The sequence below is a fragment of the Lysinibacillus sp. GJ-1 genome (assembly GCF_021166035.1).
GTDB lineage: Bacteria > Bacillota > Bacilli > Bacillales_A > Planococcaceae > Lysinibacillus > Lysinibacillus sphaericus.
The window spans coordinates 1,672,471-1,903,156 of sequence record NZ_CP088912.1 but is presented as its reverse complement, the minus strand read 5'-3'; the positions used below and the strand labels follow the sequence as shown (position 1 = coordinate 1,903,156).

Here is a 230,686-nt window from a genome sequence, read left to right as displayed (position 1 = left end):
GCTGTTGCAACCCATTGTGCACGACTCAAACTCTCTTTAAAGAAGACCACACCAAAAATAACCGACAATAGTGGATTAATATAATAGCCAAGGCTTGTCTCTATTAAATGTTCATGTGTTACTGCCCAAATATATAAGTACCAATTCATTGAAATAACAAAGGAAGCACAAGCTAGTTGCCAAAAACTCTTCTGGTGCGTCCATAAATATTTTAAATCAGCTATTAAATCTTTACGCATACCGACAATAATCACTACTAATACTGTAAAGACGAAAGACCATATGACACGCCCTAATAATATTTCCATACTCGGCACATGCTCAAGCAGTTTCCAATAAAGTGGGAATGCTCCCCAAATAGCATAGGCTAAAAACGCTGCCCATACTCCTTTTTTCTCGTTTGACATTGTCTTAAATTCTCCTACTCTTCTTAAATCACTTACGATTTCTCGTATTTCCACATGATGACATTCATAATGTAAAGAATAGACTAATTATAGGACTTTGATTGGCAACTGTAAATGCACAAAATTACTATGGACGTGTTGTTTATCGCTTAAACACGTTTTGTTACGCTTTATTCTCACTTTCTAGCTCAGAAATATATTTTCGCACCATACTATAACTTATATCAGGATTAATTTGACGTTTTATACGAATATGAATTTCTTTAATGCCTACACCTTGCTCTCGCATATCTCGAATCATTGATTTTAATGGGCCTGATAGCGATTCCTTTGAAAGAGCTGTATATTTACTAAGCTCAATTAGCAAGTCGGTATTCTGTCGACGGAGTTCCTTCAGCTCATCGATTACACAATTATATTCGGTAAGCTTTTTTTGTAGCACCGCATTTTGCTGCGTTAGTTTTTGTATGTCTGCTTCAAGCGTTGTGTTTTGTTTTTTTAAACTTTTCTGTTCTTGCTCCAAAACAAGTTGCTTCTCATCTACATCAAGATGCATGTCATTTAATAATTTTTCAAAATGAAGTAATTCCTTATAGCGACTTTGCGTTAACACCATGAGCGTATCCGTCGTTAGAACAGCTAGTGTACCATCTTGCATTTTTTCCCATGTTAATGCTGATTGATCCATTTTGCTCATCACTTATATCTCACTCCATTACTAAATTGTTCGTGTAATGGGATTACCTTGTTCAACATCTTTCAGCTTCCTTCGTTATGATAATCATTCTCATTTACCTTATCATAATGACAAAAGTCTTTTTTGTCAAAATAAAAAATACAGGCTTCTTAAATTTAAGGAACACAGCAATCAGCCCAGCCAGTTAGTTTACTAGAGACATCCATCTTAGTGTTGCTTTACAGTCCATAATAAAAAGAGAAATTGCGCAGTGCAATTTCTCTTTTTGTTTGAACTGATTGTAATTATAAGTCACCCTCGGTAACTTCATTATTATTGTTATTACCTTTGCCATTACCGTTACCTGGCTTTACAACCAACACATCAAATGTTAGTGTATGCTCACCATACGTTACTGTAATCGTCGTATTCCCTTGACCTTTTCCTTTTACGGCACCTGCTTTTACAGTAGCTATTTTATCATTTGCTACTTCGTATGTTGCCAGATTTGTCACATCTTTTTCTGTCGTTTTACCTTCAAAAGTAGTAACTTCCGTAATTTTAATCGCAACCTCTTTACCAATTCTTGTTTCTAACTGCGCTTGGTCAATTTCTAATGTGACAATTGGAGTTTCTACATTAGGTGCTTTCACTGTCACATTCATCGTCACTTCATTCGCACCGTATGTCATAGTAATTGTCGTTGTGCCTTCCCCTACTGCCATTACTACGCCATTGACTACAGTGGCAACATTTTCATCTCCAACAACATACGTAGCTTTAGACGTTACATCTTGCACTGTTGCTTCACCTTCTGCAGGTGTTGACGTTTCTGTTAGCGTTAGTTGTGCTGTTTCTCCAGTTGTTAGGTTGAGCTCAGTTGGATTTACAGAAAGTGTCACTACTGGCTCTACCACTTCTTTTTCATAGATCACTGCTTCCCCAACATTCCCCGCAGCGTCATTAATTTTTACTGTAACCGCATTCGTTTCTGCTGTTACTGGGAATGTAAAGCTACCGTCTTGATTTAGTTCAAATGCAACTGGCGCTTGTACTTCCCCATTTACCGTCGCAATATAGGAAGCTTTTAATTTATCATTTAAATTGTAATTTAAACCGTATGCACTTAACGCTACATTGTAATCAATATACTTATCTGTTACCTGCCCAGTAGCAACGCCTTGCGCTACTGAACCAGTAATTTCTGGTTTAGTCGATTTGACAAAAATTGGTCCAACATAGTCTGACACTACGCCTGATGCTGCAAGACCAGTAAAGTCAATTGTATACACACCATCTGGAATCGTTGTGGCAGGTGCCGATCCCCATGGTTTGTATTGCCCACCTACTTTTAGCGTATAAGAACCTTTTCCTAGTGCAGTCCCTGCATGTATATAGCCAATGTAGCCATCTCCATATTCTCCGCCTTCTGGATTCATAATATCCCAAAGCTCAATATAGTTCGTTGTTACATCTCCAGTTAATGTGAATGATAGTACAGCCGAGTCTTTCACTCCATCTCCGTTAAAGGAAAGATCCGTTTCTGTAATAGTCAAGTCTTTCACTTCAGTTGTTGCCTCTGCGCCAAAATCGGCTGCAAATGGCAATGAAATTTCTGTAGCTCCATTACCGATGTAAATATAACCTAGTAATTCAGAGCCGTTTGGAGCGGAAGCTTGCGAAGCTGTTAACGTAATATTTAAAACTTGCTCACCTACTAGATTAAATGTTGGCTGGTCTACTGTAACAGTTGCATCACCAAATGTTTTTGTTACATCAACTGAAACATTATAGTTACCGCCGTTCCCTTTGATATCTTTTACTAATACTTGTTTCGTGACAGAAATATCTCTATCTTTAAGTGATTGTGGACCGAAAGTAACGGTACCTTTCAAGTTTTCTGCCACTGCACCCGTTCCATCTAAAATTGCGCTATCAAGTGCATAAGCAAGAATTTCCGGATGAGCTGCAGCATATGCATTGACACGCCCTGCCCCTTGAGAAAATACATCGTATTTTGTCTTATCTAAAACTTTTGCTGTATTAGAAAGCGCTACTTTTACATCGAACGCATTCCAATCAGGATTTGCTTGTTTAACTAACGCCGCAATACCTGCGATATGTGGTGTTGCCATAGAAGTACCTGTTTTACGAGCATATGCTTCAGCATAATTGGCATTAGGGAAATCTTTTTTATACATTGGAATCGTAGACATAATATTTGTTCCAGGTGCACTTACATCTGGTTTAATATCAAAGTTTGGTGTAGATGGACCACGTGAACTAGAAGAGTTTACCTCATCGCCCGTAGTATTTGTTGAAGCAAATTTACTAAAGCTTACTTTTCCTGCGCCACTTGCTAAAGCAGCGCGAATGGCAGCACCATCTGTTTGGGACATATCAAATGTTGGTAAAAACTCAAATGAATCACCAAGGAATGTGCCTGAAATGTTTGGTGCATTCGTTCCACCAGCAAAGTTATGAATAATTGTTGCAACTGCTCCATTTGCCTTTGCATTGGCGATTTTATCAACGAATGCGATACCGCCTCGAGAAATCAAGGCTACTTTCCCCGCCACATCGATTCCTTCATAGTCTTTTACTTCACCGTTTCCAGGGACAGCTACTAAATCAAATTCCCCTTGCAGCTGTGTTGCTACATTTTTCCCAAAAGTCGTACCCATTAACGGAAGTTGTTTTGTTAAGTTGTAATTGCCAACGGTAACTTTGACTTCCCCGTTATACATTGTTTCAGGATTCGTTGTGTTCCCTACAGCAATTCCTAAACGAGCCGTTGCAGGCGTACCCATTGTTCCGCGATTTGGACCAGAGTTTCCTGTTGCAATGACTCCGATTGTGCCAGCTATCATTGCGTTATTAATCGCAAATGAACCAGCGTCTGTTTCAGAGTTTGCTCCCCCGCCAAGCGAAAGATTGATAATGTCCATTTTTTCTAATACAGCCGTTTCAATTGCTTTTACAATACCGGATGTAGCACCACTTCCGTAAGCCCCAAGAACACGGTAAGCATAAAGGTCTACTTTTGGTGCAATTCCTTTAATACCGTATTGATTAGCTCCGATTGCTGCAATTGTTCCCGCAACATGTGTACCGTGAGAAGTATAGAATGCGCTTCCTTTTTCATTAAACTCCGGTGTTCCAACTGGACGCTCCGAAGGTAATGTTTCTGATGCATCGTTATCTGCACGAGGCTTCGAGTAAGTTGATGAATATGGAATAAAGTTTTTTCCACCTTTATAAATTCCAGCAAATTCAGGGTGATCGGCGTCAATACCCGTATCTAATACGGCTACCTTAATGCCTTGTCCTTCCAATCCTTCGTTCCAAAGCTGTTCAATGCCAAGGAAAGAATTACTTGTATTCATTTGCGCTTCTACCTGATCTTCCTTAACCAGTTCCGATGATTTCATCGTATCATCTTCTGATGCGTAAACAATGGCATCTGGTTCGATTAATGTAATGCCTTCGATTGTAAGCAATTTTGGAAGATCATTTGCTTTTACAGTTGCTGCGAAGCCATTTAACACTGTATCGAATGTGTAGCCTTGCGTCATCTGAACATTTTTAACAGCTAACTCTTTTTGTACTTGTGCTTGTTGTGCTTTTACATTAGAGCGAGCTTCATTTGCCTGAGCTTTAGAAAATCTTTGGCCTTTAAGTTGGCTTATTCCTTGCTCTAGTGCCACAGGCATTTCAGATAAATGAACAATAACTGCCACCTCTTGATTGCCTGATACATTTTGTAAGCTTTCATGGAGCGTTGGACCATCTTTAGACAAGCTTAGCTGTTCAGCGATAGCAGCCTTTAATTGAATAATACTTTCGCTTTGACCATCCTGCTTGAATGGTTTCGATTCTTCAGCACTAGCACTCGATAATGGAGCCAAGAGAGAAAGCACCATAATGAAAGCTAAAATACTACTTAAAAATGTCGTTAACTTAAACTTTTTCAAATCTCATTTCCCCTTCCTCCTTTAATTGTCACACTTTTCAGTTTAGTGTGATATTTCCAATTTATCACAAATAAACTAATTCGAATATCGTAATATTTGAATATTTTGAAATATTGATAGAAAGTAGCATTTTCAATTAGTTGTGTTATATCTATATACCTAGTAATTTATTAAAAATTAGAACTTAAAAAGGATAAATGAATTATAAAATTCATATTCAATTAATCCTATAAAGATAGGAATTTTATATCAGATAGTTTAGTTGTTTACAGAACATCAGGAGAGTAGGGAGGGGGAAATCGGGTGAACATTAAAATAGCTGGCGATTATTAAAAACCGCCAGCTAATAGCATCGTAATAGAAGATAATGGAATGTCCTTATTTTGTTTCATTTGTTGCAGCAGCTTGAATTTCATAGAAAGCCCAGTGATTGTTTGGAATATCCTTAAAGATTGGTACTGTGCTATCTGTCAATACTGGACGATCGAAAAGTCGATTTAGGACTTTTACCGCCTGTGCACGTGTTAGTTTCTCTTCAGGTCTAAATTGACCATTACCTGAGCCAACCATAATACCCATCGAGCTTATGCGTTGGATTTCCTGTGCAGCCCAATGCGTAGATGCCACATCACTGTATGTTTCGCCGTTTGCTGTTATTGCACAATACGGCGTATCTGTAGTTCCTTCTGCACATTGCTTATCAATCCACCTTACAGCAATGACCGCCATTTGGGCTCTCGTTATCATATCGTTCGGACCAAATGAACCATTTTGACGACCTTGCATAATTCCTTCGGTACGAACATACTCTATATCATTTTTTGCCCACGAAGCAGCTGTATCTGCATAAAAAACATTAGATGCTTCTGGTACATTATGATTACTTAGGTTTCTTGCTAGCATTGCTGCCATTTGCGCACGTGTGACATAGGCATTCGGACGGAATGTACCATCTGCGTAGCCTTGAATATAAGAAGCAAATGACTTGCTATCTTCTGTAGGTTCCTTTTCGGGTTCTTCTTGTTGTGCTTGTTCTGCATATAGTAAAGTAAAAGTAGAAAAATGCTGCACATCAAAAGCAATCGCTGTTTGCCCTTTCGCAAATTCTACAATACGTCCACGGATGATTTCGGCTGAACCATTACTATGCTCTACGTAAACCATCAATTGTTCCCGTTGAGCTGAAGTTAAATTCGCAGGTAATGGTAGTAGCACTGTTACTGGACGATTTTGTAGATTTGTGTCAATCGATATTGATTGACCAACAAACTTTACATTAGCGCCATGACTCTGTTGTAGCACTATTTCCGCTTGTTTCGCTCGGTCTTCGATTGCTTTTTGCCTTAGGGCATCCTTAATCGGAACGATTCGGAAGTAAATATCTTCATTGAAGTCTGTCATAGAAGTAAAGGGAACATCTATTTTGACCATCGTCATATCAATACCAAAATAGGATTTACTCTCTAGTAATCGTTTAGCAGCCTCTTTAGCAAGTATCACCTTTGTCTCACTTGCTGGTTGCGCCATCTCGGGAATGACAAGTCGAGATTTTTTATCTTCTTGATTTGCTAATTTTCGAAGAAACTCGTTTGCATTTGCCACCGTAAAATGCACGCTATCTTGGAAACTACCGTTACGAAATACACGTGTTAACACGGTTTGTAAGAGTACCTCGTTTGGCTTACGCGGATCTACTATATTCACCATAACTTGATTACTTGGTACAACGGGGTCAGGACTCGCTGTTGATGATCCCCCATCTCCTGGTACATAGTTTGCTGACCATAGCGCATACAATACGAGGTTCCCTTTCCCCATTTGAAGCGTTTGCCCTGCTTTATAAGTAACGCCTTTTCCATCAGCTTTCGTATTCCAACCTACGAATGAAAAGCCAACTTTATTTAAATTCCCATGATTTAACACCGTTATTGTTTCCTGCGTTTTATAGCGCTTCGAATCGATAGGCACGTTCCCCCCATCCGCTCCGTTGCTGTCATAGATAACGGTGTACGTTGGCAATGCGCTCGTTGTAAAATGCCAAGTCGTAGTATTCGTAATGCCGTCATACACATTACCAGCCAAATCAATAAATGCTCCTGCATCAATTTGAATGCTATAAGCCGTGTTATTATTTAAATCCTTTGTAGGATTTATTGTCACGCTGTGATTCGCGATTGAAACATTGGCATGCGTAACGTCAATCGTTTCAACAATTTGATTTGTAGAAGCATTGCGAATTACAATATTTTTATTCGTAACTGGTAAGATCTTTTCATTAAACGTTAGCACAAGATTATCTGTAGGCTGTACATTCGTTGCCTGATGCGCTGGGAAATAGGTTGTTATTTCAGGAGCCTTTTTATCAAACACGACAACTGTTCCTAATGAAACGTCTGTCACTTGTAAGCCATCATTCCCCGCTAAATCTTGATAATCCATTGTAAAAGGAATCGGTCCCTCTGCATCTACTGACTGAAGCGTATAGCTTGCTTGCCATGTTTTAGCATCCCCATCACCTTTATCGCTTACATTTGCTGTTTGTCCTAGAATCGTAACATTTGGCGATTGAATTGCCTCACTTGTCTCAAAGTCGATTGTAATACTATCATTAACCTTAGCAACTGTTGGATTAGCATTGTTTGACACCATAGTACCCTTCTTTACAGTTGGCTTTATGCCATCAACTGTAACAAAGCTGCCATCCGTTACGTCCGTTATCTCTATGGCTGCATTACCTAGCACATCTTTGAAATTGATGGTAAAAGGTGCTATGCCTTCTAAATCACCATGCGCTATCACATAAGTCGCCTGCCAGTTCGTTGAAGCGCCACTTACAGTAGCTGGTTTTCCGGCAATGGTAACAGATGGTGTTTGGATCGTCTTATCTGTTTTCATTGCTAAAGTGATGGTATCGCCTATTTTCGCCTTTGTCGGATTTAGATTAGTCGATTTAATGGTCACTTCTACTGCTTGTGGCACAACTTTATCAATCGCAAAAGTAACGGTAGTCGAGTTTCCTGCGCTATCTGTTACAACCAAAGTATAATTTCCAGTTGACTTTACAATAGTGCCACTTGTAAAGGGAGCTCCATTCAAGGTAGCAGTTCCTTCATTAAAACTTATCGTTACGTCGGTGTTGTAAACTCCACTATTTGCAACACCTGTTATAACTGGAGGCGTTGTATCGAGCACAATCGTATCTGAAAATACATTCGATAGATTACCAGCCGTATCCTTTAGTTGCATATAAACCGTTTTAGTACCATCCCCGCTTGATAATGTCCAACTTTTTGTTGATATGTTTGGCTCCCAACCGGACCACGTAATCCCATCATTCGAAAAGCGCATTTCTATCGCTTCTCCTTCTGTATCCGTTGCCGTCATTGTTAAGGTAACGTTAGGAGTACTTGTAAATGCTAGTCCATTATGAATAGTCATTGTGCCTGTAGGTGCATGATTTTTAGTAACTTGGATTATAAACTCCTTATCAAACGTATTGCCAGCCTCATCTGTTACGCTTATCGTAATCTTATAACTATTTTTCGTATCGTAGGCAAATAACGCATTTGTCTTCAATACATTTCCATCAATCGTAAAGAAGCTTGTATCCCCTGACTGTAATGCATATGTGAATGTTGGTGAACTTCCTGAATCTGTTGCTGTCAATGTTCCAATAGTTGTACCAATGGGTTTCTTTTCTTGTATAGTCGTATTACTAAGCGCAATTTCGGTAGGTGGTGTAGCATCATAAATTATTTGCAATTCATTTGAAGCTTTATTGAATGCACCACTACTATTCGCAACAACTTTTTCAGGAATTTTAATTTTCACAGCTCCATCTGCAATCGGTGATATTTGTGCCGTATATGTGGTACCGCTTCCTGATAGAGATATAGCATTTCCATTTGTAACAGCTATATCATCCACCGTAAAGCCTGTTACTGACTCACTGAATACCGTCGTTATAAGAATGGGATTGCTATTAGTTGGGCTAGTCTTATTTGATGAAATGGTCACGTTAGGGCGTGCTTTGACAATAAGGTTCATCGTATAGACACCGCTATCATTCATACCGTCGCTTACCTTAAATGCAAACGTTGAAGCAGTACCATTGTCGGTAATGTATTTTAACTTACCTGCATCTAAGTCAACTTTACTAACTGTCATACCATTTGGAATGGCTTCGGCAGCATCGAACTGCCCATTCAGATTGCTATCAAGGAAAAGTTGGCCACTAGTTGGGATTGCAGAGATTTGAATCTGTTTTAACGTGTCGCCAGCATCTTCATCAGAAAAAGCAAAAGAAGTAGAATTAAATGTATACACTTGACCTTCATTGACATTTACCGTTCCATTACTGGATGTAGGTGGTTTATTTAATGTAAGTGTTGTGACCTGCTGCATCGCATAGGCACTCTTGGAGCCATCAGCATCTTTGACAATAACATTGAAATAATAGCTTGTATTAGCAGTAAGTCCTGTAACATTATAGGACGTAATATCTTTAGCATAACCGCTTCCTAAAGCTGTTCCATTGGATTCAATGGCACTAACCGTATCAATATTATTACTACTAGATTGATAGACGCGGTATTCTAAATCACCTTGAGCTGTTAAATCGTCAGATGCTTTCGCCCAGTCCAACTGTACTCCTGATGCAGTGATAGTTGAAGGCGTAATTGCGCTATTGGTAACGGTTGGCGGATTATTAGGAATATCGATTGTAAAGTGTGTAAATGTTACATCCCATATCCCCGCCTGTACAGTACCTATAAACTGTACACTCACAGTAATGACAAATGAGTGAATGCCCTCTAAATTTACTGGAATATCATAAATTGGTTCATGAAAGGCAACGGTCTTAAAGGTTACGGGACTTCCTTTTGGGTTTCCGTCTTGATCATACCCTTGAATCGTTAAACTTAGCGCATCGTTTGCGTTATGTTTATTAATCGTATTAATCTTGAATGATTTTAAATTAAAGACACCGCCCGCAAAGTTTTCGCCAGCGGAAATTCGAATTGATTTTGGTGGCGAATATTCATTTGCATCAATATAATACCCAGCAGGAAATTGTGTCCCATCACTATACTTTAATAAATCAAAACCATCATCACCAGTACGACTTACTACAAAGCCATTATTCGTATCAGCTAGCCATGTAGGTAGTGTTAAATCTTGTGTACACTTAGGAAAATTCGGTGTATCACAACTAGCCGCCTCTACTTGAACAGGTGACAAAAAACTAATCCCAGTCAATTGGCTAAAAGTAATCAACAGCAAACATAGCATCATTATAAAAATCTTTTTTCCCATTTTGGTTCTCCTTTTTAGTTGATTCACACCCTTCGCCAAAATCATTCCTAGTTTCTAGAAGGAAACTCTCCAAATAAACAAATAATGAAATTCAACCCTAAATACGGTTGCATATTATTATGTGGTTGACTTCCACCTGCTTGATCGATCGTCATCGCATTCATGGTTGTATTTCCTGAAACTGAATAAGCAGGGAGTGAGCCCCTACCTTGCTGTTCGGTCCAAATTGCTCCCGTTGGCTCATTACTTGTTGTTGGTACATTGTTACAAGCGGCCAGATGATGATGACTTGGCATTTCTGTTGTTAGTAATGTAACAGTAGCAGAACCTCCAGTTGTTCCGATATTTCTTGGCGTTAACCCTGCACCTGTTCCTTGATGAATCGCTGCCCTCCCACTTAAATTGGGTAAAGCAAAGGTTGTCTTTCCATCTCCTCCATAAGTATTACCTATGATGGCAAATAACGTACTATTCGAAGCTATGCTTAGTAACTGACCATTACAAAATGCCCAATTTTGTGGCGCAAAATTACCACCAAATATTCTAATTTCTCCCGTGTAGGCTTCTGACATGATTTCTTCACTTCCTTTTTCTTTAATTTCTTGGTGGATAAATGCCAACTAAAGCTATGCAATAATTCGCCACACTGTATGGCTGCATATTTTGATGCGGCTGTGAATTGCCAGATAATGATAAAGCTTGTGCATTCATATTCGTATTTGGTTGATTAACTGAATAGACATTATCAGTGGATGTGCCCCATACATTACCAGTAGGCGTTTTCAATGAAGTATTTTCCGAACTAGCCGTGACAGCATGGTTATGCGTCGGCATTTCATTCAAGGTTAACATATGTGTTTCTTGTCCAGCTTTTTGTCCTCTTGTCACACCATTACCTACATGAACTGGAACCCTGCCTCTTAAATCAGGTAAGGCAAATGTCCGAATGCCATCACCTCCATAAGTTGTGCCCAATAAGGAGTATAAGGCTTGGTTTGAATTAATTTGTAATAATTGCCCATTACAGTATGCCCATCCATTTGGTACGCCTGCAAAGCTAAATAATTTGATTTCACCTACAAATGCTTCAATCATCTTTTCTTCCTCCTAATTAAATGATGGGTACATACCGTAAAGAGCGATGATATAACTAATGGTTAAAAAGGGCATTACATTGTCATGAGGCGCATTTCCGCCAACACTTGAAATGCTTGTTGCCTTCATTGTGCTATTTGGTAGTTGTGTCGAATATTGTATGTTTTTCGCCCAAACAGCATTTTCTGGACTAGGTGTTGTACCAGCAAGAGAAGAAGCTTTCACTAGGTGCGTATGAGCTGGAAGTTGGGATGTACTTAAAGTAACAGTCTCCGTTCCCCCCATTTGTCCCATTATATAATTAGTCCCAGTTATTGGGTTATGTCCTTGGTGAACAACGACTCTACTTTGATAATTTGGCAAAGCAAAATTCGTTTGTCCATCCCCTCCATAAGTCGTACCAATTAAAGAAAAGAGCATTTCATTTTCTGCAATAGGTAAGAGCTGGCAATTGCACAAGCTCCATCCTTGTGGAGCATAGTTACCTGCAAACATTCGAATTTCTCCGACATATGGTTCCATCTAAAACACCATCCTTTAAAATTTTTTAACTTCAAACATTACATTACTGTAAAATAGATTAATTTGGTTAAAATTTTAGAATATTTACATAAAATAATATAATATACCTATAATTAACATTTTTATTTCAACCATATCGATTAGCCTATTATGTAGTGGTGATTAATCACTCCTTCATGGCAAAAATTAAAAATGTACGTATATAAACGACAATGCAAGCCTGCTAAGGTTGACAGCATGCCATTGCAAGATACTAATTTTCTCTCATATAAATACATTCAAATTAAAAATACTAAAAAAAGAAACTACCTAATACTGACAAATGTTAATAGTTAGAAAATTAACATTAAAAAATAGATGATCTATGACCTATACATAATGAAAATGCTATGAGAACAACTTCAGGTTGTATAACTTGTAATTTTTGTAAAACCTATTATCTTTGTATAACATTTGAAATGCCATACATACTACAGTGAGATTCATTTATCCTCATCCCACTTCTAAAGGAGGTTTTACAAGACGATGTACGATGCAGATAATATTGATGTCAAGCTAAAGCAGGGATTTCAATCATTATTCCCTGAATATGCTACCTTGTTAAATCAAGCTACTTCTCAAGAACAAATAATTAGTTTGCATAATTCTTTTATTGAAGAAAGAAAAAAAGCATTAGCAACAGCTATAAAGGCAACCAATATATCAGACAGTAGGAATCCTAAGTCCCCCATTGCGTTAACACAAGAAGAATATGAAAACCTAATTAATGCAACAGGTGATGATATTAAATACCGAATTCAAGCTTTGCTTGATGGTCTTCAACGATTAAAGGGCATGGAGAATGATCAAATAGAACATGTAGCCGCACAAATGATTGTCACTGGTATATTAGGCATTGGCGTAGAATCCACTACAGCAGCACTAGCGATTGCAGGCGGAGGAGAAATCATTGAAGCTTACATTGCTCTTGCAGCCCTTACATCTACTACCGTAGCAGTAGTTATTGCTGTCGTTTGTCTTGTGATTATTGCCATTATTATTCCACTTATTTATTTTATGGAGAAGCCCGCAAATGCACTTATACTATTAATTAATGAATTGGACAAACCACTTGTATTTGCTAACGATTTTAATGTGCATGGAAAACCCACATATCTCACAGAAACAATTAACAATGCGGTAATATTCCCAGATCGTAAGTTTGTTACAGCAGGATTTATTGGCAGTCAAAAACTAGACAGCGCTTTATATGGCACACAATATGGCTTTACAATGAAGTATGGACATACAGACACTCAATTTACTTTTGGAGTAGAATGTCCTTTAAGCTCCTTGTATACTGACAATAACTGTTTTTGTGCCTTTGATAAAAATGCACAAGAAGCTGCTGAATTAACGGCTAAAAATAATAAACAGTTTTGGGAAACCGAAAAAGATGGTATTAAATTAAGCATTCGTTGTAATTCAAAAAGTGGCTCATTGGCATACTACGTCGCTCGTGCCTATCACGTTTAACGATTTCCATCATGCGATCGGATCATAACGCACAGTTGTAAACACTTAAATGCCAATGTAACGAAATAAGCCGATGCGCTGCTATCTGATGTCCATCTGTCTAAAAAACTGATAGCAGCGCAATTATTGTACTGTATTTAAATAAAAATACGCTACTCGTTATAAGTAGCGCAGAATATTAGAGCACATGCTCTTCGTCAAATGTAATTATTTAGTCGTATTAATCAATTCTTTCATTAATGCCTCATTCATTGGCACTTCAATGATATTTACCATGTTTCCTTTTGTATCAATTATATAAGTCGTTGGCAGCGTAATAACTTGATATTTACTTCCTACAAACCCTTCTTCATCTAATATAATGTCAAAAGTTAAACCATGTTCCTTCACAAATTGAGCAACCACTTCTTTTCCCTTATCTTTATTTGTTACGTTCACTGCTAAAATTTCTACCCCTTGATTTTGATATTCTTCGTAAATCTTTTGCATATGTGGCACTTCCTCTTGACACGGTGGACACCACGTTGCCCAAAAATTTAAAAATACCTTTTTACCTACATAATCGGATAAGTGGACTGTTTCACCTTTTAACGTTTGCAACTCAAAATCGGGTGCTCTATACTCTACTTGATTTTGTGTTTCCTCTGTTGCATGCGGAGCACTGGTTTCAGTTTGCGCTGTTTCTTCTGTTTTCATTGTTTCTTTTTCATTGATCGGCTTTTTCACATTAATAGCAACAATGATTATTAAAGTGATAATAATTATGATGGAAATCATATTTTTAACCACAAAAGTAATACCTCCAATGTAAATAAGGATAATAGATGGCTACATATAATCACACAAAGCGAAAACTCCTATCGTGATTTGTCTCAACAACAAATACGATACTGGAGTTTTCGCTTTCTATTTAGTCTCAATGACAAACGTATATTACGGCGCTATTTTATCAACCTCATATTGATAATTCATGCCCTTATTATTCGTTTTCGTATATTCCATAATATTTTCTAATTTTTCAGCCACTACATGTTCTTTGCTCATACCTAAGTAGTTTGCTGCACTTGATAAATCAGAGAAGTGGAATAGTTTCCATCCCATAATGCCTTTAGCTGTTTCGCTACTATTAAATTTTACCGTTATCGCCTTTTCAACATCAATCCAGTTATTTGTGCGTGGTGCTGTTGCGCCATAATCTCGAACATATTTATTCGTAAATGCTAAACCATTTGAATGTTCTTGATGGTACATACATCCAATTCGACAAAAATAATGCGTATATCCTTCTTGGTCAATTGCTTTGGCAGCGTACACTTTATTTGGGTCAGTATTATGTAGATCCATACGGCAAACTTCACAATGAACCCCCGTTTGTGTTACTTCTGTAAATTCAGAAATGCCATCGATCGTAATTGTTTTTACTGCTTTATTGCCTAATTTATCTTCTGCGTATACTGTATAAACGCCATTTTTCAGCGCAATAATTTTATCTTTTTGTTTTTCATTTTGCAAAGTGGCAATTTTTGAACCTTTATCTATAAAGTATTCGACGTCTTTATCTCCATAAGCCCATTTCTGATTTTGGATTTCATTATCATCCGTGGTAAGAACTTGTATTTTTTTACTAACCGCCGTTACATCGCTTTCAGGGATTGACAATGTAATGGTTGGTGCCGCTTTATCAATATTTGTGATTGTTATGGATTTCGTTCTTTTGTTCCCATTATTGTCTATAGCAAAAACCGTATACGTTCCATTTTCACTTACTGTAAATGCGTTCTCTGTGAATGTTGTGTCGGTTTCTGAAAATTGATTTGCTGGCTTTGCACCCTTTGCCCACTGTTTCAAGATTACTTTCTCATTATCTGTAACATCTACATTCACTGTCACATCTGTCGTCGTCGGTGTTGTTTTACTTACATTCAATGCAAGGCTAGGTGCTTCTTTATTATATTTTTCCTCAGCACTCGCTTGAATTGTACTGAATTTAACTTTTTTCAAAGTACTATTATTTTTCTCTTTATAAGCCTTAATATAATTATCTGCCGCTACTTCTTTTGCAAAATAAATATTTTTTAATGCATTTAATTTAACGATTGTAACCGAATCTAACGGAACCCATCTTTTTGTACTATAATCCTTTACATTTTTCGTGCGTGTTACCCCTTCATTTAATTCATCATATAATGCTGAAAATACATCTTTATAATAAACGACTTCTCCATCTTTAATCACTTGCACATCAGTCATCGCTGCAAGGGCAGTTGAATGTTGATTACCAGTTAAAAACGCTATTACCATAACACATATAAGCAATCCGAGGCGTAAAATTTTTTTCATTTTTAATATGTTCCTTTCACAATTAAGCTCTTTTCTATATACCTATTGATATTTTTCAATGCTCTCTTTTTGTACGGTTTTAAACGAAACAATTTCTGTATCTGAATGTTTGGCAACATAGGCCTATGCATCAGATGCTTTTGCAAAACAGATAAACCCATCGTCCATTGGGGATGCTAGCGTAGTTCTAACATACGTCGCCTTTTCAGCTTGCACCCACTTTAGTGTATTGAAATCACGAACATACTTTTTATAAGTTGCTTTATTTTTTACTTCATCATATAAAAGGCACCCAATGTCGTCGTAATAAACTACCTTCCCTTTCTTCTTTATAGCCTGTCCTGAAAAAACACCCATTTTGTCTTTTTTTTGGTACACAACCATATTACAAAATGCACAATTTGTATTATTAGGTACATCCTTTTCTAAACTAGACTTAGCTGCCTCCGCATTCAGGTCGTGCTTATTGTCTATAAAATTGATAGCGAGAATACTTAACAAAATCATTCCTAAAACGACTAGTTTTTTCATTGTTTCCAATCTCCTTTCAATTCACCATGATACGGTAAAAATATGAAATAAGTTGAAAATAACTGTGAAATAAATGAAAAATTTCATCGGAATGGGAGTTTTTAAGGGGATTTCCGTGCATTCAGTTTGCTTTGAAACTTGTTTTGAAGCTAAAAAATAGCCGTTTAGCTGAAAAAAATCAGTTAAACGACTATTCCTTGGGCATAGCTTATTTATTACAGTTTAGATAGTATATTACTATTCTTTTCGGTCAATCTTCCTTCTTCTATTTCAAAAAAAACAATTTTACATTCTTTTAATAACTTGTTAAAGCAGTATATAATTCATGCATTGTTTTAATAATAAACTTCGGCTTATAAGAGATGCCTTTTAGTTGTTCTAATGTCGAAGCCCCCGTTAAGACAAAGCAAGTATCAAATCCTGCTAGGTTACCGAGTGAAATGTCTGTTTCAATTCGATCACCAATAATTAATAACTTCTCCCTTTTGACGTCTATCATGCGAACGATATGCTCTGCAAAATACGAAGACGGCTTGCCAACAATAAATTCAATTGTACTGTCAGATGCAACTTCAACTGCTTTGGCAATTGCCATTGTATCTACTTGGAATCCACTCGGACCTGGACAAGCTTGATCTGGATTTGTAACGATAATTTGCGCGCCATTACGAACAGCAATCATGGCATTATTTAGCTTGTCAAACGTAATTTGGCGATCTAAGCCGATAATAACATGCGTAGCGTGAAGTGGTTCAGTTGTTGTTTGAAGCTGCTTATCTTGAAACTCCTTATTAATAGCAGCTTCACCGACAATATAAGAAATGCTTGTTGACAAATGTTCCAATACATATTGAGCTGTTAAATAAGCTGATGTAATCACTTGTTCGGCCGTTATATGAATGTTGAATTTCCGTAGTTTTTCAACTACATCTTGACGTGTTTGTGTTGGTGAGTTGGAAATAAAGCAGATATGCTTACGTAGTTGCTGTAATTGTGTAATAGTATTAATTACACCAGGAAGAATTTTATCGCCCACATAGATGGTGCCATCTAAATCGAAACAATACGCTTCATACGTTTGGATAGTCTTCAATGTATTAGCCTACTTTCGCACGATTTGCTAATTCGTTTAAAATTAAAGCTTTGCCATCTGCTAATAATTGTAAGTCTATAGCAGGTGCATATTCTAAAATTAATTGACAATCAATATTTTCTTGTGCAATCACGTTGAAAATAGAGGACCAGTCAATCGTTCCTTCACCAATCGGTAAATGATCATCACTGGTTGCTGTGTTGTCATGTAAGTGTAGCGCAAGTAAACGGTCCTTTACATTAAGGATTGTTGAAGTAATGTCCCAACCATTTAAATTGGCATGTCCAACATCAATTAAATATCCAGCTATTTCATCAACATCGTCTAAAAAGTGCTCAAACTCGTCTTTTGTAAATAAGGATGTGCCGTTATAACCTACATTTTCAATTGCTAGTGAGACATTTAATGGTTTTGCAATAGCGCATAGCTCATGAATATATTGCTTCGCGCGTTTTTTTCCTAATTCTTTATTAAATTGTGCGCAAAAGCAAAAACCTGGGTGAATTACAACGTGCTGCGCATTAATCATGCTAGCAAATTCGATTGCTTTACGATATTCGTGGAATGATGCTTCACGAATAGCTTTATTTTCACTCGTAATATTAATATCCCAAGCAGGTGGATGAATCGAGTAGCGCACCGGCAATGCCTTTAATTCTTTTGCCAATGTAGGGAATAATCCTTCCATGTCTCCCCATTTGTCGCCATCCATCATCAATTCAACAACTTCTGCACCAGCAGCGATTAATTTTTCTACATTCCCAATAATATCGTGTGTGAGTAGTGGTAAGTCTGAAAAACAAATTTGCTCTAACATTGTATATCCCCCTTAGTTTAAAGTGATTGATTTGTTTTTATATGCAATTGGGTAGCCAATAGAGTTCGTTGTAGCTTTATCAAATAAATGAATATGTTCCATTTTAAAGCGAACATATACTTGCTGATTAAGAGGACAGTTTTTATGTGAGCTTAATGCTATCATTTCTTCATTATTAAATGTCAAATAGACAGCGTATTCTGCACCTAAATTTTCAATGGATTTCACTGTTGCATGTAGTACTTGTGGTTCTGTCGATAAATCAATATGTTCAGGCCTAATACCGAAAACTAATTGTGTTGATGCTGCTTCATACACTTTTTTTACCCACTCAGGGGATAGTGAGAAACTTTGCGTACCAAAGTGAATATTCCCATCTTGATACTTCATCGTTAAAATATTAGTCGGAGGTGCACCGATAAACTTAGCTGTAAAAATATTCGATGGATGATGATACACATTTTCAGGTGTATCAAGCATTTGTAAAACACCTTCATTTAAAAGCGCAATACGATGCCCAACAGTCATTGCTTCTATTTGGTCGTGCGTCACATAAACAATAGTTTGTTTATATTTCTCATGAATGTTTACTAGCTCTTTTCTAGCAGATACACGTAGCTGAGCATCTAAATTAGATAAAGGCTCATCTAATAAAAAGTAGTCAGCTCGCTTTACAATAGCACGTGCTAATGCAACACGCTGGCGTTGACCACCTGATAAATCTTTCGGCAAACGTTCTTCTAAGCCATTAAGTTGAAGCATCTTTAACGCATCCTCTAAGCGTAATTCAATTTCTTTTTTCGGAATCTTCTTCATGCGAAGAGCATAAGTAATATTTTGTTTAACAGTCATATGTGGGTAAAGCGCATAATTTTGGAAAACCATTGCAACGTTACGCTTACCGCTAGGAATATTATTGACGACTTTGCCATCCATAATAAGTTTACCGGAGGAAATATCCTCAAGCCCTGCAATCAAACGTAATGTAGTAGATTTCCCACAACCCGAAGGACCTAATAGAATAAGACGTTCTCCTTTTTCAATTGTCAAGTTGAGCCCTTTTACAACTTCAGTTTGTCCATAGTTTTTTTTGACATCTTCAAATTGAATTTCTTTCATATTATCCACTCCTATTTAATGCCCGATGATATAAATGTCCCTATTATATATTTTTGGAATATTAAATATAATGCTAATGGAAGGATCATTGTTATTACAGAAACTGCCATTGCAACAGTAAAGTTCGTACCCCCTTCCGAGCTAATGTACATTTGAAGTGCTAATGGCAGTGTAAAATTCTCTGTACTTTTTAAAATTAATACTGGCCATACATATTCATTCCATGATGTTATAAAAAACCAAATGCCTGTTGATGTTACAGCAGGCTTTACAAGTGGCAGCACAATATCTTTCATAATGTGCCAATGACTCATATTATCTAGACGTGCAACTTCAATGAGAGAAATTGAAATTGAGCGTAATGCTTGAGTTAATAAGAAAATACCCATCGCATCTGCCAGTTGGGGTAAAATAACACCCCAAATCGAGTTTCCTAAGCCCATTTTTGAAATAACTAAATAGTTCGGAATCATTGTTACAGTAAATGGTAAAAAAATCGTACTAATTAAAATAAAATACAAGACATTTTTTCCTTTGAAAATAAAATAAACAAAGGCATACGCTGCAAGAAATGATGTAATAACTTTAAAAATTGTTACAACCGATGCAATGATAAATGTATTTAATGTAACTTTGAATGCTGGTAAACTTTCGAAGAATACTTTATAGTTCACCAATGTTGGACTTGTCGGAAAAATAGATAGTGGATTATTATACGCATCTTGTAATGTTTTAAATGAAGTTCCAACCGCAAAGATAATTGGAAAAATCAATAAAAATATAATGAAAATTAAAATAATATGCCAAGGTATAGTTACTTTTTTACTTATTTTCATAGTAAATACCTCTTTCTACATATTTAAATTCAACAATTAATAACACTACGAAAATAGCCATTGTTAATATTGATAGTGCAGCGGAGTGCCCAGTACGATATAAGACGAATGCTTCATGATATGCGTGATAAATCGCATTTGAACTAGCATAGTTTGGGCCACCTTGTGCAATGATTTTTATCGGTGTGAACGAAAACTGTAAACCTTGGACAATTGTAATGATGAAAACATAAATACCTGTAGCACTACTCATAGGTCCAACAATATGAAAGAATATTTTCCATAAGGGTACATTGTCTAGTCGAGCCGCCTCAATAATTTCTCGTGAAATACCATTAATTGAAGCATATAGTAAAATAAAGTTATAACCGAAAATTTTCCAAGAAGTAATTAAAGTTATAACAACAATGATCCACCCTTCAGATTTACTCCAAATTGGCATACTAAATCCAATCCACCCCATAACAATCGCAACGGGACCTGAAACAGGATTTAACAACCATGTGAATAAAATAGAACCAACAACTAATGAAATAAATGATGGTAAGAAAAAGGCACTTTTATAAAAACCCTTCATTTTGCCAACAACAAAATTTAATACATAAGCAAAAATGTATGAAATTGTAAAATTAAAGACTAATAAGATGAAGATATATAAAGCTGTGTTTAATAAAACTTTATAGGTGATTGGATCTTTTAAAACATCAATATAGTTTTGCAACCCAACGAAATCTTTTGTTAAACTAATCATATTCCAATCAAAAAAACTTAAATAAATCGTATAAAGAAACGGCCAAAACATAAACATTGCTATTATCGCTACAGATGGGAGTAATAAGCTATAAGCAAGTAAGCTTTGCTTATGCACAAAGCGCTTTTTTGAACTTGACGTCACTACTTGCATGTTGTCACCACTTTCACAATAAGGTCGGTAGGTAAAGGAATTTCAATCCACTGTCTTTTTTCTTTATTTCAACAATTCATTAATAGCATTTTCAGTCGATGTAAGTCCTTCTTCAACGCTTACTGAACCACTAAGAATTTGATCTCGCACGTCTAATAATAATTGCTCTGCTTGTAAACCTGCATCTCCAGGAAAGGAGGTCCAAGGTACAACTCCTGACATTTGATCGATTGCTGCTTTCATCATTTCATTTTCAGCTAAGAATGGCTTTAACCCATTTTCTGCATCCGCTACTCCCTCACGTGCTGGTACATAACCAGTACCTTTTGTCCACTTTGCTACTGATTCAACACTGTACAAGAATCTCATAAATTCCCAAGCTGCTTTTTGTTGTTGTTCCTCTTGTGCAGTAATCGTTAACATGGCACCACCAGCAGGTAACTTTACTTCTTTCCCTTCCCAAGTAGGCGATTTAATAGCTGCTACATCAAATTGGGCATTGTTTTGAATGTTAGAACGCTGTGCAATAGTTGTATAAAGCATCGCTACGTTACCATCAATAAAGCTTTGTATACCTTGGTCCCACCCGATATGTAAAGCTGTCTTATCCTCTACTACCATGTCTCTTAATAATGAATAAGCCTTAATTCCTTTTTCAGAAGCAAAACTTGCTTTTCCATCAGTCATAATTTTCGCGCCATTGCTTTCTAATAAAGCTTGCGTTGCCCAGTTATCAGCAGGTTCTTGCATATAGAAACCGTATTTACCTGTTTTATCTAAAATGACTTTTGCATATTCTTCCAATTGTTCCCACGTTGTAGGACCTGTTGTTGGTAAGCCTGCTTCGTTTAATAAGTCGCGATTAATATAAAGAACTGGTGTACTTAATGAGTATGGAATCCCTACTTGAGAACCTTCGCTATTTTTTGCTAAGTCCATAATATTTGATAAAAAATTATCTTCTAAAAATGTTTTATCTTCTTCAAAATGTGCATTAATAACCTCTTGGGGTGTTACGTAAGAAAAGTTGTTTGAGAAATAATCTAAGAATGCCCAACCAATTTGTACAATTGCTGGTGTAGAACCAGCAGCCACTTCAGCTTGTAAATTTTGCATTAACCCTTTATATAAATCGGGGTTATACTTTGCTACGACTTCCACTGTGTCGCTTTGAGCATTGAATTCTTCCACTAACTCTGCTACTGTTTGTCCGCCTTGTGTTTCAGCATTTACATGCCAATACTCAATTTTTGTTTTACCATCTTTTTTTGAACTGCTGGATTCTTCACTATTTCCACATGCTACCAGTATCAATATAGCAGAAAATAGTAATCCGATTTTTGACCATAACTTCATTTTCTCTCCTCCTCGAATGACAGGGTATAAAAAAGAGACCGCAAAAAGTCAATAAAAAATGACAATTTGCGGCCTCTCTGATATACGCCTATTACTATTTACTTTATGATTCTTACTATAATGGAAAATAATTAAGTTAATATGTCGAGAATATTAATTAATTATTTATCTTTTGTTAATCGGTTTTCTCCACAATTTCACATTCGATGTTGTGACAGCATTTGCGCCATGTGCTAATGCGGCTTCAGCATATTCAACCTTATCTAATAGACCTCCAGTAATAATAGGTTTATCTGTCACCTGAATTAACTTATGTATAAAATCTGGAGCTCGGCATGGCATAATTTCTATCATATCTGCTGCTGTATGATGAATTGATTGTTCAAGCTGATAGTACACCTCTGTATCTATTAGAAAAATACGTTGAATAACAAAAATTTTCTGTTGCTTCGCTCGCTTAATGACATTTGCTTTTGTTGTAACAATCGCAAATGGCTTAACGACTTTACTCACAAAATCAATGCCATATTGATCTAGCTGTAAACCCCCAATTTTTTCAACGTGTAAAATTACTGGTAATCCTGCATCATGAAAAAGTTGTACGTAATGTTTGACATTTAATATATCGCCCATCATTAAAATAACAGCACTAATATTGTCTTTATACTTTAATGCAGCTTCAATCGCTTTTGGCTCTTTAATAGCAGCAACAAGCTGTTTATCAGCAAGTCGATCTTGAAATATTTTATACATCAACTATCCCTCCTCTTAGTAAGCATTATAAAGGTAACAAGATGTCTATAAGCATTTCAATACGTTTCTTTACAAAATATTAAGAAAAATCATACCTCTATTATTCTCAAATTAAAGGATTAGAATTTTATAACCAAGCTAATTAATTCAGTTAAAAGGTTTTTTTATATCGTATAATTATTAAAATCCCGGACTATGTTATCTTTCAAATTGCTAATAAAAAAACTGTAGGCAAACTTGAATTTTGTACAAGTTTGTCTACAGTCTTCTGTTTTATTATTACATTTTTTTAAGTTTTTCGTATTCAAGTTGTAGTTTTTCAATACGTTTACGGCCTACTTCGCGATTTCTTGCTGTTTCTGCTTGAATTTGTTTTGTCTCTTGAATGCCTGCCATAATTGTTTGCCATGTTGTTTCAATCGTTTCAATTTTAATGCTTGGGCTACCTGCGGCACGGGCAATATTGACGCTGTTTTTACTAATGTTTTCAGCATTGCGAACAAGCATTTCATTTGTACGACGATCCAGCTCACTCATAGAATCTGAAATTAGCTTTTGACGCTTTAATGTTACAGCGTGAATTAGACCTTGTTTAAAAATTGGAATTGTTGTAACAAAGGCTGAGTTGATTTTACCGATTAAATGGTTATTACCTTGTTGCATTAAGCGAATTTGCGGTGCCGATTGGAATGATACTTGCTGCGCCATTTCTAAGTCATAACGTCGTTGTTCCAATAATTCTACAGCACGTTGCATCGTTTCAAATTCCATAGCTGCTAGTTGGTCACCTGTTTGCGCTTTTTGCTCTAACATAGGTAAGGCTGAACGTACTTCTTCTGCCTTGACTTCAATAGCTGCAATAAATTTACTTAATGTTTGGAAATAGTTTAAATTTTGGTCATATAAATTTTCTAGGTCGATTGTATTTCGTTTCATTTCAACTTCATATTTTTGAATTTCACGGTAAATGACATCGACTTCTTTATTCATGCTGTCATATTTCGATAAAAATCTTTCTAATTGTTCTTTACCTTTACTAAACAGCTTTGTCAGGAAGCCGCCTTTTTTCTCTTCCGCAAAATCTTGCGGGTCAAATTTATCCATTACTTTATTTAAATTATTTAATAAGACACTGGATTCTTCAAGTTTGCTAGCTCTCATTGTTGCCAACATTTTATCTGAAAATGTAGAAATACCATTCGCTGTTTCTTTGCCTAGCTCTAACATGGCGATTTGGTCTTTCACATCAATTTTTTGCGCAAGTGCATGCACTTCAGGATCTTTCTTTAAAGCCAGTTGATTTTGTGCAATTTGTGATAACTCTTGTTCAGAAATAAGTGTCGGTGTTTGTACTGATTCAGCCTGCAACAACGGGTTAGGTTGTAGCAGTGGATTTTCGGTTGCGAATGGATCTTTTGATTTTAACAAGTCGTTGTTCATTTCAGACATAAGTAATACCCCCTGCGATTTATCTCTTTTATTACATACGATTACGAGATGAAAAAGTTTCATCTATCTCAAGCGTTTACGTGAAAGTTAAGTTAGATTGCGACACTTATCGCATCTTCAACAAAATGACTACTCTCCAAATTATAGCTTGTTTGAACTAAAAATTCGACTGATTCTTCATTTCACCTTACATCTTTTCTAAAAATTAGTATATTGATGTCGAAAATAGTCACATCCTAGTAACTATCAGACTGCTGACTACAATAAATATGGTGTATTTTTATGAATGTTCCCTCGTTTACTCTATGTGTAGAAGGAAATTATTGCAGTGAAAAGCATGACACTCCAGCAGGTACAGCACGAGTGGAAAATCCATTTTTGTGGCGTCCGCCGCAAAAAATAGTTGGAGCCGTGCTTGCAAAAAGGGAGCGCATGGAACGGAAATCAACGTTTTTTATATTATTTAAAAAAGCAGCTACATGTAAATAGCTGCTTTCCATCATTATGTTGTTACTTTTAAAACAGTTTTAAACTTTTGAATTACGCCGCCTGTGCTATACGTTAAGACACTGCGTTTATAGAATGATAAGCTAAATAAATAAGCCACAATAATCGTCACCAATAAAATACCAAGGGACAGTAATGGTTCGATCATGCCAATATCCGTTGCACCAATACGCATTGGCATCACCATTCCAGAAGTGAACGGAATATAAGAGAATACTTTAATAATAATTGTATCTGGATTGCCAATACCTGAAAGCATCACATAGAAACCGATTAATGTAATCATCATTGCAGGCATCAATACTTGACCTGCTTCCTCTACTTTCGATACTAATGAGCCGAATAATGCACCGACTATTAAATATAAAATAATTGTTAATACTAAAAATAGCATCGCATATAACACATAGCCAACTGATAGCTCCTTCACAATGCTTGTCGCCATTTCCCAAATCACACCGTTTTTCGCGAATTTTGCATAGATAAGGAAAACTACTGCAATGATGCCCATTTGCGTCAAAGCTAGTAGCAAAACACCTGCAATTTTCGCTTTAAAATGTGTTGCTGGTTTCACACTTACTAATAGCATTTCCATCGCACGTGAGCCTTTTTCAGAAGCAATTTCAGTTGTAATCATTGATAGGAAAGTAGAAATAAAGAAGTAAATTAAAATACCGACAGCATAGGATACCCAAAGCCCTGATTGCTTTTCTTCCTCGCTTTTTCCGCCAGTAGATTCTGCATTTAAATTTTTATTTGAAATAACCGTTTTTGCTGCCATAATTTGTGCCGCTTGTTCTGAAGTTAGAGATAGCTTTTGCACAGCATAATGCTGACCTGCATATTGCAATAAAGATGATATCGTCGATTGATCATTTAGTTTTAACGGTTGAAATGTTGAAATTTCCGCATGCAATTGACCGTTCTGATCACTTACTTCAATAAGTGCGGCGAGCTTCCCGTCCTTGACTTGTTGTTCCAACTTTTTAATATTTGATTCCTCCTGAATAAATGTCATATCGCTATTGGACACAAAAATGCCGCTTAAATCTGCGCTCGTATCATTAACAATTGCAATTTGCTGCGCCTCATCATCGCCTGTAAAAAGCTCCTTAATATCCGACCAAAAAATAGCAACGGACATCGCAATTACATATAGAAGGGTCATTGATATAAATGATTTGGATTTTAATTTTGATTTGTATAATTGCTTCATTAACAAACTAAACTTCGACAACAGTACCACCTACCTTATCTTTAAAGATTTCGTCCAATGTTAAATAATCTAAACTAAATTTTTCAATATATTTGCCCGCTGACAACTGTTGGAAAATACTTTCTGCAAAACGTTCATCTTCAAGCAATAACACTGTTTGCTCTTTTTCTACACGCACATCTTTCACACCTTCGAGCTGAAGTAATTCCGTAGTAGACCAATTGCTACGCACAGACAGCTTTGTTTTCCCATATTGTTTCTTTAAATCTAATAAACTGCCAGAAAATAAAGAGACGCCCCGCTTTAGTAAACATAAATGATCGCAAAGTTCTTCCACATTATCCATTTGGTGACTTGAAAATAAAATAGTTGTACCTTGTTCTTTTAGTAGTAAAATAGCATCTTTTAGTAAATCTTTATTGACTGGGTCAAGACCACTAAAAGGCTCATCTAAAATTAAAAATTGGGGTTTATGAATAAAGCTTGCAATCAACTGTACTTTTTGCTGGTTGCCTTTTGATAGTGTTTCTGCTTTATCTTTACGCTTCTCTTCTAACTCAAAACGACTAATCCAAAAATCAATATCTTTTTTAAGCGCTGCTTTTTTCATGCCTCGCAGTTCTCCAAAGAAGTATAATTGGTCCTCTACTTTCATCGTAGGAAAAATCCCACGCTCCTCTGGTAAATAACCAAGTACATCTCGGTTAATCGAATTGACAGGCTTTCCATTCCATGATATCGTACCAGCAGTTGTTTCCTGTAAATCTAAAATCATACGAAAAGTCGTTGTTTTGCCCGCCCCATTTTGACCAATGAGCCCGAAAATTTCACCTTTCTCAATAGTGAAATTTAAATTATCAACCGCTGTAAAATCTTTATATTTTTTTGTGACATGCTGTAATTGTAATGTCATCTTTCATCCTCCCTACCCCTCAAATATATGTAAATCATGTTCCAAATGCTTTTTACGTCTTTGAATTTTTCGAATCGGTACATACATTAGCAGCGCCATCACCATATTCAAGATGCCAAGATTAATAGACATGAACGCTACTGGAGACGCTGTAAATCCCGTAATGATATTAAAAATGCCAATGATAATATTGAGCAACGCAATTGGGATAAACAATCTAGTGATTGATTTTAAATATTGTATTTTAGAAGGTGCGTCTGAGAATAATTCAAAGTCCCCATCGATCGCTTCTTTTCGATAATATGCCCAAACGCCGAATTTAGAAACGCATTCAATATTCATCGATTCCAAAAATTCATAATAATCTTTCTTTTTACCTTCAACTAATTCATTGCGGTAAATATACTTTCCTGGCTCGCCTTGTTCAAATACAAAGAAACTAATTATGTTCTTTTGTAAATGCCATCCTTGTGCAGCCAAATCATTTACCCATGCCTCTTCTTTTTCATAATCTAAAAAAAAGCGAAATTTAATTTTTTTCATGTCAACACCTCCTACATGCAAATGCGCTTTTAAGCTTTTCCATTCGTTATACGGATACCATTGTCAAAAAGTTCCCTTAATCTCAAAATTTCGTAATCAACCACTTTCTTTCCATTTTCTGTAATTATATATTCCTTCTTGCGTCCATCATCCTCTAGTGCCTCAATCCATTGTCGCTCCAACAATGTTTTGATAGCTCCGTATATAGTACCTGCGCCAAGACGAACACTACTTTTACTCATTTCTTCAACTAATTGCATAATGCCATAGCCATGACGCGCCTCAAATAATGCCAACAAAATATAATAAACACCCTCAGTTAATGGAGGATATTCCTGTGTCATACTAAAACCTCCCTCAATATATCGTCTAACAATATATCGACTGACGATATAATTAAAATATATCAACGTCCGATATAGTTGTCAACAACGATAATAGAATAGTATGGCATAATAATTTAAATACCAACCTCTTTTACAATTTAGCGATTTATTTTTATTGCCAATCTAAATCGTGCATGGTAGCATGTAAGTAACTACTTGCATAGGAGGACTTAGTTTATTGGCAACAAAAGAAACAGCACAACGCATAATAGATGCAGCCTTACAATTAATTAGCGAAAAAGGTTATACCGCAGCCACAACAAAGGCAATCGCCGACTTAGCACAGGTCAATGAAGTCACTATTTTTCGCCATTTTGGCAATAAGGAGGGGCTCTTAAAAACGATTGTAGACAAATTTTCTTACAACCCAATTTTGCAAAAAACAATGCGTGAAGAGGTTACATGGGATTTAGAAACGGATTTAACCCGCTTTTCAATGCAATATTTCGAGTATATGATGTCTATCAAGGACTTTGTGATGATTGGCTTTAAGGAATCGATGCAATTTCCTGAAATAAATGCTGAAATAGCAAATGTTCCTTTACTCTTTAAAAATGAACTAATACATTACTTTAAGGAAATGCATCATAAAGGAAAAATTCGTGAGGTCAACTTTGAAGCGGCTGCACTCTCTCTTATAGCCCTTAATTTTGGTCACTTTATTTCACGCGCTCGATTAGGTACAATCGTTTCTACCCTTCCAACAGAAGAATTAATAAAGACAAGTGTTGCAATTTTTTCTAGGGGCTTAACTTCCTAGAAAAAATTTTTCCTACTATGCAAGCAAGTACTTACTTATTAGGAGGCAATAAGAGGATATGACAAAAGGATTACAAGCATTATTTAAGATTCGTGAAACCTATATTGGCATTGTCGCTACAATTGCATTTCAATTAATATTCTTTTCTATTTGGATGACTGCATATGATGGCATAAATGATCGAACAGATAACTTAACAATCGGCTATATTAGCGAAGATGCTGCCTTTGGGCAAGAAGTGATAGATGGGCTTAAAAAGTCATTGCCCTTTGCGTCAAAAGATTTTACCTCCATCGAGAGGGCGGAAAAGGATTTGGAAAACCGTTATATTCATATGATTATTCATATACCAGCAGAATTCACTGCTCAGCTCAAAGCAGGTAAAGAAGCAAACATTATTTATTTTATTAATCAAGCGAACGCAAGCCTTGCCAAAACAATGATGGAGGGTGTAGCAAAACAGACTACAAATGAAGTTAATCATCAGTTATATCCTGTACAGCAAGGCGAAATTGTCAAGGCGTTTTCCCAACAATTTTCTCAACTTCCAATGGAACAAAATAGCGCCTTGCTTGTTCAGGACACTGTCACGACAACCATTATGGGTGTAAAAGATCGTATCGTTGAATCGACTATTATTAAAACAAATGATGCGAAAGGGTTTGCTGCGAATTTCGTCCCGTTAATGGTGATTATTTCTTCATTTGTTGGTGCGATGGTGATGATTATGCAACACCAACAAGCAGCCCAAATGGTTCAAGATAGCGTTTCGAAATGGTCTTTATTCTTTGCACGGCAACTGCTCAATTTTGCTGTTGCATTTATTTTGCCCTTACTAACAATTGGTTTAATGCAGCTATTTGCGATTTCAAGTGATGAAAGTTTATTCACTATTTATTTTTTCCAAGCGTTTATGTTTTGGGCTTTCCTATGTTTAGCACAAGTTTTTGTTATTCTATTTGGTAATCTTGGCATGATCTTTAATATTTGTGCACTGTCATTACAACTTGTTACATCTGGTGTCCTCGTACCGAATGCGATGCTTTCAGATTTTTACCATCGCGTCGCTTCTCTTTTGCCAGCGACATACGGTGCTGACGGTTATTATACAATTATTTTTGGCGGTAACACTGAAAGCTTGATAAGTAATAGCAGTGCATTAGGTATGATTATCGTTGTTACACTAGCAATCGCAATCATAGCAGTTGCACTTAAAAAACCTAAAGTCCTACAGCTCAATAATTGAACAAAAGAGAAAAATGTTAGATTGATGGCTTTCAATCTAACATTTTTTTGCTAGTTTATGATTATTTCAAGTATAGTGGCGTTTCCCAAAGTTTAATGGCTATTTCCACTATTTTCTTCAAAACGTAAAATGGCAGCGAGTTGCTTGTTTAGTTCACTGGCACTTTCCACAAAATCATGCCGATACCACTCAATTATTATGCCAATTATGGCATTTGCTTGATAAGCACTATAAAAATCCGTCTTTATTTCCCCAATTTTATTTTGCGCTAAATCTCTTTTTAGTAACGATTGTATTTCATCAAACAACATATAATAGTAGGTTAGCGGAACATTTTTAGAAAAAACAATGCGATAAAATAGTTTAAAACGCTCTATATGATGAAAAATCTGGATCGTATTTGGATCTAGCTCGTTTTTAATAATAGTCGATGCTGCACGATAAGGTTCCTCATAAGCATGATATAAATCCTCAACAATTTCCTGAAAATATTCTTCAAACAACTTCTCCTTTTGTTCGTAATGTAAATAAAATGTCCCCCTATTCACTTTTGCCACACGACATATTTCAGCAATCGATATATTTTCTAGCGGTTTGTCACTTAGCAACGTGAGCAATGCATTATGTAACGCCTGCTTTGTTTTGACTACTCGTAAATCGTTCACGGTCAATTTTTTCTACCCCTTACTAAACAATTTTTTTAAATGTGTTGCTTACTGAACAGTTCTACGAATTCTGCGTATTGAAATCGCTTACACGGATATTATAATATTTTAATGAACACATGTTCAATAATTAATCGTTAGAATAGGAGGTCTTTTGACATGAGATTAGAAAATAAAGTAGCAATTGTTACAGGTGCAGCATCAGGTATGGGGAAAGCAATCGCAGAAGGTTATGCTAAAGAAGGTGCGAAAGTCGTTGTTTCAGATTTAAATTTAGATGGTACGCAAGCTGTTGTGGATGGTATTCAGGCGGCTGGTGGCACAGCTATCGCTATACAAACAAACGTTGCTCTAGCAGAAGACTTGCAACGCTTATTTGATGAGACCAAAAACAATTTTGGTAAACTAGATATTTTAGTTAACAACGCGGGTATTATGGATGGTATGGAGCCTGTCGGTGAAATTTCCGATGAGCGTTGGGATAAAGTATTTGCTGTCAATACAACAGCTGTTATGCGCTCTATGCGTATGGCAACAGAAATTTTCCTTGAGCAAGGGCATGGGGTCTTCGTAAATAATATTTCTGCTGGCGGACTTTATGGTGCTCGCGCAGGCGCTGCCTACACTGCCTCTAAACATGCCGTCGTAGGCTTAACAAAAAATACAGCTTTTATGTATGCCAATCAAAATATTCGTTGCAATGGGATTGCACCAGGTGCTGTTATGACTAACATTGGCTCAACAATGACCAATATGAGTGAAGTCGGGGCGGCTCGTCAGGCACTTGGCTTAGCCATTAACCCTCGGGCTGGTCAACCAGAAGAAATTGCCCAACTTGCTATATTCTTAGGTTCAGATGAAGCGAGCTTTGTAAATGGTCAGGTTATTGCCGTAGATGGTGGTTGGACTGCCTACTAAGGGTAATAAAAAGCACGCAATGGCAATTGACCATTGCGTGCTTTTTTTCAATTTTCCTATACTTTTTCAGTGGCAATGCGAACACCAATGCCTACTAACATTACACCTGTTATTTTATTAAACATTGCTTGTACAGTCTGCTTCATAAACCATTTGCGAATTACATTCATCACAAGAATGACAATGCCTAGCCAAACAATGGATAAGGCAATTAAAATGCCTGCTAACACTATTAATTGCGCGTTAATATTAAAATTTGGTTGAATAAATTGAGGCATTAATGTTACATATAATAACAATGTTTTTGGGTTTAATAAGTCCGTTGTAATGCCTTGTGTCATGCAACTAAGCGGCACATTTTTTTCTCCATTTTCTTTGATAGTAACCTCTTCTTGCAACATCATATTTTGTGCCCTTGCACGCCATGATTGAATGCCTAAATAAATTAAATAAGCTGCACCCGCATACTTGATGACTAAAAATACGACCATTGATTTTGATATAATCGTTGCAAGGCCAAGTACTGCTAAAGTTGTCCAAACTAGTAGTGCTAGAACAATCCCTAGCATTGTAAAAAAGCCTGCTTTTTTGCCATGTACGATTGTATTTTTTAAAACTAGTAGTGAATCTACTCCAGGCACCATAACAATCATTAGCGCCACTACTGTAAACATCCAAAGTTCGTGCATTTGCTCACCTTCTCCTTATCACAATCATAAGTAACATTATAAATTAAATTGAATAAATTTTCTGCATATATTATTTTCGTATATAAAAATAAGAAAAAGTGTTAGATTGACATTCAATCTAACACTTTTTTATTAAGTAAATCACTAAAATGACAAAACTAGTGAATGATTTTCGTTTGTTTAGAAGGCAAAATCAAGCCAATCACAACACCGATCATAGCCGGTAATATCCAACCTAAACCGATATCATATAGTGGTAAAACATCGGAAAATAGTTGCTCTACTGTGTCTAACAAGCTTAATTGTGCTCCAGGAATACTAATAACAAGCGCTTTGTAGCCATCGATTAGACTAACGAAAAACGTCAAAAACATAGCCGATGCGTATACAGCCTGCTTATTGTTAAATAACGAAGAGCTTAAAGCAAGTAAAATCAGAACAATTGCAAGTGGATATAAGAACATAAGCACTGGAATAGCAAATTGTATAATATTATTTAAACCAAAGTTCGCAATAGAGAAGGACACGACACACAATAATAGAACAAACATTTTATAGCTAACCTTTGGAAACACTTCATGGAAAAATTCACTACAAGAAGTAATTAAGCCAATACTCGTTTTTAAACAAGCTAGCACAATAATGACCGCTAATAAAATTGCACCAAATGAGCCAAAATAATGATCCGCAACCGCTGCGAAAATTAAACCACCGTTGTCAAATGTTCCAATAGATTCAATACTAGATGCACCCATATACGTAATAAGTCCGTAAATTAACGTCATTAGTGCCATCGCAAAGATGCCTGATTTCCATGTTGCCTTAGCAATTTCTTTACGATCTGTAATCCCTGCATTTTTAATGGCATTGATAACTACAATACCAAATGCTAGCGATGCTAGTGCATCCATTGTATTATAACCTTCTTTAAAGCCAGTCATAAAGGAAGATTGAATATAGTCACCGATTGGCTGTTGGAAGTGCCCCATCGGCTTTACAATACTAATAATAATTAAAATAAATAAGACAACTAAAAAGGCTGGTGTTAACACCTTACCGATATAATCCATAATCTTCGCTGGATTTAACGAGAAATAATAGACAATGGCAAAAAATATAAAGCTAAACAACGCAAGTAACATGGTTGTATGTTCCGCATTAATATACGGTTCAAAACCAACGACAAATGGCACTGTTGCCGTTCTTGGAATCGCAAAGAAAGGACCAATTGTTAAGTATAGCGCTAATGAAAAAATAACGCCGAATAAAGGATGAATACGACTCGCTAAATCACGCAGTCCATTACTGCCCGATAAACCAATCGCTAAAATACCTAAAAACGGTAACCCGATTGCCGTTACTAAAAAACCGACAAGGGCAAACCAAAAGTTAGTCCCTGCTAGTTGTCCAAGTTGAATTGGAAAAATTAGATTTCCTGCTCCAAAATACAGTCCAAATAGCATCGTTCCAATGACTGCATATGTAGAAAAAGGTATTTTCTTTTGCATAATTGATGTACTCCTTAGATGTGTTTGACTATAGCAAATAATCAATTACGTTTTAGCGTAATTGCGTCCTGATTTTTTTCGAGCTTGCTCGAAATGCTCCATATAGAATGGAAGATATTCAATGAAGCTTCTCTTACTACAGCTAGAGTTCGACCCCCTACGCAATTCAGTGATTTTATCACATTCGTTCATCACTAATAAAAATAAAGCGTTTTGCTGAAATAAGTTAAATCGAATGAATTTTCACTACAATTTCATTATGGTAACAGGCATTTATTATAAAAACAATAGTTTTTTCTAAGATACATGCTAATAGTACAGTTCCTAGCTTATTAAGTAAAAATTAACAAATAAAAAGAGCTGTCAGACGACAGCTCTTAGTTTGCAACAGACCACTCTATATGGTTTAAAAAATTATACACGTCTTCATACACTTTATCACGTTCTTTATCTAACGTAATAATATGACCAGAATTTTCATACCAAATAATTTCTTTATCATCTGTTTTAACTGTATCTAAAATAAACGGAGCGCTTTGTTGATATAGCTCATCGTCTAGTAATCCTTGCAATACTAAAGTTGGTGCTTTAATTGCAGGTAAATCTTCACGTGTTTCTTCTGTTAAGCGTGTTACGCCATCTAAAGAATCTTTTGGTGAAATACGTAATTCGTGTAGTTCAGAAATAATTTGATCTTTGGACTTGTTTTCAAAGTGTTTGTAAAGTCTTGCATAATTGTATAAACGTGTAAATAATCCTTTTGAGCTATCACGTGTTATCGGCGCACACATGGCAACAACTCCTTTAACAGGAAATTGCTCTGCTACTTTTAATGAAAAAACTCCGCCAAGTGAAATACCAACTACTGCAATTTCTTCATATCCTTTATCTTTTAGGAAGTTGTAGCCTTCTACTACATCGTTCCACCAGTCTTCAGGTTTTGTTTCTAGTAGGGCTTCCGGTTCTACCCCGTGCCCACTATAGATAGGTGCATGAACGGTATAACCACGTTTGGATAAAAATTCCCCTAGCTTTTTCACATCTTTTGTGCTACCTGTAAATCCATGCAGTAATAGTACGGCTTTTTTGCCTCCCTCAATTGTTAGAGGTTGCGGCTTTGATAACTTCATTTTATAATATCCCCTTCACGGAAATTTGTATTTGTGTATTTTATGTGTCTATCTTAACACCCTTTATTCATAATGTACAATTTATAGTTTTTATCGTTTCGATACGTTTTATGCATGAATGGTGTAAGGTTGATGCCTTCTGTAATCACCCTTTAGAGGTACTTCTAAATGTAAAAAATTCATTTGTTTAATTTCCGATGAGCTACCATTTAAAATTTTCCCAAGTTGCCTATACTTCCTATCCTTTTACCGTTATAATGCAGGTAACTAATATCCATACTATTATTAGAGGTGAGTGAAATTGGAATGGCAACAATTGGAATATTTTGCAACAGTAGCGAAGCTTGAACATATGACACGTGCAGCAGATGTTTTAGCGATTTCACAGCCTGCACTTAGTCGTTCGATTGCAAAGCTTGAGGAGGAATTAGGTGTTCCTTTATTTGACCGCCAAGGACGTTCAATCATGCTAAATCGCTACGGAGAATTGTTTTTATACCGTGTGCAACGTATGCGTAAAGAATATGAAAAAGCTGTTTTAGAATTACAGGAACTCAATAATCCTGAGCTTGGAGATGTGTCACTAGGCTTCTTACATACACTTGGCACAAGTATTGTTCCTGATTTGATCCGCGCCTTTCGTCAGCAACATCCGCATATCCGCTTTCATTTCACACAAAACTATTCGCACTCACAGCTTAAACAATTGCTGGCAGGTGAGCTAGATCTTTGTTTGCTTGCAGCGATTGATACAGAACCACCTGTTTGTTGGAAAGAACTATGGAGAGATGAGCTTTATATCATGGTACCCATCGATCATCATCTAGCCAATCGTAAAAGTATAACGATGAAGGAACTAGAACATGAAAACTTTGTCCTTATGAAAAAAGGCTATGCATTACGCCGTACTGCTGATCGACTGTTAAGTGCTGCGGGCATTAAGCCTAAAATTACGTATGAAGGTGATGAGGTCTCTACCGTTGCAGGCTTTGTTGGAGCCGGTCTAGGGGTATCCCTCCTACCTGATGATGAAGATCTTAATCCAAATAAGGTTGTAAAAATACATGTTGAAGATATGGTATGTGAACGCATAATTGGAATGGCTTGGATTGAAAATCGTTACCTCCCACCGTCCGCACGTCAATTCCAGCAATTTGTTCTTGATTATTATGAGAAGATGGGCTCTTCGAGAGAACCCGACTAAAGAGGCTGGCACTCAAAATGAAGGAACAAAAAGATGGGTGACCTCTGCTCAAAAAGTAAGATGCGAACAACAACATAACAAAAAAGTGTTAGATTGACTTCAAATCAATCTAACACTTTTTCTCTTTTACGATTACCTTATTGCCCGATATAGTTTATTTTATATGCATTTATATCCGTTGTGTCACCGCTTATTTCAAACAATCCTTGTTGAGCCAAGTAGAGTAATCGATTTTCAATAAATGTTTCATTTATATAGTCGTCCGTTATATTTACCATTTGCCCGATAACATTCACTGGTGAAAGCCATTGCTCCTTGTTGCTAGCTTGTAAATATTTTGCACTGTTAATAATATTTATATCAAACTCACTCTCTTCTACATGAACAATACCATTTTGCCAAACTCGCAATATACTTTGATTTCGCTTGAGCTCGTCCCATTCTTTAGCTAGACGCTGACACTCCTCAATTGTAAAACGCTTCGCTTCTGGACGTAACTTCATTAACATATCCGATGATAACTCACCGGTATAACGAATGGTCATGTCTTGTTGTATGCGCTGTAAACCAGCCGTCGCATCTATACCAAATACCATGCTGCATTTATTGACAAACTCACTCATCACATAACGTAAAGCAATTTCTTCATGCGTATTTTGACTATACCAAATCCAAACATCCAGATCACATGGGATGCCAGCTATCGCTTTTGTCCACTTGTTGTGGATGTCTTCATATAATTCTTGTTCTTCTATATCCTTAAAAATATGTGTATCCAACCAATTTTTTCGCTCTTCCATACTTGTAAGTGGGACAATAGAGAAATTATCATGAATACAAATCACTGACTCTTCCCGCTGTAAATGGTTTTGTCGAATCGCGTGTTTAATGGACCCTTGTGTAGACAAGCTAAAGGTAATATGTAAAATAGCCATACAATCTCCTCCTTTTATTGTTTACTAAGTGCGATTTTTATACCGATAAATGTAAATAGTACACCCTGTACGATATTCAGGCGTTTTGCAATAGTAGGTTTACCTATAATTATTTCCCTTACTTTCCCAGCAAAAACACTAACTAATGAAAATAGAATCAGTGCCTGCACTAAAAATACCATACCCAAAATAAGCATTTGTAACGCCACATGTCCAAGTAACGGATTTACAAACTGTGGCAATAGTGCTAAGAAAAATAAAGAAACTTTTGGATTTAAGATATTCATTAAAATTCCTTTTCGATATAGCAAAGCGAACGTATGAATATTTTGGTGCTCCAATGTAAATGCATCATTCTTCGCTCGAAATGATTGCCATGCTAAGTATAATAAATAGGCAGCCCCTGCAAATTTGACAATCGAAAACATAACGGTCGATTGATAGACAATGGCTGAGATACCTAAAACTGCAGCTCCGATATGTACCAGTAAGCCCGTACATAAACCTAGTGAAGTCGCAATTCCAGCCTTTTTATCTTGTGTAATGCTTTGTGCAAGGACAAATAAATTGTCTGGTCCTGGCATTATAGTTAAAATAATGGCTGCTCCTAAAAAAGCTAGTAACGACGAAAGTTCCAATTTTCCCCTTCTCCCCCGCTATTTGTTAGAAAAAACCATAATTACAATGGTTGTATTTACATTATACTACACGCCACTTGTAACTTTATGACTATATATAAAAAATTTTATAAAAAATTATTATCCTTATTAATGCTCGTTTGCGCAACATTTCCCTTTGTTTATGCATTATAATAGAATTCAACACTATGAATTCAATCCCTATTGTATTAAGAAAGAGGTGATTCGTCGATGGCAGTAAGTGATATTGTACAAGAATTTGAGGACGAGCAAGGAAATGTCTTTTATAAAATGAAAACACACGATATCGAGGTTCAAGCAATGCATTCTGCTGGCTTAGCACCCGTTATTACCTACTGGATTGGCGAAAAAGATATTACGGAAGATATTCGAAATCTACGTTTTAGCCCAAGGCCCCCATCTAGTTATATTCAAGATTATGAAGAATTTCAATCAATGCTCTATGCAAAAGAGCAACGTGCTATTAACGAACTCTATGAAAAAATGAGTATTAAACCTAAAAACATGACAACAGGGAAACAAATTTTGTGGAGTTTCTTTGTGATGATATTGGCGATGCTCCCTTTACTCGTTGCCATTTGGTGGTTAAAATAATGGTCACTTCCCAGTATTCAACTAATTATTGGCGGTTGCAAACCTCTGCAATTTATCCTTATTTATACACAATTTTTCTATTCAGCTTGACAGACACAAAGAAGTAGTGCATTCTTTATTCAATTAGTAGTACGAAAGAGAACTTGTGGTTATACTCTATGCCATAATCTCTCCAAAATACATGATACACATAAAACGAACGAAGATTAGTATGTAGAAACTAATTGGTAAGAGAGCGATGTCCATCGGCTGTAAGACATTGTACAAAAAAGACTACAGAACCTACTTCGTGAAACGTCCTAGCCAAACTAGGCGCAGTCTCAAGCGTTATGAGGAAAGTGGAATATCTCAAGATATTCAATGTAGGTGGTACCACGGAAAGCAACCTTTTCGTCCTAGTTTTTAGGACGAAAAGGTTTTTTTTATCTTTATTCAGCAATTTGTGGCTTAGGCGGTAGGAATGCTCTCAAATGGTGAACTGGAGGAATTAGGATGGAAAGAAAAAGAATTGTTGTAAAAATCGGCAGTAGCTCTTTAACAAATGCAAAAGGCGAAATTGATAAAGTACGCTTAATGGATCACGTGCAAGCTATTGCAGAATTAAAAAAATGTGGACATGAAGTATTACTAGTTTCGTCTGGTGCTGTAGCAGCAGGCTTTAAACAACTCGGCTACCCTTCTCGCCCTGTGACAGTAAAAGGGAAACAAGCAGCAGCAGCAGTCGGCCAAAGTTTGCTTATCCAAACCTATCATGCACTATTTAGTATTTATGATATAATGCCTGCTCAGATTTTACTTACACGAACTGATTTTTCGAAAAAAGAACGCTATAAAAATGCCTATGCAACATTTGAGGAATTGCTTGAGCGCTCGATGCTCCCAATTATTAATGAAAACGATACGGTATCGGTCAGTGAATTAACATTTGGCGATAATGATATGCTATCCGCACTTGTCAGTGGGCTTGTCCACGCAGACCAGCTTATTATTCTAACAGACATTAATGGTTTATACGATGCCAATCCCAATAAAAATCCGCAAGCAAAACGAATTGATCGGTTAACTGAAGTCACAGATGAAATGCTAGGCTTCGCTGACGGTGCTGGCTCTAAAGTTGGCACAGGTGGTATGGAGTCCAAACTATTAGCAGCACGTGCAGCTTTAAATGCAGGCGTTAAAGTATTTATCGGGACGGGCTACGGGGCTCAAAAGCTAATCGATATTTTAGATGGGCAAGGCGATGGGACATATGTAGAGCATGAAGCACTCGCTGTCTTAACAAATAACAAACAGTGGATTGCACTAACGGAAATTTCTGGTAAAATTTTTATAGATAACGGTGCGGAACATGCATTATTAGAAAATGGCAAAAGCTTACTGCCTGCAGGTGTCTATCGTGTTGAAGGAGACTTCGAACAAGGTGATGTTGTCGAGGTTTACAGCCATAATAAACTGATTGGGCGCGGCGAAGTATTATATTCATCACTTGAGCTAGCACACGCCATGGGAAAACGAACTGATGAATTAACCAATTACCCGATAGAGGTTATTCATCGGGATAAATGGTTAAAAATACAAACGAAATAGGAGGAATTCAAATGACAAGTGAAGTATACCAAAAAGGAAAACGAGCAAAAGCGGCAAGCTATGTTTTAAATATTAAAACAACATGCGAAAAAAATGATGCCTTAACAAAAATTGCGGAACAATTACTAATCGATCAAGATATACTAATTTCAGAAAATTTGAAGGATTTAGCAAATGGGAAAGAAAAAGGCATGGCTACTTCGACACTTGATCGTATTATGCTAAACAAGGAACGTATTACAGCAATGGCTGATGCCATTCATTTACTGGTGAAATTAAATGATCCAGTTGGAACTACTCTTGAGCATATTGAAAAGGATAACGGCTTACTTATTGAGAAGCGTATGGTGCCAATTGGGGTTATCGGCATGATCTATGAGGCTAGACCAAATGTTACGGTGGATGCAGCCACATTATCATTGAAAACGGGTAATGCAGTACTATTACGTGGTAGTTCCTCAGCCAAATTTTCAAATATTGCCCTTGTTTCAAGTATCCACCGAGCACTTGAAAAAACGTCGATCCCAGTCGATGCAGTGCAATTAATCGAAGATACAAGTCGTGACACAGCAAAGGAATTATTCCATTTAAAAGAATACCTTGATGTACTGATTCCACGCGGTGGTAAAGCTCTCATTGATTTAGTTGTTCGAGAAGCTTCCGTGCCTGTGCTTGAAACAGGCGCAGGCAATTGCCATATTTATGTGGACCAAACTGCCGATTACATAAAAGCAGAAAACATTTGCCGAAATGCAAAAACACAACGTCCTTCTGTTTGTAATGCAGCAGAAAGCTTACTGATTCATCCGGAGTGGTTTAGTGAACACGGTATACAGTTGCTAAATGCACTACATGAAGCAGGCGTGACAATTGTAGGTGATGCGACAGTTTGCCAAGCGGTAGATTTTGCGCAGCCCGCTACAGAGGAAGACTTTGCAACGGAGTACTTAGATTTGAAGATTAGCGTCAAAATTGTTGAAAACGTTTATGAGGCTATCGAACACATTAATCAATACGGTACGAACCACTCAGAGGCCATTGTTACTGAAGATCAGCTTGTGGCAGATACATTTTTAAATAATGTAGACGCAGCGGCGGTTTATCATAACGCTTCTACTCGCTTTACAGATGGCTTTGAATTCGGCTATGGCGCTGAAATCGGGATTAGTACACAAAAATTACATGCCCGTGGACCAATGGGCTTACCCGCATTAACATCTACAAAGTATTTCATCCATGGAAATGGGCAAATCCGTGAGTAATCGTTTTCTAATGATACAAGAGCCGACAGTAGACAACGCTGTCGGTTTCTCCATTATTGTAATAGCTAAAAAATAGTAGCCATTTCATACTACTAGAAAGCAGGTTTGTTATGAATGTCTCAGCAATCATAAAACTTACAGTGTCTATGGCCATTTTTGGCTCCATCGGCTTTTTCACAATCCATACTGGCTTACCCGCTACAGAGCTAGTCTTTATCCGCTGTGTTTGTGCAACGCTCTTTCTTGGCGCTTTATGGCTAATAACGGGCGGGCATAAAACGGAGGTGTGGAACAAAAAGGAACTATTGCGCACCCTTCTTTGTGGTGTCTTTATCGTCTTAAACTGGGTATTTTTATTTAAAGCTTTTGAGGAGATGTCGATTTCGATTGCCATTTCAATTTATAATTTAGCACCTATTTTTGTGCTTATTTTAGGGGCGTTATTGCTTAAAGAAAAAATGACTGTACAAGCCCTTGTCGCAACGATAACTTGTTTTATCGGCAGTATTTTTATTATTGGTTTACAAAACTTTATTTCATTATCTGAATTTATGCAGTCAGGCTTTGTGTGGGCATTGCTCTCAGCTTTATTTTATGCATTTACGATGTTAACAAGCCGAACGATAAAAAATTTAAGCGCCTATGCCTTAACATTTATACAAACGGCGGTAGGTATTGTGATGCTAGTACCGTTTGTAGATTTTTCATTATTTGAAGGATTGACAACAACGAATTGGCTTTATATTTTAGGGACAGGCTTTATTCATACCGGATTCGTTTATTATTTATTTTTTGATAGTATTCGTAGCCTATCTACTATACTAGTGTCTGTTTTAGTATTTGTAGATCCCGTTGTCGCTATCTTATTAGATATGCTACTGCTTGATTTCATGCCTAGCCCTATTCAAACGCTTGGTATCTTACTCATTTTTGGTGGGATTTTTTATACTATTTATATTCCAAAGCAAAAAGCTCATTTGCAGGAATGAAGCATTGATTGGACAAGGAGGTATTGTATGCGAAAACTGTATGCAATTGGTGAGCTCTTAATTGATTTTACGCCCGCTGGACAAAGTGGTTCGCTTTTATCGGTCGAACAGTTTTCGAAAAATGCGGGTGGTGCACCGGCGAATGTAGCAGCAGTCTGTGCAAAATTAGGCCAACCCGCTGCCCTACTAACACAGGTTGGACAAGATGCATTTGGGGACTTTTTGATTGCTACCGTGAAACAAGTTGGTGTAGATACGCAATATATTGCACAAACAACTGAAGGTGAAACAAGCCTTGCCTTTGTGTCCTTGACTGCGGATGGTGAACGTGACTTTTTATTTTATCGAAAAAATGCGGCTGATTTATTGTACAGCCCAGCACAATTGCCGACAAATTTACTAACAGCTCATGCTATCCTCCACTTTTGCTCGGTGAACTTGGTGGATAGTCCAATGAAGCAAACACATCAGGCGATTATTGAGCAAGCGCATGCTACGGGGAGTCTTGTCTCTTTTGACCCGAACGTACGACTCCCCCTTTGGCATGACGCTGAAGCATGCCGGCAAACGATTTTAAACTTTATTCCGCGTGCGCATATCGTGAAGCTTTCCGATGATGAACTATCGTTTTTAACGCATATAGACGATGAGCAGCAAGCCGTGCAGTCATTATTTCAAGACAAGGTTCAAGTCATTTTCGTCACGCATGGTGCACAAGGAGCTAGTCTTTACACGAAGCAACAGCATGTAAAAGTTGCTGCTGAAGTTGTACAAGCGCTTGATACAACAGGTGCAGGTGATGCCTTTATCGGTGCCATTTTAAGTACGTTGTTGCAGAAAAACATTACAGTAGAGTCGCTCGAAGCCTTTTGCGAAACATTTGCTACGCCCCTTCTTACCTTTGCCAATCGTTATGCCGCTACATCCACAACAAAACATGGTGCCATCACATCTTACCCAACATTACAGGAAGTCCCTATTTCTTTTTAAATTAAAGACTCCATTTTGACATACGCAAAATGGAGTTTGTTTTATATAGTTAAAGGTCTTCCATATTTAATCTCGATGCGCGGGTATTTCTATATTTTTCGCGGATAAAGCCACTCGATTCGCGGGTAAATGCTCCACTTCCGCGGGTAAAAGCACTCATTCCGCGGGTATTTAACCTACTACACGTTAAGCCTTGTTAAATTGCTTTTTCATTAAAACATGTGGAATGCCTGCGTCCAAATATTCCTCTCCTGTGCGACGATAGCCAAACTTTTCATAAAAGCCCTCTGCATATACTTGTGCACTAAGTTTTGATTGCGTTAAACCTTTCTCCTGTGCCAACCCTTCAAGCTTGTCAATGATCACTTTTCCGAGCCCGCATTTACGAAATGGCTGTAAAATACAAATTCGTTCCAGTTTGCCATAGCCGTCTACTACACGTAATCGAGCTGTACCAACGGGTTGTTCATTGATATACACAAGAATATGTTCACAAGACGCAGCGAGTGTATCAAATTCATCGTATTCTTCGGATGCTGGAATTTGTTGCTCTTCTATAAATACAGCTTTGCGAATAGCTAAAGCCGTTTGCAAATCACTGTCTGTTGTAATAATGGTTGCGTTCATTAATAATAGTCCTCCTCAGTTATGAGCATATAATTACTATAGTATAGAACGTTTTATATTACATTGCCAATCACTAAAACTATTTGGAGCGGGGGTCCATATAATCCCTTACAGCATTACTCAACATATACAACCCTAGCACTAATAGAGTAATAGCTCCACCTGGTGCAAATGTATACCACGAAGCTTTTACTAAATACGCTTGCGAATCTTTTAACATACGCCCCCAACTAGGATTTGGTGGTTGAACGCCAAGCCCTAGATAACTTAGTGCTGCTTCAGCAAGCATGGCCGTCGCAAAAGTAACCGTTGCTGCCACAATAATTTGGGATGATATATTAGGTAAAATATGACGAAACATAATGTTATAAGGTTTGACACCAATTAATTTAGCGGCTAGTACGTATTCGGCATCCCGATGTTGGACAAAGCCACTGCGTGCAATTCGAGCAATAGCAGGTATGGCAATCACACCAAGGGCAATTGCGGTATTGACAACGCCAGTACTGAAAACAGCTACTAGCATTAACGCTAAAATTATGCCTGGAAACGCCATTAGCGCATCCATTAAGCGCATAAATAGTTCATCGACCCAGCCACCTAGAAAACCTGCTAGTCCACCGATTAAAATACCAAATGATGTACCGATAATAACCGTTAATAAACCTACCGCAAAGGCTGTTTGTGTCCCCTTCATCATCCGACTAAAAATATCACGTCCAAATTCATCTGTACCAAATAGATACTTACTACTTGGGCTGTGTAATTTTTCGGGAATATTCATCATATTCACATCATATGGCGTATAAAAGAAGCTAGTAATCATAACAAGTAAAAACCCGACGATGACGAGTAGACCAATGAGTAAATTTATATTTTTCATATATCGTTTCACAATGTCCATTGCATCCACCTCTCATCGTAATCGGATTCTTGGATCTAACACAGAATATAAAATATCGACGATAAAATTAATAACAACAACGGCTACCGTAATATACATCACGATGCCTTGCACTAGTGGGAAATCGCGATTACTAATCGCTGTAATCAATAGCTGTCCAACACCTGGCAAGGAAAATACCTGCTCTACAATAATCGTTCCTGCCACAACTTCTGCCATTATCAAACCAAAAACGGTCAAAATCGGAATCATAGCATTTTTTAACACATGCTTATACATCACATTTTGTTCCGACATCCCCTTACTGCGAATTGTCCGTACATAATCAAGTTGCATTTGTTCTAAAATGGCCGTACGCACGTAACGGAAGTTGACAGCAATTTGAGGTATAGCGATAGTTAACGCCGGCAGAATAAGCGTACTTAACGCCCCGGCAACACTTTGTGACCACGGAATATAGCCACTAATTTTAAAAAAACTAAACTGCATACCCACATATAAAATCAGCATCATCCCGAGCCAAAATGAAGGCACCGCCATCCCAATTTGTGTCAATGTCGATAAGGATACATCACTCAGCTTATTTTGGCGTCTCGCAGCAAACATGCCAAGTGGCAAGGAAACCATTAATACAATGGTTAATGTCAGGACAGCTAGTGACATCGTGACAGGCAGTCTATCCAACAATAAATCTTTTACAGGCATGGAGAAACGAATTGAATGACCTAATTCTCCTGTCAATAGTCCCTTTATCCAATCAGTGTATTGTTCATAAAGGGGACGGTTCAAACCAAGCTCAGACCGCAAGTTTTCAATTTGTGTTGCATCCGCTTCTGTTCCTAACATTGTTCGAACAGGATCCCCAGGTAAAATTTGAAAAACGCCAAACGTAATCATCGACACTAGAAGAATCGTTGTCATTAACAGGATGAATCGACGTATCATATACATCATTTGCAATCATCTCTTTCTAGTTTGAGAATTTTACCTCGGACATATCATGGAACCAGAATGGATAACTCTTCAGCCCTGTCACTTGCTTGTCAGAACCCCAGACGATTTGGTAATCCGCTACATAAACCGACACTGCCTGCTCCGCTAAAATTTCTTGTGCACGTTGGTAATAAGCAATTTGCTTTGCCGTGTCTGTTTCCTTTAAAACGTCAGCCATGATGTTGTCGTATTCCTCATTCTTAAATAAGAAGAAGTTTTCACTCTCATTGGTAGAAATATAGTCATTTAGAATTTCATAGGCAGAGGCACGACCTGTTAAATCAATCGTCGTCATAGTATAGTCGCGACCAAAGTACACACGATCAAGCCAAATCCCCCATTCCACCACTTCAATCTCTACATCTACACCAATTTCTTTGAGGTTAGCGGCAACAATTTGCGCTATATTGGAATAAATATCGTTATGAGAAGATACAGTAATTTTGGTTTTAAAGCCGTCTGGGTACCCTGCTTCAGCTAATAATGCCTTTACTTTTGCCACATCAAGCTTGTACTTATCTTCTAACCCTTTCTTTTGATAGTCTCCCATTGCTGGACTCATGTTCGAGCCAAGTGGTACAGCATAACCAGCAAAGACAGAATCAATAATATCCGCTTTACTGATGGCATAGTTCATAGCCTGACGCACTTTGATATTATCAAACGGTGCTTTCGTTTCATTAAACGTGACAATTAAAGAAGAGTTATTGTTTTGATGCGATAAATGATGACTATTTTCCACCTCATTTACCCGTTGCCAAGGGACACTTGTTAAATCAACTTCATTTGCCATTAAGCTCATAATGGCTGCTTGATCATCGGATTGGAACGCAAAAGTTACTTTATTTAAGTAAGGCAAGCCTTCTTTCCAATAGCTTTCATTCTTTTTCAACACTAAATTTGAGCCTGGAGCATATTTCACATAAGCAAAAGGACCAGTCCCGATTGGGTTTTCATTATGCTTGCCGTCATTACTTTTCGGTATAATGGCGGCTTGGCGAGCAGTCAAGGAATAGAGGAAATTGGAATTCGGTTCTTTTAACTTAATGACAAAAGTCGTTGTATCTGGGGCTTCGGTAGATGCTACATTATCAAAGTTATTCGACATTTTTTCGCCACCATTTTTGCCCATTAAGCGATCAAACGAATATTGAATATCTTCTATTGTTAAATCCTCGCCATTATGAAATTTCACACCTGAACGAATTTTAAACGTATAAGTTAAACCATCCTGTGAAATTTCATAGCTTTCCGCAAGCCCTTCTTTTAAGGAGCCATCTGTTTCGGGTGCCATCAATCCTTCAAAAATATTAAGAATCATCTGATAGGAAATCGAGGCTGTTGCTTTATGAGGATCTAAAAAATCCGGGTCGTCATTAATGCGGACTACAATTTCTTGCGGTGTATCTGTTGTTACTGGCGCATTTGTCGGTACTTTATTTGTATCTTTTTTGTCATTATCATTTGAACATGCGCTAATCATTACCCCTAAAAGCAATAACAACATTAGGAAAACCCAATTTCTACTCTGCTTCAAAGTATTTCTCCCCCTTTATGCTGTTGTTGAATACTTATATAACTTTCTACGTCCTCTAATTGAGTAGCACCTTTAACACCAGCAATAATCGCTTCCTCCACGACCTTTGTCGCTAAGTGTCCAATATAGTCCACTGGATACGTTTGCTGTCCTGTACCTAAAACAAAAATCGTATCACCGTCTAGCATAGTATGGACAGGATAAATCGTACGTGCTAAGGCATTTTGTGCTAGTTGTGCGATTTTTTTCGCCTCTGCCTTTGTTAACTTTGCATTCATCGCAACAACGCCAATGGTCGTATTGGTACCAGCGAGTGCCTGAGATTGACCATGCTCTTCTAAATGGGAACAACTATCCAGCCATTGCCCTGTTGCTCGGTTACGCGCCCCAGCAATCGTTGTTCGAGTAGTAGGATCCTTTACATCGCCTACTGCATTGACCGCTACCATAGCCCCTACGATAAGCCCATCCTTCCCTACAAGCGAGCTACTGCCTAAACCACCTTTCATACAAAATTGTGGACCTGCTAATTTCCCAACTGTTGCACCATAGCCTGCGCCAATATTGCCATTTACAAAAGCACCAATCTTGGCATTTTTCGCTGCTTCATAACCCATCTGAGCTGATGGTCTTATATGTGCGTCACCAATAAATAAATCAAATAATACTGCACTAGGTACAATTGGTATTTTGGTAACACCCGCATCTACCCCTACACCTTGTTCCTCTAAGTAATGCATAACACCTGTTGCGGCATCCAAACCAAATGCACTGCCACCCGCTAGACAAATGCCATGCACTTGTTGAATTTCATTAATAGGATCCAATGCATCTGTTTCACGTGTGCCTGGTGCAGAGCCTCGCACGTCGACACCACAAACAGCACCATCTTCCACTAAAATAACGGAGCATCCCGTTATGCCTTCTCTATCTTCCGCATGCCCTACTTTCACGCCTGGTACATCGGTAATATTGCCAAACATTAACCCACCCCCTTTTTAAAAATTGAATATTCTGATTATTTTTCATATAAAAAGCACGCTACTTGCTGATGCTCATTTTTTTGTTGCAATGGAGGGCGCGCTAGCCGACATTGCTCCATGACAAACGGACAGCGCGTATGGAACACGCAACCAATCGGTGGATTCATCGGGCTTGGTAGCTCCCCCTGTAATGGGACTAATTGCTTCGGTTCATCAAAATTCACAACAGGAATCGCTGAAAGTAATGCTTGTGTATATGGATGAAGTGGATGTGCATACAATTCTTTTTTTGTGCCTACTTCCACAATCCTTCCTAAATACAGCACTGCAACACGATCGCTAATATGTTTGACAACACTTAAATCATGGGAAATAAATAAATATGTTAATTGAAATTCATCCTGTAAATCCATCATCAAGTTTAATACTTGTGATTGTATGGAAACATCTAAAGCAGAAACTGGCTCATCTGCTATGATAAACTCCGGATTGATGGCAAGTGCTCGGGCAATGCCTATTCGTTGTCTTTGCCCACCTGAAAATTCATGGGGAAATTTGTGCATAGCATCTTCCGGTAAACCAACCTTTTGTAATAGTTCTCTGACCCGTTTTTTACGCTGCTCTTTCGTTAATGACAATTGTAAAGCCATTGGTTCCTCAATAATGGCGCCTATACGCATGCGTGGATTTAATGATGCAAAGGGATCTTGAAAAATCATTTGCATTTGGTTGCGATATTTTTGCAATTCGCGCCCCTTCAAATGATGAATGGCTTGGCCTTTATACAAAATTTCTCCAGCTGTCGGTTCAACAAGCTTTAAAATCGCGCGCCCAAATGTTGACTTTCCAGACCCTGATTCCCCAACAATACCAAGTGTCTCCCCACGGAAGATGTCAATTGAAATATCATCAACAGCCTTAACGACTTTTTTTGCTTCTTTCATAGACTTACGTTTCACAGGAAAATAAGCTTTTAAATGATGAATTTCAAGTAATACTTCTTTGTCCGTCATTTACCAACGCCCCTTCTTCCGTGTATAAATGACACCTTACATGATGTTGATGCTGCAACAACGTAACTTCTGGTAAAACATGACGGCAATGCTCCATCACAAATGGACAACGTGGTGCAAAACGACAGCCTTCTGGTAATGCATAGGCAGGTGGTACAGTGCCTGGGATAGATGGTAACCTTTTTATATCAGTTTCTAAGGTAGGCATCGTTTTTAATAAGGCAATTGTATAGGGATGTTTCGGTTCGAGAAATAACGCACGAACAGGCGCTTGCTCCACAATTTGCCCAGCATACATCACCATGACGCGATCTGCGGTTTCAGCAACAACACTCATATCATGTGTTATAAACAAAATGGCTGATTGCTGTTCTTTTTTCAGCTTCATCATTAACGTTACAATTTGTGCTTGCACCGTAACATCCAATGCCGTTGTCGGCTCATCTGCAATCAATAGTTGGGGGTTATTGGACATGGCAATAGCAATCATCACACGTTGTCGCATGCCACCAGATAACTGATGCGGGTATTCAGTGAGAACCTTTTCTGCATTGGCGATACCCACTTCTTTTAATAGTTGTAGTGACTTTTCTTTCGCTTGTTTTGTAGATATTTTTTGATGCCTACGAATCGCTTCCATCATTTGATTGCCAATGGTAAAAACGGGGTCAAGTGATGTCATCGGTTCTTGAAAAATCATGCTCACTTCATTGCCTCGAATCTTACTCATTTCTTTATTATTCATATCGAGTAGATTTTTATCGTTTAATGTAATGGTACCAGCGGATATTTCTCCAGGAGGCATCGGAAGCAAGCGCATGATTGACAGCGATGTTATACTCTTGCCACTGCCTGATTCCCCTACAAGTGCTACCGTCTCACCTTTATAAATAACAAAGCTAACATCATCGACTACTTTTGCCTTTTTCCCATTTTTTAAATGAAATTGGACGTGTAATTGCTTTACTTCCAACAACACTTGCTTGTCTTGTGCTTGTTCCACAAGCTCCCCCCTGTTCACGTACGCTCAGGTGTTGCATAGCGTATCGCAATATTTTTCATTTGGGTATAATTTCTTAGTGCCACAAAGCCTTTTTCACGACCGATTCCGCTCTTTTTATAACCACCAAACGGCATTTGAATCCCACCTGCTGCGCCGTAATTATTGACAAATACTTGTCCTGCCTTCACTCGACTAGCCACATAATGAGCCGTGTCTAAATCTTTAGACCAAACACCAGCTACTAATCCATAATCCGTACCATTGGCTAAGGCAATTGCTTCCTCCACTGTTGAAAACGTCAATATAGTTAACACCGGTCCGAAAATTTCCTCCTGCGCCAGTTCAGCGTCGGCATCTACGCCATCGAGAATCGTTGGTTGGATATAGTAACCTTTTTCATAGCCTTTTATTGTTAGCGTGTCGCCACCCGTGATCACATAACCATCCTCTTTTGCTTGTTGCAACAGTGCGGAAATCTTTACATATTGCCGTTCATTTAATAAAGTACCATATCAACATCAGCTTCTCCTACCAATCTTCAAAGTTTGAAACCTGTCAACTAACCGCTTGATAAACAACGCTTTTGCATCTTCTTCAATTAGTAAGCGCGCACCAGCAGAGCATGTTTGCCCCGCATTTTGAATAATGGCACGGACTACGCCTTCTAATGCCTGTTCCATTGGCGCATCCGCAAACACAATATTCGGGGACTTTCCACCGAGTTCTAATGTGACAGGTACGATGTTTTGGGCTGCTGCTTTCATCACTTCTATACCCGTAGCAACAGAACCAGTAAATGTAATATGATTAATGTCAGGATGCCTCGTTAACAACGGGCCTACCTCACGACCTAATCCCGTAATATGTTGAAAAATCCCTTTTGGGAATTTTCGGGCAAACCATTGTGTCATCGCATGGGTTGTCAACGGGGTATCTTCTGCACTTTTGACTATGACTGCATTTCCTGTTGCAATTGCTGCGGCAACGCTTCTTGCCGTAATTTGTAAAGGATAATTCCACGGTACAATATGGACGGTAATCCCTACAGGTTCTAGCACGACAGCATTTAATATACCGTCTTCGATAGGAATCGTGTCTCCCATAAGCTTATCGGCAGCCCCACCGTAAAACTCAAAGTAACGTGCTGCTGCTTCAACATCGGCACGTGCTTGTGTTAAGGGCTTTCCAACATCCCGACATTCTAGCAAACTCCATTCTTCAGCATGCATGCGAATATACTGTGCCAGTTCGAGTAATAGCTGACCACGCTCAAAAGCTTTCACTTGGCGCCACTCTTCACTTTCAACCGCAATACGTGCAGCTTGTACCGCCTCATCTACCTGTGCCTTACTAGCATTTTTTAGTTGCGCGAGTACTTCACCAGTAGAAGGATTGACAACATCTATAAACGCCTGACCTTCTCCTTGTACCCACTTTCCATTTATTAGCATCGGTATAATGTGCATCGTACTCCTCCTATAAGCCACGGCCTCCGTCTACATGTAACGTTGTCCCTGTTACCATGCCTGCTGCATCTGATAGTAGGTAACTTACGGCACTTGCAATATCAGATGGGTCGACTAAACGGCCAAGTGGCACTGATTGTATAAAAACATTGTACTTTGCATGTTCAGCATCTGCATTATGTGCAGTAAACTGCGCTAGCATTTGCGTGTCTGCTGGTCCTGGATGAATGGTATTGACCCGAATTTGATGGGAGGCAAGCTCAATTGCCAGCCCACGTGTAAAGCTTTCCGCCGCTCCTTTAGAAGCAATATACACCTGCAAACCGGGACGAGGACGCACCGCAGAAATCGATGCAATGGTCACAATCGAACCTTTTTTCCGCTTCTTCATATACGGCACAATGGCCTTTGTTGTAATAAACAGACTTTTCACATTTACGTCCATTAGTCGATTCCAATCATCCATTGTTACTTGCTCAATCGGCGTCGCAGCCTGTGCAATGCCTAATGCATTGACCAACCCATCAATTCGTCCATACTTGGCGTAAACTTCATGGACAATGGCTTGTATGCTATCTTCTTGCAAAACATTGACTTCATATGTTTGCAAAGATTGTTGCGCTAGATGTGCCAGTGAAGTAACCGATAAGTCAAGACCTATCACAATATGCCCTTTGCCCAGTTGGTCTTCTATAATCGCCTTCCCCATTCCTCCACCAGCACCTGTCACAATGATTACTTGCTGTGTAACTGCCATCTTACACACCCCTTGCTGTTTGTTTAATATTTTCAAGCGCCAGACAAATGGCATCCCCCATTTGTGTAGTTGTTGCCTGTCCGCCAATATCCGCTGTTTGCACGGCTCCCTCGATTAACACTGCTTCAATTGCCGCAACGATTCGCTTTTCTAAATCAGGTCTTCCAATATGCCCAAGCAATAACGCAAGTGACCAAATTTGCGCAATCGGATTAGCAATCCCTTTCCCTGCAATATTGGGTGCAGAACCGTGCACTGGTTCAAACATTGATGGAAATGCTTTTTCAGGATTTAAATTTGCCGAAGGAGATAACCCTAGCCCTCCAACAAGTGCCGACCCTAAATCCGATAAAATATCGCCGAATAAATTCGATGCCACCACTACTTCAAAATCTTGCGGCCGCTCTACAAAATAAGCGACTAATGCATCGATATAGAGAGATTCCAACGTTAAAGTTGGCGAAGCTTGTGCCACAACATCTTTCGTCATCTCATCCCAAAATTTCATAGCATAGATAATGGCGTTTGATTTCGTTGCACTGGTAATTTTCGACTTGCCATTTTGATGAGCATAATCACACGCGGCTTGTACAATTTTTTCAACACCGAGCCGTGTCATTATCGTATTTTGAATCGCCATTTCCTGTGGCTGGTTATGATAAATATGTCCACCACTATTCGAATATTCCCCTTCTGTATTTTCACGGAAAATAACCATATCGATATCTTTGCTATTCGCCAATGGTGAAGCAATGCCCTGTAGTGATTTGACTGGTCTAAAATTGACATATTGCTGGAATTGTTTACGAATCGGCATAATAAATTCCCATATCGTAACATCATCTGGTACACGCGCATCACCAATCGCACCGAACAATATCGCATCATAGTTTCTTAATGTAGTGAGCGCATCTTTTGGCATCATACAACCATGCTGTACATAATAATCCGAGCTCCACGGAAAAATGGTCGTTTCAATGTCTAAAGATGGTTCATCTTGGCGCAGTTGTGCAAGCACTTTTAATGCTTCTGCCATCACTTCCTTACCAATACCGTCTCCAGGAATAACTGCGATTTTGACCATTATGCATCACCTGCTAAAAACTTTAATGCTGCTAAACGATAAATAGCCGTCGTTTCTGCAAGCTCTTCAATATCGACATATTCATCAATTTGATGCGGTAGTTCACGGTCACCCGCCCCAACAGTGACGATTGGTATACCATGTACATGGAGGAAGGTTCCATCAGTAGCACCTGGCACTCCGTTATAAATTGGCTCTTTTTGCGTCACCTCTGCTACCGCTTCGTAAATAGCTTGGACAACTGGCTGTTCTTTTGCAGTAGCGGTTGCTGGGCGATTATCCAGCACCGTAAGCTCCACTTGAAAGTCCGGATCATCTGCTTGGAGTCGTTGAATAATGGCATCGATTTTGCCTAATAATTCATCATGATCCTGGGCTGGAACGGTGCGAATATCTAGCGTCGTCATACAATGATCAGGGATTACATTAATTTGCGCATCCCCTTTTACTGGTGCACGTAAAATCGTTGGTGTAATGGATGGCCAGTTAAGCATTGGATCACGACCTAAACGCGCTTGCTCTTCTTTTTCTAACTTTTCAAGCTCCACAATCAAGCGTGCCATCCGCCAATTCGGATTAATGCCACTCCAAGAAATCGCGCCATGTGCCATTTTGCCGAAAATATCGACCTGTAAGCGAATAGCACCGCGTTGTGCAATGCAAACATTATTTTCTTGTGGCTCACAAATAATGGCACCATCTACGCCATCCGCCCAGCCATTGCGAATAAAATGTTTTATGCCTAACATAAGCCCTTCTTCATCACATGGGATACATAAAATAATTTTGCCCGTAAATTCCTCGCCATCTAGTAGCAATGACTGACAAGCTGTTATCATACAGGCGAGATTACCTTTTGTATCATTCGTCCCGCGTCCATACATACGTCCATCAATAATTTCCGCACCGAAAGGATCATATGTCCATGCTTCACGATTGCCTTCGGTTACAACATCTGTATGTCCTTCAAAAAGTAGCGTTTTCCCTGGCTTTCCCGAATCAATAATGCCAATAACATTCGGTCTACCAGGTACAACTTCTTCGACAAACGTTTCAATACCGCTAGCCCGCAAGCATTGCGCCACGTAATTGGCTACTTCCTGTTCATTGCCATGCGGGTCATTTTCGCGATAGACACTTTCAATCCGCACGAGCTTTTGTGTTAAGGCAATAACCGTTTCCCGATCTCGTTGATACGTTGCCGTTGTCTTGATCGTTGGTTCAAGCATATATAAAGCCCCCTTTATATTAGAAAATATTTACAATTTATATTTTCATATTGTATATTTACTAATATATTGGACAAAATGATAATCATTCATAGAATCACACGAACTTTTTTTACCGCTTTTTCCCAATAGAAAACACTCGCCCAAAACGCAATAAAAGTTACGTTTTGAGCGAGTGCTTTTGTATTTTAATTTCTAGCTTTTACGCATACTTAATAAAATCTATCGTGTGCTTTTGATACTAGTGCGCAATATCTTCGGTAATTAAGGTGGATGCTATTAGCTCCAATAGTCGATTTCTTTCCTTTCAGATAGGTTTTTAATAAAGGTAGACATTCACTATCATGTTCTATAAAAACACCTTATCAATTTCCGCCCTGTCATAGTCTAAAATCCAGTCATTCTGCTTCTTGTAAATATCTTTTATTGTAGCGGGAGAAGTTGCCAACAAATCACAACCTCTGTCATCGTAGACGTGAAAAATGGTTTTCCTATTAATATTTATGAAGTAAACATCATAGTAAATCTGCGGTTTCAATCCCAAGTCTTGATTGCAAATGGCTTTTAACAGTGGAATATAGTTAAAATCGAACGTTTTACATTGTAAAGTAAAACGATGCGTTATTAATTTCCCATCTTCATTATCTTCAGGGAATATATACGGTAACGCTTCATGCTTTAATTTCAACAATAAAGATTGGTTCACATAACGTGGAAAATTTTTTAATTTACGTTTTAAGTTTCTATTATTTTTAACATCATGAATATCCATCACTACAAAAATCTCTTCATTTGGACTATGCAGTGCTTCAAATAAAGTAATCGCTCTTTTATAACACCCTAACACATAAGGGTTATTTGGATAATCATATTCTCTTTTCCAATTAACCCCAAGTTCAAAACGGATCCCTATATGCCAATTATAAAATAAAGGTGGTCCAAGTAGTAAATTGGGGTAATTTTCGTGCATAAAGTCATGTAACTGCATTTTATCACCTCTCATTATTATCTCTTCAATATTTCGAATATCTGGGATACACAAACTACTATGTTTCAAATAACTATAAATGTTAGTATATTAGCTCCTTCCCAAATAAACAGTGGTTTGTAATAACTTACACGCGCCCAAAACGCTTTAAAAGCAACGTTTCAGGCAAGTGTTTGTGTTCATATATTATATTAATAACAGCTTCGAACATCTCTATTTACTTAACTTCCAGCTAATAAATAGTATTCATACTTATTAAAGTCCATTTTATGCTTAATTTTCTTTTGGAAAAACTTCGCATTGTCCTCTGTAATTTTGTAAGAGCCTGTAACCGGATGAATAGAAGAGAGTTGAAAAATAGTTTGCAACTCCTCTAACGTAATATCGGTCAATAATTCACTATCTTCGATTATTGCCTCTCCTGGAAAACTCCATGACACTTCTCGTATAACATTCTTTTCAGAAAGATAATAGGGAGACATCATTTGCTCTACAAAAAGACATTGCTCGCTCGCAAATTGAAGTGCTTCCTGTTGTATGCTGTTCGCTCCAATATACATATAGTAGTCATAACCGAACTGGACAAATAAATCCTCGGTAATCAATTGGCAATGAATAAACTCTCGCAACACCATTTTACAGACGATAGGAATTTGAGCAATGGTTACTAGCATATCTTCTGCCAACGAAATTGTATCAAACGCAGCATCATATAAAGGAGAACTTTTATCCACGTCAGACAGACCATATGTCTCAAGATGGATTAGTCGGACATTCTCAATTTGATAAACCTCAAGACATTTCATTACCGTATCTACATACGCATTCTCGACTTGTAAATAGTCGCCTAACGTTAATATTTCTCCATGAAAAGATTTCCCGATTTCTGAAGCACTTGTCCACTCATCTCGCAAATAATGTCGTTCTGCATTTCGATAAGCAGGATTGTACTTAGTAATACGCCATTGATAGTCGATTTCTCTATGCACAGATAGATGCACCTCCATTATTAAAATAAGTACAGAGTCTACGAGTCTTATTCCCTACCACCTATTGACTTCTATTCTCCAAAATATCTTGAATTGTATAGTCTGCCAGTACCGATTGAAACGTTTTTTCGGCTTTTGCAATAACCATAGAGATAAAACGTTCTGAACCGGTAGATGGCACCGACCAATAGGGTGTTTCATTGTCATTTCCTAACACTTTATAAATATCTTGCATCGTAATTTGCGCTGGTGTTTTATTGAGACAATAGCCCCCATAACGACCACTATGCGCCTGTACATAATCCTGTTCTGCAAGTTTGGCGAGCATTTTTCTAATGAATGTAGCATCTTCCCCTAGTGTCTCGGCAATGACATTACTTTTTAGTAGTTCGTTCGATTCCGCCATGAGGACAATTGCTCGCAATGCGACATGGAACCATTTTGGCCCAAGATCACCCGATTGGATAAGTAACTGCATTGTCATTCCCCCAATTTTCTAAATACTCTTTTTTTCGTTTGACTTCTCTTAATCATTGTACTATATTTTAATTGTGATATTTTAATCACAATTAAAATATCGTTTCAATATAAGGAGGGCATGCAAGTGGAAAATCGAGTACACCCTGAATTAAAAACGTTCTTATCAGCTATGGAAGATTTGCATTTAACAAGAGAGAATATTGCACAGTCGCGTGGTGCGATGAATGAAATGCTTAGCGGTGACGAAGTAAAAATGGAGAATGTTATGATATCAGAGCGCTTTATTGCTAGTCCTAACGGGGCCCTAGACGTTCGTATTCGAATTTATGAACCAGTTGAAAAATATGGCGCTGTACCTGCTATTTTATATATTCATGGTGGGGGTTTTATCATTGGCTCAATCGAGATGTTTGATGCAAGTTGTCAAATGCTTGTTGCTCAATTAGATTGTGTTGTCGTTTCAGTTGGCTATCGCTTAGCACCTGAACATCCTTACCCTGCTGGTGTAGAAGATTGCTATACAGCCCTTGAATGGCTAGCGGCAAATGCTTCTGAACTAGGGATTGATTTAACACGGCTTGCTGTCCATGGTGCAAGTGCTGGAGGTGGATTAACTGCCGCGGTTTCCTTGTTGGCAAGGGATCGAAAAGGGCCGAAAATTGCTTTTCAAATGCCACTTTATCCAATGATTGATAATCGTTGTATTTTACCGTCAAATAATGAAATTACTGATGCTAGAGTATGGAATGGTCCGCAAAATCAGCGTGCATGGGAAATGTATTTAGGGCCTCATTACGCTAGTGAAGCGCCTATTTATGCAGCTCCTCTGCATGCAGACGATTATGCTAATCTTCCTCCTACGTATACATTTATCGGCGATTTAGATCCATTCCGTGATGAAACTATTGAATATGTTGCGAGGCTTACAAAAGCGGGTGTACCGACCGAATTTCATCTATATCCTGGATGCTTTCATGGCTTTGAACACATGGTCCCACAAGTAGAAATTAGTCAACGAGCAATTAAAAATTATATGTATGCCTTTAAGAAAGCATTTGAAAAAGCGGCTTCACCTACTACTTAAATTACTTTTCCACGCCTGATTAGCGATACTGGAGAATTTATTGGCGATTTCTGTAGTTTTAATGGTGATTTCGGATGCTTTAGTGGCGATTTCGGATATCTTAGTGGCGATTCTCTTGATTCTAGCAGCGAAAAATACAACAAGAGCATCGAAATTAGATGCTCTTGTAATGACTTTTATGCAATTATTGTTGACGTGATTCGGTCATTTGCTTCCACACTGAGCCTTTTGCTTCTTCTCCTTGCTCAATACGGGCAATCGCCATTTTCACTTGAAGTTTTACTTCAAATTCTTTGTCATCTTCGACTGCCTTTAACGCTTGTAAAGATTGCTCTGTTCCTACTTCATATAGGTACATTGCTGCGCGCCAGCGGACAAGTTTATTTTTATCTTGTAATGCTTGTTGCATTGCCTCTTCAAACTCCACAAAGCCTAGGTCACTCATACAGTCTCCTGCCGTACGGCGCACCGCAGCACTTTTATCACGCAATGCTTTTTCCAAGTATGGTACTACTGCTACATCTTCAATCATGCCTAAGTAGACCGTTGCCAAACGACGGATGGACATTTGCTCATCTTGCAACGCTAAATCTAAAAGTGGTAAATCATCAAGCTCGGGATCTGCCATTTGATCAAGTAATTGGAAACGTTTTTCCCATTCAGGCTGTTGGAACTGTTCCACCGTTATTTTTAACTTAGCTGGTTTTTGATTGGTCTTTTCTGTATCATTCGCCGTTGCAACAATATCAGCTAAACGTTGTACAGAATAGGTCACATCGATTTCCTGTTTGACCGCTTCCGCAATTTCCTCAAGCTCACCATAACGAACGCCATAGTCAATCCATTTACGTTGGAAGATGTAGTTTTCATCGACATCTGTAGCAATAATATTATTAAATGCATCGACAAAACGATCACCACAGCTCACACGGTATTCTCGCTGATTGTCAAATACTTTTACTTGTAACGGCACTTGCTTGTAGAACTGGACATGGACATAAACTTCACCGAAAAATTCATTGGCAATTTGGATGTCGCTAGCCTCCGCTACATCTTCCCCCAATACTTGTCGAATGCTCGATAAAATACTTTCCCAGCCGTACTTTGCATTACGTTCGACTGCAAAGAAGTCCGCTACATGATAGACGCCTTTAACCCCTTCTATGGCTAAAATAGCTGCCGCTTCTCCTGTCGCTTCGTCTTTGTTGTCCTTTGTAAAGTTAAAGCTTTTGCCAAACGGTAACTCCGTATCGACGATAATCTTCATTGAATTAGGACTTGGTGTCGGTTCAATTGTAAGTATTTTCATGTAATACACTCCTTATCCGTTTACGATTTCATCTAAGTACGACCATCTTTCAATGAGATGCTCATAATGTGCATTTAGTTCATCTAATTTCGCCGTTAACTCCTGCAATTTAGTAAAATCAGCGCCAGCGTTTGCAATCCCTGCCTCGGTTTCCATAATCGTTGTCTCTGTTTTTTCGATCTCATCTGCAATGGTTTCCCATTCTTTTTGTTCTTTAAACGACAGTTTTTTCTTGTCAGATTTTGGCTTATCAATCTTTTGTTTCTCCACTTTTGGTGCTTCTACCTTGACAGATGTTTCCTGCTCACGCTTTTGTAAATAATCGCTATAAATATCAAGCGACTCATCGACATGTCCTTGCCCGTCTAATATCCATAGCTTTTTAGCTATACGATCAAGGAAGAAGCGATCGTGGGAAATGGTGATGACAACGCCTGGGAAATGTTCGATAAAGTCTTCTAATACTCCTAGCGTTTCAATATCTAAATCATTTGTCGGCTCATCCAATAACAGGACATTTGGTTGTTCCATTAAAAGTCTTAATAAATGCAGGCGCTTCCGTTCTCCACCGGATAATTTACCGATTGGTGTACCGTGTGCATGCAGTGGGAATAAAAAGCGCTCCAACATTTGGGCAGCGGAATAGCGTACACCTTCTGCATCGGTAATGTCATTTGACGCTTCACGAATATATTCAATCATGCGCTCATTTTCATTCATTTTCGGTAACGTCTGTTTAAAATGGGCAAGTTTGACGGTAGAGCCAACATGAATCTCTCCCTTATCCGGTGAAAGTTCGCCAGCTAGCATATTAAGTAAAGTGGATTTACCAACGCCATTGGCACCGATAATACCAATACGATCGCCTTGTTGCAGTAAAAACGTAAAATGCTCAACGATTTTTTGTGCACCAAAAGCCTTTGATATATTTTCAGCCTCTAATACTTTGCGTCCAAGGCGTGTTGTCGCTAAGCCCAATTCCAGTGACACATCATCTGACTTGCGTTCTAAGTTGTCTTCCAATTGTTCGAAACGCTGAATACGGGCTTTTTGCTTTGTGGAGCGCGCCTTTGCACCGCGACGAATCCATTTTAACTCCGAACGATAACGATTGCGATCTTTTTGGGCTGAAGCCGCGGCCATTTCCTCACGAATCGCACGAGCCTCTAAAAAGTCTCCATAGTTGCCTGTATGTCGATATAGCGTTTGGTCGGCAATTTCATATATATGAGTTGATAATTCATCTAAGAAATAACGATCATGGGTAATGAAAATAACAGCACCTTTTAAGCGCAATACCATTTCCTGCAACCATTCTGTGGACTGTACATCTAAATGGTTGGTCGGCTCGTCCAATAAATAAAGGTCTGCTGGCTCAATTAACACTTTTGCTAAAGCGACACGTTTTTGTTGACCACCTGAAAGGGTTAACACTTCTTTATCAAACATTTCAATACCAAGCTTTGTCAGCGCGGTTTTCGCAAGGGCATTGACATCCCAAGCTTGCTCCTCATCCATACGTTGCTGTAAGCTAAACAATGTTTTTTGTAAGCTTTCTGACGTTGGGTTCATCGCTAGCGCAGCCACAGTTTCTTCATATTGTCGGTTCAGTTGTAAAACGGGCGAATTGCCTGCAAACACGGCTTGTAGTACCGTTTCACCACTATTAAATGTTGGTTCTTGGGGTAAATACGCTATACGATATTTATTCGGACGATCAATGGCAATTGCATCCGCTTCGATTTGACCAGCTAAAATGGACAGCAACGTAGATTTCCCTGTACCATTAATGCCGATGAGACCCGCACGCTCCCCTTCATAAATTGTAAATTCGATATTTTGAAAGAGCGTTTTATCGCCCACTGTCTTCGTTAAATTTTGTACGATTAAATGACTCATTATGCTTTTCCATCTCTTTCGTTCTGTAATTGCTGTAAAAAGCTGACCATAAATTGATGGCGTTCATTTGCCATTTGCTTGCCTTTATCAGTCGTCATTAAATCTTTCAATAATAAAAGCTTCTCATAAAAATGGGTTACAGAAGATGTATTTTTACTTCGATAATCTTCCTCGGTCATTGTTGTACGTGCTTCTTCTGTATCATCGTAGAGTTTACGACCTTTGGCACCACCATAAGCAAATGTCCGTGCAATGCCGATTGCGCCAATGGCATCCAAACGATCAGCATCACGCACAATTTTCGCTTCAAGTGAAGTGGCTTTCAGTTCATTGCCCCCATTAAACGACACTTGTGCGATGCAATCACGAATATGTTGTTTTTTTGCATCACTAATCGGCAATTCATTAATAAGCTGTTCTTCTTGTTCTTTGCTATCTGTATACTTTTTATCACTCACATCATGCAAAAGCACCGCCATTTTCACAACCTCTGCATCTGCATCTGGTTCTGTATGTAAAATCGCTACCGCATTTTCATAAACGCGCTCAATATGTTGAAAATCATGACTCGCATCAAATTGCTCATAGATACCACGTACCTTGTTTTTTAAATCATTCATATCCATTCTCAGTCCTTCCTCTTTGCCTATTATACTGTATTGCTATCGGAAGTTGGTAACGATGTAGCCTTTTCTAGAGAAAAACAAATAAAAAATACATATCAATTGATTAATTATTCAGACTATTGTAAAATAAACATACAGAACAACCTCTATTGTTCTGTATACTCACAATTTGCGTAGCGTACAAAAAACTATGTGTTTTACTAGCTTAAATAACTTCAGCGGGCTTACAATTGAATACTGTTTGACAGAATGATGAAATGCGTATAGTGTAACCGATCATCTTCAATAAAAGTGAACATTTTCCCTTATTTTCAAGTTTGTCAACCCGCATAGTACATGTACAATACAAAAATTTGTGAACAACCAGTTAGTTTTGTTTGCACGACCACGAAGGCTTTTACCAAATGTAGCAAGGTATGATGGATTCTTCATTAAACGATGTTACCTTCTACTATTCGATACCTGAGTAGATTGGAACGTAACGCCTACCTTTAATGATTCATGTATCATCCACTATGTGATCATTTTGCGAAATGCCGCATCATTGGAGTCGTGCTAACAAGGATCGATAATTCATTTAGGAACATTTTTCCGAAGTTCATTTTAGGTAAAAAGGAAGTAATACGTTACGAAGGAAGTAGGAAAGAAATTGACTGCATGTAATACCCTCCCGCTGAAGGAACAATAAAAGCTGCCCATCTTATTGAGATGTTGGCAGCTTTTATATTGTGAATGCTTTTACCCGCGAATTGAGGTATTTTATCCGCGTTTTTTTAAACTTTACCCGCGAAACAACTACTTTTACCCGCGGTTTTTAATTAAAACAACCCGACCGCATGTCCTTCACGATCGACATCCATACGTAGGGCAGCTGGCTGTTTAGGTAAACCAGGCATCGTCATTATATCGCCTGTTAAGCAAACTAAAAATCCTGCACCAAGCTTTGGAATGACTTCACGAATCGTTACGGTAAAGCCTTCAGGACGTCCTAGTAAACTTGGTTGGTCAGATAACGAATATTGTGTTTTGGCCATACATATCGGCAACGTATCCCAACCAAATTTTTCGATTTGCGCCATTTGTTTTTTCGCTTGGTCTGTAAATTGGACATCTTTCCCGCCGTAAACTTTCTGCACAATAGTACGTACTTTTTCTTCAATTGATTCGGTTACATCATATAAAGGAGAGAAATTATTTTCTTCATCTAACACAGATATTACTTGTTCTGCTAAGGCTAATCCACCTTTGCCGCCCTCTTCCCAGACATTTGTACGGGCAATGCGCACATGATTTTCTTGACACCAGTTTAGCACGGCTTCTAGTTCTGCTTCTGTGTCTGTAATAAAACGGTTTAACGCGATAATTGGTTCAACACCAAATGTACGAATCGTCTCCACATGTTTCGCTAAATTTTCGATGCCTTGTAACAGGGCAGGCACGTTTTCTCCAACAAGTGCTGTTTTCGCTACTCCGCCATGCATTTTCAATGCACGAATGGTTGCTACAATTACTACCGCACTTGGTTTAAAACCTGCTTTACGTGCTTTAATGTTCATAAACTTCTCGGCGCCTAAATCGGAACCGAAGCCCGCTTCTGTTACGACGATATCAGCTAGCTTACGTGCTGTTTGTGTTGCCATAATGGAGTTACAGCCATGTGCGATATTCGCAAATGGACCGCCATGAATAATTGCAGGTGTCCCTTCAAGTGTTTGTACTAAGTTTGGTTTGAAGGCATCTTTTAATAGCAGCGTTAGTGCACCTTGTACTTGTAAATCGCGCACAAATACTGGCTCACGATCAAATGTATAACCAATCACGATGCTTGCTAAACGCTCACGCAAATCATCTATGCTAGTTGCCAAACAAAATACCGCCATAATTTCAGAGGCAACTGTAATATCAAAGCCATCCTCACGTGGCATCCCTTGTACTGGTCCACCAAGACCGATCACCACTTTTCGAAGCGCACGGTCATTCATGTCCATCACACGTTTCCAAATGATACGACGAGGATCTATGTTTAAAGCATTCCCTTGATGGATATGATTATCAATAAATGCTGACAGCGCATTGTTCGCTGTTGTGATGGCGTGTAAGTCACCAGTAAAATGTAGGTTAATATCCTCCATCGGTACAACTTGTGCATAGCCACCACCCGTTGCGCCTCCTTTGACACCCATTACTGAACTTAGGGAAGGCTCACGCAATGCAACAACAACATTTTTCTTTAATTGATGAAGGGCATCTGCTAACCCAACCGTAACTGTTGATTTTCCTTCACCAGCTGGCGTTGGACTAATGGCGGTCACTAATACCACCTTTGCATCCTCACCATGAGCTGTTATTTTTAAAGGATCGATTTTAGCTTTGTAGCGACCGTATTGTTCTAATGCATCCTCTGGAATGCCGGCCGTTTTGGCGATGTCTATAATTGGCTTCATTACCGCTTGGCTAGCAATTTCTAAATCTGATAAAGGTTGATTTTTCGTTGTCATATGGAACCCTACTTTCTCTATATATGATTCAACTCCATTATAGACTTTATTGTGAAAGAATACACAGTTAGTTATGCAATATTTCGACAATCAATTGACATCTCTAATGAATTCATGTATGTTCTAAGAGAAAATGCAATTTTTCATATTTTTTCAATTATGTCACGATTTAATTGATAGTATTTTACATTCAAGCGCATTGGAGGCGAATGCTTATGCAACAAGGAATCGTAAAGTGGTTCAATAACGAAAAAGGTTATGGCTTTATTGAATGTGATGATGGAGAAGATGTATTTGTACATTTTACGGGCATACAAGAGGAAGGCTTCCGTACACTTGAAGAAGGGCAAAAGGTTTCATTTGATGTAGTGGAAGGCAATCGCGGTCCGCAAGCATCCAATGTTGTGAAATTATAAGGTACAAGGAGCTGTTCAACAACTGAACAGCTCCTTATTTATAAACGGTCCTACTTTAAACATCTCTAAGGGTTAAGCCAATAAAATGCCGAAGGAAACATTAATGTTTCCTTTGTTCGATCAGTATCCTTCAATGTCACTCCGAAAGGCCCTTCACTTTTATGTCCAAGCATCATTTTTGTAGCAGCAGCTTCTTCATAGAAATCTAAACGAATATTTGGCAAATGTAAGGCAATAAACTCGGAATGTACAACTGGCTCTGGTAATTGTAATACTTCATGCCATAACTTTGCTGTTGCCTGTGCATCTTGCACATAAAATTGCACAGATTCCATTGAAATCGTTTGTGATGTTGTTACCGCCCCACTGGCTATTAACTGCGCATAGCGCTCCTCATCTCCATCAGCCCACTCAATAAAAAATGGAAAATCAATTGCTTGCCCTACTTTCCCAAAATGCAATAGTTTCCAATGCACAACTGATCCATCTGGTCTCGTTCGACTACAAGCATCTGGTCCATAAACATCGAAACCAAGAGCACTTAATCGTTGTGCCTCTTGCTCTATATTTGTTGTACGTAAAGCAATTCTTGAAAAACCATAGCGCTCATTGTTCTGTTTGAACGTATAATGCAGAGAATACGGTAATTTAGCCGCTTCCTCAAATAGTGCATGATCGTATACTGCTATTTGTTCAATATAGCTTAATCCAAAATAGCTTAACGTATTATATGTCCCCCACATTGTGTGTTGCCCACCATTCACGGTATGGATATGACGTTTATTTAAAAAGACTTTCATATTTTCTGGTGACTGAACTTGATGAACTAAATGATCAAAATACAAAGTCATACTTCTACCTCCTTTTGTCTTTTCATTATATACTTTACCAGTTAGTTTTGTTGGTTTAAATTAAAATTAAAAATATTTAAATAGCTATAGTACTTTCTCTATACTATGAAACTATTTTAAATGATGTCATTCAAGGCCTATAATGGATTTTGTTTTAAGATTTTGCGAAGTTTGTAGCTGCTTAAGAGGATTGTAATTGAAAAAATAGACTATAAAAAAATGACCAATGCCAGTGTTCTTTCTTAACATACAACACTGCTATTGGTCATTTTTTATGGGATGTATAAGGCGAGTAGTTAATATTTGTTTAACGTAAGGATTACGTTTTGTACATCATTTTATATACGAAAGTTGTCAGCATATTTTAACACGAGCTGCGTTCGGGAAGTGACTTGAAATTTCCGATATAAATTTTGCAGATGCTTCTTCACCGTATTTTCACTGACATATAAAATACTAGCAATTTCTGCATTTTTAAACCCTTTACATAAATAGCGTAACAGTTCCTTTTCACGTTGGGTAATTTGCAATGATTGTGCTGGCTGAACGTATTGATGTAATAAATAACTATTTTCAATCAAGCGCTTCACAACTAATAGCTTTTGTCGATCCTGTTCGGTAAAGGGCTTTTCCCCCTTTTTGCGCAAAAGGCCAATTGCCGCGGATGGCTTATGTTGTATAGTCAAATACATCACCATTTCATCTATAAAATCATGGTATTGTAAAAAGCTTTCTATATAATAACGCTTATTCTTTCTTGATATCACTTCGTTTTGTTGCATTAATTGAATATCAGGCTGGTTTTGCATATTCATCGGATGTAAAGGATCATAAAATTTATATACATTTAAATAATTTTCCACTGTATACGCTTCTACATTAAAACACACTGGTTGATTAGTTAACTCGTCATCTATCACTTCCCAGAATATAGCATGCTCGTAGTGACAACATTCACTTAATACTTGCAAAACATTCAATTTAAAATCTTCACTTGTTTGTTGCAAATTAATATTTGAAATTCTAAACATTGCTTCTAGTAAATAGTTCACCTCTTTTATTTCAAAAAATATTATAATCACCTCTATTCTCTCTTTTAAACACATATATTCTCTTTAAAGCAATTTTATACTTTTGGGTAATGTTACTTTTTCATTTATCATTTTAAAATAAACTTGTAAGTCAAACTAATAATGAGGTGATCAGATGAATTTACAAGAATATGCTTCCTATGATGGGCTTGGATTAGCAGAGTTAGTAAAAACAAAGCAGGTGACACCGCAAGAACTTACAACATTAGCGCTACAAGGAATTGACAAAGTGAACGCTTCGATTAATGCCGTTGTTAGCGTATTAGAGGAACAGGCTGAAAAAGCAATGTCAACTTTACATGAACAACAACCATTTGCAGGTGTCCCCTTTTTAATTAAAGAACTTGTCATTCATGCGGAGGATGTGCCACATAGTATGGGCAGTCGTGTGGCAGAAAAGGCGGTGATGTCCGTTGACAGTGAATTAATGAAACGTTTTAAAAACGCAGGTTTTGTATTAAGTGGTACAACGACAACACCGGAATTCGGTTATAATGCTGCAACAGAAGCTGTCGTTTACTACCTACTCGTAACCCATGGAATCTAGACCATAGCCCAGGAGGTTCAAGTGGTGGAGCATCTGCTGCTGTTGCTAGCGGCATTGTCCCTATCGCACATGGTAATGATGGTGGTGGATCACTTCGTATTCCCGCATCATGCAGTGGTGTCATCGGTTTAAAGCCCTCACGTGTGCGTACCGATGTACTTACAATAGCGAAGCATTAAATGGACTAGCCATTGAATTTGCCCTTACTAAAACCATTCGTGATACCGCTACTTTACTGGATCAAGTAGTACCAGACTTAGGTTGCTACTCGGTTATACAAAGCCCAGAAATGCCCTATAGTAAAGCGATACTACAAAAGGGAAGACCACTAAAAATTGCCTGGACTACAGCAACTAATTCTGGTGTATCCGTCGATATGGAATGTATTGAGGCCGTTCATAAGACGGTAAAATTATTAGAACAGTTAGGGCATGAAGTAGTTGAAGCACGACCAGTTTATGACCAAGCAACCTTTTCCAGTGCAACGGTCAATATTTGGACAGCGAATATTTATAAAATGATTGAAGGTGCTGCCGCATTAACTGGGAAAACACCTTCACGCGATCATATTGAAGCAGCCATTTGGCAGTGTTATGAATATGGCAAAGAGTTAAAGGCTAGTGCACTATTAGAAGCCATCCATACCAATGCACTTGTGTCACGCCAAGTTGGAACATTCTTTGCGGATTATGATGTGCTATTAAGTCCAACAATCGCCACTTTACCAGCCAAAATCGGTGAGCTAAATGCCAATAACCCAACTATTTCAGCAATTGAATGGACAGAACAAATTTTCACATACGCACCGTTCACAAACTTGTTTAATGCAACAGGTCAACCATCGATATCATTGCCACTTGCGATGAGTGCGTCAGGCTTACCAATCGGACTCCAATTTACAGGGCGCTTCGCAGATGAGCTAACACTGCTTCAGCTTGGGAAACAATTAGAGGAAGCGGTTCCATGGAAAGACCGTCTTCCACCCGTACATGTAGGTACTGAAGTTGCAGAAATTGCTAGAAAGTAAGAAAAAGGAGGTGCAAGCATGAATCTTGCACCTCCTTTTTCTTGTTTATTGACATTGGACATTCTATTAAGTCAAACGTTTGAAATAGGAGACAACGGGTATTGTTTGGATAAAGGCGCTTCGTGAATGAATACATAGCTAAAGGATAAGCGTTTAGGTGCTGTTTCAATTGCTAGTTAGTCTAAGAAAGGATAAGAAACATGAAAAAAACTTTATATGCAAGCATCATCGCTCTAAATTTATGTTTTTTTACCATCATGCAGGATGGTAAAGCAAAGGAAAATGATGAAACGGAACGAAAGATTGTCCTTATCTCATTTGATGGCATGAAAAATGACTATACTAAAAAATATATACAAGAAAATAAATTACCTCATATCAAACAAATGTTAGCAAACGGGGTTACTGCAAAAAATCCTTCTACCATTACCCCTTCTCTTACTGCCCCTTCACACGCAGCCATTGCCACAGGGGCGACACCGAAACAGACGGGCATCGTAAGCAATCATTTTCACGAACCAAATACAGCTATCGATAATGAAGAAAGTGGTTTCCAAGCAGAAAGCGAAGTACCGCCCGTGTGGGTAGAAGCTAGGAAACAAGGCAAAACAACCGCTACTATCGCTTTTCCTGGAGCAAATCCTAAAGAAGAAAAACAAGGTGATTTTGCTATTTATTTTGGTGAAACATGGTCTCCAAGCACTTTGGAGTCATTAACCTTTCAACTAGCTTCCGCATGGATTGATGCCCCTACAAGCTACAGCCCTATTAAGGAAACCGAATTGTCTATTGACATGAAAAATGAAAAAAATCGCCTTCTCCATATTTTAGCGATTGACTCGTCTAACGATCAAATACAAAACTATGACACCTTTATAGTATCTGCAGATAAAAAGGTCGATGCGGAAGACGTGATGGTAACAGCAAAGGAATGGGGAGCTCTTTCCTTCCAGTTAAAAGACTCTCTGTCCGCAGGTTTTTACTTTAAAGTAAAAGCCGAGATGCAAGACCTTAGCCATCCTGTAAAGTTTTATAGAACGGCCGTAACTTCTAGCTTAATTAGTGGTCCTAAAGGATTTTCCGATGAGATTGAGCAACAATTTGGTTTTTATCCTGTCCAAGATGACGACAGTGCCCTAGAAAAAGGATGGATTACGAGAAAGGAATATGAAGAAATCAGCGCCCGATCTGTTATGTGGGTTACAAAAGTTGCTCTTTATATAAAACAGCAATACAACCCTGATTTACTTATGTTTTATACGCCCCATATAGATCATGAACAGCATAAGTATTTATTAATCGATCCACGGCAACCAGACTTTTCAGTTAAAAAGTCCGAAAAATATATGGGCTATATCGAATGGTCATATCGTTTAGCGGATCAAGTAGTTGGTGAAACATTAAATTCCTTGAAAAAGAATGATGCATTATTTGTCGTCTCGGATCATGGAATGGAACCAGCCCATACTACTCTTTTCCCTAATAAAGTATTAAAAGATGCTGGGTTATTAACTGTAGATGAAAAAAACAACATAAACTATGCGCAATCAAAAGCTTACGCCATTCCTAGTGGCTCCGCGGCACATGTCTATATTAATTTGAGAAACCGTGAAAAGAAGGGAGTTGTACCACGTGAACAATATAAACATGTCCGTAGCCAAATCATGCAAGCTTTTAAAGAGGTAAAAGTCTCGGATAATAAGGAAGCACTTATTCAATATGATGTGCAAAAAATGAAAACTGCCATTAAAGTAGAGAGCTTTTCATTCCCTACTGTCCAACATCATATCAAAGATCTTTGGCACCATCTTTTGAAACCAAAAATTCATCCCTATGAAAAGGTCATAAAAAATACAGACGACAATAGTACCCTTTTAGAACATCAAAACGCAGGTGATGTTCTATTAATTGGCGCTCCTGGCTATGTGATGGGCAGCGACATGGAAAAAAATAGTGCACCACCGATTGAATTAGGGACACATGGAGGAGATGCTGCTAGAAAGATGTTACAACCTATTTTTATCGCTACTGGGACAGCTATTGTAAAAGGGAAAGAAATAAACACCACATCTAATTTAGATATTGCACCAACGATTTATCATGTACTTGGCTTAGATATCCCCTCATTTGTTGAAGGCGAAATTATTGAAGACATTGTTACTACCAAAAAAAGGGAATGATTCACACAATCATTCCCTCAAAGTATGAGCAACACGCAACCGTTTGTTCTTAATCGAACAATAGTGTACCCGCATAAATTGCGTTTGTTCTTACCCCCGGTTTAATTTCTCCATTTATAGAATAAATGTTGCTATCCATTAACACTAAGCCCTCACCACAAGGTGCATCAAATGGGACTTTTCCTACAGAACGCCAAGTATCTTCTTGCGCATTATAGATGAGTACATCTTTATTCCACTTAAATTCATAAGGATCTGCAGTAAAGTATTTTGTTCTAAATGCCAAAAGTTCATCATCTTTTAATGTCCCTAAATTTTTTACTGCATCATCATAAACTTCTTTATTGAAACCGCCAATGACCATCATTTCATTGTTATTTAATTTGACTGAATTAGCGCCAAGTAAAGATAGCTCTTTGTCATCCAGTTTTACAGAGGAGGCTTTGGACCATTGATTTTTTTCAATATTATATTGGTAACCATCTGTATAGGCAACAGATCCGCCACCACTAAATACATAAAGGTTTCCATTTAATATTTGGGCCACACTTTGGTTTCGAACACTTTCCCCTGGTATCGAAGCTAGCTCTTTTATTTTCAATGTTTTTAAATCATATTCATATAATTTATTACTTTCTTTTGCATTTTGCTTACCAAGTCCAATATACAATTTACCATTCTTTTCAGCCGCTATCCCATCACTAAATGTAAATGGCAAATCCCCTATTTTCTCTACTTTCAATTTTTGATTTTGGTCAACCGTCAATAATGTGATATCATCTGCATATTCTTTGTCAGGACTGCCACCAATATAATAGATTCCCTTTTCTGTCGTGATAGACGCTCCATAACCAATCTCATGATTAAGGTTCGTATGCTCTACCAGCGTTAACTTGTTGTTATCTTTTTTATAGACATAGACATCGGAGTAATGTTTCTTTGCCCCTCCATTTAAAACTGTATCATAAGGGAAATTAGCACCTCCTCCTACGATTAAATAATCTTTATAAGAGCCAGCTAAGACGCCAGCTGTTCCAATATTCTTGTCAAATCCTTTTTGTGCCTTAAGTTCTCCTGCATATTCCCATGTTATTCTGTCCACTGATTCTCCGTCCCTAGAAGCTTCTACTTTTTTATTTGCCATACCAACACCTAAAACCAACATTGATGCCATAGCTACTACCAAAAATTTTTTCATACGTTCGCCTCCTCTTTATTTGGAAATATAAATTTCTTATTATGGATATAAAAAATAGTGCGCAAATCACCTCCTTTGGGGGATTGCTTTTATTTCTAAATAGCCCTATAAAAATTCTAAATATTCCGAATATTTAAGTGTGAAAAAGATTATTCTTTTGAAGGAAAACGATAAGAAAAGAGGTGAAAATAGCGTTTATATTAAACGACGGACATCGTAACAAAATCTATGTTGAAACGATACTTACTAGTATTTAAGAAAACAATCAGCTTCTTCGACAACAAAACTCCTTAAATAAACCAATGCTAGTCATCCATTGATAGTTCTTTTTGATAAGATAGGACACCTCTACAAAAAGTCATTAGTACCTCGTAATGATCGTCTAAAACTACTATATCTGCATCCTTCCCTACTGCAATACTTCCTTTTCGATGACTAATATTTAACTGCTTTGCAGGATTTCTTGACGTCATGTTAATAACATCTTCCAGTGTACAGTCATCACAGTAATGCAGCATGTTTTTCATTGCATCATCAAGTTTTAACACACTGCCCGCTAATGTGCCATTTTGTAATTCAGCCGTACCATCTTTCACGATGACCAACTGACCGCCTAAATCATAATTGCCATTTTGTAAACATTTTGCACGCATGGAATCTGTAATTAAAATGAGCTTCTCACTTTTTTTACTTTGATATGCTAACTGAATCATTTCAGGACATACATGAATGCCATCTACAATTAACTCAGCATATAATTCTTCCAGCAACAAAGCAGCCCCCGCGACGCCCGGCTCTCGGTGATGCAATCCTTTCATTTGATTAAATAAATGCGTTACTTGCGTAGCCCCCGCAGCCATTGCCTTTTGGACTTGCGCAAATGTCGCATTCGAATGGCCGATTGAGATGACAACACCATGTTGTTTCAAATACTGGATTAGTTCCAAGCCCCCTTTTTGCTCAGGAGCCAACGTAACTAGTTTAATGGTTCCTTCAGCTAGCTTTTGCCATTTTTCAAATAGCGAGATTTCTGGCAGCACGATAAAATCCACTGGTTGAGCCCCTGCCATGCTAGGGTTCACAAATGGCCCTTCTAAATGAACCCCTAGCACCTCTGCCTGACCTGGTTGTTGATGATTTTTTATAAAATTTGCTGCGTTTTTTAACGCCTGTGAAATATGGTCGTCCGATTGTGTCATTGTCGTCGCTAAAAAACTCGTTGTCCCTTCCTGGGGCAATGCTCCGACAATTGTTTCCAGCGATGCAATTTCTCCATCCATTACATCAGCACCAGACGTACCGTGAATATGAATATCAATGAGGCCAGGTATTACGTTATGTCCCTGTAAATCAATGATAACCGCTTGCTCATCCGTTCTATAATTGTGCATCCATCCTATAGCTTGAATGTTCATACCCGTCATCTTTATAAATCCATCATCAATAATGCCATTTTCTGCATATATTTTGGCATTCGTTAAAACAATTGATTGTTCCATCAACCTCACTCTCCCCACCAATCAATTTACTTGTCCGAATATTTTGTCTGCCTTTATAACATCTTCTCTATAACCGCTTGTGCAGTCAGTTCTTTGTTATGAACGGAGTCCTTATTTGTTTTCTTAAAGTATTCTAAATAGAGTAAATCTAAAAGATAGAGCTGTGATATTTTTGCAGATAAACTGCCCCCTTGAAGTGGCACTTCATTCGCGCCGCAAAGCAATGTAATATCAGAAAAACTTGTTAAAGGAGACTTGGCAAATCTCGTGATTGAAATAATTTTTGCCCCTCGTTCTTTTGCTACTTTTGCTACTTCAATTGTATCCTTCGTTGAACCCGAATAAGATATAAGCACAGCTACGTCTTGCTTTGTCATTAAAGCAGCAGACATAATTTGCAGATGTGAATCGAGCGAACACTCGGTTTTATTCGTAATTCTCATAAACTTGTTTTTGGCCTCCATTGCTGTCATTAAGGACGAGCCGACGCCAAAGAAGTGAATTCTTTGGGCATTAATCATGCACTCAACAGCTAGTGCAATATCCTGTTCCGATAGTAAATTAAAGGTTTCCGTTAGCGCTTGAACGTTTGAAGATAAAACCTTCGACGATAGTTCCGCAATTGTATCTTGCATCGTAATGGCACTAGATAGTTGCGGGGTTTCATTATCGAGAGAAATGCTATGAGCTAACATAATTTTAAACTCCTGATAGCCTTTTAAATCCATCGTTTTACAAAATCGAAATACACTTGATTCTCCTACATGACACGCATCAGCCAAATCGGTAATCGACATGTAAATAACATCTTTAATATTTTCGAGAATATAATCAGCTACCTTTTTTTCCGTGTTAGTAAAAGAATTGTATCTCGAATGAATAAGTGAAAATATATCTTGTTTTGCCATTTTAATACTCCTTCTATTAATCGCCTCGTAAATGAAGTGACACAGCACCTAAAACGCCGGCTTTATTTCCAAGTGAGGCTTGCATAATTTTAACATCTGTGAAACTCTCCATCGTTAACGCTTTCACTTGATGTGCTATAATCTCAACAAGATGATCTTGCTCCATAACACCACCACCTATTATAATCGCTTGAGGATTAAAAATGTGAATGAAGGAAGTTAACCCTAATGCTACTTCTACTATCCAATCTTGAAAAACCTTTTCTAAACTTTTGTCTCCCTGATGCATTCTTTCGAAAATGACTCTACCATTTATAAAGTCAGCGTTTATTTGCTGTGCTTTTTTTATTAAAGCCGTTGTCGAAGCGTACGTTTCATAACATCCTTGCTTACCACAGTTACACTTATTACCGAAAGGATGCGTAATCACGTGCCCGAATTCTGCTGCTAAGCCATTATGCCCTTTATAAATTTTAGAGTCTATGATAATGGCACCACCAATACCTGTACCATAAGTTAAACAAATAAAATCATGATAGTTCTGTGCTGCACCAAAATGCTTTTCCCCTAGGGCAGCTGCATTGACATCATTTTCAACTTTAACAGGCACTTTAAAATGCCTCTCGAGAATTTCCTTTAATTTAGTTCCCGTATAGTTTGGAATATTATCATTAGCATAAATAATAGAACCATCTGCACTATTAACCTGACCTGCCGTACTAATGCCTATTGCTTGAAAGCCTTGAAACTCATGGATTATCTTAATTAGTTTTTCAACTAAATACTTTCCGCCTTTGTTACTTTCCGTATCATATTCTTTAAATACTTCTAAGCGTCCATTATAATCTGCGATCCCTACTTTTATCGATGTTCCACCAATATCAGCGGCTAATATTTTCACTTGCATCATCCTTTAAAACACTATTCTTCCTCGTCTAGCAATCTTCACTATTGTATAGCCTGAACGAATCTTTTCGTAATTTCCATCGGTCTAGTGATTGCTGTACCGATCACTGCTGTATGAACACCTAAATCAAAAACGCGTTTCAATTCGTCTGGAGTCCAAATACCACCTTCCGCAATAACAGGAATCGGAAAACTTTGGACTAATCTTTTAATTAACTCTGTATCAGGCAATTTTTTATCATTTGTATATTCCGTATAACCACTTAATGTTGTACCTAAGCAATCAAACCCAAGTTCATAGGCCACTTTTGCTTCTTCATACGTGGAGCAATCAGCCATAAAAATTTGGTCTTTAAATGTTTCCCTAATTTTAGGGAAACATTCGCTGATAGTGGTGCCATCAGGTCGTATCCTTTTCGTGGCATCTAGCGCAATGATATCTACCCCCTCCTGATAAAGCAATTCAATCTCATGAGCAGTAGGTGTTATCACTACGTCGGACCCTTCACACGTCTTTTTTATAATACCAATAATCGGCAGTTCAACCATACGCTTAATTTCTCTAATATCTTCAATACTATTTGCCCGAATGCCCTTAGCTCCCCCAAGCATCGCCGCATAAGCCATTTTCCCCATAATAAAAGGGCTGTGAAGAGGTTCTTCTGGAAGTGCCTGACATGAAACAATCAGTTGTCTTTTAATACCGTCAAATACTTTTTGTTTTTTATTCATTTGCATACATCTCCATGGATAAACATTTACTTATCTGCTCCAATCGTTATTCCTTTTGTAAAGTACTTCTGGAAGAAAATAAATATCAGTAACATCGGAATTGCTGCTACAGTAGCACCAGCCATCTTATAAGCAAAGTTAGGATTTAAATCTTGCATTAAGGTTGCGATTCCTACCATTAATGTTTTGGAATGAACGTCTTGCCCAACAACAAGTTGCCATAAATAGTCGTTCCAAACTTGCACAAAGTTAAGAATAAATAAAGCACCTATACCCGGTTTAACTAATGGCAACATAATCTTAAAAAATATACGGAATTCGCTTGCGCCATCGATTTTGGCCGTTTCTCTTAATGAATCTGGGATAGTATCAAAAAATCCTTTTAGTAAAAATACCCCGAAGGCTGTTGCGACATTAGGCCAAATCATACCACTTAATGTATTGACCATATTCATATCTTGAATAATTCTAAATAGCGGAACAATCATAACCTCTTTAGGTATCATTAAACTTGAAATAAAAATAATGAAAATGATGTTTTTCCCTTTAAATTTCAATTGGGAAAAGGCATATACTGCAAGTGAACTAACAACAATTAAAGCAAATGTGGACATTAAAGCTACAAACAAACTATTATAAGTCCATATAAAAGCTGGCTGATTGTTAAATACATCTACATAGTTACTAAAGTTTAAGCTTTTTGGAAACCAATCTGGTGGCATTTTTACTACATCCGCACTGTTCTTAAAGGAACTTGTCACAAGCCAATAGAGCGGGAAAAGACTTAAACCGGCAAAAAATAGTACAATGCAATTTGTTATGATTTCTATTTTTTCTCTTTTCCTCTTGTTGTTCTTTCTTCGCATACTCGTTCACCTCTAATTCTTCTTGAGCATTGTTCTTAGCTGTGGCGTAGATAACACTAATGTAATGAGGAACATAATTACACCTACTGCAGAAGCAATACCAAGCTGATTATACTTAAATGCATTATTGTATAAGTAATACATGAGTGTCGTAGAGGCGTTGTTTACCTCCACCTGTTAATAACTGAATAACAACAAATATTTTAAGTACTGCGATAATATTCATAATAATAATGTAAATCGTCGTCGGTTTAACCATTGGAATAATGATTTTGAATATGATTTTCATGCGACTTGCACCATCGACTTCAGCCGCTTCAAAAAGTTCCTTTTGCACCCCAATCATAGAGGCAATATAAAGGATAATGGCCTGCCCCACATTTGTCGCAAATGTAACGAAAATAATGACTGGTAATACCCAATTCGTATCCCCTAAAAAGTTGACGGAGGCTAGTTCCATTTTTCTTGCTATAAAAGGAATAAGTCCATTTGCAGGGTTTAGCAAAAAGCTCCATATCATACTCATAACAACCGCCGAGACCATTACCGGAATATAATATGCACCTTGTATAAAAGACACATATTTCGCATTTTTATCAAATACAGTAGAGGCAACAAACAGGGCAAAAAACACCGTCAGCGCGACAATACATACTACAAAAATAATGGTGTTGATTGTAGACTGAACGAATACAGGATCACTAAATAATTTTTTATAGTTAGCAAAACCAACAAACACTTCATCTTGATAATTTATTTTAAATAAACTTAAACGGATTCCTTCTATAATAGGGTAAACTAAAAATATAAGAAAAAGTAAAATTTGAGGTGCGATAAACAAGTAACCTGTCATATTTTCTTTAAACGATTTTTTATTGATTTTCATCGCTATCATTTACCTTTCTACAATTTAAGCCCCAGCATCTAGGGGCTTAAATTGTTGTAAAGTTATATACACGCCATGCTATTTTTTATAAATTACAGAATCTGCTTTTGATTCTTCAATTACCTCATTGCCTTTTGTTTCATAATCTTTCACAGCCTGCTCCGCCGTTTTTCCACCCGTGTATAGTGCTTGTAGTTCTGGATATAAAACTTGTCTTAATTGGCTGTAGCCCGGTACGTTACCTGTGAAGTTAAACATGTAAGGGTCGTTAGCAGAATACGCCTCGAAATAATGCTTTTCAGATTTGAACTCGTTGGCAACTGATGTTCTAACAGGTACACCATTTTTAGAAGCCTTGACAAGTTCAGCATCTGTGGAAATAAATTTCACAAAATCTTTACTAACTTTTATTCTCGTTTCATCTTTTGTGTCAAATACAGTTGCACCCGTTACATACGTGAACGATAATGGATCGCCACTTTCAGAAGGAATGTTTGCTAGTCTTATATCAAATTTAGGCGCTTTTCCACTTTCCATATCAGCCTTTGCGTTATTGAATAATATTGCGTTAGTAAAACTAATTGCAAGCTGTTGATTTTGGAACATCGCATTCACGTCATTTGAAGAAACAGATTCTACCCCTGGATTTGTTAAACCATCATCGTAAATTTTCTTTAACCAATTGGCTGCTTTCACACCGTTAGCATCATCAATGATTAAATTGCCGTTGTTATCAAAAAATGGATTGCCAAACATTCTTAAATAAGCAAGATTCCAAGTATCACCTTGATTATTTAACGCATATAATCCCATAGGGTACGCATTGGAATATTGATCTTTCGGTATATCGGACTTTAACTTGTTTAATATGTTTTCATAGTCAGCTAGTGTCCAAGTTTTAATTTCATACTCTCCACCAATGTACTCGTCAAGTCCTGCAGCTTTAAACATGTCCGCATTGTAAGCTAAAGTACCTGGGTTATGCGAGAACGGGAAGAAGTACACATCTTCACCAAATGTCACACTGTCCCAATAACCTTGAGCAATATCTTTTTTTGATTGCTCATCCACAATATCATTTAATGGTACTAATGCTCCTCTATGCGCGTAGTCTCCCATGGCAAATACACTTTCAAAGAACACATCTGGAGGTGTTCCACCATTCAGATTGACATTTAATAGCTCATCTCGTTGCTCCCCTGCAATTACCTCTACATTCACCTTAACGTTATGCTCCTTATACTCAGCAGCGAAACGCTCCCCTGCATGTTTGAAGAAGCTATCATAATCTGCTCCATTTTCAGAAGCATCTAAAACCCCTTTCCATTGCGGAGTTAACCATACTTTTAGCTCGACCACATCAGATGAACTAGAGCTAGATTTTGAACTATCAGTAGAATTACTTGTACATCCTGCTAGCACTGAAAGTACAAACAAGATTGCTATTGCAGTTGCGAAATAACGCCTTTGAAACATAAACGACTCCCCCTTATGAATGTCATTAAAATAAAATTGCCTATATGAAAGACAAGCTTTTTATTAGCTTGTGTCCTCCCCTATGTGAAATTACACTTGTAATTATCGACAACCTTTATTACTAACGGTTGACCTTTTCAAGTGGACTACCCTTTATACTTTTGGATGGCGTTGTCGATTAACGCTTTAATACTAGCGATTTTATTTAAATCGTCACCCGATACCGGCTCTAATGGAGCTCTGACACTGCCTATATGAACCCCGTTTTGTTTTAAAATTTCTTTAATCGTGGAATATAGAGAACCATTTAACGAACATAAAGCAACGATAATATCATTAATATCATGTTGAATTTTTCTAGCATTCGCGAAATCCCCTGCTGACACAAATTTTTCTGCCATTAAAAATAGCTCAGGCATTACGGCATATGTTCCACCAATTCCGCTATCAGCACCGATTATTCTGCCTGAAACGTATTGCTCATCAGGCCCATTAAAGACGATAAAATTGTCACCGGCAGTAGCCTTAAATCTTTCAATATCCATAACAGGCATAGAAGAATTTTTTACCCCTATCACTTTTTCATTTTCTATTAGTTTTTTAAAGAGATTTAGTGAAAGGTCAAAACCTGTCGTTTGTGGGATATTGTAAATAATAAATGGCATTGTCGTTGCATCCATAATTTCCGTCCAATACTTATAAACCGAACTTTCTGAAAATTTAAAGTAAATAGGTGGAATGGCCGAGACAGCATCATAGCCTAATTCTTCTGCATATTTTGCTAAAATTACACTATCCCTTGTTGATGGTGCCCCCACATGTGCGATTAATGTAAGCTTCCCTTTTAGTTGGTGTGCCACATATTTTAGGGTCGCTTTTCTTTCTTCTAAGCTGTGATAAATACATTCTCCTGAACTTCCACCAACGTAAAGCCCTTTAACACCTTTTTTGTATAAATAGTTACACAATTCTTTCGTTCTACTTTCAGATATTTCTCCTTGCTCATCATAACAAGCATAAAAAGCAGGAATGATTCCTTTATACTTTTCTAAATTCACCTTTGAACACCACCTAAAAAGTTTTTATATCATTGTCCGTTGACAAAACACCACGAAAATAGCATGTTTTAATGCCCCTATTTTCGAAATGATAAAGCATGGCATTAACCTCTTGCGTTTTTTAAATGTCATTACTGTTAACGCTTACAAGTAATATTATAACAAGTCAAAAAAGTTGTAAATAATTTTCTTTATTTTTTTAATTTACGGAGAAAAATTCCACCTTCGTAAACAATAATAAAAAACTACTCCTTATAGACATGACCGAAATCTATTTAAAAGGACCGATATAAAAGGCTTCAGACTAGCCCACTTGATGTCTAGAAGTATTTAAATTGTTTTACAGATGGAGATACAATTGTTTACAATCAGTCTAAAAAGGAGAAACCAATGCTTAAGAAATTAGAAAATTATTTTCAGACTGCCTTTACAACTACATATAATGCACAAGACAACAGTAAATATTGGTTTATGACAGAAGATAATTGTAAATTTGGCATCGTCAAAACAGCCCTTTCAGATGCCGAACGTAATCTTTTACTGACTTTATTTCTTCCCATAGATAATACGATAAATGGACAAAATAACTCTAGCGTTCAACAAAAATGGTATGATTTTTTAAACAACGATGGAAAAGAGCTACCCTTTTTACAAGGTGTAAAAACTTTGCGTTTTTGCTATTTCTATCTCAAACAACCTATTGATGATTTACATAATTTTAAAGAGGCCATTACAGGAGGATTTCAGCAACCGGTAATACTTATGATGGACGATACACATGGCATTATCGTAGATGAAAAGCCCCAAGTCGTTTTTGATAAAGAGGCATTTAGCCAACTAAGTGATACATTAACAAGTGATTTTTTTGTTAAAATTTATAGTTATATCGGTCAACTGCATCAAGCTGATTTATTCGTAAAAGAAAAGTTTAGCTATGAATACCAATGTTTCAAAGCGATCCATCGATTCGCTGATCGTGAAAAATCACTCACATTTCACGAAGCATTGCCTTTACTACTCATTCATGCTCCATCACTCGTTAACAAAAACATACTTTCCAATTTGTTTGTTGAAAGTATGCAAGGGGAGGAGATGCTTGATACAATTCAAGTCTTTTTACAATGTAATTTAAACGCGTCTTCGACTGCAAAAAAACTTTATATTCATCGCAATAGCCTACAGTATCGATTGGATAAGTTTATAGAAAATACAGGAATCGATATTCGATCCTTTGCCAATGCCGCATTTGTTTCACTCGCTATGTTGTTGCTAAAATCAGAAAATTATTAATAGTTGTTCAATGTGCCCAATGATATTTTGTGTAATGTATACATATACATTTTGCATAATTTTCTCTTATACTCTAAAAAACCATTACAAGGGAGATGAACCAAATGGCAGAACTAAAATTACAACATATTTATAAAATCTATGATAAAAATGTCACGGCAGTAAAAGATTTTAATTTGGACATTGAAGATAAGGAATTCATTGTTTTCGTAGGTCCTTCAGGTTGTGGTAAATCTACCACATTACGTATGGTCGCGGGTCTCGAAGAAATTTCTCAGGGAGATTTAATCATTGATGGAAAACGCATGAATGATGTTGCACCAAAAGATCGTGATATCGCCATGGTATTCCAAAACTACGCCCTTTACCCACATATGAGCGTATATGAAAATATGGCATTTGGATTAAAACTGCGCAAATTACCGAAAGATGAAATTAACCGTCGTGTCAACGAAGCCGCACGCATTCTAGGTCTTGAGGAATATTTAAATCGTAAACCGAAAGCACTTTCGGGCGGTCAACGGCAACGTGTGGCATTGGGACGTGCCATTGTTCGGGATGCGAAAGTATTTTTAATGGATGAGCCTTTATCGAACTTAGATGCCAAGCTACGCGTTCAAATGCGTGCAGAAATTACTAAACTTCATCAACGCCTACAAACAACAACGATCTATGTTACCCATGACCAAACGGAAGCTATGACGATGGCAACGCGCCTCGTTGTTATGAAAGATGGTATTATTCAGCAAGTAGGAGCACCAAAAGAAGTTTATGAGCAACCTAAAAATGTTTTTGTTGGCGGTTTTATCGGCTCCCCTGCCATGAACTTCTTTACGGGTACGCTTACCGATGGCAAACTCAACATTGGCAGTACTTCTATTGCCATTCCACAAGAAAAAATGAAATACTTACTAGCGCAAGGCTACAACCATAAAGAAATTATAATGGGCATACGTCCAGAAGATTTCCACGATGAACAGGCGTTTATTGAATCATCGCCAGGGTCTAGAATCGAGGTAACGATTGAAGTGGCGGAATTAATGGGGGCTGAAATCATGCTCTATTCACAGGTCGAAGGGCAGCAATTTATTGCACGTGTGGATTCACATGCCAATGTTAAACCTGGTCAAGTTATCCCACTAGCACTCGATATGAACAAAGTCCACTTCTTCGATAAAGACACTGAAAACCGAATTATTCCAGGTGATAACAAACATAACGAAGACAATGAGGGCAATGAAACACCACTTGTTGTAAACTAAAAGAAGGCGACTATTCTATCAGTATTGAATGAATAGTCGCCTTTCATTATGATATGATTTACTTTATCTACCATTGCAAAATGATATCCATTGCCCAAATTTTTATTTATTTTTGAGCAAAAATATACCAATGCCATCTATCTTTAAAAAGTTTTCCCCCAACCTCCTCTTCATCTTCCGATAAACATAACACTTTAAAGTTTGTTAATAATCTATCCACTTCATCTTTATCTGAATAATGATGTGGGTGTTCTCCGTCTAACTTTTTTTGATTAATAAAGGTATTTCTCTCTATTTCTATACCTTTTCCATAATGAATATTATTTGTTGAATTTAAAGTTAGTAGTAATTTTCCACCAGTCACTAAAATTCTATAAAACTCCTTCAAAGCATCCTCTAGTTCGGATAATGTATTATGATATATTACATTCCAACTTACAACTAAATCAAATGAATTATCTTCTACTGACTTTAGCCATGTTAAATCTCCTTGAAATATCTGTACAGGAAAATTTTCATCAATACTTTTTTGTTGCAAGTAGTTAATTGCAGTAAGGCTTGGATCTACAGCAGTTACGATGAATCCCTTTTTAGCTAAATACTCACTATGTCTCCCAATTCCACATCCCATATCTAACGCTTTTAACTGATTACAATTATTTTCCACTTCCATTATATAATCTATAAAATGATAATCAGGGATTGACCACCTTCTTATTTTATCTGAATTTTCCCATAATTCATCCCACTTTTGTGGCATAGATTTAATCCTTTCTATAATATAAATAATTATCCTTTTCTCTAAAAACAAAAATTTTTCTAGAATACTCCACTAGTCTTTTTTTTAGATTTTCCATATTAATTTTATAAAGATCTCTATTAATATTTATAGCACCTGACCACTCACGTCTACAAATATCATCGTAATTAATAATATTATTATGAATAATATTATTTGAATTCACTTTGTTGTCCGGAGAGGAAAGCAGCGGAAATACAATCTCATTTAATGTCCCTTCTTGGACTGCTTCACAACCAAAAACTTTACAAACTTCTTTATAATGGGATTTAATTTTGTCTCTAGGTTGGCAATTTTCATCATATAATTTTCCAACTTCTATTTCACATTCAGGCAAAACAGATAGAATTTCAGGAAAATTCCTAAAAGAAATTGGACGAATATAGATACTTTCAGGAGTACCTAAAACGAGTAAGTTTTCTTTTATTGGCTTTAGATATACCCTGCCATTAGAAACTAGATTATATTTTTGTTTGAGATAATCAAATAATATTGTCGTTTTTCCACTATTTGAATTTCCACATATTATATTTACTTTGCCTTGAGAATTTGCGACAGCACTAGCATGGACTTCAACAAAGCCTTCATTTATTAATCCTATATTTAAAATATCCCTTATTAAAACCCTTATATCTTCTAATTGACTTATTAAACTAGTACCTGTAATTAAAAAGCTATTTGATTCCTTGTCAAAAACAATAATATTCTTTGATTTTTTCATGATAAATATATTAAATCTTTTCAATTCTAACTTCCTGCACTGAATACTTTTTCTATTATCTTTTTCATTTTTCACTATATCTACGTCTTCAAAAGTGAACTTACAATCCAAGTCCAATGGTGCACAATTCAAATAAATGCTAAATGCTTTTACATTGAAGCTATCTGCAGTTAAGGAACCATCTTTTACTATTGTGTAAGGGATAAATTTATAGCTAAAGAAATCTAACACCTCTACATCTGAATACAAAATAAATTCTATTGTTCTTCTTTGAACTACACAACTACAAATGTAAGCTTTATTATAGTAATTTTTCGCGTACTCTAGCAGTTTATCTTCAAAACCCTTTACAATCATTTTATGACATGTCCCCCTCCATAATGTATTGCACATCAACCCCTGTTTTGCTCAGTATTTCAAAAAATTCAGGACATGTTTTAGATACGCAACTAGGGTTCTCTATCACAATGTTTGGAATAACACTACCTAACAATGCAAATGCCATTGCAACTCTATGATCATTATACGGATTAATTATTCCAACTGTAGGAGTCCCAGGATAAACTGTAAATCCGTCCTCATTCTCTTCCACTTTAATACCAATATTCTTTAAATTAGTGGACAAAGCCATAATTCGATCTGATTCATGCCTTCGTATATGTGCGACTCCTGTTATTGTTATTGGCGAGGTTGAGAAAACAGATAATATTCCTATTGTTAATGCTTGATCTGATATTTCTTTAAAGTTAAAGGTGAAGCCACCTTTTAATTGTTTTGGTCCTCTAACTTCAACTTGCTGCTGAGCATGTAAAATGTCGACTCCACAGCCCATTTCCTTTAAAAAATCTAAAAACTTTAAATCCGGTTGTAAAGTATTACAATTAATATTATTTACAACAACTTTCCCTTCAGTAAGAGCTGCTAGTGCAAAAAAATAACAAGCTGTTGAAATGTCAGATTCTAATACAATATTTTGTGATATATAAGGTTTATTGTTTACAATGATTTTTGTCAGATGTTCATCATATTGTAAAGAAGCTCCAAACTGTTCCATCATGTTCAACGTAATTTTTATATAAGATATTTGTACAACTTCATCAACAATCTTTATGATTGTTTTCTCTTTAGCATAAGGAGATGCAATTAATAACCCGCTAATAAATTGACTAGAAATCTTTCCAGAAGCAATAATCTCGCCTCCTTGAAGACCTCTTCCCTTTACTTTCAGTGGGAAATGACCATCCATATTTAAAAAACTGACCTCTCCACCCAAATCATTCAAATAATTGACAATATCTTTAATAGGTCTTTTGCTCAACTGTTCATCTGCATATACTTCCCATTCACCAATAGCCGCTTGTGCTAAAGCGCCTGGTAAAAATCTACCGACAGTCCCAGCGGCTCCAATAAATAATTGTGAATTCTTTTTCGCCCATTTGCCATTCATACCTTCTACGTAGACCTTGTCATCAACCAAATCTATTTTTACTCCTAATTCTCTTAATGCCTCGATGCACCAATAAGAATCATCACTTTTTAAAATTCCAGCTATTTCTGATTTTCCATCCGCCAATGCAGCAATAATTAATGCCCGATTTGTCATACTTTTACTTCCTGGTACAAATAGATTACTATCAACATTATATTTTGAAGGCTTTATTTTAACATGACTATATTCAATATTATTTGACCAACCACTATATTGATGACTTTTTGACATTCTTAATAATCTCCATTCCATTATAAATTTGCATAATCAATTTCATGGCAATTAATGCTGAATTAACATCGTTATCAATGTCATTTTCATCAGGTGATTCGATAAGACTGATATAGCAATTTAGCATATTCATATAAGGTTTTAAGCGTTCCATATTATTAAAGACATATTTTTCACTGTTTTCTTCTTTATTATAGTAAAGTAATGAATGCTTGTTTTTTGAATTTTCACTAAAGCCAAATAAAGTATCTAATTTCACGAAGCCTTTGTCACCATAAAACTCCAACACAGTCTCATCATTCATTTGATTTCCAGCCCAACTAATTTCTAGATACCACGAAGTAAAATTATCGAGCTCAATTAACGCTGTAATGTTGTCTTCTACATTAATTAATTCAGTACATCTGTCAAACTCTCCTTTATGCCAAGTTGCATATTTGTCTTTTTTTCCTGTGAAAATATTATGTCTCTTTGAGCCTAAAACTTTAAATTTCTTTGATTTCACCAACCACAAGACTAAATCTACAATATGTGGTCCTAAATCAATTAAAGTACCTCCTCCAGATTTTTGACTATCCAAAAACCATGAACTGCTAGGAATTCCATTACGTCTTATCCATTTGCTTTTTATTTTATATATATTCCCTATCTCGGAAATTTTACTACTCAGATTTTGAACATCTTCTCTAAATCTATTTTGTAATCCAATAAACAGCTTTTTTGAATATTTTTCAATGATATATTGTAATTTTTCACATTCGTCAATTGTTATACATAATGGCTTCTCACAAAGTACATACTTTCCTGCTGATAAGCATTTTATAGTTTGCTCATAATGGAGGTAATTAGGAGTTGCAATTATTATCAAGTCAATTTCTTCACATTTCAATAGAGCCTCGATAGAATCAAAAATCCAACGAACGGGCTTTTCTTTACAGAATTCTGCAATTTTTTCTTTATCTGAATCATAAATCCCGATATTTAAATGCTTATTCATAGATTTAAAAATTGGATAATAAACTTGTGTTGTAATCCATCCTACACCCAAAAAAGCTATATTATTGAGCATCTACTTTTCATCCTTTTGTAACTCATTTCATTTTATATTTTCTTACTTCTCGAATTTGTTAGTTTTATTATGGATTTTAAAGGATTTTGCTGATACTTCGGTAAATGATTATATCCTGAAGCAATTAGTATACCTCCTACTAAAGAAGGATTTCTTAAAACATTTAATTGTATATTTAACTTTCTATTGAGAAACTTAGATTCATTTTCGTATAAGACATTAAGAATACTATTAGTATAATAAGGATTATTTATTACACTTCCTCCAAAATGTAAATTCGTTATATCCATTATATTTATTAAATTTGACATTGTTATTCCCAATAATTTACCTCCCTCTTTCAATACTACTAAAAGGTGTTGATCATACTTTGGAATTTCACTTAATGTTTTATATCGCCTGTAGTATTTATCTATTTCCAACAATCTATCCAACATTCCCTTACCAGATGAAAACAGTTGTAAACAATTAATCTTCCCGCAGCTACAATTTATCGTTTTTGAACTTTGTACTTGAGTATGACCTAGCTCTCCTGCATAGTTATTATTTCCTAAGTAAAGTTGTTGATTTAATAATAGTCCTAATCCAATTCCTGTTCCTACATTTATATATATCGAATTTTCTGAATTCGGAAAAATATAAAAATTAGAAATAGCTCCCATGTTAGAATCTTCAAATATTTCTACCGGATTACTTATATAATCATGTATCGATGATTTTAAATCATATCCTTCCCAATATGGTTTATTTGGCCATTTTTTTATTATGCCTTCTTCTATTAAACCTGGAAAAGAAATTGTGATTTTTGTAACATTACTCCTAATTTTAGGAATTATAAATTTAATCAATATTTCTAAATCTGAATGAAAATTTTTCGAATTAGGTGTTTTCATAATATCTGTTTTATATGTTAAATTATCAAAAATGTAAATGGACTCAATTTTGGTCCCACCAATATCTATTACAAAAATATCTTGCATCTTATTCACCTTAACATTTAAATAGCTCTAATGGGGTACTACAAATGTATTTGGGCTTTAATTGTTGAACTTGTCCCATACTTTTTTTCCATGTTACTAAAACACTATCAATCTTTGCAGCGTTTGAAGAGTAGACATCATAAGCACTATCTCCAATAAATAATGCCTTTGATGGTGAAATATCAAATTTCTTAATAATCTGAAATATACCTTGAGGATGAGGCTTTGGATACTCTACTTTGTCCGATGTAAGTATATAATCAAAATAATGATCAATTTCTAAATAGCTTAGTATCTTTTTAGCTCTATGCCAATCCTTTCCTGTGTATATCGTAATGATTTTGTTTTCATTAGCTAAAAATTCAATAACTTTTAATGTATCCTGAAAAACTTTTATTTCGTTAATATTTTCATCAGAAATTTTCTTATATAATGTTATTAGTTCTAGTGGCAAATCTAATTTATTAAAAATATTTATTATAGAATCACCCATCATTGAAAAAAATAAATCAAAATCTGGATCTTTATCTACTATTCTATAACAATGTCCTATACACTTTTTCATTAAATCATGACTGTCTATAATAGTTCCGTCTAAATCAAAAATATACAAATCATATTTTTTTCCTAGCAAATAAGACCCCCTACTAATACGGCTAACATATCAATACATATTTGATTCTATTTTCCTAATCTATTCAAGTTCGGTCCAGGTCCATTAACAATTAAAATTATTCATTTCTTTCTTTATACTTCTCACTTAAAATTTTATTTATTTCATCTAATTCATCTTCATAAATACCAAAGATTGTTCCAAGAAAAACTCCTAACGGTGTGCCAATTAAAAGGTAATTATTTTCTTCCCATACTTCAAACTCTACTTTTAATAAACTATTTAAGTAGACCGTATTAATGATTCCTCCTGATTCAAATTTAATCCTAGGCTTAAATACTCTTTGCGATTTCAAAAAAAAGTCTATTATTTTATCATTCTCCAAAAGAGAATCCGCTATGCTTTCAAGTAAAATAAAAAAAATTAATTTTAATCTTCTTGGATGCTTAATAACATGTATCAGATCGTGGTAAAAAAACCTGTAAATATTCCTTTTTCTTTCCCAAGATGACAAGTTACGAATTTTACTTTTATTATTAAATGACTCTAATTTTAAATATAAAGTTTTCAAATCTTTATAATCTTTTTTTAGATGTAATCTTTTTATATGATACCTAAACAAATTCCAATCTATATTTGTATTTAACAAATACCTATAATCTATGAAATCCCTTACTCTTAATTTATAGTTTCCCCCAGCTTCAGCTACTAAAATTAACAAATTCATAGTATCAGAGGGCATGTAAAAATTTAAACCTTCAAATGAATAGTGTTGTTTTTGTTCCCAAAGATGCTTAAAATTTAACCAACTATAATAGCTTACAGGAAATCCACCACAGTTCAGTTCTATAAAATTTTTTATGTTATCATTTAATTCTTTATATACTTCAACTACTCCAAATATTTCATTCCCCCTTTGACATATAGCAGGAGTAAACTTATATTTATAACCCAACTCAAGTAATATTTTTAAAATATCACAAAATTCATCGAACTCTTTAACTACAATATCAAGATCATGAAATTGCCTTTTTATATTATTTGGGTAATATTTTTGTATTGAAATACCTTTTATTATTATAAATTTTCGTTCTTGTTTATTTAAAACTCTTATTACATTTTTTATTTCTTTTAAACGCAGCTCCCTCTTTTTTATTAAATATTTCCTATTTTCATTATCAAGATCCTTTATGTTATAGCTCGAATAAATTAATTGATCAATAAGTTTATTTTCTGAAATGCAATTAAAAGAAAACTTTTTGTTTAAGCCTGTTGTTTCATTAATGCACGCTTTATATAAATCTATTTTTTCCTTTAACATTACTCTCACCTATATTTAAAATTTAAAGTAAAAAGGAGAAAAAACGTTTCTCCTTTTTACTAAAACCCTTGCTCTCGAAACTACCAATCATTTTTTCGTTGGACGAATTCGAGTCAATTTACGAGTCGTTTTGATTAATGACATCCGCCTCACCTCCTTTAAAATTTTCAACCGATTAATATTAGGAAATATATAATTATACCTTGATATAAAAAATCGATGTGTTATGCAAATTAGTAAATTCTAACACTTATTTTTATATAAAGATTTACTAAAATTAAAAACAAACCAACGAGTAGAAAAATATACTTTACTTCAATATTGCTAGCAAGAAAACCTGATATTAAATATGCAATAGGTACCATAACTTTCATTAACATAGAAGAAGTTCCTGTTACTCTACCTAATAAATGTTCTGGTGTACTAGACTGTCTAAGCGTTAAATAGTTAATGCTAAAAATTGCTACGGCAAATTCAAATATAATGATACCTATACACAGAAAATACCAAGAATTAAAAATAAAAAGTATGAAAGGTGCTATTGTCGCCAATATAATTGAATATTTAAATATTTCATTTTGTGTAAATAATTTTGCAATATATCCCGAAAATACAGATGCTATGACTCCTCCCAATGCTAAAATTGCTAGTATTAAACCTATGCTACCTTTGTAAATTGATAAATCATTTAATAAATAGAAGATTAAAATTCCTCCAATTAATGAGGAAGCAAAATTAAAAGCCATAACTATCAACGTAATAGTCCATAGTCTATTATTTTGAACTAAGGCTAGCCACCCTTCTTTTATATCCAATTTGAAAGATTTAGATTTTTTGATTGATTTAGCTTTAGGAATCTTCAAAGCTAAAACATTAATAAATAAAAATAAATAACCTAAGATAGGGATTAATAAGCTATTTTTAATCCCCAAATATATTATTAACATACCTGCTATCGAAGGACCTACGATATCAACTATAATACTCATAAAACTAATAGCAGCATTTGCTGATCGAAGGTGATCATTTGAAACAATAAACTTTAATGTCACATGATAAGAGTTTCTAAAAATATAGATACATAGATAAAATATAAAACCTAAAATATATACAATCATTACCGAATTGTTAATAAAATACATTATATTCATCAAAACCAATAGTTGAGTTAATATGGAGAAAATCATAATATTTTTTTTACTATACCTATCTATTATCACACCGATTAACATACCAAATAAAATAGTTGGGAGTATTTCAATTGCCTTCATCAGACTCATATAAACTGAAGATTTAGTTTTTTCATAAATATAGATTGGTAATACTAAGGAATATGTTCTTAAAGTAAGATTTGCAATTGTATTACCCAACCATAAATGCAAAAATTGTTTATTATTCCAAATAGAATCGCTTTTAACTACCATTATTCGGTATAATATCTCCCTTTATATTATATGAAATTCAAATTTAATGGCTTGAACTAACTTTTGAATCAGTATAAGTCTGGTAAATTAGGTCGATAAATTTATCAATGGTTTTTTGATCTGATAGTAAAAATGTATGTGGCAACCATAAAACCTTCGATGATATCAAATCAGAAGATTCATAATGAAATTTTGAATAATCAATTTTATTTTGAATGAATTGGAATTGTTTGTTGTTTTTATATAAATTCTCAAACATTTTCGTCTTATAAAAAACTGGATAAGTAGTGCGTACCGGAAACCCAGCAGTATTCATTTTTTCTATAAATAATTGTTTAGAATACCCATTAAAAGTATCTTCACAGAACTTGAACATATACATTGAATACCCTTGAATACTCGCATATTCTTTTCTACCTTGTGGGGATATACCAGGTAAGCCTTTTAACTTTTTATTCAAGTATTTTACAATATTAGATCTGATAGTTATGTCATTTTCTAATCTATTTATTTGCCCGATAAGTAAGGCTGCTTGTATCTCAGACATCCTATAATTTGAAGCAATACTTTTATGTTCATATGGATTTCCAAAAACATTTCTACCACAATTAAAATAACTGTACGCTTTTTCATACAATTTTTTACTACTAGTTACTATCATGCCCCCTTCTCCCGCTGTCATTGTCTTTATTGCTTGAAAACTAAAAGTTCCTATATCCCCTATAGAACCTAATGCTTTATCTTTATAAAAACTTCCATGTGCATGAGCACAATCTTCAATAACAGCAATGCTATTTTCTTTTGCAATTTTCATTATTTCATCCATCTCGCAGGCATGACCGGCTATATGTACCACAATAAGTGCTTTTGTATGATTAGTAATTTTCTCATTAATAGATTTAGGATTAATACAATATGTTTCTCTATCAACTTCTATGGGAACTGGTAATGCATTCCTCATCAATACCGCACTTGCAGTAGCAATAAAAGTATATGCGGGTATTAATACTTCATCTCCAAAACTAATATCTAAGGCGGCTAATGCAATTTCAAGTGCATGGGTTCCATTCGTTACAGCTAGAGAATATTTACTTTGATGCAAATTACTAAAAGCTTCTTCCAATTCAAAAAGATATTTCCCGTTACCTCTCCATAAATTTCCTGATTCTAGACACTCTAAAACTCTTTGTTTATCTTCATCTGTAATCATTGTTTTTATATTGTTCATGCATTTAATCCCTACTTTATTCAAAATTAATAATGCTTTCTTTCCCACATACATTTATTATCTCATCCCAAATTTTCGGATAAGAAGTACGAGCTACAGGTAGAATATTTTCAACTTTTGTAACTCCTTCCGCCACCAAACCAGCCATTATTAGACTATTGCCAGTTCTATGATCCCCATGGCTTGTACAAACATTTCCATTTAAATATTTAACTCCTTCAAAAATCATTCCATCTTCTGTTTCGTACACTATTGCTCCTAATTTAGAGAATTCTTCAACAATACTTTTGATTCGATTAGTCTTTTTATTCTTTAAATCTGTTGCTCCTTTGATAATTGTTACTCCTTCTGCTAATGAAGCAGCAAGCGCGAATCCTGGAAATTCATCAACCATACGCGGAAACAAACTCTCTTCAATGATAACTCCTTTTAACTTAGATGAAGAAACCTTAATGTCACCCACAGGTTCATTAGACTCTTCTCTGTAGTTAAGAATTTTAATATTTGCCCCCATCTTTTCTAAAATATCAATTAATCCCGTTCGGGTTGGGTTAACTCCTACATTTTTAATTAATAAATCGCTATCTGGATGTACTAAACCTAAAACTATCCAATAAACTGCTACACTTATTTCATTTGGAATTTTAAAATCACAGGGTCTTAACGGAGAACTTAAAGGATTTATTTTAATACATTTCCCCTCGTTACTAACTTCTAGATTTTTTCCCATTATTGTTAGCATCCGTTCTGTATGATCTCTCCACTAGGAAAATCATTACTATAGTCAATACCCTGCAAATCCTTACCACTTATAGCTAATGGGGCTAGTGTATTATTTTGTTTTCCAAATATTTGAGCACCCATCATAGTCAAGGGCGATATAATTCTGTCCATAGGTCTATATATAGTTCTATTAGTTCCAGTAATTATAGTTAAAAAAGATTCTGGTGCTACTAAACCACTTAAAAATCTCATAGTAGTAGCTGAAGTACCTACATTTAAAATATCATTACTTTCTTTCAGTGATTTCCCCCCTAATCCTTCAATGATTATTTTTTCTTTGTCTTTATGTACTTTGACACCTAATTGTTTCAAACATTCTAAAGTATTAATAGTATCTTTTCCGTCTAAATAATTGTAAATATAAGAGTCTCCATCAGCTAGTGTTGCTAGAAATGCTGCTCTATGCGATATTGACTTATCAGGAGCAATGTTCACACTCCCCCTTATTTTTCGAGGAGAACGTAGAGTGACACTATTCGCTTTATACAATTTCTCTAAAGTATTTTGATTGTCAATCATCAAATGATTATCTCCTTTCATCAAATGATTTATATACAGAATTTTCAGTTTTTAATTGATGTTATTTAGCTATAAATGAAATGTTTATAAATTGAGTAGTCTTCAGAAAATCGTTTATAGCAATAGTAAAATTACGGGGCATTAAGATAATTAAAGTCAGTAAAGAAATAAATAATGGTTCTATAATAGATTGAATACTTTTGAAATCAATAGTTCAGTAACTCAGACACTTTTGATAAGTAAACAAAATTCATTATTCCGAAAATTTAAAAAATATTAATTGTTGCGCAAATTTTATCACATCACATTAAAACAGTCAACATTTTTTGATCACAATATTTTATATGCTATACTTATATTCTCTTAAGAGCCACTAGTAAAATAGTAAACTACATTTCGGAACTGAACCCATCTATCGTTGGAAACAGGCATCTACAGCTGCAAATTCGCGTCAAACAACAGAGAGACGTATTGAAGGACTTTATTGTGCCTATAAATTTCGCTATGGCTACCGAAAAATTACAGCTCTCTTACGTCAAGAAATGCGGGTCAATCATAAAGTCGTCCATATCATGCCAAAATATGGTTGGCAATGTCACGTGAAAATGAAAAAACGGAAATGAACAGGACAACCTTACGCTACCGCAGCGAATTTATTCAATCGTAATTTTGAAGCAACCGCATAGCAAAAGGCATTACCATGAGCATGTCCCGCAAAGGAACGCCGCTGATAATGCCACCAGTTCAATACCGACAACTGCGTTGGTTGATCTTTTTGTTCACTGTCTTATATACAGGGGTCAGTCCCCGTAATCAATCTAACACTTTTTACATGGTCATTGCTGTTTACTACGGCGGTGCTTTCCACGGGGCAAGAGGTGCGATAGCAACGGTTCAAAGGCAGAAGACATCTATTTTTATTTTAAATGAAAAAAAGACTGTAGAACCGATTTTTATCGGTTCTACTTTATAAATTATATTAATATCAATACTTTATTTATAATCTTAACTACTTTAATCTCTTGTAAGAATCCAATGCTATTAAATTGATTTATATACGGATTTTTAATTTTTGAATTTTTTCAATTTGGTAGCTGTATCCAGTCAAATCAAGTTCTTTTACAAGAACATAAAAAAAGACTTCAGCACGATTCAAAAAGATTCCTAATAACATTTTTTGTTCAAATTCTAACACATGATCGTCGTTATCAAATAAAAATTGTATTTTTTTATTTTTTAATTGCTTTAATTGAATTCTAACTGGTTGATTGGGAAAATAACATTTCCCAATTCCTTCTTCTAAGTATTCTTCAATAACATTTAAAATATATGCCCATAGCTCCTGAAGATAATCCCAATATCGAACACCTAAAATCTCTTTATTATATTTTTTAATAGATAACCCCCATCAAGTGTAAGAATAGTCTCTATATATTTACTCCGATTATTATTGATAAAAGAAACAAATTCATCCCAGTTATCATTTATGCTTATCGTGTACTTATCAGGATTATTTACCGCATCTTCCAAATCGTTTATAGTTCTTTTTACAATAAATTCGTTAATTGTTACGATTTCCATTAAATATTTACCTCAAATTCATTCATTTAATCTATTCCTTTAATATCTCCATCTAGCAATAACTGCTACGGAAACAAATGACTAAAATAGAATAACGTAGAAGCCCGGATACCCCATCAGCATTAAAAAATCCTTTCAATTGGTTTTTTAAATTAATTGAATTAACGACCTTTACAGTTGCTAGATTATTTTGTAGGCTTATCCATAATAGAACGAAGAAAATGCTACAAGAACAATCAAACGGATTTCTCCATAACATAACAAGAGGTGATGTGTATGACGGACAAAGTAACTGCATTTAAACAGGCATTAGGGAATTATCCAACAGGTGTCACAGTTGTTACAGCTTGCAATAATCTAAATGAACCGATTGGCTTAACGGTCAATTCCTTTGCATCGGTTTCCATAGATCCGCTTCTCATTCTATGGTCATTGGACAAAAAATCACAACTACATCCATTTTTTAGTACTACAGAAAAATTTGCGGTCAATATTTTAGCGCATGAGCAAACACATTTATGTACGGTATTTTCAAGTAAAATCGCTGACAGATTTGCGCAAGTTCATTGGTCTACTTCTGCACATGGTTTACCTATTTTGCATGATACGTTAGCTACGCTACAATGCGAAACATATAATAAAATTGATGCAGGTGACCATACGATTTTTATTGGGCAAGTTTTACAAATTGATAATAGACAGAAGGAACCTTTGCTCTATCACCGTAGACATCTTGGACAAATTCCAACGAGCTTTTACGAATAATCTGGTTTAAGTAGGTATTTCAAATTTCCCCTTTGAGATACCTTTTTTAACGTTTTAAAATCGCTGCTCATCGCATTATTATGAATGTAAAAGGAGTGAAACGATTATCATGCCCGATTATAGAAATATACTTGTCCCTTTATTATTCGTTTTCATTATTGCAGGTTGTACAAGCTTAGAAAAACAAAAAATTGAAGTTCAAAAAATGGCAGAAGACGGAGCTTATGAGGATTTCAAGGAAATTACCCATTCCAAAGAGGTAAAAGCGGTTAAACAAATACTACATCATGCTGACTGGGAGAAACGAAAAGTCGATATGGCAAGATTGCCAGACTATGAGTTTATATTTCAATTTGTTAATTCCAATACCAACGCAAAAGCCATCACTTATGCCGTTTGGATTGCTCCAAACAAAAACACACTAGAGGTTGTGCAAGGTGAACAGCAATATGTTCATTTGAACGAAAAGGATTCTAGCACTTTGTTCGAAGCATTAACAGACAGTAAACTAGCAGATGTCAAATAAAGAAACATTTAGTACGTTTTTTCGTTTAGCGGTTTTTAGTGTAAGACTACCTATGTGGCGTCAAAGGGCGCTTTTAAGGTAGTCTTTTGTTGATTCTTCCGCATTCTATTAAAACTTTACTTTTTCTGTGGAAATCTTTGCTTTTCAAGTCGATTAATTTGTACAATCACACCATCTTGAATGGTAATTTGCACTTCACCAAATTCTAAATTTTGAATGGCATTCGCAATCACTTCTAATTTCTTATCATCAATCTTAGACAGTTGAGACATACGATACACCCCTTCTTTTTTCACTTTTTGTATAAAAGACATTCAAGCATCAAAATGATTGGTTCTCTTATCTCTATAGATAGCACTGAATTTGCATTTTACTCTCCTAGCATCAATACTACGTTTCTTGGAAATAATTCTATAATTCAGAAAACCTATTGTCAATACAAACATTATAAAACCTAGCTGAATACTTTGTAATTAAGGAAAAAGTTTCATTTTTCCCTTACAATTCCATATTTTTAATAACTTATTTCATCGATAGTGGTAGTGGCAAGTGGTAAATCACCTTTACTTTATTCATATTTTGGAACGGAATGATGTATGACAACAAAAAAACTGTGCAGAATTTCATCTTCTACACAGTTTGTTGTTATACATTTTGTAAGTAATTTATCAATACTTTTGCCGTTTCTTGTTTGCCAATTACTTTGATGGGATCACCTTGTGCAGGTACAATCCAATGAGGCTCTTGACCACCGTACAGCGATTGCGAGCTATTGGCAACCATGCATTGTGCGTTCGCGGTTTCCATACGAAGACGTGCACGCGATAGTAAGAACTGTTCGTCCTCTGTTGCCTCTAGCTTAAAGCCTACTAACGTGACATCCGGTTGCCAGCCCTTTATTTGTCCTAACACTTTTGGTGCTTTTTTAAAGTGAATAATAGGAGGCTCGTCCGATGGCATTTTACCCGCACCTTCCATGAGATTGCCCGATTGATCGTAAACTTTATCAATTACCCAATCAGAGCCGGCCGCTGCCATGATCACGATATCTACTTGTCCTTCCTGTACCGCATGGCGAACCTTGTCACCTAAATCTTCAATCCCCTCAAAGCGTACAGTACGCATTTTATCTTGGTTAACTGGAAGTTGTGCAAAATAGCCATGCATATAGATAACATCTGCCCCAGCTTCTAATGCTGCTTCAGCCAAATAGCAGCCCATCGTCCCCTTCGATAAATTCGTATGCCCGCGCACACGATCCCATTTTTCAAGTGTTCCCCCACTTGTAATGAGTACGGTTTTTCCTTGTAATGTCCCCACTCACACTCACCTTTTCTTTTCAAACTATCATGAAATACTAAGCTTTCTTCATGTTCTATTTTAACGTAAAAAGTTAAAATAACCTATTTCTTATTTTGTTCTTTCAGCCATGCACTTAAAATTTCCGCAAATTTTTTTGTCACTGGTGAGGCTTGGTGTTTCATTGCCAGCCCAATTGTTCGATAACCACCTTGTTTTAACGGGATGGCCTTTAATGAAGACGGCAATCGATTAATAACTAAGCGAGGTAAAATACTAATTCCTAAATGATGCGAAATCATTGAAATAATTCCTACTTCCTCTGACAGCTCAAAGCGGATGTTTGGTTTCACATGATACTGCTCTAAAAGAACTTTTACATCATTGGTGCCTCGATACGATGTCATTATAAAAGGCATATCCTCTAATTCAGCAATATCAATTTCTGCTCGGTTATAGAGAGAACTTTGATTGGAAACGATACATAAAAGAGGGTCTTGTACTAACTGGATAAATTGGAATTGTTCCGATTTTTGACCATTTAAAAACCCAGCATCCACTACACCGCTTTGTAACCACTGTTCGATTTCATAATAATCGCCTTCGCGCAATTCTACTTGTATGCCTGGAAACTGATTGTCCATAATACGAATAATTTCGGGCATCCAATTGGATGAAATACTAGAAATAACACCTATTCGCAATTTACCACGGGTCACACCAAGAATATGGGCCGTTTCTTGCTGTAATAATTCATTTGCATCGAGAACTTGACGCATCGCACGCAGCATCGTTTGTCCTTCGCTCGTTAATGTTACACCTGTTCGACTTCGATGGATTAGTGCAAATCCACATTCTTTCTCTAAGCTTGAAACAGCATGACTAACTGCCGATTGGGTTAATCCAAGCGCATCAGCTGCTTTTGTAAAACTCGATACTTCAGCAACTTTATTCAAAATCTCGTATTTGACTAAACTCATTCACTTTCCCTCTTATACATGAATTTTTTTAATATTAATCATTATAAACATTCGTTTTACTAATCACAATACAAGATATATAGTAAATTTTAGTATAAAACTGTTTTAGTACACAGATTGAAGGTGGCATAATGAGTAATCAAGGAAAAGCAAATTTACTAATGGTAATTGTAACAATGTTTTGGGGATTGTCTTATACGTTTATGGTTATGGGGCTTGAAACATTGGCTGTTTATAATGTGGTAGCGTTACGTTGTATTATCGCATTTTTTGCAGCAGGCATACTCTTTTATAAACGCATGATCAAAGTCGATTTCAAAACATTAAAATACGCAGCTATTCAAGGTTTGCTTTTATTCATTGTGTTTGCACTTAGCTTATTCGGACTGGAGACTACTTCCGTTTCCAACGCAGGATTTATTTTAAGTCTGACAGTTGTGCTAGTGCCTATATTCAGTAGCTTTATCGACAAAAAATTGCCTTCAAAAGCTGTTAGTTTTGCGATTGTTAGCACAATGATTGGTATTACTGTATTAACTGTACAACATTCATTTACTTTCCAAACAGGCGATATTTTAGTCGCTATTGCTGCGTTAAGCTATTCAATTTATCTGCTGTTAAACGGTCGATTTACTCGTAGCGTAGAGTCGATTTCATACGGCATCTATCAACTCGGCTTCGCTGGATTGTATGCACTTGTTTTAACGCTACTTTTTGAAACACCAACACTTCCAAATTCTACTACTTCATGGATTGCCATTTTAGGGCTTGGTATTATTTGTAGCGCATTTTGCTTTGTTGGCCAAACTGTTGCACAACAGTATACATCTGCTACACATACAGGGCTTATCTTTTCATTGGAGCCTATTTTTGCCGCGATGTTTGCCATGATGTTTATCGGTGAGGGGCTTACGGTTAAATTACTGATTGGTGGTAGCTTTATTTTAATCGGCAATCTTGTTGCCCAACTGGAACATCTTCACCTTTTACGCTTTATAAGAAAACATGAACAGGAAAAAGTGATGCATTAATCAATACGAAAAGAGTGAGATTGACCATAATCAATCCCACTCTTTTCTATTATCTGCTGCTCTGCCCACTCGGTGAGCGCTTTCCGCGACAATAATCATTTATCGTTAACTACAAATATCTTCTTATTTGTTCCGCATCATTCATACGCTCTTCAGCCTTTAAGCGTTCCTCACGTTGAGCTGGTGTCTCATCCACAATCGATTCAGGTGGCGTGACACGTGTATCCAGCGCATCCAGTTGTGCACGTTGTGATTCGACGCCAAGTGTAGCCGATGTTGGATCGATGTTGTCATCATGTTCTGCATATAATACAATGGCCCCTTCTTCCACAAGTTGTGCGTAATATGCTGTCTGACCCTCTGTCAAATCAAAACGTTTTAATCCTTCTGTGACCGCTGTTTCTCCTGTAAACCATGATTTAATTTGGTCAAACCAATTACCAGCTTCGTGGGTTTTCACATCAGCGTTCCATTTGACATCTTCCAAATCGCTAGCTTCTCTTGCAATAATATGGATTTCATCCGTGTGGTAACCTTCCATGCGCATACATTTTAAAATGTGAAACATCTCTTCTCTCGTATGTGCAACTTCAATTTTTGGGTTTTGTTCATTCATCATGTTCAATTCCTCCTAATTTGTAAGGCTTACTATGTATGTACCCCGACACTTTAAGAAAAAACCCTTTTTATGCATCCTTTATACAACTGTAATAATTGTCATCTCAATTATTATTCTGTTGCCTGTTTGTCATATTGCCTGTCCTCCCAAAATTAAAAAAACACTTGGAGCTTTAACTAAACTCCAAGTGCTCTGTATTTTAAGCGCCTTTTTTATCAAGAAAGGCTTTTAACATCCAAGTATGTTTTTCAAGGGATTGATACATCGCATTCAGCAAATCTTCTGTACGGTCATCGCCTTCTTCTGCAGCAAGCTGCATCGTATTATTGATAGCTTGCATTTGCTTTTCAAAGTCAGAAATAGTAGTTGCGACCATTTCCTCTGCTGTCTCTTTTCCCGTTGCTTCTTCTACATAGGATAACTCAAGGTATTCTTTTAAAGTAGCGACAGGCTCGCCACCTTTGGATAGAATACGTTCAGCCGTATCATCAAAATTTAATGTAACCTCATTGTATAATTCTTCAAATTTTGCATGGAGTGTAAAAAAGGCATTCCCGGTTACATACCAATGATAGTTATGTAGTTTTGTATACAGTACCGACCATGTTGCTACGAGTTTATTCAATTCCTTGTTTAAATCTTGTGGCATAATTACCCCTCCAAATTATTGTTATTTATATAATTTCAGTATGCAATATACTGTCGAACCCTGTCAAGTAGACACCTTAAATAAAATAAAAAATAACAAAAAGGGTAAAAATCTTAATACACTATGTACGATTGGCATCCAAATAAAAAGAACTCTACATTGAGTACTTTGAACAAGCATACTTGATAGCGTAAAGTTTGTTAAAGCATTATGTCCTTAAATTACGTATAATGGAATAAAAACGTTGGATACATCTTGCCAAAAAGGAGACTCTATGAATATTACATTAAGCCAATTGACATACGTTGATATGGAAAGTTTATATACATTCGAGCTTACTAATCGGGCTTATTTCGAAAAAATGGTACCTAGTCGTGGTGATGATTATTATGAATTTAATAATTTTCAAAAGCAAAACCTTATGCTAATACATGAACAAGAGCAAGAACGATCTTATTTCTATTTAATCAAAAATGAACTTGGACAAATCGTTGGGCGCATCAATTTAACCGATATAGATAAAAAACAACTGTTAGGTCATATCGGTTATCGAGTTGGCGATGAACATAGCAGCAAGGGCATTGCTAATAAAGCGTTAAAGTTATTATTAACAATCGCGAGCAATAAAGGCATTCGACAAATTGCTGCGAAAACAACAACAAACAATATAGCTTCACAAAAAGTATTAGAAAAAAATGGATTTATATACACTGGCACAAGTTCTGAAGAGTTTGCAATGAATGGACAAAAATTAAAGTTTGTTTATTTTAATTGGAACGATTCGGAGGCAAGCCGTTTGTAACAATAAGGTTTATTTAATCCTAGTATCACTTAAAATAGTAACTACTTCAACAAAGGGTTATAGCCAAAATATAGTAGTAGACGAAATAAACCGAATGCAAATTATATGTACTACAAGCGTCCTTCATTTTAGCATTCGGTTTATTAATTTAGTTTATATATTTTTAGCAGTATTCCGCAATTTCTAAACTACAATCAATACTATTCCTCATTGAATAGATTTCCAACAGGATTTTTTAGAGTTGGGGTAGGCTGTGGTGCGTCCATTTGCATACTTTGTGATGGCGGAGCAGCTAGTTTCATCAATCGATAAATCCGTTTATGATTAAATTGTTTATTGTATTTATGGTTTAGATGTAGCTTCATTTTGCGATAGCCAAATTTTGCTTGTCCCTTTTCATGTAGCGCGTTTATTTCTTTTAAAATCTCGTTATTTTCAAGTTGCCTTTTTGTTGGTACGCGCTGTGTCCATTTATAATAAGCTGAGCGTGCAATTCCTGCGCATTCGCATAGTAGCGAGATAGAGTAGTGGTCGTTGTGATGCAATGCTTGAATGGCTGTATATTTATTTACATAACTCTCCTCCCTTCGATTTCCTCTAGCTTTTTTAGCAATGCATTTTCTGTACGTAGACGTTCATTTTCGCGTTCAAGATATTTTATTTCTTCTTTAAATTGTTCTTCTATTGTACGCTCCTGTTCTTTTTTAGTTCGCCCGCGTTTATCTTGTAGCGATGCTTCGTCACCCGCTTCATATTTTTTAACCCATTGGTAAACTTGTTGGTACGACACTTGAAACCTATCTGCAGTAAGTTGGTAGTTTTTATCATGCTTTAAACAAAAGAAAACGATTTGAACTCGTTCCTCTACTGTCGTTTTTCTTCCCTTTGGCATCAGTTCGGCTATCCTTTCAGCAATTCCTTTTTTATACTATTATAATAGTTAGAACAATAAACGAGAACAGAATAGTAAAGCAATATATTGTAAAAACCCCCTTCTTTAACAGAAGAGGGTTTTACTTACGTATTATCTTTATTCAATTGTTCCGCTTCTTCCAAACTTTCTTCTGCTCTTAACCGATGCTCTCGTTGCTCAGGCGTCTCGACATGATCAATCGTATCAATAAATGGTTCAGGCGCAGTAACGCGAGGTTCAAGTGGATTATGCCAATAGCGATTTTCCTCTTGATCAATCGCTATTGTTACTGGGGCATCTGTGTTACTTCTCGCCAAACACAACAATAGCACCATGCTCTACAAGTTGTGCATAATATACTGTTTGCCCCTCACTTAAATGAAAACGTTTGACGCCTTCTTTTACAGCAGATTCACCTGTAAACCATGATTTAAACTGATCGAGCCAATTGCCTGCCTCATGCGTGTGTATATCTGTTTCCCATTTAATGTCCGCAAATGGCGTAGCGTCCTTCGCAATAATATGAATATCATTCGTGTGAAAACCTCGGTTATGCATTTGTTTTAATATTTCTAGCATTTCCTCTTTCGAGTGTGCCACTTCAATATATGGATTTTGTTCATTCATGCAATATATGTCCTCCTATTTTTAATGGCCACTCCATACTTATTCGTATCAGAGGAACTGCCTTTACTGTTTTTTTGTCTTCCTTTTAAAGTTATTCGTTCAGGAATGCTTTAAACATCCATGCATGTTTTTCAAGTGACTGATACATAGCGTTTAATAAGTCTTCCGTTCGATCGTCGCCCTCTTCTGCCGCAAGCTCCATCGTTGCGTTTAAAGCTTTCATCAACTTTTGGAAATCAGAAATTGTTGTAGCAACCATTTCTTCCGTTGTTTCTTTACCTGTTGCTTCTTCTATATAAGAAAGCTCCAGATGCTCTTTTAAAGTAGCTACTGGTTTGCCATCTTTGGATAGAATACGCTCTGCGATTTCATCTAAATTTAATGTTGTTTCATTATATAATTCTTCAAATTTTTCATGCAGTGTAAAAAAGGCACTGCCTGTTACATACCAATGGTAGTTATGCAATTTTGTATACAGTACAGAGTATGTTGCTACTAGCTTATTTAGTTGCTTGTTTAAATTTTGTGACATAATATCTCCTCCAATAATTCATACTAGCCTTTAGTATGCGTTGCTTTGTACTCTGGCTATACTTCATTTTTCCCTACTGACACAATTTCAAACACGTTCTGCTTCTTTTTTTAAAAAAATCATGATTTCGCTAGGCTACTAAAATCTTATTCTTCCCCCTGTAATTATTTCACTTTTCGAAATAGTTTCGTTATAATGGAATCACTTACGTTAAAAGGGGTGTTCTGACATGGAAGTATTACCATTAAGGAAAGATGTTGCAGTGGAAGAAACGTGGAATTTACAGGATTTACTTGAAAATGACGCTGATTTTGAACCTGCATTAGCTCAGTTTGTAGAAGATGCAGTAAAATTTGAAAGCACCTATAAGGGGAGCATTACGGATGCGCAAAAGGTAATTGAGGTACTGACAGCCTTTGAAGCATTACAAGTAGGCATTATCCCTCTTGGAACCTATGCGAGCTTAAATATACAGGCTGATCGTACGGATGACGTTGCACAAATGCGCGCAGCAAAATTTAGCACGGCGATTGGAAAAATTAGCAGTTCCATCGCATTTGTGAATAGCGAATTGCTTGCATTAGACGAAACCGTTTTAGAGCAAGCTGCAGCGTCAAGTCCCCTATATAATCGCTATATCACACAACTGTTAAAGCAAAAGCCTCATCAACTACATCCTGAAGTAGAAAAAACGCTTGCTGCTTTGCGTTCTACATTCGACGCACCTTATGAAATTTATAACACGACAAAGCTCGTGGATATGCATTTCGGGGAGTTTGAGGCAAATGGCAAAAATCATCCGCTTAGCTATGTGTTATTCGAAAATGATTGGGAACTTGAAAGCGATCCAACGATACGTCGAGCAGCATTCAATGCCTTTTCTAACAAGCTTCGTGAGTATCAACATACTACGGCAAAAGTATATAACACGCATATCCAGCAAGAGAAAACAATCGCCGATTTACGGGGCTTCGACTCTGTCATTGACTTTTTATTATTTGACCAAGATGTCGATCGTTCGCTTTATAATCGTCAAATTGACCTTATTACAAAAGAGCTTGCCCCACATATGCGTCGTTATGCCAAGCTTGTACAAAAAGCGCATGGCTTAGATAAAATGACGTTTGCTGATTTAAAAATATCACTCGATCCAAGCTATGATCCAAAATTAACAATGGCAGAAGCAAAAGATTATGTTGAAAAATCATTAGCTGTAATGGGTAAAGATTATGAGGAAATGATTGAAAGGGCGTTCAACGAGCGCTGGATTGATTACGCACCAAATAAAGGAAAATCTACAGGCGCATTTTGCTCAAGTCCCTACGGAAGCCATCCGTACATTTTAATGTCATGGAATGAGCGTATGAACGAGGTATTCACACTAATCCATGAGCTTGGTCACGCCGGTCATTTTGTTAATGCACATGCACATCAATCGTATTTGAATAATCGCCCTTCCCTCTACTTTATCGAGGCACCATCTACAATGAATGAAATGCTATTAGCAAACTATTTATTGACACATAATGATGATAAACGCTTTAAACGTTGGGTTATATCAAACATTGTATCGAAAACATATTATCATAACTTCGTCACACATTTACTAGAGGCAGCATACCAACGTAAAGTATATGAACTAGTGGACGCTGGCGAATCAGTGAATGCTACAGTATTGAATCAATTAAAACGTACTGTTTTAGAAGATTTCTGGGGCGATACTGTCCATATCCTAGAAGGCGCAGAATTAACATGGATGCGTCAGCCTCATTACTATATGGGCTTGTATCCATACACATATAGTGCTGGTTTAACGATTTCTACACAAGTATCGCAACGTATTTTAAAAGAAGGTAGTACGGCTGTAGATGAATGGTTAAAAGTACTGCAAGCAGGTGGCACTAAATCGCCTGTAGAGCTTGCCCAAATGGCAGGTGTTGATGTCACGACAGATCAACCGCTGCGAGATACAATTGCTTACATCGGTCAGTTAATTGACGAGCTTGAAAGACTAACAGCAGAGATTGAAGTCTAATAGTATTACCATCTACGCTCAATTCAAGTGCGTAGATGGTTTTCTTTTTTTAGTTCTAAGCTAGAAAATACATACATATAATAGAATTAGGGCGTCCCTCTAATTTTTTGATATTTCAAAATAGATAATCATTTTTCTTCATACAAAAGTACCGTTATTATTAAGTGTACGCAATTTATTTAGCAAAAATCGACTAACAATTTTCAAAGGAAGTGTTTCTAATTATGGTAAAACGTAATGATCCATGCCCATGCGGTAGCGGCAAAAAATACAAAAAATGTTGTGAAGGTAAACAGCAAGTTACAGTTGAAGCTGTAGCAATCGAAGAACTAGAGCGTGTACTACAAACATTCTATTTAGAATATCCAGAACGCAAAGATGTTCGTGCTTATATCGAGCATGTTGGCACATGGCAGCCTAAATTAGAGAGCGTACTACAACGTGAGCTTATTGAAGCGATTGCGTTAGACGACTTCTTCTTCCATCAAGAGCCATCTATTTGGAAAGGGTATTTAAAGAAAACGAAGAAAAAGACGGTAAGACCTTCAACTTTAAAAGTACTTGAAGGCTGGTCACAACCTACACTCTTTATTGGTACGGTAACTGTTGTAGAGGAAAAATATTTTAAAGCTAGTCATGTTCTTTCAAATGAAGAAATTTATATCCGTCGCGAAAATGATAAGCCAATTCCTGAGGGAATGCATGTCTTTGCGTTTATCTTGCCAGATGGCACGAAGCAGGAAGCGCATTATCTAGCGGTATCAACGCTTATATTCTTCCCACATGACCATGAACAAGTATTTGTGAAGTTAAAAGAAAACTTCGAGGCTTCAAATAAGAAAGTTCAAACATTCTTAAAAGAAGATCATCTAACATTCTGGGAGCTACTTGTGTCTAACGGCTACAAGGGCGAAGAATTCACAAACTTCGAGAACGGTGTTATTACGCAAGTTAAGGAATTCCTTGAACAAAATGAGCGTGAAACAGCACCGATGCTTGAACTATTAGAGGATTACTTAATCGAAGGACAACCCTCTGCACGTAAAGAAGCGGCCATCGCAGCAGGTGCTATTCGCTACGGTCAGGAAAAAGAGCTATTTGAATCACTTTCTATGACAGTCAAAGAAATTGCAGCGACTTTCGATATTTCCCCTTCCTCTTTAACAAAATACTACCAAGATTTAAGTCAATACGCTTCAACAAAATAAAAAACAAAAACAAGTGTTAGATTGAGTTACAATCAATCTAACACTTGTTTTGCTAAAGCGGTATTTGCCTTCTATCCGCGATTTCTTCTGTTTTACCCGCGTTTGATGGACCTCTATCCGCGATTTACACTGTTTTACCCGCGTTTCAAAAAATAAATAGAAAAAAGCTACGTTCGTTATCTGCATAATAACAGATAACAAGGTAGCTTTTTCTATGGTAACCAACCAATTTTATTATTTCCGAACATATAGTTATTTATGCAAGAAAAGCACTACATATGCTTAATTTCATGCATAAAAATTTCTTATTGGATATTTTTATGTGAGTTCTCACAATCGGCGCCTTATTTGCTATACACTTTCATTAGCTCTTCCCCTAAAAACTGCAGTCGCTCTCCTACTGTACACGCCTCAATACAAAAACGATGGGCCCCTTGTTTCCCACGCTCTTTCCGCAGTTGCTTAATGACTAAGCAATCAGCACAGTACATATCATGTAGTTCATCAATATCTTTCATAACCATCACTTTATCCATTAAGAACATTCGCCCCCTTCACGTCCAAATTTCATGTCTTTCTATTATGAAGTCAACATTGTGTTCAAGCAACTATTTTGTTCATCCTAATTTAACAAAAATTGTTTCAATCATTTGGAGGTTGTCAAACAGCACCATTGCTGTACAATAAAATGGAAGTCTAATCGCAAAGTAGGGATTTTCATGTTAGAGGTCTATATCGATGCGGCAAGTGCAGGTAATCCTGGCCCTAGCGGCATTGGCATTTTTATTAAAGGAGAAGGCCATCACGTACAAATTAGTGAGTACATCGGTCATACAAATAATCATATCGCCGAATTCACCGCATTAGTACGGGGCTTAGAAGAAGCACAAAAACTAGGTACAAGCATTGTCTCCGTCCGTTCCGATTCAAAAGTGGTCGTTACATCTATAGAAAAAGAATATGTCAAAAACGAAGAATTTAAACCTTTTCTTGAACAAGCATTAACACTTGCAAATAATTTTGATTTATTTTTCATCAAATGGATTCCAGATGGGCAAAATAAAGCAGCAGATGCACTAGCACGCAACGCTATTCAAAAAGAAAAAAATTAAAACAATAGGGGGACCGCCCGCTAAAACAAGCAGTCCCCTATTCGCTTATTTTTATTTCATTGTACGTTTCTAAAAGTCCACGATAAGAACTTTCTTCAGAGAACCAAAGTTTTTCATTTTTACAAAACTCCACAAAATTAATAAATTCCTTTTTCACTTCATTTTTGAAAAGTTCAATAGGAACTAGAAAACGTTGGTGACAATCTAGTTGTATTTCATAAAACTCACCAACTTCTTGAATTACCGTATCATTATAGGAAGCATTATCTAAAAAAACAATTCCATGACTTCTTCCATCATAGTGATTATTAAAAATATAAATTAAATCACTCCACGTTTCTAATAAACTTTCCGTTATTTGCTCTTCGCCAAAAATCACCACATTATTATAAATTAAGCTCACAAAGCCACATAAGTAATCACCCTCGTTTTCTTCTAATATCTTCTGTGCCTTTTCCACAGCTAATGGATTGGTAATAGGAAAACTTTCGATTTTATAAACAGGAGCAGTTATATCTTCTTCTCCTATAAAAGTCTCGATTTTTAGTTTATTCATAAAAAGCACCACACTTTTTTGAAAATGAGTTCCAAGTTTTTTAAATAATACTGTATATTGTGGGACTGCTCATTGAAAATAAACAGTCCCTTGTCTGTATTTTTACCTTTCAACTTCTTTCATCTTCATCATAAAGTAATTCATCATACGTTTCTAAAATTCCACGATATAAACTTTCTTCGGCGAACTGTAATTTTTCATTCTTACAAAACTCCACAAAATTAAGAAATTCCTTCTTTACCTCATTCCGGAATAGCTCTATAGGTACGAGAAAACGCTGTAAATGATTTAGTTGAATTTCATAAAAATGGTCAATTTCTTGAACTAATGCATTGCCCTTGTAATTATCTAAAAAAGTAATATCAATACTTCTTCCATCATATCTATGGTTTAAAATATAGATTAAATCACACCACGTATCTAATAAATCTTCCGTTAATTGTTCTTCACCAAAAATCACCACATTATTATAAATTAAGCTCACAAAGCCACATAAGTAATCACCTTCGTTTTCTTCTAATATCTTCTGTGCCTTTTCCACAGCTAATGGATTGGTAATAGAAAAACTTTCGATTTTATAAACAGGAGCATTTAAATCTTCTTCCCCTATAAATGTTTCGATTTTTAGTTTATTCATAGAACACCCTAGTTATGGGGACTGCTCGCTAAAAACAAGCAGTCTCCCTAATAAATTTTAGATTTTAGCCTTCTAGTTTTTATCTTCTTCATTTTGTATTAATTCATCATACGTTTCTAATAGCGCTTGATATAAACTCACTTCTGCAAACTGTAGTTTTTCATTTTTACAAAACTCCACAAATTTGAAAAATTCTTTTTTCAGTTCATTTTTGAATGATTCTTTTGGCAAGAGGAATTGGCTTGAACTATTAAGTTCAATTTGATAAAACTGCCCTATTTCTTTAATTACTGTATCATCATAAGAAGCATTATCTAAAAAAACTATCCCATGCCTTCTCCCATCATAATGATTATCAAAAATATAAATTAAATCACACCACGTATCTAATAAGTCTTCAGTTAATTGCTCTTCTCCAAAAATAACAATATCATTATAAATTATGGATACATAGCCACTTAAGTAATCTCCTTCATTTTCTTTTAAAATAGTCTGTGCCATTTCAACAGCTAAAGGATTTGTAATAGAGATATTTTTAATAGTTGTATCTGAAACATTATCCCGACTAATAAATGTCTCAATTATTGGTTTGTACATAAAAATGATTCACCTTCTTTTTTTATTTACCAACTGGATAAGCAGAATTTATATGCCCAGTCCTACTAATCCTAACTCTATATTCAATTCCGTTTACTTTCGCCTGCACTTTTATCCCTTCCTTTTTAATTAGCTGTCTAGATATCTCAGATTTATTATTATTAATTACCGTTGTGACAATATTTTTAATATCATTTACAGATAAATCTGGATCAAAAAACGACTTTCCTTCATTTCCAGTCCAATAATTTGGATGATGATTTTCTAGAATATGTCTCATTTTAGCTTTCGTAAAGTAAACCTTTTTACCACCGCCTACATCCAAAGTGATATCTGTAAAGTTGGCTACAGCCTTTTTCGCCGCATCTTTTGATTTACTAAAAAATGTACGTTTGCCAATTTTCAGAACCTGTTTAAAACCAAATTTTTGTACTGTATATCTAACGACCGCACCACCGATTAAGTATACCAATGGCGGTATTACGTGTGCCTGCAACCTTACAGGATTGCTTTCAAAGATTTCATCCGTTTCTAAATTCGTAAAGATTATACTAAAATGGTCATCTTCCAATTGTTGCATCGTCACACGATAATGGTTTTGCTCAACAGTGCCGTTTTCTTCGATGACACTATCGATTAATATGTCTTCGCTTTCACTATCAAACTTGATGTCTAAATCCGCTTTCAAATCCTCGGACTCAAAAGTTGTTTGGACAAGTAATTCGTTATCATATATTTCAATATTCCGAATATTTATCGTACTATCGTCTGAATAAATAAGATTTTTATTTAATTCATCGTATAGTTCTTGTTGGTATTCTTCTGTATTCACATCCTGTATTTCATCTATGGAAATCATCACAATAGGCTCATCAGATACTACATCATATTCCTGTGCAGAAATCAAATTGGGTGCAATATTTGCAAATAGCAACGCTGCAATAATAATAGATATAAAGTGTTTTTTCCATTTCATCGTTTCATTTCTCCTTTATTATTGTATAAATATCGTACCTTTGCCATATTCAGCTTCATTCCAAAAATCTTTTGTCACAGTATATTGTTGTAAGATAGCGTTAAAATTTTCTTTTGACTCAACCTCCTTATATATTTCTTTCAACTGAATGAATAGATGTGTTGCATAGGCAGCTGCAAAAGAGGTTCCCGTAAAGACAGATGCTTGACCATTATGATGAATACTTTGTACATTCTCCCCGTTAAAAACATAATCAATTTTTCCAATAGCTGAAAAAGAGGATCGTTTATTTTTTTCATTAATAGAACCTATTGACAATACACCATCCAATTTTGCTGGATAGTCAGTTGCTAAACCATATGTATTACCAGCTGCGGCGACTATAGTAATTCCTTGTTCTACTGCTTTTTCAATAGTAGATTCTAGTTCAGCATTGGGCGTTTGAAAGCCAAAACTAATATTAATGAAATCTACCTGTTTATCTATGCACCATGTAATAGCTTCTACTAAATGATCAATTGAGCCATTGCCTTGTGCATCTAAAAGTTTAATATCGTATATTTTTAATTTAGCTTTTGCTTCTCCTACAATAATTCCCGCGACTGGCGTACCATGATTAAAATCATCTTTAATTTTTTCCCCAGGATGCGTTAAATTGACTTCTTCAAATGCGACACCTTGAAAGACATCCAAATCTTTATTTATACCACTGTCCAGTACAGCAACTTTTATATATTCGCCGTCACTTTTTATTGCCAATTGTCCGAAGGCAAAATAACAAAGAATGCAAATAATCAATGACAACAATACACTAAATTTTTTATTGATAGTGTTCGCCACCTTGTTATGTAGTTGTTAAAAAATATTTCCAACATGGATTTCGTAAAGAGAGTTATTCTGTAGGGTTTTTCGAAGACAAATGAAGTTTTTCAATCATTTTTTAGATTATTCTAAATTATCTTGATAAAGGTTGTCAATCAATTTAATGTAGATTTCCATGCCAATTTTAATGGCGTTTCCTATTAGTTTAGTGGCGTTTTCTGTAGGTTTTGTGGCGATTCCCGAGGGTTTCGTGACGTTACCTGAAGTTTTACTAGCGATTTCCTTATGACTCTATCAAAAAAAGCTATCTCAAATGAGACAGCTTCTAGATTATTTTAAATTCCTTTGTAAAAATGCTTTTGTCCGTTCGTGTTGTGGATTAGTAAAGAACGCTTCTGGATGGTTGGCCTCGATAATGTCGCCGCCGTCCATAAAGACCACCTTGTTTGCGACCTCTCGTGCAAACCCCATTTCATGTGTCACAACAATCATCGTCATTTGATCTTCCGCTAAATCTTTCATGACTTTTAATACTTCACCTGTCAGTTCTGGATCAAGGGCAGAAGTGGGCTCATCAAATAATAAAATTTGTGGGTTCATCATAAGTGCTCGTGCAATAGCCACACGCTGTTTTTGCCCTCCAGATAGATTCGCTGGATAGGCCTGTGCCTTATCAGCAAGACCAATTTTTTGTAATAAGTCTTGACAACGTTTTTTAATTGCATCCGGTGACTCCGTTTTTAGTAAGCCTGGTGCAATTTCAAGGTTTTGTTGTACTGTTAAATGAGGGAATAGGTTAAAATGTTGAAATACCATGCCCATTTTTGCGGTAATTTTTTTAATGTCTTGTTGCTTAGCATATGCCCCGTTTTGCACTAAATAGTCACCATCTACACAAATGCTGCCGCCATTAATTTCTTCTAAATGGATTAAGCTTCGAAGCATTGTACTTTTACCCGATCCAGAAATAACAGCCACGACATCATTTTTCTCTACGTTCAATGTGATGGTCTTTAGCACCTCTAACTTGCCAAAGGATTTCTTCAAATTCGATACTTCAAGCAATGCCATCTGTGTCCACCTCTATTCAAATTTAAACCGTTTTTCAAGCCACTTAAAGAATACCGTTAAAACAAGCGTCATAACCAAATAAATAGCGCCCGCAATAAAGAACGGCACAATGGTAAAGTCACGGTTGACAGCTGTTTGTGCAAAATGCAGCAGTTCAGGTACAGCTACCGCATAAAGAAGTGCTGTGTCTTTAATCAATGTAACAGATTCATTCGATAAAGCAGGCAACGCTACACGGAACATTTGTGGCAATATAATGCGTGTTGTTGTTTGCCATTTTGACAGACCTAACACTTGGGCTGCTTCGTATTGGCTTTTATCAATTGCTAATAAGCCACCACGGAATATTTCTGCAAAGTAGGCAGCATAATTTAAAATAAAACCAAGACATGCGGCAACAAAGCGGTCAAGTACCAGATATTCACCGATTACCGGCACCATCGGTAAACCGAAGCAAATTAATAACAATTGTAGTAATAGCGGTGTACCGCGCATGACATAAATATACGTATTGGCTAGCCAAGACAGTGGTTTGATACGGCTTTTCACAGCTAATGTAAGCAAAAAACCTAGTGGAATCGATACCAAAATGGCAATAATGAACAGCAACACCGTCATTTTTGCGCCTTCAAGCATCGGCAAAATCATTGTTTGCCAGTAGTCCGCCATAATTATTTTCCCTCCAAAAAGATAAGAGTTTCACGAGGAAACTCTTATCGACTGATAACATTCAATTAAAACGTGCCGCATAAGTACACGATTTATTACCATTATTTTAAAACCTTATTTTCACCAAACCATTTTGTTGAAATTTCTGCGGCTGTGCCATCTTCATTCATTTTATCTAAAGCGGCTTGCAGTTTTTCTAATAATGCTTCGTTACCTGGTTTGACACCAATTCCATATTGTTCTGGTGCTAATGATTCATCTAATAATTTGAATGTGTCAGGCTCTTGCGTCATGTAATATTCTGCTACAACAGCATCAATAATGACTGCATCTACACGCCCCGTTTTTAAATCTGTTAAAGCTAAAACATTGTCTGCAAATTCTGTTACGTTTTTCACTTCTTTGTGAATTGGATTTGAATTCAGTGCTTCAGCAGCAGATGATTGTGATTGAATACCGATTTCTTTTCCTGCTAAATCACTTAATTTTTTTATAGACGATTTATTTAATATCATTACAGCTTGTGAGTTTTCTAGGTACGGTTTTGAAAATAAAACCTTTTCTTTACGCTCATCTGTAATTGTGTAACCATTCCAAATTACATCGATACGACCGCTAATCAATTCTGCTTCTTTCGTTTTCCAATCGATTGGTTGGAATTGAGCTTCCATTCCCATATGTTCAGCAGCAGCACGTGCTAAGTCAATATCAAAACCTACGATTTCATTTTTATCATCACGGAATCCCATTGGTGCAAACTTGTCATCGATTCCTATAATAATAGTATCTTTGTCTGTTGCTTTAGTTGTTTCCTTCGAGCTATCCGTCGTACTCGATTTATCTCCAGAAGTACCACAAGCTGCTAAAGCAAGAATAGCTGTAAGCATAAAAATTAGTGTAAAAATACGCTTCATGATTTAATATCCCCTTACATTGTAATTTGTTTTATAGCAAAAACTACACTTTCTCTTGCTAAACTACTAATGTGTTAAAGAATATCAAACTGGCGCATTATTGTCAATATCCTGATTGAATTATTAGAATATTATTCAATAAAAATTTCTCTATTCTGAACGATTGAATATAACAGAAGCGCAACTTGTTCCACCAAAAAACAATTCAACTACTCAACGTAGCTGAACTGTTTTTCAAGATATTATTTATGCTGTTGTTTTAGCCATCCTATTGCTACATTTGCATGTAGAGCAGCACCATATTTAAAAATCTCTTCATTTTGGCGCATGCGCGGGTTATGCACTGGAGCCTCGCCTTCTTTGCCAGTTCCTAACACAACAAATGCAGAAGGTACTTCCTGTGAAATGTAAGAAAAGTCTTCCGAACCTCCGAGGTATCCGTTATCCACCACATTTTCAGCTCCTACTACATGTTTTAAAAATGGGGTAATGGCATCAATAAATTGTGGATTATTATAAGTTGTTGGTGTATGGAATTCGATTGTATGATACTCTCCACGCCATGCTTTTACCGTATGGTCAATCATCTCCGGAATGCGTTTACATAAGTGGTCACGTGTTTGTTGGTCATAGCTACGCATATTGCCTTGTAACACTGCTTTGTCAGGAATAATATTGGTCGCCGTACCGCCGCTCATAGCACCTACCGAAAAGGTGACACTATGGTTTGGATCTGCTTCTCGTGTCATTAATAGGTTTAAACTAGTATATAACTGATTCATAATCATATTCGCATCAATTGTTTTATGTGGCTGCGAGCTATGGCCACCATTACCTTGAATTGTAACGATATACGTATCCATCGCTTGCGTTAATGTCCCTTTATGGACAGATAATGTGCCCGCTTGTTGATCGGGCATAATATGAATCCCAAAAGCAGCATCCACCTTTGGATTTTCTAGTAAACCATCATCAATCATTAGTTTAGAACCATAACCCCACTCTTCACCAGGTTGAAACAATAATTTAACCGTGCCCTGTAACTCTGCTTCCCTGTCCTTTAAAATTTGTGCAGCGCCTAAAAGCATTGCCACATGGGAGTCATGACCACAAGCATGCATCACACCTGGATTTTTTGAAGTAAATTCACAGTCTACTTGTTCTTCAATGGGTAGTGCATCCATATCAGCGCGCAAAAGTATACAAGGGCTTCCTTGCCCAATTGTCGCAACTACGCCTGTACAATAATCTTGCGAACCAAATCCTGCTACTGCATATTTTTCTTTTATCTCAGGGGGGACTACTCCACATTGCTTATGGGCTATCCCCATTTCATCAAGCCGTTGTTGAATATATTTTTGTGTGTTCGGTAGTTCAAAGCCAATTTCCGGATATTGATGTAAATAGCGCCGATCTTGAATAATTTGTTCTTCATATTTCTTAGCATGTTGTAAAATATTCATCATGTTGCAATCCCCTTTATTTTTAGAATGAACTAATCTATTAGAATGGTCCTAGATTCATATATTGAGCGATTAATATTAAGACAAATGCCGCGAAGTGTAGTAAAAGGAATAGTTTCACTGAAAATTTCACCCAAGCGGAATAACTAACATTTGACATACCAAGCGCTGCCATTAGCCCTCCTGATGTCGGCCATAAATAGTTCGTGAAGCCATCACCAAATTGGTAGACGACAACCATTACTTGCTGATTAATGCCTAATATTTTCCCTAAAGGTCCCATAATCGGCATTAAAATAATAGCCTTCCCACTTCCTGAAACAACGAAGAAGTTAAAGAAAATCACCACGATGAAAAGGACTAATAAAGTAATAATAGTTCCTGTATTACTTAATAGATTCGATAATGAATGGACTGCTGTATCAATTATTTGCGCCTGCGTCATTAAAATCATCACCGAACGTGCAAACCCAATGGCTAGACCTGTAGGCAATAATCTCGCCGCTCCAATACCAAATGTTTCAGCAGCCTCGCTTGGTTTAAGTTTTAAAATTAGGACTAGTACGATCGCATAAATCGCATAGACAGCCGATAGTTCAGGCATGCCCCATCCTAGTTTAATCGCACCGAAAGCACTACCAACTAATACAAAAACTAAACCTACTAATGCTAACTTTCTAGACCGTGTAAATTCTTCTTCTTCATATTCTGCTGTTTTTGAATTCTCCAGCTCTTCCAAATACTCTGTAGCCACAATACTTTTACTCGGATCTTCCTTTGTTTTATTTGCATAGCGAAGAATGTAAATGATTGAAATAATGACAAAGACCATTAAGGCAACGATACGGAATGCTAAACCCGAATAAATTGGCAATCCAACAATTGATTGACTAACACCCGTCGTATAAAAGTTAACCACTCCTGATGTAAAACCAATGGCTAAGCCCACAGTTGGAATGGCAAAAGCCGTGATGCGGTCATACCCCAAGCCCATCACAACAGCCATCGCAAGTGGAATAAATGGAATGCCTCCTTCTCCGAAGCCAATTGTTCCCAATACGGAAAACAAGATGAGTAAAGTAATAATAATTAGTTTTTCTTTTCCTGCTGCAATGCTTAATAATTTATGGATACCGGCTGCAATCGCACCAGACTTTTCAAGAATAAATAGGGCGCCACTTGCAAACAGCAACATGACAATGATATCTGCTGATTGCACTACCCCGTTATGTAAAGCTGTGAAAAAATCCATAAACCCTATTGGTTTTGCTTGTTCCACATACGTAAATTTTTCTGTATGAAGTTCGGTAATGCCCGTATCTGGATTGACAATTCGCTCATACTCCCCACTTGGAACAATCCAAGACAATATTACAACGAGCAACATGACGAGCATGAACATAATGTAAACATGTGGAAAGTTAATTCCCTTTTGTTTGTCCTTTAATGACATGTGAAATCCTCCAAATCCCTCTTGTTATTAGCAAAATTAGTATTTAATTAATGCTTTAAAAAGCTCCACACCCGATTCAATTAATTCATCACGGAAATCATATTCATGTGTATGGACATGTGGGTAATCTTCACCATTCCCTATGAAACAATAGGCTCCTTTTGTTAACTTCGTAAAGTGTCCAAAATCTTCAGACCCTCGAAAAGCTTCGCTCAATTCAACGAATGCGATACCTTCCAATTTTGCAGCACAACGAATCTTTTCTACACTTTCTTTGTGATTGACCGTTTCCGGGAATTCATCATTGTAGTGAAAACTTACCTGTAAGCCGTATTGTTGCGCTTGAACTTTGGCAAAATGTTCAAGGTTTTCTTGAAGCGTATTGAGTTCCTCTTCATATAGGGCACGTATCGTTAAACGTAGATCCCCTTTCGAAGCTGCGATACCAAAAGCATTTTCTCCAACATCAATATGTACAACTGTACAAAGGACAAGCCCATTATGGCGTTCTGGAGCTGTAAAATCAGGAATTGCTTGGACAATGTTCGCAATCGCAAATGCTGGATTAATGCCCTTTTCCGGCTGACTGGCATGGGTAGGTGAACCTTCCATATGGATGGTCATACCCTTAGAAGCACATAAGGCTGTACCATCAATAATTCCGACGGTTTTATAAGCGAGCCCACTCATATTATGGTAGGCGAAAATTTCATCAATATTATGTGCTTTAATAAAATCGACACATTGAATGGCTCCGTCGCCCGTTTCTTCCGCAGGCTGAAAGAGGAAAAAGATATTTTTATCAGCGCCCATTTGATCGACTTCCAGTGCCAAACCCGCTAAAGTCGCTGCATGACCGTCATGTCCACATTTATGTGCTTTACCTGGAAATTGAGAAGCCCAAGGAAGATCAATTACTTCATCCATCGGAAGTGCATCAAAATCTGCACGGAACGCGATATTTTGCGTAGCTGATTGGGCATAGTAAATGGCATAAAACCAGTTTCCTTTATCTACAATTTCTAGATTTGTATACGTTTTCAAAAAATTGATTAAATGTTGCTTTGTCCACACTTCCTCGTTCGAAAGTTCCGGATGTTGATGCAATTCGTGTCGCAATTGTTTTGCTAAATCGAAATTTAAACTTTTCACTGTGTAATTCCCTCCTAAAATAACCAGATTTTTTAATCCCTAACGCTTTCAATTTATACAAATTCGTATAATGTATATTGTATATTATATTTTATATTTTAATTTTTTCAACAAAAAAATAATTCTGTCTTTTTAAAGACAGAATTATTTATTGTGTATAAGCGAGCATTTTTCTTCCTAAAGTGGGATAAGCTCTGCTTTATCAATATTCCAATGTACTTCTTTCATGTATCTCTCTAGTTCAGCTAACTCACCTTTTTCAAATAATTCCATCATTTTTCGATGTTCATTATTAGTTTGAGACAATCTTTTCTTTGTCAGTTCTGCCTCACCAGAATGAGCGAAGTTTTTCAAAAACTTTTTTTGTAATTGTAAAAGAAGATTTACAAGACTTTTATTTGGGCAGACAGAAAGATAGACGCCATGAAAAGCTTCCTGCATTTTATGATACATCGAGAAATTACCAGTATTAATGGCTAAATCAATACTTTGAATATAAAACTCCATTTCATTCATATGTTTCTCTGTTAAAAAAGGGGCTGCTAATGAAGCAGCTAAACCATCTAATGCCCCAATAATAAAATACGTTTCTTTCGCTTCTTCTGTTGTTAGGTTTTTAATTACAAACCCTTTTCTTGGCACATTTTCTAATAACCCTTCAGAAGACAATTGTATTAATGCCTCTCTAACGGGTGTCCTGCTAACATTTAAGCTTTCACTAATCGCACTTTCATTGACCTTTTTTCCAGCAATCAGATTCCCGTTGTTGATTTGATCTACGATATAATTATAAACATGGTCTTTTAACGATAAATAATTATTCATAAAGTAACCTCTATTTAATAATATTTTTACAATCCTTTTTATCTACTATACACTTTTTTCAAGTATCTTAGCCATAGTCATGAAATGGATTTTTATTTGTTAAATCGCTTTCCCTCTTACGTTACTTTACAAATATATTAAAAAATCATTATACATTGTTTATATTGGATATTGCGTAGGGAACCAAAATACCATTTGTATATGTATGTAAAAAAGTTGAAATTTAAAGTGTCCCTTTAAATTTCTCGGGCTTTTTGACATAGCTTTCGATAATAAAACCGCAGTCTGTACAAAGAATATATTCAACTTCTGAGCCAAAGCTCATCTTGTTCACTGGGTGCATTAATGCATAACCACTATGTTTTCCCTTCCCTAATTCTAGTCCACCACATTTTGGACATTCCGTTATTGTCGGATATTGATTCACGCGAAAACCTCCTTATTTGATCTATGTAAAAGTTCAATAGATGCCATATTATTCATAGTTAAAAAATGTATGCTTATCCTTACTATATTTACGACCGAATAATTATTTCGTTTCATTTCAAAGTAATCGTTCACATTTACTAATAGTTTTTCAACAAAAAATCTCTAAAAATATCTCTTTTATCATAATTATACTATATTCATCTTAGTGCCAAACAACGCGAAGAACTTTTAACCAAAAGAAGTATTATAGATACATGTTTGTGTCCATTTTGTTAAAGATGTATTTTATATATTGCTTTAAAGATTGTTTAAGCATATAGTAAAGCACGAAAGGACGTGTTCAACATGTTAGATCAACATACAATTAACGTGATTAAATCCACAGTACCGGTTTTGGAGGTACACGGTGTAGCCATTACAAAAACTTTCTATCACAATTTATTTAAAGATAATCCATCACTATTAAATATTTTCAACCATACTAATCAAACAAAAGGTCGCCAACAGGGCGCTTTAGCAAATACAGTGTATGCCGCTGCACAACATATCGATAACTTAGAACCGATCGTACCAGTTGTCGTACAAATTGCACATAAACATGTAAGTCTTGGCGTCTTACCTGAGCATTATCCAATTGTCGGTCAATACTTGCTTGCATCTATTAAAGAAGTTTTAGGTGATGCAGCAACTGATGAAATCATCGAAGCTTGGGGCAAAGCGTATGGCGTGATTGCAGATATCTTTATTTCAGTGGAAGAAGATTTATATAAAGCGGCAGAACAAAATAATGGCTGGCGCGCATTTAAACAATTCAAAATTACGCGCACTGTCAAAGAAAGCGATGATGTTACATCCTTTTACTTGCAACCAATAGACGGCTCAAAAGTACCTGCGTACAAACCAGGCCAATATGTTTCTATTCGTGTAACAATTCCAGGTGAAGAATATTTATTAAATCGTCAATATACATTATCCCAAGCAAGTAATGGGCAAGAATTCCGAATTTCTGTGAAACGAGAAAGTGCACACAGTCCAAAAGGGAAAGTTTCCAACTTCTTACATGATGCTGCACTTGGAACAATTATTGATGTTAGTGCACCAGCCGGTGTATTCACATATGAGCCAACAAGTGCTCCCGTACTATTTATTAGTGGTGGTATTGGTGTAACACCGTTAAATGCGATGTTACAAACGATTGAAAATAAAGAAAATGTTACGTTTCTCCAATGTGCACGGAATGAACAGGTCCTTGCTTTCCATGAAGATATTCAAAATAAAATGAATGCTTTAAATGGTCCTACTGGTTTAAGCAAGCTGTTCCGCGTATTCAAAAAAGACAGCAATGCCCATCATAAAGTGTTGTATTCTGATAATAAGGAGTACATTAATGCGAATGTGCTTCGACCTCTGTTAACACCAGATACGCAAGTATACATTTGTGGCCCAACTCCGTTTATGGAAGCAGCAGTAAATGCTTTACACGAATGCAATATCGCAGACAGTCAAATCCATTACGAATTTTTCGGTCCCGCACTACAATTAAATACAAAGTAACAATGGACTAGCCCTGTATGCGCAGGGCTAGTTTTTTCTATTGCTTAAGTCATAAGCTTAATTAGCGTTCCTTCATTATTATATGAATTGTATCCTTAATGTTATTTTGTTGACATAGAACTGTAATATTAGCATGTTAATATCATTATTGTACCAAGTAATACGTTTTAATGTTTTTAGGAGGATACATATCATGAAAAAGAATAAACGAAATAAGTGGGGGATGAAATTAGCAGTATTAGCGTTAGGCTCTTCTGTACTTTTTTCAACAATTGACACAGCATCTGCTGCAACATATACAGTGAAATCTGGGGATTCTCTATGGAAAATTGCCAGTCAAAACGGCATTTCTTATCAAACATTGATGAGATGGAATAACTTAACTTCTTCAAATATTCGTGTTGGACAAAAATTAACGCTGAATAGCACGCCTGCAAAAGTTCCAGCAACCCCGAGCGCACCGAAAAGCCTTGTTCAAGTTGCCAAACAGCAATTAGGTGTAAAGTATACATTTGGTGGTAGCAAACCGAGCACAGGATTTGATTGCTCAGGCTACATTACTTATGTTTATAATAATGCTGGTATTTCGACAAGCCGCAAATCAGCAGCAGGCTTTTATTATGCTGCAAAAAAAATAACATCACCACAAGTTGGGGATTTAGTATTTTTCGCCAATACTTATAAAGCAGGCATATCACATGCAGGTATTTATATTGGCAATAACCAAATGATTAATGCTAGTGATGGCGGTGTTAGCATTGCCAACATTCACAGCTCCTACTGGAAGAAACATTTTGTAGGTTATGGACGCTTATCATGATTTATAAAACAGTTAGGCATGCCCTAACTGTTTATCTTTTTTTATAGCATTCAGGCTAATCACAAAATAAAATCGCCCTTTACAATCGTAATGGGCGATTTCTAGGTTTATCGGCATTCACAAATATGTTACGTGTGTGCTACTTTCTTGGCTTTTAATTTTGCTAAACGAAGCAAATAGATAATAAAAACAATCCCAAGTACAGCTGCTGCTGTAAAATAGACGGAAGCGTACCCTACTTGCACCGCGACCATACCTAAAATATAGGATCCAAGGGCAATACCAAGATCGAACATTGTAAAATATGTTGCGGTTGCATAGCCACTACGAGTATGGGCAGTTGATTGAACTGCTAGTGCTTGCAAGCTTGTCGTCACAGCACCGTAACCAAAGCCAATAAAAATGGCCGTAACTAAAAATAGTGCTGCTCCTGCAACATTAGCAAGGAGGATTAGTCCAATTGCGAAAGAAATAATACCGGGGATAATAACAAACTGCGGTCCTTTCGTATCATAAAGCTTGCCAGTATAAGGTCGTGTAATTAACATAGCGGCTGCAAACACAGCATAAAAAAGACTTGCCACAGCCATTAAATCTTTTTGCTGTGCGTATACTGACAAAAATGATAACACACTTGCATAAGAAAACGCGACCATACTTGCAATGGCAGCTACTGGCAATGCTTTCCGTTCAAATAAATCATCAAACTTAAATGTCAATTTCCCCGTATGTTCAGGCTTGGGTAAATCCTCTGTATCAACTGTTACAGCTAGTATACCCCCTACTAAAATACAGATACTCATAACGATAAACAAAACATTAAAACTACTATATTGAATTAGTAGTAAACCGATAAAAGGACCAATGACTACGGCTAAATTTGTAGACATTGTAAAATAGCCTAGCCCTGCTCCTTTACGGCTTGCCGGCACAATATCAGCCGCTAAAGAACCGGCTGCTGTCGTAATAATGCTAAAGAAAATCCCTTGCACAAAGCGCAAAGTTAATAAAAGGCCTAATGGATGAATAAATAAATATAAAATGGTACATAAAAAATAGCCTGCAATTGCGATAACTAATAGCTTTTTCTTACCGAACACGTCTAATAACTTACCAGAAAACGGGCGTACTATAATGGCAGATAACAAGAACCCCGATAGTAATAATCCCGCTTCTTTATCCGTTTGGTGCAGTTCACCAATCGCATATAAAGGTAAAGTTGTGACTAGACCATAAAAAACAAAAAATACCGCTATATTTGTTAAAAATAAACTAATGAACCGCTTCGTCCATATTTGTGTGTTTTCCTCTTGCTGCATATCAATCAACCTTTCATTTTTTGCAATAGATTTATAAATTGTGACTGTTCTTCTTCAGTCAGGGAACCAACCATTTCTGCTTCAAATGCTAATATCGTTTTTGTAATAATCGGTAAACGTTCTTCCGCCATGGCTGATAATGTCACAATTTTTTCGCGCTTATCTTCTCCTTCAACTCTTTCCACCCAGCCTAAATCTTCAAGCCGCGATATAGCTCTTGTTATACTTGGCGCCTCGACATTTAAATACTTCCAAATTTGTGTCAAAGTCATTGAACCGTGCTTATGTAAACAATATAAAATGGTCCATTGCGAACTATACAACTGATGTTGTTTTAAAACTTCGTTTAAACAATTCGTTAAATATCGACTTTTTTGAAATAATGCATGGAAAATTGGATTCATTGTATCTCCCCCTCATTTATTTACCTAGCTAAATAAATACTATACGCCTCATTTTTTATGTTGTAAAGGAAGATATTTATACTGGCGTTGCGCATGCATTTTATGGCGTTTTTCTTATGGTTTGTGGCGATTCTCACGAGTTTAGTGGCAATATGTCCTGTTTTACCCCTACTAGCAGGGAATTTATAGTAAATGTCGAATAAAGCTACTAGACTAAAAAAGGGAGATGGAAACATGGGGAAAAACATACTAATTATCGCAGGTGATGCAGTAGAAGCTTTAGAGATTTACTATCCATATTACCGCTGTTTAGAGGCGGGCTATCATGTCACTATTGCTGCTCCATCAGTAAAAAAGATGCAAACGGTTTGTCATGATTTTGTGGATGGTGTGGATACGTATATCGAGCGTCCAGCATATGGCATAGAAGCAAATGCAGCCTTCGCGGATATCGATCCAGCACAATTTGATGGTTTAATTATTCCTGGTGGGCGTGCCCCTGAATACATCCGATTAAACGAGCATGTTCCGGCGCTTGTAAGCCATTTCTTTGAAGCAAATAAACCAATCGCAGCTGTTTGCCATGCCGCACAAATTTTCGCGACAATACCGGAAGTCCTAAAAGGGCGCGAACTAACAGCTTATATCGCCTGCAAACCGGAAGTTCAAGTCGCAGGCGGTACGTATATTGACGCAAATCTGCACTCCGATGGTAACCTTGTCAGTGGTCATGCATGGCCAGATTTACCTGGATTAATGCGTGAGTTTATCAAAAAAATAGAAGCATAAGGAAGAAGAGGTTGGGACATAACTAAAAAAAATTAAGAAACAGACGAAATGTGTTCATAATTTTTTGCTATATGGGAACTTAGCTATTCTTGCTTTTGTAATTAAAAAAATTAGAAGTGTTCACTAGTTGTTGGTAGCGGAGGTGGTGACTCCGGCGGGAACAGTACACAATGTAAGACGCGGGCAGACCGCGCGTTAGCGAGGGTTGCGGCTTACGGTGCTGAGCGGAAAGCACCGCTGTAGCGGATAACAACGGCATAGCAAAAAAGTGTTAGATTGATTAGGTTCAATCTAACACTTTTTCTCATATGTCCCAGCCTCTATTTCGACGTTTCCTGAAGCTCGATATCAACTACTTGTTGTGTTTTGGTCGTATATTTTATTGTTACATAAACACCAAATTCTTTGTCACCCTCTTGTAACCACAGTTTAAATTTTTCAATCGTTGCACCTTCTTTTATTTCACTGCCTTCATGCAAATAATCAATAATTTTTGAATTAGGATAGGATGACTGTGTTTTTTCAATCGCAAGCTTGCCCCATTTTGCATAAGCAGGCGTTTGTTGTTGAGCATTGGCATCTGGCATTTGTTGTGGAAGCGCCAATACTGTCATCATAATCCCAAGTGCTGCAAGTATTTTTCGCATGTTGTAAGCCCCTTTCTTTTTTATAGAATGTGCAACATCCTAAAAATCATTATGCCTTAAGCAAAATAAAGAAAATCGAATCGTTTAGATGTATGTATTTGTTTAGCCTTGCTGAAACTAAAAAATGCTCCAAATAGTAACTTGGAGCATTCCACTTAAATTACTTAACGACTTTTTTTGCTTGGTTGCTGGGGATTATTATGAATAACTTGATTAAATTCGGCTGAATATTCTTCCCGATCATTTCTTTTATGTGTATCTTCTTTCTTTTTCTTTTTGAAACTTGTTTTACTTTTCTTTGCCATTGCTAACGCCCCCATTTTAGTTCTTTTTATTGGATTGTTGGTTTTTATCATGGTTCGTTTTATTGTTTTTGTTTTTCGCTTTAGCATCAAATTCTGCACTGAATTCTTCGTTTAAATTATCATTTGGGTTGTTGTTGTTACTATTACTATCATCAAGGTCTTTACTTTTATACGTTCCAAAAGGATTATGTGTTCTTTTATTCATTGTTTTATTGTTATTTTTATTATTTCTATTTCCCACAGATTTTCACCTCCTCCTTGTAATGTGCGCACGCGTGAAGGTTTTATGCTATGGTGAAAACTTCAATGGAAAAATTCCAACTACTGCAAGACTTACCATACTGACAAATTGGAATAAACAATCTAGCAAACTTCATATATTATAAGAAGATATACTACATAATACTTTCACTGTACGTCATAACTTAAATCATAAAAGGAGACATACCATGTCAAGTTCTCTATCATCCGCGAAATTAAATGTGCCTTATAGTACGACCGAAACAATTGAAAGACCTAGATTACATGATTTCTTTCGTGAAAATGACCAGAAAAGGATTACAATACTTCGCGCGCCAGCAGGCTACGGCAAAACAACACTTTTAAGTCAATGGCTTATCCATTCTCAACAACCAATTGCTTGGGTCGCCATAGACCAAGCAGATAATGATCCAATCAGATATTGGACTTTTGTCTTTCAGGCAGTAGCGCAAGCCTGTGAAACCGATGTCGATAAAGTGCTCGCACCACTATTACAAGGGCAAGATGTTTCCACTTTCGATTTTCTGATGGAGTCGTTTATCCATGAACTAAATACGGCTAAAAAAAGCTTTCATCTTGTAATGGACGATTACCATTTGATAGAAAACGAAACAATTCATCGCACGATGATTAAACTAATCGAACAACTACCATCTTATGTTCACATATATTTGACTACTCGAACAGCTCTTCCATTACCAATTGCGATATGGCGAGTAAAACAATGGGTACATGAATGTAATACCGAACATTTACGCTTTACTTACCAAGAAACAAAGCAGTTTTTTTCCTTAAAAAATTCAATCTCATTAAACGAACACCAATTACAAACAATACAAAATAAAACAGAAGGATGGATCGCAGGATTACTATTAACGAGTCTAACTAATTTTAATGAAGTACAACCATTTATTTCTAATTTTTTGTGGCAAGGCATTATTCATAAACTCCCAAAAACAATACAAAATTTTCTGTTAAAAACCTCTTTTTTACATGAATTAGAGCCTGCTATATGTGACCAATTAATAGAGGAGACGAATAGTGCAGAACTATTAGCTTATTTAGAAGAAAATGGCTTGTTCACAGTTTGTCTTCAATCATCAAAACTTGTTTTCCGCTATCACCATTTATTTGCTGAGGCATTACAAGAAGAACTGATGAAGCAATATACCGAACAAGAAATAAAGTCCCTTGTCGAAAAAACGGTTCAATTAATTTATGGAAAAGGTGATTACACTTCCGCGATTGAATTAGCATTAAAACATCATCTATATGAGCAAGCCCAACAATGGATTTCTCATCATCTTGTTCAACTTTTTTTATCAGGTCAAACTGCAACTTTCATGCGCTGGTTACAACAGCTAAGAGACAATCAACAAACAGTCCGTTATGAAATGCTTATTTTGGGCTATGAACGTGCAATTTCAATATTAGAAATGACAACCGCTACCTCCATAATGGAAGAGCTTGAACAGCGTCAACTCAGTGAACAATGGATGGAACAAAAAGAAAATATAGCTATCGCGAATATTTACGAACGAACCAAAGCATATGCCTTAGTTGCCTCGGGTGGGAAATTACAAACCGTGAAAGAAATATTAGAAAAACAGCTCACTACACAACAAGCTCCGTGTCGTTGGGATAAAGTACGAATGCCCTACAATAATTTTGAATATAAACTTTCGCGCACAAATTTAGCTTCAAAAGGCAAATTACCCGCAATGGATGAAGTTCCAAAAATTACACAGCTATTTCGGGATACAAATTTTAAAACATTATATGTGACCGCCTATATATCTGGCATTGCTGCTGAGGTGTACTATGAGAGAAATTTACTAGAAGATGCGCAAAAGGAGCTTGATATTGCAATCCAATTAACTCAACAACAGCCAGATCCTAACTTATTTGTTCCTATGTATTTGCTAAAGGCTAACATTTACATGCATCAACAGCAAACCAATACAGCGCGGGCTATGCTGACACAATTGTTAGAAGATGTTGTTGAAAAGCATTGGCGGAATACTATCCAAATTATGATTGCTTTTTTTTACATTGTGGAGGGTGATGACGAGCGTGCAGAGTCTATCCTACAGGCTACAAAAACGAAACAGCCATTTTGGATGCTAGTGTATGCTAGATTATTATTATTAAAGAAACAACCAAATGATGCATTATCTATCGTTGTACAAGTTAAAACAAAAGCACAACAAGACGAGCAAGTTGGGACAATTATTGAAGCAACCATTCTTGAAGCCGTTTGCCAACTACGTTTAGACAACCATGATATTGCTTTAGATACTTTACACGAAGCGCTACAATTGGCAGCAAAGTTTTACTACGTACGAACCCTTTTAGACGAAAAAGAAATACTGCCCCTTCTCAACCAGTATTTTCAATTAGAGTCCTTAACATCTAAATGGAATCCTGTCCCTAAAAGTTATTTTGACTATTTACAAAAAAATTGTACAGTGAAGAAGGAACCGACTGATTTACTTACCCCGCGCGAACAAGAACTCTTCGATTTATTAACAAAAGGGCTGAGTAATCAAGAAATAGCCAAACAACTGCATTTATCTAATGGTACAGTTCGCGTTTATTTATCTACTATTTATAGTAAGCTAGGTGTCAATTCAAGAGCGAAAGTAATTGCACTTAAAAACCAACGATAGCCATTCGTAAAAAAATGTACATCACTAAAATCGTTAGGGATGTACATTTTTATTTGTCCTTTAGACAATTGTATATTCAGTTATGTTAAGTAAGGCACCGACTGCACCAGAAAAACCGTGGTCATTGATAAAAACAGGTGTATGCTTTTTCGTGCGTGTATAATTAGCAATGACTTGTGCAAGATGTTCATTATAACTTAAGGTAGAGCCAATATACACAATATGTTGTGCATTTTTTTCCTCGGCATATTGAATACTAAGCGTCGTGATAACCTCACCAACGAGGCCTTGAACAGTCGCAATAATATCCTCAGCAGGCTGTTTCAATTCCTCAGTAATACTGACTTTACCAAAATTACTTGCCGTTAAATGCCCGTCAATAGGTGTATCCATACCTTGATAAATATCTTTGACAAGCAAGTCTACACCTTCACGATTACCCTTTGTAGCCATTTCTCGGATTTCATTGTAATCTGTAATCCCTGTTGTAAGCGCTGACAATCCAATCAAGGTTCCGCCCCCAACGCCTGTCCCTCCTACACGTATATGGGTGTTCCCCTCCATATAATGGATTGAAGTTCCTGTACCGATATTGGTAATCATACTACGCTCGAAGAAGTATCCTTCTTTATTTAGTAAAAAACGAACTCCCTTCAATGTAGCTTCAAACTCTACTATATAATGAATCGATTTCATTGTTTTGATGACATCAAGTAATTGTTCTGTACGCCCCCCCGTAACACCAATATCCTCAATATCTGGATTATTTCGAATCCACTCCATTACAGACTGCAAATCATTAGACGGAAAAGTTGTTAAAATAAGCTCATTGTGCTCGTCTAAATAAGCAACCTTCGTCAATGTGCCACCTGCATCAATACCTATAGCCTTTGGCATACCATTCTCCTTTAACTTTATTCAGCAGAAATTTTTCTACCTAAATAGATGGTTAGTTGAATATGAATACTAGTTTACTCTTTTATTCAGCGTGTGTCTAAACGCTAACTAATAAAAGTTCATGCCTCCGGCGATTGTCACGGATTTCAAAAGGAGTTTTTTGTGTATGCACAATTCAAAATCCTGACGCACTTTATTTTGCGCGAAAGCGAAAGGTCAGCGATCATTACGCCGAGGCATAATTGAATATTCGCTCTCCCTAAACTTTACCGCTGTTGAAATGATTGTGCAATAACTTGGCAAACTTTCATGTAAAATAACATGAAAAAAAGCTCGTTAAATAGATAAATTAAACAAATTATAGAAATTTATGTAAAAAAAGAGCCCCTGTCAAAACAGTGAACTCTTTTTGAAATCGTATGAATTCTAACAAGCAAACATAATTATTGTGCAGAATATCCGCCATCAATTACTAGTTCGCCACCTGTAATATATGAAGCTTCATCAGATGCTAAGAATAAAATAGCATTGGCAACTTCTTCTGGTTGGCCAAGACGACCCATTGGAGTAGCACGAACTAACATATCCATTGCTTCTTTGAATTGACCGATGTTCGCAGTCATTGGTGTTTCAATTACACCTGGGAATACTGTGTTTACACGAATATTAGATTTTCCTAATTCAGCAGCCGCAGCACGTGCGATGGCGCGTAAAGAACCTTTTGATGCTGTATATGAATTTAAGCCAGAACCGATAATAGCTGTGTATGAAGATGTATTAACGATTGAGCCTTTACCTGCCTCTTTCATGTATTTAGAAACGTGTTTAATTCCTAAAAACGGACCGAATGAGTTGATTTTGTGCATAATCGCCCAATCTTGGTCTGTAATATCTTGTGGAGATTTTTGCGAAGAAATACCAGCATTGTTGATTAAAATATCAATTCGACCGTATTTTTCAATAACTGCTTTTGTAAATGCAGCCCAGTTTTCATCAGATGAAACATCTAATTTCATACCTTCCACATTTTCTAATTCAGAAATTTTAGCTAGATTTTCTTCGTTAATATCCGCAGCAATAACGATTGCGCCCTCTTTCGTGAATAATTCTGCCATTGAAGCACCCATACCTGATGCGCCACCTGTAATAATTGCAATTTTGTTGTCTAAACGACCCATAAATAAAAACTTCCTCTCTGTTCTATTTCGCCTAAGCGTCTTAAGCGCTGTAACGTATCTTTTTATACCAACAGTCACCAAGTACTTTAAAACTAATACCGATATTCAAATACTGTATAGCTTTAAATAGTTTACTATTAAACTTTATCATATATTTGAAGTGTTTTCAAAGATTATGACTAGAATTTAAACAATCTGTTTTATCTTTCTCCTGTTTTGCGATACGATATAGATAGAGGCTTGACCATTTGAACGGAGGAATACAAGTGAAAGATCAAAAAACACTTTATAAAGAAGCGATGCATGTTTTAAAAGAAACGAGTCGCACATTTTATATACCTATTACTTTTTTAAAAAATGATTTAAAAATGTCTGTTGCCGCTGCTTATTTAGCGATGCGTGCCATTGACGAAATTGAAGACCATGAAAAGCTATCGAATGATGTGAAGTTTGATTTACTTTCAGCAATAAGTGAATTATTAAAAAATGAATTCGATGCTGAAGCATATCAAACCTTATTAGCTCCATATGCCGATCAACTGCCGGAAGTTTCCCTTCGCCTAGCAGATTGGTTAACATTTTGTCCAGATGGATCTCGAAAAATTGTCCAAGCTTCTACAAGTGAAATGGCTTATGGCATGGGAAAATGGGCAAAAGCCAACTGGCAAGTGCATACACGTGAAGATTTGGATGACTATACATACTATGTGGCAGGTCTCGTTGGAACAATGCTGTCAGAGTTATGGGCGTGGGGTGCAGGCATTGAAACAGATCGTGATTTAGCGATTGGCTATGGTCGCGGACTTCAAGCCGTCAATATTTTACGTAACCAGCATGAAGATTTAGATGAGCGTGGTGTAAGCTTCGTGCCGGACGGTTGGACACGAGAAGATTTATTTGCCTATGCAGAGGAAAACTTAGCCAAAGCAGACCTTTATATAGAGGCTATTAATAAGCGTACCATTCTATTGTTCTGCCGACTCCCACTTGCGCTAGCGCACAAAACATTAAAAGCGATGCAAGAAGGTCGTGAAAAAATGACACGCGCAGAAGTGGAGCAAACAGTAGAAGAAGTGCAAGGAGAATAGAGGTGCCTGACACCCAAACAATTCACTTCAATTTATAAAAATGCATAGGCCTTTGTCTTAAGTAAGCTTAAGACAAGGGCTTTGCTTTTATATTTCGCTGATAAATCGACTAATCAGCTCATAGCTCAAGTATAGCGAAAGTACAGATAATAATGTAAATACAATCTTTTCTACTTTTCCACCTGTTCTTGTTGTTAGTGGAAAACGAACCGACATGTTGAACGGAAAGAAAAGCTTCACTCCCTTTCGTTCCCATATCCAATATAATGTGACTCGACATCCCTATTAAAAGTCCCGCCACAATCGACGGATATGGAATAATTGTCTGTAACAATAGCGCGACAAGAACCACAAACAATAAACTATGTGTAAAAGAGCGATGTCCAAATAGCTTGTTTACCATTTTTGAAATAAGAGGAAAGGTTTTACTTCCTCGATTTTACTTCCTCCGTGCATCTGGAAGTAATGCCAAGTACGCTCCTACTAATACAAATGGATTATCATTCGAAATTTGTGCAAAAGCAAGGCTAGCTGTGATGCCTCCAACAATATGTGTATTCCCTTGCATGATATCTACCTCACCTTTTATGTATTAAACGTGCTACTTTTCTACTGTACCATATTCCTCATTAAAATAGAACATACATTCCAAACATACGTTTTTATTTTACAACGTTCTATCTTTTTAAAAATTTATTACACGAACATCAAAATATCAGAAATAATTCAGTAACTTAGTGTATATCTAGTATGTCGAGAGAGAAAAATGATTACTGGAGGTTAATATGAAATCGTATAAAGGAATGCTATTTATTTTAATAACAATGTGTGGCAGCGGCTTACTATGGTATTTTGCCACTCCGATTGAAACGATACATGTGTTAAATAAGCTTAGTCACATCGTCGGCGGATTGGCGATTACTGGATTTTTTCTAGTATTTTTATTAGCAACACGAGTGAAAATTCTTGAAAAATGGTTTCACGGCTTAGAATATGTTTATATGTACCATAAATATTTGGCGATTTTGTCATTAGGGTTGGTCATTCTACACAGCCAATTACAGGATTTGGTCCCTCATGGAGACCCAGCTATTGAAACGCCGCTGAGTGAATTTGCAAAAGAACTTGGAGAGCTGGCGCAAAATGGCTTTATCGGACTTATAGTGATAGCATTATTTGCTAAATTTCTAAAATATGAGCATTGGCGCTATATCCACCGCCTATTGCTAATTCCTTATGCATTAGGTCTTTACCATGCATACTTCTCAAGTAGATATGATTTATTTCAACCGACACCTTTAGGGATATTTACGGCCATTACTGCTATTGTCGGGACTATGTCCGCTCTGTACATGCTGACAATGTATCAGGACATGCGCTTTAAACATACGGGTAAAGTTTCAGGCATTCGGAAATTAGGTGACAGTGCTGTTGAATTAGAATTAACTTTAGATCGCAAACTGAGTTATCAAAATGGCCAATAAATCTTTTTAAAAATTTTCCAAACGGGGCTAGAAAAAGCGCCACATCCCTTCTCTATTTCAGGTGGAGATGGGCAAAAAATATATGTAACGATTAAAGCACTTGGAGATTTTACTAAAAAGGTCAATGCACTGATACAATTAGATTCAAAAGTAGCCGTTGAAAACTATGGTCATCTAGACTTTGACAAAGGTTATCAGCAGCAAATTTGGATAGCAGGCGGTGTAGGTATTACACCTTTTTTATATTTACAATCTAATCCTACCGATCGAGACATTGAATTATTTTACACTTACCGTGGGCACAACGATGCGATTCACAAAGATCTTTTGCAAAAATATGCAGAAAACAATAAACATTTCAAAGTGAATTTTATTGATACGACTACTATGGACAGGCTGACATTTGATGATGTTTCAGTGCCCATACGAGTATCTTTATGTGTAATATGAAAAATGGTAAAACGTTTTACAAAACAGTTTAAACAATCTAGCACTAACGATATCGATATCAACTTTGAAGCTTTTAAATTTAAATAATAGCCTTATTTCCAAATAAAAGAGGCTTACATCCCATAGAAGAGATGTAAGCCTCTTTATTATTGATTCATTTTGATTACAAACAACTGCCTATTTTTACCGATTAGGATACTTACTATTGCTAGTAATAGACCCGAAATCATAAATACTATTCTTATGCCGAATACATCTGCTATTATGCCCATTACTAAAGAGGCAATGCCAAATCCCCCCGTTAAGATAGCGCTTAAAGCCGTATAAACAGCAGATAATTCCTTTCTTGAAACACTTGTTTGAATAACGGTATGTTGTGGGATGCTCTTTATTTGCCCAAAAAGCCCCACACAAAAAGTTAAAAATAATGCAATGTTTGGCATGCTGTTGACACTAAATAAAATAGTGGCACAACACGTAAATAATGATCCAATCACCATCACTTGCGCTATGTTCTTTTCAATGGATGCGCTATATTTCACACAATAAATGCTGCCCACTATTAATCCCACAAAATATATGCCATTGATAAAGCCCCACCACCGCTTGTCAACATGCAAAGCATCATGGACAAATACCAATATAATGGCTGCAATCCATACAGTACCCGCAATGGTTTCAAGAATATCAATCCATACGATTTGACGTAACAAAGGGGTATTCCACAATGTTTTCCAGCCCTTAACAACCTGATCTATTTTCCCTTGTTGTTCGAGTGATGGCTGGTCTACATTTTCTAATAAAGATAATACAAAACTCGCTATAGCAAACAAACACCCCACAACCCAAATAAGTTGCTGAGAGCTGAGAACAAGTAAAAATAGGCTCCCTACAAACCACATAATGGATTGAATAAATTGCGTGACTCCTTCATCTATGCCATTTGCTTTCAATAATTGTTCATCCTTCACATAATGAGGAACCAATGTCTGTCTTATTGGGTTGGCACAGCCATCAAGAAATGCAATCATACTGATGACAATAAACAACAGGTAAAAATTTGTTGTGGAGATGCTAACTAACAATAGCCCTAAAGCAAATAATAAACACGTTTTTCCGATTTGCGAACCTGCCATTAACCACTTTAAATTTACCTTCTCGAACAAAAGCGGCGTCAATATACTGGACACAAACATCGATGTTGCAATCGTAAATGGCACAAAGGATGCGGCAATAGCTGATCCCGTTAAAAGATAAATGATATGAATAACACTTACGATATATAAAACGTCACCTATATTGGCAAGTGACTGCCCTACAAGTAATAACCAAAAATTTCTACTCAATTTCATAAACTATCCCCCATTTTTTAAGAAAATAAATTCATTGAAATGGGCGATTTTAAATTGGACGATTCATGAAACTTGCCTCCCCCATTTTTAACGAAATACCATTCATTAAAATGAGCGATTTTTAAATTGGACGATTCATACAAACGGTCTCCTTCTGCTAGAAGATAAATCAGGGGGATTTAGATTTATCAAATTTTTATAGTGAATAACTTATTTTTCTATATTTTTATTTTCCATACAATAAATCTTGCTTACAATTATACCGATATTTATAAAAAATAGTTGTTTTTTTATTTACTTACAGAGCATGTTGAACTGGATGATATCATAAAGTGATTTAATGTTCCCTAAAGTAATTAGTCCATTTTTATAGGACTATTACGATATTTCTTGGGAAATGATGTGGATTTTATGTGCTCTAATAAACGTGTTGAAAGGGGAGAGTTTTAATGAATTATTATGATCCGTATTATAGTGATTATGATGCAGTCTTTGGTGGTTTCATGGTGGTTTTCTTTTTCGTATTATTGGGCATGTTAATTGTTGGGTACGTTGTGAATGCACTTATTTATTTTATGGCTTCGAAAACAAACGGTTTTAGCGATGTAGCTTATATAGCATGGATTCCAATTATCAATATTTATAGTTTATTTCTACTTACCGCCAATGGTGATGATGATGCGACAATCCGTGCAACAGCGAAAAAAACAACATTCATTTATGCAGCATTATTTATCATTTCGTTCGTCCCATTAGTTGGATTTATTGCTTCACTTGTTATGTTCGGCTATTGGGTTTACTACACATATCGTCTTCTATTCCGCTGGACTGGTGAGTCTGGAAAAGCCGTTCTCTACATTATTTTATCTATTATTACATGTGGCTTATTCTATGCTATCTACGGCTTAATGCGTATGAAGCGACCATTTATCGTATAGTTGTAGTGTAAAGAGCCTCTTTAAATCCCTTTTCGTCCAGCAAGACGGAAAGCGGATTTTTTTGTGCTTATATCTTGTCGTTTCTGTTCATATCCCCTCCTATTTCCAATATTTTTTCCAAAATGAAGCCAGCGTTCCAGATGAATATGCTATATTATAGTTAGAAAATTTAGAATTTCTAATTTTTAAACAAAGGGGATTTATTTATGTATGAAAATATTTTAAGACATCCAGGACCTACACCGATTCCTAAAAAAGTGCAACTTGCGATGAACCGAGATATCTTCAGCCATCGAAGCAATGAATTTGTTGAGCTATATCGTGAAACGACAGAGCTAGTGAAAGCTGTTTTCGGCACGAAGCAGGACATATTATTGCTTCCATCTGGTGGCACAGCAGCACTAGAGGCTGCTGCTGTCAATACCGTTAATGCGGGCGATGATGTTGTTGTCATTACCGTAGGAGCTTTTGGAGATTATTTCGTTTCAATTTGCGAAAAATATGGCTTTAACGTACATAAGCTAGCAAAACAATGGGGACAAGCATGCACAGCTGAAGAGTTGCGTACTTTTTTACAACCTCTACAGCATATTAAAGCTGTTTTTATTACGTACAACGAAACGTCAACAGGTATTTTAAATCCCATTGCAGCGTTAGCACAAGTCGTGCGTGAAGAAAGCGATGCGTTAGTTATCGTTGATGGCGTAAGCTGTATTGGTGGAGCTCCTGCTGAGATGGATGCATGGGGAATTGATATCCTCGTAACAGGCTCGCAAAAGGCGATGATGCTTCCACCTGGGCTTTCTCTCGTTAGCGTTAGTGACAGAGCTTGGAAAGTTATCGAAGAAAATACTATGCCATCTTATTACTTAAATTTATTGAGCTATCGTGACTGGGCTCACAAAGGGATGACACCAAATACCCCTACCATCACACTTATTTATGGATTACGTGAAGTATGTAAACTCATTGAAGAAGAAGGTGGCTTTGCTCACACTGTTGCACGCCATGAATTGATGAAAAATATGGTGCGCAGTGCAATGAAAGCTCTTGACATGGAATTATTGACAACGGATGAGTTCGCTTCACCAACGATTACTGCTATCATGGCGCCAAAAGGTATTGCATTAAATGCGTTTTTACATCACCTTAAACAACACTATCATTTAGATTTTGCTGGTGGTCTTGGGCCTTTACAAGGGGAAATTTTTAGATTTGGGCATATGGGCTACTGCTTCCCTAGCGATATTTTACAAGCCGTTTCTTTAATGGAAGCGGCATTGCAAGACTTTGCCTATGACTTTGAGCCAGGTGCAGGTGTCAGCGCAGCACATAAAGTGTTTTTAGCCGCACAGGTGAATACGATTACAAGCCCCTAATTAGCTGACCTATGAGCTTGGACAAAAGAGAAAAAATGTTAGATTGACTAAAGTCGTTCTAACATTTTTTCTTATCTAGACAATTTTCTTACAGACTATAAAGATAATAATAAAGTTGAGTAAAATCCTTTGCAATTAACGAATCTCGTTCTATAAAAAATTGTAATGTACCCGAGTCTGCTATCATAGCATATGTTTTTTTGGCATTACCTTCCATATCTAATTGAAATAGTAACTCAGCATTGCTATTTTTTTCATCAAAGCTATTTTTATCCATAAATGCATAGCCACCTATTTTCGTTCCACTACCATCTGTTTCATCAAAGTACTTTGAATAAGCAGGATTCTCTATTGGTAAGTCATAATGAACGGAGCGAGGATCCGTATACGGTACTAGCTCTTGAAGTAATGTTGCCTTCAATGCATAAGGACCCCCAAAAATAATCGGTTCACATAGCTCATACTCCATTTCTTCATCTGAAAATGGCTCGATATCATGAGAGGGATCAAAGTCCGAATAATACCGACAATAATAGCCATCCTTGTCAACACCATAATCTTCATCCGCCAACACAAAAAACTGTAGAAGCCCTTGCTGTGGATAATCTTTTAGCTTAGGTAGCTTTGCAAAATTAAGCTGTGCTATAAACATATACGGTATGCCACTACTATGTACTGGGAAGTCATCACCTAATTTACAATACGGTCTTCCACCTAATTTACTATCCGTATAAGTAACTGACTCCTCTACTGCTTGTAAAATAATCGCCTGCTTTAATGAATCCTTCAATAACGTTCAATCCTTTCCTATTAACTAAAAATAATTTCCTAATTAACATCCTGCAAAATAAAAAGACACATACCACTCTAACAGAGCATATCTGTCTTTTTATTGACTTTACTCATCATTTTATCATTAACTGTTTTTCATTATTTATTTTTGCTACATGTTCACCTTCGCCATGTACTCTTCTCGCATCTCTTGTGGTACCATACTTCCCCCTGTTGCCCAGACAAGATGTGTAGCTTGTTCCATTTTATCCTGTAAATGATGCTTTTCTATATAGCTTTGTCCGTTCTTTAGCAAATGAATGGGACCAAACATTCCCGCATGTGCAGAAGGCTCTAAAAATACCCCTTCACTTTCCATTGCTAAAGCAAGGGACATAAACAATTCTTCATCTTTTACAGTATAGCAACCGCTAATATACGATTCCATCACTTTTCCTACAAATTTAGAAGCACGCCCTACAGCAAGACCGTCTGCTTCTGTTTGATTGTCCAAGCCAATATCCTCTACACTGATTTCATCATGTAAGCCTGTCATAAGCCCAATCATCATACAAGGTGAGGCAGTTGGCTCCGCAAAGAAGATATGAACATGCTCCCCGAATATTTCACGTAAACCGTATGCAACCCCACCAGGTCCACCCCCTACCCCACATGGTAAATAAACGAACAATGGATGTGCTTTGTCCACTTGAATGTTTGTCTTTTCTAACTGGACTTTTAGGCGTTTTGCTGCTACTGCATAGCCAGCAAATAAATCTTTTGAATTTTCATCATCAATAAAATGACACATTGGATTTTGTGAAGCTTCCAGACGCCCCTGTTCTACAGCAACACTATAGTCTGCTTTATATTCAATAACCGTTGCACCTTTTTCTCTTAGCAACGCTTTCTTCCACTCTTTTGCGTCACTAGACATATGTACAACGACATTGAACCCTAATTTTTTAGCCATTATGCCGATACTGAGCCCTAAATTACCAGTTGAACCTACGGCAATCGTATACTGCTGAAAAAACGTCCGTAGTTCTTCAGTGGCGAACACCGCATAATCATCTTCTATTGTTAACATACCATTAGCAATTGCCAAACGCTCTGCATGCTTTAAAACTTCATAGATTCCACCACGAGCTTTGATGGAGCCAGAGATAGGCAACGTGTGATCACATTTTAAAACGAATTTACCTGGAATGGATAGTGCGAACATTCTCTCGAGTGCCTTCTTCATTTGTGCAATTTGTTGAATAGGCGATTCAATCAGCCCTTTACTGTGTAATAGTTCAGGATAAGCAATAATTAAATAGGAAGAAAAGCGTTGCAGCGTTTCTTCCGCATCTTTAACCTCTTCGTTAGAAAAGAGTGTTGTTTTTGCCTTTTTCGTCCATTTTGTATTCTCCCAAAATACAGTCTCCCGATTTTTTATCGTTTCTAATAGTGGATATTGGTGAAATAATTCGTGTTTTAGGTCATTTTCCATCTGCTGATTCCTCCATTTTTTGCGCTAAAATTGCTCGTTCACAAATTTGTCGAAATTTCATTTCGAACAGCATATTATTTTCTTTCGTTCTTTTTTTAGGTCCCTTGGTTCGTCCTCCAGCACGTCTAATTTTCTGCCCAACATGGCGCATATCGAGCAAACGTTCGATATTTTCATTAGACATTTCCCTGCCATTTTGATCGATTGGATAACCTCCACGTGCCAACACCATGGCCGCTAAACCGTAATCCTGTGTAATAACAATATCATGTTTTGAAAGCGCATTCACTAGCGTGAAATCAACCGAATCTGGACCCTTTGGTACAATAATTGTTATTACATTATCACGTTCAATACGGTGTGATGTATCGCAAAACAAGATAGTTTCAATCTCAAACTCAGATGATATAGATAGCGCTAAATCCACGACTGGACAGGCATCAGCATCAATTAATACCTTCACAATAAGGCATCATTCCCTTCTCATTATTAGATAAATCAAGTACCTTTATATTATTTTAATATAATATTTTCTCGACCCTGTTTGCTCATTTTTTCACAAACTTATCCAACTTGGAAAAAGTATTTTATTGAATAGTGTGAAAAATAGATATACGATACACCTATCAACCAATTTGGAGGTTTTCATTATGACAACAACAACTTTAAGCAATGAACAATTAGCACAAGAATACGTTGACGGCGTGTTCGAGCAACTAAAACAACAAAATAGCCATCAAGCGGAGTTTTTACAAGCAGCTGAAGAAATTTTCCTTTCATTAGTGCCTGTATTTGCACAACACCCTGAATATATTAAAGCAAATATTCTTTCTCGTATCGTTGAGCCAGATCGCATCATTTCATTCCGTGTCGCTTGGCAAGATGATAACAACCAAGTACAAGTGAACCGTGGTTACCGCGTTCAATACAGCAATGTAATGGGTCCTTACAAAGGTGGACTTCGTTTCCACCCTTCTGTAAACGAATCAATTATTAAGTTTTTAGGTTTTGAGCAAATCTTTAAAAACGCTTTAACTGGTCAACCAATCGGTGGTGGTAAAGGTGGATCTAACTTTAATCCAAAAGGTAAATCCGATTCAGAAATCATGCGCTTCTGCCAAGCATTCATGACTGAATTATACCGTCATATTGGGCCAGATGTCGATGTTCCTGCTGGTGATATCGGTGTAGGTGCTCGTGAAGTGGGTTATCTATGGGGTCAATACAAACGTTTAACAAAAGCAAATGAATCTGGCGTATTAACAGGTAAAACTCCTGGTTATGGTGGTTCATTAGCTCGTAAAGAAGCAACTGGTTACGGTACAGTATACTTTGTAGAAGAAATGTTAAAAGATGCAAATGATTCTTTTGAAGGTAAAACAGTTGTCGTTTCTGGATCTGGTAATGTATCGACTTATGCAATTGAAAAAGCTCAAGCTTATGGTGCTAAAGTAGTTGCGTGCTCTGACTCTTCAGGCTATATCTATGATCCAGAAGGTTTAGATCTTGATGCCGTTAAAGAAATTAAAGAAGTAAAAGGTGACCGTATATCAACTTACGTTAATTACCGTCCAAATGCTACATTTACAGAAGGTTGTACAGGAATTTGGTCAATTCCATGTGATATCGCGCTTCCATGTGCTACACAAAACGAAATCAATGGCGACGCTGCTCGTACATTAATCTCAAACGGTGTAAAAGCAGTTGGTGAAGGTGCTAACATGCCATCTGACCTTGAAGCAATTAACGAATTTTTAAATGCTGGCGTATTATTTGGTCCTGCTAAAGCAGCAAATGCTGGTGGTGTTGCTGTATCTGCACTAGAAATGGCACAAGATTCAAGCCGTGTATTCTGGTCATTTGAAGAAGTAGATGCGAAGTTACACCAAATTATGAAAAATATCTACGCAGATAGTAAAGCTGCTGCTGATAAATACGGTTACCCAGGCAACTTAGTTGTTGGAGCAAACATCGCTGGCTTTATTAAAGTTGCTGATGGTATGCTATCTGAAGGCGTATATTAATAAAATCCTTTTACAATTTATTCAATCGTTCTAGCATCTAGTAACTAGAATCTATTGATAAAATTTAGAATCTTCTTAATTTCACTTAAGATGATAACGAACATTCGTTATCATCTTATTTTTTTGTAGAATATATGTGAAAAAATAAGTATAACAAAGATTAAAACGAACATTATTTATACTATATATTTAAAACATTCGTGTTATAATTATTGTGTACTATGAAATATTGGAGGGTTTTTTGTGGAATTATTGTATACAGGTAAAACGAAAAATGTGTTCAAATTAGAAGATGGTCATTATTTATTAAAATTTAAAGATGATGTAACTGGTGAAAATGGCGTATTTGATCCGGGCGCAAATACTGTTGGTTTAACAATTGATGGTGCAGGTCTTGCAGGTCTTCGCCTAACTTCTTATTTCTACTCAAAACTAAACGAACAAGGTGTCCCTACTCACTACGTAGACGCAAACTTCGATGATGCTACAATGACTGTAAAGCCCGCAACTGTTTTTGGAAAAGGGTTAGAAGTCATTTGCCGATTCAAAGCTGTTGGTTCTTTCCTACGTCGCTATGGTGCTTACGTACAAGAAGGACAACCTTTAGACTCTTTCGTAGAAGTAACAATCAAAGATGATGATCGTCTAGATCCTCCAATTTCTGAAGATGCTTTAGCGATGTTAAACCTGTTAACACATGAAGAATATGCTATTTTAAAACAACGCACAATTGAAATTTCTAAATTTGTTGGTGCAGAGCTTGCGAAAAAAGGCTTAAAACTATACGATATTAAATTAGAATTCGGTCGTGACGCACAAACAAATGAAATATTATTAATTGATGAAATCTCTGGCGGCAATATGCGCGCTTACAAAGGTGAACAATATATTGAGCCATTAGAGCTTGAAAAAATTATGTTAGCTGACTAATCACGAATTCCCCTTCATGCAACCAACGCATTGAGGGGGTTTTTTAGTGTGTAGTAGTAATATTTTTTACATTCAATCCAAAATTTCCAATCTAACAATTTTTTTGAAACCTTTTACCACTTCACTCGTATATTGAATAGAAACATATATTATCATCTTTGGAGGTACTTTAATGGAAAACTATAATGAAACACCGCAACAAGAAAGGTCTAAAGTGAATCCGTTTCTGTCTACTTGGATGCATCCAAAGCAAACTGCTCGCTATATGATTGATGCCAAATCAATCGGTTATGCAATTCTTGTTATGTCCATTGCCTATATTGGAGCTATGCTTACTGGTCTTATAGATAGTAATTTTTTACTTGATGTATCCCCTTGGATTATCGTGCTATTCTGTGTGATTTTAGCACCGATTTCAGCAATTATTGGTACAGCGTTTTCTACCCTAATTTTTTGGTTAGTCGGTAAATTATTTAAAGGTAGTGCAACGTTTTCCGAAATGTTTAAAGGATTGAGTTTAGCGGGTGTACCATTTATTGCGCTTATTCCATTCTACTTAATATGGCTATTTACATCACCTGAGTCTTTAATGGATGCTAACTACATGGAATCAGCCCCTTGGATTTTTTGGCCGTCAATACTTATGACAGCTGTTACTAGCATTTGGTCTATGGTTATTACAGTTGGCGTTGTAGCAGAAGCACATCAATTTTCAAATTGGAAGGCATTCTTTACAGTTCTTATTCCTTCAATTGTTGGTGTAGTCATACTATTTATCCTTCTTATTATCATATTCATCGGCATAATCGGTATCAGTATGATTTAAAAAAATCTCCCCTCTCAAATTATTGAGAGCGGGAGATTTTTTGGACCATAACAATTTACATTATACCGAAAGGACGGTTTGTTGCTGGAATAACTCAGATACACCAGATGCAACGGCTGCTCCACTAACTGCACGTGAAACAATTTCAACAACACGCTCATCTAATGATTTAGGCACGATATATTCCTCAGTTAATTCTTCATCACTCACAAGAGAAGCAATCGCCTCTACTGCTGCTAACTTCATATCTTCGTTAATATCTGTTGCGCGTACATCTAATGCTCCGCGGAAAATTCCTGGGAAAGCTAGGACATTATTAATTTGATTTGGATAGTCAGAACGACCAGTCCCCATAATACGAACACCCCACGCTTTCGCATTTTCATACGTAATTTCTGGATTTGGATTCGCAAGTGCAAAGACAACTGGATTTTCATTCATCGATGCAATATGTGCCTCTGTTAGTAAATTCGCAACAGATACGCCAATAAAGACATCGGCACCTACGAGAGCATCATCCAACGTACCATGTAATTTTTCTGGATTTGTTAAATGCGCCACCGCATCTTTAATCGGGTTCATGCCTTCCGCACGGCCTACATAAATAATTCCTTTTGTATCACACATATAAATATTTTTATAACCCATTTGTACAAGGATACGTAAAATGGCAATACCAGCTGCACCAGCTCCGTTAATAACTACTTTCATCGTCGCTACGTCCTTCTTCACAATACGATTTGCGTTTATCATCCCAGCACCTACAACAATTGCCGTACCATGCTGATCATCATGAAACACCGGAATATCACATTCTTGACGTAGTCGATCTTCAATCTCAAAGCAACGTGGTGCAGAAATATCTTCCAAATTAACACCACCGAATGTTGGCGCAAGCGCCTTCACAATGCTGACGATTTCATCCGTACTTTTTGTATCTAAACATAGTGGAAAAGCGTCAACATTGGCAAAACGCTTTAATAAAATTGCTTTACCTTCCATTACAGGTAGTGCTGCTTTCGGCCCAATATCCCCTAGCCCTAACACCGCAGTACCATCAGATACAATAGCCACCATATTGCCCTTCATTGTATAGTCATAGACAAGCGATGGATTTTTTTCAATTTCAATACAAGGTGCCGCTACACCAGGCGAATACGCAAGGCTAAGATCATAAGAGTCTTGCACAGGTACTTTTGAAATCACCTCTAATTTCCCACTATATTGTGCATGCATATCTAACGCTTTTTTCATAATATCCATTCAATCCGCCCCTTTTTCTTCTGTTTTATTGTATGTCAGTATCATAATACTTTGTGAAATCATAGTCAATGAAAAAACTCTAAAAAGCAGTATTTTCTTTGATAAATCAATATTTCCTATCGTTTATAACGTTTTATTGTATTGTTATTTATTTCACAATCAATTATTCTGATATAATAAATAACCTTTTTCAGCTTTTAAAAAACGTAGTTATAACAGCAATCAACCTGTTCAGTTTTTCACATAGTATTTTACTGCAGTAAATGAGAAAAATTTCACAAACTCATGTAAGCGCATCCATTGTTACATCTAAATCCGCCACATTTTATTCACATTTTTTCACAAACTTTTTTAACAACAGAAAAAAGAGTCCTTACGGCAAGGACTCTCAGAACGAGGACAAACTCATATTAAAAAGGAAAATACTTGCCAAGCAGTGCAGTTTACCCGCGGATTGAGCTAAAATATCCGCGAAGTAGAGTGCTTTACCCGCGGATTGAGCTAAAATACCCGCGAAGTAGCACGCTTTACCCGCGATGTATTTTAAGACTCTTGCTTAAATTGCTTAGTAAAAGCGGTAATAATATGTTTGGATGACCATTGCTCCCCCGACACCTTGGTGATTGGGTACTCTCGGCGAAAAATGGCTTTCGTTATGGCATCGTCTGTGTAGCCTTGGGAATAGAGCTTTCGCACCTCTCCCTCCAAGTCCTCTAAATAAGCAATTTTTTCGCTTATTTTCGCCCGACCATCCGCAAGAAAACCTGCATGGCAACAATAGACCTGCTCAAAGTCAAAATGTAATAGTTTCTTTAACGATGCCAAAGTATGTACGATGTTTTCCTCATCGAGCACAACCTTTGTCTTCGTTTGAATATATAAATCTCCTGTAAACATGGCACCTGTTGCCCGATTGTAAAACGACAGATGATCTGTTGTATGTCCTGGTGTCGCAATAATGTCCCAAGTGGCAGATTTCGTTTCAAGTGTGTCTCCAAATGGCTGTGCAATAAATGCTGGTCGCTGTCCCCAGAGCGCCTGACGATAGAATGGATAGTTTCCGTCTTCCGCACAATTGGCAATGGACTCACGATGAACGTAAATCGGGATCTTTTGTTGTTGCTGAATCCAAGCAGCATTGCCCGAATGGTCTTCATGTGCATGAGTCAACGCAACCTGTTCAACCGACAGCTCGCGAAAAAAAGATTGAAACTCCTCTGCAAGCGAATTAGAACCTGTATCAATCAGGAGTCCATCCACATAAAAGCTATAGACACTCATTCCTATACCTTGAACAGCTACTTTACCATGTGCACATTGCACGTTACCGTGTTGTTCGATTTCAATACTTTTCTCTAATTTATACATATGTTTCCCCCTTCCCCTTTGTAAAAAAAGTGTAGCATAAAATGAATGATGAGTCATTTTTAGCGTAAATTTCCATTTGAAGCCCCATGAGCGATTTATTTTAATCTGGCCAAGTATTTCTGAAGAAAAAAACGCCCACCAAGGTGAACGTCTTCTCCTAATTATTCATTTGTTCCAGTTTCTACATCGTATGCTGTAATCCAATCACTATAGCTTCCTGTATAGAGCTGAATATTTTCATAACCTTCATCTGCAAGTACTGCGTAGAGCGGTGATGCTGTGACACCACTGCCACAATAAACCACTATCTGTTCATCTTGTGCAACCTTCGCACGAAGCGCATCATTAGCTTGCAGTGTTCCTTCAACTTTTAACTGCTCCCAATCAAAGTTTTTAGCAGTTGGGATATGACCCGCCACTTTATCAAGCGGTTCAACTTCACCACGGTAACGGGCAGCAGCTCGTGCATCTAATAGCGTTGCTGACTGTTCTCCATCAACAATTGCCTTAACTACTTCACGTGGCGCATACAGATGATCTTGCCAATTCAAATCAAGCGTTGTCGGCGCATATTTCACAATATCCTTTGTGAACGTCACTTTTTCTCCCAATGCCGTCGCTCCACCATTGACAATGACCACATTTGGGAAACCTGCATAGGTTAACATCCACCAAGCGCGCGGTGCAAACGGTGATGCTCCTTGGTCATAAACGACAATTTGATCTTCGTAGCGCAGACCTAATTCTTGAAAGACAGACGTAAGCTTTTCCTTACTCGGCATCGGATGTCGGCCGTTTTCGCTTTCCATATCCGATAAATCCTGCTCTAAATCAACATACACCGCTCCTGGTGCATGACCTGCCTCAAATGATTGCTTTCCAAATTGTTTGTTTTGTAAATCATAGCGAGCATCTACAAAACGGACACCGTCAACTTGAATTTCCTCAACTGTTTTGAACACTTTTCCCATGTGAATCACCTCATGCGTATTGTAGTTGTGCGTAAATTGATTTCCACGAAGCTAATCGACTTTCCTCTTGTAACACAAGTCGTTCAGTTGCAATTTGCTCTAGTGCTTGATGGTAAATATGCAAGCGTAATCTTTCCGCTTCTTCACCGATATAGGCTATGGCCCAAGTCATGAGTGCTACTTTTTGTCCATCTAAATAATTTTGAGCATCTGGCTTTGTTAATGCTTCTAACGCTTCACTTAGCTTGACTTTTTCATTTTTCTCAAAGAATGCTTTTTGATTACGGAAATGCGATTTCACACTTGCATATTTTGTACCATCTGCAAATGGACCTTCAAATGCTAATAAATCTGGCTCAGATGATTCAAAGGCTAAAAACGAGAAGCTACGGTTCATTTCTTTCAGCTCACGGACTTCATCTTTAAAACGAAGTTGCATTTTCTTACTAATAAATTGGGATAAGCGGAAGTTTGTAACACGCATTTCCTGTGTAAAATCAAATCGTAAGCTTTGCAAGACTTCTTTCAACGCATGCTCTAATGCTTGCTGTGCAGGCATAGCCGCAAAGGTTGAAGGGTTATATCCTTCTTTAAAGAATTCAGGGTAGCGATAAAAGACGCGTTGTAAAACATAATACAATAATTCATCTAATTCCTGTTTTGTTTCACTTTCCATCATGCTTGTATTTAACGCATTAAACTTCGATTTAATGTGCTGTTCAAGCGTAGTCAACTCAGCTAAACGCTCATCTTTACGTTTTAAGTTTTCCTCTGTTTGAGCAATTAAATCACCTAAACGTTGCTCTGTTTTGTCCACTTCTTCTGCAAGTGCCTGCACCGCTAATGCACTTAACTCATCATTTAAAAATGTATGGAAAGCATCCTCGAACGGCGGCATGCCCGATGCAAATGAAGCACCCTCTACTTTTTCTTTTAATGCCATTAAGCTAGATACCCCATATAAACGTGGGAAACGAATACCAAAGCGTTGTAATTCTGAACGAACATAACCTTTTACATCTTCTTGTTCTTCTTCTGTCGTTGCCAAATCAATCGCATTAACGATAAAGAACATTTTATCAAGTTCAAAGGCATCCTTTACACGACCTAATTGAATTAAAAACTCTCGATCCGCTTTAGCAAATGCGTGGTTATAGTACGTAATAAATAAAATGGCATCCGCATTACGAATATATTCAAAGGCAACCCCTGTGTGACGTGCATTGATGGAATCTGCCCCCGGTGTATCGACAAGCGTTACACCCATACGCGTTAACGGACTATCATAATAAAAGTCAATATTATCGACGAAGCATGATTTATTTTCTTGTGCTACAAATTTTTCAAACTCTTCACGCTCTACACGTAACACTTGTCCAAGTTCCGTTTTAAATGTTGGATAGCCTTCTTTATATGCACGAATAAATGATTTATGCACATTTAATCGTTCATCAGTAAGCTGTACCGCTAGTCCTTCATCTGCACGGTTAAATGCTTCATCTAAAGACGAAACCGTTAAACCAATCGCCGCATAAGAACCTTGGATATCCTCAAGCATTTGTGCTGCCGTTTTTAACTGAACATCTGCTGTTTCGTGAGGATGCTCTGGTGTCACCGGACGAATTTTATTAATAGCCGCTGTTGTAGGATTAGGTGATACTGGTAACACTTTTGCACCCATTAGGGCATTCGAGAAGGAAGATTTCCCTGCACTAAACGCACCGAATAATGCAATCGTAAAGTCCTTTTTCTGTAATCGCTCTACTTTGTTTTCTAAATAGCTTGCTACTTCTGCAAAACCTTGGACCTCTTTCACTGCATTGGCTGTATGAAGTGCCCGTTTTATAACACCTTCAATAGGTAGACTAGATGTACTCACTGCATGTTGCGTTTCCTCTTGCTGAATAATCTCTTCTTTTGGTTTGAGCATCGACTCGTCAAATAATCGGATATCTGCTAAATCCTGCTCAAACGCTTTTTCCCAAAGTGTGAGTTGATCATTCGCTTCTTTTCGAATTTCATTGCTTGCTTGATGCATAACACCTGCACTATATTGCTGATAACTTTCGATTTCTAGTACAGCTTGAATGGCATCTACTTTTGCCTGCATACCAGCCATTTTCAACTTAGATGGTGCTGCCGTTTCAGTTGCAACAGTTTGTAATGTTGTTGCTTGGGCATCCTTCCACACATCTGTTTCCTGTATAAAATAACGTTTCGTTGCTTCTGCAACACGGTTGGCAAAATTAAGAACAGCCTCTCCTGTTAATATAGCACCGACTTGTACTTGCTGTTCAATTAACGAAAATGGTAAATCAAATACATAAGCATCCACTGCTTGCGCACGTTCCTCACTTAACGCCCCGACATCTTTTAATGCCTTTTTCATTAACCCTTTTAAATGACCCGTAATTTGAGCGTGTACAACTGTTTGATAGGCACTGTATGCTTCTTCTTTACGACGATTACGCTCTTCCTCAGTTTTCTTTTTCGCTGAAAATAAACCGCCTACTTTAAACCCTTCCTGCTTACTTTCTAAATAAAGACGCAATTTATCTCGCACATCGGTAAGCATAATGGCTGCATTAGCAAGTAACTCTTTACGTTCTTCCTCAAATGTTTCATTCCAAGCTTCCACTGAGAATAATTCTACTTGACGATTTAACTTATTATATTGCTCTAAAATATCCTGATGATGTGCCCAATCATCGGCACTTAAAATATCTTCATCAATATCTAAACGATCTTGCTTTTCTTCCATTAAGAAGTTGTCATGCTCACTTTGCAATAAACGTAGCGTATTGGTCGCTGTCTGTACAAGCTGATCTTGCCAATCGTTCATGCTATCCATCACAATTTTTTTCACTGTTTCAAAATCATTATTTGGATGCTTTGGCTCTCGTAAAGATGTGAAAAAGACGCCTTTTGGCACAACGCCCCATGCTGAAAATGAATTGTGAACAGTCGCTTTAAAGTCTTCAAAGCTTAATTCATTTTCCTTATGCTTATCAATCATATTAACGATTAAATATACATTCGGATTATATTTCATTAATTGTTTTGTAAATTGAAAGTTCAATTCCGATTGAACATGATTATAGTCCATTGTATAGAATACAATATCTGCAATATGAAGCGCTGATTCTGTAGACATACGGTGTGCGTCATCTGTCGAGTCAACACCAGGTGTATCCATCACTGTTACGCCAAGAGGTAATGTAGAAGCGCTATGACCAATTTCAATTTGTGATACAAGATCTCCATTTTTGCTGAGTTCTTTAACGGTTTTAAAATCATATCCCGCTTCAAACTTAACAGGTTTTTCATTATGCATATAAACGACGGCGAAATCTTCTTCTGACTTATGCACCTTCACAATATTTGCACTTGTCGGTATCGGGCTTGACGCAAGTAAATTCTCACCAGATAAGGCATTAATCATACTTGATTTACCAGCAGAGAAATGGCCAGCAAAACCGATGACATATTCTTTCTGTTGTAATTTACGTGCAAATAGCGAGGTTTTATCCATACGCTCTGTATCACCATTATGCTGATAGATTATGTATTGTAATGAAGCTTGCTTTAAAAGCCCCTCTAGTTGTTGGTCAAATTCTTTCATAAAACTGTAACCCCTTTATCCTTTTAATTATTCACAATTAGTATTCTACCTTATTAGATATGCAAAGTATAACACTAATTTACTTTGAAAAGCATATATATCAAGGTTTCAGACGTAATATTCGTCAACATAGTCATGTTTATCCAAAATGAAGTAGCATGATCCTTGTAGAAAATCTACTATTTTTATCTGCAAAATGGATAGTTAACTAAGCAATTCTTCTTTTTTTCATATTTTAGATAAGAGTGAAGGTTAAAAAACGGTTACAAAATAACAATTTGAGGTTCAGCACTAAACAAATCTGATACAACTATAGGGGCATAAAGATCAAAATAAAAGGAGTGATTATATAAATGGTAAAGCAAAAACATTGTTTTCAGATTACACCGTTATGCGATTGTGAAAATCAATTTAGATGGTACTCGTATTATAGCTCGTGATGTCCCTATTCCCCAACCCCTTCCATCATTGTTCCTGAAGGGATGGTTATTCCTAGAGTAAATAGATATTTCTATATAGTAACATCCGATATTCAATTGACAAATGGGGTCACTTTAGCAGCGAATCTATTTTCTGATGACAACGGCGTAAATGTACCAGAATTTATTATCACCTATCCAAATGGCTATGTAAATCTCTATATTAACGCCGTTATGCAGGAAGGTGGCATTTATTCCGTAACACCAAATGCACTCATCTTAAATGCTGATAACGCAACTATTTATAGAGGAACACCCATTATTATTGAATCTCTCGGCTTTTTTAACGAAACTCACTAGCACTATTGAAAGGAGGTGAATGCACGTGGCACTTTCCATTATTAATATTAATGTCAATGTTTCAGGCACATCCACGAAATTTTTTAATATTTTAGCAACACCACTTGCCATTACAGATGGTACAACACTTGCTGCAACAACGTTTTTGACTGACAGTGGTACTGCAGCAACTGCTTTCCCAGTCGTAATTAATGGCTACTATAATTTATATATCAATGGTGTGCTTCAAGAAGGCGATGCCTATACAGTTTCCGCAACAGAAATAACATTTAACACTGTGACAGCGACTATCTCGGCAGGCACTCCAATTATTATTGAAGCTGTAGAATTAGTGACAACTATTTAATAGCATTAGAAGAAGTATTTTGCTATTAAATCGAGTCATTCAATGTATTTTTTAATTGGATGGACGCTCTTTTATTGAGCATCCATCCATTTTGTTATCCTATTTGTTTTCTTAACGCAAAAATCTTCTTTGCAAAAGTCAATGCATGTGTCATCTCCATGTATACATAATGTTTGGGCAGAAAGTTGTATTTTCTTTTGTTGGACAGACATCACTTCATTGGCAGTTAAAATACCTTTGACATGCACAAGCATTTCTTCTTCTGTTTGAATTAATGCATTCGGCTCTTCTCTACTTACCAATGTCCCATCGTCATTGTAATGACGATCCGAAAAAACTTCCTCATAGACGCGTAAGCCCTTTTCCTTCGCAATATGCACGATTTTGCTACCTGCTAAACAATATAAAACATACGCTGGGTTTAAATCATATACCGCATTGACAACGGCTGTTGCTTTTTCTATATCATTGGCACTTTGATTATACAGTGCGCCATGTGGCTTCACATGATGAAGAATGCCTTTTTCTACCGAGACAAATGCTTGCAAAGCACCAACTTGATAGACCATCATATTATAAATTTCTTCCGCACTAACATCCATATTTCGACGCCCAAATCCTTGAAGATCAGGATAGCCTGGATGTGCTCCAATACGAATATTTTTACGAATAGCATTTTGTACAGTCCTATGCATGATTGTATGATTCCCTGCATGATACCCACAGGCTATATTAATTGACGTTACATAGTCTAAAATTTCGTCATCTTTGTCGAGTGTCAAAACATCCATACCTTCGCCCATATCACAATTAATATCAATTGGCATACGATTCCTCCGTTAGTACAAATCTTATTGTGTTAAACATACGCATTTGGGCAACTTTATGTAAATCATCTTCATGGATGGTAGCAATGATTGGATAGCCGCCGACTGTTTGGGCATCGGCCATTAAAACAATAGGCTGACCGCTTTGTGGCACTTGAATTGTCCCAAATTGGGTCGCTTCTGAAAGTATATCTTTCCTCGTTTTCAAATCGAGGACGTTCCCTTTTAAATAATAGCCCATACGATTCCCGCCAAAAAATTGATAGGAGCTAGCTAAAAATTGTTGGCTACTTTCTTCTGTAAATAATTGAAAATGAGGCCTTTTAAAAACCCTTACTGTAATAGCCGTATGAAAATAAGGGCGGTAAGGTGCATACAGCCCTCTTGTCCATGATAATGGCGTTGCATGTTGCCCATACAACACACTGCCCACACATGGAGTACTATCTACCATTGGTAAGCTGGCTTTACTACCAAGTACAAGGTCTGTTTGAAATCCACCTTTAGGTGTGAGATAAACAATGGAGCCGTTCTTTACGCTTTTGATAGATAAAATATCTCCCTTAAATAATTGAAAGGTTTTCCACATTTCAATGGGACGTCCATTTAATAAACACAGACAAGTTGCACCAGTCAATACATAAGTTCCATCATTTAACGCTTGAAATTCAAAACCACCTATAAACATTTCAAACGACGTTTGGTCCACTGTCGCATTATCTACAATAGTATGTGCAACTTGAAATGATACTTTGTCCATTGGCCTTGATCGAGGGACCCCAAATGCTCGGTAGCCCTCCCTCCCTTGATCTTGTAAGCTACCATAAACACCTTGTTTTTTAACAATAAGAAGTGGCTTCAATTGCTACACTCCTTTACTTTTATTTCTAAAAACGCCTGTTTGGTTATTTCGTAAAATTGCACTTGACCTCCAAGAGTAAAGAGAAAAGGGGCTTTCCTATGAATATCAAATAATGTAAAAGGTGTCTTACCGATAATATTCCATCCCCCTGGTGAATCGAGAGGATATATCCCTGTTTGTAACCCGCCAATACCGACCGATCCTGCGGACACAAGCGGGCGTGGTTTTGTTAAACGTGGGACAAATAATTGGCTATGTAAGTCCCCTAAATAAGGAAATCCAGGTAAAAAGCCGATTAAATAGACACTATATACTTTATCCATATGCAATTTTTTTATGGCCTCAAATGGCAAAGCTGTAACATCCATCACACGGTGCATATCCAAAGCATATTCCTCATCATAACAAATTGGTATTTGTAATGGTTGGCTTGTTACTTCACCAACCTGGGCGTTCCTTTGCATTGTAAGCCATTGTTCTTGTAAGAAGGCTATATCTACTTGGTGTTTCACATATGCTGTAACCGTATGATAACTAGCAACACTTTCAATAAGATTGGTATGTAGCATTTTTTTCAAAAAGCGGTTAAACTGTTGGACTAGCTGAAAATTTTCTTGCGAAATGGCTTCATCGAAGGCAAAACGGATAGTGTATTGACTAATCCACATTGTATGAGGGAACTCAATGATTTGTTTCACGAATGGTTTCCTCGATACAAAGCTTAATGCACGTCATTAAATCTTGCATATTCCAACCTGGTATTTTGCCGTGCTGAATCGCTAATTCAAAAGATGCCGGAATATGAATAAAGCCAGCACGAATCCCTGTATGTTGCTTAGCATAAACTAGCCCTTCATACATAATATTATTGCATAGATAGGTACCTGCCGTATTTGAAATTTCTGCAGGATAACCTTCTTTACATAATCGATCAACCATTTTCCGAATAGGTAAATTGGTTATATAGGCATCCTGCCCCCCATCATCAATGCTTTCATCAACAGGCACATAGCCATTGTTATCAGGCTCTCCATCTTTCACATTAATCGCTATGCGCTCTGGTGTGATCTTAAATCGTCCACCAGCTAACCCTAAGGACATAATAATTTCAGGCTGTATTTCCCCAATATATCGCTTTAACTGCTGCGCGGATTGCTGAAAATCAACGGATAGCGTCCGTCCAACAATTTCATAGCCGTCCATTATACTCCCGTTTAAACTTTCTACAATTTGCATCGTAGGATTGATTGTGTAGTCTAAAAATGGGACAAAGCCCGTTAATAGTATTTTTTTCATATTCTTCACCTAATTTCTATCGGACATTGCTTTATCACAAGCCCTTTTCATTTTTTTAATGAATACTGCAAAGTCGGTTCTCCAATTCCCCGAACTCTATAACCTGCAACCTGCTTCAATTTTATCAAACATTAAAAATAAATGCCCTTGATCGCTATTAAATTATGCTATTATTCTAAATTTTTTGTCCTATACTATTAAACTTTAGATGGTTCTTATCCAAGTTGAAATCCGAACTATAAAATTCGATAAATAAAAGAGTATGACACAAGTCATACTCTTGAATTAAATATTAATGTACTGTAAAAACGATTGAAAATCAGTACCACAAACTATAGTACTATTAATTTAAATGTGCAGTCGCCTGCTTCATCACGTATTTCCCTACTCCAATATAAATAGCTACTGTTGCTCCAATGAAAACGAATGTCATTGCTGACCGCTCCTTTTCTTCTTATTATGTACACTATAGCACAAATTCGTTGATTTTGAAAATCATTCTCATTAATATAATATAAATTTCATCCGATTTCGTCAAGACATACTTTCATCTTACCCTTTCAGCATGGTAAGATGTAGAAAAGTCGGAAAAAGGATGCGGTAATGATGAGTAATTCGAAGTACTTTCAAACTATTTTAAACGGGACAATCCATGCATTAAAAACAATCCTACCTATGGACATCCAAGTGAAAGCGCCAAGTATTATTTCTGAGCCCTTTCAACAACAGCAAATGGGTGTATTAATTGGCTTAATTGGAGATGTAAAGGGACGTGTAATTATAGATTCCTCCCCTGAAGTATTTAGCGGTATCGGCAGTACAATGTTTGGTATGCCATTAGAAGGAGAAATGCTAGAATCCTTCACTGGTGAATTTGGCAATATGATTGCAGGTAATTTATGTACAGCAGTAGGACAGGAAAATTTAGAAATTGATATTACACCACCTACTGTTATGGTCGGTAACACAAAACTTTATGGTTTTGAAAAAGCATTTGTTCTACCTGTTACGATTCCCAACATTGGTGCACTTACGGTATTACTGACGATTGAAGAAGAAGTCATAACAAGTTAACTGTGGCTCTTTCAAACGATACATTCTATGTAACTACAGCTAGTATTTATGAATACGCTTTGTTATACGCATAAAAAGGAGTTGGCTCATATTAGAGCCAACTCCTTTTGCATTTCAATATTTCACATTTTTTTCACACATTCTACTTAGATGTGTGATTTTTTTCACATCAAATTGAATTGGATAGTAATATTATGACTTTAAGAAAGCTACTATGAAAGCTTAGGAGGGAGTAAAAATGGCTAATAATAAAAAACCAGAAGATAATCTAAAAGGTTCACTTTATGGCGTGTTCGGAGTAGGCTTTATCATTATTTTAATTTGGATTTACTGCTTCAATTTATTTATGGACCGCTTTTAATTTCCTTAGTAAAAGGCACTATTTCATTAACATGATGTAAGTAATACAACAGAGGAGGACAACAGAGATATGCATATACATAAATATGAGAAGTACTGGTTGGTATTTGGCGTAGCTACGTTAGTTGCATTTCTTATTATTCTTGGTATCGGTGCATTCCATCAAGGCTCACATCCGAACAGTAATAAGAAAACCATCGATTATGAAAAAGTAAAAGAAATTGCACCATTTACAAATCCAGGTGTACACAAAGTGGAAGGAAAGGATTGGGATTATGAGGTGGTTATTTTAGCATCTGCTTTCTTTTACAATCCACCTGAAATTGAAGTACCACTTGGTTCAAAAGTAAAATTTATCGCAACAAGTGAAGACGTGATTCATGGGTTTGAAATTGCAGGCACTAATATTAACATGATGCTTGAACCTGGATATATTTCTGAATATGTAGCTGAAATCAATCAAACTGGTGAATTTTTAATAGTATGTAATGAATACTGCGGTACAGGACATACGCTTATGCATTCTATGCTGAAGGTGGTGGATCCAAATGAGTCTAAATAACGCTATGACAAAGGTGGATCGTCGTGATGCGAAACTAGCCCTTGCCCATGTTTATGTGGCATTTATCGCATTATTATTAGGTGGTCTCGCCGGTTTATTACAAGTATTTGTACGTTCAGGTCAATTCAAATTGCCAGCTGGTATTGGCTATTATCAAGTATTAACAGTTCATGGTGTCTTACTCGGTCTTATTTTAACAACGTTCTTTATATTCGGTTTTCAAATCGCAGGTGTTAGTCGTACATCTGGTACTTTTACAGATAAACAACGCTTGCTTGGATGGATTGGTTTTTGGTTCATGACGATCGGTACAGTTGCGGCTGCAGTCATGGTGTTATTAAATAAAGCAACTGTCCTTTATACATTTTACGCACCATTGCAAGCGCACTGGATTTTTTATCTCGGTTTAACACTCGTAGTTGTTGGTTCTTGGATTGGTTCGGCAGGACAAATTTTGCGCTATGTTCAGTGGCGCAAAGAACATAAAGGCCAAACGTCTCCCCTACTATCTTTTATGGTAGTAGTCAATAATTTACTATGGTTCGTTGCTTCTTTAGGCGTAGCCGTTTCTGTTTTATTCCAACTATTACCGTGGTCACTTGGTCTTATTGAACGTGTAGATGTATTACTCTCTCGTACACTTTTCTGGTATTTCGGCCATGCGCTCGTTTACTTCTGGTTATTGCCAGCCTATATGGTGTGGTATGTAGTCATTCCTAAAGTCATTGGCGGAAAAGTTTTCTCTGACTCATTAGCTCGCTTATCATTCATGCTGTTTTTAATTTTCTCAGTACCGGTTGGTTTACATCACCAATTAACAGAGCCTGGTATTGATACAACATGGAAATTTATTCAAGTAGTATTAACAATGGCAGTTGTTGTGCCTTCCTTAATGACCGCATTCTCTTTATTCGCAACGTTTGAATTACGTGGTCGTGAGCTTGGTGGTAAAGGACTTTTCGGCTGGTTTAAAAAATTACCTTGGAAAGATGCACGTTTTATCGTTCCATTTATCGGTATGCTTGCTTTCATTCCTGGTGGTGCCGGTGGTATTGTCAATGCATCTTACCAGATGAACCAACTTATTCATAATACTATTTGGGTTCCAGGGCACTTCCATTTAACATTTGCAAGTGCAGTTGTTTTAACGTACTTTGGAGCAGCATTTTGGTTAATCCCTCATTTAACAGGTCGTAAACTGACAAAGTCATTAAATTCACTTGGTATTGTTTCTGGCGTGTTATGGGCAGTAGGTATGACGATCATGTCAACAGCCATGCATATTGCAGGATTACTTGGTGCTCCACGCCGCTCTGACTATTCAGAATATGGCGGTGCACAACAAGCATATGATTGGATTCCCTATCAGATTGCGCAAGCGGTTGGTGGTACTATTTTATTTATTGCGATTTTAGTTATTACGTATGTCGTGATTAAGCTCGCTTGGTTTGCACCAAAAGGCGAAGAGGAATTCCCAATTGCTTCAATCCATGAAAGCAGTGGTCCAACACCACCTATGCTTGAAAACTTTAAAGTATGGCTGGTCATTTTAGTAGCGTTAATAATTTTTGCTTACACAATTCCAATCTTTGATATTATTTCAAATTCACCAGCAGGCTCAAAAGGCTTTAAGCTCTGGTAAAATATTTTAAAAACAAGCGATTTCTCATTGGAGAGAAATCGCTTGTTATTTATAGCTGATACAATTTTGTATATTTTTCTTGTAAATAGTTTGCAAGATACTTGGCATTTAAGCCTTCTCCTGTCGCCTCTTGTAGTAGCTCGAACGGCTTTTTCAGCGCACCGTATTGATGGACTTTGTCTGTTAGCCATTCGCGAATTGGCAGAAGCTCCCCTTTTGACAGTAAGTCATCAAAATTTGGAAGATCTTGATCCATCGCATGCTTCCATTGTGCCGCATAGATCATTCCTAATGCGTAGGATGGGAAGTAACCAAACATGCCCCCTGCCCAGTGTACGTCTTGTAAAACACCTTTCGCATCGTTGTCTGGTCGGATGCCTAAGTATTCTTCATACTTTGCATTCCACACTTCTGGAAGGTCTTTAGCTTGTAGATCCCCATTGAACAAATCACGTTCAATTTCATAACGAATCATAATATGCAGTGGATATGTTAGCTCATCTGCTTCAATACGAATTAGTGATGGCTCTACCATATTAATAGCACGAAGAAAATCATTTAACGGAACATCTCCAAACTGTGCTGGCGAATGTTTTTGCAAACGTTCATAGTTATGCGCCCAGAACTTTTCATTGCGACCAACCAGATTTTCATAGAATAGTGATTGCGATTCATGGATGCCTGTCGATGTCCCAGTTGCTAATAGTGTACCGGCAAGCTTGGCATCAATATTTTGCTCATACATCGCATGCCCACATTCATGAATCGTGCCAAAGATAGCTGAACGGAAATCATACTCATCATATTTCGTTGTAATACGTGCATCTCCATGATTAATGCCAATCATAAATGGATGGACACTTTCATCTAAGCGACCTGCGTCAAAATCATAGCCAAGCTGCGTTAGCATCTCTAATGACAATGCTCGCTGTGCCTCTTTCGGAAATTGTTTAAATAACATCGTTGTATCTGGCTTATTTGGAGAAGCTGCGATTTTTTGGACAAGCGCCACAATCGTTTCACGTAATTCGCCAAATACTTGATCTAACACCTCCGTCGTCATATCTGGTTCATATAAATCAAGTAACGTATTGTATATAGAACCGTTTTTAACGCCCCAATATTGTATAAATTTCTTTTGCCATTCAATGATTTGCTCTAGATAAGGTAAAAATTGCGCAAAATCATTTGTCGCTTTTGCTTCTTCCCAAACTGTTTCCGCTTTCGCTTGTAAAATAACATATTCTTTATATTCTTCAGCGGGAATTTTCTTATTTTGATCGTAATTTTTGCGTACTTCCTCGACTAAACGGCGTGTTACATAGTCCAGTTCTGTGTTTTGTGCCTCTAAAGCCGTCAGTAGTTCCCCTAATTGCTCACTCGTTTGCATGTCAAACAAGGAGGACGATAATGTGCCAACTACTTCTGAACGCTGCGCTACCCCTTTCTTAGGTGCACCAGTACGCATATCCCAATAGATTACCCCCAATGCTTCCTGATAGTGCTGCATTTTTTTCACATAGTCTGTAAATTGCTGTACAGTCATATCCAATCATCCTCCTTTTTTACGTTACTAGTTTAGCATATTTCCGAAAATTTTGTATATTCGAGTGCCAGTCACCAAAACAATTTTGATAATTCAGAGTTTTAACACTACCATTATGCAATCTTCTGTGGAATGCACATCTCTCATGTCTTATCAGCGATTGCACAAATTATCATCAGTAATCTTTAGGCTTAAAAGAAAGAACTCCCTTCTATTTGAAGGGAGCATTTATTTTAAAATGGGGGTTTCAACTAGTTTTATGCTCGGTTTCCAATCAAACATATTGTAAAGCAGACATATAACGTTTGGGAAACGCTATTTGTCTTCAAACATACTAGTTATATGTTTTGGCAAATTTGTAATACTTGCTTAACGGCTTGTGCTGATTGATTGAGCGCCGTTTGTTCTTCCTGTGTAAGGTGCAATTCAATAATCGATTCAATGCCATTACCGCCTAAAATCGTCGGTACACCTAAAAATAATTCATGGTAGCCGTACTCTCCTTCTAACAGGGCAATGGAAGGAATAATTTTTCGTTGATCTTTCATAATGATTTCCACCATGTGCGCACAGGCAGCAGCTGGCGCATAGTAAGCACTACCATTGCCCAATAAGCCTACAATTTCACCGCCGCCTTTACGTGTACGTTCGACGATTTGTTGTAGTCTATCTTGGGGAATAAGCTTTTCTAACGGGATGCCTCCTGCATAGGAATAACGGATTAATGGCACCATTTCATCACCATGTCCACCTAATACAAATCCCGATACATCTTCGGGTGCAATTTGTAACTCTTGGGCTACAAATGCATTAAAGCGTGCGGTATCTAATACGCCAGATTGTCCGATAATACGATTTTTAGGAAATCCTGTTTCTTTATAACATACATATGTCATCGCATCTACTGGATTGCTTAATACAAGAACAATGCTATCAGGTGCATAGTGTTTAATTTGTCTCGAAACTTGTTGAATAATTTTCGCATTTGTCGTCACTAAATCATCTCTGCTCATCCCAGGTTTACGTGGAATACCGGCTGTAATAATAACGATAGATGCGCCTGCAATATCTTCATAATTACTTGTTCCTTGGATCGACACATTAAATTTTTCAATCGGCCCTGTTTGTAATAAATCCAGTGCTTTCCCTTTTGTTGGATTTTCAGCTTCTGGAATATCTAACAACACAACATCGCCTAATTCCTTTTGTGCGAGGAATAAACTCAATGTTGCACCCGTGTGACCGGCTCCAATAACAGCAATCTTATTTTTGCGAAATGCCATTATGCTTCACCTCAATTGTCCGTAGTTGCTGCTTCTGTTGTTTTTTAGCACGTGCCGGTGTTGAGACCGGTTTTTCTTTGGCGTCTCTGGTCCTTTAATCATATTGAAAACATCTTCGTCTGGTCTAGGAATGACGTGTGCGCCTAATAATTCTCCAACGCGTTTTGCCGCCTCTTTACCAGCATCGACTGCTGCTTGTACTGAGCCAACATCGCCTGTTACGACGACTGTTACAATACCACCATCGACAAATTCTTGTTTAACAATCGTGACATCAGATGCTTTAATCATCGCATCCGCAGCCTCATAAGACCCCACTAATCCCTTTGTTTCAATCATGCCAATTGCGCTACTCATTGTTTTCACCTCGCATTACATCTGTAGAGTCTATAATTCCGATTACAACTGCATCAATAGGGAGGGGATTGTCCTTCATAATATAACGGGAAGACCCTCCACTCGTAATCAGTACATCATCACCAATCCCTGCACCGATGCGATCAGCTGCTACTATTTCCGTACGAATTGGCTGTTGGTTGGAATCAATTGGTTGGATAATTAATAGTTTTAAGCCATTTAACCCTTCTTCCTTACGTGTTGCCCATACGCTGCCAATCACTCTTCCCATCTGCATAAACTCACCCTCTTTAGGTTGTCTGGATAATACTTATTATTCAGAGCGAATCGTTATTTTTTTATTCAGCTCTCGTATTTTGTCATAAGCTAATGCTGTCACGATGGTTCTTTTTGGCACGACAATTTCTTGAGCTTCGATTTCCAGTACATCTACCTGTGAAAGTAACTTTTTTTCAAAGTGATAGATAGATTGTTTTGCAGGCGCTTGCTTTGCGACTAGTGGCATTTCCTTTACAGTCAAAGGTTCCATCACTTGTCCATTAACAATTTCTGCAAAAGCACCTTGCTGAATTAAGCCTGCATTTGCTTCATCCGTATCGATATGCATTTCCAAACGATAGCGCTCAGATACACGAATCATCACATTGGATAAAATAATCGGTCGTAGTCCTTGCACTTTGATTTGTACCGACTGCCCATCTACTACTTGAAATCTTTCGCTATCGGCAGGAGACATATGAATATGCGCTTGTGCAATAATGAGACCTTCTGGCAAAACAACACTACCTTTTGGACCAATTAACGTCACAGGGCTAGAGTCTTTAATATCCCCAGAGATTCTTAATGGCGGCTTGACGCCGAGCTTCATCGCATCTGTCCAACTCACTTCTACTTGTGTTAACGTTCGTGCTGGACCTAATATGCGAACTCTTTCAATAGAACCTTTTGGTCCTGCAATGACGACCGTTTCTTCAGCAGCAAATTGTCCTGGCTGCGAAAGCTCAAACTTCGGCGTTAATTGATAGTTTTCTCCAAAAAGCTGCTCCACTTCTGCCTGTGCAAGATGTACATGTCGCGCGGATACGCCGATTGGAATTTTACCGTCATCTGGGCGGGAAGGCTGATTTTTTAATACTTGCTGTAAAACTTCTTCGACGATTTTTTGCACTAATTGTTCTTGCATCAAACCTCCTCCTTACGAACATGATTTCACAATTCTTCCTTGTGCTTGTTGTGCAATAAAGCCCGCATTGGCCTCATCTGTATCAATATGCATTTCTAAGCTAAAATCATTTGAGACACGTACTACTACAGCACGAAATGTTACAGGTCTTTCACTGTCAACTTCTACAGAAACGATTTCATTATTGTGTACTTCCAATGCTTTCGCATCTTCTTCTGTCATATGAATATGGGCCTGTGCAATAATGACTCCTTGCTCGATTAACACTTCTCGTTGTTGATAGATAAGTTTAATACTAGCTGAATTTTCGATATCTCCCGATTGTCTTAGGGGAGGGTTTAAACCTAGTTTCATCGCATCTGTTCGACTGATTTCCACTTGCGTTGCTGCCCTTACAGGTCCTAATACACGCACATTGTGAATGACTCCTTTTGGTCCCTCAATGGAGACACGCTCTTTTGCTGCAAACTGTCCTGGTTGCGAAAGGTCAAAATCCTTTGTCAACGTTGCGTTTGGACCAAATAGTGCTTGTAAATCTTTTTCACTTACATGTATATGACGGGCTGAAATGGCAACTGGAAATGCTTGTGATTTTATATTCAAGTTAGCCACCTCTAAATCTAGTAACTGATTTTTTTACTGTTGATAGTAGGCATTCATCACATCAAATTTACAAGCGATGAATGCCTCTTCAGTCGTGTAATTAAGCTTCTGCTTTTGGTAAAATTAATTCTAATTCGTTATGAGGGCGTGGAATTACATGCACAGATAGCAATTCTCCAACACGTTGAGCTGCTGCTGCACCTGCATCCGTTGCTGCTTTTACTGCACCTACATCGCCACGAACCAAAACAGTAACAATTCCGCCACCAACATGGACTTTCCCTACTAAATTGACACTTGCCGCTTTTACCATTGCATCCGCTGCTTCAATTGCTCCTACAAGACCTTTTGTTTCTACCATTCCTAATGCTGTACTCATTTGTCATTCCTCCAATTATTTAGTTTGTAATGTAATTTGCTTTAAAACTTGATCAACAATTTGTTGCACCACTTTTGTATCCAATGATGGTGCTTGTGCCTTTATATTTTCTACCACCGGATGTAAATCAAATTCCGGAGCTGGCACCTCTACATCTTTCATGCCATAAGCCATGCGCTTAATATTTAATAAATGTCTAGCTGTAATGTTATCGGACGTAATATTACCACCAAATGTCCCACAACCTAATGTAAAGGATGGCGCTAATCCAGTCGTACCACCAACCGCACCAATTGAAGATAGCGTGTTCACAACAATACGCGACACTGGTAAATCAAGCGAAAACTGCTCTGCTAGCGCTGTATTTTCCGTATGAATAGAACAAGAATGTCCCCGTCCTCCAATATTCAGTAGATCAATCATTACTTGTTTGGCCTCTGTGCTATCCTCTACTGTGTAGAAAGCAAATATTGGTGATAGCTTCTCTAGTGAAAATGGAATGTTTTTTCCAATCATTGTCTCCAACCCAACAAGTACTTTCGTCTCTTCTGGCACCATAATGCCGATAGAATGTGCTAAACTCACCGCTGATTTTCCAACAATTTGTGGATTCACTTTGCCAGGAACAGGAGATATTAACTTTTCCATCTTTAATTTTTCTTCAGCATTCAATATATAAGCATGCTGTTTCTTTAATTCTGCTAAAACTTGTTCAGCTATCACTTTATCCACAATAATGGCCTGCTCTGTCGCACAAATGGTGCCATTATCAAAGGATTTACTTTGCACTAGCTGACGTGCGGCTTTTTGAATATTGGCTGATTTTTCGATGTAAGCTGGTACATTGCCAGGACCTACCCCATAAGCTGGTTTTCCAGAGCTATATGCAGCTTTGACCAACGCCCCACCGCCCGTTGCTAAAATTAAGTGAATCTGTGGATGTTTCATTAATTGTTGTGTCGCTTCCATTGAAGACATTGTTAAACATTGTAACAACCCTTCTGGCGCACCAGCATTTTCTGCCGCAACTCTACAAATATCTAAAGCTTCCTTTGTACATTTAACGGCATATGGATGCGGGCTTAACACAAGGACATTTCTCGTTTTTAAAGAAATAAGCGTTTTAAAAATGGCTGTAGATGTAGGATTTGTTGTTGGCACAATTCCTGCGATAACGCCAAATGGACTAGCAATCTCTGTTACTTTCTTTAGTCGATCTGTGCCAATCACGCCAACTGTCTTTAAATCTTTAATATCTTCATATACATCTCTTGACGCTACTTCATTTTTCATTTTTTTATGATTTTGGATACCCATCCCTGTTTCTTCGACAGCCATTTTGCCTAATCGTTCTGCCTCTTTAAATGCGGCATCCGCAACAGCCTTCACAATACTATCCACTTGTTGTTGGGAATATTGCATATAGGCCGCTTGTGCTGCATTTGCTTGACTAACAGCGTCTCTCATTTCCTGAATGGCTAATAAGTCTTTATCTAATGTCGCCATAAAGCCGCCTCCTTTCTAAATAACCGGATTTCTCGCAACATGTTCAATTGCTTCTCTAAATGCATCTGCAGCAGCTTGGCAGGAAGACTGACTGCCGCTAACTATGCCACCACCAAAGTTGGTTTCGGAAGGTGGTCCAAAAAATAGTTTTAGCTCTACATCTGCTGCCTTTAAAGCGGCATCTAAACCGACAACCGCCTCAAGTGGTGGTGCGATTAAATAAGCGAGCGCAGTGCCAATCTTAACGTCTGCTAACTGTGCTAAATAGCTGCCACAGCTTGCCACAGTATGCGCAAAAAGTGCATGGTTTTCATTGTTATTAATGGCTTCGAAATACGTATCAAATTGCACTTTTTGCTCAATTGCCTCCAGCCCACTTCGAATTTCATCTGGGGAGCTACCCGCTATAATGCCAATCATTTCACCAGATAATGGTCCTGACGCATGAGCCGCTCCTGCATAGAAGCTTTTTGCATAAACCACTTCTACATCTGCTTTTTTTGTCGCTTCATCTAAAGCTACATATCCGACATCATCAATGGTTAGTGTGACTAGCCCAATGCTATGCTGATTTGGCTTCAACGCAAGCTGTGCTGCCAAGTCTCTATTCACTCTAGGAATCATCTGCATAGCCAAAATATCAGCCATAATTTTATGAGGATGCATTGCTTGTTCCCCCTAACCTTCTTTTGCGACAAGGTTTACGCCACTTGCCTTGTATTGCAATATTTTTTGCACGACAGTACCTAAATAAGCTCCTGCCTCTAATGGAGGAATACCACCTTTATGAATGTTCGAAATAACCATTCGATCCGCTTCAACCGTACCTATTCTCGGCTGATAACATAAATACGCACTCATCGACTCTGCTGACACTAGACCAGGACGTTCACCAATTAAGTAAACAATGACCTCTGCTTGCAATAGCTCGCCAATTTCATCCATCAGCGCTACACGCCCTTTATCGATGTAAAAAGTAGTGCCTATTTCAATATTTAAATTGGTAAGACTTTGTTGTAATGCTAAATATACATCTTGGACATTTTCTTCAATCGCACTCGCACTTAAGCCGTTGGAAATAATAATTTGCACGGTTGGTCGTGCTTTACATGTTGATTGAATACGTGTCTTCGCTTCATCAGATAAGCGGCGACCTAAATCCGGTCTCGTAATGTATTCTTCTTTATCCGTTACTTTTGTTGTTACTTGGAAGACATTCAGTTTTTGTAATAGTGCTTCTGTCACTTCTCCATACACAGCATCTACTGCAGCCGCATGATCGAGTCGGAATTTCAACCAAGTTTTTGTTTTTGGTCTTGTCCCCGCTCTACCCACACCAATTCTTGCAGGTGTATGCTTTTTAGCTGCTTGCACACTTTCTGATACATTTTGCTCTTCAAATTGAAAAGCCTTCGCCGTTTCTACAGTTGTAGATCCATCATAATTAGTAGTATTGTGCGAATAATCCTTTGTAGAAGATGCTTGGTAAAGCTTAATTAACGATTGATCTGGTGTTGCCTGTGGACTTGGTAGTTCTTCTGTATGCTTAGCCGCACTATCATAAATTTTAATTAATGGTTGTTGTGGTTCTTCAATTGGTGTAGCTGTTTTTGAAGAAGTGCCCGATGTATTCGTCATTTTCTCCATCACAAGTTGTGTAATCATGGATACTAGCTGTTCATTCAATGGTCTCACCTACCTTTCAAATATCGATAAATCGCCAGCTCTAGCTGAAAGACGACCATTTTCGTAAATGCCCATTTTTTCTAACCAAGCTAAATATTCAGGTGCTGGTGTTTTACCAAATGTTTGGAGTAATGTTGCCACATCATGGAAGCTCATAGACTGATAGTTCAGCATAATATCGTCTCCCATCGGTGCGGCAATAATAAAGTTCACACCTGCTGCAGTGAGTAACACACTTAAATCTTCCACATCATTTTGGTCAGCCTTAATATGATTGGTGTAACAAATATCAACGCCCATTGGAATGCCGTGCATTTTACCCATAAAATGATCTTCTAACCCTGCCCGAATGACTTGCTTGTTGTTATATAAATATTCAGGGCCTATAAAGCCAACAACTGTGTTGACTATGTACGGATTAAAATGTCTAGCAAATCCATAGTTGCGTGATTCGAGTGTTACTTGGTCTATGCCCATATGTGCTTCAGCCGAGAGCTCGGAACCTTGCCCAGTTTCAAAGTAAAATAAATTCGGGCCCGTTCCCGTTCCCTGTTTCTTCACGAGTTCCTCTGCTTCTCGAATTAAGTCAGCAGAAATGCCAAACGAACGGTTTGCAATTTCTGTCCCTGCAATACTTTGGAAAATCATATCGGCAGGAGCTCCTTGCTTAATGGCTTTCATTTGTGTTGTAATATGAGCCAATACACAGTTCTGCGTTGGAATCGACCAATCAGTAATAAATTCTTTTGTCGCCTGTAACACCTTTTTAACGCTTTCGACCGAATCATCTACTGGGTTAATGCCGATAACTGCATCACCGATTCCATAGGACAATCCCTCTTTTAATGAGGCAATAATGCCATCGATATTGTCTGTTGGGTGGTTCGGCTGTAGTCTTGAAGAAAGCGTACCCTTTTGCCCTATCGTAATATTGCAAGTTGATAAGATTTCTACTTTATTGGCTGCATGAACAAGATCTAAGTTAGACATCAATTTCGTAACGGCTGCAATTACTTCTGAATTCATGCCTTTACTTAAACGTTTTAACTCTCGATCACCTGTATCATTCGATAAAATGTATTCTCGAAGCTGTTCAATACTCCAGTTTTTTATTTCGCCATATATTTGTTCATTAATATCGCCTTCAATAATGCGTGTCACTTCATCATTTTCAGGTGGAACTAGCGGATTCTCGCGTATATCCTTGACTAACAATTCACTTAAAACAGCTTTTGCTGCAATTCGTTGTTGGACAGATTCAGCAGCAATCCCTGCTAGCTGATCTCCTGATTTTTCCTCATTTACTTTAGCCATCACATCTTTTAATGACTGAAAATTATATTTTTCTCCACCAAATATCACCGATAGATTCACGTTCATCCTCCTTACTTTGAGTGGAAAGCAAGTGTTTTCACTACAATGGGGACAACACCAGAAGGTAGCACTTCCCCAATGTCAATGTAATCGCCTGTTTCTACTTTAATTTGATCAATGCATAGTATAGGAACTGTTGGATTAATGGCTTGTAGCGTTTGCCCTATGACCTTTGCATAATCTGATTGAATGACTATGATAATTGGTATGTCCTTGGAGCTTCTTGTTCCTAAGTATCGTAAAATGGCCTCGCACAATGCATGGACATCTTCAAAACTTAAATACGGTAACTCACTAAAATAAAGTGCAAAGGGTGCGCGGTGATCATCCAGTGAAAAAAGTGCATCTGCTCTGTCCACTGCTGTCTTCACGATTTGATCAAACGCTTTCGTTGCTACACCTGAGCAATTAAATACAGGAATATTTTTTAACGGTAATATATCCGCATCAACTTGAATCGTTGCACCACTAATTTCGGTTGTTTGGGTTCCTGCTCCAGTTACTGTAGCGCGAGCAGTTTCCTGCGGCTGTAGCCATAAAAACGCTTGAAGTTGCTCATGTTGTAAAAGCATGTTCGCTAGTTTTTCACCAATATCATCATATTGGCGCTGCGAACAATCATGATCATAAATGCAAGAAGCTACACCACCTGAAAAAACGATTGCATCCACAGGCTTATGCCAATTTGGTAAATGTCCTAACAATAATGGATGTTGTGCATCTTGTAGTTGTCCGCTTAACGTGTTAGCTAAAAAGTCCGCCATTTCTTGAATAAGTTGTGCAACGCGCACGTCTTCTGCAGAGTCACCTACTTGTAATGGATTAGACCAATGCTTCATTAATTGCTTTATAGGAGGTGAGATAGAATAGACTTTGCCATGCTGAAATTCGATTAATCTACCGCCAACATGTAAGGTGCATGTACCGATCACTTCACCGAACTGCATCACTGCAATATTTGCCGTACCGCCACCAATATCTATATTGGCAATTACTTTAGCTGTGTTTTTGGACTGTTGCACAGTCCCCGCCCCTTTTGCAGCAATAATCCCTTCTAAATCCGGACCCGCAGTGGCAACTAAAAACTGTCCAGCTGCATCTGCAAGGGTATGGACAACCTCCCTAGCATTTTCTTTCGTAGCAGATTCACCTGTAATAATAATGGCGCCTGTTGAAATATCCGCTGGTGAAATTTGAGCCAATTGATATTGCTGAAATATAAATTTTTCTATTTGTTCCATATCAATAATGTCTTTCGTAACAAACGGTGTTTTAATAATAGGACTTTGATGCAACACCGTTTTTTCAATAATTTCTATTCGTGGCACATGGGTCACACCAGCAACATTTTTCAACAGAAAACTACTGACAACCATCTTTGTTGTACTTGTCCCAATATCAATGCCTGCACTATAAATTTTTTCTGTCTTCAACCTATACCTCCTCTATGCCACTATGGGCAATATATGAGATAGGGACTATCACGGTCCTTGACAAACTGGCGAATTTCTTCGTCTGACCGCAGTTGAATAAGTGGTGCAATCAACTCAATGCCCTGCTTTTGCCATGCTGATGTTTTCACAATTGGACCGTGCGTCATCACATTTTTTAACAATGCTGTTGCTCTTTCTACATCTGCAAGGGGTGCATCAATTTTGGTAATGACACCAATTTGAATTTTGGGTATACCCAAGCTAAACTGCGGCGGAAAAACACTCCTTGATGACGTGGCATCTTGCAAATAAATCACATGTGTTACTTCAAGTGATGTTGCCATAATATTTCTGTAGTACATTGGATTTTCTATATATTCTCCAGGTGTATCAACAATCCAGTCATCAAATACGAGTGCTTGGGTTTTAATAGCTTGTCCATCTTTGCCTAATAACGCATTCATTAGCGTTGATTTACCAGCTTGCACACCACCTATTATCATTACTCGATTTTTCATTTGACACATCCTATGACTTCGTTATTTTAGATGGCGTATAACCGAGCATTTCCGATAAAAAACGATTAATCTCCAACATCGCCATTTCTACTTCAGATACACTGCCAACAATAACGAGACTACCAGTAAAACGGTCTAAAAAACCTAGTTTTACATTGGCTGCCTTTGTTGCTAAATCCCCAGCAATAATAACTGTTTCGCTCGGTGTACAAGTCATAATGCCGAGCGCACCTGCTTCTTGTATACCAAGTTTTTGAAACATATCTGGATCAGGATTTGCAATTAGATGACTCAATGTTAGTTGCTTACCCGGCACAAACTCCTGAATAAAACGTTTCTTTTCCTCACTCACATTTCATCACCTCTTTCTATCAAGACTTTTGATCTGTTAAATATTCTCCCTCTTTAATAATGCCTGCCTTACGATCCTCTTGTTCTAGTTTTAACGCGGTCGGTACTGATAGCTTGTAAGCTAAAATAATGGCAAGCACCCCTGCTAACAGCTTCCCTGCTATAACAGGCAATATAATGGTTGGTTGGAAATTAGCCGTAAAAGATAAATGGTCGCCTAACAGGAATGCTGAACAAACCCCGAAAGCAATGTTGATTACTTTATCTTTTGGTGGCATCTGACGAACAAGTGTAAACATGGCCAAAATATTAGCACTTGTCGCTAAAATCCCTGCGCTTCCTACTGAAGAAAGACCTAATTTCTTCCCTGCTGTTTCAAGCGGTTTAGAAGCATATTTTCTTATTAAGTACACCATTGGGAATGCACCCGCTAACATAATACCGATATAACCGGCCGTTTCTAATGCGCGGAATTGGTCGACACTATCTGCCATGATGGGATCAAAGCCCCATGCCCCAAAAATCTTAGTAAAAATTCCTGTGAAAATTTCGACAATAGAGAATACAAGCACAAGCTTAATACCTGCATCCATCACATGACCGAAAATCATAAACCCTTTGATCATGCCATTCGGGATAAGCTTTAGCCCTAACGCAATTAAGATAACAAAAATAAATAACGGTAATAAATTAAGTAATATTTGTAAAATAGAAATGGCAAACACATAGGTTGGTGCAGATGTTGTACTAATCACTTCACGAACCTCTGTGTTAAACATCACAATCATAATCGACGAAATAAATGCACCAATCGGAATCGTTAATACGCCTGCCATAATGCCTAATGCCATATACTTATGATCACGCTTGTCTAACATCGCAAGCCCCATTGGAATCGAGAATACAATGGTTGCACCTGACATAAAACCAACGACAAGCGCCATCACCCATCCTTCATACGACTCTTTTAAAGCATTTGCTAATTGATATCCCCCCATGTCCGACGCTAAAATTGCTGTAGCTGCAATTGCTGGGTCAGCTCCAATCAATTCAAAAATCGGACTAATAAAATGACTAATAAACCACGTTAAGTAAGGTATAGCTGCCATGATTCCTGCCGCTGGTACAAAAATATGACCTACTGTATGGAGTCCATTCATAAATTCTTTACCAATTCCATACTCTGCATCTCGAATCGCTCCGATTGCCCCTAAAACTGCACAAATCATAATAATATAAACGATGATCGTTCCTATCATTGCCATCCTACTTATCCCCCCTTTGATTTTGATAAATATATATAAAAAAAAGACGCATTAAAGAAAAATTCTCTTTAAAGCGTCTTTGCTTCATCTATTTACTTGTAATGTATTTATAATTCGTTTTGCAATTGTTACCATTTCCTGTTGACTTTGCATACTCTCATTGCGAATTTTTTTATATGCCTCGTCTTCACTAAGATTTTCTACTTGCATCAGTAAACCTTTCGCTCGTTCGATGACTTTTCGCTTTTCTATCTCGCTTTGCTTATGCAATAATTCTCCGTTTAAACGGTTAAATTTATCGATTTGATGAAACGCCACTTCCAACGCTGGTAGGACATTTTTCTCAGAAAACGGTTTCATAACATACCCTAAAATATTATCCTGTTTCATGTATAATAACAATTCTTTTTCACTATAAGCAGATATAAAAAGCACTGGTATACCGAGCTGCTGTTCAATAATTTTACTCGCCTTTAGTCCATCTAGCTTCGGCATTTTGATGTCCATTAGTATCAGCTGAGGCTTATGTGTATAAGCTAGTTCAATCGCAGATTCGCCATTATTTGCCTGTGCTACTACTTCGTAACCATTATCTTCTAGCATAAACTTCAAATCAATTGCAATAAGTGATTCATCTTCGACAATCATAACTTTCCTAGTCATTTAGGATAAATACCTCCTCACTTACAGGAAACTGAATTTGAGTATGTGTACCTTGTTCACTAGGGATAATTGTAAATGTGCCAGCTAAATCATATTCAACAAGTCTTGTAATAATCTCCATTCCAAAAGATGCCTTCACCTCTTGCATCCCAACGCCGTTGTCGGAAATATGAAGTGAAATAGAAGATGCATCCTGAAGAAATTTTATATCAATTGTTCCTTCCTCACGATCAATAAAAGCATACTTTAAAGCATTTTGTAACAACTCACAAATAATTAATGCGAGTGAAACCGCCTTTTTAGAATGACAATATAGCTGTAGTTCATCGTGATGGAAGATTAATTGAATGGCTGCTGTATGAGAAGTGCCAACCATTTTATACCCTATTTTTTTAGACAAAGCGATAACATCCACTTTTTCTTCCGCATTATCCTCATTTTCTAAAATAAGTTCGTAAACAGAAGAAATACTATAAATGCGATTTAATGCTTCCTGAAAAGCACTTGCATTTGAAGCCGCTAGGTCATTGCGCATTTGCAGTCGCAATAGGCTTGTAACCGTTTGTAAATTATTTTTTACACGATGATGAATTTCCCGTATAGCAAATGTTTTCATCATCAGTTCATTTTCTTTCAGCTTTAGCTCTGTTAGATCATGAATAATAAGCAGTGTCACTTTATCATTTTGACTGCGGATAGGAATTTTTTTCACAATAAAAGATTTACGATCAATCGTAATTTCTAAGAAAAAGACATCATCGCCTTTATCATAGACCTCTTGTAAAAAAGGTAATATTTTATCCAAAGCAACATTATCGAAATTTTCTAATCCTGAAAGTTCCGTTATAAATCGGTATCCTGCAGGATTGCTATAAATGACCTTATTTTCATGATTTGTCAGAATAATTGACTCTACTAATAAATCAGACACAACTGGAATTGGCTGCGCGTTGGGTTCGACAATATGTTCAATTAATGCAAAAGGCATATTTTGAAAATCATCCTTTGGTGCAGTTTGCATCTTAACCTTTTTTTCTTGAATCAACACGGCGATAACCTGTCCATCATCATTAAAGAGGGGGACAACGTTTTGTTCTACAGTTAGACCTTCCTGTGTGATTGCTCTCGAAATGGATGATCTTTCTTTATGTTTAAAAGCTGCAAATACTGCTGGCTCGAAGCTTTCAAAGACAAATTTTCCAATCACTGATTTTTCATATAAACCAATTTCTTTTGTAGGGAATGCCTCTGCTACAACAATTGCATGTGGTAAATTTTCCATCATACAATCTATGAACATATAGCAATCTGTCAACTCAGCATAATAAGATAGTGTAGTTTCAATTTCTACTAACTTCTCGATATCCTTACCTGATAAGCTTGTATATTTACTACACAACGATTGAATGCTCGACAGGTCCACCCCCTATCATAGAATACTCAACAGTGATTGTGACTATTCCTTTAAATTTCTTGTCATCATTATAAACCTTTTGCAAAATTATTTTCAAGAAGAAAAATTTTTATATTTAATAAAATTCATTGCATTACAAAGAACTATATAGTTTAAAACAGAAATATTCAACACTTTTTTCGACAATCTCTAAAAGCGGCACAATAATTATTATTTTAAAATAGCAAAAAGGCAAGTTTACGCCAATGGTAAACTTGCCTTTTTTTTTACTTTATTTCTGGTGTCACTGCTAAAATATTTTCAAATGTTTTCTGCTGTTTCGCTTCTTCCTCATTTAACAATATATGAATATCGCCATGATCATTCGATGTGCGAATTAATCGTCCCATTCCTTGTTGCAAACGCAATTGCATAAATGGTAACTCTACTTCTTCATACGGATTTTCAGCAAACGTCCGTTTCGCGTCAAATAATGGATCATGTGGTGGGAAAGGTAAGTCATATATTATCACACGTGTTAGCGCCTCTTCTGGCAAATCTAAACCTTCCCATAAATGGTAGGAACATAGTGTTTTTACTGTACCTTCTTGGAAATCACGAACAATAGCTGATAGTTCACGATCTCCTTCAAACGCCACATACATTCGCTCCATTAGTGGTAATTCTGCTTTAAAGTTTAACATCGCTTGTTTTGATTTGAATAATATTAATGTTTTCTCACCGTCTCGTAACAATTGTTGGACACGGGCTGTTTTATTATTTTGAGATAGCTCATGTAAATAAATTCTCATCACTGCTTCATAATCAAACGGTGATGGAACTGAGAAAGATTGGTAATTATGGATACCAAGACTATAAGCAATATAGGAGAAATCCTTATTGACAGATAATGTTGCAGAAGAAAATACGATTGGAAGCTTTTTTGAGAATAACTTTTCTTCTAAAACTTCTGTAATCAGTCGTGGCATAATAACTAATGTTTCTTCACCATCTGTTTCCTCTAACCAATCAACAGCATCGCCTTGTGCAGTAAAAATGCGAAGTGACGCTTGATATTGCTCTAAATATTCCTCTGCCATATTTAACTCATACTCTGGAATCATATACATTTCTGATTCAAAAACAAATTCTTCTAGTAGTACATCTACATCGGTAATCAATTGTTTACCATACTTTAAAAGTGTTGCAGATTTATTAATACGCTTCCGTTCTTCCTCAGACGCCACAATATCATCACGCAACTGATCGAAAAATAGTTCGTGATCGTCTTGCAATTTTTCCATTGCATACAAAGTTCGTTCACGTACTCCATCTACCATTAAACGCTCTAACAGAGGAACAATCGTCGTTGCCTGCACCTTATATGTCATTGCTTTTTGCGCCGCATATTCCAATAAATGCCCTTCATCTAGCACCATCATTGATACTTCGGGAAGTAACGCTAACTGCCCTTCACGTTCACGGGACTCTTTCGTTGCTAAATGCTCCATTAAAAAGTCTTGCGAGCAAATAATTAAATCCGTTGATTTACGATAATGTGCACGATGTAATGTTTGACCACAGCGATTACGCAAATCACATACTGAACATTGCATAATCGCATTATAATTCACTTTATGCCAATCTTCATCACTAACCGTTGGATAATCACTGCGATCACCATATGGTTGGACTGCAATCATCGAGCCTTGTGCATAGACACCATCGGGAATTGAAAAAGCAATATCATCGATCCACTCATCCGTTTCGACTTTTTCTGCTTCTTCGAAACGCTTTAAGCATAAATATTGATCACGTGATTTTGCTAAACGGACATCAATTTCTAAACCGAGTGTTTTTTGTAATTTATAAATATCGCCGCCCTCTTTCACGAGCTGGTCGATTAATGTTTCATCTGCACAGGCAATTAGCGCTGGTTTACCTGTATAGCGTGCATAGGATACAGCCGGCAGTAAATAGGCAATCGTTTTTCCTGTTCCTACTCCAGCTTCAGCAAATAACACATTTTTTTCTTTTAACGCCTGTTCAATTTGATAGGCCATGAAAATTTGCTCATCACGGCATTCAAATCCTTTTTCTGGTAATTCATCATAAAGGACATCGCCCATCCAGTCACCTAATGACTCGAAAAACGAGCGATCCTTCGTTAATGCAAATGGTAAAGATTTACGCAATTGACGTTCCCCCTCATACAATCTGTTCCTATTATACGCGACGAAACGGAAGATAAGAAAAAATCTTATCTTCCGTTATTCTAGTTAGTCTCTCTTGGACTTTTGTCCCCAATATTGATAATAATTTGTTTCAATAAAACCATTGAATAATTTACGTTTTTTCGTTGTTTGACGACCGTATAATTCTTCGAAGTTTTTCATGGAGGATAGCATATATACAGACCAAGTTGGGTAGTTTTTCATGACTTGTCCTAAATCACGAATGACTTGCTCTACTACTTCTACATCGCCAATACGCTCTCCATATGGAGGGTTCCCAATCATTACACCATCTGTTAGCTGTGTTGTAAAATCACGAGCTTGCATTTGTTTAAACGTAATAATATCCCCAAAACCTGCTTCTAGCGCGTTTTCTTGTGCAATACTTACCATGCGATGGTCAATATCTGATCCAAAAATTTCAAGTGGTTGGTCATAGTTGGCTATACTATCTGCTTCATCTCGCACAGCATCCCAAATTTTCGCTTTCATCCACGGCCAACTTTCCGAAATAAATTCTCGATTATAGCCTGGTGCGATATTTTGTCCATACATTGCTGCTTCTAGGGCAATTGTACCTGAACCACAAAATGGATCGACAAACGGACGGTTCGGATTCCATTTAGAAATCTGAACAAGTGCAGCGGCTAATGTTTCTTTTAGCGGTGCTTCCCCTTGCGCTTGTCGGTAGCCACGCTTATGTAAGCCAGCGCCAGAAGTATCAATAGTAAGTGTAGCCACATCTTTTAAGATTGAAACTTCAATTTTGTATGTTGCACCTGATTCATCTAAAAAACCAAGGCGTTTGTAGTGTTGCTTCATGCGTTCTACGATTGCTTTTTTGGTAATCGCTTGACAATCTGGCACACTAAATAATTTAGACTTTACTGATTTCCCTGAAACAGGAAAAGATGCATCCACCGGTAAATATTTTTCCCATGATAGTGCCTTTACACTTTCAAACAATTGTTCAAAAGACTTTGCAGGAAATTGTCCTACAACAATTTTCACTCGATCTGCTACACGTAACCATAAGTTGGCACGAGCAATGGTCGTTTCATCACCCTCAAAATAAACTTTGCCATTTTCGACTGTCGTTTTATAACCGAGTGCCTGTACTTCTTGTGCTACAATCGCTTCTAAGCCCATTGCAGCTGTTGCGACTAATTTATAGTTTGCCATACATTATTTCCTTCCTTGATGTTCAATTTCCCAATACTCAATATACTCCAGCAATTCGGGAAGTGGTAACGGTTTGCTGTAATAATAGCCTTGGATAATATCACAGTTCATTTTCCGTAGTATATCCACTTGTTGCGCTTGTTCTACACCTTCTGCTACAACTTTCATTTTTAGACGATGTGACATTTGAATAATAGCATCTACAACTGCCTGTTTTTCATCGAGCGAGCAAATATGCTGAATAAAGCTACGGTCGATTTTTAAACAGTCGAGTGGGAATCGAACTAAATAGCTCAATGATGAATAGCCTGTACCAAAGTCATCAATAGAGATTTTAAAGCCAAGCTGCTTTAGACGGACAAGCTTGCTTACCGTTTCCGTTGCACTATTCATGACAGTGCGTTCTGTAACCTCTATTTCAAAATTATTGGCAGAGGTGTTATAACGTTCTAATATTGTTTGAATGGACTCTAAAAAGTTTTGCTGTTTAAAATGAATGCTCGAAATATTGATAGCAATCGGTATTTTGCGACCAAATTGTTGTAACTTAGCTGCAGCTTCACATGCTTTCTCAATAATTACTTCACTTAAAGGAATGATAAGGCCCGTTTCTTCCGCATAAGGAATAAATTCAGCAGGCGATACAAAGCCAAGTCGCTCATTATTCCAGCGAACAAGCGCCTCTAGTCCTTGTATATGTTCGTTTTCCAACATAATTTTAGGTTGGAAATGCAACTCAAATTCACGATTTTCAATCGCTCTACGCAATTCAGAATCTAACAAAAGAACGCGTTGCGTGTCTGTTTGTAATTCATCAAAATAAAACGAATAGCCGTTAAGACCATTCTTTTTGGAATAGGTCATCGCCTTATCTGCACAAGTAATAAGTTGCTCGGATGTTTCGCCATCAGCCGGATACATACTTACGCCAATGCTTGTTGAAACAAAAATTTCTTGTCCATTAATGTTCATTGGCTGTTCCATTATAGCAATAATTTGCTCTGCAAATTTTGCTGCTTCGCGAACATTTTTTACATTCGTCAATGTGACGATAAATTCATCTCCACCGTATCTTGCAATGATATCTTTGTTTTTGAGCAATGTTTGAATACGTCTTGCTGCTTCTATCAGAATCGTATCTCCCACCGCATGCCCTAAAGTATCATTTATTTGTTTAAATCTGTCCAAATCCAAGAAATAGACAGCATGCTGTACTGAATGAGAAATAGTAGAAGACGATTCCAGTAAGCTATCCATTCTCTCAATATAAGCAAATCGATTCGATACATCTGTTAATGAATCCGTTAACAAACGTTTTTCTAGTTCATTTTCTACTATTTTTCTTTCAGATAAATCTGAGAAAATGCCACAATAGTTAGTAATTTCTCCACTATCATTCGTTATGCTAACAATTGTTAACCATTCAGGATACACATCTCCTGTTTTACGACGATTCCAAATTTCCCCTTGCCATATTCCTTCTTGTCGTATCTTTTCCCACATTGTCAAATAGAATGATAACTCATGTACACCTGACTGCAATACCGCGGGCGTTTTTCCTATCACTTCATCGCGTTTATAGCCTGTAACGAATTCAAATGCTGGATTAACCATCTCTATTTTTTTATGTTTATCCGTAATCATAATGCCTTCAGATACATTTTCAAAAATTTTCTTCAGTAAGGAAGTGGGGTATTTAGAAATCGAATTAATCTTATCCAGATTAGTAATTACTCCGCCCATATTTCCGCTCCATCCTATTTATCGATACTACCCTTATTTTTAGAAAAGCGCGTTCCTACTCATTTAGTAGGTATGTATGTCGCGTTCATACGATAACGGTGATGTTATAACTTCGAAGCGTATCGACAAAGGCACAATCCATGGTATTCATATTACCTCAGGCCTATATAGCGTATGACTAGACATCGTTAAGTAACAGTTACTTCTTTTATTAGTTCAAAAGAAAAGCTCTCCACCGAATTGGAGAGCGCTTGTTATTTCGTAGATAAGCATCAAAAAATTCAATAAGCCATGTTTTGTTCCCGAGTACTCAAACAGCTTACGCCTCGTACGACCGGGTAGTAATCATCTATCTACAGAGCGAACTCTGTCCCTCTATCCGTTCAATTCCTTCAAGAGAGTGCCCCTACCATAATTTGGGTTTCTCACTCGTGGGGTTTACCTCGTTCCACCTTGTATGTTTCCAAACAAGCTTCGTCACTGTGGCACTTTCAGGAAGTGTCGACCATATCCAATAGACTTAGGTCTTCCTTCCGCCGTCAGCTTTAAGCTGCCTTACCTTATTTTTTCAGTAAGCACGAACACTACGGCCATCGCAGAACCGTGTGAGCATGGACTTTCCTCTACGACGTCTAGCGCCGCAGCGATTACTCGAATTTCATGATGATACGAAGATTATACTAGACTTTTATGATAAATACAATGTAAATGATAAAAATTATTCGTAAAGTTTACTACCAAATACATGTTTTTCTAAATTTGAAAGACGTTTTAGAATATCAAAGTTGGTTGTACCCGCTGCGGATGCGGCTGGTTGTGGTTGTCTCTTTGGTGTATTCTCGATTTCTTCTTTTAGTTGTCTATTCTCTTCTCTTAATTGAGCAACTACTTTTTCAAACGATTCATAATCTTGAATAATTTCATCAAGAAAAGAATCGACCTCTTCTACATTATAGCCTTTAAAATTTTTCTTAAATTCCTTTTCAAGAATCATTTTTGAAGTTAATTTAATGTCCATACACATCGCCCTTCCTCGCACTACATACACGAATTCATTATAGCATATTTCATAACATTATATCGTCTGCAAACATTAATTGTAAGGCTAAACTTGTCGTTTCTTGCGCTTCCCCGGGAAATTATTGCTTATTTCCTAATCTGTGCAATCTCTTTTCCCAAGAAATTTCCCATTTTTGTTTTTGTTCCATTCGCCAATCCTCAGTCGAAGTAATCAGTTGTATGCCTTCTAATGTATAAACAAGGGCCTGTTTCATATCTTTTAAGTGATGCTCATAGATTATGGCTAGTTGTTCTAGTGCCTGCAACTTTTTTCGTGGCTCTATAAAATGGAGTGAAGCAACGAAGGCATCAACTGCTTTGCTATACTGCTTATTTTTTTTAAGTTGCATAGCAAGATAAAATTGGGCATTTCCCGCTTCACGCGCATCAAATTGAGCTGTTACCTTTTCTAAAACGTTTACACTTTGTGGACGTTTCTTTAAATCAGCATACCATTTCCCAATATTCGTGTAAGTATTGGCTGATTCATCACTCGATTGTTCAAATAATAAGTAAGTGGAATGAACATACAAGGTAATGAGCGACAACAAATCCCACTCGTTATGAACAAGTACCTTCATAAGTGCATCTGGCACACCACTTTTCACAGCATCTAAGTAAATAATTGGCGCTAAGTGGCCTGGGATATCCCCAACGCGTGAGAAACCAAGCTTTTCTTCTTCTACTGATTTTAGTTTCAACCGCTCCATATCATTTTTCCATAATCGCTTCGAGCTATGCAATAAATCGATTTGGCGCTGGGTACGAAGTTTAGGTAAAACTTTTTGGTTGAGTGTCCAACGTGTTTCTAGCTGTGGCCTGTCAAAGCTTTTGCCATTATACGTAATAATTGTCGCTGTTTTTTGCCAAAGCCTTGACTCAAACAGCAAGGCTGCTTCATGTGCTGGATCAGCTAAGACATATTGTGTTAATACAAAATCGTGTTTGGTCACTTCTAAAAAACCAAGAAGAAAAATTTGTGTTCCAACACCCTTTAATCCTGTTGTTTCTGTATCAAAAAACAGGACATTTTCGTCCACATTTAATGCATAAGGATGATCAAAATCAGCGGATTGCCATTTAATTAGCGCGTCAAAAAATGACTGTAATGGATAATGACCGTGCTGATAATGGAAAGGATAATGTACTTGTCGCTTAAAAACAATACCAAACTCATTATCGATACGCGTAAGACCAGCTTTCTCCCACTGATTCACATAGTTTGGTATAACCGGCTTTTGATACGTTGATTGCTCATTGGCAACTGGTTGTTGCACCTTTTTTCCGAGCATTTTTTTCATTTGTAGTATTTTATTTTCGTAAGACATCGACTTCACTCATTTTCTACCTGTAAGATTTTTTAATACTGTTAGCAAGCCATCCATTCCTGCTATCAATTAAGGTGGAAAGCCTGTTGCCAAAGCAAACTTATTACAATATGTTCCACTGAATAACCTTATCGATTACCTAGAATCTCTTATGCTACATATATCATACCAAATCTAGACGACTAAAAGGCTCATCGCGCTATTCTGTACCTATCATTACCTCAATTTGTTAGTCAAAAAAGGTGTACGATAATCACGTTACTTTTAGATATGGTGAATAAAGCCAATGTTATCATACGTACCAAAATGAATTTTAATGAATTGTTATGCACCGATTGTTTGCATATGAATATCTTCATTTACAAAGTTTAAATTGTTTAAATAATGAATATTCCAACTAAAAACGCTTTTATGCCACTATTTCCCTCAATAAACAGGTCCTCTAAAACTATCATATTAAATCTTAATCATTAGTAAAGCACATCTTCTCACTTATGTAAAAAGTGAAAAGATGTGCTTTTTCGATTAGCGATTCATTGCTCGGTACATCAATGCAACAAATTGTGCACGTGTCAGAGGATCATTCGGTTTAAAATAGCCATCATCCCCTAATGCAATTCCTTCTTGTTGTAAGGTCGCTATATAGTTGTAACTCCAATGTGTCGGTGGCACATCTTTAAAATGGCTTATACCATTGGGTGTTAGCTGTAACGCTTCTACAAGCACTTTAGCCATTTGTGCACGTGTCAGAAAGGCATCTGGATGAAATTCTCCATTTGAACCATCGACAATCCCTGCCTGATACAATTTCGTAATAGCTTCATAATATGGATGACTCGGCAAAACATCCTTAAATGATACCGTCTCACGTATTGCTTCTAGCTCAAAAGCACGCGCAAACATAATGGCAATATGCTGACGTTTAATATAATCATTCGGACGAAATGTTTTATCTGGATAGCCAGTAATAATTCCTTTTCTCGTCATATCCTGAATCATCTCCCAAGCCCAATGCGTTTTCGGAACATCAGAGAAAATAATGTCTTGCGCCTCCGTCTCTGGTTTTGATGGCTCAGTATGTGGCGTTTCCACAGGATTACTTGGTTCATTTGATGGCGTTTTTGGATTCTCTGGAACGGACGGCGTTGTTGGTGTCGAAGATTGACCATCACTACCAGATGAACTATTTACAAACCATTTTGCATAGAGCGCTGTATCTTTTGTCACCACATCTATTAGGAAATCCCATTGTGTTGTCAAAGTATCGCTCTTATACCAGCCCGCAAACGTATGACCTACCTTTGTTGGTGCTGCCGGTTTCATTATTTTTTTATCATATGTTATAGTGACAGGCGCTACGGTAGTTCCACCATTTGTGTTAAAGGTCACCGTATAACTATTGATTGCCCACTTACCATACAAGGTTGTATCCTCTGCCACTGATTCGGCCGCAAAATCCCACTTGTTAGTTAACGTCGCATCTTTGTACCAACCGGCAAATGTATAACCTGTTTTTGTTGGCGCTGTTGGCGCTGTTGCTTTTTCGCCATATGTTGCTGAGGTTGGGGCTACCGCTGTACCCCCATTTGTATGAAACGTCATCGTATAGCTATTTGCGTCCCATTTCCCATACAGGGTTGTATCCTCTGTCACTGTTTTACCGCAAAATCCCACTTGTTAGTTAACGTCGCATCTTTGTACCAACCGGCAAATGTATAACCTGTTTTTGTTGGCGCTATTGGCGCTGTTGCTTTTTCGCTATATGTTGCTAAGATTGGGGCTACCGCTGTACCCCCATTTGTATGAAACGTCATCGTATAGCTATTTGCGTCCCATTTCCCATACAGGGTTGTATCCTCTGTCACTGTTTCGGCCGCAAAATCCCACTTGTTAGTTAACGTCGCATCTTTGTACCAACCAGCAAATGTATAACCTGTTTTTGTTGGCGCTATTGGCGCTGTTGCTTTTTCGCCATATGTTGCTAAGATTGGGGCTACCGCTGTACCCCCATTTGTATGAAACGTCATCGTATAGCTATTTGCGTCCCATTTCCCATACAGGGTTGTATCCTCTGTCACTGATTCGGCCGCAAAATCCCACTCAGAAGTCAACGTTGCATCCTTGTACCAACCGGCAAATGTATAACCTGTTTTCGTTGGCGTTGTTGGTGCATTAATTTTCTCGTCATAAGAGATTGTTAAGTCTCCTACTGGACTACCACCGGTTGCATCAAAGCTGACCGTTAATTGTTTTGGCAAAAGTGTAACACCTGAGCTTGTTATCTGACCGAGTCCTGTTGCGTCGAATGACAACTGTGCGCCAGAAACATTCGCTGAATTCACTGATCCTAAATCAGAAAAGCTGACGATTCCAGCATTTGCTTTCGCTGTTAACGTCCCTGTTAATGTCCATGCGCCTGCGTCTTTTTTCGCCACAGTAATAATTTTAGTATAATCATTGACACTGACATTTTCATAAGCATCATAAAGTGTCACTACAGGTTGTTGACTAAATAATCCTCCATTCATTGTGGGGGCTTTAAGTGCTGTCGTCACCTTCATGCTAGCCGCACTTCCCGCAACTGGTGTAATCGTTACCGAATTGCTACTAGCTGTGTTTACACCTAACACGCTAAACTCAATTGACTGTGTCGTTGCTGCATTCAATTTCAAATTCGCTGTAGCTATTCCGTTCGTGAAGCCTATAGCGACTACTTGACTTGATGAAGTCAATGGCTCTCCATTTACATTCCCAAACGACCCATTGGGTGCTTGGTTGTAGCCCAAAATCGTAACGTTTTTAATGCCATTAAAGGTTGTATCTATATCTCCCAGTGCATTTTTTACAGATAACGTAATCATATTATTGGAACCTACTGTTGGCGTATTCGATGCCACCGAAGCGACCACCGTTTGCGCAGGTTTTGGAATGAATTGCACACTGGTCGTGGCGGCAATGGCATTGCCATTAACAGTTGCACTGAGTATACTCGTACCAACAGTGCTAGGAGCGGTTAGAGTCGCTGTATAGGTACCATTGTTATGAGTTGTGACGGTACCAATTATCCCTAGAGTTGACAATATACTTACTGTCGCTCCACCAGTTGTAACATCATTTCCTTGCGCATCTTTCAACTTCACGGTTACAGTCGTCTGGCTTGTTCCGTCCGCGAGCAGCGAACTATCGTTAACAGTAACGGTGCTCTTTGCTAATGATGGTGGACCAGAGACAAATTGCACGCTAGCCGTTGTTGGTATCGTTCTTCCACCGACACTTGCATTGATGCTACCAGTACCAATTGTCGTCGGGGCAGTTAGAGTAGCCGTATAGTTACCATTGTTATGATCCGTCACAGCACTAACCGTTCCTACTGATGACGCAATCGTTACCGTCTCCCCACCAGTAGTAATGTTATTTCCTTGTGCATCTTTTAACTGGATGGTCACAGTCGTCTGGCTTGTCCCATCCGCTACAAGGCTAGTATTATTGATTGTCACTTGACTCTCTGCTGGGGATAGTGCGTAATCAGGAATCATATACGTTTTGAAAGCGAAATCTCTTCCATTTGCTGGGGAGTACCCTCTTAAATACGTATCATAGGTACTTAAAAACCACCCAAAGCCAGCACTGCCACCGTTTTCAGTAGAAACAACCATTCGATACATCGTTTCCCTCGTCAAATACGGTAGTATGCTTGAAAAATCAACCGATGTCCAACCCGAGCCGAATGATGCTAATTGTACAGAGCCAAGGGGTGTCGATAAATCTCCTTCATTATAAATACTTACGTTCAGTGCGCCAGGCGAAACATAACTGTCAAATATGCCAATGTCAATCTTGCTAAGTTGCCCTGAATAAGAAGGCGTAAATGTTTGATAGCGTGGATAATCAGAATTAACCCAAACATTACCAGAATAACTCGTCTGCTCTTGATCCAAAACATCAGAAGTAGCGGCTTTAGCACTTCCCCCAAAAGATAGAACTATACTTATTGTAACTACTAGAAGTAATACAACCGATAGCTGAAATTGCTTTTGATTGTTCATCCGTGTCCCCCACTCTTTAACCTAAAATTACCAGTTAAATATTTATCTTTTTTCTACTTTTTTAATAATACTGATTTATGGCCTAATAGAAAATATTTTTTTCAGATTCACACTTATTTTTTTGATTTTTTTTATAATTGTTAAAATTGTAAAACTACACAATAAATCATTCTACCTTCGGGCAATCAACATGAGGTATTCATCCTATGAGAAAAAAGAATATGGTAAGAATAGAATAGAAAGCGTCCATTCGAAGTAGTCTAACTTATTTAAACAAACACCTCAGTTGATATGCGTCTTTTCTAACACACAAAAGGACTTCAAACAACATTGGTCTGAAGTCCTTATATTTGAAAAAAGATTGTTCGATATAATATATTTGTGTATTCAAGCTCCCTATTGGCGCTACTTTGACAAATTTGTATGAACAGTCAAACAATGTACGATTAAGCCCATTAGGAAGTAACAGACCATGTTGATAAGGAACTGCAGAATGCGAAGAAAGGGATGGAGCCAGTCATAACCATCATTCAAACCCCTCAACCACTACTTTTCCAATGGTTTTTCCATTTTCAAGAATTGCGTGTGCTTTTCTCAAATTTTCCGCATTAATTGGATAGAGAATTTCAGATATTGTGGTTTTTAAAATATGACTATCAATTAAAATAGCTATTCTATTTAAAAGTTTATGTTGGTTTATCATATCTTCAGTTTGATACATCGACCGAGTAAACATGAGCTCCCAAACAAACGTTACACTTTTATTTTTTAATAAAGTTAAATTAAGTGGTTCATCCGTTTCCACAATAGAACAAATCGTTCCTTGTGGAGCTATGACCTCAGCCATATTAGTCCAATAATTATTTGTGGAATTTAAACACAGAATATAGTCAACCGCTTCAATATTAAGTAAATTTAACTGTGAAACAAAGTCCTCATAGTGATTTATCGTATAGTCTACACCTAATGCTGTTGCCCAATTTTGTGACTCTTGTCTCGAAGCTGTACCTATAACAGTTAATCCAGCCCATTTAGCCAGTTGGATTGCAATAGAGCCCACTCCCCCAGCCGCACCAATAATTAAAATGGTTTTATTTTTATTATCCTTTGAAAAACTACTAATTTTCATTCTATCGAATAATGCCTCATATGCTGTAATTGAAGTCAATGGTAATGCGGCAGCTTCTGCAAAATTTAATGTCTTTGGCATATGACCTACAATTCTCTCATCAACAAGATGAAACTCACTATTACAACCTGGACGTGTTATATCTCCCGCATAATATACCTTATCGCCGGATTTAAACAGTGTGCATAATGGCCCTACTTCTTCGACAATCCCAGCCACATCCCATCCTAAAATTTTTGGCATGTCTTCAAACTTGTCTTTCGGAGATCTCACTTTATAATCGACGGGATTCACTGAAACCGCCTTTACTCGAATTAATAAATCTCTGCCTTTCGCACTTGGCTTTTCTATTTGTAAATCTAATAAACTCTCTGGATGATCAATAGGTAAGTATTGTTGTAAACCTACAGCTTTCATTTTTTTCATAAAGAAAATTACTCCTTTATCACTTATTTTTAATCATTTCCCTTACGTCTGTTATAATAAGCTAAATGATTATTATTATGTAAGTACGCACATTTTTGTTTGATAGTATCAATTTTTATACTAATTACTTAGGAGATATTCAAATGTCAGACAGTAAATTAAATCTTTATACAGCTTGTCCAGATGCCTATGGATGTCCCGTTGAAGCAACACTTGGCGTAATCGGCGGAAAGTGGAAAGGTGTTATTTTATATCATCTTATGTCAGGAACGAAGCGTTTCAATGAATTTAGACGCTTAATGCCCGATATTACCCAAAGAATGTTAACGTTACAACTTCGTGAATTAGAGAAGGATGGAATAATTCATAGAGAAATCTTTAAAGAAGTACCGCCTAAAGTAGAATATTCACTAACTGAGTTCGGGCGAACACTTGAACCTATAATTAAACTAATGAGAGATTGGGGAGAGCAGTACAATTTAAAAAATAATAGTATCTTAAAGTAAAAGCGTATAAATAAAAATAACCAAGTCTACGACATATGACTTGGTTATTTTTATTCAACTACATTCGCAATAACTTTTTAATACCCCCGTTACGTTAGTGATAACCTCCCCCAGTTGCATTTTTGAGCTACACGGTGCACCTTGTTATATAATCCACAAATTTCTACCTTCTCTTACACATAAAAGAAAAAACAATTTTTTTATCCCTCACCTCTTTTACCCAACTTTTTTTCTTGCAAGTATTGAAATTAAAGTGATGTTTTATCGTTCATTCAATAAAATTTATTATTCACTATATATTTAATTTTTAAAATTATTAGAATATAAAAATGCCATTTCATTATTCCTTGTCTATTTTTTAACAAAAAAAATAACATTTTATAACTTTATTTCTAAAATTAAAATGATAGGATTATAACATTATTAGGAATTGGAGAGAACAACTTATGTCGATACGGAACAAACTTTACGCAGGATTTGGAACTATCATTTTATTTTTACTCATTAGCTCATCATTAGCCTATTACCAAATGAACAAATTGAATAACCAGTATACATTCTTACTGGAAGATAGAGTATACAAAACTATACTAGTGAATAAGATTTTGAATGCATCCTCATCTCAAGGAAACTACATTCGATCGTATATACTAGAGCCGGATAATCCAACAACACTAGAGAAATTAGAATCTCACAAAGAATTAATAAATGATGAAATTACAGAACTAGAGAGCACTTTTAATGAACAACAATTACAAAAAGAAATACAAACGCTAAAGGAGAATCAAGCAAAATTTAACGCAGCTTCACAAGAAATTTTAAACATTTATAACGGTGAAAATTTACAGGAAGTTATACATATTCTAAGTAATAATGCAGGCTCAGCAAATTCAGCAATCCAATCCTCTATTAAAGAAATTGTCGATTTTCAAACTAAAAAAATGATAGAAGTACAGGCGAATTCCACTAAATCTGCAAAAGTTGCTTCCATTTTAATTATTGTTATTTCTGCGATTTCAATTATTTCAGCTATTTTTATTGCTTTAGTGTTAACTCGTGCAATTACGATCCCAGTTAACAAATTAGCGGCTTCTGCCAAAACGATTGCTGAAGGTAATTTAAATCAAGAAGATGTAAACGTCAGTACTAAAGATGAAATTCGCAAATTAGCCGATTCATTTAATCTTATGAAACACAATTTACATAAACTAGTAAATAATGTGGCGACAAATGTGGAACTAACTACTTCTTCTGCTGAAGAACTAGCAGCTAGTATAGACGAAGTATCTCATTCTTCGAAAGATGTAGCTAAACGTGTAGAAAAAATGGCATTAAATGCAAGCCAAGCCTCATCTAATGCTCGTGAATGCTCTATAACTCTCGATGAAACTGCCAACGGTGTACAACGTATTGCAGAAGCCACGCAAATATTGAATACCAAAGCTTCAGACACTCAATTGATTGCAAATAATGGTGGCGAAATATTACAAGCAGTTGAAAGTCAAATGCTTGTTATTCAACAAACTTCCAATGATACCAATAATCGTATTAAACAACTAACCATCCAATCAGCGGAAATAGAAAATATTACAAAAGTTATAACAGACATCTCAGAACAAACAAATCTTCTTGCACTTAATGCTGCTATCGAAGCTGCTCGTGCTGGGGAACATGGAAAAGGGTTTGCTGTGGTGGCTGAAGAGGTTCGCAAACTAGCGGAAGAATCAAAAGAATCTGCTAACAAAATAGTGAACATAACATCTCTTATTCAGCAAGATACAAAAGAAGTGGATAAAGCTGTATCTGTATCTGTTCAAAAAGTTGATGAAGGCGTGTCATACATTGCGGATGCACAATCTGCATTTGGTGATATCCTAAATGCTATTGGAGAGATAAGTTCTCATATAGAAGAGGTATCTGCCTCTACACAACAAATTTCTGCTAGCACTGAAGAAGTAGCTGCATCGATCAATGAATTATCATCTATTGCTGAGCAGGTAACTGTACAGTCTGAAATGATATCCGCCGCAGTAGAAGAAGAAACGGCAACTATTCACGAAATTAATTCTGTGTCGAAATCAATGAGTGAAGGTGCTATGATGCTACAAGACGAAATCAATAAATTTCAAGTTTAAAATAGGTTAATTCATTTAAAACTCCAGAAGAAGTATTTGCTGGGGAACTGAATAAAGGAAAAAACGAAAGATTTGTTTGATTCTTATGCTACAAGGATTTTGTGTAGCATTCAAGAAGCTTAAACAACCGTTCATTGCAGTAAATGTGATAAGCTTCCCAAGTAGTATTTAAAGATAAAATCTATCTACTTGGGGAGCATTTTTTACATATTATTCTAATATATTGTGTGGAAGAATACGATAAAGGCAATTACTAGCATCCCACCGAAGAAAATAATTTGGTGGTATAACAATAATACACCCCATCCCCTCTTCTTTTGTGTACATTAATATAAAATTTGCAGTAACTCTTTAACTTTCCGTTTCATGTTTACTAAAGCATTTTGATACTCAATACAGGATGGGCAGCCCGATTCACAAGGGCAGTTTACGACATGATTCATGGTCTTGGTCAATAAGTCTTCCCATAAATCATACACTTTTTCACTTAAACCAATTCCGCCTGGATACTTGTCGTACACATAAAACGTTGGCAAATTATTATGTGTAGCCTTTACCTGTGGAACTACTGCTACATCACTGGCGTCACATTGGATGAATAGCGGGATAAAGGCATTCATTGCATAGGCTGCACCTGTCATCGCCTCTGTTAATTCTGCCTCAGACCATTGTAGTGTATTGCTAAAGGACAACCATGACGAGCTTGTATGCATTTCATCTGGTGGTAGATGGATTGGACCCGAGCCAATATTATCTTGTTTATCATTCAAGCTTATTTTTTTAAAGATGGTAGCCTGTGCGACTAATCCTACATCACCAAAGCTAATAGTCCCACCTTGGTAGATGCGACTTCGATCTTCTTCAAGCACTTTCATCTCTACTGCTAAATTCGCGTCTGTATAATAATCAACATCTACTTCTCGCACAAAAGCTTTTTTTTCTTCCCAATCAAGTTTTTCTACTTGATATTGAATGCCCTGATGCAAATAGATTGCTTCTTCATGTAATAATGTCATAGCACTATGGCGATCCATTTCCCCAATGACTTTTGTACGAGCAGGTACTGTCATATCAATAATTACAACATTTTCTTGAGATGCTGAACGGAGGCTTATATCATGTGCAGGAAAACGATCACTCATCCAATGCCATTTTTCACTCGTTTTAAAAACAACACCTTCTTCTGCTAAATAGTCGAGCAGTTCTTGTATGTCATATTCTCCGTACGTATCGCTTGTTGTGAACGGTAACTCAAACGCCGCACATTTAAGATGATCCATTAAAATCAACATATTTTCAGGATATATACGTGCCTCCTCGGGGTCGCTCCCTAGTAAAAATAGTGGATGATCTACCACATATTGGTCTAGTGCAGTAGACTGTGCAACATAAATAATAAGCGCCTCGTCTTGACGTCGACCAGCTCGGCTCGCTTGTTGCCATGCACTTGCGATATTTCCCGGGTAGCCTGTCATAATACATGCCTGTAATTGACCAATATCCACCCCTAGCTCCAGCGCATTCGTACTAACTACGGTTTGAATTGTACCATCACGAAGCCCACGTTCTATAACACGTCGCTCTGACGGTAAATAGCCTCCTCGATAGCCACGCACAGATTCATCTTGTAGCTTATTGCGCGTCAGTTCTTTCAAATAAGTAACAATCATTTCAACACGCACACGACTTTTAGCAAAAATAATCGTTTGAATGCCAGCTATATAAAGTCTTTTGGCAAGATCACTTACCTCTAAAACCGCACTACGCCGAACACCAAATGTTTTATGGATAATTGGTGGATTGTAAAAAAGGAATGTTTTTTTACCAACTGGAGCACCTGAATCAGCAATTAAAGTGTGGGTATCATTTGTTAAATTTTCAGCTAATTCTTTTGGGTTTTTTATCGTTGCTGACGTACAAATAAACACAGGTTTACTACCATAAAATTCACAGATACGTTTCAATCTGCGAATGACATGTGCCACATGTGAACCAAATACACCTTTATATGTATGTAATTCATCAATAACGATATACTTTAAATTTTCAAAGAGCGATACCCACTTCGTATGATGCGGTAGTATACCTGAATGCAGCATATCTGGATTGGTCATCACAATATGCCCTGCCTTCCGTACCTTTTGCCGAATACCAGGAGCCGTATCACCGTCATACGTATAACTTAAAATGTCCTCTCCACTCTGTTCAATCAGGTCATTTAAATCATTTTTTTGATCCTGTGCTAACGCTTTCGTTGGAAATAGATAAATTGCCCGTGCATTGCGGTCTTCTAAAATTTTTTGTAATACAGGTAAATGATAGCAGTAAGATTTCCCTGATGCTGTCGGTGTTACGGCAGTAAAGGATTTGTGACTCGCCGCCAAATCAAACGCTTCCCGTTGATGTGTATACAATTGTGTAATTCCTCGTGCATGTAATGCTTTCACAAGCGCAGGGTGTAAATTTTCTGGGAAAGGCGCGTACTTCGCTTCGCGGCCTTCTAAAGTGTGCCAATGAATAATTCGCTCTTTTAATTCGTCATCATAGCGCCATTCATTTAACAATGCATTAATTGTCCGTTTTTTCGATAACATGATGTTGCGCCTCCTTCACTAAGCGATAAAAATTATTTAACGTATAGGAAGTAGAATGCGTTGCATCTAAAAAGCGTTTTTTACTTGTTTCTTTATAAAAAGATTGCACAACAAATTGCTCCATCGATTCAGCCGCTGAAGCAATTTGTCCTATATGCATATATTTCGGTCTGTTTTTTTGAATCCAAGCAGTCGCCTCTTGCTGCCACTCTTTCAGCAGTTGATGAATGACATCCGCATGCGGCTTGACTTCTGCAAAAAAATCTGGCGTCCGATCCTCCTCGCGCATTTGCCAAAAGCGTGCAACACATTTTTCACATTCATCTATTAATATGGAAGTTTGCTGTATTAATAACAATTTCGCACCTCATCTCTTTCATTGTACCTTTAGCTAATGATTGTGTGATGATCGTTCACAACCAATAATACACTGTGTCAAATGTTGAAAAAACATAAGTTCAGGTTCATATGCCTTCCTCTTCTCTTTACGACATACTACTGCAAACTATCTGAAAGTATCTCTTCGTCATTCTTAACACGCGCTAAAAGCATTAAACGATTGCATCTAATGAATCATTTTTATAGGTATGAGGTTAGTGTACCAAAGTCTATCATTTTTCACTACTAATAGGCGAACAAGCATTCTTTACTTGCCAGTTCTTTTCTGCTAAGCTTACTTTCTGGCTAACAGATTTGAGCTGCATAAAAAATTGCAGGCTATGTGCATTATTTTCTAATGACACCCTCGTGATAAGTAATTGATTGACCAGATCCAACTGCGCAACTAATTGTCCTAATTTGTTCAATACAACGCCTCCTTTTATCTTTACTTATGTATTCCTCGCATGTATAAAATAACCTTCATGCGTGACAAAAAAAGCGTAAGTTAGCTGAAAGAAGAAGTATTTCGATAAATTTTTAATAAATACTACCTAGGAGCAGCATTCGTAAATAGGCTGATAAAAGACTCTATCTCTACGAATCTAGCAATAAATGAAAGTATTAATAGGACAATTTCTATGACGAATGCAGTTGTTTCCTTGGCGAATTTTCTACTTTAAACAGCGAATCATGCTACGAATTAGCAATTGTCATCTAACTTTAGAGCAATGTGCTGACTGTGGTGAAGTTCTACAAAAATCATGGTAAACTATTGTGTATAATAGCAGTATTATAGAGGGTGAGCTAAGTGACAATTCGTTATCCAAATGGGAAAATCTATACCCCTGCACAAGCTATTCAAAAAGCAGAAAAAAAGGGGAAAAAGAAGGATTTCTCCTATAGTAATCGAGGGAAGACGCTTGAGGATGAAATTAATGAAGCAAACGACTATTATTTAGAAAGGCGACTTGCTATTATTCATAAGAAACCTGTTCCCGTACAAATCGTCAAAGTAGAGTATCCATCACGAAGTGCTGCCGTTATTCGTGAAGCTTATTTCCGAACGCCCTCTACAACTGACTACAATGGTGTTTGGAATGGGCACTATATTGATTTTGATGCAAAGGAGACCGCCTCGAAGACGAGCTTTCCACTAAAAAATATACACACACATCAAATGAAACATATGCAGCAAGTGAAGGAACAAAATGGTGTGGCATTTATTATCGTTCGTTTTTCAGCTTTTGAGCGTTATTTTTTAGTGCCATACGAAGTTTTACAAAGGGCCTGGCATGCAATGAACAATGGTGAACGTAAATCGATTCCCTTTTCAACCATTGAAAAGGAAGCTTATGAAATTCCTACAAGCTATTATCCACGTATCGATTATTTACCTGTTCTCCAGCAGTTTATTGAAGCAACAAGTCATGGCTCTGAAAGTGAGGAGATAAAAAAATGAGTGAACGTCGTCAAACACGCGGAGAGCATCAAAAAGCTCTCGCTCAAAAAAATAAAAAGAAAGCGCCGAAAGCAGCGAAATCTTCGACTAAAGTTTGGTTGAAGCGTATTGTTCTAACAATACTTATTATAGGGATTGTTGGTTTAGTCGGCGGGGCAGGTGTATTTGCCTATTATGCAAGTACAGCTCCTGAACTGGATGAAGATTTATTGAAGGACCCCGTTTCCTCTGAATTTTATGATAAAAACGGTGAAATTTTCGCCACAATCGGTGCAGAAAATCGAAAATACGTAAAATACGAAGACATTCCTGAAGATATGATTAACGCCATTCTCGCAACAGAAGACGTTCGCTTTTTTAAACATCATGGTATGGACTTTTATCGTCTTGGTGGTGCAATACTTGCCAACTTCCGTGATGGTTTTGGGTCACAAGGGGCTTCAACATTAACACAGCAAGTTGTCAAAAATTCATTTTTACAAAATGAGAAAAAATTAAAACGTAAAGCACAAGAGGCATGGCTTGCTTTCCAACTTGAACGCAAATATTCAAAAGAAGAAATATTTGAAATGTACTTCAATAAAATGTTGATGTCTGGCCGTATTTATGGCTTTGGGACAGCAGCTCAATATTTCTATGGTAAAGAGTTAAAAGATTTATCATTGGATGAAGAAGCGCTACTAGCTGGCTTAGTTCAACGTCCAAACGCATACAATCCATTAAAAAATCCAGAGCTGGCAGAGAAACGCCGAAATACAGTTTTGGGCTTAATGTACCAGCATGGAAAAATTACAAAAGCTGAAATGGAAGAAGCGAAAAAAGTTGATGTGCAAGCAGGTCTTTCAGACGACGCTACACGCCAATCATTTGCTGGTTCTAAATACGATGCCTTCCTAGATATCGTCATTAATGAGCTAGAGAAAAATGGCGATGGTTCTGCTATGGCTGAAGGTATTAAAGTTTACACAACACTTGATCCAAATGCACAGCAAATTGTAGAAAACATCATGAATGACGATAGCAATTTCCCAACAGAGAAAATTGAATCAGGCGTTGCTGTTGTTGATACAAAAACTGGTCAAATTCAAGCAGTCGGCGGTGGGCGAAATTACGGCAACCGTACATTTAACTATGCGGATGACTTAAAGGTTAACCACCCAGGGTCAACAATGAAGCCATTACTCGATTATGGTCCAGCAATTGAATATTTAAAATGGTCAACAGGTAAAACACTTGTCGATGATCCAATGAAATATACAGGTACAAATCAAACGATTACAAACTGGGATGGGAAATATTTAGGTGCTATGACAGCACGTAAAGCATTATATGCTTCTCGCAATGTGCCAGCTGTTAAAACGTTTAAAGAAGTTGGCGCTGACAAAGCGAAAGAATTTATCGGTCGCTTAGGAATTAAAGCAGAAAATGCTTACGAGGCAGATGCAATTGGTGGTGGTGACATTACAATGTCCCCTATTCAAATGGCAGCATCTTATGCAGCATTTGGGAATAACGGTGTATATACTGATGCTTATGCCATTACGAAAATTGTTTATCGCGATGGTAAATCAACGAAAGACTATACACCAAAATCTACGGTTGCCATGGAAGATTACACGGCTTATATGGTCACAGATATGTTACGTGATGTAGTCAGCAATAAACCAGATGCATCAGGTACAGCCGCAAATGTTTCAGGCTTAGATATTGCTGGTAAAACAGGTACAACCAACTATTCAAACGATGAGTTTAATAAATATAATTTACCAGATACAAGTGTGCCAGATTCATGGTTCGCTGGTTACACTACTAACTATTCAATCGCTATTTGGAGTGGATACGAAAAACGTTCAGATCCAATCACTACATGGGATGAACGCCGTTTACCACAACATCTATTTAAAAATATTATGAAAGACCTTTCTGCGAACATTGAAACTGCACGTTTCAAAAAGCCAAGCTCGGTTGTAGAAGCGACGATTGAAGTAGGCTCTAGCCCACTGAAACTAGCTAGTGATTACACTCCTAGTGAATTGCGCCAAACAGAACTATTTGTGCGTGGTACAGAACCTACAGAGGTTTCAAATGAGTATGAAGCACCTGAACTTTCTACACCTTACAATGTAAGTGCAAGTTTAGATTTAGCAGGTCAATCTATTAATATTGGCTGGGAACATGATGCCATTCTTGACCCAGAAACAGATGAACCAATGGCTACTACTTTTGAAGTATCTGCTACACGCGAAGGTGGCGAAACGGTAGTGCTTGGAACTACTGACAATAAAGGTTTAACTGTTAGCAACACATTAGAAGATGGGAATTACACGATTTCTGTCGTAGCGATTGTAGATGGTACACGCAGTGAACCAGGAACGACATCTTTCGAAATTTCGAGCATGCCTGATGAGGATTTAGGTACCGAAGATCCAGATAATCCGGATATAGAACAACCTACACCGCCTGATCAAGGCAATGGTGAGGACAATGGCAACAATAACGGCAATGGCAATAATGGCAATAATGGCAATAATGGCAATAACGGCAATAATGGTAATAACAACGGTGGTAATAACAGCAATAACGGTAACAATGGCAATAATGGCAATGGTACTGGCAACAATGGCAACGATGCTGGTAGCCAACCTCCTGTAACACCAACTGACCCCGTAGTGCCAAACCAAGAGAATGATAGTGAACAATAATTAATTTAAGATTTACTAAATACTAAAAAACAGGTGCAGAAACCGAAATGTTTCTACACCTGTTTTTATATTTTATAAATAAAAGAAGGTTGTCCTTTTTAAGTTCAATCACTTATCGGACAACCTTATATTTATCATGTATACTTTAGCGTTTAGTCGCCTGTAAGCGCAAACGTGCCGTTCGTTTTTTCGTTTCTTTAAATAATTCATCTATTTGACGATAACACGCATATTGACCTGGTTTCGTTTTAATAAAAGTTAAACGTTCCACTCCATTTATGGGCAATACTTCTTCACCTGCTTCGTTAACTAAACGTTCAAACAAACGTATAGCCTCTTCCATAAGGCCTTTTGCTTTCCCATTACGTGCTTGATGGGCTGCATGTATTTGCGCTTCTAGCAATGCCCACTCTGCAAACCATTCATCAATTTTTTCTTTTGTGATTGCATCAATATTCATGCTTTGGTCACCAGTCCTTTTTTAAAACGCTTTTGTCCTTCACGACAATCACCTAATAACGGACATGTTGCGCAACCTGGATTTTGTGCCTTGCAATGATAGCGACCGAAGAAAATTAGCTGATGATGGGTTTTCGACCACTTGTCCATCGGTGTTTTTTTCATAATCGTTTCTTCCACCTCAAGAACTGAGTCTTTCCAGCGACATAAGCCTAATCGTTTAGATACGCGCTCTACATGTGTATCGACTGCAAGCGCTGGTATGTCAAAGGCTACGGATAGCACAACATTCGCTGTTTTACGACCTACACCTGGCAAGGTAACAAGTTCCTCTCGACTTGCAGGAATTTGCCCACCATATTCAGTCAAAAGTCGCTCACATAAAAGTTGAATATTTTTTGCTTTATTTCGATAAAGACCAATAGAACGAATATCCTGTTGTAGCTCCTCTAAGGACACCGCTAAATAATCTTCGGGTGTTTTATATTTTTGAAACAATGTTTTCGTTACTTTATTAACAAGTACATCCGTACATTGTGCAGATAATAACGTGGCGATTGTCAGCTCGAACGGGTTGTCATGCACAAGTTCACAATGTGCATCAGGAAACATGCGGTCCATTTCAGCTAAACAATGCTCCCACTGTTTTTTTGTTAACATTCCCTAAAATCCCCCCTATTCTCTTTCTTCTAACCAGTTATAAAATGGTACTTTATTTGTCGACTGCGTTTCTTGCTGTAACGTGCGGGATTGCGGTCTAGTCAAGTTTTGCTTTTCACGGAACTGTTCGCCTTGCTTATGTGCAGCTTGTGGTGTTGTTATATTTTTCTTTTTCCACTCCAACAAAATCCGATCGATATAGCGAATGCTTAGTTTTCCAGCAAACACAGCCTCTTTTAACGCTTCTTTAATAAGTGAAGGACTGTGCCTATCCTCATCTAACCAAGAACCAATTTTTTCTAGCTCTAAAGGAGATAAAAGACGTCCCATTTCTTCTTCAAATAAACGGAATACCTCGCCCTCTTCTTGACGAAGCGTAGTTGCTGATTTTTGTTGCTCTTTCAATTCTATAATCTGCAAGATACGTTCCCAAAGAGGGTACACCGAATATTTTTCGTACAGCTTGCCAGTTGTCTTATCAACGTCACGTGTAATCTCAAGGAAGCCTTTTTGCATAAGTCTTTGTAAGCGCGATGTAATGTCATTACTAGGCATCGTGAGACGATTCATCAGGTCTGTTGGTGTAGGAAAATCATTTCCTTCAACATGATAGGCAAGTAAATGCAAGACGATAAGCGCCTCATCATCCTCAATATTTAACTCCTTATAAAACTGAAAAAAGAGCTGAGGAATGTGTATCGTTCTCTGCTCAGTCCATGTACGGAGTCGATTATTTTTTGTATTCATGTAGACATGACTCCTTTTTTCTAAGTAAGTAGAAAAGCCGCGTAGAAATTTCACTACGCGACTTTGCAATTGTTTCTGTTTATTGCTAACCGATTATGGATATAAGCGGTTTAATAAACGTGGGAACGGAATCGTTTCACGAATATGCTCTGTCCCAGAAATCCATGCAACTGTTCGTTCTAACCCTAGACCGAATCCAGAATGCGGTACGGATCCTTGCTTACGAAGTTCTAAATACCATGCATAAGCATCTAATGATAAGTTATGTTTTTCTAGACGAGATTTTAATAATTCGTAGTCATGAATACGCTCTGAACCGCCGATAATTTCACCGTAACCTTCAGGTGCAATTAAGTCAGCACATAACACAACATCATCACGATCAGGATGTGGTTGCATGTAGAATGGTTTGATGCCTGTTGGATAGCACGTAATGAATACTGGTTTGTCAAATGAATTGGCAATGGCAGTTTCATGTGGCGCACCGAAGTCATCTCCCCATTCAATATCATCAAAACCTTGTTCATGTAATAGTTTAATGGCATCGTCGTATGAAATACGAGGGAATGGCGCTTTGATATTTTGAAGTGTAGATGTATCACTACCAAGTCGCTCTAATTCTAGCGTACAGTTTGCCAGAACAGACTGTACAATATGCTCAACATATTGTTCTTGTACTTCTAAATTTTCTTCAAATTCCACAAAAGCCATTTCCGGTTCAATCATCCAGAATTCGATAAGGTGACGGCGTGTTTTAGATTTCTCCGCACGGAACGTCGGACCGAAAGAGAAAACCTTCCCTAACGCCATTGCTGCTGCTTCCATATAAAGTTGACCAGATTGAGATAAATACGCATCTTCATCAAAATATTTCGTGTGGAATAGCTCTGAAGTTCCTTCAGGTGCTGAACCCGTTAAAATTGGTGGATCCATTTTCGTAAAGCCATTATTGTTGAAAAACTCGTAAGTAGCACGAATAATTTCATTACGAATTTTCATCACCGCATGTTGCTTACGAGAACGTAACCATAGGTGGCGGTTATCCATTAAAAATTCAGAGTATGCTCTTTAGGCGTAATTGGGAAATCAGTCGCTGCATGTAGCACTTCAATGCCTGTAACTGCTAGTTCACAGCCAAAGCTTGAACGCTCGTCGGCTTTCACCTCGCCAATCACATACATCGATGTTTCTTGCGTCATACCTTTTGCAATCGCAAAAATTTCTTCGCCTACTTCTTCTTTCACAACAACGCCTTGCACAAAACCTGAACCATCGCGCAGCTGTAAGAAAGCAATTTTACCACTTGAACGTTTGTTAGCTAACCAAGCACCTAGCTTGACTGTTTCGCCGATATGCTGTGGCATATCTTGAATCATAATTTTTTTCATAGAAATCCTCCAAAGTTGGTTAGAAGGATTAGTCTTGCCATTTTGATTTTACGAATGCATCAATACGACGGACTGCCTCTTCTAATAATTCTAAAGATGTAGCATAAGATAATCGCATTGTAGTTGGTGCACCAAAGCCAGAGCCCGGAATCACTGCTACGTTTGCTTCAGTTAAAATATCCGCAGCAAATGCATCTACTGAATCATAACCAGTATGAGCCATCGCTTCTGCTACATCTGGTAATAAGTAAAATGCGCCTTGCGGTTTTAATACATTGAAGCCAGGAATTGCACTAATTTGTGGATAGATTTTTTCAAGACGAGATTCAAATGCTTGGCGCATTTCTTCTACAGTGTCTTGTGGTCCATTATACGCTTCCACTGTTGCATACTGTGCAGTTGTTGTCGCGTTTGAAGTAGAGTGTGAAGCAAGGTCAGTCATTGGTTTAATAATGTCTGCATCACCTGCTGCATACCCGATACGCCAGCCTGTCATAGAGTGAGATTTAGCTACACCATTGACTACAATTGTACGTGCTTTCAATGCATCTGAAAGTTGTGCAATTGAATAATGCTCAATACCATTGTATACAAGCTTCTCATAAATTTCATCTGACACGATTAAAATATCTTTTTCTTCTGCAACAGCCGCAAGTTCTGCTAGCTCATCACGAGAATAAATCATACCAGATGGGTTGCTTGGCGAGTTAATGATGACTGCTTTCGTTTTATCCGTAACAGCTGCTCGTAATTGATCCGCAGTAATTTTATAACCTTGTTCGCGTGTTCCTTCAACATAAACAGGCACGCCACCCGCTAATTTCACTTGCTCTGGATACGATACCCAATAAGGAATAGGGATGATTACTTCATCGCCTTCATTTAAAATAACTTGGAATAACGTGTAAAGAATATGCTTAGCCCCAACACCTACGATAACCTCGTTCGGTTTATATGTAAGATTGTTGTCGCGTTGAAGTTTGTCAATAATGGCTTTCTTTAGAACTGGAAGACCGCCGGCAGGTGTATATTTTGTTAAACCTTTTTCCATAGAGTCAATAGCCGCATCTAGAATATTGCGTGGTGTGTTGAAGTCTGGCTCACCAGCACCTAGACCAATTACATCGATACCTTGCTCTTTTAATTCTTTTGCTTTTGCAGTAATCGCTAATGTTGAAGATGGTGTTAAAGTTTTCACTCGGTTTGCTAATAATTTTTTCATACGGGATCTACTCCTCTTATAAATTCTTAATGCGCTTCCACCAGTCGCCGTCCTTAAACAAAATATAGACATAGTTGAGTTTATCTTGATCGTTCAGGTATGAAATTTCCCAAACAGCTCCAGCCTCCTCATAGCCTAATTTCATATGAAGAACCTTTTGTACATTTCCTTCTTTTTTAAAACCGATAATGCTTGCTTTTCCGTAATACCATCTTTCAAAAATACTTCCTGAATGGAATCCTCTTCTAGATTCGTTGGAACAAAGACAGCCTTTTTGTCACCGTATTCGTCTACCCCGAATACAGTAACATACGAATTTTTGCCATTATATGTGTAGGACTCCGTGACAATTGCTAGGGCTTTGGCATCAAGTGCCAACTGTTCAGCCTTTTCTTCAATTGAACTAAACGGAGCCTCGGCTTTCCAGAGTACTAAAATACTAATGACAAGTGATAAGGAAACCATAAAGACAGAAATGAAAATCAACCAGTTTTTCATATATTCACCTTATGTTTCACACCTAGCTTTTTGTTTGCTAAGAATGCCTGATATTTTTGCGTGTCGAACACTGCGCACACTTTCATTTTGCTTACCATTTTTGCCAACCTGCTTTCTTTCCTCATACCACAACATTATACACCAAAATCCCGTTGTCGTGTTTGCTAATTTCATTTATTGTACGTTGATAAACCAACGTTTTCAAATGATTAGAGTATCTATTTTCGATTTTTACTCTTTCATGAAAATAGACAGCCCTTTCCCGTCAAAAGTTCCTATTCTTTTTCACAAAGAGAAAAGTTTTTTTGAGGGAAATCTCTTTTTTCTATATTAAAAAGGATAATTATATGAAAACAAATTTATTCCCACTGCCTAGTATTGACAGTGGGAATGATGAAAGCGGATTTTTACTAAAATAGACAATGCATTTAAAGCTGCAAAACTTTTTATTGTACACTAATAACATAACTAGCACGCCCGTTATTTTTTGCTTTGTACAAGTTGCGATCTGCTTGCTTAAAAAGCTTTATATATTCATAATTTTTTTGGTCATTCAAACAAGCGCCTAAACTAACCTTTAATGGATAGCTATCATATTCATGTTCTAGTTTTAAAGTTAACATGTAGGCATGCAATTCTTTTATACTATCATTTAAAAACATCTTACTTTTATGCCGAAGACAAATAATAAATTCATCTCCACCATAACGGATAATCACCGCTTCTTGATTATACAAAAAATCTTTTAACCCCGTAGCAAGGAGTTGCAACACCATATCTCCAAATAAATGGCCATATTGATCATTGTATGCTTTAAAATAATCAATATCGAGTACAATTACACCAACATATTGGTGGCATGCCTGTGCCTCATTTAACCAATCATTTAGTTCTATATCAAGAAAATGGCGATTTAGGACACCTGTTAACGGATCATATAGCGCTCTTTTTTCCAGTGTCTCTTTTTGCCGATTAAATTCTAGATTCATCACCTGTTGAAGCAGATTATCTGCACTCATTTTTTCTGATAGCTCTATATAAGCGCGTTGTACATCAAATATTTCTTTACGATAATCTAATTGATAAAGTACGTTTAAAAGCATTCGCATCACTTTCTTCGTAATGGGGTTATCACCATAGGATTGTGCTAATTCTATCGCTTGCTTATAATAGTCTACCGCTTCTTCAAGTCGATGTTGATGCTCGTATAAAAAACCATAGCCAAACAATGCAGCTACCTTTTCTCGTTTATGATTTTGAATAATTTCAGAATTCAATGTCTGATCCAACAAAGCTTGAGCAGTAACAAAATCGCCCTCTAAAATATACACATCCGCCATATTATTATGAATGCGAATCTCTTGTAATTTCGCTAATTCTGGAAGTGTCTTCGCAAGCTCCACATTATAATTTCTTGCAATAAAAGCCGCTTCCAGAGCCTCCATATAACAGCCATTTTCAACTTCTAGATAGCATAGATTACTATGGCAACGTACAAGCATTTTAATATCTTTTAACTGCGTAGCATATTCTATAGACTTTTTTGTCATTTCCACCGTTTTTTCTCTGAAACCAACCAGATCATATATTAAGGACATGACCAGATTGTAATTCATAAAGTCCTTTTTCGTGCCGTACTTTTGGCAGCACTCCTCATATTCTTGGATATGACGTACCATGCTTAATGTATCACCTAGCGCATGATGAATTAATATCTTTTGGAAGAATAAATCTAGTCCATGCCTATGATTATCATTTTCTAATGCTACTAAAAGTCCCTGTTCAGCAAGAGTTAGAGCTTCTGTCAAACGCCCTTTCGTCCGCATTTCTAGGATTGTTTTGTTTAATTGTTCTAATGTTAACTCCAATTCATCACCACTTCTCTAAGCTCGGATTTTCCCTTATCCATCACACCTTAATGTAGCAGTTAGCCTATTCATTAATTATAAGCGAAGTCCTATACACTCGTCCGTCATTTCTATCATATCCCATAAATTACTAAACATATCGAATGATGAATGTTTTGTCAAAAGCGTATAATACTTGCCCTTCCTTTATGCTAGTAAGCCACAATAAGCAAAGGGACTGCTCGTTCATCAGCTTACGCTATCAACTAAAAACGCTGCTTTCGTTTTATGTATAGTAAATATATGCCTTATTGGCTACTCATTAGCAGATTGCATGAATTTTTGAAATTTAATATTTTTTATATATTAGCACAAATACTTCCATTATTGTCCTCGTTTCTTATTGTTTTTACCCATATGATGAAGTTAAGTTTGTAAAAATGTAAGGGACGTGATGTTTTGAATAAAAAAATCAATCCTGCTGACCCAGCAACAATCCCCAAATTTGTAGATGCCTTACCGAAACCCGTTACCGCAAAACCAAAATTCAGTAGCAGACATCCGAAGAAAGATTATTACGAGTTGCAGATGTTGGAAGCAGAGCATAGTTTTCATAAAAACTTTCCAAAATCCACGATTTGGGGATATAACGGGCTTTATCCAGGACCGACCATCGAGGCTTCAAAAGACAAAACGATTTATGTCAAATATAAAAACCAATTGCCGACCAAACATTTTTTGCCAGTTGATTTTACTCTTCATGCGGCTAATGACTCCCAAGAGGTTCGAACAGTAACTCATCTTCACGGTGCCAATGTAGATTGGGAAAGCGATGGACATCCTGAAGCTTGGTATACAAGAGACTATACGTATACTGGTCCTAAATTTAATAAAGAAATACATGAATATACGAACCATCAACCAGGTACAACTTTGTGGTATCATGACCACGCAATGGCTTTAACGCGCCTAAATGTTTACGCTGGACTTGCAGGTTTTTACCTGCTTCGAGACTCCATAGAAGAACGTTCAAACTTACCATGTGGCGATTATGAATATCCGTTATTAATTGCTGATAAATCCTTTAATGAAGACGGCTCACTGTTCTATCCAGAAGGTCCTCCATTCCCAGTGCCGGTGAATCCATCCATTACACCTGGATTTGTTGGAAACACAATCGTTGTCAATGGTAAAGTATGGCCTTATTTAAATGTTGAACCTCGCAAATATCGTTTTCGTTTGTTAAACGGTTCAAATAGAAGAGGCTATGTTTTAAGCCTGTCCAACAAGCAGCCAATGATTCAGCTTGGCACAGATGGTGGCTTTTTAACTGCCCCAAATGCAATTTTCTCGGTTGAATTATTGCCAGCTGAGCGAACAGATATCATCATTGACTTTTCAACATGCGAAGGTCAAGAAATCACTTTAATGAACGGTGATACCGATTTTTTTGATGAGCATACTAGCGTCATTATGCAATTTAACGTAAATTGCCCACTTCGATATGAGGATACGAGTGAAGTGCCTGCAAGACTTGCAATGTCAATGGATTTACACCCTCATCATGCACAGGTTGAACGCAACTTACCGTTAAGTGCCACTACGGATGACTTCGGAAGACCTATGTTGTTATTAAATGACCGAATGTACCATGACCCTGCTACCGAAAAGCCTGCGCTTGATAGTATAGAAGTTTGGAATTTTATTAATGCTACGCCGTTTATACATCCTATTCATCTGCATTTAATTCAATTTAAAATTCTTGAACGACGACCATTTGACGTGGAACTCTATCAAAATGAAGGAAGGCTAGCATTTACTGGTCCTGCAGAAAAACCGCGTGACTACGAACGAGGTTGGAAAGATACCGTCAAAGCTGATGCAGGGAAGGTTACAAAAATTATTATGCACTGGAAAGACCATATCGGGAATTATATGTGGCATTGCCATTTCCTCGAACATGAGGATCATGATATGATGCGACCTATTCTCGTAATGAAAGATGTACATCCCGTATCGGAGCCACATGTTGAAGTAGCGCATGTTACAGAAAGTCATAGCACCACAGCAACAACCATTTCAAATGATTCGGACACCACTCCCCCCTTGTTGAATAATGCTCAAAATATTACAGCATCGCCTGAGCCAACACAGCACGCATCTAGAAGGGCTAATAAGCAATTGTCCGTTGCGAAGGAAACTGCGCCTCATGTTGCGACTCATACACAAAATGTCTCACAGTTTGTACCGCTACCTATATATCCTTCAAAAACAAGCCAAACACAACCCCACACGGCAAATAGATGGCGTAGAAGACGGTCATAGCAACCTACTTCAGCCCATATAATGCCAAATAAAAACGAGGTATTTGACATTAGCTTGTCAAATACCTCAGTTTGTAAAATAAATATTAGCTATCTCACATCGTGTTTCATTTCTCTATAATTGGATAACGGGCAATAATAAGTCTAATTGCGTAAAATCTTTATCACCTATGATAGATAATGCATTGTAATTATTGTAAATAATCGTCATTTTTTTATTTCCATTTATAGTATACTAAAAGTCTAGAAAAGGAGGTGAACAAAGTAGATTAAGATAAAATACATATTCTTCACTACCTACTAGTAGTATTTGAAGAAAACAAAAAAAGCGGCACAATCTAAACCACAACGTCGCAAGTAGTCATTTGAAGAAGGTGAAAACCTCTTTTTACTTAGTATTTTATCGTAACCACTAATTATGCGAAGGAAAACCATACGAATATTTAACATTGTTCTCATCATAGTACTAACTTTTATAATGGCACAAACAACAGACTTTAGTAATTTAACAACGTCGGACTATGTATATTTATCACTGTATGTTTTGATTATTATTCTTTTCATCGTTAACACTATATTAGAAGTAATCAATAAACGACGTGATATTAATGAGTAATATCCGTAACACAGATAATCCGTTATTCAAAGGTATGGATATAGCAGAAGCATCCGGATTATGCGGACTGTCTCAACTACAGATCAAATTGTTATGTAGTATACACCTATAATTGAGGAAGAATGACACCTTAGAAGCAGATAGTGAAGGCGTATTTCAATTAAGTGGAGACTTTAGCACAGAGTAAAAAATAATACGCGTGCATTTTAACTAACAAGAGGCTGGGACAAAAGAGAAAAAGGGTTAGATTGATGGCAGTCAATCTAACCCTTTTCTGCTGCGCCCTTGTTGTCCGCTTCTGCGGTGCTTTCCGCGGGCACACACGTAAGCCGCAACCCTCGCTAGCGCGCTGAATGCCAGCGTCTTACGCTGCGTGCATTCCCGCAGGAGTCACCGCCTCCGCTACCAACAACTAGTGAACCCTTCTAATTTATTATTAATTGCAAAAGAAATAATAGTAAATATGTTCTATATATTTTCTTAGCAAAAATTTATCAAAACCAATGTCCCTCTATTTAAGATTCTAAAGTTATGTGCCAGCCTCTAATTGTTTGCCTTTTATCCATGATTAATAATCTTATCTGTATAGAAGACTTGCTCCTTGACAACTCTTTGATGATTGGTGCATATACGACGCTAAAACACGATGAGTAATCGTAATTACTGTAAAATAATATGGATTCAACAAATAACTTTAATAAATTATCTCACTTTTCATTTCTCTCCAATTGGATGACGGGCAATAATAAGTCTAATTGCGTAAAATCCTCTCCTCGGTACCACTCGATAATTGAGCGGGTAGGCACCCAGCTATGATGAAAAGCATATTGTAATAATTTGTGATAACCGCCTTTGATTTTTGTAGGATGTTCTTTAAATGGTAATGCTAAGCAAATACAGGCAGGCATATGTTCGATAAAATCAACACCCTTTAATCCATTTAGCATGGAATCTGCTGTCACTCCAAAACCGATTTGTACTTTTATCAAATCTTGTCCTGATAAGTAGTTTACATAATAACTTTTAATGCGTATATTGTTCTGCTTTAATTTATTCGCTCTTTTTGCAAAATACTCTCCAAACTTCCCTGTTGTCGATTGCTCAATGAACCAAATAATTTTTTCATCTTGTTTATCGATAAGATAAATATCTTCTTGAATTGAATCACTTTCTAAAAAACGTAAACTAACATCTATTAGATCACGTTTTTTCTTAATAGAACGAATCCAATTTTCCATCATGGTTTGACGAGCTATTTCATCATTTTCCTGTAAATAATGTTGAATATCTTGTAGAGGGACATCTGCAATTCGCAAAGTGGTAATTAATTTGACTGTAGCAATTTGATGCTGCGCATATACACGATAGCCATTCTCTCTTCGTTCTACTGGCAATAATAAATTTTTCGATTCATAAAAACGTAACGTGCTTTTTGCAATTCCAGTTCTATTTGAAAATTCTTGAATCGTCATATCCTTTTGCAAAGTCATCTCACTCCTTCGCTTTAACAGTAAACCTTAAAGCTACTTGAAGGTCAAGAAAATTTTCAGAATTGTTTGGGTGACTGGCACTGCCTAAAATACTGATAGACTTTTTCTAACTTTTTTTGTTGCCCTCCCTTTTTACTTTCCATATTGCCAAATTCAAAAAACTTCACCTTTTTAATTCCTACAAAATTAAACAATGCTTTTCGCATTAACACTTTATGCGCATTATTCAACCAAAAGAGTGGATAATTTGTCGGGCCTTTCATTGTTGACACACAGACGACCGACTTCCCTTTTAAAAGTCCTTCTGGAAACAAGCCTTTTTTATCTCTATAAGCAAAATTAGATGCAAATAGTTGATCGATATATCCTAAAAGCATTGCAGGCGGTCTTCCCCACCAAATCGGATAGATAAAAACAATCTGATCTGCCCATGTAAGTTGTTCTCTATATTTCTCTAAGTTAGGCTCGCGATACATATCACGTCTTCGTTTATGTTCGTGAAAATGTAAAATTGGATCAAATTTTTCCTCATATAAATCTAACACTTGTAATTCGGTTATGTACGGATTTTCATTACAGCCTTTAAGGACTTGCTGTAAAAAAGCATAATTCAAACTTTGATGATTTGGATACGTATAAATGACTAACGTGTTCATAACATCCTCCTATTACTTATCATTTGATAAGTAAATAATAACGAACATTGATTTAGTTGTCAAATGATAATTGTTTTAAGATAAGTTCTTTGATATCTTGTCAGTAAGAGGTGAGATATTTGGACAAGAATGCATTATTCAATCAATTTGTTACGTTTACCGCAGCCGTCCACCAAGTAACAAGTGACTTAACACAAAACATTAATACGGATGCTATTACGCCTGTTCAATACAAAATTTTAGAGTATTTAAAAGTAAGCCAACCTGTTACGATTACCGAAATTAGTGAATGTCATCATATGTCGTTACCCAATACAAGTCGCGAGCTCAAGAAACTTCAAGAAAAAAATTTAATTGAAAAAATAAGTGATATAGCGGATCGTCGTAAATTTTTTGTACGTCTATCAGCAGATGGTGAACAAATGATGCATGAAGCGTTTGCCCGTATCGAAGAACGCTTTCAACAGCTCATTCAACATGTTCCAGAAGAAGATTTAGAGGAAATCAAACACGCTTTGGATATTTTGCAACAGAAGGTTTTTAAACAACCTTAATCGTCAAACATTTTAATGTAAATGAATCATACTAATGCTACAGGTATTGTGGCTATCAACTCATTTAGAATTTAATCCCTAATATCCGTCACCCAATGACACTTTCCTTAATAGTCTAAAGATGTATAAAGGAGGTGACTCATGTGGGAGCAGTTTTTGATAAAATTTGGCTTGAACAGCATTTGGCTTCCCTTCCCTTATGGCAACAGATCGCATTTCAAGATTTTGCTTCAATGGTTGCAGATGATGCAAATGCATTCCCTTGTATTCCTGCGCGCACAGGGTTTATTTCGAATCAACTACGCTACAGTTTCGTTGGCGATCCCCGAGAGTTACAATCAGCTAAAGATTTGGCAAATTGCTTAAGGGAGTATGGTGACTGTGCTCGATCTGCTGGGAAATATACTTCGCACGCCATTTTCTTTGAGACGCCAAAAGATATGCTTGAAAATTATGATGTAGAAGATTACAGAGCTTTATTTTGGACCATGCTAAATCATGTAACTGCCTTTGACGAAAAAGAATGGCCTAGAGAAATCCCCGTAAATCCGTCTAATCATACATGGGAATTTTGTTTTAATGGGGAGCCTTATTTTGTCTTTTGCGCAACACCTGCCCATCAATTGCGTAAAAGCCGCCAGTTTTCAACTTTACTAATGGCATTTCAGCCACGCTGGGTCTTTGAAGATATAAATGACACGACCGTGCTAGGCCAAAAACTAAAAAAGTTAATACGAAAGCGCATCGAACAATATGATGCTATTCCAGAACACCCCGACTTAAAATGGTATGGGCAAAAAGATAATTTTGAATGGAAGCAATACTTTTTAAGTGATGATGAACATAGCCCTGCCCAATGTCCGTTTGTAAGAGGAAATTTACCACTCACTTTGCCACAAAAACGAAAAAATTAAACGGAGCGATGGTTGCTCCGTTTTTTCATAACAATTAATGTTGCCAGTGCAATGAAGACGATGAACAGTAAGCTTATGTAAAAACCGAGTCTGCTTGTTTTTTCGCCTAAAGTGCCCGAAACAGTTACCGCAATTAGCAGCATCCCAACAATATTTTTTACATGTTGCCACTTCGTTAATGTCATAAGTTTTGCATAGGTTACTAATATAAAAAGCCAATTATAAATTAACATTAATCCTGCTGCCGTTATTAAGTATTCAAAAATCTTTTCTGGAATCATGAAACCGATTGTAATAGTGATAATTAAACCACCCGTGAGGAACAGAAAGGCTGGTAATGGAACTTTCATTTTTCCTTTTTTCGCTAATATCGCTGGTGCATCATGATCTTCAGCTAAAGCCGTTAAAATCGTGACAACAGCATACAAGGACGCAACCATTGTAGAAAATCCAGCAATAATTAAAATACCCGTTATGATATCCGCAACAAATGGGATATTAAAATTTGCAAGAGCAGTAATAAACGGGCTTTCGTCTATTGTGAATGATGCCCAATGTACTAATGCAAGGGCACAGACTAGTGCAATTACATAAATCGTAGTAAGGATAACAATCATTACTTTTCCGGCTTTCGGTGCCTGATGGGGATCTTTTAAATCGATTACGAGTAGCCCCATCACCTCTATGCCACCAAAAGCAAAAAATGCATAGAGTAAACCAAGCCAAACACCCTTTACTCCTTCCGAAAAAAAGCCTTGAAAGTTTGCTAGAATAACATCTACTTGCCTTGGCTCACTATTCATCCCCTTTATCATTAGGATAGCAGCAACTACAATAAACATTACAACAGCAGCGGCTTTCATTGCCCCAAATACATTTTGAAATTTTTCAAAGCCTTTCATTCCTGTCAGTATAATGAGCAAGCCAAGTGCACCAAAACCTGATGCAGTCATCCATAGCGGTATGCTAGGAAACCAAAAACGCGTGAAAATTCCTAATGCCATTAATTGGCTCCCCATAATTAATAGTTCAGAAATTAAATAGACCCAACCATTACTAAAACCTGCCCAATTGCCAAAAGCTTGTTTTGAATACGTACGAAATGATCCTTTGTCAGGATTGGCAACAGACATATTCACGAGCGCATCATAGACAATGTAGGTGCCAATGGCTGCTAAAATAAATGGAATTAAAACAGCATACCACTCTTTGCAATGGACCATGCTTGTTCCAAGAAAAAAACCTGTCCCTAACGTACACCCTACACCTAACAGGGACAACTGCCACCAAGACATTTGGCTTTTGCTTGTTTTTGACTCCATAGAAATCACCTCTATACCGATTTTCGCACTAATGGTAATGTCATACAGCGAATACCACCACCGCCTTTTTCAAGCTCTGTCACGTCAATTTCCACAATATTTTTCTTTTGTAATTTTGGATGCGCTTTGAAATGCTGTTTAGTCGCCTTTTTACTGACTAACAATGTTTCGGGATTGAGATTTAAAAAATTGATATCAGGAATGGTGTTATACTTTTCTAACCAATACAACTCAAACCCATGACAATTGAAAAATTGTTCGGTCATATCAAAACGAGTCCCACTTGTTGTAATTACTTGGATAGGAAAATAACGCATAAAACTTTTCGCTATGACGACATCGTTGTTGGCAATATTACAATTCATATCTAAATGCAGTGTATCCGAGCTTCGAGGCAAATCAATAATGCCTATTTCAGAGAAACCTGCTTGAAAAATACTGTCTTTTATCTGCTCTACACCCTGCCTTGTCGTTCTTACACCTATATTAATAAGCACAGCATCACGATTTAACACCATCACATCTCCAAACTCTAATACATGGCTACTTTCCTTAGCGGGCATAAAGTGTTGCGGAAACCATTTCTGAAGTAATGTATGCGCATGTCCATATTCAGGTCGTCTAATCGAGCTACCCGCTGCACCTGGTAGCATTCGGTTACCAAACACACATGCAAGATCACGCACAAAATAACGATTTAGAAGTTGTTCGCTAAGGTGCTGCGCATCTGCTAATAAATGTGTTGCGTAATCTATTACGTGCACGCCTGCCTGTTGTAAAGTCTCTTTCAACTCCATAAAATTTTCCATTGCTTGGGTATGTGAAACAGCCGCACTCCATTGTACATTTTCTGCCGTTTTTAAATCGGGTACATCTAATTTGGAAGGCGCACAAAGCATAACCGCAGTAAGCTCTCCGTGCTCCGACCAACAGCTTGGTTGAAATGACATCATGATGGTAACTCCCCCTTTTCGTCGCGATTATTGTTAGCCTTACCAGCAACTTAAAGATTATACGATGCAGCGCTACAAGAAAACACACCATACATAACGGTGTGTCTGAAAGTGTAAACAAACTCATAGAATGAAACTGTTTCTGGATTTCCACTTCGTACAGACGCTTTCAAGGAACAGCAAAAAATGAAATACTTCTTTTAAACGTTTACTATGACAATCTCATGACCACGTAGAATTCTTTGCAAAGGCGAGGTAGGTTTATTGTTACCTCAAAAATATTCGGCATGCTAGGAGCTTGACTAGTTAAGTGGAGTGGAAGGCGCGACACTCCAGCTCAGAACAACACGAGCTGAAAATCCATTTTTTACGGCTTTTGTCGCAAAAATTAGTTGAAGCCGTGCCTGCGGAAAGGGAGCGCCTAGAACGGAATTCAACGATATGTTTACGTAAAATACTCTAGTTTCGCATTGGGGAAAAATTTTTTCATATAGCCATAAAGATGTTCTTTTATGTCTTCCTCTTCTTCTTTTTGATAAATATATTTACCAATCCCATATTTCCCCCACTTGTATCTTCTCGCAGTTTCATCCAATTCTAATTTTGTCATCGGATAGTTTTTTTCGATTACTTTTTTCGCAGGCTTTGTAAAGCGATGTTGAATAAATTCAAAAGTAATATCGTCCCTTACATCATGAGGCAATTCCGCATCTAGACGCTCAAACATATGATAATAGCCTTCCTCCCAACCTTCGTGCAGATAAATGGGCGCAACAATAAAACCTAGAGGATAGCCTGCTCTCGCTACTTTTCCAGCCGCTTCAATGCGCTTATCTAAAGGAGATGTGCCTGGCTCAAAGTTTTTAATCACATAGTCCGCATTTACACTAAAACGAAATCTTGTCTTGCCATTATGTTTGGCATCTAATAAATGGTCCACATAATGGAATTTCGTTACAAATCGCAGTAAACCAAACTCACTTTGTCCAAAATGCTCAATCGCTCTTTTTAACGTATGTGTTAAGTGATCAATTCCAACAATATCTGATGTACACGATGCTTCAAAGCGCGTAATTTCAGGTGCTCGTTCTGCCATATAGTTGTCTGCAGCTTCAAGTATTTCCTCAACATTGACATATGTGCGAATATAAGGCTTGCTGCCCATCGTTGTTTGCAAATAACAATAATGACAATGCCCCATACATCCAGTGGCAAAAGGAATAGCATACTCTGCTGACGGTTTAGAAGTATCAAATTTTAATGTTTTTCGAATACCCACGACGAGCGTTGACTTGGCAATCCGATACTTTTGCAAATCATTGTCTCCAGGAAGATTGCGCACTTGATTATGAGATGTAGTATAACGAATTTCTATGCCCATTTGCTCAAACTTCTCTTTTAGTTCTTGTCCAAGCGGATAGTCGAGCGCATCAGGTTCAAAATAAACGAGCTGAGGTGTAAATGGTTTTCGCATCCTCTACCTCCATCAATGAAAGTATTGATGATATGCTTGCTCCGCATCCATCTCACTTGAAAAAATAACAAAGTCATTCGTTAACGGATAGTAAGTTTCAAAAAGAAATAACGCCAATTCATTTGGATTTTCCGGATTAGTAACAACTGCCGCTTCCTGTATATTTGCGACATCTTGAATATGTGGATTGCGGTAAAAGATATAAACAATATCCCCTGCATTGTATGATTGCTGTTGCATTTCTTCATCCTCCTTTAGTCATTTCTATTAGTTTGGCTAAAGAAAGTGAAATTATGTTGTGTATTGAAATCATATTTTCTCCTAGCTATTTACTTGAATAAATTATTTTAAAATAACAAATCCCAAGACAGATCTTCTTATAATTAGATAAGTAATTATTTCCTTTTTCTACTCTATTCTTTTTATCAAATTCCGTTAACAAGCAGAGTTTACTTTATATCTCTAAGTACCAGTTAGTGCAAGATGTAAAACTGACCACTATTTTTTTACAAAATTGATACTTTTAAATAGTAAAGCCTTTGCTAATGTTATCCTAGCATGCAGCATTGATTTACGAAGTAAGGTTTTGCGCAACTATTCTTTGACATTGAAAAAGCAAATAAGGAAGGTTTACAACTATGCAAAAATCAATAAGCTATTCACATTCACGCACTTTTGATCTCATTCTATCAGCCATGTTAATTGCACTTGTGTTTGTAGCAACACTCACATTGAATATTAAACTACCTATTAAAGCAAATGGTGGATTGGTTCATCTTGGTACAGGTATGCTCTTTATCGCATCTATTCTTTTTGGCCCTAATAAAGGTGCCATTGCAGGTGCAATAGGCATGGGTTTATTTGACGTTGTATCTGGATGGACATTGTGGGCGCCTATTACAATCGTAGCTCGTGGCTTACAAGGCTATATCGTAGGGAAAATCGCTTGGTCGAACGGACGCAAAGGAAACAGCATTGCTTTTAATGTTCTTGCTATGATTATTTCAGTTCCGTTTATGGTAGCCGTTTATTATGTTGGGGAAGGTATTTTATATGCCAATTGGGTTGCACCATTGACTTCTATTCCTGGAGACTTAGTTCAAAATGTTTTAGGAATGATTGTGGCAATTCCGGTTTGTATTCTCTTAAGAAAAACACCGATTTTCAAATAAATATTCGTAGTTCTTTGAGTTGTTCTCGCTGTTAAATCAGCGAGAATTTTTTATTTGCGATACACGCCTGTTCCCTTTAAAAATAAAAACACACTCGCTTGCGCGAATGTGTTTTTTCTATTTGGATAAATCTATTTTTTTATTTAATAAGTAAATGGTCACGCCACCAACAGTCATCGATAATAATTCTCCGACACCAACCGTAAACCATGTCGCCCAAAATGGCAGATCATACAGTATCGTTAATTGGCCTACAACAGTAAACATCGATAGTGCAAAAATCACTGCTGTGATGACCATTTTCCAACTATCCTGCTTAATGTTTTTAGTTACCATTCGACAAAGAATTAATACTAGAAATGTTGCAATTCCGCCAATAGGCACATCAAGAATCCAAGTCGGCGACATAAAATTTGCTAATACAACACCTAGGGTTACTGCTACTACATAGCGTTTATTGTACAGCGCCAAATAGTTGAACATCTCTGACAAACGTAGCTGCACTGCTCCAAAGCTAATCACTGACAATAATACAGTTACAGCCACATATAAGGCTGCGACAAGTGCTACTTTAGTAAGTTCCCTTACAGAAGTACGCGGTGAATCTTTTACAATAGATGTATTCAATTTACATTCTCCTTTGTAAAATAGCAAGTTGCTATTTTAGTAATAACTACGACCAAAGGAAGAGAGCATATTGCCCTAACTGAAGTGCCGTAGTGTAAGCTATTTTTGCTTACTTGCGTATTATAGCAGAAGAATGATTCATTGACCAATACTATTTCGCAATCCAACCACCGTCAATTGGTACCACAGCTCCATGCATATAATCAGCGGCATGACTCGCCAAAAAAAGCGTTAAATTCGCCACTTCGCTTGGTTGTGCCCAACGACCCGCTGGCGTCTCATTGGCAACCCATTTTGCCATTTCACCATCGCCTTCAAAATCCGCTTTGGTCATAGCTGTTTGAATAGCTCCTGGTGCAATGGCATTCGCACGTATCCCCTCACGACAATAATCTAAATCCAACTGTTTCGTATAGCCCACAATGGCATGCTTGGATGCTGTATAAGCCGCACCCCCACCTCCTGCAATCAGCCCAGCAATAGACGCCATATTAACGATGATGCCCGATTTACGCTTTACCATATGAGGCAAAATCGTATTCGTTACAAAAAAAGTACCCTTTACATTCGTATTCATAATTTTGTCCCATAGCGCCTCATCGGTATCTAGTGTTTTGGCAAAACCATCTAAAACGCCAGCTGTATTCAGTAAGATATCTACGCTGCTAAAGCTTGCCATTGCTGCTTGAAAAGCGTGCTCTACATCACTTTTTTTACAGACACTTCCTAGCGTATAAGCAAAGCGCTCAGGGTATTGCTGCTGTAATTGCCCTAACCCTCGCTCATCTACATCCAAACCAAAAACATAAGCACCGTTTTCTAAAAAAGCAATAGCTTGTGCTTGGCCAATACCTGACGCAGCACCTGTAATAAACACTGTTTTACCATTATATTCTGCAAACTTCATAGGATCTCTCCTTTATAAAAAGTAATCTACTACTAAAAACACTGACACAAGTCGCAGCTCTACATGCATTGTGCCAGCTCTTATCAACTATACCGCCTACAAAGCTTAACCTTCATATCAAAAAAATAGCATACTAAGAATCACTTAGCATACTATTATAACCTTTGAAACGACACTGAATTTAGTTTACGATTTTCCAATCTTCGGCTAATAAATCACATACTGTTGGTGTGAACATCGTGTAACCCTCGCCACGCACATTAATTAAAAAATAGGGGTTCAAATTCTCTCCGTCGTGCACGCTTTGACCTACAAGCTTAACATATAATTCAGCACCGCCCCATCCTTCACGAATTACTTTCTCGCCCGCCTTTAAACGCGGTAATACTTCTTCAAACGTCATCTATACTCATCCTTTGTTAATCTTTTCTAATATGCCATACGAAAAAAGTATACTGGATATTTATTTTGTTTACAACAGAAGCTAGTTCATTTATAATTTTCATTCTAACTACTTTTTTGTTATATCAGTTCCTTATTTAGTAATATATTGGAAATTTAGAAACAACAGCAATATAAAAAAAGAATAGCTTCGCTACTTTTGCTCAACGTAACAACTCCTTCCCTACCCATGAAAAAAGAACCCTCAATCCAAAATGGATCGAAGGTTCATAAGTTGATTAGTTTTTGTTTAGGCCTATAGTCTCTGCTGTTGAAGTATGAACTTCTTCAAGAAGCTCTGGATTTTGTAATAATGAGATACCGTAAGATGGAATCATTTCTTTTAGTTTTGGCTCCCACTCTTTAGCTTGTTGAGGGAAACATTTTTGAATAACTTGCAACATAACGTGAACGGCAGTAGATGCACCTGGTGAAGCACCTAATAATGCAGCGATTGATCCGTCAGCAGCACTTACTACTTCGGTACCAAATTGTAATGTTCCTTTACCGCCAGCTTCAGTATCTTTGATAACTTGTACACGTTGACCTGCTACGACAATATCCCAGTCCTCGCTTTTAGCAGTTGGGATAAACTCACGTAACTCTTCCATACGTTGATCTTTTGATAATAACAGTTGTTGGATTAAATATTTTGTTAAAGACATTTCTTTAACCCCTGCCGCTAATAATGTTGTAATATTATGCGGTTTTACAGAAGCGAATAAGTCCATGTTCGAACCTGTTTTTAAGAATTTTGGTGAGAAACCAGCAAATGGTCCAAATAGTAATGATTTTTTGTTATCGATAAAGCGAGTGTCTAAATGTGGAACAGACATTGGTGGTGCACCAACTGCAGCTTTACCATATACTTTTGCATGATGTTGTTCAACCACTTCTTGGTTTTTACATACCATAAACAATCCACTAATTGGGAATCCACCAATGTGTTTTCCTTCAGGAATGCCTGATTTTTGTAATAATTCAAGACTTCCTCCGCCAGCTCCAAGGAAGACGAATTTTGCTGTATGGTATTCCATTTTACAGCCATCTTTATCATGTACTTTTAATTCCCATAAACCGTCTTTCGTACGTTTAATGCTTTCGACACTATGGTTGTAGTTGATATCTACATCTTTCGCTTTTAGGTGGTCAAATAAAATACGTGTTAGAGCACCGAAGTTAACGTCTGTACCAGTGTCAATTTTTGTTGCAGCAATGGCCTCATTTGCTGGTCGGTCTTCCATAATAAGTGGAATCCATTCTTTAAGTTTTTCTGGATTATCAGAGAATTCCATCCCTTTGAAAAGAGGATTATTTGACATTGTTTCATAACGTTTTCTTAAATACTCAACGTTTTTTTCACCTCTTACCATACTCATATGTGGTAATGGCATAATAAAATCTTGCGGATTTTGGATCAGCTTGTTCTTTACAAGATATGACCAAAACTGCATCGAAACCTGGAACTGTTCATTAACATTAATTGCTTTGCTAATATCAATAGTACCGTCTGGTTTTTCAGAAGTGTAGTTAAGCTCGCATAGTGCTGCATGCCCTGTTCCTGCATTATTCCATTCATTAGAGCTTTCCTCACCGGCGTTTGAAAGTTTTTCAAACACAGTAATATTCCAATCCGGTGCTAATTCTTTGAGCATTGTCCCCAAAGTCGCACTCATAATTCCGGCACCAATTAAGATGACGTCTGATTTAGTTACTCTGTTACTCATTTTTACCATCCTTATATTTTAAGATTTGCAGAAATGATGTAGGTGTAAACTAGTCACACACCTTTTCTGTATCAACTATAAACTTACAATAGTCTATCACAACTATTTAAAGAATAAAATATCTACTACAATATTATAGTAATAAACTAATTAAAAAGTAGTAAAAAGTGCGAAGTCCGCTCATAATGTCCTTTGTACATATTTAAAACAAAAACCTTCCCCCTGTTTCCAGGAGAATGGTGCATTGATCAAATCGGATAAATGCATCGTCTGAAAGATGTTTTATGTTGTATAAAGTCAACTGATTGAATTTTAGTATGCTACTACTAAAATAATTTATCCATCATTTTTTAATGAAAGATATTTTTTAACTTCACTCATACTAAAAGCACTAGACCTTTTAGTCTAAAAGTGCTTAATCGACTCTATTTTACATGATTTGCTAACATTCACAAGGTACCTTCAAACTAATTTTCGCTTTTTCGACGGGATATTCCAGCATTTTCACTCCAATTATGTATAAAGGTCAAAAGACACACTTCTTTAAACAAACGAAACAATTACTTCCAATCCTCTTCAATAACAAAAGCTCAACAATTATTTTTTCTCATTAAGCTAAGTGTTACAAATCAAACGATTATCTGTCACTTGCCTCATTAGTTACTGTATACGCTTCCATTAAATCTATCAAGACTTAAACCTTGGTTTTATTATTCTCTTCCTTTTTAAGGAAATCATATACAACCTACAAAAATATTTTCTTCATATTGTTATATAACACAATCAAGTTTACCATACAACAACAAAAATTATTAGAATATTTTATTTTTTAAATAACTTATACATCAAGTAATTTATCTTTTCCAATAAATTCATTGCCCTAAACAGACAACTAAGGTAGGTCACTCAATGATAAGTGACCCGCCCTTTCGGTATACAAAATACAAATAATTATAAATTTAGATGTATATTTAATCGATTTTTATAATCTACCATACTACAGCGTACCTTCCTTATCTACGAAAAATAAGAAAACACCATAAGCTCTAATAAACGCAAGAAAAAAACGCCAATCCTGTATATGGATTAACGTCTCTATAAATCGGTACCGTACTTTTTCGTCGATAGAATATTGAACTATTGGTTGCCACAAACTATTACGCCCGTGCATATTAGTCTGACAGCACAATGACATTTTCTGCAACCTGCTTTTGATCAGTAGAATTGGGTATTTCAATTAAATCAAAGGAGACTTTTTGGCCTTGTTTCAGAAAGCGAAATGCATTTGGAAATCTTTCCTTATCCGGCAAAATCGAGCTAAAATGAACAAAAACATGATTGTCTTCCTCACCATTCAGCATAATACGTCCATAGCCTTTTTCATTTTTATACCATTTTACAATTCCTTCTCGTTTCATTTCTATCCCCCAAAATTATTATTGTAACGTCCCTAAGGTTGCTAAATCGGCTAATGTTAGCTGTTTTACAATTTCATAGCCATTACCCACACCTTTGGGCTTAATAATAACGGTTCCCATGCTTGTCATTTCACCTATGGCAGTCCCTTTCGGAAAACTGTGTGCAATAATTACTTGATTAGTCCCAGGTGGTGGTTTTACTTCTAGATGTTTTTGGGCTTCCATTACAATTTGTTGTTGTTCCGTAGTGGAAATCGTTTCTGCTAATTTAGTAATTGAAAACCAGAACGGGTCAATTTGTAGATACATTGTTGGAAATGCAAGCTGTGCCGTTTCAATTGTTCGACAAAACGGACTTGTCATTATAGGTGAACTAATTGGAATTTGCCAATACCGCAGCATTTGTCCATAGTAAACGGCTTCTCGCCGACCGTAATCAGATAAATTTCTTTGCGTATAGCAGTTTTGAAAATTAACATATGGCTGATCTTCACCAACAGTTGCTTCTCCATGTCTAACATATAAAATCAATCCACCTGCTCTTAGTAAATCAAGGATTGGCTGTTCCAAATTGTTTTTATCCTCCTAACCTGCCCTATTAGATTTACTGTTAATGTATGATTGATATTAGCTCATACATGCTATGCAAAACATCCGGATTTTCTTAACAACAAAAGCCTCCTACTCTATACATGTAGGAAGCTTAAGCTATTATTCTATCCTGTTAAGATGACTTTGCTTTACGCGAAAATTAGCCGTGAAGGAAAAAACTGCTAATAAACAGCCCTATAGACAAACCACATCAAAAAATTTTAATACTATCAGCCAAGTACATTTGCCCATTTACTTTAAAGGAATAATGACAATCGCTGTTGTCTCAAATTGTGCAGTAGATTGGATAGAAATGGTGCCGTTGTATTTTTTCACAACTTCTTTCACAATAAACAAGCCTTGGCCTCTAATTTTTCCTAGTTCAGCTTTTTTCGTTGTAAACCCTTGCTTAAAGATTTGATCAGGGTCTGGAATTGTTGGTCCTGTATTAACAATTTCAAATACATACTTCATTTCATCCGCATGACAACAAATTTTCATTTTGCGTTCACTTTCAGGCAATTCAGTTGTCGCATCAATCGCATTATCAATTAAATTTGATAATAATTTAATGATATCAGTTGTTTTTATTTTATCGAAAGTATCCTGTGAAACCGATATATCCATCTCAATATTATGATTTTGAGCAGCTAACTTTTTTGTTTGCAATAAAATTGACAGCCCCGGATGGTTAATATTTAATTTCAATGACTTTATTTCCTGTACCTCTTTAGATAATGATGATAAATACTGTTTCGCTTGATCTGGCTCTCCCAATTGTAAAAGCCCATGCAACACTTGAATATGGTTGGTAAAGTCATGTCTTAAGGACGATACAGAGGTAATTAACGCTTTTATTTCAGTTTGGTAGGTATCTTCTGTTACCTCTACTTCTTTTGTCACTTCTTTTTGATACCATCTCTGTAAAAAGAAAAACGATGCAATAACGATTACTATAAATATTCCATTATAAATAAACAAGAATAAATTATTTTCTAATACTTTTCCTTTGATACCATTAAGTTTGTCTGCGCTTATATCAATCCCGAGATAGCCAATAACGTGACCTTCTTCATTCTTAATAGGAGCGCCTACAGAAAGATAATCTCCGTGTTGAGGGTCATTAATGACATTCGTAACATATGTCAACCCTTGATAAGCTAGTTTGATTTGCTTTTCTGGAACAGTACAAATTTGTCCAATATCAAAGCCTACTGTGAGATGATTAGGAACACCGGCAATCATCGTTTTTGATACTTTAGGATTATCAATTTCTAACGTATAGACATTTAAGGCCCCTATTTTTTCTCGTGCATCATTTAAGTATTTTCTTATTTCCCAATAAGTTGCATTTTTCACAGGATTATTTGCAAATTTTTGATACAACTTAACATCAATTGATGATGCGATGGAAATAGCCGCTTCTAAGCTTTGGTTAGCGATAGATTCTTCCACCGTCTTTTTCATTTTCACATATGAAGTGAGCACATTTAAACTTGTGAACAATGACAATAAGACTGTCGCTAATACTAATATTAGTTTAATTTTACGATTTTTCATACAAACTGGTACTTCCTCATCTATTGTATTCATTATTTAACGATGTGTAATTACTCCTAGAACAAATTAATATTTATATTAATAACAATAATATTATACTATAGTAATTTTCGTTTTTTCATGTATATTTTTTAAAGTACGTTGAAAACAATACTTTTATCCAAGTTTATTTTTAAAACTTAGTAATTGTTATGCAAAAATGGAATAATTTATTTTTCTTTCGAAAAGCGAAATAGCTACAAAACGAAAGGAGAATAGCCCAACAAATGTTACGCCATTCCCCTATTTATTCTATTAAATTATAAACCAAGCCTAACAAATTAGATAGCCTGAATTATGTTTCCTTTAATGGTTATCGGAAAAATAAGTTTACCTTCGATAAATTGTTGGAGAGAAAATGATTGCGGCTCACAATTTTCACCTATTCCAACAACTACCTCTAATTGCTTCGGTGAGTATATAACAGTATGGAGAGTACCAAAATATTCTTGATATTGTTTAAAAAATAACGGAGAATCTCCATTATTGAAATGGTGATAGACAGACATGGTCGTACGCGCATCTACTACATAGCGATTTATAAAGCTTTTTCGTTGTTTTGAACCCTCAATGCAAGCTTTGTTTTTCCCTGCCAATTGTTGAGACTCAAAATGATTTGTGCATATAAGCGGATGTTCAGCAGAAACTACCCGCTCTATTGGTGTAGCCTCCACCACAACTGCTTTTCCACTTTGATCTGTCATGGAGTAATTGTAGCAATAGCGATGTGGAATTTTATTTAAAAGTGCAATAGCCTCTTCAATATTTTCACACTGTTCAAGCACTATTTTAACGATTGTAGTCGCCAAAAAGCCATCTCCTTTCCAATCATTATTGACAAAATGCAGCCCTACTACAAGCCCTTTTTCATTCATTCCATCTAACCTACCAATAATTTGCTGGCTAAAACCTACACTGGCATACCCTTTAGACGGTTTAGAAAAAACGAGTCTTGCATCATACATAACTGGACTAAAATCATAATTTCTTACATACTTCCCATTGTGTACAACCGAGGTACATCCCATATTTGGAAATATTATATTATAACCGCTATACATTTTTATAATGGTTTCATACGGCTGTTTTAAGCCAAACGCTAATCCCTTCATCTCTTGCAAAAGATTGGGCGAAACATGTCGCAACAGCTCTTGTACCCGCTGTGTATTACAAGTAGCAGATAAAGCTAACAGTTGTTCATTTTGCGCTAAATGTGCATTTGTTTTTATTTCGTTACTTTGTTGAAAACCTATTTCATAAGCATCGCCTCTTAAAGCTACTACAGATACGATTAATTCTTGATATTTATTCATTGAAATCCCTCCCATACAGCTATTCAATCTTCAGTATCATCGTAATCCTTCAAGTAACTGGAAGGTCAAGGGTATAAAAAAAGTTGCCTTCCTATAGGAAGACAACCTTTAACGTGACCAAATCAGTAGTAAAAGGTACAGATAAATTATTTTGGTGAAATAAAGATATTATCTTTATTTACATTATCCAAAACAAACGATACCCATTAGCTAAAGTTTTTTTCTTTTGATTTGAATGTTTTACAACACGTATCGGATGATTGAATGGCTGCTGCCTCTTCTGACATTGTATGCATTTCAAAGTCAGAAGCAAACTCCGCATCACGTTTGTTCGTATTACGTTTATCCATGTCGATTGCAATTTTTTCAGCTCCGCAATAATTACCTTTGGCATGGAAAACACAATTTGATACTGCACAGCTAACTTGGACATTCGGCATAACTATCCACCCCTTATGATTGGTCTTGAAAAATATAGAATGGAAAATCTAATCTATACTCTTCACTTTGTATTTTGTCCAATCCATAGGTTTTTACAAGTCAAGCTTAAAAATAACTTCAACATAATCGGTCAATACGATTGCAAGCAGCACATGTGATAGATGTAAATTGTCGTGCTACTGAAAGACATCTAATTTTTGCTCGATGACCTCGTCTCATCTTGAGGATGTAAAAATTTTGGTCGTTTACTATATCCTTTTGGCGATAGACGTATTAATGTTTTCTTGGTGTCGGACCAGTTTAAATTGGCACCAATATTTAAGTACGGAACGCTTAATACACGGATATTGGCAAAGTAAATAAGAATGAAAAACAAGGACAAAAAGAAACCAAATAATCCAAAGAAAGCGGTCATTGAGATAACAAATAACCTAAAAATACTCATTGCAGTTACAAAGGATTGATTGACAAGAGTATAGGCGGCAATACTTGAGATGGCAATCACGACAATCATGGAAGGACTCGTTATGCCTGCCTTGATTGCCGCATCTCCGATGATTAGTCCACCTACGACACTCATTGTTCCACTCAAAATAGACGGTAAGCGTAGATTTGCTTCGCGAAATATTTCAAACATAAATAACATTAGCAATATCTCCAATATCGTTGGAAAAGGCAAGCCAGTACGTGATTGGACAACCGTCGCTAACAGTAATATTGGCATCTGCTCTTGATGATAAGTCGTTAATGCTAGCCAAAAACCGGGTAAAAGCATACTTATTAATATTCCTACGATTCGTAACAGACGCTCTAATGTACCGACCATAGATGGATAATCATTATCCTCACCTGATTTAAAAAGTAGAAACATATTAGGCGGCGTAATAATTGCGTAAGATACGCCATCGACAAAAAGAAGTATTCGTCCTCTGACTAGCGCTTGTATTGCGAAATCTGGTCGCCCTGTATAATCATGTCGCGGTAAAATTTTCGCGGTTTTTTCCACACTTTCCATCATTATATCGCCACTAAAGACAACATCTGTATTAATTTTCCTTAATTGCTTTTTTAGTTCCGTGACCATATTTTTGTCCGTTATATCACCCATGTATAGGACAGCCACTGTCGTTTTAGAGCGCTTTCCGACTTCCACTGTTTCCACGCATAAAGAATTTGTAGGCAATCGCTTACGAATTAAGGCCACATTAATAAAAACATCTTCTATAAAATCATCTCTCGGCCCTTTTACCACTAGTTCTTGCTTTGTTTCTTCAGGATTTCGATTTGGTTTTTTTGTAATTTTACTTGAAAATAAAATTTTTTCCCCTTCAAAGTAAAGCAAAACAAACCCTGAATATACACGCGTAATAGCATCATCTAAATTGGTTACTTTTTGAAGATTAGGAATGTGTAAATCGTTTTTTATTTTTTCCTCTAATAAGTTTACAGAGCTGTCTTCAAACAAAGATTGAACTCGCTCGATAATGACCTTATTCAATAAAAACTGATCGACCATCGACTCACATGTAATAAAATAAACATGCTGTTGTTGAAAGGTAAAAGATTGAAAAATTACGTCAGCAGAGCGTTGAAATAATTCTTTCAACATTTTCAATTCGATTTCTTGTTCTATTGATTGAATATTCCTCATCTCCTACTGAACCAAATTCAAACAAATTATTTTACTAAAATACTTATAAACATATATTTCCCAATGTCCAAAAAATTATGCAATAAATTTTACGACCATGCATCCTTTTAGCCAATCATTTTTTGTAAATTAGCCATTTCAATTGCAGACATCGCTGCATCATAACCTTTATTGCCAGACTTTGTTCCAGCACGTTCAATCGCTTGTTCAATATTTTCAGTTGTGACAATACCAAAAATCACTGGTACATTTGTCGAAAGCGATACGTTTGCAATGCCTTTAGCTGATTCGTTACACACATAATCATAATGCGTTGTAGAGCCACGAATAACTGTACCTAGACCTATAATGGCATCATATTTTTTCGTTTCAGCTAGTTGCTTTGCGATAAACGGTACTTCAAATGCACCTGGTACCCACGCAACATCTATTAAATTATCGTCTACACCATGACGCTTTAGCCCATCTAATGCACCACTTAATAATTTACTTGTTATAAATTCATTAAAACGACCAACGACCACCGCTATTCTTAAATCATTGCCAATTAATTGTGCTTCAAATGTTTTGCCCATCATTTCATTCTCCTCTTTTACATAGTAAGTGAATTTTCTATTTGCATATGTTGACGACGGTATGTTGCTAATGCGTCAATCGAAATCATTTTTAATTTATGTTTTTTTGCATACTTCACTAAATCATCAAAGCGTAACATTTCCCCATCATCGCCCATAATTTCACATATCACACCAGCTTCTACACTGTTGCAAAGTTTAGCCAAATCGATAGTAGCTTCCGTATGCCCTCGACGCTCTAATACCCCATTGTCTTTTGCTATTAGCGGAAAAACATGTCCAGGTCTACGGAAATCCGATGCTTGTGCATGTGACGCTAGCATTTTTTGAATCGTCAAAGCACGTTCAAACGCACTAATGCCTGTTGTTGTCTCTTTATAATCAATACTGACAGTAAACGCTGTTTGGTGATTATCAGTGTTATCTATGACCATTGGCTGCAACGCTAATTTTTGTGCAAGCTGCTGTGAAATGGGTGTACAAATAAGCCCCCTACCATATTTCGCCATAAAATTAATCGTTTCTGGTGTCATGAACTCTGCAAGGGCAAGTAAATCTCCTTCATTTTCACGGTCTTCATCATCCACGACAACAATCATATTGCCCTGTTTTAAATCGGCAATCGCTTCTTCAATTGAATGTAGCAACATTGCCACCTCCTAATAGATATCACTTTATTAATTATGTTTTTCTTTCTATAGCAGGTTAAAAACCATGCTTCGCTAAGTAATCTTTTGTAATAGTCGACGATTGCTGACTACCCTTTAGCTGGTGAATAATGTATTTGCCTACTAAATCGGTTTCGATATTGACTAGTGCCCCAACATTTTTAATTCCTAGTACGGTTTCTTTGTATGTGTGTGGAATAAGTGATACTGTGACACTGTTTTTTTCAACATGAAAGAGCGTTAAACTCGTTCCATCAATTGTGATTGACCCTTTAGGAATACAATAGCTCGTTAAGTCTTCTGACAGTTCGATCTCAATATAGACCGCATTTGCCATTGGACGTTTACGTAAAATTTTCCCTACACCATCTACATGCCCTGAAACAAAGTGGCCACCAAATCGTCCATTGGCTGGCATTGCACGCTCTAAATTGACCGCATTTCCAACAGTTAGTTGCTGTAAATTCGTCGCTTTCACTGTTTCAGGCATTACATCCATTGTTAGCTCTTGGTCATTATAATGAGTTACTGTCAAACAAACCCCATTTACGGCTATACTATCCCCAAGCTTCACATCCGCCACTATTTTGGGAGAAATCACCGTTATTTCCATACTTAGCCTATCGCTTTGCAAGGTTTTTACTGTACCAATATCCTCAATAATACCTGTAAACAATTTTCCACCTACTTTCTTAACCCTATGTCGTAAACCTTTTGATAGTGATTATTTTAATTCCCCTTTCAATTTTTATAATCGAAACAAACAAAAAACCCCTTTCATATAAAAGGGGTTTGGGAGTACGTGTACATAAGACGTCACGAAATAAACCTAGTGGATACAAAAATTTTCCACAGGCTGCCATCTCATTGTTCTTCTCCCATCCAGACTATCACTGTCGGTTTTGGATTTGCACCAAATCAGCTTGCGCTCACGGACTTTGAATTGCTTCATCACCGCCGATTGGGAATTTCACCCTACCCCGAAGAACAGATATTTATTCAATTTTTGCCTAAATAAAAAACTTCCCAACAGAAGCGATGGGAAGTAGTATGCTATATAAGCGTAGCCAAATAGACCTTTTAAAGTCATACGAATTTAAAAAGCTTATACTTTCACCCTTCTCCCATCCAGACTGTAACTGTCGGTTTTGGATTTGCACCAAATCAGCTTGCGCTCACGGACTTTGAATTACTTCATCACCGCCGATTGGGAATTTCACCCTACCCTGAAGGATATATTATTTAGTTACTTCATACGATAACATTATTTTAATAGATTATCCACCTAAAATTTTTTCATGCCTGCATGCTGATAACTGATTTTGTCAAAAAATTATACTTTATTAATTTTTATGGTATTTCTTCTCCGAAATCCAATAGTGCGAAATTGTTACAGTTAAAGTAATCCATATGAACGTTATCACCATATTTCCATATAGTTGTGCATCCATTGAACCCGTTATTAATACCATCATTGCTTGTTGACTCATGCCAGCAGGATTCACTAAATCAATTATTGGATGTAAACCACTAATGATTTTCAACAGTAGCAAGCAAACAATACTAATTAAAGCTATAACGCCCTGTCCATTAAAAATAGTACTGACCATCGCAGTAAAAGAAATCATAAAAAGTACCCATACTAAGTATAATCCAAGCGCTAATATCATCGTAAGAAATGGAATATTACTAAACAAGAAATTTACATAAACGTAAGATACAAAATAGCCAAATGTCACACTAAGCGCTACAAATGAGAAATTAGAAAAAAGTTTTCCACCGATATAGGATCCTACCTTTACAGGCCTTGTTAATATAAAATCAAGCATTCCATTCGCTTTATCTGACTGAATAATGCCCATAATGGCAATAGCAATTACCATAATGCCTAACTGATCAAATTGGGAGCCTAGAGTTGCCGCCATTACTTGTGCTCCATCCTGCTGCATCATTGAAGGGTCGATGGTAATACCTTGATTTCCACCAAGCGCTGTTAAAATTGATGGTAAATAGTATGTGACAACTGGTTGTGTTGCGCCTAAAAACATAAAAACAAGAGGTAACCAAAGTATCTTAAACTCACGAAACATTTGTACATATTCTTTTCTCGTTAAAATAAATAAAGATGTCATACACTCACCACCATCTTTAAAAAGATTTCTTCTAATGTCTCACTGCTTCCAACTTCAAATTTAACGATATCCATGTTGTTGTCCATCGCATCACGAATCAACCTATCTTTATTTTGCTGAATATTATCGAGGGTAATCTTCGCCTTCTTACCCAATACTTCAACATTTTTAACATATGGGAGCTTTTCAATGATTTGCACCCAAAGCATATTATGTGATGCCAATTCAAGATGCACAACCGCATCATGATTGTTAGTTAATTTATCTAATGTCGTATCTTCAATTTTTTCACCTTTTTTCATAATGACAAAGCGTTCACATATTTCTTCTGCATCACTTAAAATATGAGTAGATAATAGGATAGTCGTTTCATGTTTAATTTCTTGTATTAAATTTAAAACCTCTCTCCTGCCTATTGGATCTAATGCCGATACAGGCTCATCCATGACAATAAAAGATGGCTTATGTAACAGTGTTTGGGCAATGCCAAGCCTTTGCTTCATTCCCCCAGAAAATGTTTGAACTTTCTCATGTTGTTCATTTATAAGTCCAACTTTTGTTAAAATAGCTGGCACTTCCTCCGTAAGCTCTTGTTTTGTTATGCCAGATAACTGTCCCATAAAAAAGAGTGTTTCTGTAGCTGTCATCCAATGAAAGAAATCAGGATATTGTGGAAGGTAACCAATTTCTTTTTTCATGGTTGAAATTTTTTTCCCATCTAGTAGGACTTCTCCTTTTTCCGCATATAAAATATCTGCAATAATTTTGATTAACGTAGACTTTCCAGCACCGTTAGGT

The 230,686-nt window shown here is 37.0% G+C and carries 216 protein-coding genes, 1 other RNA gene, 5 pseudogenes and 2 riboswitches (2 of these 224 running past the window's edge); of the genes and pseudogenes, 52 read left to right on the top strand and 170 right to left on the bottom strand.

Annotation, left to right across the window (positions count from 1 at the left end; all coding sequences use genetic code 11):
- The 7 genes from rarD to LO754_RS08890 all read right to left on the bottom strand — a co-directional run.
- A protein-coding gene (gene rarD, locus LO754_RS08920) for an EamA family transporter RarD (RefSeq protein ID WP_108030556.1) crosses the window boundary here: on the bottom strand, nt 1-407 show its beginning. The gene continues 499 nt to the left of window position 1, outside the view; 407 of the gene's 906 nt are visible here — the first part of the coding sequence; it begins with the start codon at nt 405-407; the stop codon falls past the left edge of the window.
- A gap of 163 nt (nt 408-570) precedes the next feature.
- Nucleotides 571-1,104 carry a hypothetical protein gene (locus LO754_RS08915; protein WP_231786302.1) on the bottom strand — a complete coding sequence of 178 codons (534 nt, stop codon included), beginning with the start codon at nt 1,102-1,104 and terminating at the stop codon, nt 571-573.
- 284 nt (nt 1,105-1,388) lie between these two features.
- Nucleotides 1,389-5,057: a S8 family serine peptidase gene (locus tag LO754_RS08910; protein ID WP_231786060.1), complete on the bottom strand. Its 3,669-nt coding sequence runs from the start codon at nt 5,055-5,057 to the stop codon at nt 1,389-1,391.
- Between the two features lie 378 nt (nt 5,058-5,435).
- Nucleotides 5,436-10,373, bottom strand: coding sequence for an S-layer homology domain-containing protein (locus LO754_RS08905; protein WP_231786059.1), 4,938 nt, complete (start codon nt 10,371-10,373; stop codon nt 5,436-5,438).
- A 47-nt stretch (nt 10,374-10,420) separates the two neighbouring features.
- The gene (locus tag LO754_RS08900) at nt 10,421-10,945 is read right to left on the bottom strand and encodes a phage tail protein (protein ID WP_024363529.1); all 525 of its coding nucleotides are present in this window, start codon (nt 10,943-10,945) and stop codon (nt 10,421-10,423) included.
- 22 nt (nt 10,946-10,967) lie between these two features.
- Nucleotides 10,968-11,468, bottom strand: a complete 501-nt coding sequence (locus tag LO754_RS08895; protein WP_024363528.1) for a phage tail protein — start codon at nt 11,466-11,468, stop codon at nt 10,968-10,970.
- 12 nt (nt 11,469-11,480) lie between these two features.
- The gene (locus tag LO754_RS08890; RefSeq protein ID WP_231786058.1) at nt 11,481-11,990 is read right to left on the bottom strand and encodes a tail fiber protein; all 510 of its coding nucleotides are present in this window, start codon (nt 11,988-11,990) and stop codon (nt 11,481-11,483) included.
- 525 nt (nt 11,991-12,515) lie between these two features.
- On the opposite strand from LO754_RS08890, the gene LO754_RS08885 reads away from it, so the two are divergent.
- Nucleotides 12,516-13,505 carry a hypothetical protein gene (locus LO754_RS08885; RefSeq protein WP_024363526.1) on the top strand — a complete coding sequence of 330 codons (990 nt, stop codon included), beginning with the start codon at nt 12,516-12,518 and terminating at the stop codon, nt 13,503-13,505.
- A gap of 207 nt (nt 13,506-13,712) precedes the next feature.
- Here LO754_RS08885 and LO754_RS08880 read toward each other — a convergent pair whose 3' ends face one another.
- The 15 genes from LO754_RS08880 to LO754_RS08810 all read right to left on the bottom strand — a co-directional run bounded on the left by LO754_RS08880 (nt 13,713) and on the right by LO754_RS08810 (nt 28,226).
- Nucleotides 13,713-14,294 carry a TlpA disulfide reductase family protein gene (locus LO754_RS08880; RefSeq protein WP_231786057.1) on the bottom strand — a complete coding sequence of 194 codons (582 nt, stop codon included), beginning with the start codon at nt 14,292-14,294 and terminating at the stop codon, nt 13,713-13,715.
- A gap of 144 nt (nt 14,295-14,438) precedes the next feature.
- On the bottom strand, nt 14,439-15,845 hold the full coding sequence (locus LO754_RS08875; protein ID WP_231786056.1) for a nitrous oxide reductase accessory protein NosL: 1,407 nt from the start codon (nt 15,843-15,845) through the stop codon (nt 14,439-14,441).
- 123 nt (nt 15,846-15,968) lie between these two features.
- Nucleotides 15,969-16,376 carry a nitrous oxide reductase accessory protein NosL gene (locus LO754_RS08870; protein ID WP_231786055.1) on the bottom strand — a complete coding sequence of 136 codons (408 nt, stop codon included), beginning with the start codon at nt 16,374-16,376 and terminating at the stop codon, nt 15,969-15,971.
- Between the two features lie 295 nt (nt 16,377-16,671).
- Entirely contained in the window at nt 16,672-17,469 is a 798-nt protein-coding gene (locus LO754_RS08865) for an HAD-IIA family hydrolase (RefSeq protein WP_024363522.1), read from the bottom strand.
- A 4-nt stretch (nt 17,470-17,473) separates the two neighbouring features.
- The gene (locus tag LO754_RS08860) at nt 17,474-18,286 is read right to left on the bottom strand and encodes a sugar phosphate isomerase/epimerase family protein (protein WP_231786054.1); all 813 of its coding nucleotides are present in this window, start codon (nt 18,284-18,286) and stop codon (nt 17,474-17,476) included.
- Nucleotides 18,287-18,298: 12 nt separating this feature from the next.
- Nucleotides 18,299-19,405, bottom strand: coding sequence for an ABC transporter ATP-binding protein (locus LO754_RS08855; RefSeq protein WP_231786053.1), 1,107 nt, complete (start codon nt 19,403-19,405; stop codon nt 18,299-18,301).
- A gap of 11 nt (nt 19,406-19,416) precedes the next feature.
- Entirely contained in the window at nt 19,417-20,241 is an 825-nt protein-coding gene (locus LO754_RS08850) for a carbohydrate ABC transporter permease (protein ID WP_024363519.1), read from the bottom strand.
- On the bottom strand, nt 20,228-21,145 hold the full coding sequence (locus LO754_RS08845; RefSeq protein ID WP_024363518.1) for a carbohydrate ABC transporter permease: 918 nt from the start codon (nt 21,143-21,145) through the stop codon (nt 20,228-20,230). The genes LO754_RS08850 and LO754_RS08845 overlap by 14 nt, the downstream gene beginning before the upstream one ends.
- A 63-nt stretch (nt 21,146-21,208) precedes the next feature.
- The gene (locus tag LO754_RS08840; RefSeq protein ID WP_231786052.1) at nt 21,209-22,501 is read right to left on the bottom strand and encodes an ABC transporter substrate-binding protein; all 1,293 of its coding nucleotides are present in this window, start codon (nt 22,499-22,501) and stop codon (nt 21,209-21,211) included.
- A gap of 165 nt (nt 22,502-22,666) precedes the next feature.
- Complete coding sequence (locus LO754_RS08835; RefSeq protein ID WP_108030549.1) at nt 22,667-23,254, bottom strand: glycerol-3-phosphate responsive antiterminator; 588 nt, start codon at nt 23,252-23,254, stop codon at nt 22,667-22,669.
- A 279-nt stretch (nt 23,255-23,533) separates the two neighbouring features.
- Nucleotides 23,534-24,703: a toxic anion resistance protein gene (locus LO754_RS08830; RefSeq protein ID WP_231786051.1), complete on the bottom strand. Its 1,170-nt coding sequence runs from the start codon at nt 24,701-24,703 to the stop codon at nt 23,534-23,536.
- Between the two features lie 502 nt (nt 24,704-25,205).
- Complete coding sequence (locus tag LO754_RS08825) at nt 25,206-26,456, bottom strand: ABC transporter permease (protein ID WP_231786050.1); 1,251 nt, start codon at nt 26,454-26,456, stop codon at nt 25,206-25,208.
- Nucleotides 26,434-27,339: an ABC transporter ATP-binding protein gene (locus tag LO754_RS08820; protein WP_024363512.1), complete on the bottom strand. Its 906-nt coding sequence runs from the start codon at nt 27,337-27,339 to the stop codon at nt 26,434-26,436. Before LO754_RS08820 ends, LO754_RS08825 begins: the two co-directional genes overlap by 23 nt.
- A gap of 12 nt (nt 27,340-27,351) precedes the next feature.
- Nucleotides 27,352-27,882: a DUF2812 domain-containing protein gene (locus LO754_RS08815; protein ID WP_024363511.1), complete on the bottom strand. Its 531-nt coding sequence runs from the start codon at nt 27,880-27,882 to the stop codon at nt 27,352-27,354.
- Nucleotides 27,883-27,911: 29 nt separating this feature from the next.
- The gene (locus LO754_RS08810; RefSeq protein WP_231786049.1) at nt 27,912-28,226 is read right to left on the bottom strand and encodes a helix-turn-helix transcriptional regulator; all 315 of its coding nucleotides are present in this window, start codon (nt 28,224-28,226) and stop codon (nt 27,912-27,914) included.
- 220 nt (nt 28,227-28,446) lie between these two features.
- Between LO754_RS08810 and LO754_RS08805 the strand changes: the two genes are divergently transcribed.
- Together LO754_RS08805 and LO754_RS08800 are read left to right on the top strand one after the other, a co-directional pair.
- Complete coding sequence (locus tag LO754_RS08805) at nt 28,447-29,028, top strand: TetR/AcrR family transcriptional regulator (protein WP_024363509.1); 582 nt, start codon at nt 28,447-28,449, stop codon at nt 29,026-29,028.
- A 58-nt stretch (nt 29,029-29,086) separates the two neighbouring features.
- Nucleotides 29,087-30,274 (top strand): ABC transporter permease, encoded by a 1,188-nt coding sequence (locus tag LO754_RS08800; protein ID WP_231786048.1) that lies wholly within the window; start codon nt 29,087-29,089, stop codon nt 30,272-30,274.
- Between the two features lie 92 nt (nt 30,275-30,366).
- On the opposite strand, the gene LO754_RS08795 is transcribed toward LO754_RS08800, so the two are convergent.
- The gene (locus LO754_RS08795; protein WP_024363507.1) at nt 30,367-30,945 is read right to left on the bottom strand and encodes a TetR/AcrR family transcriptional regulator; all 579 of its coding nucleotides are present in this window, start codon (nt 30,943-30,945) and stop codon (nt 30,367-30,369) included.
- A gap of 153 nt (nt 30,946-31,098) precedes the next feature.
- On the opposite strand from LO754_RS08795, the gene LO754_RS08790 reads away from it, so the two are divergent.
- On the top strand, nt 31,099-31,857 hold the full coding sequence (locus tag LO754_RS08790; protein WP_231786047.1) for an SDR family oxidoreductase: 759 nt from the start codon (nt 31,099-31,101) through the stop codon (nt 31,855-31,857).
- A gap of 56 nt (nt 31,858-31,913) precedes the next feature.
- Here the strand turns inward: LO754_RS08790 and LO754_RS08785 are convergent, their stop codons facing one another.
- From LO754_RS08785 to LO754_RS08775, 3 genes are all read right to left on the bottom strand, one after another.
- Nucleotides 31,914-32,546 (bottom strand): LysE family translocator, encoded by a 633-nt coding sequence (locus LO754_RS08785; protein ID WP_231786046.1) that lies wholly within the window; start codon nt 32,544-32,546, stop codon nt 31,914-31,916.
- A 158-nt stretch (nt 32,547-32,704) separates the two neighbouring features.
- Nucleotides 32,705-34,054 (bottom strand): branched-chain amino acid transport system II carrier protein, encoded by a 1,350-nt coding sequence (brnQ, locus tag LO754_RS08780; RefSeq protein ID WP_025219255.1) that lies wholly within the window; start codon nt 34,052-34,054, stop codon nt 32,705-32,707.
- Between the two features lie 377 nt (nt 34,055-34,431).
- Nucleotides 34,432-35,184 carry an alpha/beta hydrolase gene (locus LO754_RS08775; protein WP_024363503.1) on the bottom strand — a complete coding sequence of 251 codons (753 nt, stop codon included), beginning with the start codon at nt 35,182-35,184 and terminating at the stop codon, nt 34,432-34,434.
- A gap of 301 nt (nt 35,185-35,485) precedes the next feature.
- Here LO754_RS08775 and LO754_RS08770 point away from each other — a divergent pair, with 301 nt between their 5' ends.
- A complete protein-coding gene (locus LO754_RS08770; RefSeq protein ID WP_231786045.1) occupies nt 35,486-36,388 on the top strand; it encodes a LysR family transcriptional regulator in 903 nt (300 codons plus the stop codon).
- 137 nt (nt 36,389-36,525) lie between these two features.
- On the opposite strand, the gene LO754_RS08765 is transcribed toward LO754_RS08770, so the two are convergent.
- Together LO754_RS08765 and LO754_RS08760 are read right to left on the bottom strand one after the other, a co-directional pair.
- Entirely contained in the window at nt 36,526-37,323 is a 798-nt protein-coding gene (locus LO754_RS08765; RefSeq protein WP_231786044.1) for a DUF1835 domain-containing protein, read from the bottom strand.
- Between the two features lie 14 nt (nt 37,324-37,337).
- Nucleotides 37,338-37,961: a LysE family translocator gene (locus LO754_RS08760; RefSeq protein ID WP_069511372.1), complete on the bottom strand. Its 624-nt coding sequence runs from the start codon at nt 37,959-37,961 to the stop codon at nt 37,338-37,340.
- 231 nt (nt 37,962-38,192) lie between these two features.
- Between LO754_RS08760 and LO754_RS08755 the strand changes: the two genes are divergently transcribed.
- From LO754_RS08755 to LO754_RS08735, 5 genes are all read left to right on the top strand, one after another.
- Nucleotides 38,193-38,576, top strand: coding sequence for a hypothetical protein (locus LO754_RS08755; RefSeq protein ID WP_024363499.1), 384 nt, complete (start codon nt 38,193-38,195; stop codon nt 38,574-38,576).
- A 492-nt stretch (nt 38,577-39,068) separates the two neighbouring features.
- Entirely contained in the window at nt 39,069-40,163 is a 1,095-nt protein-coding gene (gene proB / locus LO754_RS08750; protein ID WP_024363498.1) for a glutamate 5-kinase, read from the top strand.
- Nucleotides 40,164-40,174: 11 nt separating this feature from the next.
- Nucleotides 40,175-41,425 carry a glutamate-5-semialdehyde dehydrogenase gene (locus LO754_RS08745; protein ID WP_229389406.1) on the top strand — a complete coding sequence of 417 codons (1,251 nt, stop codon included), beginning with the start codon at nt 40,175-40,177 and terminating at the stop codon, nt 41,423-41,425.
- Nucleotides 41,426-41,535: 110 nt separating this feature from the next.
- The gene (locus LO754_RS08740) at nt 41,536-42,414 is read left to right on the top strand and encodes a DMT family transporter (protein WP_024363496.1); all 879 of its coding nucleotides are present in this window, start codon (nt 41,536-41,538) and stop codon (nt 42,412-42,414) included.
- 27 nt (nt 42,415-42,441) lie between these two features.
- Nucleotides 42,442-43,404: a carbohydrate kinase family protein gene (locus LO754_RS08735; protein ID WP_231786043.1), complete on the top strand. Its 963-nt coding sequence runs from the start codon at nt 42,442-42,444 to the stop codon at nt 43,402-43,404.
- Between the two features lie 186 nt (nt 43,405-43,590).
- On the opposite strand, the gene LO754_RS08730 is transcribed toward LO754_RS08735, so the two are convergent.
- The 14 genes and pseudogenes from LO754_RS08730 to LO754_RS08665 form a co-directional block, all read right to left on the bottom strand.
- Nucleotides 43,591-44,031, bottom strand: a complete 441-nt coding sequence (locus LO754_RS08730; protein WP_231786042.1) for a GNAT family N-acetyltransferase — start codon at nt 44,029-44,031, stop codon at nt 43,591-43,593.
- A 79-nt stretch (nt 44,032-44,110) separates the two neighbouring features.
- Complete coding sequence (locus tag LO754_RS08725) at nt 44,111-44,935, bottom strand: ABC transporter permease (RefSeq protein ID WP_231786041.1); 825 nt, start codon at nt 44,933-44,935, stop codon at nt 44,111-44,113.
- A 12-nt stretch (nt 44,936-44,947) separates the two neighbouring features.
- Nucleotides 44,948-45,889: an ABC transporter permease gene (locus LO754_RS08720; RefSeq protein ID WP_025219246.1), complete on the bottom strand. Its 942-nt coding sequence runs from the start codon at nt 45,887-45,889 to the stop codon at nt 44,948-44,950.
- A 16-nt stretch (nt 45,890-45,905) separates the two neighbouring features.
- Complete coding sequence (locus LO754_RS08715; RefSeq protein WP_231786301.1) at nt 45,906-47,435, bottom strand: ABC transporter substrate-binding protein; 1,530 nt, start codon at nt 47,433-47,435, stop codon at nt 45,906-45,908.
- Nucleotides 47,436-47,461: 26 nt separating this feature from the next.
- Complete coding sequence (locus LO754_RS08710; RefSeq protein ID WP_231786040.1) at nt 47,462-48,448, bottom strand: P1 family peptidase; 987 nt, start codon at nt 48,446-48,448, stop codon at nt 47,462-47,464.
- 35 nt (nt 48,449-48,483) lie between these two features.
- A complete protein-coding gene (locus tag LO754_RS08705) occupies nt 48,484-49,461 on the bottom strand; it encodes an ABC transporter ATP-binding protein (protein ID WP_229389392.1) in 978 nt (325 codons plus the stop codon).
- Nucleotides 49,436-50,464, bottom strand: a complete 1,029-nt coding sequence (locus tag LO754_RS08700) for an ABC transporter ATP-binding protein (RefSeq protein WP_231786039.1) — start codon at nt 50,462-50,464, stop codon at nt 49,436-49,438. The genes LO754_RS08705 and LO754_RS08700 overlap by 26 nt, the downstream gene beginning before the upstream one ends.
- 14 nt (nt 50,465-50,478) lie before the next feature.
- Nucleotides 50,479-51,915 (bottom strand): annotated as a pseudogene (locus LO754_RS08695) (aldehyde dehydrogenase family protein).
- Nucleotides 51,916-51,940: 25 nt separating this feature from the next.
- Nucleotides 51,941-52,687, bottom strand: coding sequence for a glucose 1-dehydrogenase (locus tag LO754_RS08690; RefSeq protein WP_231786038.1), 747 nt, complete (start codon nt 52,685-52,687; stop codon nt 51,941-51,943).
- Nucleotide 52,688: 1 nt separating this feature from the next.
- Entirely contained in the window at nt 52,689-53,771 is a 1,083-nt protein-coding gene (locus LO754_RS08685) for a tartrate dehydrogenase (RefSeq protein ID WP_025219239.1), read from the bottom strand.
- Nucleotides 53,771-55,000, bottom strand: a complete 1,230-nt coding sequence (locus LO754_RS08680) for a M20 family metallopeptidase (protein WP_231786037.1) — start codon at nt 54,998-55,000, stop codon at nt 53,771-53,773. The genes LO754_RS08685 and LO754_RS08680 overlap by 1 nt, the downstream gene beginning before the upstream one ends.
- A 349-nt stretch (nt 55,001-55,349) precedes the next feature.
- Complete coding sequence (locus LO754_RS08675; protein ID WP_435892059.1) at nt 55,350-56,003, bottom strand: DUF3885 domain-containing protein; 654 nt, start codon at nt 56,001-56,003, stop codon at nt 55,350-55,352.
- Nucleotides 56,004-56,209: 206 nt separating this feature from the next.
- Nucleotides 56,210-56,977, bottom strand: a complete 768-nt coding sequence (locus tag LO754_RS08670; RefSeq protein WP_108030532.1) for a DUF7683 domain-containing protein — start codon at nt 56,975-56,977, stop codon at nt 56,210-56,212.
- A 61-nt stretch (nt 56,978-57,038) separates the two neighbouring features.
- Nucleotides 57,039-57,455 (bottom strand): Rrf2 family transcriptional regulator, encoded by a 417-nt coding sequence (locus tag LO754_RS08665; protein WP_024363481.1) that lies wholly within the window; start codon nt 57,453-57,455, stop codon nt 57,039-57,041.
- Nucleotides 57,456-57,581: 126 nt separating this feature from the next.
- Between LO754_RS08665 and LO754_RS08660 the strand changes: the two genes are divergently transcribed.
- Nucleotides 57,582-58,541 (top strand): alpha/beta hydrolase fold domain-containing protein, encoded by a 960-nt coding sequence (locus LO754_RS08660; protein ID WP_435892058.1) that lies wholly within the window; start codon nt 57,582-57,584, stop codon nt 58,539-58,541.
- 40 nt (nt 58,542-58,581) lie between these two features.
- Entirely contained in the window at nt 58,582-58,740 is a 159-nt protein-coding gene (locus LO754_RS08655; protein WP_231786035.1) for a hypothetical protein, read from the top strand.
- Here the strand turns inward: LO754_RS08655 and LO754_RS08650 are convergent.
- The 4 genes from LO754_RS08650 to LO754_RS08635 all read right to left on the bottom strand — a co-directional run bounded on the left by LO754_RS08650 (nt 58,726) and on the right by LO754_RS08635 (nt 64,873).
- On the bottom strand, nt 58,726-59,850 hold the full coding sequence (locus LO754_RS08650; protein ID WP_024363479.1) for a conserved virulence factor C family protein: 1,125 nt from the start codon (nt 59,848-59,850) through the stop codon (nt 58,726-58,728). The two genes, LO754_RS08655 and LO754_RS08650, sit on opposite strands and share 15 nt — an antisense overlap.
- A 12-nt stretch (nt 59,851-59,862) precedes the next feature.
- Complete coding sequence (locus LO754_RS08645) at nt 59,863-61,749, bottom strand: ABC-F family ATP-binding cassette domain-containing protein (RefSeq protein ID WP_231786034.1); 1,887 nt, start codon at nt 61,747-61,749, stop codon at nt 59,863-59,865.
- On the bottom strand, nt 61,749-62,369 hold the full coding sequence (locus LO754_RS08640) for an HD domain-containing protein (protein ID WP_024363477.1): 621 nt from the start codon (nt 62,367-62,369) through the stop codon (nt 61,749-61,751). The genes LO754_RS08645 and LO754_RS08640 overlap by 1 nt, the downstream gene beginning before the upstream one ends.
- 824 nt (nt 62,370-63,193) lie before the next feature.
- Nucleotides 63,194-64,873: a formate--tetrahydrofolate ligase gene (locus LO754_RS08635; RefSeq protein WP_231786033.1), complete on the bottom strand. Its 1,680-nt coding sequence runs from the start codon at nt 64,871-64,873 to the stop codon at nt 63,194-63,196.
- Between the two features lie 215 nt (nt 64,874-65,088).
- Between LO754_RS08635 and LO754_RS08630 the strand changes: the two genes are divergently transcribed.
- Nucleotides 65,089-65,289, top strand: coding sequence for a cold-shock protein (locus LO754_RS08630; RefSeq protein ID WP_004269397.1), 201 nt, complete (start codon nt 65,089-65,091; stop codon nt 65,287-65,289).
- Nucleotides 65,290-65,354: 65 nt separating this feature from the next.
- Here LO754_RS08630 and LO754_RS08625 read toward each other — a convergent pair whose 3' ends face one another.
- Entirely contained in the window at nt 65,355-66,140 is a 786-nt protein-coding gene (locus tag LO754_RS08625) for a VOC family protein (protein WP_024363475.1), read from the bottom strand.
- A 338-nt stretch (nt 66,141-66,478) separates the two neighbouring features.
- The gene (locus tag LO754_RS08620) at nt 66,479-67,222 is read right to left on the bottom strand and encodes a response regulator transcription factor (protein WP_231786032.1); all 744 of its coding nucleotides are present in this window, start codon (nt 67,220-67,222) and stop codon (nt 66,479-66,481) included.
- A gap of 124 nt (nt 67,223-67,346) precedes the next feature.
- Here LO754_RS08620 and LO754_RS08615 point away from each other — a divergent pair.
- The 3 genes and pseudogenes from LO754_RS08615 (at nt 67,347) to LO754_RS08600 (ending at nt 70,985) form a co-directional block, all read left to right on the top strand.
- Nucleotides 67,347-67,957, top strand: a pseudogene (locus LO754_RS08615) (amidase family protein).
- Nucleotides 67,888-68,805 carry an amidase gene (locus tag LO754_RS08605; protein ID WP_231786030.1) on the top strand — a complete coding sequence of 306 codons (918 nt, stop codon included), beginning with the start codon at nt 67,888-67,890 and terminating at the stop codon, nt 68,803-68,805. The pseudogene LO754_RS08615 and the gene LO754_RS08605 overlap by 70 nt, the downstream one beginning before the upstream one ends.
- Nucleotides 68,806-69,005: 200 nt before the next feature.
- A complete protein-coding gene (locus LO754_RS08600; RefSeq protein WP_231786029.1) occupies nt 69,006-70,985 on the top strand; it encodes an alkaline phosphatase family protein in 1,980 nt (659 codons plus the stop codon).
- Between the two features lie 49 nt (nt 70,986-71,034).
- Here the strand turns inward: LO754_RS08600 and LO754_RS08595 are convergent, their stop codons facing one another.
- From LO754_RS08595 to LO754_RS08555, 9 genes are all read right to left on the bottom strand, one after another.
- Entirely contained in the window at nt 71,035-72,183 is a 1,149-nt protein-coding gene (locus LO754_RS08595; protein WP_231786028.1) for a cyclically-permuted mutarotase family protein, read from the bottom strand.
- A 305-nt stretch (nt 72,184-72,488) separates the two neighbouring features.
- Nucleotides 72,489-73,682 carry an N-acetylglucosamine-6-phosphate deacetylase gene (gene nagA, locus LO754_RS08590; protein ID WP_231786027.1) on the bottom strand — a complete coding sequence of 398 codons (1,194 nt, stop codon included), beginning with the start codon at nt 73,680-73,682 and terminating at the stop codon, nt 72,489-72,491.
- A 53-nt stretch (nt 73,683-73,735) separates the two neighbouring features.
- Complete coding sequence (locus LO754_RS08585; protein WP_231786026.1) at nt 73,736-74,590, bottom strand: MurR/RpiR family transcriptional regulator; 855 nt, start codon at nt 74,588-74,590, stop codon at nt 73,736-73,738.
- 16 nt (nt 74,591-74,606) lie between these two features.
- On the bottom strand, nt 74,607-75,491 hold the full coding sequence (locus LO754_RS08580) for an ROK family protein (protein ID WP_231786025.1): 885 nt from the start codon (nt 75,489-75,491) through the stop codon (nt 74,607-74,609).
- Nucleotides 75,492-75,538: 47 nt separating this feature from the next.
- Entirely contained in the window at nt 75,539-76,228 is a 690-nt protein-coding gene (locus LO754_RS08575) for an N-acetylmannosamine-6-phosphate 2-epimerase (protein WP_024363467.1), read from the bottom strand.
- A 26-nt stretch (nt 76,229-76,254) separates the two neighbouring features.
- Entirely contained in the window at nt 76,255-77,094 is an 840-nt protein-coding gene (locus LO754_RS08570) for a carbohydrate ABC transporter permease (RefSeq protein WP_231786024.1), read from the bottom strand.
- 124 nt (nt 77,095-77,218) lie between these two features.
- Nucleotides 77,219-77,980 (bottom strand): carbohydrate ABC transporter permease, encoded by a 762-nt coding sequence (locus LO754_RS08565; RefSeq protein WP_231786023.1) that lies wholly within the window; start codon nt 77,978-77,980, stop codon nt 77,219-77,221.
- A gap of 78 nt (nt 77,981-78,058) precedes the next feature.
- Nucleotides 78,059-79,456, bottom strand: coding sequence for an extracellular solute-binding protein (locus LO754_RS08560; protein WP_231786022.1), 1,398 nt, complete (start codon nt 79,454-79,456; stop codon nt 78,059-78,061).
- A gap of 146 nt (nt 79,457-79,602) precedes the next feature.
- A complete protein-coding gene (locus LO754_RS08555) occupies nt 79,603-80,514 on the bottom strand; it encodes a dihydrodipicolinate synthase family protein (protein WP_024363463.1) in 912 nt (303 codons plus the stop codon).
- Between the two features lie 390 nt (nt 80,515-80,904).
- Here LO754_RS08555 and LO754_RS08550 point away from each other — a divergent pair, with 390 nt between their 5' ends.
- On the top strand, nt 80,905-81,804 hold the full coding sequence (locus LO754_RS08550; protein ID WP_024363462.1) for a PucR family transcriptional regulator: 900 nt from the start codon (nt 80,905-80,907) through the stop codon (nt 81,802-81,804).
- Between the two features lie 104 nt (nt 81,805-81,908).
- Nucleotides 81,909-83,066 carry a sn-glycerol-3-phosphate ABC transporter ATP-binding protein UgpC gene (locus LO754_RS08545; RefSeq protein ID WP_231786021.1) on the top strand — a complete coding sequence of 386 codons (1,158 nt, stop codon included), beginning with the start codon at nt 81,909-81,911 and terminating at the stop codon, nt 83,064-83,066.
- 106 nt (nt 83,067-83,172) lie between these two features.
- Here LO754_RS08545 and LO754_RS08540 read toward each other — a convergent pair whose 3' ends face one another.
- From LO754_RS08540 to LO754_RS08495, 10 genes and pseudogenes are all read right to left on the bottom strand, one after another.
- Nucleotides 83,173-83,826 carry a class I SAM-dependent methyltransferase gene (locus tag LO754_RS08540; RefSeq protein ID WP_231786020.1) on the bottom strand — a complete coding sequence of 218 codons (654 nt, stop codon included), beginning with the start codon at nt 83,824-83,826 and terminating at the stop codon, nt 83,173-83,175.
- A gap of 4 nt (nt 83,827-83,830) precedes the next feature.
- On the bottom strand, nt 83,831-84,943 hold the full coding sequence (locus tag LO754_RS08535; RefSeq protein ID WP_231786019.1) for a hypothetical protein: 1,113 nt from the start codon (nt 84,941-84,943) through the stop codon (nt 83,831-83,833).
- Between the two features lies 1 nt (nt 84,944).
- Nucleotides 84,945-86,306 carry a 3-phosphoshikimate 1-carboxyvinyltransferase gene (gene aroA / locus LO754_RS08530; RefSeq protein WP_231786018.1) on the bottom strand — a complete coding sequence of 454 codons (1,362 nt, stop codon included), beginning with the start codon at nt 86,304-86,306 and terminating at the stop codon, nt 84,945-84,947.
- The gene (locus LO754_RS08525; protein ID WP_231786017.1) at nt 86,284-87,375 is read right to left on the bottom strand and encodes a Gfo/Idh/MocA family protein; all 1,092 of its coding nucleotides are present in this window, start codon (nt 87,373-87,375) and stop codon (nt 86,284-86,286) included. The genes aroA and LO754_RS08525 overlap by 23 nt, the downstream gene beginning before the upstream one ends.
- Before the next feature lie 32 nt (nt 87,376-87,407).
- Entirely contained in the window at nt 87,408-88,355 is a 948-nt protein-coding gene (locus LO754_RS08520) for an ROK family protein (protein ID WP_231786016.1), read from the bottom strand.
- Nucleotides 88,356-88,365: 10 nt separating this feature from the next.
- Nucleotides 88,366-88,989 (bottom strand): HAD family hydrolase, encoded by a 624-nt coding sequence (locus tag LO754_RS08515; RefSeq protein WP_231786015.1) that lies wholly within the window; start codon nt 88,987-88,989, stop codon nt 88,366-88,368.
- 97 nt (nt 88,990-89,086) lie between these two features.
- Nucleotides 89,087-90,289, bottom strand: a complete 1,203-nt coding sequence (locus LO754_RS08510; protein ID WP_231786014.1) for a nucleotidyltransferase family protein — start codon at nt 90,287-90,289, stop codon at nt 89,087-89,089.
- Nucleotides 90,290-90,522: 233 nt separating this feature from the next.
- Complete coding sequence (locus LO754_RS08505) at nt 90,523-91,713, bottom strand: MFS transporter (protein ID WP_231786013.1); 1,191 nt, start codon at nt 91,711-91,713, stop codon at nt 90,523-90,525.
- Between the two features lie 43 nt (nt 91,714-91,756).
- Nucleotides 91,757-92,941 carry a DegT/DnrJ/EryC1/StrS aminotransferase family protein gene (locus LO754_RS08500; protein WP_231786012.1) on the bottom strand — a complete coding sequence of 395 codons (1,185 nt, stop codon included), beginning with the start codon at nt 92,939-92,941 and terminating at the stop codon, nt 91,757-91,759.
- 16 nt (nt 92,942-92,957) lie between these two features.
- Nucleotides 92,958-94,243 (bottom strand): annotated as a pseudogene (locus LO754_RS08495) (3-phosphoshikimate 1-carboxyvinyltransferase).
- 410 nt (nt 94,244-94,653) lie between these two features.
- Between LO754_RS08495 and LO754_RS23720 the strand changes: the two are divergent.
- A complete protein-coding gene (locus LO754_RS23720) occupies nt 94,654-94,866 on the top strand; it encodes an IS3 family transposase (protein WP_435892064.1) in 213 nt (70 codons plus the stop codon).
- A gap of 77 nt (nt 94,867-94,943) precedes the next feature.
- Nucleotides 94,944-95,216: a hypothetical protein gene (locus LO754_RS08490; RefSeq protein ID WP_231786011.1), complete on the top strand. Its 273-nt coding sequence runs from the start codon at nt 94,944-94,946 to the stop codon at nt 95,214-95,216.
- A gap of 395 nt (nt 95,217-95,611) precedes the next feature.
- On the opposite strand, the gene LO754_RS08485 is transcribed toward LO754_RS08490, so the two are convergent.
- Nucleotides 95,612-95,824 (bottom strand): hypothetical protein, encoded by a 213-nt coding sequence (locus LO754_RS08485; protein ID WP_231786010.1) that lies wholly within the window; start codon nt 95,822-95,824, stop codon nt 95,612-95,614.
- A 276-nt stretch (nt 95,825-96,100) separates the two neighbouring features.
- On the opposite strand from LO754_RS08485, the gene LO754_RS08480 reads away from it, so the two are divergent.
- Both LO754_RS08480 and LO754_RS08475 read left to right on the top strand, forming a co-directional pair.
- A complete protein-coding gene (locus tag LO754_RS08480; protein WP_025219215.1) occupies nt 96,101-96,589 on the top strand; it encodes a flavin reductase family protein in 489 nt (162 codons plus the stop codon).
- A 109-nt stretch (nt 96,590-96,698) separates the two neighbouring features.
- A complete protein-coding gene (locus LO754_RS08475; RefSeq protein WP_024363459.1) occupies nt 96,699-97,115 on the top strand; it encodes a YhfM domain-containing protein in 417 nt (138 codons plus the stop codon).
- A 116-nt stretch (nt 97,116-97,231) separates the two neighbouring features.
- Here LO754_RS08475 and LO754_RS08470 read toward each other — a convergent pair whose 3' ends face one another.
- From LO754_RS08470 to LO754_RS08460, 3 genes are all read right to left on the bottom strand, one after another.
- Nucleotides 97,232-97,387 (bottom strand): YezD family protein, encoded by a 156-nt coding sequence (locus LO754_RS08470; RefSeq protein ID WP_231786009.1) that lies wholly within the window; start codon nt 97,385-97,387, stop codon nt 97,232-97,234.
- Between the two features lie 373 nt (nt 97,388-97,760).
- Nucleotides 97,761-98,435, bottom strand: coding sequence for a phosphopantothenoylcysteine decarboxylase domain-containing protein (locus LO754_RS08465; protein WP_231786008.1), 675 nt, complete (start codon nt 98,433-98,435; stop codon nt 97,761-97,763).
- Between the two features lie 83 nt (nt 98,436-98,518).
- A complete protein-coding gene (locus LO754_RS08460; RefSeq protein ID WP_231786007.1) occupies nt 98,519-99,394 on the bottom strand; it encodes a LysR family transcriptional regulator in 876 nt (291 codons plus the stop codon).
- A gap of 131 nt (nt 99,395-99,525) precedes the next feature.
- On the opposite strand from LO754_RS08460, the gene LO754_RS08455 reads away from it, so the two are divergent.
- Entirely contained in the window at nt 99,526-100,425 is a 900-nt protein-coding gene (locus LO754_RS08455; protein ID WP_024363456.1) for a DMT family transporter, read from the top strand.
- Nucleotides 100,426-100,534: 109 nt separating this feature from the next.
- Here the strand turns inward: LO754_RS08455 and LO754_RS08450 are convergent, their stop codons facing one another.
- Nucleotides 100,535-101,044: a general stress protein gene (locus LO754_RS08450; RefSeq protein ID WP_024363455.1), complete on the bottom strand. Its 510-nt coding sequence runs from the start codon at nt 101,042-101,044 to the stop codon at nt 100,535-100,537.
- Between the two features lie 199 nt (nt 101,045-101,243).
- Nucleotides 101,244-101,693, bottom strand: coding sequence for a Dps family protein (locus LO754_RS08445; protein WP_024363454.1), 450 nt, complete (start codon nt 101,691-101,693; stop codon nt 101,244-101,246).
- 274 nt (nt 101,694-101,967) lie between these two features.
- Between LO754_RS08445 and LO754_RS08440 the strand changes: the two genes are divergently transcribed.
- Nucleotides 101,968-102,495, top strand: a complete 528-nt coding sequence (locus tag LO754_RS08440) for a GNAT family N-acetyltransferase (RefSeq protein WP_231786006.1) — start codon at nt 101,968-101,970, stop codon at nt 102,493-102,495.
- Nucleotides 102,496-102,695: 200 nt separating this feature from the next.
- Here LO754_RS08440 and LO754_RS23715 read toward each other — a convergent pair whose 3' ends face one another.
- The 5 genes from LO754_RS23715 to LO754_RS08420 form a co-directional block, all read right to left on the bottom strand.
- The gene (locus LO754_RS23715) at nt 102,696-103,040 is read right to left on the bottom strand and encodes an IS3 family transposase (RefSeq protein WP_435892057.1); all 345 of its coding nucleotides are present in this window, start codon (nt 103,038-103,040) and stop codon (nt 102,696-102,698) included.
- 23 nt (nt 103,041-103,063) lie between these two features.
- Nucleotides 103,064-103,387, bottom strand: a complete 324-nt coding sequence (locus LO754_RS08435) for a helix-turn-helix domain-containing protein (protein WP_231786005.1) — start codon at nt 103,385-103,387, stop codon at nt 103,064-103,066.
- 125 nt (nt 103,388-103,512) lie between these two features.
- Entirely contained in the window at nt 103,513-103,725 is a 213-nt protein-coding gene (locus LO754_RS08430; RefSeq protein WP_231786004.1) for a hypothetical protein, read from the bottom strand.
- Entirely contained in the window at nt 103,712-104,035 is a 324-nt protein-coding gene (locus LO754_RS08425) for a general stress protein (RefSeq protein ID WP_231786003.1), read from the bottom strand. Before LO754_RS08425 ends, LO754_RS08430 begins: the two co-directional genes overlap by 14 nt.
- 91 nt (nt 104,036-104,126) lie before the next feature.
- Entirely contained in the window at nt 104,127-104,567 is a 441-nt protein-coding gene (locus tag LO754_RS08420; RefSeq protein ID WP_231786002.1) for a Dps family protein, read from the bottom strand.
- A 229-nt stretch (nt 104,568-104,796) separates the two neighbouring features.
- On the opposite strand from LO754_RS08420, the gene pepF reads away from it, so the two are divergent.
- Nucleotides 104,797-106,602: an oligoendopeptidase F gene (gene pepF, locus LO754_RS08415; protein ID WP_231786001.1), complete on the top strand. Its 1,806-nt coding sequence runs from the start codon at nt 104,797-104,799 to the stop codon at nt 106,600-106,602.
- A 224-nt stretch (nt 106,603-106,826) separates the two neighbouring features.
- The gene (locus LO754_RS08410; RefSeq protein ID WP_024363447.1) at nt 106,827-107,810 is read left to right on the top strand and encodes an SEC-C domain-containing protein; all 984 of its coding nucleotides are present in this window, start codon (nt 106,827-106,829) and stop codon (nt 107,808-107,810) included.
- 344 nt (nt 107,811-108,154) lie between these two features.
- Here the strand turns inward: LO754_RS08410 and LO754_RS08405 are convergent, their stop codons facing one another.
- Complete coding sequence (locus LO754_RS08405) at nt 108,155-108,346, bottom strand: zinc-finger domain-containing protein (RefSeq protein ID WP_231786000.1); 192 nt, start codon at nt 108,344-108,346, stop codon at nt 108,155-108,157.
- Nucleotides 108,347-108,529: 183 nt separating this feature from the next.
- On the opposite strand from LO754_RS08405, the gene LO754_RS08400 reads away from it, so the two are divergent.
- The gene (locus LO754_RS08400; RefSeq protein ID WP_024363445.1) at nt 108,530-108,922 is read left to right on the top strand and encodes a ribonuclease HI family protein; all 393 of its coding nucleotides are present in this window, start codon (nt 108,530-108,532) and stop codon (nt 108,920-108,922) included.
- 37 nt (nt 108,923-108,959) lie between these two features.
- Here the strand turns inward: LO754_RS08400 and LO754_RS08395 are convergent, their stop codons facing one another.
- The 13 genes from LO754_RS08395 to LO754_RS08335 form a co-directional block, all read right to left on the bottom strand.
- Nucleotides 108,960-109,478 (bottom strand): hypothetical protein, encoded by a 519-nt coding sequence (locus LO754_RS08395; protein ID WP_231785999.1) that lies wholly within the window; start codon nt 109,476-109,478, stop codon nt 108,960-108,962.
- A gap of 109 nt (nt 109,479-109,587) precedes the next feature.
- The gene (locus LO754_RS08390; protein ID WP_231785998.1) at nt 109,588-110,115 is read right to left on the bottom strand and encodes a hypothetical protein; all 528 of its coding nucleotides are present in this window, start codon (nt 110,113-110,115) and stop codon (nt 109,588-109,590) included.
- Between the two features lie 72 nt (nt 110,116-110,187).
- Complete coding sequence (locus LO754_RS08385) at nt 110,188-110,712, bottom strand: hypothetical protein (protein ID WP_024363442.1); 525 nt, start codon at nt 110,710-110,712, stop codon at nt 110,188-110,190.
- Nucleotides 110,713-110,734: 22 nt separating this feature from the next.
- A complete protein-coding gene (locus LO754_RS08380) occupies nt 110,735-111,688 on the bottom strand; it encodes an SAR2788 family putative toxin (RefSeq protein WP_231785997.1) in 954 nt (317 codons plus the stop codon).
- A gap of 18 nt (nt 111,689-111,706) precedes the next feature.
- Nucleotides 111,707-112,492, bottom strand: a complete 786-nt coding sequence (locus LO754_RS08375; protein WP_052599465.1) for a S8 family peptidase — start codon at nt 112,490-112,492, stop codon at nt 111,707-111,709.
- A gap of 348 nt (nt 112,493-112,840) precedes the next feature.
- Nucleotides 112,841-113,581 (bottom strand): amino acid ABC transporter ATP-binding protein, encoded by a 741-nt coding sequence (locus tag LO754_RS08370; protein WP_305068886.1) that lies wholly within the window; start codon nt 113,579-113,581, stop codon nt 112,841-112,843.
- Between the two features lie 12 nt (nt 113,582-113,593).
- On the bottom strand, nt 113,594-114,250 hold the full coding sequence (locus LO754_RS08365; protein ID WP_231785996.1) for an amino acid ABC transporter permease: 657 nt from the start codon (nt 114,248-114,250) through the stop codon (nt 113,594-113,596).
- Between the two features lie 101 nt (nt 114,251-114,351).
- The gene (locus tag LO754_RS08360) at nt 114,352-115,164 is read right to left on the bottom strand and encodes an amino acid ABC transporter substrate-binding protein (RefSeq protein ID WP_231785995.1); all 813 of its coding nucleotides are present in this window, start codon (nt 115,162-115,164) and stop codon (nt 114,352-114,354) included.
- Nucleotides 115,165-115,406: 242 nt separating this feature from the next.
- Nucleotides 115,407-116,630, bottom strand: coding sequence for a M20 metallopeptidase family protein (locus LO754_RS08355; protein ID WP_231785994.1), 1,224 nt, complete (start codon nt 116,628-116,630; stop codon nt 115,407-115,409).
- 37 nt (nt 116,631-116,667) lie between these two features.
- A complete protein-coding gene (locus tag LO754_RS08350) occupies nt 116,668-118,080 on the bottom strand; it encodes an AbgT family transporter (RefSeq protein ID WP_231785993.1) in 1,413 nt (470 codons plus the stop codon).
- A gap of 36 nt (nt 118,081-118,116) precedes the next feature.
- Nucleotides 118,117-119,232: a M20 metallopeptidase family protein gene (locus LO754_RS08345; protein WP_024363434.1), complete on the bottom strand. Its 1,116-nt coding sequence runs from the start codon at nt 119,230-119,232 to the stop codon at nt 118,117-118,119.
- A 177-nt stretch (nt 119,233-119,409) separates the two neighbouring features.
- The gene (locus LO754_RS08340; RefSeq protein ID WP_025219194.1) at nt 119,410-120,057 is read right to left on the bottom strand and encodes a GntR family transcriptional regulator; all 648 of its coding nucleotides are present in this window, start codon (nt 120,055-120,057) and stop codon (nt 119,410-119,412) included.
- Between the two features lie 223 nt (nt 120,058-120,280).
- Nucleotides 120,281-120,484, bottom strand: coding sequence for a hypothetical protein (locus LO754_RS08335; RefSeq protein WP_024363430.1), 204 nt, complete (start codon nt 120,482-120,484; stop codon nt 120,281-120,283).
- Nucleotides 120,485-120,831: 347 nt separating this feature from the next.
- Here LO754_RS08335 and hmpA point away from each other — a divergent pair, with 347 nt between their 5' ends.
- Both hmpA and LO754_RS08325 read left to right on the top strand, forming a co-directional pair.
- Nucleotides 120,832-122,040 (top strand): NO-inducible flavohemoprotein, encoded by a 1,209-nt coding sequence (gene hmpA / locus LO754_RS08330; protein WP_231785992.1) that lies wholly within the window; start codon nt 120,832-120,834, stop codon nt 122,038-122,040.
- A 193-nt stretch (nt 122,041-122,233) separates the two neighbouring features.
- Nucleotides 122,234-122,860, top strand: coding sequence for a C40 family peptidase (locus tag LO754_RS08325; protein ID WP_024363428.1), 627 nt, complete (start codon nt 122,234-122,236; stop codon nt 122,858-122,860).
- Between the two features lie 128 nt (nt 122,861-122,988).
- Here the strand turns inward: LO754_RS08325 and LO754_RS08320 are convergent, their stop codons facing one another.
- Nucleotides 122,989-124,179 carry an MFS transporter gene (locus tag LO754_RS08320; RefSeq protein ID WP_231785991.1) on the bottom strand — a complete coding sequence of 397 codons (1,191 nt, stop codon included), beginning with the start codon at nt 124,177-124,179 and terminating at the stop codon, nt 122,989-122,991.
- Between the two features lie 5 nt (nt 124,180-124,184).
- Nucleotides 124,185-124,583 carry a MarR family winged helix-turn-helix transcriptional regulator gene (locus LO754_RS08315; protein ID WP_024363426.1) on the bottom strand — a complete coding sequence of 133 codons (399 nt, stop codon included), beginning with the start codon at nt 124,581-124,583 and terminating at the stop codon, nt 124,185-124,187.
- 234 nt (nt 124,584-124,817) lie between these two features.
- On the opposite strand from LO754_RS08315, the gene LO754_RS08310 reads away from it, so the two are divergent.
- Complete coding sequence (locus LO754_RS08310) at nt 124,818-125,372, top strand: DJ-1/PfpI family protein (RefSeq protein ID WP_025219190.1); 555 nt, start codon at nt 124,818-124,820, stop codon at nt 125,370-125,372.
- Nucleotides 125,373-125,692: 320 nt separating this feature from the next.
- Here the strand turns inward: LO754_RS08310 and LO754_RS08305 are convergent, their stop codons facing one another.
- From LO754_RS08305 to LO754_RS08295, 3 genes are all read right to left on the bottom strand, one after another.
- Nucleotides 125,693-126,019, bottom strand: coding sequence for a DUF3889 domain-containing protein (locus LO754_RS08305; RefSeq protein WP_107894102.1), 327 nt, complete (start codon nt 126,017-126,019; stop codon nt 125,693-125,695).
- A 164-nt stretch (nt 126,020-126,183) separates the two neighbouring features.
- Nucleotides 126,184-126,324 (bottom strand): hypothetical protein, encoded by a 141-nt coding sequence (locus LO754_RS08300; protein WP_162832722.1) that lies wholly within the window; start codon nt 126,322-126,324, stop codon nt 126,184-126,186.
- Between the two features lie 16 nt (nt 126,325-126,340).
- Complete coding sequence (locus LO754_RS08295) at nt 126,341-126,565, bottom strand: hypothetical protein (protein WP_024363423.1); 225 nt, start codon at nt 126,563-126,565, stop codon at nt 126,341-126,343.
- Nucleotides 126,566-126,773: 208 nt separating this feature from the next.
- Here LO754_RS08295 and LO754_RS08290 point away from each other — a divergent pair, with 208 nt between their 5' ends.
- Entirely contained in the window at nt 126,774-129,254 is a 2,481-nt protein-coding gene (locus LO754_RS08290) for a winged helix-turn-helix domain-containing protein (RefSeq protein WP_231785990.1), read from the top strand.
- 60 nt (nt 129,255-129,314) lie between these two features.
- On the opposite strand, the gene coaW is transcribed toward LO754_RS08290, so the two are convergent.
- Together coaW and LO754_RS08280 are read right to left on the bottom strand one after the other, a co-directional pair.
- Complete coding sequence (gene coaW, locus LO754_RS08285; RefSeq protein ID WP_024363421.1) at nt 129,315-130,151, bottom strand: type II pantothenate kinase; 837 nt, start codon at nt 130,149-130,151, stop codon at nt 129,315-129,317.
- A gap of 443 nt (nt 130,152-130,594) precedes the next feature.
- Nucleotides 130,595-131,329: an SDR family NAD(P)-dependent oxidoreductase gene (locus tag LO754_RS08280; protein WP_024363420.1), complete on the bottom strand. Its 735-nt coding sequence runs from the start codon at nt 131,327-131,329 to the stop codon at nt 130,595-130,597.
- A 266-nt stretch (nt 131,330-131,595) separates the two neighbouring features.
- On the opposite strand from LO754_RS08280, the gene LO754_RS08275 reads away from it, so the two are divergent.
- The gene (locus tag LO754_RS08275; RefSeq protein WP_231785989.1) at nt 131,596-132,417 is read left to right on the top strand and encodes a squalene/phytoene synthase family protein; all 822 of its coding nucleotides are present in this window, start codon (nt 131,596-131,598) and stop codon (nt 132,415-132,417) included.
- 118 nt (nt 132,418-132,535) lie between these two features.
- Here the strand turns inward: LO754_RS08275 and LO754_RS23710 are convergent, their stop codons facing one another.
- Together LO754_RS23710 and LO754_RS23705 are read right to left on the bottom strand one after the other, a co-directional pair.
- Entirely contained in the window at nt 132,536-132,820 is a 285-nt protein-coding gene (locus LO754_RS23710) for a metal-dependent hydrolase (RefSeq protein WP_435892056.1), read from the bottom strand.
- A 36-nt stretch (nt 132,821-132,856) separates the two neighbouring features.
- A complete protein-coding gene (locus LO754_RS23705) occupies nt 132,857-132,985 on the bottom strand; it encodes a hypothetical protein (protein WP_435892055.1) in 129 nt (42 codons plus the stop codon).
- A gap of 217 nt (nt 132,986-133,202) precedes the next feature.
- Between LO754_RS23705 and LO754_RS08265 the strand changes: the two genes are divergently transcribed.
- Nucleotides 133,203-133,901, top strand: a complete 699-nt coding sequence (locus tag LO754_RS08265) for a ferric reductase-like transmembrane domain-containing protein (RefSeq protein WP_231785988.1) — start codon at nt 133,203-133,205, stop codon at nt 133,899-133,901.
- Nucleotides 133,902-134,497: 596 nt separating this feature from the next.
- Here LO754_RS08265 and LO754_RS08260 read toward each other — a convergent pair.
- On the bottom strand, nt 134,498-135,703 hold the full coding sequence (locus tag LO754_RS08260) for an MFS transporter (RefSeq protein WP_231785987.1): 1,206 nt from the start codon (nt 135,701-135,703) through the stop codon (nt 134,498-134,500).
- Nucleotides 135,704-136,152: 449 nt separating this feature from the next.
- Between LO754_RS08260 and LO754_RS08255 the strand changes: the two genes are divergently transcribed.
- Together LO754_RS08255 and LO754_RS08250 are read left to right on the top strand one after the other, a co-directional pair.
- Nucleotides 136,153-136,641, top strand: a complete 489-nt coding sequence (locus tag LO754_RS08255) for a hypothetical protein (RefSeq protein WP_024363415.1) — start codon at nt 136,153-136,155, stop codon at nt 136,639-136,641.
- 206 nt (nt 136,642-136,847) lie between these two features.
- Nucleotides 136,848-138,020: a pyridoxal-phosphate-dependent aminotransferase family protein gene (locus LO754_RS08250; protein WP_231785986.1), complete on the top strand. Its 1,173-nt coding sequence runs from the start codon at nt 136,848-136,850 to the stop codon at nt 138,018-138,020.
- 88 nt (nt 138,021-138,108) lie between these two features.
- Here the strand turns inward: LO754_RS08250 and LO754_RS08245 are convergent, their stop codons facing one another.
- The 3 genes from LO754_RS08245 to LO754_RS08235 all read right to left on the bottom strand — a co-directional run bounded on the left by LO754_RS08245 (nt 138,109) and on the right by LO754_RS08235 (nt 140,749).
- Nucleotides 138,109-138,810 carry a YwqG family protein gene (locus tag LO754_RS08245; RefSeq protein WP_025219183.1) on the bottom strand — a complete coding sequence of 234 codons (702 nt, stop codon included), beginning with the start codon at nt 138,808-138,810 and terminating at the stop codon, nt 138,109-138,111.
- 153 nt (nt 138,811-138,963) lie between these two features.
- Nucleotides 138,964-140,286, bottom strand: a complete 1,323-nt coding sequence (gene dsdA, locus LO754_RS08240) for a D-serine ammonia-lyase (RefSeq protein WP_231785985.1) — start codon at nt 140,284-140,286, stop codon at nt 138,964-138,966.
- Entirely contained in the window at nt 140,276-140,749 is a 474-nt protein-coding gene (locus LO754_RS08235) for a YaiI/YqxD family protein (protein WP_024363411.1), read from the bottom strand. The genes dsdA and LO754_RS08235 overlap by 11 nt, the downstream gene beginning before the upstream one ends.
- Before the next feature lie 187 nt (nt 140,750-140,936).
- Here LO754_RS08235 and gdhA point away from each other — a divergent pair, with 187 nt between their 5' ends.
- The 3 genes from gdhA (at nt 140,937) to LO754_RS08220 (ending at nt 144,066) form a co-directional block, all read left to right on the top strand.
- Nucleotides 140,937-142,310, top strand: a complete 1,374-nt coding sequence (gdhA, locus tag LO754_RS08230) for an NADP-specific glutamate dehydrogenase (RefSeq protein ID WP_229389329.1) — start codon at nt 140,937-140,939, stop codon at nt 142,308-142,310.
- A gap of 243 nt (nt 142,311-142,553) precedes the next feature.
- A complete protein-coding gene (locus LO754_RS08225) occupies nt 142,554-143,240 on the top strand; it encodes a phosphoribosylaminoimidazolesuccinocarboxamide synthase (RefSeq protein WP_024363409.1) in 687 nt (228 codons plus the stop codon).
- A 172-nt stretch (nt 143,241-143,412) separates the two neighbouring features.
- Nucleotides 143,413-144,066, top strand: coding sequence for a YIP1 family protein (locus LO754_RS08220; RefSeq protein ID WP_024363408.1), 654 nt, complete (start codon nt 143,413-143,415; stop codon nt 144,064-144,066).
- 60 nt (nt 144,067-144,126) lie between these two features.
- Here the strand turns inward: LO754_RS08220 and LO754_RS08215 are convergent, their stop codons facing one another.
- The 4 genes from LO754_RS08215 to LO754_RS08200 all read right to left on the bottom strand — a co-directional run bounded on the left by LO754_RS08215 (nt 144,127) and on the right by LO754_RS08200 (nt 151,290).
- Complete coding sequence (locus LO754_RS08215) at nt 144,127-145,329, bottom strand: malic enzyme-like NAD(P)-binding protein (protein WP_231785984.1); 1,203 nt, start codon at nt 145,327-145,329, stop codon at nt 144,127-144,129.
- Between the two features lie 543 nt (nt 145,330-145,872).
- Nucleotides 145,873-146,697, bottom strand: coding sequence for an MBL fold metallo-hydrolase (locus tag LO754_RS08210; RefSeq protein WP_231785983.1), 825 nt, complete (start codon nt 146,695-146,697; stop codon nt 145,873-145,875).
- 161 nt (nt 146,698-146,858) lie between these two features.
- A complete protein-coding gene (locus LO754_RS08205; RefSeq protein WP_231785982.1) occupies nt 146,859-147,668 on the bottom strand; it encodes a sulfurtransferase in 810 nt (269 codons plus the stop codon).
- Between the two features lie 10 nt (nt 147,669-147,678).
- Nucleotides 147,679-151,290, bottom strand: a complete 3,612-nt coding sequence (locus LO754_RS08200; RefSeq protein WP_231785981.1) for a dynamin family protein — start codon at nt 151,288-151,290, stop codon at nt 147,679-147,681.
- Between the two features lie 482 nt (nt 151,291-151,772).
- On the opposite strand from LO754_RS08200, the gene LO754_RS08195 reads away from it, so the two are divergent.
- Together LO754_RS08195 and LO754_RS08190 are read left to right on the top strand one after the other, a co-directional pair.
- Complete coding sequence (locus tag LO754_RS08195) at nt 151,773-152,069, top strand: DUF4183 domain-containing protein (RefSeq protein WP_231785980.1); 297 nt, start codon at nt 151,773-151,775, stop codon at nt 152,067-152,069.
- A gap of 25 nt (nt 152,070-152,094) precedes the next feature.
- Nucleotides 152,095-152,415 (top strand): DUF4183 domain-containing protein, encoded by a 321-nt coding sequence (locus tag LO754_RS08190; protein ID WP_024363402.1) that lies wholly within the window; start codon nt 152,095-152,097, stop codon nt 152,413-152,415.
- A 71-nt stretch (nt 152,416-152,486) separates the two neighbouring features.
- Here LO754_RS08190 and LO754_RS08185 read toward each other — a convergent pair whose 3' ends face one another.
- Genes LO754_RS08185 through LO754_RS08170 form a run of 4 tightly spaced genes read right to left on the bottom strand, consistent with a single transcriptional unit; the run spans nt 152,487 to nt 155,400 of the window.
- Nucleotides 152,487-153,242, bottom strand: coding sequence for a 5-oxoprolinase subunit PxpA (locus tag LO754_RS08185; RefSeq protein WP_231785979.1), 756 nt, complete (start codon nt 153,240-153,242; stop codon nt 152,487-152,489).
- A complete protein-coding gene (locus tag LO754_RS08180) occupies nt 153,232-154,104 on the bottom strand; it encodes a 5-oxoprolinase subunit C family protein (protein ID WP_231785978.1) in 873 nt (290 codons plus the stop codon). The genes LO754_RS08185 and LO754_RS08180 overlap by 11 nt, the downstream gene beginning before the upstream one ends.
- The gene (pxpB, locus tag LO754_RS08175) at nt 154,101-154,802 is read right to left on the bottom strand and encodes a 5-oxoprolinase subunit PxpB (RefSeq protein ID WP_108030486.1); all 702 of its coding nucleotides are present in this window, start codon (nt 154,800-154,802) and stop codon (nt 154,101-154,103) included. Before pxpB ends, LO754_RS08180 begins: the two co-directional genes overlap by 4 nt.
- The gene (locus LO754_RS08170) at nt 154,786-155,400 is read right to left on the bottom strand and encodes a pyroglutamyl-peptidase I (RefSeq protein WP_231785977.1); all 615 of its coding nucleotides are present in this window, start codon (nt 155,398-155,400) and stop codon (nt 154,786-154,788) included. Before LO754_RS08170 ends, pxpB begins: the two co-directional genes overlap by 17 nt.
- A 606-nt stretch (nt 155,401-156,006) precedes the next feature.
- Between LO754_RS08170 and LO754_RS08165 the strand changes: the two genes are divergently transcribed.
- The 4 genes from LO754_RS08165 to LO754_RS08155 all read left to right on the top strand — a co-directional run bounded on the left by LO754_RS08165 (nt 156,007) and on the right by LO754_RS08155 (nt 159,038).
- Nucleotides 156,007-156,474 carry a chemotaxis protein CheX gene (locus LO754_RS08165; protein ID WP_024363397.1) on the top strand — a complete coding sequence of 156 codons (468 nt, stop codon included), beginning with the start codon at nt 156,007-156,009 and terminating at the stop codon, nt 156,472-156,474.
- 238 nt (nt 156,475-156,712) lie between these two features.
- A complete protein-coding gene (locus LO754_RS23425; RefSeq protein ID WP_255313800.1) occupies nt 156,713-156,835 on the top strand; it encodes a hypothetical protein in 123 nt (40 codons plus the stop codon).
- Between the two features lie 69 nt (nt 156,836-156,904).
- Entirely contained in the window at nt 156,905-157,396 is a 492-nt protein-coding gene (locus tag LO754_RS08160; RefSeq protein WP_024363396.1) for a cupredoxin domain-containing protein, read from the top strand.
- Nucleotides 157,383-159,038, top strand: a complete 1,656-nt coding sequence (locus LO754_RS08155) for a b(o/a)3-type cytochrome-c oxidase subunit 1 (protein ID WP_108030484.1) — start codon at nt 157,383-157,385, stop codon at nt 159,036-159,038. The genes LO754_RS08160 and LO754_RS08155 overlap by 14 nt, the downstream gene beginning before the upstream one ends.
- Nucleotides 159,039-159,087: 49 nt before the next feature.
- On the opposite strand, the gene LO754_RS08150 is transcribed toward LO754_RS08155, so the two are convergent.
- The 26 genes from LO754_RS08150 to LO754_RS08025 form a co-directional block, all read right to left on the bottom strand.
- Nucleotides 159,088-160,584: a carboxypeptidase M32 gene (locus LO754_RS08150; protein WP_231785976.1), complete on the bottom strand. Its 1,497-nt coding sequence runs from the start codon at nt 160,582-160,584 to the stop codon at nt 159,088-159,090.
- A 338-nt stretch (nt 160,585-160,922) separates the two neighbouring features.
- Nucleotides 160,923-161,867 (bottom strand): malate dehydrogenase, encoded by a 945-nt coding sequence (gene mdh, locus LO754_RS08145; protein ID WP_231785975.1) that lies wholly within the window; start codon nt 161,865-161,867, stop codon nt 160,923-160,925.
- A gap of 6 nt (nt 161,868-161,873) precedes the next feature.
- Complete coding sequence (locus LO754_RS08140) at nt 161,874-162,224, bottom strand: BMC domain-containing protein (RefSeq protein WP_231785974.1); 351 nt, start codon at nt 162,222-162,224, stop codon at nt 161,874-161,876.
- Nucleotides 162,217-162,501, bottom strand: a complete 285-nt coding sequence (locus LO754_RS08135) for a EutN/CcmL family microcompartment protein (RefSeq protein ID WP_108030481.1) — start codon at nt 162,499-162,501, stop codon at nt 162,217-162,219. Before LO754_RS08135 ends, LO754_RS08140 begins: the two co-directional genes overlap by 8 nt.
- Nucleotides 162,502-162,537: 36 nt before the next feature.
- Nucleotides 162,538-163,407: a phosphate propanoyltransferase gene (locus tag LO754_RS08130; protein WP_231785973.1), complete on the bottom strand. Its 870-nt coding sequence runs from the start codon at nt 163,405-163,407 to the stop codon at nt 162,538-162,540.
- A gap of 12 nt (nt 163,408-163,419) precedes the next feature.
- Complete coding sequence (locus LO754_RS08125; protein WP_036205335.1) at nt 163,420-164,010, bottom strand: phosphate propanoyltransferase; 591 nt, start codon at nt 164,008-164,010, stop codon at nt 163,420-163,422.
- Nucleotides 164,011-164,110: 100 nt separating this feature from the next.
- On the bottom strand, nt 164,111-164,389 hold the full coding sequence (locus LO754_RS08120) for a BMC domain-containing protein (RefSeq protein WP_024363388.1): 279 nt from the start codon (nt 164,387-164,389) through the stop codon (nt 164,111-164,113).
- A 15-nt stretch (nt 164,390-164,404) separates the two neighbouring features.
- Nucleotides 164,405-165,895 carry an aldehyde dehydrogenase family protein gene (locus tag LO754_RS08115; protein ID WP_231785972.1) on the bottom strand — a complete coding sequence of 497 codons (1,491 nt, stop codon included), beginning with the start codon at nt 165,893-165,895 and terminating at the stop codon, nt 164,405-164,407.
- A 15-nt stretch (nt 165,896-165,910) separates the two neighbouring features.
- Nucleotides 165,911-166,561, bottom strand: a complete 651-nt coding sequence (gene eutL, locus LO754_RS08110) for an ethanolamine utilization microcompartment protein EutL (RefSeq protein ID WP_024363386.1) — start codon at nt 166,559-166,561, stop codon at nt 165,911-165,913.
- Nucleotides 166,562-166,573: 12 nt separating this feature from the next.
- Complete coding sequence (gene eutC, locus LO754_RS08105) at nt 166,574-167,581, bottom strand: ethanolamine ammonia-lyase subunit EutC (RefSeq protein ID WP_231785971.1); 1,008 nt, start codon at nt 167,579-167,581, stop codon at nt 166,574-166,576.
- A gap of 9 nt (nt 167,582-167,590) precedes the next feature.
- Nucleotides 167,591-168,961, bottom strand: a complete 1,371-nt coding sequence (locus LO754_RS08100) for an ethanolamine ammonia-lyase subunit EutB (protein ID WP_231785970.1) — start codon at nt 168,959-168,961, stop codon at nt 167,591-167,593.
- A 5-nt stretch (nt 168,962-168,966) separates the two neighbouring features.
- Complete coding sequence (locus tag LO754_RS08095; protein WP_231785969.1) at nt 168,967-170,388, bottom strand: ethanolamine ammonia-lyase reactivating factor EutA; 1,422 nt, start codon at nt 170,386-170,388, stop codon at nt 168,967-168,969.
- A gap of 20 nt (nt 170,389-170,408) precedes the next feature.
- Nucleotides 170,409-170,906: a EutP/PduV family microcompartment system protein gene (locus LO754_RS08090; protein WP_024363382.1), complete on the bottom strand. Its 498-nt coding sequence runs from the start codon at nt 170,904-170,906 to the stop codon at nt 170,409-170,411.
- Between the two features lie 10 nt (nt 170,907-170,916).
- Nucleotides 170,917-171,258 (bottom strand): ethanolamine utilization microcompartment protein EutS, encoded by a 342-nt coding sequence (gene eutS / locus LO754_RS08085; protein WP_024363381.1) that lies wholly within the window; start codon nt 171,256-171,258, stop codon nt 170,917-170,919.
- A gap of 19 nt (nt 171,259-171,277) precedes the next feature.
- Complete coding sequence (gene eutH, locus LO754_RS08080; RefSeq protein ID WP_231785968.1) at nt 171,278-172,522, bottom strand: ethanolamine utilization protein EutH; 1,245 nt, start codon at nt 172,520-172,522, stop codon at nt 171,278-171,280.
- Between the two features lie 84 nt (nt 172,523-172,606).
- Nucleotides 172,607-173,185, bottom strand: a complete 579-nt coding sequence (locus LO754_RS08075; RefSeq protein ID WP_024363379.1) for an ANTAR domain-containing response regulator — start codon at nt 173,183-173,185, stop codon at nt 172,607-172,609.
- Entirely contained in the window at nt 173,178-174,584 is a 1,407-nt protein-coding gene (locus LO754_RS08070) for a histidine kinase N-terminal domain-containing protein (protein WP_024363378.1), read from the bottom strand. Before LO754_RS08070 ends, LO754_RS08075 begins: the two co-directional genes overlap by 8 nt.
- Before the next feature lie 281 nt (nt 174,585-174,865).
- Nucleotides 174,866-176,773 carry an ATP-dependent DNA helicase gene (locus LO754_RS08065; RefSeq protein ID WP_231785967.1) on the bottom strand — a complete coding sequence of 636 codons (1,908 nt, stop codon included), beginning with the start codon at nt 176,771-176,773 and terminating at the stop codon, nt 174,866-174,868.
- A gap of 84 nt (nt 176,774-176,857) precedes the next feature.
- On the bottom strand, nt 176,858-177,994 hold the full coding sequence (locus LO754_RS08060) for a THUMP domain-containing class I SAM-dependent RNA methyltransferase (protein ID WP_231785966.1): 1,137 nt from the start codon (nt 177,992-177,994) through the stop codon (nt 176,858-176,860).
- A gap of 3 nt (nt 177,995-177,997) precedes the next feature.
- Complete coding sequence (locus tag LO754_RS08055) at nt 177,998-179,737, bottom strand: sensor domain-containing protein (protein ID WP_024363375.1); 1,740 nt, start codon at nt 179,735-179,737, stop codon at nt 177,998-178,000.
- Nucleotides 179,738-180,017: 280 nt separating this feature from the next.
- Nucleotides 180,018-180,396: RNase P RNA component class B (rnpB, locus tag LO754_RS08050), an RNA gene on the bottom strand.
- Nucleotides 180,397-180,455: 59 nt separating this feature from the next.
- Nucleotides 180,456-180,755 (bottom strand): cell division regulator GpsB, encoded by a 300-nt coding sequence (gpsB, locus tag LO754_RS08045; RefSeq protein ID WP_024363374.1) that lies wholly within the window; start codon nt 180,753-180,755, stop codon nt 180,456-180,458.
- A 121-nt stretch (nt 180,756-180,876) separates the two neighbouring features.
- Nucleotides 180,877-182,124, bottom strand: coding sequence for a ribonuclease H-like domain-containing protein (locus LO754_RS08040; protein ID WP_231785965.1), 1,248 nt, complete (start codon nt 182,122-182,124; stop codon nt 180,877-180,879).
- A gap of 525 nt (nt 182,125-182,649) precedes the next feature.
- Nucleotides 182,650-183,777, bottom strand: a complete 1,128-nt coding sequence (locus LO754_RS08035; RefSeq protein WP_231785964.1) for an S-layer homology domain-containing protein — start codon at nt 183,775-183,777, stop codon at nt 182,650-182,652.
- Nucleotides 183,774-186,170 carry an Ig-like domain-containing protein gene (locus tag LO754_RS08030; RefSeq protein ID WP_231785963.1) on the bottom strand — a complete coding sequence of 799 codons (2,397 nt, stop codon included), beginning with the start codon at nt 186,168-186,170 and terminating at the stop codon, nt 183,774-183,776. Before LO754_RS08030 ends, LO754_RS08035 begins: the two co-directional genes overlap by 4 nt.
- Before the next feature lie 526 nt (nt 186,171-186,696).
- Nucleotides 186,697-187,716, bottom strand: a complete 1,020-nt coding sequence (locus tag LO754_RS08025) for a zinc-binding alcohol dehydrogenase family protein (protein ID WP_231786298.1) — start codon at nt 187,714-187,716, stop codon at nt 186,697-186,699.
- Between the two features lie 152 nt (nt 187,717-187,868).
- Here LO754_RS08025 and LO754_RS08020 point away from each other — a divergent pair, with 152 nt between their 5' ends.
- Both LO754_RS08020 and LO754_RS08015 read left to right on the top strand, forming a co-directional pair.
- Nucleotides 187,869-188,231, top strand: coding sequence for a winged helix-turn-helix transcriptional regulator (locus LO754_RS08020; protein ID WP_025219156.1), 363 nt, complete (start codon nt 187,869-187,871; stop codon nt 188,229-188,231).
- Between the two features lie 446 nt (nt 188,232-188,677).
- Nucleotides 188,678-190,366 (top strand): methyl-accepting chemotaxis protein, encoded by a 1,689-nt coding sequence (locus LO754_RS08015; RefSeq protein WP_231785962.1) that lies wholly within the window; start codon nt 188,678-188,680, stop codon nt 190,364-190,366.
- Nucleotides 190,367-190,692: 326 nt separating this feature from the next.
- Here the strand turns inward: LO754_RS08015 and LO754_RS08010 are convergent, their stop codons facing one another.
- The 3 genes from LO754_RS08010 to LO754_RS08000 all read right to left on the bottom strand — a co-directional run bounded on the left by LO754_RS08010 (nt 190,693) and on the right by LO754_RS08000 (nt 193,766).
- On the bottom strand, nt 190,693-192,960 hold the full coding sequence (locus LO754_RS08010) for a DEAD/DEAH box helicase (RefSeq protein WP_231785961.1): 2,268 nt from the start codon (nt 192,958-192,960) through the stop codon (nt 190,693-190,695).
- A complete protein-coding gene (locus LO754_RS08005; RefSeq protein ID WP_024363368.1) occupies nt 192,935-193,318 on the bottom strand; it encodes a YppE family protein in 384 nt (127 codons plus the stop codon). Before LO754_RS08005 ends, LO754_RS08010 begins: the two co-directional genes overlap by 26 nt.
- A gap of 253 nt (nt 193,319-193,571) precedes the next feature.
- Nucleotides 193,572-193,766: a hypothetical protein gene (locus LO754_RS08000; RefSeq protein WP_024363367.1), complete on the bottom strand. Its 195-nt coding sequence runs from the start codon at nt 193,764-193,766 to the stop codon at nt 193,572-193,574.
- Between the two features lie 383 nt (nt 193,767-194,149).
- On the opposite strand from LO754_RS08000, the gene recU reads away from it, so the two are divergent.
- Together recU and LO754_RS07990 are read left to right on the top strand one after the other, a co-directional pair.
- Nucleotides 194,150-194,800 (top strand): Holliday junction resolvase RecU, encoded by a 651-nt coding sequence (gene recU, locus LO754_RS07995; RefSeq protein ID WP_231785960.1) that lies wholly within the window; start codon nt 194,150-194,152, stop codon nt 194,798-194,800.
- Complete coding sequence (locus LO754_RS07990) at nt 194,797-197,502, top strand: penicillin-binding protein 1A (protein ID WP_231785959.1); 2,706 nt, start codon at nt 194,797-194,799, stop codon at nt 197,500-197,502. Before recU ends, LO754_RS07990 begins: the two co-directional genes overlap by 4 nt.
- Before the next feature lie 145 nt (nt 197,503-197,647).
- Here the strand turns inward: LO754_RS07990 and LO754_RS07985 are convergent, their stop codons facing one another.
- From LO754_RS07985 to LO754_RS07955, 7 genes and pseudogenes are all read right to left on the bottom strand, one after another.
- The gene (locus LO754_RS07985; protein WP_024363364.1) at nt 197,648-197,962 is read right to left on the bottom strand and encodes a YpoC family protein; all 315 of its coding nucleotides are present in this window, start codon (nt 197,960-197,962) and stop codon (nt 197,648-197,650) included.
- Entirely contained in the window at nt 197,959-198,621 is a 663-nt protein-coding gene (gene nth, locus LO754_RS07980; RefSeq protein WP_231785958.1) for an endonuclease III, read from the bottom strand. Before nth ends, LO754_RS07985 begins: the two co-directional genes overlap by 4 nt.
- A 15-nt stretch (nt 198,622-198,636) precedes the next feature.
- Nucleotides 198,637-199,368, bottom strand: a complete 732-nt coding sequence (locus tag LO754_RS07975) for a DnaD domain-containing protein (RefSeq protein ID WP_024363362.1) — start codon at nt 199,366-199,368, stop codon at nt 198,637-198,639.
- Nucleotides 199,369-199,461: 93 nt separating this feature from the next.
- Nucleotides 199,462-200,756 (bottom strand): annotated as a pseudogene (gene asnS / locus LO754_RS07970) (asparagine--tRNA ligase).
- A gap of 28 nt (nt 200,757-200,784) precedes the next feature.
- The gene (locus tag LO754_RS07965) at nt 200,785-201,978 is read right to left on the bottom strand and encodes a pyridoxal phosphate-dependent aminotransferase (RefSeq protein ID WP_024363360.1); all 1,194 of its coding nucleotides are present in this window, start codon (nt 201,976-201,978) and stop codon (nt 200,785-200,787) included.
- 16 nt (nt 201,979-201,994) lie between these two features.
- A pseudogene (locus LO754_RS07960) lies at nt 201,995-202,476 on the bottom strand (cell wall elongation regulator TseB-like domain-containing protein).
- A gap of 446 nt (nt 202,477-202,922) precedes the next feature.
- Nucleotides 202,923-204,344, bottom strand: coding sequence for a tetratricopeptide repeat-containing diguanylate cyclase (locus LO754_RS07955; protein WP_024363358.1), 1,422 nt, complete (start codon nt 204,342-204,344; stop codon nt 202,923-202,925).
- 438 nt (nt 204,345-204,782) lie between these two features.
- Between LO754_RS07955 and LO754_RS07950 the strand changes: the two genes are divergently transcribed.
- The gene (locus tag LO754_RS07950; RefSeq protein ID WP_024363357.1) at nt 204,783-206,648 is read left to right on the top strand and encodes a multicopper oxidase family protein; all 1,866 of its coding nucleotides are present in this window, start codon (nt 204,783-204,785) and stop codon (nt 206,646-206,648) included.
- A 1,322-nt stretch (nt 206,649-207,970) separates the two neighbouring features.
- Here LO754_RS07950 and LO754_RS07945 read toward each other — a convergent pair.
- Nucleotides 207,971-208,747 (bottom strand): MerR family transcriptional regulator, encoded by a 777-nt coding sequence (locus LO754_RS07945; RefSeq protein ID WP_025219147.1) that lies wholly within the window; start codon nt 208,745-208,747, stop codon nt 207,971-207,973.
- A 62-nt stretch (nt 208,748-208,809) separates the two neighbouring features.
- The gene (locus LO754_RS07940; protein WP_024363355.1) at nt 208,810-209,409 is read right to left on the bottom strand and encodes an NAD(P)H-dependent oxidoreductase; all 600 of its coding nucleotides are present in this window, start codon (nt 209,407-209,409) and stop codon (nt 208,810-208,812) included.
- Nucleotides 209,410-209,528: 119 nt separating this feature from the next.
- Between LO754_RS07940 and LO754_RS07935 the strand changes: the two genes are divergently transcribed.
- Nucleotides 209,529-209,963, top strand: a complete 435-nt coding sequence (locus LO754_RS07935; RefSeq protein WP_024363354.1) for a MarR family winged helix-turn-helix transcriptional regulator — start codon at nt 209,529-209,531, stop codon at nt 209,961-209,963.
- A gap of 143 nt (nt 209,964-210,106) precedes the next feature.
- Complete coding sequence (locus LO754_RS07930) at nt 210,107-210,877, top strand: YqcI/YcgG family protein (protein WP_231785957.1); 771 nt, start codon at nt 210,107-210,109, stop codon at nt 210,875-210,877.
- On the opposite strand, the gene LO754_RS07925 is transcribed toward LO754_RS07930, so the two are convergent.
- The 4 genes from LO754_RS07925 to LO754_RS07910 form a co-directional block, all read right to left on the bottom strand.
- Nucleotides 210,874-212,199 carry an amino acid permease gene (locus LO754_RS07925; protein WP_231785956.1) on the bottom strand — a complete coding sequence of 442 codons (1,326 nt, stop codon included), beginning with the start codon at nt 212,197-212,199 and terminating at the stop codon, nt 210,874-210,876. The genes LO754_RS07930 and LO754_RS07925 overlap by 4 nt on opposite strands.
- Before the next feature lie 11 nt (nt 212,200-212,210).
- Nucleotides 212,211-213,152, bottom strand: a complete 942-nt coding sequence (locus LO754_RS07920) for an arginine deiminase family protein (RefSeq protein WP_231785955.1) — start codon at nt 213,150-213,152, stop codon at nt 212,211-212,213.
- A 445-nt stretch (nt 213,153-213,597) separates the two neighbouring features.
- A complete protein-coding gene (gene splB, locus LO754_RS07915; protein WP_024363350.1) occupies nt 213,598-214,626 on the bottom strand; it encodes a spore photoproduct lyase in 1,029 nt (342 codons plus the stop codon).
- A gap of 12 nt (nt 214,627-214,638) precedes the next feature.
- Entirely contained in the window at nt 214,639-214,866 is a 228-nt protein-coding gene (locus tag LO754_RS07910; RefSeq protein ID WP_024363349.1) for a transcriptional regulator SplA domain-containing protein, read from the bottom strand.
- Between the two features lie 398 nt (nt 214,867-215,264).
- Between LO754_RS07910 and LO754_RS07905 the strand changes: the two genes are divergently transcribed.
- Nucleotides 215,265-215,798: an ECF transporter S component gene (locus LO754_RS07905; protein ID WP_231785954.1), complete on the top strand. Its 534-nt coding sequence runs from the start codon at nt 215,265-215,267 to the stop codon at nt 215,796-215,798.
- Between the two features lie 117 nt (nt 215,799-215,915).
- Here LO754_RS07905 and LO754_RS07900 read toward each other — a convergent pair whose 3' ends face one another.
- From LO754_RS07900 to LO754_RS07830, 15 genes are all read right to left on the bottom strand, one after another.
- Nucleotides 215,916-216,425: a QueT transporter family protein gene (locus LO754_RS07900; protein WP_231785953.1), complete on the bottom strand. Its 510-nt coding sequence runs from the start codon at nt 216,423-216,425 to the stop codon at nt 215,916-215,918.
- Nucleotides 216,426-216,576: 151 nt separating this feature from the next.
- A complete protein-coding gene (locus LO754_RS07895; protein WP_108030465.1) occupies nt 216,577-217,332 on the bottom strand; it encodes a 3-oxoacyl-ACP reductase in 756 nt (251 codons plus the stop codon).
- Between the two features lie 181 nt (nt 217,333-217,513).
- The gene (locus LO754_RS07890) at nt 217,514-217,735 is read right to left on the bottom strand and encodes a DUF2829 domain-containing protein (RefSeq protein WP_024363345.1); all 222 of its coding nucleotides are present in this window, start codon (nt 217,733-217,735) and stop codon (nt 217,514-217,516) included.
- Between the two features lie 277 nt (nt 217,736-218,012).
- Nucleotides 218,013-219,500 (bottom strand): malate:quinone oxidoreductase, encoded by a 1,488-nt coding sequence (locus LO754_RS07885; RefSeq protein WP_231785952.1) that lies wholly within the window; start codon nt 219,498-219,500, stop codon nt 218,013-218,015.
- Between the two features lie 1,172 nt (nt 219,501-220,672).
- Nucleotides 220,673-220,918: a cold-shock protein gene (locus tag LO754_RS07880; protein WP_024363343.1), complete on the bottom strand. Its 246-nt coding sequence runs from the start codon at nt 220,916-220,918 to the stop codon at nt 220,673-220,675.
- Between the two features lie 18 nt (nt 220,919-220,936).
- Entirely contained in the window at nt 220,937-221,488 is a 552-nt protein-coding gene (locus tag LO754_RS07875; RefSeq protein ID WP_024363342.1) for a histidine phosphatase family protein, read from the bottom strand.
- Between the two features lie 273 nt (nt 221,489-221,761).
- On the bottom strand, nt 221,762-223,069 hold the full coding sequence (locus LO754_RS07870; protein ID WP_024363341.1) for a sensor histidine kinase: 1,308 nt from the start codon (nt 223,067-223,069) through the stop codon (nt 221,762-221,764).
- Between the two features lie 320 nt (nt 223,070-223,389).
- Entirely contained in the window at nt 223,390-224,421 is a 1,032-nt protein-coding gene (locus LO754_RS07865) for a C45 family autoproteolytic acyltransferase/hydrolase (RefSeq protein WP_024363340.1), read from the bottom strand.
- 206 nt (nt 224,422-224,627) lie between these two features.
- The gene (locus LO754_RS07860; RefSeq protein WP_025219139.1) at nt 224,628-224,861 is read right to left on the bottom strand and encodes a DUF1540 domain-containing protein; all 234 of its coding nucleotides are present in this window, start codon (nt 224,859-224,861) and stop codon (nt 224,628-224,630) included.
- Nucleotides 224,862-225,052: 191 nt separating this feature from the next.
- A complete protein-coding gene (locus LO754_RS07855) occupies nt 225,053-226,513 on the bottom strand; it encodes a spore germination protein (protein WP_231785951.1) in 1,461 nt (486 codons plus the stop codon).
- Nucleotides 226,514-226,620: 107 nt separating this feature from the next.
- Nucleotides 226,621-227,088, bottom strand: coding sequence for a 6,7-dimethyl-8-ribityllumazine synthase (gene ribH / locus LO754_RS07850; RefSeq protein WP_231786297.1), 468 nt, complete (start codon nt 227,086-227,088; stop codon nt 226,621-226,623).
- Between the two features lie 17 nt (nt 227,089-227,105).
- Nucleotides 227,106-227,738 carry a 3,4-dihydroxy-2-butanone-4-phosphate synthase gene (gene ribB / locus LO754_RS07845; protein ID WP_305068884.1) on the bottom strand — a complete coding sequence of 211 codons (633 nt, stop codon included), beginning with the start codon at nt 227,736-227,738 and terminating at the stop codon, nt 227,106-227,108.
- Between the two features lie 55 nt (nt 227,739-227,793).
- Nucleotides 227,794-228,432 (bottom strand): riboflavin synthase, encoded by a 639-nt coding sequence (ribE, locus tag LO754_RS07840; protein WP_231785950.1) that lies wholly within the window; start codon nt 228,430-228,432, stop codon nt 227,794-227,796.
- 190 nt (nt 228,433-228,622) lie between these two features.
- Nucleotides 228,623-228,748, bottom strand: a riboswitch (FMN riboswitch).
- Nucleotides 228,749-228,868: 120 nt separating this feature from the next.
- Nucleotides 228,869-228,994: riboswitch (FMN riboswitch) on the bottom strand.
- Nucleotides 228,995-229,099: 105 nt separating this feature from the next.
- Complete coding sequence (locus LO754_RS07835) at nt 229,100-229,888, bottom strand: ABC-2 transporter permease (protein WP_231785949.1); 789 nt, start codon at nt 229,886-229,888, stop codon at nt 229,100-229,102.
- Nucleotides 229,885-230,686: the 3' portion of an ABC transporter ATP-binding protein gene (locus tag LO754_RS07830; RefSeq protein WP_231785948.1), read on the bottom strand. 104 nt of this gene lie beyond the right edge of the window; the window shows 802 of its 906 coding nt (coding positions 105-906); the start codon falls outside the window, past its right edge — the gene reads right to left on this strand; its stop codon occupies nt 229,885-229,887. The genes LO754_RS07835 and LO754_RS07830 overlap by 4 nt, the downstream gene beginning before the upstream one ends.

Coding starts and splice junctions, on each gene's coding strand:
- LO754_RS07990 (WP_231785959.1), top strand. CDS start 194,797: ATGAGTGAACGTCGTCAAACACGCGGAGAGCATCAAAAAGCTCTCGCT.
- LO754_RS08740 (WP_024363496.1), top strand. CDS start 41,536: ATGAATGTCTCAGCAATCATAAAACTTACAGTGTCTATGGCCATTTTT.
- LO754_RS08405 (WP_231786000.1), bottom strand. CDS start 108,346: ATGGATAAAGTGATGGTTATGAAAGATATTGATGAACTACATGATATG.
- LO754_RS07985 (WP_024363364.1), bottom strand. CDS start 197,962: ATGAATATTGATGCAATCACAAAAGAAAAAATTGATGAATGGTTTGCA.
- LO754_RS08585 (WP_231786026.1), bottom strand. CDS start 74,590: ATGGCAAAACAAGATATATTTTCACTTATTCATTCGAGATACAATTCT.
- LO754_RS08745 (WP_229389406.1), top strand. CDS start 40,175: ATGACAAGTGAAGTATACCAAAAAGGAAAACGAGCAAAAGCGGCAAGC.
- LO754_RS08605 (WP_231786030.1), top strand. CDS start 67,888: ATGCAGTGGTGTCATCGGTTTAAAGCCCTCACGTGTGCGTACCGATGT.
- ribH (WP_231786297.1), bottom strand. CDS start 227,088: ATGGGCAAAACATTTGAAGCACAATTAATTGGCAATGATTTAAGAATA.
- LO754_RS08710 (WP_231786040.1), bottom strand. CDS start 48,448: ATGTTTGGCAATATTACCGATGTACCAGGCGTGAAAGTAGGGCATGCG.
- LO754_RS08380 (WP_231785997.1), bottom strand. CDS start 111,688: ATGAAATGGAAAAAACACTTTATATCTATTATTATTGCAGCGTTGCTA.
- LO754_RS08115 (WP_231785972.1), bottom strand. CDS start 165,895: ATGGCGACATTAGATAAAGACTTATTAGCCATTCAGGAAATGAGAGAC.
- LO754_RS08155 (WP_108030484.1), top strand. CDS start 157,383: ATGAGTCTAAATAACGCTATGACAAAGGTGGATCGTCGTGATGCGAAA.
- LO754_RS07975 (WP_024363362.1), bottom strand. CDS start 199,368: ATGAATACAAAAAATAATCGACTCCGTACATGGACTGAGCAGAGAACG.
- LO754_RS08265 (WP_231785988.1), top strand. CDS start 133,203: ATGAAATCGTATAAAGGAATGCTATTTATTTTAATAACAATGTGTGGC.
- LO754_RS08595 (WP_231786028.1), bottom strand. CDS start 72,183: ATGAAAAAATTTTTGGTAGTAGCTATGGCATCAATGTTGGTTTTAGGT.
- LO754_RS08790 (WP_231786047.1), top strand. CDS start 31,099: ATGAGATTAGAAAATAAAGTAGCAATTGTTACAGGTGCAGCATCAGGT.
- LO754_RS08460 (WP_231786007.1), bottom strand. CDS start 99,394: ATGAGTTTAGTCAAATACGAGATTTTGAATAAAGTTGCTGAAGTATCG.
- LO754_RS08130 (WP_231785973.1), bottom strand. CDS start 163,407: ATGCAAGAACAATTAGTGCAAAAAATCGTCGAAGAAGTTTTACAGCAA.
- LO754_RS08815 (WP_024363511.1), bottom strand. CDS start 27,882: ATGAAAAAAATTAAATTTCGCTTTTTTTTAGATTATGAAAAAGAAGAG.
- LO754_RS08025 (WP_231786298.1), bottom strand. CDS start 187,716: ATGAAAGCTGTAGGTTTACAACAATACTTACCTATTGATCATCCAGAG.
- LO754_RS08600 (WP_231786029.1), top strand. CDS start 69,006: ATGAAAAAAACTTTATATGCAAGCATCATCGCTCTAAATTTATGTTTT.
- LO754_RS08725 (WP_231786041.1), bottom strand. CDS start 44,935: ATGGACATTGTGAAACGATATATGAAAAATATAAATTTACTCATTGGT.
- LO754_RS08875 (WP_231786056.1), bottom strand. CDS start 15,845: ATGAAAAAAATTTTACGCCTCGGATTGCTTATATGTGTTATGGTAATA.
- proB (WP_024363498.1), top strand. CDS start 39,069: ATGGAAAGAAAAAGAATTGTTGTAAAAATCGGCAGTAGCTCTTTAACA.
- LO754_RS08140 (WP_231785974.1), bottom strand. CDS start 162,224: ATGAGTAGCGCAATTGGCATGATTGAAACAAAGGGATTAGTGGGGTCT.
- LO754_RS08320 (WP_231785991.1), bottom strand. CDS start 124,179: ATGCAGCAAGAGGAAAACACACAAATATGGACGAAGCGGTTCATTAGT.
- LO754_RS08325 (WP_024363428.1), top strand. CDS start 122,234: ATGAAAAAGAATAAACGAAATAAGTGGGGGATGAAATTAGCAGTATTA.
- LO754_RS08540 (WP_231786020.1), bottom strand. CDS start 83,826: ATGCCACAAAAGTGGGATGAATTATGGGAAAATTCAGATAAAATAAGA.
- LO754_RS08850 (WP_024363519.1), bottom strand. CDS start 20,241: ATGAAAATAAGTAAAAAAGTAACTATACCTTGGCATATTATTTTAATT.
- LO754_RS08720 (WP_025219246.1), bottom strand. CDS start 45,889: ATGATGTATATGATACGTCGATTCATCCTGTTAATGACAACGATTCTT.
- LO754_RS07885 (WP_231785952.1), bottom strand. CDS start 219,500: ATGAGTAACAGAGTAACTAAATCAGACGTCATCTTAATTGGTGCCGGA.
- LO754_RS08360 (WP_231785995.1), bottom strand. CDS start 115,164: ATGAAGCGTATTTTTACACTAATTTTTATGCTTACAGCTATTCTTGCT.
- LO754_RS08390 (WP_231785998.1), bottom strand. CDS start 110,115: ATGAATAAACTAAAAATCGAAACATTTATAGGGGAAGAAGATTTAAAT.
- LO754_RS08510 (WP_231786014.1), bottom strand. CDS start 90,289: ATGTTAAAGGAAAAAATAGATTTATATAAAGCGTGCATTAATGAAACA.
- LO754_RS08835 (WP_108030549.1), bottom strand. CDS start 23,254: ATGTATAAAATATTTCAAGATCGACTTGCTGATAAACAGCTTGTTGCT.
- nth (WP_231785958.1), bottom strand. CDS start 198,621: ATGTTAACAAAAAAACAGTGGGAGCATTGTTTAGCTGAAATGGACCGC.
- LO754_RS08715 (WP_231786301.1), bottom strand. CDS start 47,435: ATGTTGTTATTGCTTTTAGGGGTAATGATTAGCGCATGTTCAAATGAT.
- LO754_RS08485 (WP_231786010.1), bottom strand. CDS start 95,824: ATGGAAATCGTAACAATTAACGAATTTATTGTAAAAAGAACTATAAAC.
- LO754_RS08055 (WP_024363375.1), bottom strand. CDS start 179,737: ATGGGCGGAGTAATTACTAATCTGGATAAGATTAATTCGATTTCTAAA.
- mdh (WP_231785975.1), bottom strand. CDS start 161,867: ATGGCATTTCGCAAAAATAAGATTGCTGTTATTGGAGCCGGTCACACG.
- LO754_RS08860 (WP_231786054.1), bottom strand. CDS start 18,286: ATGTTAGAGCAAATTTGTTTTTCAGACTTACCACTACTCACACACGAT.
- LO754_RS08480 (WP_025219215.1), top strand. CDS start 96,101: ATGACGGACAAAGTAACTGCATTTAAACAGGCATTAGGGAATTATCCA.
- LO754_RS08625 (WP_024363475.1), bottom strand. CDS start 66,140: ATGACTTTGTATTTTGATCATTTAGTTCATCAAGTTCAGTCACCAGAA.
- LO754_RS08475 (WP_024363459.1), top strand. CDS start 96,699: ATGCCCGATTATAGAAATATACTTGTCCCTTTATTATTCGTTTTCATT.
- LO754_RS08100 (WP_231785970.1), bottom strand. CDS start 168,961: ATGAACGTGAATCTATCGGTGATATTTGGTGGAGAAAAATATAATTTT.
- LO754_RS23710 (WP_435892056.1), bottom strand. CDS start 132,820: ATGGTAAACAAGCTATTTGGACATCGCTCTTTTACACATAGTTTATTG.
- LO754_RS08120 (WP_024363388.1), bottom strand. CDS start 164,389: ATGAGTACAGCATTAGGAATGGTAGAAACAAAAGGTCTTGTAGGAGCA.
- LO754_RS08810 (WP_231786049.1), bottom strand. CDS start 28,226: ATGACACAGGAATATCCTCCATTAACTGAGGGTGTTTATTATATTTTG.
- LO754_RS08165 (WP_024363397.1), top strand. CDS start 156,007: ATGAGTAATTCGAAGTACTTTCAAACTATTTTAAACGGGACAATCCAT.
- LO754_RS08915 (WP_231786302.1), bottom strand. CDS start 1,104: ATGAGCAAAATGGATCAATCAGCATTAACATGGGAAAAAATGCAAGAT.
- brnQ (WP_025219255.1), bottom strand. CDS start 34,054: ATGCAAAAGAAAATACCTTTTTCTACATATGCAGTCATTGGAACGATG.
- LO754_RS08550 (WP_024363462.1), top strand. CDS start 80,905: ATGCTTAAGAAATTAGAAAATTATTTTCAGACTGCCTTTACAACTACA.
- gpsB (WP_024363374.1), bottom strand. CDS start 180,755: ATGGACATTAAATTAACTTCAAAAATGATTCTTGAAAAGGAATTTAAG.
- LO754_RS08355 (WP_231785994.1), bottom strand. CDS start 116,630: ATGATGAATATTTTACAACATGCTAAGAAATATGAAGAACAAATTATT.
- LO754_RS08575 (WP_024363467.1), bottom strand. CDS start 76,228: ATGAATAAAAAACAAAAAGTATTTGACGGTATTAAAAGACAACTGATT.
- LO754_RS08010 (WP_231785961.1), bottom strand. CDS start 192,960: ATGTTATCGAAAAAACGGACAATTAATGCATTGTTAAATGAATGGCGC.
- LO754_RS08030 (WP_231785963.1), bottom strand. CDS start 186,170: ATGAACAATCAAAAGCAATTTCAGCTATCGGTTGTATTACTTCTAGTA.
- aroA (WP_231786018.1), bottom strand. CDS start 86,306: ATGTCAAAAAGTCATCAATATAGTGGTTGGTCAAATAATATTGAATAT.
- LO754_RS08900 (WP_024363529.1), bottom strand. CDS start 10,945: ATGTCAGAAGCCTACACGGGAGAAATTAGAATATTTGGTGGTAATTTT.
- LO754_RS08525 (WP_231786017.1), bottom strand. CDS start 87,375: ATGCTCAATAATATAGCTTTTTTGGGTGTAGGATGGATTACAACACAA.
- LO754_RS08300 (WP_162832722.1), bottom strand. CDS start 126,324: ATGGCAAAGAAAAGTAAAACAAGTTTCAAAAAGAAAAAGAAAGAAGAT.
- LO754_RS07905 (WP_231785954.1), top strand. CDS start 215,265: ATGCAAAAATCAATAAGCTATTCACATTCACGCACTTTTGATCTCATT.
- LO754_RS08765 (WP_231786044.1), bottom strand. CDS start 37,323: ATGGCTATTTTACATATTACCTTTAGCTTGTCTACACAAGGGTCCATT.
- splB (WP_024363350.1), bottom strand. CDS start 214,626: ATGCGAAAACCATTTACACCTCAGCTCGTTTATTTTGAACCTGATGCG.
- LO754_RS08845 (WP_024363518.1), bottom strand. CDS start 21,145: ATGCAAGTAGTGACGTCAAGTTCAAAAAAGCGCTTTGTGCATAAGCAA.
- LO754_RS07920 (WP_231785955.1), bottom strand. CDS start 213,152: ATGATGTCATTTCAACCAAGCTGTTGGTCGGAGCACGGAGAGCTTACT.
- LO754_RS08170 (WP_231785977.1), bottom strand. CDS start 155,400: ATGAAAAAAATACTATTAACGGGCTTTGTCCCATTTTTAGACTACACA.
- LO754_RS08890 (WP_231786058.1), bottom strand. CDS start 11,990: ATGGAACCATATGTCGGAGAAATTCGAATGTTTGCAGGTAACTATGCT.
- LO754_RS08315 (WP_024363426.1), bottom strand. CDS start 124,583: ATGAATCCAATTTTCCATGCATTATTTCAAAAAAGTCGATATTTAACG.
- nagA (WP_231786027.1), bottom strand. CDS start 73,682: ATGGAACAATCAATTGTTTTAACGAATGCCAAAATATATGCAGAAAAT.
- LO754_RS07870 (WP_024363341.1), bottom strand. CDS start 223,069: ATGAAAAATCGTAAAATTAAACTAATATTAGTATTAGCGACAGTCTTA.
- LO754_RS08840 (WP_231786052.1), bottom strand. CDS start 22,501: ATGAAGTTATGGTCAAAAATCGGATTACTATTTTCTGCTATATTGATA.
- LO754_RS07965 (WP_024363360.1), bottom strand. CDS start 201,978: ATGAAAAAATTATTAGCAAACCGAGTGAAAACTTTAACACCATCTTCA.
- LO754_RS08545 (WP_231786021.1), top strand. CDS start 81,909: ATGGCAGAACTAAAATTACAACATATTTATAAAATCTATGATAAAAAT.
- LO754_RS08885 (WP_024363526.1), top strand. CDS start 12,516: ATGTACGATGCAGATAATATTGATGTCAAGCTAAAGCAGGGATTTCAA.
- LO754_RS07890 (WP_024363345.1), bottom strand. CDS start 217,735: ATGACGTTTGAAGAAGTATTACCGCGTTTAAAGGCGGGCGAGAAAGTA.
- LO754_RS08200 (WP_231785981.1), bottom strand. CDS start 151,290: ATGAAAGAATTTGACCAACAACTAGAGGGGCTTTTAAAGCAAGCTTCA.
- LO754_RS08705 (WP_229389392.1), bottom strand. CDS start 49,461: ATGACGGACAAAGAAGTATTACTTGAAATTCATCATTTAAAAGCTTAT.
- LO754_RS08820 (WP_024363512.1), bottom strand. CDS start 27,339: ATGACATTACAATTACAGCATGTCACAAAAAAATATAAAGATTTTACA.
- LO754_RS07835 (WP_231785949.1), bottom strand. CDS start 229,888: ATGACATCTTTATTTATTTTAACGAGAAAAGAATATGTACAAATGTTT.
- LO754_RS08490 (WP_231786011.1), top strand. CDS start 94,944: ATGAGCATGTCCCGCAAAGGAACGCCGCTGATAATGCCACCAGTTCAA.
- LO754_RS08365 (WP_231785996.1), bottom strand. CDS start 114,250: ATGGCGGACTACTGGCAAACAATGATTTTGCCGATGCTTGAAGGCGCA.
- LO754_RS08455 (WP_024363456.1), top strand. CDS start 99,526: ATGAGTAATCAAGGAAAAGCAAATTTACTAATGGTAATTGTAACAATG.
- LO754_RS07925 (WP_231785956.1), bottom strand. CDS start 212,199: ATGGAGTCAAAAACAAGCAAAAGCCAAATGTCTTGGTGGCAGTTGTCC.
- LO754_RS08440 (WP_231786006.1), top strand. CDS start 101,968: ATGAATATTACATTAAGCCAATTGACATACGTTGATATGGAAAGTTTA.
- LO754_RS08855 (WP_231786053.1), bottom strand. CDS start 19,405: ATGAAAGAAATTCAATTTGAAGATGTCAAAAAAAACTATGGACAAACT.
- LO754_RS08800 (WP_231786048.1), top strand. CDS start 29,087: ATGACAAAAGGATTACAAGCATTATTTAAGATTCGTGAAACCTATATT.
- LO754_RS08520 (WP_231786016.1), bottom strand. CDS start 88,355: ATGCAAGATATTTTTGTAATAGATATTGGTGGGACCAAAATTGAGTCC.
- LO754_RS08870 (WP_231786055.1), bottom strand. CDS start 16,376: ATGAAAAAACTAGTCGTTTTAGGAATGATTTTGTTAAGTATTCTCGCT.
- LO754_RS08785 (WP_231786046.1), bottom strand. CDS start 32,546: ATGCACGAACTTTGGATGTTTACAGTAGTGGCGCTAATGATTGTTATG.
- LO754_RS07865 (WP_024363340.1), bottom strand. CDS start 224,421: ATGAATAAATATCAAGAATTAATCGTATCTGTAGTAGCTTTAAGAGGC.
- LO754_RS07855 (WP_231785951.1), bottom strand. CDS start 226,513: ATGAGGAATATTCAATCAATAGAACAAGAAATCGAATTGAAAATGTTG.
- LO754_RS08685 (WP_025219239.1), bottom strand. CDS start 53,771: ATGGTCAAAATCGCAGTTATTCCTGGAGACGGTATTGGTAAGGAAGTG.
- LO754_RS08435 (WP_231786005.1), bottom strand. CDS start 103,387: ATGCCAAAGGGAAGAAAAACGACAGTAGAGGAACGAGTTCAAATCGTT.
- LO754_RS08830 (WP_231786051.1), bottom strand. CDS start 24,703: ATGTCTGAAATGAACAACGACTTGTTAAAATCAAAAGATCCATTCGCA.
- LO754_RS08400 (WP_024363445.1), top strand. CDS start 108,530: ATGTTAGAGGTCTATATCGATGCGGCAAGTGCAGGTAATCCTGGCCCT.
- LO754_RS08445 (WP_024363454.1), bottom strand. CDS start 101,693: ATGCCACAAGATTTAAACAAGGAATTGAATAAACTCGTAGCAACATGG.
- LO754_RS08675 (WP_435892059.1), bottom strand. CDS start 56,003: ATGAGAGGTGATAAAATGCAGTTACATGACTTTATGCACGAAAATTAC.
- LO754_RS08075 (WP_024363379.1), bottom strand. CDS start 173,185: ATGACTAGGAAAGTTATGATTGTCGAAGATGAATCACTTATTGCAATT.
- LO754_RS08650 (WP_024363479.1), bottom strand. CDS start 59,850: ATGAAAATACTTACAATTGAACCGACACCAAGTCCTAATTCAATGAAG.
- dsdA (WP_231785985.1), bottom strand. CDS start 140,286: ATGGAAAATGACCTAAAACACGAATTATTTCACCAATATCCACTATTA.
- LO754_RS08560 (WP_231786022.1), bottom strand. CDS start 79,456: ATGTTTCAAAGGCGTTATTTCGCAACTGCAATAGCAATCTTGTTTGTA.
- LO754_RS08385 (WP_024363442.1), bottom strand. CDS start 110,712: ATGTACAAACCAATAATTGAGACATTTATTAGTCGGGATAATGTTTCA.
- LO754_RS08370 (WP_305068886.1), bottom strand. CDS start 113,581: ATGGCATTGCTTGAAGTATCGAATTTGAAGAAATCCTTTGGCAAGTTA.
- pepF (WP_231786001.1), top strand. CDS start 104,797: ATGGAAGTATTACCATTAAGGAAAGATGTTGCAGTGGAAGAAACGTGG.
- LO754_RS08630 (WP_004269397.1), top strand. CDS start 65,089: ATGCAACAAGGAATCGTAAAGTGGTTCAATAACGAAAAAGGTTATGGC.
- LO754_RS08210 (WP_231785983.1), bottom strand. CDS start 146,697: ATGTATAAATTAGAGAAAAGTATTGAAATCGAACAACACGGTAACGTG.
- coaW (WP_024363421.1), bottom strand. CDS start 130,151: ATGCCAAAGGCTATAGGTATTGATGCAGGTGGCACATTGACGAAGGTT.
- LO754_RS08680 (WP_231786037.1), bottom strand. CDS start 55,000: ATGCTTGAACCAACGATCAAGACAACGGCAACGTATCAACGAGATCGG.
- LO754_RS08195 (WP_231785980.1), top strand. CDS start 151,773: ATGGTTATTCCTAGAGTAAATAGATATTTCTATATAGTAACATCCGAT.
- LO754_RS08665 (WP_024363481.1), bottom strand. CDS start 57,455: ATGCAGTTACTTATCCAATCGGGTGATCTTGGGCCAAAATGGTTCCAT.
- LO754_RS08895 (WP_024363528.1), bottom strand. CDS start 11,468: ATGATTGAAGCATTTGTAGGTGAAATCAAATTATTTAGCTTTGCAGGC.
- LO754_RS08215 (WP_231785984.1), bottom strand. CDS start 145,329: ATGGATATTATGAAAAAAGCGTTAGATATGCATGCACAATATAGTGGG.
- LO754_RS08255 (WP_024363415.1), top strand. CDS start 136,153: ATGAATTATTATGATCCGTATTATAGTGATTATGATGCAGTCTTTGGT.
- LO754_RS08305 (WP_107894102.1), bottom strand. CDS start 126,019: ATGCGAAAAATACTTGCAGCACTTGGGATTATGATGACAGTATTGGCG.
- LO754_RS08395 (WP_231785999.1), bottom strand. CDS start 109,478: ATGAATAAACTAAAAATCGAGACTTTTATAGGAGAAGAAGATATAACT.
- LO754_RS08565 (WP_231786023.1), bottom strand. CDS start 77,980: ATGAAAATCAATAAAAAATCGTTTAAAGAAAATATGACAGGTTACTTG.
- LO754_RS08570 (WP_231786024.1), bottom strand. CDS start 77,094: ATGCGAAGAAAGAACAACAAGAGGAAAAGAGAAAAAATAGAAATCATA.
- LO754_RS08410 (WP_024363447.1), top strand. CDS start 106,827: ATGGTAAAACGTAATGATCCATGCCCATGCGGTAGCGGCAAAAAATAC.
- LO754_RS08470 (WP_231786009.1), bottom strand. CDS start 97,387: ATGTCTCAACTGTCTAAGATTGATGATAAGAAATTAGAAGTGATTGCG.
- hmpA (WP_231785992.1), top strand. CDS start 120,832: ATGTTAGATCAACATACAATTAACGTGATTAAATCCACAGTACCGGTT.
- LO754_RS08340 (WP_025219194.1), bottom strand. CDS start 120,057: ATGAATAATTATTTATCGTTAAAAGACCATGTTTATAATTATATCGTA.
- LO754_RS08060 (WP_231785966.1), bottom strand. CDS start 177,994: ATGGCAAACTATAAATTAGTCGCAACAGCTGCAATGGGCTTAGAAGCG.
- LO754_RS07880 (WP_024363343.1), bottom strand. CDS start 220,918: ATGAAACGAGAAGGAATTGTAAAATGGTATAAAAATGAAAAAGGCTAT.
- LO754_RS08205 (WP_231785982.1), bottom strand. CDS start 147,668: ATGGGAAAAGTGTTCAAAACAGTTGAGGAAATTCAAGTTGACGGTGTC.
- LO754_RS08645 (WP_231786034.1), bottom strand. CDS start 61,749: ATGAGTCATTTAATCGTACAAAATTTAACGAAGACAGTGGGCGATAAA.
- LO754_RS08535 (WP_231786019.1), bottom strand. CDS start 84,943: ATGATTGTAAAGGGTTTTGAAGATAAACTGCTAGAGTACGCGAAAAAT.
- LO754_RS07895 (WP_108030465.1), bottom strand. CDS start 217,332: ATGAAGTTTGCAGAATATAATGGTAAAACAGTGTTTATTACAGGTGCT.
- LO754_RS08250 (WP_231785986.1), top strand. CDS start 136,848: ATGTATGAAAATATTTTAAGACATCCAGGACCTACACCGATTCCTAAA.
- LO754_RS08505 (WP_231786013.1), bottom strand. CDS start 91,713: ATGGTAGTTAAAAGCGATTCTATTTGGAATAATAAACAATTTTTGCAT.
- LO754_RS08185 (WP_231785979.1), bottom strand. CDS start 153,242: ATGCCAATTGATATTAATTGTGATATGGGCGAAGGTATGGATGTTTTG.
- LO754_RS23705 (WP_435892055.1), bottom strand. CDS start 132,985: ATGCAAGGGAATACACATATTGTTGGAGGCATCACAGCTAGCCTTGCT.
- LO754_RS07860 (WP_025219139.1), bottom strand. CDS start 224,861: ATGCCGAATGTCCAAGTTAGCTGTGCAGTATCAAATTGTGTTTTCCAT.
- LO754_RS08040 (WP_231785965.1), bottom strand. CDS start 182,124: ATGTCTTACGAAAATAAAATACTACAAATGAAAAAAATGCTCGGAAAA.
- gdhA (WP_229389329.1), top strand. CDS start 140,937: ATGACAACAACAACTTTAAGCAATGAACAATTAGCACAAGAATACGTT.
- LO754_RS08160 (WP_024363396.1), top strand. CDS start 156,905: ATGCATATACATAAATATGAGAAGTACTGGTTGGTATTTGGCGTAGCT.
- LO754_RS08135 (WP_108030481.1), bottom strand. CDS start 162,501: ATGCAGATGGGAAGAGTGATTGGCAGCGTATGGGCAACACGTAAGGAA.
- LO754_RS08150 (WP_231785976.1), bottom strand. CDS start 160,584: ATGACTGTACAGCAATTTACAGACTATGTGAAAAAAATGCAGCACTAT.
- ribB (WP_305068884.1), bottom strand. CDS start 227,738: ATGTTGCTACATTCAATTGAAGAAGCGATTGCCGATTTAAAACAGGGC.
- LO754_RS08090 (WP_024363382.1), bottom strand. CDS start 170,906: ATGAAAAATCGAGTAATGATAATAGGTGGTGTGCAAGCTGGTAAATCA.
- LO754_RS08730 (WP_231786042.1), bottom strand. CDS start 44,031: ATGAACGCAACCATTATTACAACAGACAGTGATTTGCAAACGGCTTTA.
- LO754_RS07910 (WP_024363349.1), bottom strand. CDS start 214,866: ATGCAACAGCAATCATACAATGCAGGGGATATTGTTTATATCTTTTAC.
- LO754_RS08280 (WP_024363420.1), bottom strand. CDS start 131,329: ATGGGTCGTTTAGACAACAAAATTGCAATTATTACAGGTGGCGCATCA.
- LO754_RS08310 (WP_025219190.1), top strand. CDS start 124,818: ATGGGGAAAAACATACTAATTATCGCAGGTGATGCAGTAGAAGCTTTA.
- eutL (WP_024363386.1), bottom strand. CDS start 166,561: ATGCATCCTCATAAAATTATGGCTGATATTTTGGCTATGCAGATGATT.
- LO754_RS08690 (WP_231786038.1), bottom strand. CDS start 52,687: ATGGCAGTTACACAGCAAGTAATCATTGTGACAGGTGCTGGTGGAGGA.
- LO754_RS08020 (WP_025219156.1), top strand. CDS start 187,869: ATGTCAGACAGTAAATTAAATCTTTATACAGCTTGTCCAGATGCCTAT.
- LO754_RS08350 (WP_231785993.1), bottom strand. CDS start 118,080: ATGTCATTAAAGGACAAACAAAAGGGAATTAACTTTCCACATGTTTAC.
- LO754_RS08420 (WP_231786002.1), bottom strand. CDS start 104,567: ATGTCACAAAATTTAAACAAGCAACTAAATAAGCTAGTAGCAACATAC.
- LO754_RS08500 (WP_231786012.1), bottom strand. CDS start 92,941: ATGAACAATATAAAAACAATGATTACAGATGAAGATAAACAAAGAGTT.
- LO754_RS23425 (WP_255313800.1), top strand. CDS start 156,713: ATGGCTAATAATAAAAAACCAGAAGATAATCTAAAAGGTTCACTTTAT.
- LO754_RS07940 (WP_024363355.1), bottom strand. CDS start 209,409: ATGAACACGTTAGTCATTTATACGTATCCAAATCATCAAAGTTTGAAT.
- LO754_RS08640 (WP_024363477.1), bottom strand. CDS start 62,369: ATGAATGATTTAAAAAACAAGGTACGTGGTATCTATGAGCAATTTGAT.
- LO754_RS08290 (WP_231785990.1), top strand. CDS start 126,774: ATGTCAAGTTCTCTATCATCCGCGAAATTAAATGTGCCTTATAGTACG.
- LO754_RS08905 (WP_231786059.1), bottom strand. CDS start 10,373: ATGGGAAAAAAGATTTTTATAATGATGCTATGTTTGCTGTTGATTACT.
- LO754_RS08425 (WP_231786003.1), bottom strand. CDS start 104,035: ATGAATGAACAAAATCCATATATTGAAGTGGCACACTCGAAAGAGGAA.
- LO754_RS08775 (WP_024363503.1), bottom strand. CDS start 35,184: ATGAAGTTATCAAAGCCGCAACCTCTAACAATTGAGGGAGGCAAAAAA.
- LO754_RS08260 (WP_231785987.1), bottom strand. CDS start 135,703: ATGAAATTGAGTAGAAATTTTTGGTTATTACTTGTAGGGCAGTCACTT.
- LO754_RS08220 (WP_024363408.1), top strand. CDS start 143,413: ATGGAAAACTATAATGAAACACCGCAACAAGAAAGGTCTAAAGTGAAT.
- LO754_RS08755 (WP_024363499.1), top strand. CDS start 38,193: ATGGCAGTAAGTGATATTGTACAAGAATTTGAGGACGAGCAAGGAAAT.
- LO754_RS08015 (WP_231785962.1), top strand. CDS start 188,678: ATGTCGATACGGAACAAACTTTACGCAGGATTTGGAACTATCATTTTA.
- eutH (WP_231785968.1), bottom strand. CDS start 172,522: ATGGCAATGATAGGAACGATCATCGTTTATATTATTATGATTTGTGCA.
- LO754_RS08735 (WP_231786043.1), top strand. CDS start 42,442: ATGCGAAAACTGTATGCAATTGGTGAGCTCTTAATTGATTTTACGCCC.
- LO754_RS08635 (WP_231786033.1), bottom strand. CDS start 64,873: ATGACAACGAAAAATCAACCTTTATCAGATTTAGAAATTGCTAGCCAA.
- LO754_RS08450 (WP_024363455.1), bottom strand. CDS start 101,044: ATGATGAATGAACAAAACCCAAAAATTGAAGTTGCACATACGAGAGAA.